144 protein-coding genes and 1 pseudogene are annotated in these 177,576 nt (G+C 46.1%); 108 read left to right on the top strand and 37 right to left on the bottom strand.

The genetic code is table 11. The features are described from left to right. Positions 1 to 364: 364 nt before the first annotated feature. The 3 genes from EKM94_RS03285 to EKM94_RS03295 form a co-directional block, all read right to left on the bottom strand. Positions 365 to 676, bottom strand: coding sequence for a hypothetical protein (locus tag EKM94_RS03285; protein ID WP_125597442.1), 312 nt, complete (start codon positions 674 to 676; stop codon positions 365 to 367). Positions 677 to 1,447: 771 nt separating this feature from the next. After that, on the bottom strand, positions 1,448 to 2,563 hold the full coding sequence (locus tag EKM94_RS03290; protein ID WP_164511084.1) for an ATP-binding cassette domain-containing protein: 1,116 nt from the start codon (positions 2,561 to 2,563) through the stop codon (positions 1,448 to 1,450). 2 nt (positions 2,564 to 2,565) lie between these two features. Next, complete coding sequence (locus tag EKM94_RS03295) at positions 2,566 to 2,811, bottom strand: hypothetical protein (protein WP_125597447.1); 246 nt, start codon at positions 2,809 to 2,811, stop codon at positions 2,566 to 2,568. Positions 2,812 to 2,938: 127 nt separating this feature from the next. Between EKM94_RS03295 and EKM94_RS03300 the strand changes: the two genes are divergently transcribed. Together EKM94_RS03300 and EKM94_RS03305 are read left to right on the top strand one after the other, a co-directional pair. Continuing rightward, positions 2,939 to 3,175 (top strand): hypothetical protein, encoded by a 237-nt coding sequence (locus EKM94_RS03300; RefSeq protein WP_125597450.1) that lies wholly within the window; start codon positions 2,939 to 2,941, stop codon positions 3,173 to 3,175. Positions 3,176 to 3,516: 341 nt separating this feature from the next. Beyond that, positions 3,517 to 4,335 (top strand): Cof-type HAD-IIB family hydrolase, encoded by an 819-nt coding sequence (locus tag EKM94_RS03305; protein WP_164511085.1) that lies wholly within the window; start codon positions 3,517 to 3,519, stop codon positions 4,333 to 4,335. Positions 4,336 to 4,586: 251 nt separating this feature from the next. Here EKM94_RS03305 and EKM94_RS12300 read toward each other — a convergent pair whose 3' ends face one another. The 5 genes from EKM94_RS12300 to EKM94_RS03325 form a co-directional block, all read right to left on the bottom strand. Beyond that, positions 4,587 to 4,730, bottom strand: a complete 144-nt coding sequence (locus tag EKM94_RS12300; protein WP_164511086.1) for a hypothetical protein — start codon at positions 4,728 to 4,730, stop codon at positions 4,587 to 4,589. Positions 4,731 to 4,821: 91 nt separating this feature from the next. After that, on the bottom strand, positions 4,822 to 5,466 hold the full coding sequence (locus EKM94_RS03310; RefSeq protein ID WP_164511087.1) for a TetR/AcrR family transcriptional regulator: 645 nt from the start codon (positions 5,464 to 5,466) through the stop codon (positions 4,822 to 4,824). 17 nt (positions 5,467 to 5,483) lie between these two features. Next, a complete protein-coding gene (locus EKM94_RS03315) occupies positions 5,484 to 7,100 on the bottom strand; it encodes an ABC transporter permease (RefSeq protein WP_125597459.1) in 1,617 nt (538 codons plus the stop codon). Then, positions 7,087 to 8,019 (bottom strand): ABC transporter ATP-binding protein, encoded by a 933-nt coding sequence (locus tag EKM94_RS03320; RefSeq protein WP_125597462.1) that lies wholly within the window; start codon positions 8,017 to 8,019, stop codon positions 7,087 to 7,089. Before EKM94_RS03320 ends, EKM94_RS03315 begins: the two co-directional genes overlap by 14 nt. A 292-nt stretch (positions 8,020 to 8,311) precedes the next feature. Beyond that, positions 8,312 to 8,584 (bottom strand): hypothetical protein, encoded by a 273-nt coding sequence (locus EKM94_RS03325; protein WP_125597465.1) that lies wholly within the window; start codon positions 8,582 to 8,584, stop codon positions 8,312 to 8,314. 558 nt (positions 8,585 to 9,142) lie between these two features. Here EKM94_RS03325 and EKM94_RS03330 point away from each other — a divergent pair. From EKM94_RS03330 to EKM94_RS03350, 5 genes are all read left to right on the top strand, one after another. Then, positions 9,143 to 11,476, top strand: a complete 2,334-nt coding sequence (locus EKM94_RS03330) for an ABC transporter ATP-binding protein/permease (protein WP_125597468.1) — start codon at positions 9,143 to 9,145, stop codon at positions 11,474 to 11,476. Positions 11,477 to 12,055: 579 nt separating this feature from the next. Further along, positions 12,056 to 12,514, top strand: coding sequence for a hypothetical protein (locus tag EKM94_RS03335; RefSeq protein WP_125597470.1), 459 nt, complete (start codon positions 12,056 to 12,058; stop codon positions 12,512 to 12,514). A gap of 137 nt (positions 12,515 to 12,651) precedes the next feature. Further along, the gene (locus tag EKM94_RS03340) at positions 12,652 to 14,010 is read left to right on the top strand and encodes a TPM domain-containing protein (RefSeq protein ID WP_164511088.1); all 1,359 of its coding nucleotides are present in this window, start codon (positions 12,652 to 12,654) and stop codon (positions 14,008 to 14,010) included. Positions 14,011 to 14,063: 53 nt separating this feature from the next. Then, positions 14,064 to 14,750, top strand: a complete 687-nt coding sequence (locus EKM94_RS03345) for a hypothetical protein (RefSeq protein WP_125597476.1) — start codon at positions 14,064 to 14,066, stop codon at positions 14,748 to 14,750. 229 nt (positions 14,751 to 14,979) lie between these two features. Next, positions 14,980 to 15,798 carry a ZIP family metal transporter gene (locus tag EKM94_RS03350; RefSeq protein WP_125597479.1) on the top strand — a complete coding sequence of 273 codons (819 nt, stop codon included), beginning with the start codon at positions 14,980 to 14,982 and terminating at the stop codon, positions 15,796 to 15,798. An 82-nt stretch (positions 15,799 to 15,880) separates the two neighbouring features. Here EKM94_RS03350 and EKM94_RS03355 read toward each other — a convergent pair whose 3' ends face one another. Then, complete coding sequence (locus EKM94_RS03355; protein WP_125597482.1) at positions 15,881 to 16,873, bottom strand: LacI family DNA-binding transcriptional regulator; 993 nt, start codon at positions 16,871 to 16,873, stop codon at positions 15,881 to 15,883. Between the two features lie 170 nt (positions 16,874 to 17,043). On the opposite strand from EKM94_RS03355, the gene EKM94_RS03360 reads away from it, so the two are divergent. The 6 genes from EKM94_RS03360 to EKM94_RS03385 are packed head-to-tail and all read left to right on the top strand — an operon-like array spanning position 17,044 to position 23,800. Further along, positions 17,044 to 18,366 (top strand): ABC transporter substrate-binding protein, encoded by a 1,323-nt coding sequence (locus EKM94_RS03360; RefSeq protein WP_125597484.1) that lies wholly within the window; start codon positions 17,044 to 17,046, stop codon positions 18,364 to 18,366. A gap of 2 nt (positions 18,367 to 18,368) precedes the next feature. Then, entirely contained in the window at positions 18,369 to 19,247 is an 879-nt protein-coding gene (locus EKM94_RS03365) for a carbohydrate ABC transporter permease (RefSeq protein WP_125597487.1), read from the top strand. Continuing rightward, the gene (locus EKM94_RS03370; RefSeq protein ID WP_125597490.1) at positions 19,234 to 20,070 is read left to right on the top strand and encodes a carbohydrate ABC transporter permease; all 837 of its coding nucleotides are present in this window, start codon (positions 19,234 to 19,236) and stop codon (positions 20,068 to 20,070) included. The genes EKM94_RS03365 and EKM94_RS03370 overlap by 14 nt, the downstream gene beginning before the upstream one ends. Positions 20,071 to 20,084: 14 nt before the next feature. Beyond that, positions 20,085 to 20,981: a DUF1861 family protein gene (locus tag EKM94_RS03375; RefSeq protein ID WP_125597493.1), complete on the top strand. Its 897-nt coding sequence runs from the start codon at positions 20,085 to 20,087 to the stop codon at positions 20,979 to 20,981. A 28-nt stretch (positions 20,982 to 21,009) separates the two neighbouring features. Next, positions 21,010 to 22,083, top strand: coding sequence for a glycoside hydrolase family 130 protein (locus EKM94_RS03380; RefSeq protein WP_125597496.1), 1,074 nt, complete (start codon positions 21,010 to 21,012; stop codon positions 22,081 to 22,083). Beyond that, positions 22,076 to 23,800 (top strand): phospho-sugar mutase, encoded by a 1,725-nt coding sequence (locus EKM94_RS03385; RefSeq protein ID WP_164511089.1) that lies wholly within the window; start codon positions 22,076 to 22,078, stop codon positions 23,798 to 23,800. The genes EKM94_RS03380 and EKM94_RS03385 overlap by 8 nt, the downstream gene beginning before the upstream one ends. Positions 23,801 to 23,991: 191 nt before the next feature. Here EKM94_RS03385 and EKM94_RS03390 read toward each other — a convergent pair whose 3' ends face one another. Then, complete coding sequence (locus tag EKM94_RS03390; protein ID WP_125597502.1) at positions 23,992 to 24,693, bottom strand: MgtC/SapB family protein; 702 nt, start codon at positions 24,691 to 24,693, stop codon at positions 23,992 to 23,994. 167 nt (positions 24,694 to 24,860) lie between these two features. Between EKM94_RS03390 and EKM94_RS03395 the strand changes: the two genes are divergently transcribed. The 12 genes from EKM94_RS03395 to EKM94_RS03450 all read left to right on the top strand — a co-directional run bounded on the left by EKM94_RS03395 (position 24,861) and on the right by EKM94_RS03450 (position 36,285). Further along, positions 24,861 to 25,193: a PTS lactose/cellobiose transporter subunit IIA gene (locus EKM94_RS03395; RefSeq protein ID WP_125597505.1), complete on the top strand. Its 333-nt coding sequence runs from the start codon at positions 24,861 to 24,863 to the stop codon at positions 25,191 to 25,193. Beyond that, positions 25,186 to 26,466 (top strand): PTS sugar transporter subunit IIC, encoded by a 1,281-nt coding sequence (locus tag EKM94_RS03400; protein WP_125597507.1) that lies wholly within the window; start codon positions 25,186 to 25,188, stop codon positions 26,464 to 26,466. The genes EKM94_RS03395 and EKM94_RS03400 overlap by 8 nt, the downstream gene beginning before the upstream one ends. Then, complete coding sequence (locus EKM94_RS03405) at positions 26,466 to 26,780, top strand: PTS sugar transporter subunit IIB (protein WP_164511090.1); 315 nt, start codon at positions 26,466 to 26,468, stop codon at positions 26,778 to 26,780. Before EKM94_RS03400 ends, EKM94_RS03405 begins: the two co-directional genes overlap by 1 nt. Positions 26,781 to 26,785: 5 nt before the next feature. Continuing rightward, positions 26,786 to 27,049: an acylphosphatase gene (locus EKM94_RS03410; RefSeq protein ID WP_125597510.1), complete on the top strand. Its 264-nt coding sequence runs from the start codon at positions 26,786 to 26,788 to the stop codon at positions 27,047 to 27,049. Between the two features lie 335 nt (positions 27,050 to 27,384). Further along, a complete protein-coding gene (locus EKM94_RS03415; RefSeq protein WP_125597513.1) occupies positions 27,385 to 28,290 on the top strand; it encodes a MurR/RpiR family transcriptional regulator in 906 nt (301 codons plus the stop codon). Next, positions 28,280 to 29,371: a DUF871 domain-containing protein gene (locus EKM94_RS03420; RefSeq protein ID WP_125597516.1), complete on the top strand. Its 1,092-nt coding sequence runs from the start codon at positions 28,280 to 28,282 to the stop codon at positions 29,369 to 29,371. Before EKM94_RS03415 ends, EKM94_RS03420 begins: the two co-directional genes overlap by 11 nt. A gap of 30 nt (positions 29,372 to 29,401) precedes the next feature. After that, positions 29,402 to 30,289: an N-acetylmuramic acid 6-phosphate etherase gene (murQ, locus tag EKM94_RS03425; RefSeq protein ID WP_125597519.1), complete on the top strand. Its 888-nt coding sequence runs from the start codon at positions 29,402 to 29,404 to the stop codon at positions 30,287 to 30,289. A gap of 205 nt (positions 30,290 to 30,494) precedes the next feature. Then, complete coding sequence (locus EKM94_RS03430) at positions 30,495 to 32,177, top strand: IS1182 family transposase (RefSeq protein WP_225422155.1); 1,683 nt, start codon at positions 30,495 to 30,497, stop codon at positions 32,175 to 32,177. A 34-nt stretch (positions 32,178 to 32,211) separates the two neighbouring features. Beyond that, positions 32,212 to 33,105, top strand: coding sequence for a BadF/BadG/BcrA/BcrD ATPase family protein (locus EKM94_RS03435; RefSeq protein WP_164511091.1), 894 nt, complete (start codon positions 32,212 to 32,214; stop codon positions 33,103 to 33,105). A gap of 265 nt (positions 33,106 to 33,370) precedes the next feature. Next, the gene (locus EKM94_RS03440; RefSeq protein ID WP_125597528.1) at positions 33,371 to 34,459 is read left to right on the top strand and encodes a DUF871 domain-containing protein; all 1,089 of its coding nucleotides are present in this window, start codon (positions 33,371 to 33,373) and stop codon (positions 34,457 to 34,459) included. Between the two features lie 593 nt (positions 34,460 to 35,052). After that, complete coding sequence (locus EKM94_RS03445; RefSeq protein ID WP_125597531.1) at positions 35,053 to 35,532, top strand: hypothetical protein; 480 nt, start codon at positions 35,053 to 35,055, stop codon at positions 35,530 to 35,532. Positions 35,533 to 35,760: 228 nt separating this feature from the next. After that, positions 35,761 to 36,285, top strand: a complete 525-nt coding sequence (locus EKM94_RS03450) for a helix-turn-helix domain-containing protein (RefSeq protein ID WP_125597534.1) — start codon at positions 35,761 to 35,763, stop codon at positions 36,283 to 36,285. A gap of 4 nt (positions 36,286 to 36,289) precedes the next feature. On the opposite strand, the gene EKM94_RS03455 is transcribed toward EKM94_RS03450, so the two are convergent. Beyond that, on the bottom strand, positions 36,290 to 36,556 hold the full coding sequence (locus tag EKM94_RS03455) for a hypothetical protein (protein WP_125597537.1): 267 nt from the start codon (positions 36,554 to 36,556) through the stop codon (positions 36,290 to 36,292). 378 nt (positions 36,557 to 36,934) lie between these two features. Between EKM94_RS03455 and EKM94_RS03460 the strand changes: the two genes are divergently transcribed. The 3 genes from EKM94_RS03460 to EKM94_RS03470 all read left to right on the top strand — a co-directional run bounded on the left by EKM94_RS03460 (position 36,935) and on the right by EKM94_RS03470 (position 41,364). Next, positions 36,935 to 37,414 carry a hypothetical protein gene (locus EKM94_RS03460; RefSeq protein ID WP_125597540.1) on the top strand — a complete coding sequence of 160 codons (480 nt, stop codon included), beginning with the start codon at positions 36,935 to 36,937 and terminating at the stop codon, positions 37,412 to 37,414. A gap of 289 nt (positions 37,415 to 37,703) precedes the next feature. Beyond that, complete coding sequence (locus EKM94_RS03465; RefSeq protein ID WP_125597543.1) at positions 37,704 to 39,698, top strand: MucBP domain-containing protein; 1,995 nt, start codon at positions 37,704 to 37,706, stop codon at positions 39,696 to 39,698. A 208-nt stretch (positions 39,699 to 39,906) separates the two neighbouring features. Next, complete coding sequence (locus EKM94_RS03470; RefSeq protein ID WP_125597546.1) at positions 39,907 to 41,364, top strand: NCS2 family permease; 1,458 nt, start codon at positions 39,907 to 39,909, stop codon at positions 41,362 to 41,364. A 149-nt stretch (positions 41,365 to 41,513) separates the two neighbouring features. On the opposite strand, the gene EKM94_RS03475 is transcribed toward EKM94_RS03470, so the two are convergent. Then, positions 41,514 to 43,142: a DUF4855 domain-containing protein gene (locus EKM94_RS03475; protein ID WP_164511092.1), complete on the bottom strand. Its 1,629-nt coding sequence runs from the start codon at positions 43,140 to 43,142 to the stop codon at positions 41,514 to 41,516. A 351-nt stretch (positions 43,143 to 43,493) separates the two neighbouring features. Between EKM94_RS03475 and EKM94_RS03480 the strand changes: the two genes are divergently transcribed. The 10 genes from EKM94_RS03480 to EKM94_RS03525 all read left to right on the top strand — a co-directional run bounded on the left by EKM94_RS03480 (position 43,494) and on the right by EKM94_RS03525 (position 55,773). Further along, entirely contained in the window at positions 43,494 to 44,183 is a 690-nt protein-coding gene (locus EKM94_RS03480) for an N-acetylmannosamine-6-phosphate 2-epimerase (protein ID WP_225422143.1), read from the top strand. A gap of 250 nt (positions 44,184 to 44,433) precedes the next feature. Then, positions 44,434 to 45,750, top strand: a complete 1,317-nt coding sequence (locus tag EKM94_RS03485; protein WP_125597555.1) for an ABC transporter substrate-binding protein — start codon at positions 44,434 to 44,436, stop codon at positions 45,748 to 45,750. 110 nt (positions 45,751 to 45,860) lie between these two features. After that, positions 45,861 to 46,787 (top strand): carbohydrate ABC transporter permease, encoded by a 927-nt coding sequence (locus EKM94_RS03490; RefSeq protein ID WP_225422144.1) that lies wholly within the window; start codon positions 45,861 to 45,863, stop codon positions 46,785 to 46,787. Between the two features lie 10 nt (positions 46,788 to 46,797). Then, the gene (locus EKM94_RS03495; protein ID WP_125597561.1) at positions 46,798 to 47,652 is read left to right on the top strand and encodes a carbohydrate ABC transporter permease; all 855 of its coding nucleotides are present in this window, start codon (positions 46,798 to 46,800) and stop codon (positions 47,650 to 47,652) included. A 60-nt stretch (positions 47,653 to 47,712) separates the two neighbouring features. Beyond that, complete coding sequence (locus tag EKM94_RS12975) at positions 47,713 to 48,354, top strand: DUF624 domain-containing protein (protein ID WP_125597564.1); 642 nt, start codon at positions 47,713 to 47,715, stop codon at positions 48,352 to 48,354. 60 nt (positions 48,355 to 48,414) lie between these two features. Then, positions 48,415 to 50,016 (top strand): alpha-amylase family protein, encoded by a 1,602-nt coding sequence (locus EKM94_RS03505; protein WP_125597567.1) that lies wholly within the window; start codon positions 48,415 to 48,417, stop codon positions 50,014 to 50,016. Between the two features lie 33 nt (positions 50,017 to 50,049). Continuing rightward, entirely contained in the window at positions 50,050 to 50,931 is an 882-nt protein-coding gene (locus EKM94_RS03510) for an ROK family protein (protein ID WP_125597570.1), read from the top strand. Beyond that, positions 50,928 to 51,743 carry a MurR/RpiR family transcriptional regulator gene (locus tag EKM94_RS03515; protein WP_125597573.1) on the top strand — a complete coding sequence of 272 codons (816 nt, stop codon included), beginning with the start codon at positions 50,928 to 50,930 and terminating at the stop codon, positions 51,741 to 51,743. The genes EKM94_RS03510 and EKM94_RS03515 overlap by 4 nt, the downstream gene beginning before the upstream one ends. Before the next feature lie 12 nt (positions 51,744 to 51,755). Further along, positions 51,756 to 53,498 (top strand): glycoside hydrolase family 2 protein, encoded by a 1,743-nt coding sequence (locus EKM94_RS03520; RefSeq protein WP_225422145.1) that lies wholly within the window; start codon positions 51,756 to 51,758, stop codon positions 53,496 to 53,498. A 7-nt stretch (positions 53,499 to 53,505) separates the two neighbouring features. Beyond that, positions 53,506 to 55,773, top strand: coding sequence for a glycoside hydrolase family 31 protein (locus EKM94_RS03525; protein WP_125597846.1), 2,268 nt, complete (start codon positions 53,506 to 53,508; stop codon positions 55,771 to 55,773). Between the two features lie 99 nt (positions 55,774 to 55,872). On the opposite strand, the gene EKM94_RS03530 is transcribed toward EKM94_RS03525, so the two are convergent. After that, a complete protein-coding gene (locus EKM94_RS03530) occupies positions 55,873 to 56,856 on the bottom strand; it encodes a choloylglycine hydrolase family protein (protein ID WP_125597576.1) in 984 nt (327 codons plus the stop codon). 988 nt (positions 56,857 to 57,844) lie between these two features. Between EKM94_RS03530 and mazE the strand changes: the two genes are divergently transcribed. Both mazE and EKM94_RS03540 read left to right on the top strand, forming a co-directional pair. Then, positions 57,845 to 58,081, top strand: a complete 237-nt coding sequence (gene mazE / locus EKM94_RS03535; protein WP_125597579.1) for a type II toxin-antitoxin system PemI/MazE family antitoxin — start codon at positions 57,845 to 57,847, stop codon at positions 58,079 to 58,081. After that, positions 58,071 to 58,442 carry a type II toxin-antitoxin system PemK/MazF family toxin gene (locus EKM94_RS03540; protein ID WP_125597582.1) on the top strand — a complete coding sequence of 124 codons (372 nt, stop codon included), beginning with the start codon at positions 58,071 to 58,073 and terminating at the stop codon, positions 58,440 to 58,442. Before mazE ends, EKM94_RS03540 begins: the two co-directional genes overlap by 11 nt. A gap of 796 nt (positions 58,443 to 59,238) precedes the next feature. On the opposite strand, the gene EKM94_RS03545 is transcribed toward EKM94_RS03540, so the two are convergent. Both EKM94_RS03545 and EKM94_RS03550 read right to left on the bottom strand, forming a co-directional pair. After that, on the bottom strand, positions 59,239 to 61,035 hold the full coding sequence (locus tag EKM94_RS03545; protein ID WP_225422148.1) for an ABC transporter ATP-binding protein: 1,797 nt from the start codon (positions 61,033 to 61,035) through the stop codon (positions 59,239 to 59,241). Continuing rightward, positions 61,019 to 62,773: an ABC transporter ATP-binding protein gene (locus EKM94_RS03550; RefSeq protein WP_125597586.1), complete on the bottom strand. Its 1,755-nt coding sequence runs from the start codon at positions 62,771 to 62,773 to the stop codon at positions 61,019 to 61,021. The genes EKM94_RS03545 and EKM94_RS03550 overlap by 17 nt, the downstream gene beginning before the upstream one ends. 128 nt (positions 62,774 to 62,901) lie before the next feature. On the opposite strand from EKM94_RS03550, the gene EKM94_RS03555 reads away from it, so the two are divergent. Together EKM94_RS03555 and ald are read left to right on the top strand one after the other, a co-directional pair. Continuing rightward, complete coding sequence (locus tag EKM94_RS03555) at positions 62,902 to 63,732, top strand: helix-turn-helix transcriptional regulator (RefSeq protein WP_125597589.1); 831 nt, start codon at positions 62,902 to 62,904, stop codon at positions 63,730 to 63,732. 467 nt (positions 63,733 to 64,199) lie between these two features. Next, positions 64,200 to 65,309: an alanine dehydrogenase gene (gene ald / locus EKM94_RS03560; protein WP_125597592.1), complete on the top strand. Its 1,110-nt coding sequence runs from the start codon at positions 64,200 to 64,202 to the stop codon at positions 65,307 to 65,309. A gap of 78 nt (positions 65,310 to 65,387) precedes the next feature. Here ald and EKM94_RS03565 read toward each other — a convergent pair whose 3' ends face one another. The 3 genes from EKM94_RS03565 to EKM94_RS03575 are packed head-to-tail and all read right to left on the bottom strand — an operon-like array spanning position 65,388 to position 68,233. Further along, positions 65,388 to 66,014, bottom strand: a complete 627-nt coding sequence (locus EKM94_RS03565; RefSeq protein ID WP_125597595.1) for a GyrI-like domain-containing protein — start codon at positions 66,012 to 66,014, stop codon at positions 65,388 to 65,390. A 22-nt stretch (positions 66,015 to 66,036) separates the two neighbouring features. Then, positions 66,037 to 67,131 (bottom strand): GntR family transcriptional regulator, encoded by a 1,095-nt coding sequence (locus tag EKM94_RS03570; protein ID WP_125597598.1) that lies wholly within the window; start codon positions 67,129 to 67,131, stop codon positions 66,037 to 66,039. 16 nt (positions 67,132 to 67,147) lie between these two features. Next, the gene (locus tag EKM94_RS03575; protein WP_125597601.1) at positions 67,148 to 68,233 is read right to left on the bottom strand and encodes a LacI family DNA-binding transcriptional regulator; all 1,086 of its coding nucleotides are present in this window, start codon (positions 68,231 to 68,233) and stop codon (positions 67,148 to 67,150) included. Positions 68,234 to 68,444: 211 nt separating this feature from the next. Between EKM94_RS03575 and EKM94_RS03580 the strand changes: the two genes are divergently transcribed. From EKM94_RS03580 to EKM94_RS03620, 9 genes and pseudogenes are all read left to right on the top strand, one after another. Further along, positions 68,445 to 70,022 carry an extracellular solute-binding protein gene (locus tag EKM94_RS03580; RefSeq protein WP_125597604.1) on the top strand — a complete coding sequence of 526 codons (1,578 nt, stop codon included), beginning with the start codon at positions 68,445 to 68,447 and terminating at the stop codon, positions 70,020 to 70,022. Between the two features lie 89 nt (positions 70,023 to 70,111). Further along, positions 70,112 to 71,020 carry an ABC transporter permease gene (locus tag EKM94_RS03585; RefSeq protein ID WP_125597606.1) on the top strand — a complete coding sequence of 303 codons (909 nt, stop codon included), beginning with the start codon at positions 70,112 to 70,114 and terminating at the stop codon, positions 71,018 to 71,020. 16 nt (positions 71,021 to 71,036) lie between these two features. Next, complete coding sequence (locus tag EKM94_RS03590) at positions 71,037 to 71,948, top strand: carbohydrate ABC transporter permease (RefSeq protein ID WP_225422149.1); 912 nt, start codon at positions 71,037 to 71,039, stop codon at positions 71,946 to 71,948. 4 nt (positions 71,949 to 71,952) lie between these two features. Next, on the top strand, positions 71,953 to 72,573 hold the full coding sequence (locus EKM94_RS03595; RefSeq protein WP_125597609.1) for a YesL family protein: 621 nt from the start codon (positions 71,953 to 71,955) through the stop codon (positions 72,571 to 72,573). Positions 72,574 to 72,635: 62 nt separating this feature from the next. Next, a complete protein-coding gene (locus EKM94_RS03600; RefSeq protein WP_125597611.1) occupies positions 72,636 to 74,777 on the top strand; it encodes a GH92 family glycosyl hydrolase in 2,142 nt (713 codons plus the stop codon). Between the two features lie 71 nt (positions 74,778 to 74,848). Continuing rightward, the gene (locus EKM94_RS03605; RefSeq protein WP_125597614.1) at positions 74,849 to 76,840 is read left to right on the top strand and encodes a glutaminase domain-containing protein; all 1,992 of its coding nucleotides are present in this window, start codon (positions 74,849 to 74,851) and stop codon (positions 76,838 to 76,840) included. Between the two features lie 104 nt (positions 76,841 to 76,944). Continuing rightward, positions 76,945 to 80,100 (top strand): alpha-mannosidase, encoded by a 3,156-nt coding sequence (locus EKM94_RS03610; protein WP_125597617.1) that lies wholly within the window; start codon positions 76,945 to 76,947, stop codon positions 80,098 to 80,100. A gap of 39 nt (positions 80,101 to 80,139) precedes the next feature. Beyond that, on the top strand, positions 80,140 to 80,859 hold the full coding sequence (locus EKM94_RS03615) for a glycerophosphodiester phosphodiesterase (RefSeq protein ID WP_225422150.1): 720 nt from the start codon (positions 80,140 to 80,142) through the stop codon (positions 80,857 to 80,859). Positions 80,860 to 81,322: 463 nt separating this feature from the next. Continuing rightward, positions 81,323 to 82,594 (top strand): annotated as a pseudogene (locus tag EKM94_RS03620) (PTS sugar transporter subunit IIC); the annotation flags it as partial. A 111-nt stretch (positions 82,595 to 82,705) separates the two neighbouring features. On the opposite strand, the gene EKM94_RS03625 reads toward EKM94_RS03620, so the two are convergent. Continuing rightward, positions 82,706 to 83,416 (bottom strand): GntR family transcriptional regulator, encoded by a 711-nt coding sequence (locus EKM94_RS03625; protein WP_125597622.1) that lies wholly within the window; start codon positions 83,414 to 83,416, stop codon positions 82,706 to 82,708. A 239-nt stretch (positions 83,417 to 83,655) separates the two neighbouring features. Here EKM94_RS03625 and EKM94_RS03630 point away from each other — a divergent pair, with 239 nt between their 5' ends. From EKM94_RS03630 to EKM94_RS03650, 5 genes are all read left to right on the top strand, one after another. Beyond that, positions 83,656 to 84,450, top strand: coding sequence for a carbohydrate deacetylase (locus tag EKM94_RS03630; RefSeq protein WP_125597625.1), 795 nt, complete (start codon positions 83,656 to 83,658; stop codon positions 84,448 to 84,450). After that, complete coding sequence (locus EKM94_RS03635; protein WP_125597628.1) at positions 84,443 to 85,771, top strand: family 4 glycosyl hydrolase; 1,329 nt, start codon at positions 84,443 to 84,445, stop codon at positions 85,769 to 85,771. The genes EKM94_RS03630 and EKM94_RS03635 overlap by 8 nt, the downstream gene beginning before the upstream one ends. An 8-nt stretch (positions 85,772 to 85,779) precedes the next feature. Further along, positions 85,780 to 86,643, top strand: coding sequence for an ROK family protein (locus tag EKM94_RS03640; RefSeq protein WP_125597631.1), 864 nt, complete (start codon positions 85,780 to 85,782; stop codon positions 86,641 to 86,643). A gap of 73 nt (positions 86,644 to 86,716) precedes the next feature. Further along, positions 86,717 to 87,409, top strand: a complete 693-nt coding sequence (locus EKM94_RS03645; protein WP_125597634.1) for an N-acetylmannosamine-6-phosphate 2-epimerase — start codon at positions 86,717 to 86,719, stop codon at positions 87,407 to 87,409. Between the two features lie 2 nt (positions 87,410 to 87,411). After that, positions 87,412 to 88,932 carry a DUF4127 family protein gene (locus EKM94_RS03650; protein WP_125597637.1) on the top strand — a complete coding sequence of 507 codons (1,521 nt, stop codon included), beginning with the start codon at positions 87,412 to 87,414 and terminating at the stop codon, positions 88,930 to 88,932. Between the two features lie 170 nt (positions 88,933 to 89,102). Here the strand turns inward: EKM94_RS03650 and EKM94_RS03655 are convergent, their stop codons facing one another. Then, positions 89,103 to 89,876, bottom strand: a complete 774-nt coding sequence (locus EKM94_RS03655; protein ID WP_125597640.1) for a helix-turn-helix transcriptional regulator — start codon at positions 89,874 to 89,876, stop codon at positions 89,103 to 89,105. 112 nt (positions 89,877 to 89,988) lie between these two features. On the opposite strand from EKM94_RS03655, the gene EKM94_RS03660 reads away from it, so the two are divergent. The 16 genes from EKM94_RS03660 to EKM94_RS03735 all read left to right on the top strand — a co-directional run bounded on the left by EKM94_RS03660 (position 89,989) and on the right by EKM94_RS03735 (position 114,800). After that, positions 89,989 to 92,250, top strand: coding sequence for an FAD-dependent oxidoreductase (locus EKM94_RS03660; protein WP_318531096.1), 2,262 nt, complete (start codon positions 89,989 to 89,991; stop codon positions 92,248 to 92,250). Then, complete coding sequence (locus tag EKM94_RS03665; RefSeq protein WP_225422151.1) at positions 92,247 to 93,113, top strand: carbohydrate ABC transporter permease; 867 nt, start codon at positions 92,247 to 92,249, stop codon at positions 93,111 to 93,113. Before EKM94_RS03660 ends, EKM94_RS03665 begins: the two co-directional genes overlap by 4 nt. Positions 93,114 to 93,140: 27 nt before the next feature. Beyond that, positions 93,141 to 93,971, top strand: a complete 831-nt coding sequence (locus EKM94_RS03670; RefSeq protein WP_125597646.1) for a carbohydrate ABC transporter permease — start codon at positions 93,141 to 93,143, stop codon at positions 93,969 to 93,971. Between the two features lie 14 nt (positions 93,972 to 93,985). Beyond that, positions 93,986 to 95,263, top strand: coding sequence for an ABC transporter substrate-binding protein (locus EKM94_RS03675; protein WP_125597650.1), 1,278 nt, complete (start codon positions 93,986 to 93,988; stop codon positions 95,261 to 95,263). A gap of 307 nt (positions 95,264 to 95,570) precedes the next feature. Beyond that, complete coding sequence (locus EKM94_RS03680; protein ID WP_125597653.1) at positions 95,571 to 98,588, top strand: glycoside hydrolase family 2 TIM barrel-domain containing protein; 3,018 nt, start codon at positions 95,571 to 95,573, stop codon at positions 98,586 to 98,588. Between the two features lie 445 nt (positions 98,589 to 99,033). Then, positions 99,034 to 99,900, top strand: coding sequence for a MurR/RpiR family transcriptional regulator (locus tag EKM94_RS03685; protein ID WP_125597657.1), 867 nt, complete (start codon positions 99,034 to 99,036; stop codon positions 99,898 to 99,900). A gap of 223 nt (positions 99,901 to 100,123) precedes the next feature. Continuing rightward, positions 100,124 to 101,044 carry an ROK family protein gene (locus tag EKM94_RS03690; RefSeq protein WP_125597660.1) on the top strand — a complete coding sequence of 307 codons (921 nt, stop codon included), beginning with the start codon at positions 100,124 to 100,126 and terminating at the stop codon, positions 101,042 to 101,044. Between the two features lie 125 nt (positions 101,045 to 101,169). Next, positions 101,170 to 102,960 carry a glycoside hydrolase family 35 protein gene (locus tag EKM94_RS03695; RefSeq protein ID WP_125597663.1) on the top strand — a complete coding sequence of 597 codons (1,791 nt, stop codon included), beginning with the start codon at positions 101,170 to 101,172 and terminating at the stop codon, positions 102,958 to 102,960. Positions 102,961 to 103,376: 416 nt separating this feature from the next. Further along, positions 103,377 to 104,288 (top strand): ABC transporter permease, encoded by a 912-nt coding sequence (locus EKM94_RS03700; RefSeq protein WP_125597861.1) that lies wholly within the window; start codon positions 103,377 to 103,379, stop codon positions 104,286 to 104,288. An 18-nt stretch (positions 104,289 to 104,306) separates the two neighbouring features. Next, on the top strand, positions 104,307 to 105,251 hold the full coding sequence (locus EKM94_RS03705) for a carbohydrate ABC transporter permease (RefSeq protein WP_125597666.1): 945 nt from the start codon (positions 104,307 to 104,309) through the stop codon (positions 105,249 to 105,251). 46 nt (positions 105,252 to 105,297) lie between these two features. After that, complete coding sequence (locus tag EKM94_RS03710) at positions 105,298 to 106,752, top strand: ABC transporter substrate-binding protein (RefSeq protein WP_125597669.1); 1,455 nt, start codon at positions 105,298 to 105,300, stop codon at positions 106,750 to 106,752. Positions 106,753 to 106,882: 130 nt separating this feature from the next. After that, positions 106,883 to 108,787: a beta-N-acetylhexosaminidase gene (locus tag EKM94_RS03715; protein ID WP_125597672.1), complete on the top strand. Its 1,905-nt coding sequence runs from the start codon at positions 106,883 to 106,885 to the stop codon at positions 108,785 to 108,787. Between the two features lie 267 nt (positions 108,788 to 109,054). Continuing rightward, on the top strand, positions 109,055 to 110,740 hold the full coding sequence (locus EKM94_RS03720) for a protein O-GlcNAcase (protein ID WP_125597676.1): 1,686 nt from the start codon (positions 109,055 to 109,057) through the stop codon (positions 110,738 to 110,740). 78 nt (positions 110,741 to 110,818) lie between these two features. After that, the gene (locus EKM94_RS03725; protein WP_125597679.1) at positions 110,819 to 111,520 is read left to right on the top strand and encodes a YesL family protein; all 702 of its coding nucleotides are present in this window, start codon (positions 110,819 to 110,821) and stop codon (positions 111,518 to 111,520) included. Positions 111,521 to 111,531: 11 nt separating this feature from the next. After that, positions 111,532 to 113,304, top strand: coding sequence for a sensor histidine kinase (locus EKM94_RS03730; protein ID WP_125597684.1), 1,773 nt, complete (start codon positions 111,532 to 111,534; stop codon positions 113,302 to 113,304). Positions 113,305 to 113,360: 56 nt separating this feature from the next. Continuing rightward, positions 113,361 to 114,800, top strand: coding sequence for a response regulator (locus EKM94_RS03735; RefSeq protein ID WP_125597687.1), 1,440 nt, complete (start codon positions 113,361 to 113,363; stop codon positions 114,798 to 114,800). 352 nt (positions 114,801 to 115,152) lie between these two features. On the opposite strand, the gene EKM94_RS03740 is transcribed toward EKM94_RS03735, so the two are convergent. Then, a complete protein-coding gene (locus EKM94_RS03740) occupies positions 115,153 to 115,338 on the bottom strand; it encodes a hypothetical protein (RefSeq protein WP_125597689.1) in 186 nt (61 codons plus the stop codon). Between the two features lie 165 nt (positions 115,339 to 115,503). Between EKM94_RS03740 and EKM94_RS03745 the strand changes: the two genes are divergently transcribed. Continuing rightward, positions 115,504 to 115,908, top strand: a complete 405-nt coding sequence (locus tag EKM94_RS03745; protein WP_125597692.1) for a hypothetical protein — start codon at positions 115,504 to 115,506, stop codon at positions 115,906 to 115,908. An 84-nt stretch (positions 115,909 to 115,992) separates the two neighbouring features. On the opposite strand, the gene EKM94_RS03750 is transcribed toward EKM94_RS03745, so the two are convergent. Then, positions 115,993 to 118,209, bottom strand: a complete 2,217-nt coding sequence (locus tag EKM94_RS03750; RefSeq protein ID WP_125597695.1) for a GH92 family glycosyl hydrolase — start codon at positions 118,207 to 118,209, stop codon at positions 115,993 to 115,995. Positions 118,210 to 118,263: 54 nt separating this feature from the next. Then, entirely contained in the window at positions 118,264 to 119,331 is a 1,068-nt protein-coding gene (locus EKM94_RS03755; protein ID WP_125597698.1) for a GntR family transcriptional regulator, read from the bottom strand. Between the two features lie 149 nt (positions 119,332 to 119,480). On the opposite strand from EKM94_RS03755, the gene EKM94_RS03760 reads away from it, so the two are divergent. Next, the gene (locus EKM94_RS03760) at positions 119,481 to 120,773 is read left to right on the top strand and encodes a glycoside hydrolase family 125 protein (protein WP_125597701.1); all 1,293 of its coding nucleotides are present in this window, start codon (positions 119,481 to 119,483) and stop codon (positions 120,771 to 120,773) included. On the opposite strand, the gene EKM94_RS03765 is transcribed toward EKM94_RS03760, so the two are convergent. Continuing rightward, positions 120,746 to 120,961 (bottom strand): hypothetical protein, encoded by a 216-nt coding sequence (locus tag EKM94_RS03765; protein WP_125597704.1) that lies wholly within the window; start codon positions 120,959 to 120,961, stop codon positions 120,746 to 120,748. The two genes, EKM94_RS03760 and EKM94_RS03765, sit on opposite strands and share 28 nt — an antisense overlap. Before the next feature lie 68 nt (positions 120,962 to 121,029). On the opposite strand from EKM94_RS03765, the gene EKM94_RS03770 reads away from it, so the two are divergent. The 7 genes from EKM94_RS03770 to EKM94_RS03800 all read left to right on the top strand — a co-directional run bounded on the left by EKM94_RS03770 (position 121,030) and on the right by EKM94_RS03800 (position 130,819). Then, positions 121,030 to 121,311 (top strand): hypothetical protein, encoded by a 282-nt coding sequence (locus EKM94_RS03770; protein WP_125597707.1) that lies wholly within the window; start codon positions 121,030 to 121,032, stop codon positions 121,309 to 121,311. A gap of 253 nt (positions 121,312 to 121,564) precedes the next feature. Beyond that, on the top strand, positions 121,565 to 121,846 hold the full coding sequence (locus EKM94_RS03775) for a hypothetical protein (RefSeq protein WP_125597710.1): 282 nt from the start codon (positions 121,565 to 121,567) through the stop codon (positions 121,844 to 121,846). A gap of 110 nt (positions 121,847 to 121,956) precedes the next feature. Then, a complete protein-coding gene (locus EKM94_RS03780; protein ID WP_125597713.1) occupies positions 121,957 to 124,662 on the top strand; it encodes an alpha-mannosidase in 2,706 nt (901 codons plus the stop codon). Positions 124,663 to 125,095: 433 nt separating this feature from the next. Further along, complete coding sequence (locus EKM94_RS03785) at positions 125,096 to 125,965, top strand: ROK family protein (RefSeq protein WP_125597716.1); 870 nt, start codon at positions 125,096 to 125,098, stop codon at positions 125,963 to 125,965. Positions 125,966 to 126,496: 531 nt separating this feature from the next. Then, the gene (locus EKM94_RS03790) at positions 126,497 to 129,028 is read left to right on the top strand and encodes a hypothetical protein (protein WP_125597719.1); all 2,532 of its coding nucleotides are present in this window, start codon (positions 126,497 to 126,499) and stop codon (positions 129,026 to 129,028) included. Between the two features lie 62 nt (positions 129,029 to 129,090). Beyond that, positions 129,091 to 129,723: a WxL domain-containing protein gene (locus EKM94_RS03795; RefSeq protein WP_125597722.1), complete on the top strand. Its 633-nt coding sequence runs from the start codon at positions 129,091 to 129,093 to the stop codon at positions 129,721 to 129,723. Positions 129,724 to 129,763: 40 nt separating this feature from the next. Next, positions 129,764 to 130,819, top strand: coding sequence for a DUF916 and DUF3324 domain-containing protein (locus tag EKM94_RS03800; RefSeq protein ID WP_125597725.1), 1,056 nt, complete (start codon positions 129,764 to 129,766; stop codon positions 130,817 to 130,819). Positions 130,820 to 131,067: 248 nt separating this feature from the next. On the opposite strand, the gene glpK is transcribed toward EKM94_RS03800, so the two are convergent. Continuing rightward, a complete protein-coding gene (gene glpK / locus EKM94_RS03805) occupies positions 131,068 to 132,558 on the bottom strand; it encodes a glycerol kinase GlpK (protein WP_125597728.1) in 1,491 nt (496 codons plus the stop codon). Between the two features lie 173 nt (positions 132,559 to 132,731). Between glpK and EKM94_RS03810 the strand changes: the two genes are divergently transcribed. From EKM94_RS03810 to EKM94_RS03870, 13 genes are all read left to right on the top strand, one after another. After that, entirely contained in the window at positions 132,732 to 133,367 is a 636-nt protein-coding gene (locus tag EKM94_RS03810) for a histidine phosphatase family protein (RefSeq protein WP_125597731.1), read from the top strand. 91 nt (positions 133,368 to 133,458) lie between these two features. Next, complete coding sequence (locus EKM94_RS03815; protein ID WP_125597734.1) at positions 133,459 to 133,686, top strand: hypothetical protein; 228 nt, start codon at positions 133,459 to 133,461, stop codon at positions 133,684 to 133,686. 12 nt (positions 133,687 to 133,698) lie between these two features. Beyond that, positions 133,699 to 133,974, top strand: a complete 276-nt coding sequence (locus EKM94_RS03820) for a hypothetical protein (protein ID WP_125597737.1) — start codon at positions 133,699 to 133,701, stop codon at positions 133,972 to 133,974. A gap of 59 nt (positions 133,975 to 134,033) precedes the next feature. Next, a complete protein-coding gene (locus EKM94_RS03825) occupies positions 134,034 to 134,462 on the top strand; it encodes a hypothetical protein (RefSeq protein WP_125597740.1) in 429 nt (142 codons plus the stop codon). Between the two features lie 73 nt (positions 134,463 to 134,535). Further along, positions 134,536 to 135,264 (top strand): GntR family transcriptional regulator, encoded by a 729-nt coding sequence (locus EKM94_RS03830; protein ID WP_125597743.1) that lies wholly within the window; start codon positions 134,536 to 134,538, stop codon positions 135,262 to 135,264. Between the two features lie 224 nt (positions 135,265 to 135,488). Continuing rightward, positions 135,489 to 137,864 (top strand): phosphoketolase family protein, encoded by a 2,376-nt coding sequence (locus EKM94_RS03835; protein WP_125597746.1) that lies wholly within the window; start codon positions 135,489 to 135,491, stop codon positions 137,862 to 137,864. Between the two features lie 295 nt (positions 137,865 to 138,159). Next, the gene (locus EKM94_RS03840; RefSeq protein WP_225422152.1) at positions 138,160 to 140,136 is read left to right on the top strand and encodes a glycosyltransferase family 2 protein; all 1,977 of its coding nucleotides are present in this window, start codon (positions 138,160 to 138,162) and stop codon (positions 140,134 to 140,136) included. A 119-nt stretch (positions 140,137 to 140,255) separates the two neighbouring features. Further along, complete coding sequence (locus EKM94_RS03845; RefSeq protein ID WP_125597748.1) at positions 140,256 to 142,115, top strand: ABC transporter permease; 1,860 nt, start codon at positions 140,256 to 140,258, stop codon at positions 142,113 to 142,115. A 216-nt stretch (positions 142,116 to 142,331) separates the two neighbouring features. Further along, positions 142,332 to 143,438: an ImmA/IrrE family metallo-endopeptidase gene (locus EKM94_RS03850; protein WP_225422153.1), complete on the top strand. Its 1,107-nt coding sequence runs from the start codon at positions 142,332 to 142,334 to the stop codon at positions 143,436 to 143,438. Further along, a complete protein-coding gene (locus tag EKM94_RS03855; RefSeq protein WP_125597754.1) occupies positions 143,439 to 143,945 on the top strand; it encodes a DUF4411 family protein in 507 nt (168 codons plus the stop codon). Between the two features lie 282 nt (positions 143,946 to 144,227). Then, a complete protein-coding gene (locus EKM94_RS03860) occupies positions 144,228 to 145,352 on the top strand; it encodes an acyl-CoA dehydrogenase family protein (protein WP_125597757.1) in 1,125 nt (374 codons plus the stop codon). Between the two features lie 192 nt (positions 145,353 to 145,544). After that, on the top strand, positions 145,545 to 146,330 hold the full coding sequence (locus tag EKM94_RS03865) for an electron transfer flavoprotein subunit beta/FixA family protein (RefSeq protein ID WP_125597760.1): 786 nt from the start codon (positions 145,545 to 145,547) through the stop codon (positions 146,328 to 146,330). A 14-nt stretch (positions 146,331 to 146,344) separates the two neighbouring features. Continuing rightward, positions 146,345 to 147,334 (top strand): electron transfer flavoprotein subunit alpha/FixB family protein, encoded by a 990-nt coding sequence (locus EKM94_RS03870; RefSeq protein WP_125597763.1) that lies wholly within the window; start codon positions 146,345 to 146,347, stop codon positions 147,332 to 147,334. A gap of 393 nt (positions 147,335 to 147,727) precedes the next feature. Here the strand turns inward: EKM94_RS03870 and EKM94_RS03875 are convergent, their stop codons facing one another. After that, a complete protein-coding gene (locus EKM94_RS03875; RefSeq protein ID WP_125597766.1) occupies positions 147,728 to 148,603 on the bottom strand; it encodes a LysR family transcriptional regulator in 876 nt (291 codons plus the stop codon). A gap of 104 nt (positions 148,604 to 148,707) precedes the next feature. Between EKM94_RS03875 and EKM94_RS03880 the strand changes: the two genes are divergently transcribed. The 10 genes from EKM94_RS03880 (at position 148,708) to rbsK (ending at position 160,559) form a co-directional block, all read left to right on the top strand. Beyond that, a complete protein-coding gene (locus EKM94_RS03880) occupies positions 148,708 to 149,730 on the top strand; it encodes a YeiH family protein (RefSeq protein WP_125597769.1) in 1,023 nt (340 codons plus the stop codon). A 104-nt stretch (positions 149,731 to 149,834) separates the two neighbouring features. Beyond that, positions 149,835 to 150,479: a ribulose-phosphate 3-epimerase gene (rpe, locus tag EKM94_RS03885; RefSeq protein ID WP_125597772.1), complete on the top strand. Its 645-nt coding sequence runs from the start codon at positions 149,835 to 149,837 to the stop codon at positions 150,477 to 150,479. Between the two features lie 232 nt (positions 150,480 to 150,711). After that, positions 150,712 to 151,980: a 2-hydroxycarboxylate transporter family protein gene (locus EKM94_RS03890; RefSeq protein WP_164511093.1), complete on the top strand. Its 1,269-nt coding sequence runs from the start codon at positions 150,712 to 150,714 to the stop codon at positions 151,978 to 151,980. A gap of 64 nt (positions 151,981 to 152,044) precedes the next feature. After that, a complete protein-coding gene (locus EKM94_RS03895; RefSeq protein WP_125597778.1) occupies positions 152,045 to 152,947 on the top strand; it encodes an ABC transporter permease in 903 nt (300 codons plus the stop codon). Continuing rightward, positions 152,947 to 153,834: a carbohydrate ABC transporter permease gene (locus EKM94_RS03900; RefSeq protein ID WP_125597781.1), complete on the top strand. Its 888-nt coding sequence runs from the start codon at positions 152,947 to 152,949 to the stop codon at positions 153,832 to 153,834. Before EKM94_RS03895 ends, EKM94_RS03900 begins: the two co-directional genes overlap by 1 nt. Positions 153,835 to 153,873: 39 nt before the next feature. Next, positions 153,874 to 155,328: an extracellular solute-binding protein gene (locus tag EKM94_RS03905; RefSeq protein WP_125597784.1), complete on the top strand. Its 1,455-nt coding sequence runs from the start codon at positions 153,874 to 153,876 to the stop codon at positions 155,326 to 155,328. A 5-nt stretch (positions 155,329 to 155,333) separates the two neighbouring features. Continuing rightward, positions 155,334 to 156,503 carry an ADP-ribosylglycohydrolase family protein gene (locus EKM94_RS03910; RefSeq protein ID WP_225422154.1) on the top strand — a complete coding sequence of 390 codons (1,170 nt, stop codon included), beginning with the start codon at positions 155,334 to 155,336 and terminating at the stop codon, positions 156,501 to 156,503. After that, positions 156,503 to 158,593, top strand: coding sequence for an ADP-ribosylglycohydrolase family protein (locus EKM94_RS03915; RefSeq protein ID WP_125597787.1), 2,091 nt, complete (start codon positions 156,503 to 156,505; stop codon positions 158,591 to 158,593). Before EKM94_RS03910 ends, EKM94_RS03915 begins: the two co-directional genes overlap by 1 nt. A 14-nt stretch (positions 158,594 to 158,607) precedes the next feature. Then, positions 158,608 to 159,600 carry a LacI family DNA-binding transcriptional regulator gene (locus tag EKM94_RS03920; RefSeq protein WP_125597790.1) on the top strand — a complete coding sequence of 331 codons (993 nt, stop codon included), beginning with the start codon at positions 158,608 to 158,610 and terminating at the stop codon, positions 159,598 to 159,600. Positions 159,601 to 159,623: 23 nt separating this feature from the next. Further along, on the top strand, positions 159,624 to 160,559 hold the full coding sequence (gene rbsK / locus EKM94_RS03925; protein ID WP_125597793.1) for a ribokinase: 936 nt from the start codon (positions 159,624 to 159,626) through the stop codon (positions 160,557 to 160,559). Positions 160,560 to 160,851: 292 nt separating this feature from the next. Here the strand turns inward: rbsK and EKM94_RS03930 are convergent, their stop codons facing one another. Beyond that, entirely contained in the window at positions 160,852 to 161,454 is a 603-nt protein-coding gene (locus tag EKM94_RS03930) for a WxL domain-containing protein (protein ID WP_125597796.1), read from the bottom strand. A 32-nt stretch (positions 161,455 to 161,486) separates the two neighbouring features. On the opposite strand from EKM94_RS03930, the gene EKM94_RS03935 reads away from it, so the two are divergent. After that, entirely contained in the window at positions 161,487 to 161,714 is a 228-nt protein-coding gene (locus EKM94_RS03935) for a hypothetical protein (RefSeq protein WP_125597799.1), read from the top strand. A 37-nt stretch (positions 161,715 to 161,751) separates the two neighbouring features. On the opposite strand, the gene EKM94_RS03940 is transcribed toward EKM94_RS03935, so the two are convergent. From EKM94_RS03940 to EKM94_RS03985, 10 genes are all read right to left on the bottom strand, one after another. Next, entirely contained in the window at positions 161,752 to 163,986 is a 2,235-nt protein-coding gene (locus EKM94_RS03940) for an L-type lectin family protein (protein WP_125597802.1), read from the bottom strand. Between the two features lie 509 nt (positions 163,987 to 164,495). Beyond that, positions 164,496 to 165,173, bottom strand: a complete 678-nt coding sequence (locus EKM94_RS03945) for a WxL domain-containing protein (protein ID WP_125597805.1) — start codon at positions 165,171 to 165,173, stop codon at positions 164,496 to 164,498. A 736-nt stretch (positions 165,174 to 165,909) separates the two neighbouring features. Next, positions 165,910 to 168,192: a WxL domain-containing protein gene (locus EKM94_RS03950; RefSeq protein WP_125597808.1), complete on the bottom strand. Its 2,283-nt coding sequence runs from the start codon at positions 168,190 to 168,192 to the stop codon at positions 165,910 to 165,912. 19 nt (positions 168,193 to 168,211) lie between these two features. Beyond that, the gene (locus EKM94_RS03955) at positions 168,212 to 168,778 is read right to left on the bottom strand and encodes a DUF3324 domain-containing protein (protein WP_125597811.1); all 567 of its coding nucleotides are present in this window, start codon (positions 168,776 to 168,778) and stop codon (positions 168,212 to 168,214) included. Then, positions 168,775 to 169,278, bottom strand: coding sequence for a DUF916 domain-containing protein (locus EKM94_RS03960; RefSeq protein ID WP_125597814.1), 504 nt, complete (start codon positions 169,276 to 169,278; stop codon positions 168,775 to 168,777). Before EKM94_RS03960 ends, EKM94_RS03955 begins: the two co-directional genes overlap by 4 nt. Before the next feature lie 95 nt (positions 169,279 to 169,373). Further along, positions 169,374 to 170,057, bottom strand: a complete 684-nt coding sequence (locus EKM94_RS03965; RefSeq protein ID WP_125597817.1) for a WxL domain-containing protein — start codon at positions 170,055 to 170,057, stop codon at positions 169,374 to 169,376. A gap of 48 nt (positions 170,058 to 170,105) precedes the next feature. After that, entirely contained in the window at positions 170,106 to 170,705 is a 600-nt protein-coding gene (locus tag EKM94_RS03970; RefSeq protein ID WP_164511094.1) for a WxL domain-containing protein, read from the bottom strand. 101 nt (positions 170,706 to 170,806) lie between these two features. Beyond that, positions 170,807 to 171,397: a WxL domain-containing protein gene (locus EKM94_RS03975; protein ID WP_125597823.1), complete on the bottom strand. Its 591-nt coding sequence runs from the start codon at positions 171,395 to 171,397 to the stop codon at positions 170,807 to 170,809. A 15-nt stretch (positions 171,398 to 171,412) separates the two neighbouring features. Next, a complete protein-coding gene (locus EKM94_RS12610; RefSeq protein WP_125597826.1) occupies positions 171,413 to 171,859 on the bottom strand; it encodes a hypothetical protein in 447 nt (148 codons plus the stop codon). 343 nt (positions 171,860 to 172,202) lie between these two features. Beyond that, a complete protein-coding gene (locus EKM94_RS03985; RefSeq protein ID WP_125597829.1) occupies positions 172,203 to 173,195 on the bottom strand; it encodes a LacI family DNA-binding transcriptional regulator in 993 nt (330 codons plus the stop codon). 386 nt (positions 173,196 to 173,581) lie between these two features. Between EKM94_RS03985 and galE the strand changes: the two genes are divergently transcribed. The 3 genes from galE to galT all read left to right on the top strand — a co-directional run bounded on the left by galE (position 173,582) and on the right by galT (position 177,368). Further along, positions 173,582 to 174,574 carry a UDP-glucose 4-epimerase GalE gene (gene galE / locus EKM94_RS03990; RefSeq protein ID WP_125597832.1) on the top strand — a complete coding sequence of 331 codons (993 nt, stop codon included), beginning with the start codon at positions 173,582 to 173,584 and terminating at the stop codon, positions 174,572 to 174,574. Positions 174,575 to 174,604: 30 nt separating this feature from the next. Beyond that, entirely contained in the window at positions 174,605 to 175,792 is a 1,188-nt protein-coding gene (locus EKM94_RS03995) for a galactokinase (protein ID WP_125597835.1), read from the top strand. 73 nt (positions 175,793 to 175,865) lie between these two features. After that, positions 175,866 to 177,368 carry a UDP-glucose--hexose-1-phosphate uridylyltransferase gene (gene galT / locus EKM94_RS04000; protein WP_125597838.1) on the top strand — a complete coding sequence of 501 codons (1,503 nt, stop codon included), beginning with the start codon at positions 175,866 to 175,868 and terminating at the stop codon, positions 177,366 to 177,368. The last annotated feature ends 208 nt before the right edge of the window (positions 177,369 to 177,576 follow it).

The raw sequence follows: 177,576 nt of genomic DNA on the forward strand, positions 1-177,576 counted from the left end.
ACTGTGGCACGTACCACATCCGTGATCACAACGCTGCTAAAAATATCTTGGCTAAAGGCTTAGCCCTTAACTAAGAATCACAGTCCGTCTGGCAACCTGCGGACTCTAAAGGCTTTGGTAATTAGCACGTAAGACCTGCTTGCAGGCGACGGCTGTATCTAAGCAAATTGTGGTCGTGTCGCCGTTAGGCGATGCTCTCACAAGCCTGTGACTTTAGTCACGGGTGGTTGACGGATGCCCTGTCATTCTAAAAATAGAGTTCGAATCGACACGAAAGGGAAAGTTGCTATCCTCAACTTTCCCTTTTTTGTGTTCTGTTACGATTAATGGTGTGCGACTAATGTGCCGAAATCTGATTGCCCCGCTACTTTAACCAAGCTGGCGTTTGCAATTCTCTCAGTTCGTAGTAGTTAGGTTTGCTGGTCCGATTGAAAACAACCACGCATAATTTTTGGCTCGGATTCGGAAATTCATGGACTTCACCTTTGACCTTGGTATACCTGATGACCGTATCTCGGGTTGGACCCATCACGATTTCATAAGTCGGTTTATTCTGCTTGGCAATTTGTGCCCGAACAAAGCGATCACCCCTGACACCGAGGAAGATACCGAAAAGTAAAACCAAAACAATCAGAAGAATTAGATCCCCTTTATCCATGTTTCTCTTTTTTCCCATTTCTCCAACGCCCCTTCTGTGATTGACCATGGTGTGAATGAGCGCACCTCGATGCTGCCCATTGTTTCATTGCCCTAGTTCAGGTGGTCAACGATACTGAATTCGAATCCATTATATCACAAAAACAGCTGATAAAAGCTAAATATCATCTTTTTGGCGCAATCGATTTATTTTTATCATATAGAAGAAGGCGGCGGTGAGTTATGGGCAAAGGCTTCATTACAATTGCTCCTGAATTCTGGCGCCGTTACCGGGAAACGCGTGCTGAGTTCTAGCGCTATCTCTTGATCCGAACTCAGGGGCCAGACTTTTCAAACCCGTGGGTAGGTGGTTCCTAGCCGAGCATTGATCCGCGAGTTGATTACGACTGCTTTTCCGAAGCTGGTTATGATCAGCAATTTCTGGACTTCTGATTATCAGAAGTCCGCTACTATCAAGGCTTTCAGCGGGCAAAGCACTGATCGATCGACCAGTGAAGGTTAGTGCCAACCTTGGCCTTCTGCCACGTCGGCTTGATTTCGCTGAGTTTACGAAGTATCTCTGTAAAAAAAACGAACTCAGAAGATGAGTTCGTTTGTTGGCACCGTTATTCAAGCCGTTGGAACAGGAAGATGATTGCATTTAGCGGGCTCTGGCCTCTAATAAGCTGACCCTTCCAGAAGCCGAAGTTAACATTTCGTGATGCTTAACTGGTAGCTTGAACCAAAGCTTCTTAATTCAAGCTCAAGAGAACTGGGATCGGGACGGTAAGCATTTCTTGGAAATCACAACCTAGTCAGCTATCCCTAATTTGGTCAAATCGACAATTTCATCAAACAGTGGCCGGGTATCAGCGCGCAGATTATGGGTGACCATCACCACGGTTTTATCAGGTTGTTGCAAAATGTTCTGCTCGATCCGCAAGGCGGTGTCCGCGTCCAAGGCGGAGGTGATCTCATCAAGCAATAGGATCGGTCGGTCGCTCAACAACATCCGGGCCAGCGCGATCCGCTGCATCTGCCCACCAGATAAATTAGACCCACTGTGGCGCAAGTTGGTTTCCAAACCAGCGCTGAGATCGCCTAAGAATTGATCGATTCCACAAATCTCGCAAACAGCGGTTAATTTCTCCGGCGTCACTGTCCGCCCCATGACAATGTTGTCCCGTAAACTAGCCGCGAAAATATAGGGATGTTGATCAACGTAAAGCATCTGACTTTGGATCGCGTCTTCGCTGAGCTGGCGATAATCAACGCCATCAATACTCAGCTTGCCTTGGTATTCCTCATACATGGCGAACAACAAATTCAGGATCGTCGATTTCCCATAACCGGAGGGGGCGATCAAGGCGTACTTCCGCGCCTTGTCGATCTGCAAACTGAAGTCACGCAAAGTTGGCGCCGCTTGACCAGGATATTGGTAAGTCACCCGATCCATTTTGAGTTGCTCGTGAAAATCAGGTAAGGTCACCTGCTGCGGGGTAGTGACCTCATCTGTTGAGATCTGGAATTTCTCCAAGATCGGTTTGGTCGAACGCACGCCGACGATCGAGAAACTGAAGGCCGTCAAATTACCGAAAATCACGCCGCCTAAGGACGAGCAAGTAATGATACTACCGACCTTCATCAAGCCATTATTCTCACCGCAGATCGTCATCAACCCAATTTTACTTTTGGCGAAGAAGTGGGAAGACTGCGCTACTTGGCGCTTGATGGTCTGCTTTTGTCCTAGAATATAAAGGGCATTATAACCGTCAAAAACATCGGTCACTTCTTCAGTCAACTTCTCGTTGGCCTGACTGAATGCCCGGGAATGCTTCTCCAACGGCTTTTGTAGAATCTTAGGTCCTAGGATCATCAGCACAGACAGCGCCATGACTAGGAGCAGCAGACTGTAATGGTATTTCACGATCATGTCGCGTTTACGAGGACCGCAGTCAGTGTCTGCAAGGAATCGAAGATGTTCTCAAAGCCCTGGGCATCCACGATACTAACGTCGTTGGTCATCCAAGAAACGTATTTCGCGGTGTCGTTTTCCTTGACCTGAGCGTATTTCAAGCGGTTGATCCTTTCCATGGTGCTGTTGGAATACGTCAGCTTGGCGTCAGGGAAAATAAGCCTCAAAGCGCCTGAGTATGTTCCAAATTTAAAAAACATTAGGTACCATTATCTTCGCAGTAATACCATTTAGGATCAAATGAGCACCAATGGCGATTTTTGACTTGTTTTCAGTCCGGCATCTCCTATAATTATGTTAGTTGCTAAACAAGGGAGGGGATTAATCATGAGTACTGAAGGTATCATTGCCCTGGTAATCATTGGACTTATTTTAACAGCAGTTGGGATTTGGGAATTAGTGATTTCGATCAAGTATTTTCGAAATATCAAATCCGGCGCGGTCAAATCCAAAAGTGGTTTTTTAGGGTTCTCGATTTGGTTTAGTCTAGTTTTTGGTGTACTCTTTTCTGGAGCTGGCCTAGGAACCCTGATTACTGCAATCATTAATGTCACAAAATTATAGTCAAGGAAATAATAAATTGTGAACAAAAATTTGCTGAATTAAGCCAAGAGCGTTCCTGATTGGCTGAACCACCGGCGTACAGTTGGTAATGCCCTTGGTGATTTTATTGAGCGGCAATGGACATCACCAATAAATTAAGACGATAGGTTTTCGAATTTGTTACAGAAGAAGACTAAGACACAAGTTTAGTTTCAAAAATAAAAGCCTCAAAATTCCGAACTCTTCAGAATTTAGGGGCTTTTTATGTACCAAAAAAATCTGTCCAAGATACTAAGGGCAAACGCAACTTTCCCCATCTGGTGATTTCACGTATAATGAATAAGCTAAGGAAAGGTGATTCTATGTATAAAATGATTGTCAGCGATTTGGACGAGTCTTTGTTGAATGACGCCGGCCAGGTTTCGGAGCGGGATCGAGCGACGATTTTACGCTTGCAGGCGCAACAAGTTAAATTCGTTCCCAACACTGGCCGCGGGTTCGCGTCAGTGCAGGCCTTATTGAAAACGATCGGGACTTATCAACAACCAGATCAGTATGTGATTTCTTATAATGGCGGGGTGGTGGTGGCCAACCAGGCTAATCAAATTTTGCGCCATCATTATTTGCCTTTTGCTGTGGCCGATCAACTTTATCGCATGGCTTTGGCTGAGCCTGATTTGGGGATCCATTTGTACACGGTCCACCATGTCTACGTGCGCAATTTAGACGCTAATGAAGTGAGTTATATCAAATCTCGGGGTGTGGACGTTTTGCCCCTGACTGGCGCGGACCTGAGCGCCTTTGCAAAACGCCCGATCGTCAAGATCATTATGAAGAATCTAGATCCAGAGAAATTGGCTGCTTTTCGCGCCCGGGCGGAGCGCCAAGTCGCGGAACCCTTGACGGTGACTTATTCGTCGAATCGTTATGTCGAGTTCAATCCGGCCAACGTTAATAAGGGCAGCGCCACCTTGGAGCTGGGGCAAGCGCTGGGAATCAAGCCTGAAGAGATCATTGCTTTAGGCGATAATGACAACGACTTCAGTATGATCCAAGCGGCCGGCTGTGGTGTCGCCGTGCAAAACGCCGTGCCCCACATCAAAGAAGCCGCCAATTTGATTTTGACCGCCAACAATAACCAAGATCCCATCACGGAAATCTATCAACGCCTATTTCAATAAAGAGATTGAAAATAACGCAGGTATGGGGTCAAGATGAGTTCGTGGAGCTCAGGAAACGATTTGCAGAATCAAAGTGTCACAATTTCTTCAAATTTTATTCCCGCAAGAACCATAATTTGAACAAGAGCTTTTCAAACTTTCAGGTTATAGTTATTAACATAGAAAGCAAAGGAAATGCAAGAGCACTTGCCCGGTGCGCTGCAAGACCTTGTGATCTATAAACTCCAAACAAAACCCTAAACCTAAATAAGTCAGAATTGATTGCCCGTCAATGCTGACAACGTGCTCAGTGGTTGCCCGCCACGAAGCACATATTCGTCACAATTGCCCGTTGTGATGAAACAACCAATTAGTCGCACTTGCCCGGTGTGGCTAACAACCAAATTTTTCTTCATTTTTACTCCTCCCCTTAAAGAAAAGACGACCAACATCTTGCCCGGATGTTGGTCGTCTTTTCTGTTTTAACATGTTCGCTTCAGGAAAAAGTCAAGCTGGGGCGACAAAACCATATTCGACGATCCGCAAATAACGGGTCAGATCGGCCAACAGTGGTTCCATTTCCGCCACCGTGGTCACTTCTGGGTGGCTCAACAAATACTGTTGGAATTTCTGCAGATAACCGCTGGTGACATAATTCAAAACGGTTAAGGCATCGGTAGCTGTGATGCCTGGTTTAAAGGTCATTTTCGCAAAGACAGGTAGGACGAGCCGTTGGGTCAGATCCTGGTTCGCGACCATCATCTGCTCAACATACTGGCGACCACTGGCGGGTAATTGCTTGAGATGAATGAACCCATTCAATAATAATTGGAATTCCTGCGGGTATTGTAATTGCAGGCTGATTTTGTAGCGGGTGGCATTGGTGACCATTGCGACTAAATCGCCGGATTCCTGCCAAACTGCCTCGTCCATGATTGCCATCAGTCGGTCGTAAGCTTGTCGTAGCGTGGCCAAATAGAGTTGCTCTTTATTACCGAAGTATTTGAAGATCAGGCCCTTGGAGACCTGGGCTTTGGCGGCAATCGCGTCGACTTTGGTGGCTTGGTAGCCCCCACTGGCAAACAACGCTAACGCGGCCGCTTGCATGCGGGCTTTTTTGACCGGATCTTCTGGTAATCTTGTTCGTTTCATCATGTCTGCACTCATTTCTAATTGAAAATTTGATCGCGGCGATGATAGCCCCAACCGGCTATGATCAAGAGGACCACACTGAGGCCGATCATCACGCCTAAAACTGACCAATCTAAAGACTGTTGGGGAATGTTTTTGAACCAACCATAGGGTACAATCTTGACGACTTGGTCAGATAGTTGGAAGATATTTCGGAAGTACATCAGGACGAAACCAATGCCAGCGTAAGCCAACAAAAGGTGTCGCCACTTCGGCGCGAAAGCCAGCAAGACAGCGGCCACGGCGACGAACGCTAAAACCGCGACGCTGTTGGCAATGAACATTCGCCAGAAATACTTCGCCGCCACTGGCTGGGGCAAAACCGCCACATTTCCTAAGTATAACCCGAAAACACCTGCACCTAACGTTAGCCAACCGTTGATCAAGGCATAACCTACATAAGTGGCGCCTAGCCGGATGCGCCCGATTGGCTTTGCGGCGAACAATTCAATGTAACCCAATTGGCCGTCGCCGTAAAGACGATTGGCGAGAAAAAGCGCACGGATCACCGCGATTGTGACTAAAACGATACTCAAGGTGGCCATGAAGGTGATCACCACTTGATTGCCCGCTTGTTGACGGGTTTGGCTGCCGAGAATTTGCTTGATCATCGGATTGCTGTCGATCATGTCGGCTAATGTGTTGAAAATCGAACCGTACATCAGGCCAATGATCAGCGCGCCAATCAGCCAACTCCAGAAGCTGCGGGTGTCTGTTTTGATCAAGGCAGTCAACGGTCCGCGTAAGAGCCGACTTTTGACCCGACCATTGCGCACGGCGACCAAGCCGGCGCCGAGATCACGGGCATCACTGGCCCAAAAAGCCCCAGCGAAAAGAACGACGCTACTAAGCACCAATAAGCCCAAGGGCCACCAGTTATTCTGATAATAAGCGCCGGCCCGCTCCAGCCAGCCAAACGGCGACCACCAGTTGGCGCTGGGCTGGCTGACATCGATCGACATCCGGACCAAGTAGGCCAAGCCCAGTAACGCTAGCGAGCCAGCCATTGCCGAACGTGTTTCCGCCACGACTTGGGCCAGCAACAACCCAACCACGCCGAATAATAAACCGAAGGCGGCCGGTAATGTGGCCGTCAGCCAATCACCGCTCAAGTTGGCGCCGGTCATGTGGATCACCGACAGGCCGCCACCGACGAGCAATAAGGTTGCCAAATTGAATAGCAAAACTTCCCAAAATCCGGCTAGCAAGAAAGCGTGCCGGCCAACGTTTTTGGCTTGGAGCAGTTCAACTAAGCCCGCTTCCTCTTCACCGCGAGTGGCGCTGATGGCAATCAAGAGGCTGGCCAAGCCGTACATCAAGCTCATGAACACCAGCATTTCGCCGCTGAACATCACCGCGTCTGTCATCGCCACGTGCTCGGGAAAGTAGCCCAGAAAGGCGACCATCGCTGGTGTTTTCAAAGTGGCAATCAGCGATTCCCGCGCCGCTTCGTCTGGGAAAATCGTCCCGATCGCCGCCGCATAACCAACCATCAAGCCTACTAGACCCAGCAGCCAAAGGGTCAGTTTCAACCAGTCACGGCGCAAGTTGAGCCCCAACAAGCGCCCCGTTTGCGCAAAGTTATTTTTGAACATCACCGGTCACCTCTGGATCCGCTGCTTGATCGTAGTAGCGCATAAATAAGTCTTCTAAAGCGGGTGGGGCGATTTGCAAGTTCGTCACTGTCAAGGCGGCCACCGCTTGAAGCACCAGTGACAACGCCTCTGAATCCACCGCGAAAGTTGCCCGGGTCGTTTGGTGATCGATCAAGTGGAAATTGTGCACGCCGGTCAACTTAGCTAAGCTAGCGAGGTCACCCTGAGTGGTCACCGTCACGTTGGTCCGCGTCAAGTGCCGCATTTGCGTCAAGGAACCAGCCTCGATGATTTTACCTTGACGAATGATGGCGATGGTATCGCCCATTTTCTCGACTTCGGAAAGAATGTGACTGGAGAGTAAGATTGCCTTACCAGCCGCTTTCAAGCGTGCCACCTCTTGCTGGAAGATGTTCTCATTCAAAGGATCCAGACCGGAAGTCGGCTCGTCGAAAATATAAAAGTCCACATCACTGGATAAGGACGCGATCAACGCCACCTTTTGACGATTGCCCTTGGAATAAGTGCTGTTCTTCTTCGCCGGATCCAGATCGAAGGCTTGGATCAAAGCATCGGTCCGCGGCGTGTGCTGCTGACCACTCATCTTCAATAATAGGTCAATGGTTTGTCCGCCAGTGAAATTCGGCCACAAATAAACATCCCCCGGTACGTAGGCCAAGCGTTCATGAATATTGACGGCGTCTTGCCAAGCATCTTGGCCGAAAACAGTCACGGAGCCACCATCCGCCTTGAGCATACCTAAGATTGTTCGAATCGTGGTCGATTTGCCGGCGCCATTGGGACCGATGAAGCCCACGACTTCACCAGGGTTTACCTGTAAACTAACGTCACTAAGCGCGGTGAACTTGCCAAAGTTCTTGCGCAAGTGCGTGACTTGCAAAATCGGTTGAGCTGTCATGTTGTATCCTCCCCCAATCAGGTGGTTCTGGCCGCCTGATTTTCTAAAAACAGGATGATTATAATTCTTGATGACTGGTAAGTCAATGACTTTGCAGTCAATTTGATTTGGTGGGGATTCTGACTGTTCATACCAAGGTGGGCAAGTTAGTAGATGGGCCGCAGCTTGCGCTGCGCGTGGCATTGGTGGTGGATAGGTGTGGTGGGGCTCCAGGTCGGGCTGGGGGTGGTGGAACGCGGCGGGCACGACTTGAAGCTTTTCGGAAGTGCACCGAAAATCTTCAAGCTCGGCCTTATTGTAGGCGATAAATCGCCAACAATAATATCGCGGCTGACTCACCCCCAGCCCGACCTTCCGCCGGCAAACGAACGAACCACCAACGCCACGCTCCGCTCCAGCCGCTCAACGTTATAACAGCCGTTTGAGCGCTCACGCCAATTGGTAAGCCATCGCTAACTGATAAGGATCCACGCCATTGACGGCCATGGTTAGTGGTCACCAGCTTTAAATTGACGACACCAGTATAGTCGGTCTGATGAACCAAGGCAGGTTCTTGATGAATCATCTGAATCGGTCGGCTTCCAAACCAATGATTGTTAAGGAAACAAGCAGAGAGTGTTCAGCCTACGCAAAATATCCCGGTCTTCTAATCTAAATCAGTTGGCATTGTCGTACCACCCCAAAAGTGGGCGATCGTTTGACCGCTAGCTCGCAAAAGCACTTCGTCAGATATCCAACTTTGATTGCAGATAAGCTCGATTCTGCCTAGCAACCGCCTCAGGACGTGTGGCTCAGCGGTGAGATTATTCTTAGCGATTTATCGCTTAGAATAAGGCCTGATTTTGAGACAAGCCGCTGGGCTTGCGGATTGGCTCAAAACAGTGCCCACCGCGTTCCAGCCACGACAAACGTCCTGAGGCGGTTGCGTCACCACCAAACCCCACCACAACTGCAATCAAGCGAGTAATCAAGAATAGCAGCTATATTTTTCAAATCAGTTCAACCAATAAAGAATCGGTTTTTTTCAAGAAAAGTCAGACCTGCGCCCGCTTTGTTACGGCGGTTGTTATGCTATAATCAAATAAACACTTTGTCACTTGTGGAAGGATTTGGGAGGGTTATTGTGCTCGAATTAAAAGATATTAAAAAGTACTACCGCGTTGGCGAGACCGTTACAAAAGCGCTGGATGGCGTTTCGGTTGCTTTTCGTAAGCAAGAATTCGTCGCGATCTTAGGGCCCAGTGGTTCTGGGAAAACGACGCTGTTGAATATGATCGGCGGCTTGGATCAGTATGACTCTGGCGATATGGTCATCAACGGGAAATCGACTAAGAGCTTTAAACCGACGGATTGGGATGCTTACCGCAATAACTCGATTGGATTTGTGTTCCAAAGCTACAATTTGATTGGTCATTTAGGCATTCTGGAGAACGTTGAATTAGGTATGACCTTAAGTGGGGTCAGCGGCGCGGAGAAGCGGCATCGCGCTGAGGACGCGTTGATTCGGGTCGGTCTGAAAGATCATTTGCATAAGAAGCCGAACCAACTTTCTGGTGGGCAGATGCAGCGGGTCGCAATCGCCCGAGCGTTGGCCAATGATCCGGATATTTTATTGTGCGACGAGCCGACGGGGGCTTTGGATACCGAAACTAGCGTGCAGATCATGGAATTGATTCGCGAGCTTTCCGGCGAGAAATTAGTGATCATGGTCACCCATAATCCGGAATTGGCGAAGCAATACGCGGATCGGATCATTGAGTTCTCTGATGGGAAGATTCGGCATGACTCCAACCCTCACCAGGAACGGCCGAAGCCAGATCAGTTCCAATTGAAGCGGACGAAAATGAGTTTCTGGACGGCGCTTAATTTGTCGTTCAATAATATCCGGACGAAAAAAGGGCGGACGTTTTTGACGGCCTTTGCTTCTAGTATCGGGATCATTAGTATTGGCGTTGTGCTGGCGTTATCCGGTGGTTTCCAGAAACAGATCGATCAGACCCAGACGAAAACGTTGGCGAAATATCCGATCACGATCTCGCAGCAGGCGACCGACTTGCAGGCGGCTTCGGCGGAGCAGCAGAAGGAAACCAAGCAGCTCAGTGGCAAGGGCACCGCGGTCACCGCTAAGATCAGCATGCAGCAAAAGGCGATGAAGACCAACAAGATCACCACGAAATACCTGAACTATGTCAAAGATATCGATCCGGCTTTGAGCAACAACATTGGCTATACCCGCTTGGTGGGCATGAACCTGTTGCGCAAAGTCGATGGCAAGGTTGAAACGGTGACTTTTTCCAGCGCTAGTAGCAGTAACTCTGGCGCCGCGGCGATGTCGGCCTCAACTGGTTTAGGCAGCTCCTCGTTCCCAGAGCAACTGGATCAAACTAAGGAGAATTTCCTGAAGAAGAATTATCGGTTGTTGTCAGGGAGCTATCCTACCGCCGCCACTGACCTGGTGCTGGTGGTCAATTCGGATAACACAATCAATATCAACGCCTTGAAGAATCTCGGTTTTGACATCAATGATGGTGAGAAAATCGATTTCGATCAGCTGGTGGGCACCGAGATTCAGTTGGTCGGCAATGATGACTATTACACGGCGCTGCCAACGGGGAACTATATTCCCAATACAGACGTCAGCTCCTTGTATGACAAGAGTGGCAACCTCAAGCTCAAGATCGCCGGCGTGATTCGCGCGCGCAGCAATTCCAACATGGATCTGTTATCCACTGGCGTTGCTTACAGCGATAAATTGGCGCGGCAGATCATTGATTTGAACCAAGATTCCGCGATCGTCAAGGCGCAAAAAGCGACCGACGTCAATGTGATGACCAACCAGAAGATGGACGCCACCACGAAGCAGACTTTTTTGGCTACGTTAGGCGGCAGCAGTATGCCTTATAGCCTCATGATCTATCCGAATAATTTCAAAGATAAAGATGCTGTTTTGAAGTATTTGGATAAATGGAACAAGGGCAAGAGCAAGACCAATAAAATCACCTACCTGGATCTCGCCGGTACCGTGACCAATTTAACCGGTGGTTTGATGGACGCGATCACCTATGTGCTGGTCGCTTTCGCCGCGATCTCGCTGATCACCAGCATGATCATGATCGGGATCCTGACCTATACGTCAGTGCTGGAGCGGACCAAGGAGATCGGGGTGCTGCGCGCGTTAGGGGCCCGGAGCAAAGACGTGACCCGAGTATTCGACGCCGAAACCTTTATTTTAGGCGTTTCTTCCGGATTATTAGGGATCCTGATCGCCGAATTGTTGACCTTCCCGATCAATTCCCTGTTGTATAATCTGACCGATTTGAAAAATGTCGCGATCCTCGATCCTGTCCAAGCGTTGATCCTAGTTGTGGTCAGCACCATCTTGACCATGTTAGGCGGGCACATTCCAGCTAGAATGGCCGCCAAGAAAGACGCCGCGATCGCGTTGCGCGCGGAATAGTTGGTGGATTTCAATCGACTCAGAATAGTTTTCAGCTTTTAATGAAAATAGACGCTTGCCTTCGCCGGCAATTTTCGGCGCTAGTGGGAGTCTATTTTTGATTGGTTGTCGAAAGATAAAGCCCAGCTGTTTCCCCAAAAAAAGTGACACTGAATTCGGGCGGCCGTCAATTTTCAATTGAAAATGGTTTCATTTTGGACGGACTGCGGTATGATAGAAGGGAAAGAACAATGGCTCCGGGAGCGAGGTGCGGCTTCCAAAATTCTGGCTGGGCTAATGCTCAGGAGCACTACCCGGGGTGGCTCGCACTCTATCAAAACGTGCTCCGCGCAACTGACTTCTGTGCTTAGCTACGCTCTTGTTCCGGAAGCAAAGGACGCTTCCAAAACAAGAGCTAGGCTAATGCTCGAAGTCAACCCGTTGCTCTCCGCACTCTATCAAAATGTGCTGCGAGGTGCAGACCGCTGCGCCTTAAAGTATCAGATTGCCCAATCTGCTGCGCAGCTTAGTCAATCTGATAAATTAATGCTCACGGTCTAACCGCACCTCTCCGCACTCTATCTAATGGGGGTAATAAATATGTTTGAATCTGATGCTAAATTGATTGTGACTGGTTGGTTGGTGCAGGAGGATGTTGATTTTTTGGCTGAGACTGATCGGTTGTCGTTTTTCCTGTATCTTTATGAGTTGTTGGCGAAGAATGATGGGTTGCCCAGTGATTTCAGTGGGTTTACTTTAGAGCCGCTCTTAAACCAACCGCAATTGTTGAAGTATCGCGATGCTTATCGGGCTGATCCGGCGGCGTTCACTAAGGCGGCGGTGGCCGCGTATCAGCGGCAACCGCAACGGGTCAATGAGAGTTTAGCGACAATGGCTTATGTGCTGGTCAAGAATAATTCGTTGGAATTCTTGCAGGATTTCGTTCATGGGTTTGATTTTTGGCGGGGCTGGCAACGGAATCATCAACCGAGTCAGACTTGGGCGTTGACGCAACACGACCAAGAACGGATCGCTGAATATTTCGATCGGCAGGCTTAGTTTTTGTGTTTCAGAAGTGTCGTTGGTGTAGTCGGGCAAGTTAACAAGTTGGACAATTGGATCAGTCTGGAGAGGCCGGTCCTTTTTTCGTCAGGGCGATTCTGGCAGGTCAAGAATAAGGGTAGGGGGTAATGATTATGAAGAAGAAATGGATTGTGGCGTTGGGTTGGTTAATGGGCTTGGTGCTCTTAGGTGTGGGCAGTGGTGCGGCGCAACCGGTGGCGGCGACGAATTCCGCTTGGGTCGCCGATCACGCCGAAGTGCTGTCCCACAAGACGGTCACTCAGATCGATCGGCTCAACGATCAGACATTCAAGCAGCTCACAGGGCAGCCGCAATTAGCGGTGGTGACGCTTCAGCGATTGCCGAAAGATGAAGATGACATCCATGATTACGCCGTTGATTTGTTCACGAAAATGGGTGTCGGACATCAAGGCTGGGATAATGGGTTGTTACTCACGGTGGCGGTCAAGGATCGCAAGTATGATTTGACCGTGGGGTATGGCTTGGAGAATGTGATTCCTGATGGCGCGAAGAAGAAAGTGGTGACGAAGGCGGTCACGAAGCAGTTGAAGGCGGGTCAGTATGATTTGGCGATCAGACAGATGACCGCGAATCTGGGTACTTATTTGGTGCAGCGAAAAGGCAATATTTTAACGCCAACGCAAATGGCCGCCAAGCAGGCTGCCAGTAAGCGGCGCAAACAAATTATTTGGACGATCGTCTTGATCGTGCTGGGCCTCTTGGCATGCTTGGGAATCTATGCTTGGGTCCAATACGCGCGCAAGCAACGGGTTTGGCGGCAATTTGCCCGTGACCGCGTGGCGGCGGCTGATTTCGTACAGGCATATCCTTTGGCGACGGCGGTTTCCACTGCGGGTATTCAGAAAGAATTGGAGCTCCTGGATCACCTCAATTCGGCGCCGAAGCAGAACACAGATTACCAGGTGATGCTACAAGTGGTCTATCCAGTGTTAACCAAGGAACTTACCACGATTTTACAAACCAATTCGGTGTCTTTGACCAATCCAATCAGCGACTACACCTTGGTGTTGACGCAACCCGCCAAAGCCACGTTATTTGCGGTGCGGACCTTGGATGATTTATTAGATTTATTGACGCCGTTTGCCCAGGCTTACGCGGCGACAGAAACGCTCTATCAGGAAATTTGGCAACAATATTGCCAAGAGAACGGGGTGAACGCGGATCGGCAAGAGCACCTCTGGCGATTTATTCAGGGCCACGCCAATTATAATGAAGCCGTGACCGCGGCACAGGTCAAAAGAATGATCCGTCAGGTCGATAAAGTGATGGACGACCATGGGAAAGTCACAATCACCGAAGGCAGCAAAGGCAGTGACTGGCCGACTTGGTGGGTCGTTTACAGCGTTGCCAGTAGTCAAAGCAATAGTAGTTCTTCCGGTTCTAACGACAGTTTCGGCGGCGGCTTTGGCGGTGGCAGTACCGGTGGCGGCGGCTTCTCCGGCGGCTGGTAGTGCAAAATTGACGGTGATTTGGGGTCAACCATGTTAGAAGATGAAAGTAAGGAATGACGACAAACTTTAAACTAGGGCTATTTCTATTAGGCGGCGGGCTATTACTGTTGGCGTTATTGATTGTGGGCCTACTTTTATATCATCACCGCCAACGGGTTTGGCAACGATTTGGGCACCAGCGGCTAGTGGCAACTGATTTTCGCCAACAGTATCCTTTGGTCCGCTTTCTCGATCAGGGGGAGTGGCAGCCATTTTTGCAGGGAGCTAACGCGCCGAGTAGCCTAAAGGATCGTCAACTTTTACGGTTGGTTTGCTATCCGGCGCTTTGCTTAAAAATCAGTTGGCTCCTTGAACATAATCCAGTCGCCCACGCCTATCCCAGCGCCGATTATCGCCTGGTGATCACGCAAGTTCCGCCGCAACAAATTTTTGCGGCGCTAACGTTGTCCCAGCTGGTGCGCCAACTGGATCCGTTGATCGTTCTGATCAAGCCAACGATGATTCGTTATCAGGACGCGCTTTGGCGGTATCGCCAGGATCAAAATCTGTCGGATCGGCGGCTACGTCAATTGACCCGTTATGTTTGGCAACGGGTGGATTTCCACCAGGAACCAACCGTTGCCCAGACGCGGTTACTGATCGTGGCGCTGGCTCAACAGCTGGATCAGGAAGGGCTTGAACGGCCGGTGGAGCAATCGGGTAATGCTTTGTTTGAAGATCAAGCTCGCTTTCTCAGGTGAACCCGCGAGCAAAAGCCAATTTATCAATTCAAATGTCAAATGGTCAGACCATGCTTTGCCAGCGGCGGTTGCGATTGGCAAAAAGTAACGATCACGTTGAAAAAGCGTGATCGTTTTTTACTGGACGGCAGTTATGTTAGCGTGGCCTAATAGAAACCTTTATAAATGCTAAATATTTGTTTAACTTTTCCTTTAAACATGGTAAAGTAGGTGTGAAGGAGTGAATTTGATGATCGAGTTTTTTATAGGGCTGCAACCGTGGCAGCAGGCTCTATTGGGGACCCTCTTTACCTATTTCATGACCGCTTTGGGCGCGGCCTTGGTTTTCTTCTTTAAGGAAATCAAGAAAGAAGTACTTAATTACATGCTGGGCTTCGCGTCTGGGGTGATGATCGCGGCCAGCTTCTGGTCGTTACTTGACCCCGCCATCGCCCGAGCAGAGGAGAACGGCGATATCGCCTGGCTGGCCGTCGCGATTGGTTTCGCGTTTGGCGGCTTGTTTCTGTACGGCGCCGATCGGCTACTGCCTCATATTGATGGTGCTCGCAAAAGCACAAAAAAAGGTTTCCCTGATTACCTCAAGAAAACCTTCTTGCTTGTTTTTTCGATCACGCTTCATAATATTCCAGAAGGGCTGGCTGTCGGGGTGGCGTTTGGGGCGGTCAATCAGGCTGCCGACCCCCGCCTCGCTGTGTTAGCCGCGATCTCAGTGACGCTTGGCATCGGGATTCAAAACTTCCCCGAAGGCGCTGCTGTTTCGATTCCCATGCGCCAAGCGGGGACCAGTCGAACCAAAGCCTTTTTCTACGGGCAAGCTTCCGGCTTCGTTGAACCGATCGCCGGGGTGCTAGGGGCGCTACTCGTTAGCGCCATGACCCAGATTCTGCCCTATGCCTTGGCCTTTGCCGCCGGCGCGATGATCTATGTCGTGGTGGAAGAATTGATTCCCGAAGCGCAACAATCCCACAAAGAACACAGTCATATGGCCGTTTTCGGTGTCATGACCGGCTTTGTGATCATGATGATCCTGGATGTGGCGCTGGGGTAACCGTTTATATATATTTTGGATAATTAGATGCATAACAAAAATGGTCAGGGCTAGAAATGCCTTGGCCATTTTTGTTATGTTTTTAAACGGTACCACGTTTTATCAGTTTTGGTTTCAAGCAAATTTGCTTGATTGGTGCTTCTGGAGAAGTGATTCGTTCTTGGAGCAACGCGTATGCGGTATCACCCATTTCTAGGAGATTTGTTGCCATTACTGTCATCCGTGGATGGGTCATTCTTGATAAGTCAGTATCATCGAATGACAAAATTTTGACGTCGTGTGGGATCGAAAGTTTGTGACTTTGGAAATAATTTATTAGTGAATAGGCATAGCCATTATTCACGCAAAACCAAGCGTCGGGGAGGTCATCAAGCTGACGAATTGCATCAAAAAGAAAGCCCTGATTTTCTTTGAGATGGCAGATCGTCCACTCGGGTTTGGATTGAAAGTTGAGCTGCTTTTGTGCCAACTCGAAGCCAATGAAACGCTCCTGATAACTCGGAGAACGATCAATGTCACCGATGAAGCCGATTGTCTGTACTGAATTGGCTGCCAGAAATGCCAATGCCTCAATGCTGCCATCAATGTTAGCAGTTAAGACACTGTCAATATCTAAATTTGGCTGGTGATGATCAATTAGGACTTTCGGTGTCTTGATTGCTTCCAGTTTTCTTAAATATTCCGTTGAAAAGTAAGAAAGAATGAAAATGCCATCGTAGTTTCCCTGTTCAATTTGTGGTGGTAGTTGCAATTCTTGCTCCTGTTCACTTGAAATAGCGTAAATGTCGATTTGTTGATTGTTTTTGAGAATCTTTTCCTTAATCTCACTAAGGATAACTCCAAAAAAACTGTTAAGAGTCAAAGTCAAATCTGTTGTGATCAAGGCGAAAAGAGAACCGTTGTTTGTCACCGCATCGTTTGCTCGCTCGGAATAGTTATAGCCAACCTTTTGGGCAGTCTCGTGAACCAGCTCGCGAGTACGGACGCTAACTGTATCCTTGTTACGTAGTGCTTGCGAAACCGTATTTTTTGAAATTCCTAAACGATCCGCAATAGTTTGCATTGTCACTTTCATGAATTATAGCTCCAGTCATATTACTAACATTACCGTAATTATAATTTATCTTGACTTGGCAATCAAGTGTGCCGTTAAAAAAATATTAAAAACATTACTTGACACAATTACGATAATGTTATTATAATGTACTTGTAATTAATAGCGCTTACACTTTAGGAGGAGTTAAAATGAAATTCAAACGTCTCGCTTTATTGGCAGCGGTTTGTGCCACTACACTATTTGGATTAGCCGCTTGTGGTAGTAAAAGTTCGGAGCAATCGGGTGATAAAACAACCATTACTTTTTGGGCAGCACCAAATCCACCTCAAGTAAAATACTGGAAGAAGATGGCAACGGAGTTTGAGAAAAAGAATCCTAAGATCACTGTTAAAGTTTCGCAAATGAAAGAAAGCCCAACTTCTGAAGCAACAATTCAATCTGCCATTGCATCTGGTACTGCTCCAACAATGTCAGAAAACATTACTCGTAGTTTTGCTGCACAACTCGCAAAAAGCAAAGCAATCGTACCTTTGAACAATGATGAGAGCACTAAGAACTTAATGAATGACGTAGTTAGCGGTCGTAATATGACGAAAACTATTAAGAGTTGGAAATTCTCTGATGGAAATCAGTTCGTTGTGCCACTATATTCAAATCCAATGCTAGTTGGCTGGCGCTTAGATACACTTAAGAAAATTGGAATTGATTCAGTTCCTAAAACGTATAGTGATGTGCAGAAGGTTGCGGATGCTTTGAAGGCGAAGGATCCTAGCAAAGTTGTATATGCGAATCCGACAGTGGTGGACCCTACTGCATATCAACGCTGGTTTGACTTTTTCCCATTTTATGACGCTGCTAGCAATGGTGCTAGCTTTATTAATGGCACGAAATTTGTTGGGGATAAAGATGCTGGTGTAACTGTCTTTAAGTTTATGCAGGATCTGTATCAGGATAAAGAATTAATTACGAAGAAAACAACGGATCCGTTTGAATCAGGACTTTCAGTTATGAATATCATTGGACCATGGACATTCCCAAATTGGGCCGAAAAGTATCCGAACTTGAAGTTTGACGATACTTATACGATTACTAGTGTTCCGGTTCCAGACGAAATGGCTGATGCTGATAACGTTAAGACCTATGCGGATGCCAAGGGTGTTGTATTGTATGCAAAAGCAACAAATGCACAGAAGAAAGCCGCAATGAAATTCTTGAAATTTGTCATGAGCGACGTGAACAATGATGTATCATTACTTAAATTAACTTCATTGTTACCTGCACGTGATGATGCTTCCACCAATAGCGCTTTTAAGAATTACTTTGAGAGTAACCCAGAGATGAAGGTTTACGCTGCTAATGTACCGAATGCAATTCCAGCAATGGATAATGCAGATTACAATACACTACAAGAGAAGCTTGGCAACGATGGCTGGATTCCTGCAGTTACTGGCAAGAAAACACCTGAGAAGGCTTGGGCAGATATGGTAAAGGCAATTAAAGGAGCGCTGTAATCATGAAGCGTAGAAACAACAAGTTGGGCTGGCTGTTTACCAGCCCTTATCTTATTTTTACAACTATATTTTTCTTACTTCCGCTGTTCTGGTCTTTCTGGCTAGCGTTGACGAATTGGAATTTGATTTCACCAGAGATCAAGTTTGTTGGACTGGAAAACTTTATTGTTTCATTTAAGAATGCAAAGATCCATCAGGCCTTTTTCGTGACCTATAAGTTCTTAATTGTTTTTGTCCCGTTGGCTTTAATTTTATCTATGTTGGTAGCGGTGTTGGTCAATCGCTTACCGAAATTTAAAGGCGTTTTCTTGGTGGCCTTCTTTCTTCCATATCTTTCAAGTGGAGTTGTGACCTCTCTGATTGTTAAGGGAATTCTGTCCTATAACGGGCCAATCAGCACTTGGTTGCGAAATTCGTTTGGATGGGATGTCGACTGGCTTGGATCACCAACAGCCGCATTAATTGTTGTTTCTGTAATGATTGCATGGAAAATGTCCGGATATTATGGCTTGATTCTGGTTTCGGGATTGAACAGTATCAATACAGAAATTTATGAAGCAGCTGCACTGGACGGAGTAAATGGTTGGCAACGATTTTGGAAAATTACTGTTCCAATGCTATATCCCTCTCTCTATACAGTGCTGATTTTAGCGATTGGCGTCAGTTTCGGGATCTTTACGGAAGTTTATCAGTTAACTGGTGGGGGACCAAATGGTGCGACAAACACTTGGCAAATGGAGATTTATAATCAGGCGTTTGTTAACTTGAAGTCTGGATATGCGTCGGCCATTGCACTGATTGCAGCCGTTGTGACCTTCCTCTCCATTGGTGTTTTGCGCAATTTGATTGAAAAGTGGGGTAAACATTATGGTTGGAACTAAGAACAAAACGCTGAAAGTTACCCTAAATTATATTTTCACCATTGTGTTTTTATTGATTATGATTTTTCCGTTTATTTACTTGGTTCTAAATTCGTTTGCAAGTTGGGATCAGGTGGATAAGCATTTAATCCCAACAAGTTATTCCTTGCGGTCTTGGCAGTGGCTATTCAGCAATAGCGTAACTGTGGCGCCTGCACCATGGGTTCAGGCGTTTCTACACACGTTCATTGTTAGTACAATTACGGTGTTCTTGATGATGTTGTTTGCTGTTATGGTTGCTTATGCTTTGGCAAAAATCGAATTTCGCGGGAAGAAGTTGGTGGATAACTTCATTCTTTTCCAAATGTTCTTTCCAGGAATAATCCTTTTGATTCCACAATTCTTGTTGATTACAAAAGTGGGATGGATCGATACCTTTCAAGGGATGATCTTACCAACCGCGGTGAGCCTTTGGGCAATCTTTATGTACACCAACTTTTTCAAAGCAATTCCGGACACATTAATTGAATCAGCGAAGCTAGATGGTGCAACTGATATGCAAATTCTATTCAAGATTGTTGTACCAATGTCAAAATCGATTACAACAGTTATTTTCCTATTCCTTTACACAGAGAGATGGACAACATTGCTTTGGGATATGATTGTTTCGAAAAGCGATAGTACTGTGACCTTAAATGTACTGATTTCACAAATGTTTGGACCATACGGAACTTATCCTGGACCCATGTATGCAGCATCAGTGCTACTAACTTTACCGTTGATATTACTGTTCTTGCTGTTCTCAAAGAATTTCCAGGAGGGTATGCAATATACCTTGAAATAGGAGGTCAAAGCGAAATGAAGACGATTGATACTTTGTTGGAGAGCTACCGACGGCAGAGAAAGACATGTCAAATTGAAAAAATGGTGTTCACAGGCGTTGGAGATAGGGACGTCTATAATACGTCCACGCCATTTGAATTGAATCATCAGATTTTGATTGCCGGCCGTGTTGAGCCGCGCGACAGCGAACAATCACAAACAGTATTGTTCAGGCAGGTTTCCCAAAATAGATTTGCGAAGATCCCAGATTTTTCTTTAGCACTGCAGGATCCATTTATTACACAGATAGATGGTGAAATATTACTCGGTGGTGTTCAAGTAGATTGGTCACATGATTCTGGTCCAGTTTGGCGAACTGAATTTTATCGACTGAATTCGGATTTATCAACAGATTTCCTATTCGCCGGTCCTAGCAAGATGAAGGATATCCGTTTATGTCAGTTGCGCAGTGGTCAAATCTTAGTACTTACTAGACCGCAAGGCGGACAGGCTGGTGCGGGTAAGATTGGATTAGTGATTGCCCAAGGCATGGAGGAACTGTGTACGCTTGATTTGAATACAGCACCCTTACTTGAAAATAATTTTTCTGAGGGAACTTGGGGTGGTGCAAATCAAATTGAACAGATTTCTAAGAATGTTGTTTATGTCTTAGGTCATATAGCTCGAATGGTTGGCGATAGCAATCGTAACTACTATGCATTGTCGTTTTATATTGATCTCGAAGCTAACACTATCTTTGGTGAACGTATCATCGCTGAACGGAAAGATTATTTGGCTGGACCGTGCAAACGCGATGATTTGGCCGATGTCGTCTTTACATCTGGACAAATTGTTGAGAGGGATTCCGGGAAGCGCTGGCTGATGTGCGGAACAAGCGACTGTGAAGAACAAATTATAGAGTTTTATAATTAATTAAAGATTAATAGGAGTAGGTTTTATTATGGTCAAAATAGAAAGATTTACGGCTAATCCAATTATTTCACCTGAAGATGTCAAACCAATCAATGATGGTTTCGAGGTTATTGGAGCTTTTAATGCGGCAGTGGCGCAATATAACGACGAAACAATCTTAGTTTTGAGAGTGGCTGAGCGTCCTGTGAATAAGGATGAAAATAAAATCTTGATTCCTGTTTATAATTGCCAGACGAAAACAACCCAGGTTATTACAGAATCAAATCGTGATGGTCGTTTCGACACGAGTGATAGTCGTGTAGTCAAAGAAGCTAATGTGAACCATGATTTTAAATATCTGACATCGTTATCATATTTGCGGTTGGCTAGAAGTACAGATGGCGTTAATTTTTCCATTGAAGATCATGCCTTTGTATATCCACACAATGAGTATGAAACATATGGGATTGAAGATGCACGGTGTACAAAAATCGGAGACAAGTACTATTTGAATTTCAGTTCTGTTTCTCCGCGTGGAATCTGTGTTGAATTGATTTCCACTAGTAATTTTGAATCATATCAGCATGAAGCCATTATCTTCAATCCTGATAACAAAGATGTTGTGCTTTTTCCTGAGAAAATCAAACAACGCTATTATGCATTGAATCGCCCCACTGTTAAGTCGACGGGTCACAATGATGTTTGGATCAGCTCATCACCGGAACTGCATTCATTTGGAGATCATCACTGGCTATTTGCCGGTTCTGAAAAAGGTTGGGATAATGGCCGCGTGGGTGCTGGCCTGCCTCCAATCAAGACTAAGTATGGCTGGCTTGAAATCTATCATGCCGCGGATAAATCATCTAGATATTGTATGGGGGCGATGCTACTGGATTTAGACGACCCAACGAAAATCATTGCTCGTTTACAGAATCCAATTCTAGAGCCTGAAGCAATCTATGAAAAGGAAGGCTTCTTCGGAGAAGTCGTCTTTGGTTGTGGCTACGTTCAGCGTGGTGATGAAATAACCATGTATTACGGTGTTGCCGACACTTCGGTTGCAGGTTGTCGATTCTCGTTGAAAGAGGTTTTGAAAGAATTGCTAGGTGATCAAATTGGCTGATTGGCAAGAAGAAGTTGAGAAATGGCGCAGCTTTGAAGCACTAAATCCCGAGTTGAAGCGCGATTTGGCAGAGCTTAAGAATGAAGCAGATTTAAAAACTAGTTTTGCAGATTATGCGAGCTTTGGGACTGGTGGCATTCGTGCAAAGCTGGGTGTAGGTACGGCAAAATTGAATCTATATACGATTGCAAGAGCAACCAGTGGATTAGCTGATTATATTAATGAAGTTAGTACACGATCGAATAAAAGTGTTGTGATCGGGTATGACACCCGTCATCATTCACGTGATTTTGCAAATGTTGCAGCAAATATCTTAATTCGACAGGGAATCACGGTTTATTTAGCCGATCATATTATGCCCACGCCTGAGCTGTCATTCTTGGTTCGTCACTTCTCGGCTAATAATGGTATTATGATTACGGCCAGTCACAACCCGGCAATCTACAATGGTTATAAGGTCTATGATGCTGATGGTGGACAAATCACCTTAGAAGCGGCCACACAGATTGTCCAACGTATTCAGAAATACCAAGATCCTTTACACCTCCCTGTTGAAACAGCCCTTACAGCAAATAAACGATTAAAAATTCTTGACGGCGAGATCGAAGCAGAGTACTTAAAAAAACTAAAAACAGTCACGCGTAATTCGGAACTGACACATAAATTTGGAGATCAATTAAAAATCGTTTACACGCCATTACATGGTACTGGCGGTAAACTCGTGACTACCGGATTAGCAATGGCCGGTTTTACTCAGGTGATGCCAGTTGAGAAGCAAATGCTCGCCGATCCTAATTTTTCAACGGTTGAATATCCTAATCCGGAATTTCCAAGCGCATTTGAGCTCGCAATTGAAATGGGAAAGAAGGAAAAGGCCGATATATTGATAGCGACTGATCCTGACGCTGATCGAATGGGTGTTGCCGTGAGACAGACCACAGGCGAGTATCGATTGTTGACGGGTAATCAAGTTGGCGCTTTGATGATTGATTATTTAACTCGAAATTTATCTGACAAGCAAAAGGAGACACATCAATACCAAGTTGTTAAGACGGTTGTCACCTCTGATTTAGGCGCCGACATTGCTCGGAGCAATGGCTGCAATGTCAGAGAGACCTTGACGGGCTTTAAGTTTATAGGTGAACAGATTGAAGAAATCGAACAAGAACACAGCCGTGACCAATATTTGTTTGGCTATGAAGAAAGCTATGGGTATCTGATCGAGCCTTATGTTCGTGATAAGGATTCAATACAGGCTGCTTTACTGATATCCGAAATTTCTTTAGAATTGAAGCGACATGGGAAAACACTGGTTGATCGGTTAGAAGACCTCTATCTAGAGTATGGTTACTATCAAGAAAAGTTGATCACTAAAACATTTGTGACCGAGCACGATAAACAAAAATTCATCAAAAAATTAGATCAGTTACGAGTTGAAGTTCCTGAAAAAATTGCTGATTTAAGTGTGGAGAAGATAGAGGATTTTGAGACGTCGCACTGTTTGGACATCGTAAATAATCGGACAGTGATGATCGATCTACCCAAATCGGATGTTATTAAGCTAGTGGTTGAGAATAATTCGTGGATTGCAATTCGTCCATCAGGGACCGAGCCCAAGATAAAAATTTATTTATCCGCGCATGGGCAAAGCAGAAAGTCGGCTCAAAAGATCCTGAGTAGTTTTGAACGATTTGCGGACGATTTTCTTGTAAAGTAAAGAAGTTATAAATTTTTGAAAAAGGAACACAGTGAAAAGGGACAAGGAATGAGCGTTGATTCCTTGTCCCCCTTTTTTTGTTTCTGGGAATTCTCTATTGATTTAGCTGTGGAGGATCATCCTCGTCCATTTGGTCGTAGATGGTCGTTTTTTGTTTTTTGCGAAAAGTGCATAGGGGTGTTACTGGGACTTTAGATATTGATGAACCGAACCTGTAAGATATCCATATTCATGGAAAGATCAGAGACTATATCAGAAAAAGCGACTCCTTTAGGTAAATCTAGGAAATAAATACTTGTACAAATATTTGATGATGGCGATGAGTCGGCACGAAAGCTGGAATTATCGATGAGAATTTTCTTATCCTTAAAGTACTGATTCAAAAAGAAGATGGTTTCTTTTCTATTTACATATTTTAATTCCATTTTCTTGAATGTCCTAATTCTTATTACCTTTTTTAAAATTACAAGTACCAGTAAAACAATTGAAGTGCCAACTAGTGCAATATCATAAAACCCCATTCCAGTTGCTAGGCCTAAACCCATCGTTGCCCAAAGTGATGCAGCAGTTGTGAGACCCATAATAGAGTGACGAGTAACGACAATTGTTCCCGCGCCCAAAAAACCTATCCCGCTTACTGCCTGGGCGATCAATCTTGCTGGGTCGGATCGAATGATTCCCGAAAATGCAGGAAGGTCTTTAGAAATTGATAACGTTTCGGTGACAATTCCTTGTTGTATTAAGGCAAGCAGACACGCCCCCACACAAACTAAAATATGCGTCCTAATTCCAGCAGGATGATTTTTTTGTTCTCGATCATAGCCAATCAATCCGGCTAGAAAAGTAGCAATAATTAAGCGTATAGCAATTTCTGGCAATGTTAATTTAAGCATATAACCTCTCCTTGTAAGCTTATCATTATTCTTATTCTACCTATGATGGCGAGTAAATCAATCTGTTTTGTACTTTTTTTTTATTTTATCAAAATCATATTGTATTTTTCCTACAAAGTGCTAAACTGACTATTGAAGGCGCTTTACTAAGGCTTAGGAGGCTGTTCATGAAAGAAGAAGATTTGGTTAAGCAATTCAACTTGATATCACTTGCGGGGTCGGCAAAATCATCCGCGTATGAGGCAATTGAGGTGGCACAAAAGGGGGATTATCAGCGGGCAAAAGAACTGCTTAAAGATGCTGATGATATTTTAGGAAAGACTCACGATATTCAAGTTGAAGATATTCAGAACTTAGTCGATGGGAAAGAGGTTGATCCAGTTAACCTAATCGATGTTCACGCACAGGATCATGTGATGTCAGCAATTGAGGTACGTAATCTAGCCGAAATTATTATAAATATGTATCAGGGCCTAAGGAGTGAATTTAAGAATGAGTAATTTTTTAAAATGGGTTGAAGATAAATTAATGCCACCGATGGCAAAATTATCTGAAGTTCGATATTTGCGTGCTATTCGTGATGGTATTGTTTCTACGATGCCACTCATAATGCTTGGTAGCTTGTTTTGCCTGATTGCACAGTTTCCAATTGCAGCATGGACAAAGTTTATCGCGCCATATGTCCAAATGGTAATGCTCCCATATCGGATTAGCGTCGGACTAATGGCGGTTTATGTAGCCTATGGTGTTGGCTACTATTTAGCAGAATCGTATGAACTAGACTCACTTTCAGGTGGTATCTTGTCAATGGGGACTTTCTTAATGTCAAACCTCCCTGTTATGGCATCACTTACAGAAAAGCCGAAGACTGCGTTAGGCTTTGTACTGCCAATGACGTATACTGGTGGCTCTGGTATGTTTATTGCTATCCTGTCAGCCATCATGGCCGTTGAAATCATGCGTTTTTGCAAAAATAAAAACATTACAATCAAGATGCCCGAACAGGTTCCGGAATCTGTTTCTCGTTCGTTTGCAGCAATTATTCCTGGTGGTGTTTCCATAACGATCATGTGGCTAATAACGGCCGTTGGAAATATTAACCTAAATAAGATAATTATGGATGCCTTTAAGCCAATTATGGATCTTGGAATGAACTCGTACCTTGGTGTTGTTATTCCAACTCTATTAATTGCATTACTCTGGTCGGCAGGTGTTCACGGCGTTTCAGTTATTGGTTCGATTTTACGCCCATTCTGGCTTGTATTGCTTCAAGAGAATATGGATGCAGTGGCCGCAGGTAAAGTGGCACCCAATATTGGCGTTGAAGGTTTCTACTCGTTTGTTTGGGTTGGTGGTGCCGGTGGTACATTAGCACTTTGTCTCTTGTTTATGTTTACGTGCAAATCTTCGTATTTAAAACAAATTGGTAGATTATCTTTTGTTCCCGGTTTGTTTAATATAAATGAGCCTATTATGTTTGGTGCACCAACAGTATTGAATCCGATTTTGGCGATTCCATTTATTGTAGGACCGTTTATTACTTCAAGCTTGGCTTGGTTTGCGTTACACTTTAAGTTAGTCAATAATGCATCGGTTATTGTTCCGTTTACAATACCTTCACCTTTAAAAACATATTTTATGACGAACGGTGATTGGCGAGCCATTGTTCTAGTTACAATTAACTTCTTTATCTATTTGGCGTTATATTATCCATTTGTTAAGGTTTATGATCGTGAAATGCTGAAAAAAGAAAGTGGAGAGGTAGAGGCATAATGATTCAAGTATTATTTGTTTGTTCGCAGGGTATGTCAAGTGCCATCGCAGAGAAGGCGCTTCTTGAGGAAGCTAAGAAACAAAATGTAGATCTTGACGCACAGGCAGTGAGTACTCAACTTGTGGAGAAGGCACTGAATAAGACAAAGTTTGATGTGCTTTTGGTTGCACCACAAATTAAGCATCGGTATTCCATTATGAAAGAGTATGCAGATGCTCATAATATTCCGGCAGTTCAAATTGAGCCAATGGCATATTCACCACTAGGCGGGAAGAAATTGTTGAAAGAAGTTCAGGACGCATTGGGAAGGTAGCTACAATGAGAAAACGAATTCTGTTATATGGTGATACATCCTTTGGTGGGGCCAAATATTTTGCTCAGCAGATTGCTACACTGAACGGTGTGCGTGGGTTTGCAAAAAAGGACTCACAAAAAATCACTGTTGAAGCACAAGCAAATCAAGACAAGCTATTAAAGTTCGTTGAGCAAGTTTCTAAGGGCAACCAATTTTTTAAAGTGACCAAAGTGGAAGTAGCAGATATCGAAGACGTTGATGGCGAAAAGACGTTCTCCATTAAATGATTGGAGACAATTTTATGAATTTTTTTGGAATGTTGCTCTTCTTTTTAATGGTATTGGTCGTTGGGTCGCTATTATATAAATCAAAGTTTTTGATGAAGACTCCGATCACGTTTTATGTCACGTATTCATTATTATTTGTTCTTTCTGGAATTGGAATCATCGTTTCATCGAAAGAAACATTACGGCTTATTTCAGTTTTTATACTTGCGCTGTCGTTATTCGTACTTTATTTGAAACTGAATTCCGTTTTTAGAAAACGGCTTACGTTGATGGAGGCGGGTAATAAGAACAATATCAAAATCCAAAAAAAGTAATTTATCGAAGGGTGACTGATTATGGATGTCCTAAAAATGATTGCTCAATCAGATAAATTGATGTCGGCTTCAGAACGAAAGGTCGCGGATTTCATTCTACACAACCCTCAACAAGCGGTTACAATGACAATTGATCAAATTGCTTCAGAGGTGAGAGTTAGCACAACGACAGTCAACCGATTCTATAAAGTGCTTAATGTTAAGAGCTTTTCAGAGTTCAAGATAATGCTGTCATCAGCGGTTGCTTCATCGGCCTTGAAGGGAAAAAACACCAGCGAGATTGATGATATATTCTATAAGGATTTGGAGAAATCCGACAGTATTGATGGGATTGCTGATAAATTAATGAATAACACATTAAAGGCTTATCAGGGCACAATTGCTAGACTTGAGAGTAGTGTGGCCGAAAATGTTTGTAAGACGATGTTTGAAGCAAACGAAGTATTCATTTTTGGTGTTGGGGCATCAGCATTATCTGCGGAGAATATGGTTCAAAAGTGGAACAGAATCGGGAAAAGATTACAGTATTCACCTGACTTAAATATGTTGTTAACACAAATGGTTACAGCAAAAAAGCCGGCTTTGCTATTTCTGATTTCTGACTCGGGAGAATCGCCGGATTTAATATACGCTGCAAAATATGCGAAATCACACGGAATACAGATTGCCACGTTAACGGGACCCTCAAATAACTCATTGTCAAAAATTGGTGACTACCAACTTCAAACCGCATTGACGTTTGAGGGCGAGTACCGAATTGCAGCGACAATATCACTTTCGGCCCAATTCTTTTTGATAAATATTATTTTTTACAGATACGTAAATCTTTTCGAATATGATTCGGTCCAGATGTTGGAACAGACACATGACTCTCTGAGTAAATTTAAGAAAAGTATTCGGATTATAGAGGACAAAAATGGTAAATAAAATAGGGATTTCAATATATCCCAATAGAGCAAGTTTTGAGGAAAATAAACAGTATCTGGAAGTTGCGAGAAAATTAGGATTCAAAAGAGTCTTTACCTCCCTGCTAGAACTCAATGACAATCAAACTTTAAATGAATTTAAAGAGATAAACTTGTTTGCAAAGAAGTTAGGGCTAGAAGTTGAAATAGATATTAACCCTAGGCTGTTTAAGAAACTTGACATTTCTTATAATGATCTCTCTTTTTTTAAGGATATGGGTGCATGGGGAATAAGGTTAGACCAAGGCTTTACCGGTAAGGAAGAAGCTCAAATGACATACAATCCGTATGATTTGAAGATTGAGATTGGTATGAGCTCAACACCGGAACGAATTCGGCAAATACTGCAATATAATCCAAAAATTGAGAATTTGATGGGATCACATAACTTTTATCCGCATAGATATACCGGATTAAGCAAGGAACACTTTGATTATTGTAATGATGTTTACCATCAATGCAGTGTTAATTCGGCGGCGTTTATTACTTCCCAAGTTGGAAAGCAAGGTGCCGCAATTATGAATGAAGGGCTATGTACACTTGAGTTGCATCGAGATTTATCAATTGATTCCCAATTTAAATTTTATCAATTAACAAATTCAGTAAATGATGTACTGATAGGCAATGCGTTTGCAAGTCAGATAGAACTAAAAAAAATATCGGATTGCATGAGTGCGCCTTATCCTTCGCTTAAGGTCAATATTGAAAAGGGAATAACTTCGTTAGAGCAAGAGGTTTTAACCGAGAATTTACATTATTATCGGGGAGACGTATCAGATTATCTGATTCGATCAACTCTGACTAGGGTGAAGTACAGAGATAGAGATTTTCCTGCTCACAACTGTAATGCTACAATTCAAAAAGGCGATGTATTGATTGATAATAACGGATACGGTCAATATAAAGGAGAAACACAAATTGCTTTAAGGAGTTTCCCTAATAATGGCAGAATCAATGTGGTTGGTCGAATTGATTCGGATGACGTTTATTTGTTGGATTATCTAAAACCCTGGTCGCATTTTAATTTTGAAGTGGTTGACTAGTTGTGAGTTGGATTTAAGGAGATATAAAGTGTGTTAGAAGACTTGTCAACAGAAAAATCAAATCCTAAAACAATGTCGCTAGATGAAATGTCGACTTCAGAAATCCTTTCAGAAATGAATACCGAAGATGCTTTAATTAGTCGAGTTGTTGGGTCACAACTAAGAACCATTAAGAAAGTTGTTGACGATATTGTTTATTCACTAAATAATTCTGGTCGCTTAGTTTATATCGGTGCTGGAACAAGTGGACGATTAGGTGTCCTAGATGCGGTTGAATGTGAACCAACCTTCGGAGCAGGCGAGTCTGAGATAATTGCTTTGATTGCCGGTGGCCCTCAGGCGATGTTTCATGCGCAGGAAGGAGCAGAAGACTCCGAAGCGTTGGGACGTGAGGATTTAAAAAAGATTAATCTAACTGAAATGGATACGGTTGTTGGCATTACAGCCAGTGGTAGGACGCCGTATGTTATTGGTGCGATTAATTATGCAAAAGAGATTAACGCAAGTCTTGCTGGTATTACATGTAATAGAAATACCGAGATAGCTAAGATTACTCAGAATTGTGTTGAATTAAATGTAGGGCCAGAAATCCTAACAGGATCGACAAGATTGAAGGCTGGATCTGCTCAGAAAATGGTTCTGAACATGTTATCAACGGTAAGCATGATAAAAGTAGGTAAAGTTTACGGTAATTTGATGGTTGATTTGCATGCGACTAATGAAAAACTAATAGACAGGGCGATTAGAATTATTAAGGATACGACTGGTGTTAGTAGTTCGGTAGCTTTAAGTGAATTGAAGAAAGCTAATGGTAGTACAAAGGTTGCCATCGTTGCCTTGTTGCGGGATATCAGTCCAACGCGTGCCCGCGAGCTGATTGAAAAAAATGGTGGTTTTATTCGAGGTATTGTTAGATAGAAGAAGAGGCTAGGACACAATTCTAGTTTCAAAAATAAAAGCCCCAAAATTCCGAACTTTTTCGGAATTTTGGGGCTTTTTATGTAGGCATAGAAACCATCTTCTGGTAACCTTAAATTCGACGAAAAAAATAAGTGTCAGGAGTTGGTCTCTATGTTTAAACAGTATAACAATAATCAAACCACTTTATCAATCCCCCCTTGAAATTAAAGTCAACGATCAACACGTTGTTCGCATTATTAGCTTGTTTGTGGACTCTATTCCGGATGATCTTATCCCACAAAGGGTAAACGCTCAACGCGGCCAGCGGCCGTATGATCCTCGCTTATTACTTAAAATGTTACTATTTGGCTATTTGCGTAATGTTACTTCCGCGTCAAAGCTAAGGGAAATGGCGGAAGAAAATATTCCGATGAAATGGCTCATTGGTGATCCCGATGTCACTCCCAGTGCCCGAACGATCAATCGTTTTAGGTCATCCAATACCGCGGCGACATTAATTAAGCAAATGTTTCTGCACTTTCGCTTCATGCTCCAGCAACTTAACTTGATTACAGATGAGGCGCTTTTTATTGATGGTACAAAGATCCTGGCCGATGCGAATAAGTATAGCTTCGTTTGGCGTGCCTCTGTGGAACGCTATGAACCCATCCTCGATCAGAAAGCCAATGAATTATTTGATGAACTCATTCAAAATAATATCAATCTCAATGTTGACGCTGATGACCCTGATATTCTCAATAAGATGAAAAGCGCCGCATCTCAATTGGAACAGAAGGTCGCAGAGCTGACAACGGCCATCGATTCCGAGGCGGTCAAGCCTGGCGGCTCACCAAATAAGCGGCTTAGACGAAAGTACAAGCACTACCTTCATACACTGAAAAAAGACCTCATTCCGCGTAAAACTAAGTATGTTGAGGCTCGTCACCTTTTCGGTGATCGAAATAGCTTCTCAAAAACTGACCATGATGCCACTTTTATGCGCATGAAAGAAGATCCGATGATGAATGGTCAGCTCAAGCCAGGATACAATGTCCAAATCGGCACGCAGTGCCAGTATGTACTCTACTATTACGTCTGCCAACGGCCCACAGACCAGCGAACGCTTGTACCTTTCCTTGAACAGGTCGATCACCACTTTAACTATATCGTTGCTGATGCAGGATATGGTAGTGAATCTAACTATGATTACGTCATTGATGAGTACGGAGGTATTCCACTCATTCCGTACACAATGTACTTAAAAGAGCTCTCACGTAAATATCGGAAGGATATGTCGAAGCGTCAAAACTGGTTATATGAAAAGACTTTAGACCGTTATACCGATGATCACGGCGTCCAATTTGAAAAACATCGGGACTACTATCGAACAGATAAATACGGGACAACGAGGCACTTCGTAGAATATACAGCAGTTAATGCAGATACACCTGAGCTCTATTACTACGCGAATACAGATGGTGGTAACCTCCGTCGTATCAGCGTTAACCCACACTGGGAGGATCTGAAGAATTCCGTCAAATCTAACCTCAGTGCAGACAAGACTGCTTCGATCTTCGCCAAACGGAAGTTTGAAGTTGAACCAGTTTTTGGGAATATTAAAACGAACATGAATTTTATGCGCTTCTCAGTACGTGGAAAACGGGCAACCAATAACGAAATGGGATTGGTGTTTATGGCCGCTAACCTAAAAAAACTGACGAAGTCATTATTAAGCAATGACAACCTATTGGCAAAATTTGAGCGTTTTATGGCGCTCTATTTGTGTACCCCAAAAATAGATCTGGCCGAAAAAAAGAAAAAAGATCGAACATTCCCAAGGAAAACAGAATGTTCGATCGTCTTTATTTTTAGATTGGCAATTATGGCCGAGCCTCTTTTCGCATAATTAATTTCAATATTTTCATATGGAGATGGTAACCATGTCATTTATTATTGGCATCGACAGTGGGGGGACTCATATTGTCGGTCAGGCTTTTGATAAGCAAGGTGAGGTTGCGGCAGAAGCGTATGGCGGCGTTGGTAATATTTTGCTTAATCCGCAAGAAACAATTGCCGATTTGAGAGATGTATTGAATCAGCTATTCCATAAATTGTTACCCGACAATTGTGATTATATTTTGATCGGAATTGCGGGTGTTGAAACAACGGGAAATTCTGAGAATATAGCACAAGAAATAGGCGCCGAGTTTGGTACTAAAACATATGTAATCAGCGATGCCCAGTTAGCATTGCTGAATGGTCTTAAAGGGCATGATGGCACATTGATCATTGCTGGAACGGGATCAGTTATCTATGGTCGTCAGCAGCGCCAGTTGATTCGCTGTGGTGGCTGGGGTAATCTTCTCGGCGATACTGGGAGCGCCTATAAGATTACGGAACAAGCAATGAGAATTATCCTGCAACATCACGACTTGGGGAAAGAGAGTAACTTGTTACCAACGATACTGATTTCGTTGAATGCTGCTGATGTCAAGCAGGCTGTTAGAAATTATTATTCGACCTCTAGAAAAGATATCGCGGCAATCGCAGAGGAGATTGCCGCCGCCTCTGAGCACGGGATACAAGATGCTACTGACGCGCTATCCCTTCAAGCAGAGGCGTTGGCGACCGAAGCCTTGGGTCTTTTTGATCGCTATGAACAGCCAATTCCGAAGAAGATTGCTCTTTCCGGTTCTGTTTTAGTTCACAATGCATTTTATCGACAAACGCTCGTAAATCGACTGCGTCAAGTTTATCCTGATATTTCTGCATTTGTTGTTCAGACTAACAATGCACGCGGGGCTATTTTCTGGTCACGGTGGCAAACGAAATAAAAAAATTTTTCACGCCCGAAATCGGTATATACCAATATCATTTTTCCCGACATCTTATAGCAACTAGCTTGTCTTCGTTTGGAATCAAGCGACCTAAACCAGTTATCGTTTTCCGGGTCAAATGGGCGTTTGAACGCCTTTATTTCAAGTATTACAGCGGTTTCTCAATTGATTCTGGTGTATAATGTTTTTTGTAAATAAGCTGTCTCTGCGGTCGGATCAAATGACTACCGCTGGCAAAAATCAACGAAGGAGATTATTGATTATGACAATGCGACAATTAGGCTTATCGATTTATCCTGATCACAGTACTTTTGAGGCGGACAAAGCCTATCTAGAACTGGGCCACAAATATGGTTTCAGCCGGATCTTCATGAGTATGTTGGAGATCAAGGGTTCTGTTGAAGAAACTAAAAATAAATTTCAAAAAATCATTGATGTTGGCAATGAGTTGGGCTATGCGACGGTTCTCGATGTGGCGCCGCGGATTTTCGAACAACTGGGGATCAGCTATGACGATTTGAAATTCTTTAGCGACTTACACGTGGCTGGGATCCGTCTTGATGAAGGGTTCAACGGCGCGACTGAAGCGATGCTGTCTTATAATCCTTATGGCTTGATCGTTGAATTGAATATGAGTAATAATGTTGATTACCTTAACAACATTATTAGCTACCAAGCCAACACCCCATTCCTTTATGGTTGCCATAATTTCTATCCTCAGGTTGGGACTGGGTTACCTTACGATTTCTTCATGGAATGTACCGAACGCTTCCGCAAATTTGGCATCCATACTGCCGCTTTCGTTGCTAGCCAAGTTGGCGATCAAGGTCCATGGAATGTTAATGACGGTTTGCCTACCTTGGAAATGGATCGCCGTTTACCAATCGAAGTGCAAGCGAAACATTTATTCGCCAGTGGTGGCATTGACGATGTGATCATTGGTAATGCTTACGCTTCTGAGGCCGAATTAGCGGCCTTGGCGCGGATCGATCGCTATCAAGTTCAATTCCACATTGATTTCGTGGATGCGGTCAATGACATTGAAAAAACCGTGGCGCTGAAGCCACAACATTTCCGTCGTGGCGATATGAACAGCTTGGTGATCCGTTCGACGATGCCGCGGGTTACTTACAAAGACGTTCCTAACGCGCCGCATGATAACACCGAAGAATTTCAACGCGGTGATATTCTCGTCGGTAATGATGACTTTGGGATTTACAAGAATGAACTCCAAATCGTGCTCGAACCGCACAAAGAACCCCGCAAGAACAAGATCGGCAGTATCTCACCTGAAGAATTGATCCTGCTGGACTTCATTAAACCTTGGAGCAAATTCCGCTTCATCGACTAATTGATCATAGTTTTCAACACCAAGAATTCTAGACCCTAATTTCTAGAAAAAGCTGACCATCGTTGATTTATTTGACGGTGGTCAGCTTTTTTTGGACTTTCGTTGGCGATTGATTTGAGTTGGCGTTCAACAACATCATTTAGACGCAGATTAAGGCGATGAGCGGGGGCAAGCAGACGCAAGGATTGCTTTCGCAAGCACACGTTGCTATTCAGTAACAGCATTTTCTTATAACATGATCTTATCGGATTAAGAAAGTGAGGTGGGTCATGTTATTTGGGCAGGTTGTTAACAATGTAACACAGTGCTTTGCTATTGACGCTTCGAGCAAAGTGGGTTCTCGCCGCAAAAGCATGTATAACAATTTTGGTGAAAACAAAGTAGATAGACATACTTGAATAATTTTCAAAGGAACCGTGCTCGAAATGCTGACTTTTTCCGTTAAGCATTATAATGGGGCTTTCTTTTACCAAAACACACAGACGGTCAAGAATGTAAGCACCACTAATCAGAAAATCCAGGTAGTATATGAGTAATAGCTATCGGATTATCTTCATAGGTGTAAATCAAAAAAGATTGAGGTGGTCTCAATAATGAAAAAGAAGACAAAATGGATTCTTCTATCGGTCGGGTTGCTTCTTCTAATCGGAGTTCTCGTCGTTCCCGCGTTAACTCGAAAGCCGCAGACCGAGGCCGTTTACCTTCGGGACTTAACATTCAGCCGTTCAGAGCAAGCTGAAACAATTGATGAGGCATTCATTCATCAAAAGATTGGCGTCGTCACCGAGAAAGTTCCTCGTTCCCAAAAGCTCAAAACAAATGGCACATCAAATTTTATTTCCCAAGGAACAAAGATTTATCTATATGCTCCAAAAGAGGCAACCGATCAAAACTCCAGTTTTTATGGTGCAGTCTATAAAGACAAAAACGAAAAGTATCAATTACTTATCTGTCAAAGTACGGAAGAAAACGCACGTAGATTCTTTTCTCTCTACCAAGATTATTTGACGGTATCTTATCATGATTTTCTTGCTAGTTTAAAAAAAGGCAACGGTATCATCGAAAAACAATAGTTTCTGATTGTCAATCCTCACTAAGGTGGTCAACTGAATGTGGTGCGCATCACCTATCAACGCTTGACCACGTGAAAAAAATTAAAGGAGTCATCCGCACTTGCCGGGTGGCTCCTTTGTTTACCCTTTCAACCTTGGAAAGCGACGGCTACAAAAGCGCTTTATTTACAATACTTGGTTTGCTACAATTGAAATATATCAATTTCTAGAATTGGGAGAAAATAATAAATGAAATTAGGGGAACGGTTACGATTCTATCGCAAAAGGGCAGCACTATCACAAGATGAAGTCGCCCAACAATTAGGTATTTCCCGCCAGGCTATCTCGCAATGGGAAACAGGAAAGAGTTATCCCGATTTAGACAACTTAATCTTATTAGAGAAACTATATGGATTTAATCTTAACGAGTTAATAAATGAAACGGAGAAACCGACAACAGTACCGCCAGTTAATGTCAGCGATCTTTCTAATGATTCCAATTCAGCGCAGTCCATTGTGAAAGAACCTGTCATCATCACTGAACAGTCCAAGGATTCCCGGAGTATTCTGCTCTTAATTCTTTCTTGCGTTCTCTTTCTGATTGCGCCGTTTGGACTGGTCGTTGGCCCATTTGCTTTCTGGTACACCAAGAAAGTAACTCATTATCGGAAAATCATCTACATTGTGCTAGTGTGTGCGATGTTATTCAATATTTATGTTATCTTCAGCTTTATTTTTGATTCGGTTGGCTGGGGTATCACTAGCTATCAATAGCCTGCTACACTACATGCAGACTCTGATTAGGAATAGTAGCGGTGCAAGAAACATCATAAGCTATTAGTGCCAGATGATAAACCCCTGTCCATTGCGCTTTTGTAGAGCTTATTATTCCTAGCTCAGATGATTTAAAGCTACCGCTTGACGTTTTTTTAAGAAATTTGTTGAAACGGACTATTTTGTCATTACTAACCCTAATTTCAACACTCAATTCAAACAAATTACCAAATTGATCAATTACTTCCGCTGGATGTTTCGCTTGAACCAATTGCGTCAGTCACAGGTGAATCCTGCGAAAGTGCGGCTCCAATATTTCGTTCAACCGAAGCATCTACTTTGTCTGTGCCAATAACAAGTAATAAGCGCCCAGAGTGATAAATTGCTTCATAAATTGTTCTTTCAAAATGGCGCTAACGCAATATCACAATATTCGCATTACCTCAAGCTAAAACGCAATCAATCTCCCAGCTTTGCCATCATTGACAAAAAGTAACATTGCACTATGATGAACTATATCAAGGCGTTTATTTTGCACTGCCGAACCGGAAACCTAAATCGGAAAATCTCAACACGGGCGCGTTGATCTAGCCTTGTTATCGTTCAGGTGGGCGGGCGTCAGCCTGAAAAAGTGGGAGGAATGAGCCAAATGAAACGAAAGACAAAACTTGGGTTACTTGGGTTCATGTTAGAAGTATTGCTCAGTCTCTTGATTGGTCCGAATCTGATTCATGGCGAGGAAGATCAGGCTGTTTATTTGAAGGATCTAACCTTCTTAAAGGCGGCAGACGATGAAATGGCGAATGAACAGTTCGTTCGCCAGGAGATCGGCGAGGTCAATTCACAGGCCAATCGCAGTCACCCTTTGAACAATAATGGCGAGAGTAATTTCCTGAAGCCTGGCACGAAGCTGTATTTGTATGCGCCGGACAACATCAGTGCTGAAGGGGCGGGATTCTACGGCGCTGTTTATCGTGATCGCCAAGGTCTGCATCTGCTAAGCTGCATCTCGTCGAAGGAAAACACACGGCAGTTCTATCATCTTTACGGCAAGTATTTGCACGTTTCCTATCAAGACTTCGTTGTTACCAGCCTGCAAGAAGGACAAGGGCGCATTCGCCAACATTAACAACACAAACAACCAACTATTTGAATATCACTCGACAGTCTGTCATCGCGAGATGGCAGACTGTTTTTTGTTTGTCCGCCAGCTTGTCTAGACCGTCAAAGTCGATTCTTGTCTGCTTTTTGGCGGACAGGCCAAGACTATCAATTGCTTCCCATCAAGAACGATTCTAAGATGACACTGTCTAAAGGTTGGCGCCCGCTAACCTTGACCAATCCATGGATTGTATCGGTGAGACGCCTGCCTTCGGGGGGAGTCAGACGTCTTTTCTCTGTTAAGGGGGAGTTTTACCATGAAAAAAAGAACATGCAACTATCGGCAATGTTTGGCCCTGTTGGCCGGCGCCTTGCTCGCCACAGGCAGTTGTCTTCAGGCGCCAGGGCTGCTCGTTCGCGCGGCGAATACACCAGAAACGGCCACGGTTGTCCAGCCGACGACCACAGATCCAGCCACAGCAACAGGTTTAAGTGTGACCAGCTCGTCAGCGGCGCCAAATTTGCCAACGACGCCAGCAACGTCGACCGCGTCAGCAACATCAACCACACCGACCGTCACAACGACGCCCACTACGCCAGCTCCTTCGTCCGCAACACCGACAGCGCCTAGTTCACCGACAACAACTGCGCCTACTTCAAAGCCAGCGGCAGCAACGACCACGACCACTTCAGCTACGTCAACCACCACGCCCTCATCAACGACGCCTAGTTCTCCTGCCGCCGACACGATCGAGCAGCCAGTTCAATTCACAGATGCCAATTTAGCGGCGGCCATGGCGACAGCTTTTGGGGTCAAACCAAACCAGCTCACTCCAGCTGTCGTGGCTGCGCGTACTGGCTCGGTCACCATTACCTCAACCATCCCGCTCACTTCTTTAAGTGGCTTAGAGGTGCTCCAGAAATTGCCGGCAGCCACGAACTTGTCGTTTACCGCGCAAATCGCGATTCCCGCACAACGAAATGCCAGTTATGATTTTAGCCCCTTAGCCAAAATCAGCTTCAACATGTTGTCCTTACGCAGTCAATACTGGGGGCTACTCAACGATCAATCGACGTTAAGCCTGACGCAGGGCGCCGCGAATTTGATCTCCTATATCGAGTTAACTGGCAATATCGCCGCAGCGGGCCAGCCGGAAACCATGTATCAGGCCAATCCTAACGGACTCAATAATCATCAACTGACACTGTTGGGTCCTTGGCTGACCACGATCGCGAACAACGGCCACGCTGATCCGTCCAATGAAATCAGTCTTTCTGACAACTCATTGACCGATTTCAGTCCGCTAAAAGGCATTACCGCCAGTGACGCTTATGTTTTCGCGGTTGGTCAGGGCTATCTCAACCCCACACCACTGAATGGCGTCGTCGGTCAACCTTTGACGTTCACCGCCAACGAGGTGGTCGGGATCGATGGTCAGGTAATCAATCACACCCCTTACTATTCGTTCAACGCTAGCGCCGATCACTCCTTGGCTGCCATCAATTACCTTGGTAACGGCCAATATCAAATCACTGATCCCGTGCCTTTAACCGACAATCAGGTCCACGAATTCACCTACGGCTACCTCGGCTACCTCCGCGATCCCAATGCGGTCAATAGTGCTTATATCAATCTGACATACCCCAACGAAGTTCGGCTGAGTTATGATGGCATGATCTACCGGAAAATCAACTGGCAAGCCAATCCGACGGTGACCATTAATTATCTGGATGAAACTGGTCAACCCATTCAACCCGCGCAAACCCTGGGCCAAGGCCAGAAAATTGGCGCCGCCTTCGATCTACGTTCCAACACCCAAGTTGCCGGCTATCAATTCGATACTATTAAAAGTGGCGCCTTGACTGGCACCTACAGTCAAGACCCGCAAACAGTTGATCTTTATTTCCAGAAGACGCATGCGCCGATCAAGCAACCCGCCAGCATCAAACCTCAGGCACCGACGCCAGCCAAAAAACCGACCAACATCAAGCCACAAACACCTGTGCCCGCCAAGCAACCCGGCAAGGTTGTTCAGACTAAGAAACACGGCGTCAAGAAAGGTCCGCTAACCGTCACCAAGAAAATCAGTCGTCCGGTCACGCCGATCGTGGGTCAGCGCAGTAACGTAACTTCAACGAAACCTGTTGCCCAGACCGCCGTCACGCCAAGCGTCACCAAGAGCGCGAACCTACCGCAGGCCAATGATGCGGTCAATCAATGGACCCAACTGTTATTGGTTGCTTTAGGCAGCGTCGGCCTACTGGGGGCCTTGCTACTGCTGCGGCGACTAAAGCAATCAGCGCGCCATTAACTTATCAACATTGAAAGAAAGCACTAACGGCCAGCCGTTAGTGCTTTCTTTCGGTAAAGTAGCCACACGTTGCCCGTGATTTTGTGTTATCCGAAGCAAAACACGAACTATAATTTTATTAATTATTAAATAGTTTGGTTTTTACGTTGATTTCTCGACTGTTTTCCGCTATTATAAAATCATCACATTGAAAAGGGGAACAATATTCATGGAGAACTTCTTTAAACTTCGGGAAAACCATACCAAGGTCAGTACCGAAGTGATGGCAGGGGTCACCACCTTCTTCGCCATGTCCTACATTCTTTTCGTCAATCCGGCTATTTTATCGTTAACAGGAATGCCGAGTCAGGCGGTCTTCCTCGCGACGATCATCGCCAGCGCGGTCGGAACTTTGATCATGGGTCTGTTCGCCAACGTGCCTTACGCACTGGCACCGGGTATGGGATTAAATGCGTTCTTCACCTACACAGTTTGCTTCGCGCTTGGGTTCACGTGGCAAGAAGCATTGGGGTTGGTTTTCATCTGTGGACTGATCAATATTTTGATCACGGTCACCAAGATTCGGAAAATGATCATCAAGGCAATCCCCGAATCTTTGCAACATGCCATGGGCGGCGGGATCGGCGTCTTCATCGCTTATATTGGAATCAAGAACGCGGGCTTCCTGCAATTCACTTCTGATTCTGGCAACATTCTCAGTATCAATAATCAAGCTTACAACGCCACACAATCCGCCTACAAAGGCGGCGTAACCAACGTGGTGACCGGCGGCGGCATCGTCCCGGCCTTGGTCAACTTCACCCAGTCCGGCGCGTTGCTGGCTTTGGTCGGCTTGGCAGTGATCATCGTGCTCCTCGTCAAAAAAGTTCCCGGCGCTGTGCTGATCAGTATTTTGATCGCGACGATCATTGGAATTCCCATGGGCGTAACCAATGTGCATGTTGACGCGATGAATTCCTTGGGCAATTCGATCCATGAATTAGGCACCACTTTTGGCGCCGCGTTAGGTGCGAAAGGGCTGGGCTCCCTCTTCGCCAGCGCGGACCGCTTACCATTGGTGATCATGACGATCATCGCGTTCAGTTTCTCCGATACTTTCGATACGTTGGGCACCTTTATTGGAACTGGTCGCCGCACCGGCATCTTCTCCGCCGAAGATGAGAAAGCCATGGAAAACGGTTCTGGTTTCTCTTCTAAAATGGACAAGGCACTCTTCGCCGATTCGATTGCCACTTCGATCGGGGCCATCTGCGGGACCAGTAACACCACCACTTACGTCGAATCCGCGGCCGGAATTGGCGCTGGTGGTCGGACCGGGTTGACCAGTGTGGTCACCGCCATCTTGTTCTTACTCAGTAGTCTGTTCGCCCCTTTCATCGCCATCGTTCCCACGGAAGCCATTGCACCAGCATTGATCGCCGTTGGGGTCATGATGATGGGCGCCTTCAAGAACATCGATTGGGATGATCTGACCGAAGCGATTCCCGCATTCATGGCCTCAATCTTCATGGGACTCGTCTACAACATCTCCTACGGGATCGCCGCCGGCTTCATCACCTACTGCTTGATCAAGGCCGTTACCGGCAAGGCCAAAGAAATCCATCCGATTCTCTGGATCTGTTCGGGATTATTCATCCTCAACTTTGTCATGATGGCGCTGATTTAAACGGTGCAAATAATTACTCCTTAGGTTTCCGCATTAACATTTATTGTTGTGAACGTTACATTTGAATTGAGAAAACCGCAAATGACCAAACTGTTAAGGACTTGACGACCTTAGCCAGATGTTGGTTACTTGCGGTTTTTTGTTCAGTCTTAGAATGATTCTCGATGGATAAATAAATTGATATTTTCATAAAGTAAATGTAGCTCAGGGTTGTTTGATAAATAGCTATTTAGGACAGCACTTTCGTCAATTCCTTGGTAGTACATATGTGTAACAGATGAATTGTTCTCGACAGACATTGCTGTTTGCAGGTAGTCCTGGAACCTGGTGACAGAAGCGCGATTTAGTTTCTCAATTTCCATTTCAACGCCCATGTGTAGTTGCTTTGCTTTTTTTGAAGTTTCGAGGAGCTGTTTTATGGGTAATGTGTTGTCGAAGGCATAGCCAGATTGATAGATGGCCAAGTCAAAACCTATTTTCTGCCATCGTTCGTAACCTGCAGCCTGATAATAGGGAATCCAGATGGTTATGAGACCTTTATTGCGAATGTAATTCGTGACTTGTTTTAGAATTCGTTCCATTTCAGGATCGTTATTATCCATTTCTTCTGTAAACCAGTAAAATCCGCGTAGCTTCAAATTATGAAAATCACTATCGTGGAATCTGCGCATTTGTTCATCGATCATCCATTGGATTGCTACGAAGCGATCCTCAGATTTGGTGAAATCTCTTGTCTTTCCTACGAGCTTGCCGAAATCGACCACTGAACTTTCAGGGTAGAATAGCGGAAGAAACAAGGATACTTGATAATTTTCAAGAAATAAGGCCTGCTTGGCAATGGCCACAGCGGTGTTCAATGCGCTGATATTAAGATTAGGTGTAAATTCATTTTTGATAAAGCCGAGCCAATCTTTCTTCGTCAGGTGGCGTTTACTTTCACCTTTGTATAAGAAATCAACGTAAGGCAACATGATAAATGAGTCAAACAACGTGTTCATAACTTTTCCGTTCTTGAGATAAGCAACATGAGGTAAATACCAATCGCAAGTTCTTCTTTCCGTAACTTTGTTCGCTGTTTGACTCGGCAAATAGGATAGAAAAGTGTCTTTGAAGCCAAATGTCTTATATGTGGCATAGGCGTTTGGTCGCATGGGTGTCGTGTCAGGACTTATTTTTTTGGTTGATCGGGTGGCGATTTCACCCAAAATTTCGATTTCATCGATAAAAACGTGTGGAGCAACATCAAAAGCAATTCTTACATAGCGGGCCGTGAACGTATCAGAAAAAAGATCCATCCGACGAACAATATCATTTCTTAGTAGACTGATGTAATCTGTGCCCCGAAAAACTGACATCCATTCCTGGCCATTTAGAGATAACGATACGGTTACAGTATGAGGCGGTAAAATTCCTTTAGAGATTTCCTTAAGAAAGCCAATGCGTACCGCTGAAACTCCGATATCGCTGCCGAAATCAAAAATCATTTCGCGGCCTTCGCCACGCGTGAATCGAAACCAAGGCCGTTGGCTATCGTTGCCCATTGAAGCTGATTTTGCCCAAACGCCATCTGTCAAACTACCGTTATTGGTAGTCGAGGGACAATTATCTGAATGAATTAGTGAATTAAACATCGGGCTGACATCTGGGGTTAGGAGTGGTGCCAGTTCTCTTATCGTGCAGTCCAAGCCATAGTTTAGATTATTATAACGGCGGCCGTTCGCGTCGACTTGAAGTAATTCCTTCTTCATTATTGAAAATGAGGCTGGATAATCCGTCATGCCCATCACATTCCTTAAGAAAACAATAGGGGGAACGATACTTGAATAGTTGTTCTGGTTGTTCGGTTGTCACACAAATCATAACAAAAATCGGGAGTAAAGCAACACTAATGAGTTAGGATTGGTGGCCCAATATGGGGGAAATGCCATTATGATTGTAAAACGGCAGAGGCAGAATAGAAATAAAAGTTTTCGCATTAAAAATATTGCAAAAATTCTTTTTGTATGATATCATTTTCACTGTTGAACGATATTTCTTTAAATTATTGATGTGCTGAGGTAAAGTAACCACTCTCATGTTACGAAATAACTTTGTTAGCAACAATAATAACGGGAAAGAGGTTGATGGTGATGGATCTGGAGATTCTCAGAGATAAGCTGATTGTATCTTGCCAAGCATTGCCCGACGAGCCCCTTCATAGTAGCTTTATAATGTCAAGAATGGCACGTGCAGTAGCTGCCGCAGGAGCGACGGCTATTCGCGCAAATTCAATGATTGATATCTTGGCAATCAAAGAAGAGATATCCTTGCCAATCATTGGCATTATCAAACGGGAATATGAAGGATCGGATGTTTACATCACTCCAACAGTTCGAGAAATTGATCAATTAGCAATATGTAATGTGGAAATCATTGCGATGGATGCAACTACAAGAAAACGGCCGAAACAATCGCTATCCGAAATCGTTAGGTATACCCGAATGAGGTATCCCGATGTTTTGCTCATGGCGGATACTTCCACTGTGGAAGAAGCACAAAATGCCGAAAAATTAGGCTTTGACCTAATTGGGACGACAATGCATGGGTATACGGACTATACACGAGGGCTAAATATTGCAGATAATAATTTTTCATACCTACACGAGATCGTTCATGCTGTGCATACGCCGGTAGTTGCTGAAGGTAAATTAAGTACACCCGAAATGGCCAAGCACGCTTTAGATGTTGGCGCGTATACTGTCGTTGTTGGTTCTGCGATAACGAGACCACAACTTATTACTGCTCATTTTGTTGATAAAATCAATAATATAACAAAATAATTTTTTTGCCGTTAAGCGAAAATAAAAATTGCATAAAAATAGTTGCAAAAAAAGTTATTGTGTGCTATTTTATTTAATGAGAGCGGTTACAACAAGCGGCGAAATAATTTTTTGAGATATTATGGCGACAAGAATATTGGAGCAATTGATTTGTTGTGGGTATGGTTTGGTTACAAAACGGGAATTAACTGGCTATGAGTGTTTAAAAGACCAAATAATATGAAATGAACCTGAAGGGAAGGCAATTATCATGAAGAAAAAGTTAGTTCTAGCTTTAGCGACATTAACGGCGGCTTTTCTACTTACTTCTTGTGCGAAGGGGACCGGGAATGCCACTAAATCGAGCAAGACAACGGGCGAAAAAACAATCACATTTCAAGTATATGGCAAAGAAGATACAGAGCCGACATCGGTCTTTATGAGATCGAAGAAGTGGGCAAATGATTTCAATAAACGATATAAAGGGAAAATTAAAGTGAAAGTGACTGGACAACGTGAACCGCAGGATACCTTAACTGCAATATCAGCCAGTTCAACACCGGATATTTTCAATAATTTTTGGAATAACACGCCACAGTGGGCATCCTCACATGCGATTTTGGATTTAACGGACTATATCAAGAAGTCAAAGATCTTTAATAAGTCCGATTATCTACCATATTCACTAAAAATGTGTTCAACTCCTGAAGGTGTTCAGTACGCTGTTCCGACCTACACAGAATCCTCGGTATTAATCTATAACGAGGATGTGCTTAAGGATGCCGGATACAATGAACCACCTAAGACACTGGATGAGTTAGTTGAGATGAATAAAAAAATTTCCATTATTAAGAACGGTAAGATCGAGCGTGCCGGATTCATTCCGAATCAGCCTTGGCTAGATAATGTTGCTTGGCCAGTTGCTACGGGCGCGGAGTGGGTTGATGGCAAGGGTAATGTAACGTTTAACACAGATAAAATGAAGAAGGCCTATTCCGTTCAAGTTGATTTGCTAAATGATTTGGGTGGCTATAAAAATGTTGAGACGTTTGTTTCTTCGATTGGCAAGATTCAGGAAGCCTCAGATCCAGTTTTAAATGGGAAAATTGGCATGATGTTGGTTCCGGATGGATGGCTAGCCTCTTACAATAAGTATGGGAAGAACGTTAATTGGAAGGTTGCACCGTTTCCAAGTGATACAGGCGAGAATATGATTACGATTGGAACGTATTGTATTAATGCTAAGACTAAGAATCCAGATGAGGCTTGGACGGCGTTAGAAGATTATTCCAGCGAAAAATCAATTAAAAAGTTCTTCTTGGGTGGAGATTTTAATAATGGCGCCATCTTTGCTCGCAAGAGTGCAATCAATGCGTTAGCTAACGATGAGCAGTATCCAGAACAAATTAGAACAGTAGCAAAGGATCTTGAAACAGAGAAACTAAGAGGATTTGCAATTACTTCATATACGAACGAGTATCTGGACGAGATTACTAAGCAGATGTCGGATGCTCTTGCAGGGAGGCAAACAGTCGATCAGGCTGCGGAGAAAATCCAAAAAAATATTGAAAAGGTCGCAAAGAAATAATTTAGATATTAGATGCAAATCAAGTTGTAGCCAGTTGGCTGCAACTTGATTTATAAATAGATCTCTGTATTATTTCCGAAGTATTAGTTTACAACCGTGAGGTGAGTGCTGTGAAAAATAACTGGCTAAAAAAGGCGAAGGAAAGCGAGGGCTGGATTGGCTTCTTGTTTTCAACGCCATGGATTATTGGCTTTTTGGCCTTCCAACTGTATCCGATTTGCCAAGCAATTTATTTGAGCTTTACCGAATACAATTTGTTTGATGATGCGAAATGGGTTGGCCTTCAAAATTATGTAGATATTATCTCGGATGAGAATGTCCTTCTCGCATTGAAAAACACGATTTATATGGCCGTGATTGGTCTTCCGATTACGATTGTTGTTTCGATTGGGGTCGCAGTGTTACTCAATTTGGGTATCAAAGGGCTCTCTTTCTTTAGAACAATATACTATTTGCCGTCAATTGTACCGCTTGTCGCAGCGGCTTCAGTTTTTATCTGGGTATTGAATCCCGAATTCGGATTTCTTGCTAAGGCATTTGCGCCGTTCGGAGTGCGGGTACCGTCCTTTATTACAGATCCCAATTTTACTAAACCAGGGCTCATAATTATGGATAGTTGGCGTTGCGGACAAACAGCGATTATTATTCTGGCCGCGTTACAAGCTATTCCGAAGTCTCACTATGAAGCAGCAGAGCTGGATGGTGCCAGTCCATGGGCGCGATTCATGCATATTACTCTGCCGGGTATTTCACCTACATTATTGTTTGTTTTCATTACTGGTTTAATTGGTAGCCTGCAGTATTTCACGCAAGGGTTCGTATTCTCATCAGTTTCAAATAGTGGTTCAACCTTAGCGGGGTATGGTCCTGCTGGATCTTTGCTTTTTTACGCGACGTACCTGTATAACTCTGCTTTCAAGTATATGAAGTTCGGCTATGCCAGTGCATTAGCGATGGTTCTCCTAGTTCTCATTATTATCCTAACATTAATTACTTTTGCTATCAGTCGTAAGACGGTTAGCTATGCAACGGAATGAGGTGAGTAAGATGCAAGATACTGCGGTTTTGAAGTCACTTAAGAGAAGAAAAGCAGTCAAAAGAATTATTCCCTACATTATCATCTCGCTGATTGCTGTTATTTTCGTTATGCCGTTACTGTGGATGGTTAATACCTCGCTGAAAAGTTCAACGGAGGTGTTCTCAACTACTTCTGGGTTCTTTCCCAAGGTACCTCAATGGAGTAATTATGTTAAAATCTTTCAACGAATGAAGATAGCTCTTTATTTGAAAAACACTTTGATTACTTCGGTATTACCAACACTTGGCCAACTACTGGCTGCACCGATGACGGCCTATGCTATCTCCTTGGTTAATTGGCGAGGAAAGAAAATTCTCTTTCCATTGATTCTCTTGACAATGATGATTCCTGGGCAAGTTACACAAATTCCACTTTTCGGAATCTGGTCACACCTAAATATGATCAACACCTTTGTCCCCTTAGTGTTACCAGCATTCTTTGGTAGTGCCTACAACATCTTCCTATTACGTCAATTTATGATGGGCTTACCTAAGAGTTTGATTGAGGCAGCGAAGATTGATGGCGCTGGCCAACTTCGCATCCTTTATCAGATTATTTATCCCTTGTGTAAACCGGTATTGATTACAATCGGGTTAATGACGTTCATGGGGTGCTGGAATGATTTGATGACTCCATTGATATATTTGTTTGATAGTGACAAGTTAACATTGGCGGTAGCTCTACAGCGGTTCTTGAGTGATGCCAACAAAGAGTGGGAGCTCTTAATGGCTGCATCGACAGTCTTTACGGTACCTGTAATCGTTATGTTCTTCTTTGGCCAGAAATACTTTATTGATGGGATTGTGACATCAGGACTCAAGTAGTTGTTAGGACTCTTTAGAATGTAACTAGTAATACGCCGTGATGGAAAGAGAGGGCACAATATGTTTGATTACGATAACAAACTAACGAGAATATTCTCAGCAATTTCAAATTTGATCGTCTTAAATTTCTTGTTCGTGGTGACCTCACTACCGGTGATTACGATAGGAGCTAGTTTGACATCGGTATATGCGGGGGCTTTGAGTATTATTCATGGTGATGGCGGTTCAATTAGCCGAATTTATTTTCGATCTTGGCGAAGAAATTTTGGTAGAAGCACGTTGTTATGGTTAGTTAGTGTGCTTGTTGTAGGTGTTTTGATTATGGATATGTTTTTCTTCAAAACATCGCCGCTGTTTACTACCAAGCTTTTCTATTACTTTACAATACTATGTTTAGTTAGCGTAATTACAATCGTCATATACCTTTTTCCAATACAAAGTAGGTTCTATACGACCTTCGCAAATTCGTTTAAGAACGCGGTACTCTTTATTCTCGGATATCCAATTGACGCATTGATTATCATTCTATTAACATTTGGACCAGTTCTAGTTCTGGCGTTTAACTTTGAGAAGATGTTTTTGGGGTTCCTGTCATATTTTGTACTTATTGGATGTTCATTGAATGCGTATATTGCCTCGTTTGTCTTCAATAAAATTTTTCGAAGCTATGAAAGCTTGATGCCAACAAATACAAATGACTAGGCAACAAACTCCCCCTCTATCATGGGGGATTTGTTTATTAATCAGAAGAGGGTGAGGTCAATGAAGGAAAGCATCAAGATTTGCGTACAGCTCGCGAATAATCGGTTCATTCCTTTGGATAGAGAAGATGATCATTGGAGTAATGGATCTGGCTCAATAATTGTTTCGCTTGGAGAAAAAAAGAATGTCAGCAGCCTGTCTATTAGCGCATCTATTCCTATAAAACGAATCCAACTTGTCCTAGAATCTAACATTCCTGAATATGCACTTTATTTTGGCGATGACTTTGAGCGCTCCTATGGAACGTTGCACTGTGAACCGATGGACGAGGAACGTATTATGCACTGGTATTTCGTGGCAAAAGCGGAGAACCGGTATTCATGTTGGGGAGTCCGAACAACCGCAAATGCGCTTTGTGCTTGGCAGGTAACAACAAACCAAATCATCCTCTGGGCCGATATACGAAACGGCATTGACGGCATTGATTTACAGGGAAGAGAATTGCATTGTTGTGATATTGTAACGAGTCAGATTGTTTCTTCAGATGAATTCTCGGAAGTTCTCAAACGTTTTTGTCAGCAATTATGTGATGCGCCTTTCTCGCCTTATCAACCCTTTATTGGAATGAATGATTGGTACTATGCCTATGGCGACAATAACCGTGAGCTGATCATAAATAATGCTAAGTATGTTCGGAAACTCTGTGGGAGCCACGCCTATCAACCTTGGGTCGTAATCGATGACGGGTGGGAGAGCGAGTATGATCAAACACTAGGCTATAATGGTGGACCCTGGCAAAAAGGAAATCAGAAATTTGGAGATATGGCAGAGGTAGCTAGAGAGATAAAAGAAATAGGAGTGCGACCTGGAATTTGGTTTAGACCATTATTATCTAAGCAGATAGACCGTGAAGCTTTTCTACGCTCGGAAGGGGAATACCAAATACTGGACCCTAGCCATCCGAAGGTTTTACAAATGATTGCAGCAGATATAACTCGCTTCACTTCGTGGGGATATGAGCTGATCAAGCATGATTTTACAACATATGACATTTTTGGTGTTCAGGGGCAGCGAATGACTCTTAATTATTTTAACTATCCAGTTTCATTCTATGATAAGTCAAGAACAACTGCAGAAATAATAAAGCAATTGTATCAGACGATTCGTACCGCTGCTGGCCGTTCGGTTTTAATAGGGTGCAATTCGATTTCACATTTTTCTGCTGGGGTTTTCGACATTATGCGGGTAGGTGATGATACGAGTGGTCGTTACTTTCAGCGGACTCGGTCTCGTGGCGTCAACTCATTAGCTTTTCGATTACACCAGAATAATGTTTTTTATCAATGTGATGGTGATTGTGTTGGCATAACAGCGCGGTTACCATGGTCAAGGAATCGAAAGTGGTTTGAATTATTAGTTGCAACCAAAACGCCGTTATTTATCTCGTGTAACCCCAAAGATATATCGCAAGATACTGAAAACGACATGATTGCTGGAATCGATAAGTATTTAAGCGAACCGAATTCTGGTCATGTCATTCCAATCAATCTTGGGAATTCACGCTATCCATCGGTTTGGCGAAATGCCACTGCTGGTGAAATAAAGAAGTTTTCATGGTTCCAAAATCCTCGAGAATTTTATGACTCGTTTCCATATGATTGAGAATTGATAAAATGTATATCGAGGAGGTAAACAATGGCCTACTTATGTTTTGATATTGGTGGTACAGCAATAAAATATCGAATCTTATTGGAAGATGGCAACCCAGTCACTTCATTGCTAGAAACGCCAACTGAAGTCACTAAAACAGATAATAATATTGTATGGCAGATTGTGGACATCGCTAAAAGAATTGTGCAAACAAGCGGAGTTGTCATTAATGGTATCTGTATTGCGACCGCTGGGGTTGTTGATCCTCGCAAAGGCGAAATAATTTCAGCGGGATATACGATCCCGAATTATACAGGGGCAAAAATACGAAGCACCATAGAACGCGAAATGAAGTTGCCGTGTTCAGTTGAAAATGATGTAAATTGTACGTTACTGGGTGAGCGTTGGAAAAATCGCTATCAGTACAAAAATATTTTTTGCATGACGATTGGAACCGGAGTTGGTGGGGCTTTATATCTTGATAATCGACTTTATCGGGGAACCCAATTCAATGCCGGCGAAATTGGTTATATTCCTTGGAAAGATAAGAAAGATTTTCAACAAGTTTGTAGTACCCAATCCCTTGTTGATTTGGTTAATTTAAGAACAAAACAAGACTTTAAGAATGGCCGTGAAATAATGGCCGTGCTCAGGGCGGGCAGCAGTCACTTTGTTTTCTCTGCATTCGAGGAATGGTTTGCAGAAATTATGAACATGTTGAGTATTATTGAGTGTATCATTAATCCTGAGGTCTTTATTATTGGTGGCGGAGTATTTGCACCTTTTCCGGGCTTCCAAGACCGGTTAAACACATTGATTCAAACAAAAACGCGGGTTACAACGCCTGTTTTATTAGCTAATCAAGGGAATAGTGCTGGCCTTTATGGAGCACTATATCATTTTCAACACGGAGGCTCCTCAAGATGACCATCATTCGAACAATCGAACAGAACTTTAACACATTGGCCGAAAAAGAACGGCAAGTTGCGCTTTTTGTAATGAACAATGCTTATAACGTTAGAAATATGAGCATCAAAGAATTAGCCGACAAAACCGATACCTCTATTGCGACTGTGACGCGTTTCTGTCACAAGGTCAATTGCACGAGTTATGCAGACTTAAAGATGAAGTTGACGATTGCGACGACGGCTAACGAACCCGCTAAACCGGCAATGCCTGATGACAACACTTTAGATGCAATTAATAATTTTTATGAACAGGTCATTATTAGCAGCATTCAGATTTTTGATGAAACAATAATCCAAGAAGTTATTCGTAAAATTAAAACGGCACATCGAATCTTTATTATGGGAATAGGAAGTTCAGGGTTAACAGCACGAGAATTGGAGTTTAGACTAGGCAGAATGGGACTGACCGCATTTGCTTGTACGGATTCTCATACTATGAAGATCTATTCTTCCCTGGTGACTGCTAAGGATGTCGTTATCTCGATCTCAATTTCAGGCAATACAACTGAGGTTGTGGAGGCGACAAAGTTGGCAAAAAAGCAGCAAGCAAAGATTATTGCCTTTACAAGCTTTGAATCCAGCGAACTAACAAAAACAAGTGATGTCACAGTACTTGTATATAATGCGTTGTTCCTAAATCATGAGTCTTTTATCAATTCACAATTTTCATTGATGTATTTGATTGATGTTCTTTCGACGTACCTGTTGCGAGATAAACGATATGCTAAAAATCTTGAACGGACAGTGGGGGTTGTTCATCCCAATAAATGATGGAGTGAATAAATGGTGGCAAACAATTTGATGATGCGCCAAGAGTTTCCTGATCCGCAATTTGAACGTAAGAATTGGATGAATTTAAATGGATCATGGGATTTTTCTTTCGATTTTGGGAAGAGTGGAGAAACAAGGCGCTTTTTTGAACGAAAGAGTTGGAAACAAAAGATAAACGTACCATTTTGTCCAGAGAGTGAACTTAGTGGGGTTCATTATCTTGATTTTATGTCTTCGGTTTGGTATCACCGCTGTTTTTCGATTAATGCGGATCAATTGAAAGAGAAGGTGTTTATTCATTTTGGCGCAATCAATTATCGTGCGCAAATTTGGGTCAATGGTGAAAAATGTGGTGATCATCTTGGCGGATATTCATCGTTCTCTTTAGATATTACAACCTTTGTTAAGGCAGGAGAAAATGATATTCATATTTGGGCGATAAATGAACCTCGTAGTGGTCGTCAGCCCTGTGGTAAGCAAAGCAGAACATATGCTTCGGAGGGCACCGCATACTCTCGCGTGACCGGAATTTGGCAGACGGTGTGGATTGAGTTTGTTCCAGAAGATTATGTCAAATCAGTTAAATTCACACCAAATATTAGCGCACAGAGCGTCGGCATTGAAGTCGCAACTGTTGGGACTTGTAGCCACCTTGACTGTGAAATCTTTTATCAGGGTCGGCTATGTGGAGAACGTGTTATAGATATCAGTGGAACAACTGCTGTCTTTGAAGTTTCACTTGATGAATTACATCTTTGGGAAGTTGGCCACGGTCGGCTATACGACGTCCACCTTAAACTTGGTCAAGATGAAATTTATAGTTATTTCGGGATGCGGGAAGTCAGTCTTTCGGGAGAACGGTTTTTGATGAATGGCCGGCCAATTTTTCAACGATTGGTATTGGACCAGGGATATTATCCTGAAGGGCTTTATACGGCAGCGACTGAGCAAGAATTAAGTAGAGACATTGAATTAAGCTTGGCTTGTGGCTTTAACGGTGCACGTTTGCACCAAAAGGCATTTGAACCCCGTTTTCTATACCATTGTGATCGTCTGGGATATATAGTTTGGGCAGAGCAGGCATCGTGGGGGCTAGATTATAGTAGTCCTGCAGCCTTAGAGCATTTCTTGCCAGAATGGTTAGAAATCATGAATCGTGATATCAATCATCCGGCAATTATTGGGTGGTGTCCGCTGAATGAAACATCTCCATATCGCGGTCGGAGCCCACGCCCGGAGCTTACACGATTTGTTTATCAAATTACTAAACAGTTTGATGTCACGCGGCCATGCATTGATGTGAGCGGATTTGTTCATACTGAGAGGACAGATGTTTATGATACACATGATTATGCAGCAGATCCGCAAACATTTGCTAAACACTATCAAAAATTAGATCAGAGAGTCTTATATGATCCGCAAATAGCGCGAGAAATCAACGTGTGCGACCTACCGGTATTTGTCAGTGAATATGGCGGTATCCCTTGGAATGTGGGAAGTCAAGGGTGGGGTTATGGTAATCAACCTGAAAGTAAAGAATTGTTCATCAAGCTGTTTCGAGATTTGATGGTGCCGCTTCTTAATAATCCGGGAATTATTGGTTTTTGTTACACGCAGCTCTATGACATTGAGCAGGAGAAGAACGGACTCTTTACCTTCTCGCGTCAGCCTAAGTTTGATTTACAACTAATTCGTCAGGTCTGCAATCAACACGCCGCATATGAAGAAAGCCTAGAGGCAAACAAGGATGAGTGATCAAGACATGCAGATTAAGGGAAAACACTATCGTTTCACAGTACTCACATCGTCGTTGATTAGAATGGAGTATTCGCCTTCAGGTCGATTTACTGACGCTGCCACGCAAGTTGTCACTAATCGGAATTTTCCAAAGCTAAATTATCGCTGGATCGATCGACCCGATCTGCTAGAAATCATAACGGATAAGGTCCACTTGTATTATGATAAGAGGCCTTTTTCAGCTCAAGGGCTATCCGTTGAACTGAATAAAGAGTTTTCCTATTTTGATCGAGTCTGGCATTTTGGTGATCGTGATTTGGACACGTTGAAAGGAACAGCACGAACCCTAGATGGTGCAGATGGTGCGGTTACTTTGGACGAGGGAATTGTTTCTAGGCATGGGTATAGCATTCTGGATGATTCCACGTCATTTGAAGTTTCGACGGTGGATATGGATGATCAACAGATCAGGCTAACGCCGCGTGAACGAGGAGCAATTGATCTATACTACTTCGGCTATCAGGATGATTACTGCCATGCAATTGTTGATTTTTATCACCTCACGGGGAATCCGCCGTTGATTCCGCGGTATGCTCTAGGAAACTGGTGGAGTAGATTTTGGCCATACACTTCGGATAGTTATCTTGAGCTGATGGAGAAATTTCGTAAAGAAAAAATCCCGCTTTCAGTAGCCGTGCTGGATATGGATTGGCACTTGGTAGATATTCCTAAGAAGTATGGAAATGGTTGGACGGGGTATACTTGGAATCGCAAACTCTTTGCTGATCCGCCAAGATTTCTTAGTCAGTTACATCAACTACGGCTCAAGACAGCCTTAAATGTTCATCCGGCCTCGGGAATAAGGGGCTTCGAGGAAGCATATCATCAAGTCGCACGGAAACTTGGTTTGGACGAGGGCGCTGAAGAAACAGCAAAATTTGATTTAACGAATGATAAATTCGTTAAAACATATTTTGATGATGTGCATCACCCATTGGAGGACCAGGGCGTTGATCTTTGGTGGATCGACTGGCAGCAAGGTGGGCTCTCTCGAATTGAAGGACTAGATCCGCTTTGGTTGTTGAACTACTATCATTATCGAGACAGCCAGAGAAAAGGACTGGGTCTGATTCTTTCGCGCTATGCTGGACCTGGGAGCCATCGTTATCCATTGGGGTTCTCTGGGGATACAGTAATTAGTTGGAAATCGCTAAACTTCCAACCATATTTTACGGCAACAGCTTCCAATATCGGATACAATTGGTGGAGTCATGATATTGGTGGTCATATGGGAGGGATTCATGACGAAGAATTATTGATTCGCTGGCTACAATTTGGTGTTTTCAGCCCAATTAATCGGTTACATGGAACATCCAGTGATTTTGTCAATAAAGAACCTTGGAACATGGAAGCGCCATATCGTCAGTACGCCATAAGAATTCTTCAGGAGCGACATCGCTGGGTGCCTTATCTGTATACAATGGATGTTCGCAGTCATGAAAAGGGAATCCCGTTAGTATTGCCGTTGTACTATCTAAACCCAGATAAAGAGGAAGCCTATCATAGTCCCAATGAATACTTATTTGGAAATCAGGTAATGGTCGCGCCGACGACATCGGCAATTGATCGGTCTTATCGTTATGCAAAGACGAGTGTTTGGTTGCCTGAGGGTACTTGGTTTGACTTTTATAAAGATTGGAAGTATTCAGGCAATACAAGAGTGGAGATGTACCGAAGAATTGATGAGACACTCGTTTTCGCAAAGGCGGGAGCAATCATTCCACTGGCCGCGCATCCAGACAATGAATTTGGCGTGGAATTGCCTGAAACTGTGGAATGGCATATCTTTCCCGGAAAGAATAACATTTTTACATTGATCGAGGATCAAAAAGATCAACGAAGTAGATCAACTCTAACCGTGAACTGGGCAGAGGGGAAAGTGGAGTTGGCTGTAGCTACTGACTCCTCGACTTTTGCTAAGGAGCGGAGTCATATTCTTTGTTTTCATGCTGTGAAGGCTGATTCGGGATTGAACTACAAGCTTAAGATTATTCCGGGTGAGACACTAGACATTTCCGGCTTTAGTATGGCAAAGAACGCTGATATGTTACCTGAAATAAAGAAAAGAATGAAGAATTCGTGGACTGGGACGACGCAAAAAGAACAGTTGTGGGCATTGCTGAACCAAGAGCAATCACTTTTCGATCAGATTAACATTCTCCGAAATCATTGTGATGACTTTCTTTTCGGGATGCTGTACGAACCACTATTTATTGCACAAAGTTCCAAATGAAATAAAAAAACTCGATTCACACCTGTATTGTGGTCTCTGGAAATTACTGAGTGGAACTAATTCCAGAAAATCATGACATGTGTTGAATCGAGTTTTTTATCAATTCAATTCCGTGGCGCCTAGTCCATCACCCACAGGCAATTCAGTAACTTCGGACTTGTTCAACAGATCCTCGGTCAAGTGCGCCTCATAGAGTTGTAGGGAGTCGTAAGGCTGGAAGTAGAGCGTTTGGGTGGTCAGGTCAACGAGGGAACGATATTGCGTGTAATCGACGCTGCCGTCATCTTTGATTTTCACGCCGCGAGGAATCGTGACATTGTCTAGAATCCGGAAGAGGTTGACCACATTCTTCTCGGTAGTGTCGGCGGCTTCGATGTTGCTGAGCAGATAGCTGGCGCGAACGAAGCGCTCAGGCGAGGTGTAACCGCCAGGTAGCCCGAACGTGCCAGAGCCAGGGCCGAAAGCGTTTAGCTTGTAACCGTTGATCTCACGATTAGGAGCGCTATGGGGATTCAGCGGTAAGTAATTGCGGAGGTTCGTCAGGTGCCAATTGAAATCAGGACTGTTGGCCATGACTTTAATAGGATCATCAATGATCTGCAAGCTTTGGTCCTTGGTTTCGATCACCACGGTGGCGCCGCTCAAGTCACTGAGAATAAAGTGCAGTGGCGAGGTCACTTTCAAAAGTGCGCTGGGCGCGTCCACCAAGCTGATTTGATCGATCGATGCGCGAACATCGGCGATGCTCGCCATTTTACCTAAAACCCACATGATGAATTCATGCGGCGCCAATTGGCCGGCTTTTCCGGACATAGGCTGGGCGTATTCAGCTTCACCGGCGAAGTAAAGTTCGGCCATTGCCAGACCCTTCTCATTGACGCCGTCAGCGACTAGATAATCGCCAAGTTTACGTCCGATACCAATAAAACCATAATCGAAATGAAAATGTTCGCCTAATTGGGAAGTCCATTCATAATTCCGTGGGGTGACCACTGGCCGACCTTTCAATTCGGGGCCGAAATCCATGGTCCGACCCAAGAAAATATGTTGATTCTCTGCGATATAACTAATACTTGTACACATGCCAATTCCTCCTCGATCAACACGTCTGACCGTGACACTTTGTCATTATTGATCTTGCTTTTATTCTAGCACGATTTGATCTGAGCGACTATTGATTACAATTAGGATAAGTGTTTTATTTTGATTGGGCGGCAGGGGCGCTGTTGAAACGGCTTCCCGCTGAGGGGGCACAGCATATTCCTTTTGGGGATGAGATGGCAATGTCAAGCAAAAAAGTTGATACAGTAAGAACCCAATTTAGCAGCTCGGCTAAGCCTTCCCGGGGTCACCAATATCGAGTTGCGGACCACTAACCACAGCCGTCAATAACGTGGCGTCGAATCAATTGGACACAGCTTGCTAGTCGGCGTGAGAGCTTCAATGAATAAGATACCATGAGCGGCTGGAGCGGAGAGAATCGGGGTGAGATCGCCGTGAAATTAAATGATAGCGTGGAACACAACGGATTGCTTTTGAGCACGACTAGCGATTTCACTGGATTGATGCAATCAATCCAGTGAAATTGCGTATCGGCGCAGAAAGCAGTTGTGAGGAACGCGTTTTTGGCGGCTCCGCCACTTAGGACAATGCTCCGCTTTGAGATTCGCGTGGGCTTTGCGAAGCTCAAAGTGACGCCCACAGCGAGCTCACCCCGATTCTCGCAGCGCAAGCCGCGGACAAGATAGAGACGTGCTGCGAGGTGCAGACCGCTGCGCCTTAAAGTATCTACTTGCCCAATCTGCTGCGCAACTTAGTCAAGTAGATAAATTAATGATCACGGTCTAACCGCACCTCTCCGCACTCTGGATTTGAAACGTGCTCACCGACCTAGCTCCTTCCGCTTAGCAACGCAACTATTCTGGAGGCAAAGACCAGCCTCCAAAATCCTGGCTAGGTTAATGCTCGAAGTCGACCCGGTGCGCTGCGCACGTTTGCCAGTCTTTCCATAAATGTATTTGTTGTCGATAGAGGTAATTACTGATATAATTACATCGAAGAGGTGATAAGGATGACTGTCAAAGCGCGTATTCAGGGGAACTCCATGATGATTACGATACCGGCCAGTTTTAAGGTCTCCGAGAATACTGAGTATGAAGCTGTGCTGGACGAGAACGGGATTATTTCGTTTGTTCCAGCACACAAGAATATCTATCAGGACCACCCTGATTATGATTTTAGGAAAGCAATTTCAGAGCTTGATCTTGGTGATAATGCTGGATTAGTGGGTAAAGAGAATGTCTGGTGAATTGATTTTTCCGAAGCAGGGTGATTTGATTTGGATTGATGCCGAGCCGCATGCTGGGCATGAATATGGTGGTCATCATCCCCAAAATAATAACATTCGTCGACCGATGCTAGTCGTTAGTTCAACCGTTTATAATGAACGCACAGGAATGGTGGTTGGCTTTCCGATAACCTCTAAGATTCCTAAAGGGTTCCCAGCTGCGTTGAGTGTCAAAGGTGTTAAAATCAATGGTTTTGCGATTACCAGCAATATGTTGGGGTATGATTATGCTGCTCGTAATGGTGAGGTTGTCGATCACGTTAGCAAAGTGTTACGTCTCAAAGCTTTGGCAGCGGTTAAGGATATTTTCGATTTTTACTGAGGATTATGACGGATTAACTATCTGATTAATAGCGCAAAAAAGCTGAAAGTGGCGTTGGCCGCTTTCAGCTTTTTTGAAACGTGTTCGCCACCCCCAGCTTGTGCCACTTAACTACGCTAGGCAGCTGTCAAACAATGATCCACTCGGGGATGATACAGCAATGTCAAGTAATAAAGTTGATGCAGCAAGAACCAAATTTAGTAGCTCAGCTCGGCTAAGCTTTCCCGGGGGCACCAATATCGAGTTGCGGATCACTAACCACGGCCGTCAATAACGTGGCGTCGAATCAATTGGACACAGCTTGCTAGTCAGCGTGAGAGCTTCAATGAATAAGATACCATGAGCGGCTGGAGCGGAGAGAATCGGGGTGAGATCGCCGTGAAATTAAATGATAGCGTGGAACACAACGGGTTGCTTTTGAGCACGACTAGCGATTTCACTGGATTGATGCAATCAATCCAGTGAAATTGCGTATCGGCGCAGAAAGCAGTTGTGTGGAACGCGTTTTTGGCGGCTCCGCCACTTAGGACAAGGCTCAGCTTTGAGATTCGCGTGGGTTTTGCGAAGCTCAAAGTGACGCCCACAGCGAGCTCATCCCGATTCTCGCAGCGCAAGCCGCGGGCAAGATAGAGACGTGCTGCGAGGTGCAGACCGCTGCGCCTTAAAGCATCTACTTGCCCAATCTGCTGCGCAGCCTAGTCAAGTAGATAAATTAATGCTCACAGCCACCCATCCTCGCGGAGCACTCTGGCAAAAAAGCCCCTGCCCAAAAAATTCAGGCAGGGGCGATGGAACTTTAGGCCTCTAAGGGCTCCAGTTTCAGCATTTCGTATTGTGATTGGTAAAGTTGGTAATAAAGTCCGTGTTGGTGCATCAGTTCATCGTGCGTGCCGTGTTCCATGATCTGGCCACCATCAATGTAGAAAATCTGGTCGCAGTTTTTGATCGTGGATAAGCGGTGGGCGATGATGAAGGAAGTGCGACCTTTCAGTAGGGCCAGCAAGCCAGATTGTAATAATTCTTCTGTCTTGGTGTCAATGCTTGAAGTGGCTTCATCCAGGATCAGGATCCGCGGATCAGCCAGTAAGACGCGGGCGAAGGCGACCAGTTGTCGTTGACCGGCAGAAAGGGTGCTCCCGCGTTCTTCGACTTTAGTTTGGTAGCCGTCTTTCAATTCGCTGATGAAATCGTCAGCGCGGACGATTTTGGCGGCGGCGACGACTTCTTCGTCGGTAGCGTCCAGCTTGCCGTAACGGATGTTATCCATGATCGTGCCGGAGAAAATAAAAGTGTCTTGCAACATGACGCCCATTTGTTTCCGGAGCGAGGACAGGGTGACATCGCGCACGTCATGATCATCGATCTTAACATCGCCCTCGTTGACATCGTAGAAGCGACTCAACAGGTTGATGATCGTGGTTTTACCAGCGCCGGTCGGACCGACTAAGGCGACGGATTGACCTTGGTCCACGTGGAAATTCACGTCGGTCAGGATATTCTTCCCAGGTTCATAGCGGAAGTAAACATGATCGAAAGTGACATGACCTTGGATCTGAGGCAGGTTCTTCGCTTGAGATTGGTCTTCGATCTCTGGCTTTTCATCTAGGGTTTCGAAGATCCGTTCCAAGTAGGCGGTGGCGGTGATCAGCGAGTTATAGAAGTTCCCAATATTGATGACGGGGTTCCAGAAGTTGTTGATATAACCGATGAAGGCGATCAGCGTCCCGGTACTAACGTCAACGCCGATATTGCGGATCCCGACGAAGTAGATCAGGCTCATGGTCAAAACGGCGATATTTTGCACGCCGGGCCAGAGCAGGAACTGGATCTTGACCGCGTGCATCCAAGAGGTCCGGTAGGCTTCGTTATCCTCGTTGAAGATGCGGAAGTTTTCCTTCTCCCGAGCGAAAGATTGGGTCACTTTGATCCCGGAAATACTTTCGTGGATATATGCGTTCAAGTTGGACTGCTTGTTACTGAGGATCTGGTAGGCTTTCCGTTGCCGATCTTGGATAAACCAGACCATGATCACCAAAACCGGGATCAAGATCAAGCTGTACCAAGTCAGACGCGCGTTGATGGCGAACATGAAGATCAAGGTGATGATCACGTTGAAAACATCGGAAATCAAGTTGACCAAACCGTTCGACAGCAGATCACTCAAGGTGTTGATGTAATTGACCACCCGAATCAAGATTTTGCCGTGGGGCCGATTATCGAAGTAGGAGAAGGACAGGCGTTGTAAATGCTGGAAAATATCCAAACGCATATCTTTCAAGACATCTTGGCCTAATTCGGTGATGTGGTAGATCCGGTAGCGCAGACACCAGCCAATGAAGAACAGTGAGGCGGTAAAGAGGCCGCCGATCAGCCATAATTGGCGATAATCCTTATTGGGGATGATCGTATCAATGGTGATTTTAGTGAAATATGGTCCTAACATCCCGGCGACATTGGCGAGAATGATCACGATCAAAATCAGGTAGATCTTGGTCATATAAGGTTTTAAATAGTGAGCTAGTCTTTTGTAATCATGCCAATTGAACTGTTTCGTCAGTTCTTCATCGACGTTTGATTTATTTCGTGTTGCCAACTTGCTCCCCCTTTTCTAAGCCCAGTTGTTTCTGGAAAACTTCATAGTATTTGCCGTGTAGCGCCATCAGTTCATCATGGGTGCCGTGTTCAACCACACGGCCTTTCTCCATTAAGAGAATCTGATCGGCGTCGCGGACAGATGAGATCCGGTTGGCGATGATGAAGGTGGTCTTCTTGGTGGTCATCTTACCTAATTCCTGTTGGATCTTGGTTTCGGTCTCCATATCAACGGCCGAAGTCGTATCGTCCAGGATCAGGATCGACGGGTCCTTGGCCAAGGCACGAGCCAGGGAGATCCGCTGTTTCTGACCGCCAGATAAACCGACGCCCCGCTCGCCAACGACGGTTTCATAACCTTCAGGCATCTTCGCGATAAAATTATCAGCGTCCGCGATCCGCGCCACTGACTGCACGTACTGTTCGTCTAAGTGCGGCCGACCGAAGGAAATATTGTCCGCGATCGTGTTTGAGAAGAGGAACACATCCTGCATGACCATAGAAATATTGTCCCGCAATTCGCGGATCGGATAATCCTTGGCGTTGCGATCATCAATCGCTACTGTGCCGCTCGTCGGATCGTAGAAACGCCCGATCAAGTTGACTAGCGTGGTTTTGCCAGAGCCGGTCTCACCAATGATGCCGACTGTTTCACCTGGTTGCGCGGTGAAATTGATGTCGGTCAAAACATGGTGTTCTGGGTCGTCAGCGAAATGGAAGCTGACGTGGTCAAATTCAACCTTGCCTTGGACCCGGACTTGGTTCTTGGCATTGCGAACTTCAATCTTGGGTTTGGCCGCCAGCATTTGCCGAATCTTGACGCAAGAAGCCAAGAAGCGCTCCACATCGTTGATCAGCCAGCCACTCATCCGCATGGGCTGATTGAGCATCCATAAGTAGCCGTTGAAGACGACCAGGTCACCCAGCGTCATTTCACCCTTGATCACCAAATAACCGCCGAAAACCAGCGCGATGACGCTTAAACTGTTGGCCACTCCATCTTGCCAAGGCAAGAAACGTTTGGAAACGTTAGCGGCGTCCATGTTGCGTTTCTTGTAATCTTCGTTATGCTCGTTGAATTTCTCGATTTCGAAATCCTCACGCACAAAAGCCTTAACGACACGATTACCACTGATGTTCTCTTCCACCATGGAATTTAGCCGCGAGAAACTCTGCCGGATTTGGAAGAAGACCGGATGTTGCGCCCGCGCCATGGCCTGAGTCAGAAAATAGATCACTGGGGTGACCGCCACTAAAGCCAGGGTCAGTTTCCAGTTGATCGTGCCCATAATAACGATCGAAACCACAAAGTAGAAGATGCATTCCAAAACTTGGTAGCTGACCCAAGAAACGAAATGGCGAATCGCGTCGGTATCCCCAGTCATACGGGTCATAATGTCACCAACACGAGTGTGATTAAAGAAGTCGAAATCCAACTCCTGCAACTTTTTGTACATATCTTGACGCAAATCGAATAGGGTGTTCTGGCCGGTTTGTTCGAATAAGATTTGATAAAGATAGCGGGTGATCGTCCGCACCAGCGTCGCTCCAATCATGACCAGCAAGAACGGCACGAGTAAACTATCCTTATTGCCGTCAATGACCTGATCGACGATTTGCCCCATAATATATGGATTGACTAAAATCAAAGCCGTACTGATCAAGAACAAGAATGTTGCGATGATCAGCTTGCGTCGGTTAACTTTGACATACTGCCAGATCCATTGAAAATTATTCATAGATTTGAATCCTCCAATCTTCAAGAGTCTATTATCAACGTTTTTTTTGAGATTGGAATGGTCAATGCTCGTCAAATTAATGTACAATGTTATACGTACACCTATATCAACTGAAAGGGGTCAATCAGATGAGTTATGCCGACGCCAAAACGTTCAATCCTGAGATTCTTTACGCCTATGATCCCTGGAATAAGGTCGCGGGTGGTTACAATTTACACAGTCACGATTTCCTGGAGATCAGCATCATGCTGGAAGGCCAAGCCCACTATTTCATCGATGAACACTGGGTCGATGTCCAAGCTGGTCAAATCATGCTGTTCAACCCGGGCGTGCAACATGCCGAACAACAACGGCCAGACACGTATTCCCACCAACTTCATTTGGGCATCAAGAACATTTCCCTCCATGGCCTCCCCCGTAATTTCCTCCCCACGAAGAAATCGCAACTAGAAATCGGTGAGTATCAATATAAGATCATTGACAAAGCTTGGCAATTGGTCGGCGAAATCGACCAACAAGACGCGGATTACCAATTGATCAGCAAGGGGATCATCATCGAGATCCTAGTTTATATCCTGCGGGGCTTAACGATCCGCGAGGAGAATTACATCAAGCCTTTCTTATCCAAGACCGAAAAAAAGCAGAATCACCTGGTGGACAGCGTGATCTACTTTTTGGAGAACCATTATACGGAAGATATTACCTTGGAGCAGCTGGCGCGGGACAATTATGTCAGCCCCGCCTACTTATCGCGGATTTTCAAAGAGGCCACGGATATGAGCCCAATCAACTACTTGATCCAGATCCGCTTAAAGAACGCCCATGCGCTGTTGAAAAATGAAACCGATACCACCGTCAAAGAAATCGCTTCGGCGGTGGGCTACGAGGATGCCTATCATTTCAGCAAGCTCTTCAAGAAATATTACGGCGTCTCACCGTCGCAGGTGGAAGATAAATAGGAACGCGCTTGAGCTGTTTGTCAAAAAAGTTTGCTACCCACGCTGGGAGGCAAACTTTTTTTGCCACAAGTTGGGCCCAGACAAGCGTGCTTGGTCGCGTGGTCTGAGACTGCCCACAGCATCGGGTTTAGCAATCGGGATACTTCGAGTCGCACGAACGCGAAAAAGCAAAGGGGGCAACTGGCTTATTAACAGTTTTTATTTTTTGTTATGGTCGCTTCTAGGATGGAATTAAAATATTTTTTTATCTGAATAATTTTTTTGAAAATATTAAAAAAATAAACAGATCTACATTTATGGAAGCGAAACCAATCGCCTGGCAGTGCCGACTTTTGTCGTGTTTGGAGCATGGGTGTTTAATCGCTGGGAAAATGATGATTAAAGCCATAATTTCATCTATCTCCAACCAAGGTCCAATTCACAGATGGGATATTTTGTGCTATTGTGGACAACAAGGAGTGATTCATATGAGAATTGGAATTCCCAAAGAAATCAAGAATAACGAAAACCGAGTTGGCATTACTCCTGCTGGCGTGCAAAATCTCGTGCAGGCCGGCCAAGAAGTCGTAGTGGAAACCAATGCGGGACACAACGCTGGTTATACCAACGCTGACTATCAAGCCGCTGGCGCGACTGTAGCAACTGCTACAGAAGCGTGGGCTGGCGATATGGTGATCAAGGTCAAGGAACCATTACCTGAGGAATATCATTTCTTCAGACCTGGCCTGATTCTTTATACTTACTTACATCTGGCGCCAAATCCTAAACTGACCGCAGCGCTATTGGAAAATGAAGTTACCGCAGTTGGGTACGAAACCATGCGAGGCAAGGATGGCGGTTTGCCAGCTTTGAATCCTATGAGCGAAGTTGCCGGACGCATGGCCGTTTTGATCGGCGCTCAATTTTTGCAAGAACAGTATGGTGGTAAAGGTGTGTTACTGAGCGGCGTTCCTGGCGTGCGCAAGAGTCACGTGACCGTGATCGGCGGCGGCACTGTCGGTCTGAACGCGGCCAAAACCGCCATGGGTCTGGGGGCTCAAGTGACGATCCTCGATATCAATCCGGCTACCTTAGCGCGGATCGACAATTTGTTCGATGGTCATATTCAGACGCTCTTCTCGAACCCCGCCAATATCGCCCATTCAGTCAAACACGCGGACGTGGTAATTGGCGCGGTCTTGATTCCAGGCGCTAAGGCACCGAAATTAGTGACCGATGAGATGGTGGCAGCGATGGAACCTGGCTCAGTCATGGTCGATATTCCAATCGATCAAGGCGGCATTTTCGAAACCAGTGACCATGCCAGCACCTTCGACGACCCAATCTACTTGAAACATGACGTGATCCAATACGCGGTCGCCAACATTCCTGGCGCCGTGCCGAAGACCGCCACTGATGCGCTGACCAGCGTCACGATTCCATACGCGCAACTGATTGCCCAACAAGGCATCTCTGAAGCTGTCAAAACTAACCCGACGATCGCTTCTGGACTCAACACCTATCGCGGCCACATTACCGCTGCCGCCGTAGCTAGTAGCCTAGAACAAGCTTATGTCGATCCCCTGACTTTGGTCTAAAACCCGATCATAAAAAATAACAAATCGACCCCGAACTTCACTTTTATCAGTGAAGTTCGGGGTCGATTTTTGCTTATTTTAAAGTGGTGCTAGGCTTACGCGCAGAATGGTCTTTCGCTTCTCCGGCGCAACTCGGCGAAAGTCAGACAAATAAATCTCTTTGTGCGCCTTACTGGTGCGCTGATAACCCGCCTGCTCAACAAATGCGCCCAAGCGCGCGAAACTAGCTGGCTCATCATCAAACGCGCCCTGGTGCAAAATCATCCCCACCAAGCCTTCATCGCGCTCAATCAAAGCCACCTGAGCCAATTCAGCTGGTGTCAACTTCTTGGCTGCCAGCGCCTGCGCCTCGGCAAAGACAGCGGCGGTTACAAAATCTGGCTGCTTGATCATGATCGTGTACAACAACTGACTTTTGTCCAACCCGACAGCCTGATAATCCGCCGGTAACGTCCAGAAACCCTCCAGTGGATAAACCCCATAATCAAACGCTCCCGGGAAATCGATCCCTTTTCGCGGCGCCATTTTGATCGTGTAACTCAACGTATACAGCGTCTGAATCGCCGCGCTGAACGCCGCATTATCGTTCGGGTCACCTTGCCCCTTGATCGCCAAGAAACGCTGCCGCGGCAACGTCACAATACTAGGCGCCTTCTTAGTTGGATAGATTTCTTTCTCGCTGGTTCGCCATGAATAGGTTGACATGGTGGATTACCTCCCTGGGGAATTAAATATGCTTGGGAAAAGACTTGCCCACGATCAATTTTGTTGGAATTGTAATTGTTGGATTTACTATTTGTTCATGATTAATTAGCTTGGTGAGTAAGCTTAGAGCTTTCTTTCCCATTTCCGTTTCATCCTGCTGGATATGTGTGAAAAATGGTATTCCGTATAGTGTCTTTGGCGCGTCAAAACAAATGATTTTTAAGTCTTCGGGAATTCGTAGATTGATTTTTTCGGCCGCGTATTTGATAGTTTCAGCCACTTCGTAATTGAGCGCGAATATTGTGTGTATGTTAGGTCGTGCCTGCAAAACGTGGACCATATTACTTACATCATTATCAGAAAAAGAATGTGGTGAGGAGTAAATATTGGAAATCCAGTTCTCTTTTGGGATTCGCAAGGATTGATCCGTGCAAAAATCTTTTATTTCCTGAATTCGTTCATGTTGAACGATATCGTCTGAGGAACCGTACATTATTGAAATGTTTTGGGGGCCATTATTCTCGAGAATATACCTCATTACAGCCTTAACAGCGCCACGATTATCAGTTTTTATTGAAAACTGTTTATCTAGATGGATGCTTAAATCAATGAAGACCAAAGGAAACTGGTCGATGACCAGTTGAACGAGTTCACTGTTTAGATACTTTGACCGAGCAGGTAACACGATTATGCCATCAACATTTTCTTTTTCGAACTTTTTTATCGTGGCCTTCTCATTTTCAACTTGGTCATGGGTAAGCGCGAATAACACTTCGTATTGATCGGAGCTGGAGTCGAGAATGGACTTGATTAGGTCGATGCCATAGTGTGGATAAAAGTCGGTAAAAATAAAACCGATTTTCTGTGGCTTAGTTTGATTCTCCTGGTTGATTAGGGCTACTTCGTCAGAATTAACGAAGCTTCCCCGGCCTTTTTGACGTGTAATAAGTCGATCATCAACTAATAATTTCATAGATTTCTCAACGGTAATCTTACTGACGGAGAACTCTTCGGTTAGTGTTGCAATGTTTGGGAGCTTGCTACCTGCTGGATAATTGCCATTTAATATCTTACTCTTCAGGGATTTGTATATTTCTAAATATAGCGGCTTACTCATTGCTAGACCTCTTTCATTATTTTATTTTTCGTACACTGCCTGAATCAACAATTTCCGTTTCGATCAATCTTTTTCGTAGCTTTGGCTCGTGGCGGTTGAGTATTTCGTTCAGTAATTCAACGCTTTCTGTAGCGATTCTTGGCTCGTTTTGTGCAAGATGGCTCGCATTTGTACTGATAAAAGATGATTCACTTGAATCAAAGGCAAACAAGGAAATGTTTTCAGGAATTAGCAGGCACAATTGTTTGATTGCTTCTTGCGCAATCCCAGCAATATGGGCGTCAAGCGCTATGACGCAAGTGGGTCTATTCGTGGTGATAGCGCGCTTCACTCGATCGACATCAATTGCTATCCGGGTAAAATCATCTTTGTAGGTACTTCGAACTATTCTGCTGATATTGTCTGATGAAATTGGTGAGTTGGTCCGCCAATATGCTTCACTGAAAGCCTCTATTCGTGTTTCGAGTGTCGTATTTTTTAAGTGCTCATATCCAAGGATTAACACATTAAAATGACCGTGATCAATTAGGAAATCGGCGCTCTTCATTGCCCCAGTATAGTGATTGGAGCCAACAAAATAAGAATCGAATCCTTTAAGCTCCCGGTCTAGAACAATGATGGGAAACTTGTTATAAATTTTTTCAATTAGAGTGGCGCTGTAGAAAGGCTGTTGTACTGGCTCGATTAATAGACCGGAACAACCAATCATTGATAGTTCGTTTATCAAATGTGTTTCCTTGCTTTGACTTTCGCCGGAGAATCGGACGATTAATTGGTACTCTAAGTGTTCGCACTCGTGAACAAGTGACTCTAATAGAATAGTACCATAACTATCAGTTATTCCTGATAAGATTAGACCAATTATTTTTGGTGATTCTTGGGCTAACACTGCTTTTTTAACAACACTTCCTATTCCTGGGGTGCGTTCAATGATTCCGTCATCTGATAGTAATCTCATTGCCTTTTGAGAAGTTATACGACTGACGCCGTATGTATCTGATATTTCCTTTTCGGTAGGCAAGAAATCCCCTATTTTGTAAGTCTGATTATTTATCTGCTTTTTTAAATCATTATATATATTAATGTACATGGGAAGCTGCATCAAAAGATCTCCTCAATAAATGATATGTAATACATGTCATTTAATTATTTAAAAAAATATCACTGAAAGCGTTGACAAAAGCTGACTATTCTATATAATCAATATTGTAAGCGATGAGGTATTGAAATAAAACCACGCAATACCATATTGCATATATATTATAATACATTATCGGCCGATTGTGTAATTTTTTAGAGGAGAAGGGCAAGAAATGAAGAAATTGTGGAAATCATTAGCTTTAGCAACTTCAGCATCTGCACTATTATTTTCTCTGTCAGCATGTGGTTCAAACGGGAATAAATCATCCGGGGATGAGAAAGACGGCAAGTCAGTTACTATTTTGACCGAAGATCATAGTGATGTTCGTCCGAAGAGTAAGGATTTATGGATGTGGAAAGAATATGAAAAAATGTCCGGCGTCAAAGTCGACTGGACTGAAGTAAAGGACTTCGGCGAAAAGAAGAATCTACTTCTTTCTAAAAAAGAACTACCAGATGCCTTTTATCAAACAATTTGGACAAACGATGAGGTTGTAAAATATGGTACTCAAGGAATCTTCCAGCCGTTGGAAAAATTAATTCCTAAGTATGCGCCAAATCTCAATAAGATTATGAAGAAGTATCCGGATGTAAAGAAAGCGATGACAACACCGGATGGTCATATCTACTCTCTACCATATCTTTCGATGGATCCGATGAGTGGTGGTCGAACATTCAGATTATACATTAACCAAAAATGGCTGGATAAGTTAGGCCTGGAAGTGCCAAAGACAACCGAGGAACTTAAGGAGGTCTTGACACAGTTCGTTACGAAAGATCCAAACGGTAATGGCAAAGCAGATGAACAGGGTTGGTATATGAACTCTGGTGAGCTGCCTAACAGCTTTGAAAAGATTATCGATGCGGCATATGGGTTAGACACCGCTGGACGTACTGCCATTGATAATATGATTTACCTTGACAATGACAAGCTACAATTAACCGTTAATTCAGATAAGATGAAAGATGTTTGGAAATACGAGAATGATTTATATAGTAATAAACTTATTTTCAAGCAAGCTTTTGCGGGCGTTGACTCAGATAAATGGGTAGCGGATGCTTCCAAGGATGTTGTTGGACTTTGGTCATGGGTTAGCCCTGAAATGATTGGTGAAGCCGTTCGTGACAATTACACGCCAATCAATATTATTGAGGGACCGAACGGTGACAAAGGACTGGTTTCTCAACCACCAATTATGGGCACATCGGCATTCATGATTACCAAAGATGCAAAGGATCCTAAGGAATTGCTGAAATGGGTCGACTACTTCTACAGTGAAGAAGGATCTGAGTTTGGATTCTTGGGTAAAGAAGGCGTGACCTATCATGTTGTCGATGGGAAAAAGGTTTATGTTGATAAAATTCTCAATTACGATAAAGGCGCGCAACTGGGTTCTTATCAATATATGAATAACGTTTATGCTGGTTTCTTCCCATATCTTGAATTACCTCAAAAGACAAAAGAAGAAGCTTGGGGTGAAAAACCAATTGAATATACGGATTTCACTGATGCGGATGTGCCAAAACAGTTGTTACCAGATTTCATGTCTACACCTGAGGAATCAAGTGAAATTTCAACTATTATGACTGATATGAGAAATTACGTTGAACAGGCACGGGTTAAATTTGTTACTGGTAAATGGAATTTTACAACAGACTGGGATAATTATGTAACGCAGTTGAATAAGATTGGTGCCGATAGACTACTAAAAATTCGTCGTACACAATATGCTCGATATCAAAAGAATTAACCACGATTAACTATTAGACGAAGCCTGAGGTGGAACAGTACCTCGGGCTTTAGTTTTCTGTAGGATGTCTAAATACGGGAGATTTTGAGATGACTAAATCAAGATGGAAATATTTCAAGCAACATAAGTGGCTTTACCTCATGCTTGCGGTGCCGATTATCTTTGTACTGATTTGGAATTATTGGCCAATGTATGGGGTCGTTATTGCATTCAAAGACTATTCACCAGCTTTTGGTATTCTTGGTAGTCCCTGGGTTGGATTAAAGCATTTTAAGAGATTTTTCCACTCATATTTCTTTGGAAATGTCATGATAAATACATTACGGGTCAGCATTTACAGCTTGCTTGTTTCAATCCCATTACCAATTATCTTGGCGCTAATGTTCAATGAGATTCGGATAAAATGGTTCAAATCTACGGCGCAGACAATTTCATATATTCCAAACTTTATTTCTGTTGTTGTCATCGTGGGAATGATTAATTTCTTCTTTGGAACACAAAATGGGGCAATTAATACGTTACTAAGTGCGGTAGGCCTAAAACAGATTGATTTCTTAGGATCACCTGCTTGGTTTCCGCATCTGTATGTTTGGTCAGGTATATGGCAGGGTGTTGGTTGGGGAACATTAATTTATACTGCGGCGATGTCGGGAATACCGCAGGACCAGTATGAGGCAGCATATCTTGAAGGTGCGACTAGACTGCAATGCATTAAGAATATTACCATTCCAGCCATAATGCCAACAATTGTGATCTCAGCAATCCTTGCAACGGGTGGGATTATGGCAGTGGGATTTGACAAAACCTATCTTCTTCAAAACGCATCGAACTTATCGACTTCTGAAGTTTTATCAACATACACATACAAAGTTGGTATTATCAATGGCGAGTATAGCTTTTCTGCGGCCGTTGGTCTTTTCAACAATATTATTAACTTTATTATGCTATTCGTTGTAAACAAGTTTGCACAGAAAGTCGGAGAAACAAGTTTGTGGTAAAGGATGGTATTGATAAATGGCCAAACAATCAGCTATGCGCTATACGAGAACGAAAGGTGATAAAGTATTTGATGTTGTAAATGGTGTCCTAATAACCATATTTACACTGATTGTTCTTTACCCACTCATTTTCGTTATTAACGCGTCGTTCAGTGACCCTACGAGAATTTATGAAGTGCCATTACTACTCTGGCCAAGGGGCTTTAACTGGCGTGGTTATACTGAAATATTAAAAGATAAGGATATATTGATCGGTTTTAAAAATGCCGTCGTGTACACGGCATTGGGGACGGTTATCAATTTAGTTGTCACAACGCTTGGCGCGTACCCCCTATCTAGAAAAGAACTAAAAGGTAAAGGGTTCTTCACACTATTTTTTACGGTTACTATGTTCTTTAGTGGTGGATTGATTCCAACTTATTTAGTCAATCAGCAATTAGGAATCATCAACACAATTTGGGTTATGATTCTTCCTGGAGCGCTTGGTGTCTACAATATGATTTTAATGCGCACTTATTTTCAACAGAACATACCTAATGAACTGGTTGAGAGTGCGTATATTGATGGTGCGAACGATATGCAACTTCTGTGGAAAGTGGTTCTACCATTATCCACACCAATTATTGCTGTTATGGCGATGTTTTATGGGGTTGGGCGCTGGAATGACTACTTCAATGCCATGATTTATTTACAGGATCGATCCAAGTTCCCACTCCAGCTGATTTTACGAGAGATTTTGATTCAGGGGAAATTTGGTGATTCGGCAAATCAGACGTTACAAGGTAGTGCTCAAGCCGAATTGATGATGATTAAGCTAACGCTGAAATATAGTGTTGTTATTATTTCAAGTTTACCAGTTTTACTATTTTATCCAGTAGTAGCAAAGTATTTTGAAAAAGGGATTCTAGTTGGAGCTATTAAGGGGTAATAACATGAATGTCAATAAGATGTACCAAATTATCGAAAGCATTTATTACATGATGAAGCTCAATGTTTTGTGGATAATCTACGTTTTAAGAGGTGGCGTTATCTTTGGCGTAATCCCTTCAACACTTGCTCTATGTTCCTGCCTAAGAAATGAGATTCGCCACAACAATTCGGACAAACTTTCGGTTGAGTATAAAATCGAGTACAACAAGGTGTTTAAGGAAAGCCTATCTTTGCTTGTCCCGTTCGCTGGAATAGTATTGTTGCTCTTATTCGAGGAGGCGTTGTTGAACGGGATTGGCACAACTAGTCTTGTCTTGGAAATCCTAATTAAGGTGTTTAGAGCTATCATCGTGATGACAGTCGTTTTCTTCTTTCCGACATATGTTCATTTCGAGCTACACGGCATTAAGATTTTTCTACAGCCGTTTCTTTTGCTATTTATTTGTCCGGTTCAAGTGCTTTTATGCATTGTTGTGATTGCAATTGCGGCCACGTTATACTTCATTAACCCATTACTTGTTATCTTTTTAGGTGTAGGATTTCCGATGTACGCAATCATGCATATGATGATAAAGAAATTCGATAAGATGCAAGCTAATATTCCATACATGAAAGAGGTATAGAGTCCTGTAGCCGCTTTGATGCTTATATAAAGGCCTTTTTAAAAGAAGAAGGGGAAGACAGAATGGATATTAAAAAGATTGATACTCGTCATGCGACACAAAATAGATTTGAGCTTTCACGAGGAAATAGTTTTCCGTTTACCGGATATCCTTTTGCGATGAACTATTTTTCTCTTGAAACAGATGCTGGAAACTGGTGGTTTGATCCGCAAAGCCAACACTTTCGTGGAATTAGACTGACGCATCAGCCTACTATGTGGGCGGGTACAAAAGGGGATTTTTGTTCATTAAGAATCCTGCCGGTAACTCAGGAAACGCAGGGGTTAATGGATGTCGCGTACAATTCTCGTAAATCAGAGTTTCACCCTAATGTGTTATCAATTTATCAAGATGTTAACGAATTAACTACAAAAGTAATACCATCTGAATTTGGCGGAACGATGCTCCTGAAAGGGGCCAGCCGTGGTAAAGGAATAATCTTGAGTTTTCCAGCGGCGGGTAAATTAGATATGAGTGATGAGTGTGTGATACGGGGACGAGCGCAACAAAGCAGCGTACGAAGTGAGGCGCCGCTCGAGCTATTCTTTGAGATCTCGGTCAGCACGAAAATTAGTACCCGCCAAGATATTGATGAAGAACACACTCAATTCGTTTTTGAGGGGGATGAGATTGAACTACGGATAGGGACCTCATATATTAGCTATGAATATGCCCATAACAATATCCCTAAGAAGTCGGAGGAAGAACTTTATCAGGATATTACCGATTGTTGGAATCAAAAATTAAATAAAGTTCTTGTGAACGACTCTTGCGAGGAGCGAGTCAGCACATTTTATCACAGCCTTTATCGAGCGTTTCTGTATCCGCAAAGGATGTTTGAATTTGATAAAGATCATAGACCGGTTCATTTTGACATGCATTCCGGACAAACTAGACCGGGATATCTATATACAAATAACGGGTTGTGGGATACAGCACGCACGGTTTATCCACTCTTCTCACTAATTGAGAAAGATGAATTTGAAAAGATACTTGAAGGATTTCTAAATGTGTATCGCGAAGGCGGATATTTACCAAAATGGTTAGCTCCAGATGATGGGGGTGGCATGCCGGGTAATTTAATTGATACTGTTATCGCAGATGCCGCACAGAAAAATATCCGATTGGATCTTATGCCAGAGTTTCTGGAAGCGATGATTCATTCTGCTGAAGATGTTAGTCAGGGTTTACCTTTAGGACGAATATTCTGCAACGAATATAATCGGTATGGATATGTACCCTCTGATATGAATGAGTCGGTGAATAATTCTCTTGATTATAGTTATAGTGATTATTGTATTTACGTCGTCGCAAAAAAGTTGGATCAAGAAGCGGTTGCTCAAAAATATTGTCAACGAGCAATGAACTACAGAAACTTATTCTCACCCGAAGATGGGTTTATGGTAGCGCGTGACCGAAATGGTAAGTTCCGGAGCCGGTTTGATCCGTATTCATGGGGAGGTGACTACACGGAAGGCTCTGCCTGGCAATCAACTTTTGCAGTTCCCCAGGATATTCGTGGATTGATTAATTTGTATGGGGGAAAGGATGAGTTTGAGAAGGTCGTCGTGAAGTTAGCTAATAGTGATCCTAAGTATCATGTTGGGGGATATGGTCACGTGATACATGAAATGGCAGAGATGGAAATTAATAAATTTGGCCAAATAAATATTGGTAATCAACCGAGCTTCCATTTACCATACCTGTATTCCTTTATTGGAAAGTCATTCTACATGCAACCTCTTCTTAAACAAATCATGACTAAACTATTCAATAGTGGCTGGGAGGCATACCCTGGGGATGAAGATAATGGCAGCATGGCATCGTGGTTTATCTTTAGTTCACTTGGATTTTACCCATTTACTGCTGGAAGCAATCAATATGTTATTGGCATGCCACTATTCGATAGGGTAATCATCACTCTTTCATCCGGCAAAAAGTTAACAATTTTAACTGAAAGAAACAATGATCAGGCACAATTTATCGATTCTATTCTGATAGATAATAAGCCGTATGTTGAATCATACCTGAATCAGGCGCTGTTTGAGAAAGACACTGAGATCAAATATACGCTAGGAATTGTTCCCAACCCAAGATGCATTTCCAGTGCGTCAATCCCATATAGCTTAAGCGATGCTGAGAAAGACACTTCGATTCTGGTCTGATTTGCTTGACTTAATCATTTATTTACCGTATTAAAATTATCTGGTTTTTCCAGCAATAAAGGAGTGTTACCATGTATTCACGTATTCCATCCTATCCATTGATCACGCATGATCCATATTTTTCAATTTGGTCGCCGAGTGATCACCTTAATGACGCTCAAACAGTGAGCTGGACGGGTAAGGCGATGCCGCTCAATGGCACGATTTCGGTTGATGGCACGGTATTTCGTTTTCTTGGCGATCGCCAGTCGTTGCCGGTAATCGAACAAGTTTCCGCCGAAATCACAGCTACTCAAACGCGGTACACCTTCAGCAATAGTCAGATTGAACTTGGGGTTTCTTTTGCCCAGCACTTTGATCTGAAAGATCTACAAAGTATTTCTGAACCCATCACTTATCTTTCATTCGTGGTACGTTCACGAGATCATCAAGCACATGATGTTCATCTTGAGCTTGACTTTGATGGCGCTATCACCTATGAAAGCTTGACGGATAATCGTTTGATTACGCGCCAGTTTGAGATTGGTCAGACGCAAGAAGTTTTCTTAGGGAAAGCGCGCCAAACGCCGCTAAATTCGTCGGGCGACCTCATCAATATTGATTGGGGGTATCTCTACCTAGCAACGACTTTAAGCGCGGATAGTCAGGTGAGTGCTTATCAGAAGTGGAATCAACAAGGCTTGCGCGCGCAATTTGATTTGTCAACGGCGAGCGAGAAGAAGGCACAATTGCTGGTTGCCTATGATGATCTGCATGCGATCAATTACTTCGGTCAGGCCACCAATGCTTATTGGAAACAAGCGGAGCCTTCAATGCCAGCCTTGTTGGATAAACGTTTACAATCGTTTGATGCAATCGTTAATGATTGCTATCGAATTGATCAACAGATCGGTCAACTGGCAGCGACAGTGGGCGCGGACAATTATGAGTTGATTTGCGCAACGGCTTATCGTCAGGCGATTGCCGCACACAAGCTGATTCGCGATGAGAATGGTGAAATTGTTTTCTTATCGAAGGAATGCAATTCGAATGGCTGTATTGGCACTGTCGATGTGAGCTATCCATCTATCCCCTTGTTCCTAGCGTTTAATCCAGAGTTAGTGGCGGGTATGATGCGACCTATTTTTCGTTTCGCAAAATTGCCGGCTTGGCCGTTTGACTTCGCGCCCCATGACGTTGGCCGCTACCCAGATGCCACCGGTCAAGTTTATGGCATGAATCGGCCAGATGATGTTGATGATGGAACGATGCTCCGCGAGTATGATACGGTGGGTGAGTATTACCAATATCCAGCCAATGCCGATCTTTATAATTTCGATTATCAAATGCCTATTGAGGAAAGCGGCGATATGATCATCATGGCTAGCGCGGTTGAGTTGCTTCAAGCTGGTGACTTTCTCGAGCAACATTTTGACCAATTGTGGCAGTGGTCGAAGTTCCTAGTAGCTCACGGTCAGGATCCAGAAAATCAACTATGTACGGATGATTTCGCTGGGCATTTAGCACATAATGTCAATTTGTCATTAAAGGCAATCGTTGCGTTAGCCATGTTTGGTAAAGCATTATTAACGGCGGGAATCCATCAGGACGAGGCCAATGAGCTGATTACGCAAGCACGGAAGATGGCGGCAATCTGGACCGAAACCGCTCAGTCCCAATCTGATACTCGGCTGGCGTTTGATCAGCCTGACTCGTGGGCACTGAAGTATAACCTGATTTGGGATAAGCTGTTCGGCTTAGGGCTGTTTGACGCTCAAATCAGCCAAAAAGAAATTCAACGCTATTTGCAACAATTGAATGATTACGGCACACCTTTGGATAAGCGCGCTACTTACACCAAGGTTGATTGGCTAATGTGGGTTGCTTCACTGACAACAGAGCGGCATGATTTCGATCAATTTACTCAGTCAGTGGTTCGCTTCCTAAACGAAACGCCAGATCGTCAGCCGTTCTCAGATTGGTATGATACGAAATCCGCTAAGATGGTTGCCTTTAAGAATCGGTCGGTGATTGGTGGCGTCTTTATGCCAATGTTGGCTAAGATTTTGCAATCACAAGCATAAACGTCGAAAAAAAGCACCTGTTGGTGCTTTTTTGCTGGTTAGTCTACCGGAGTTGGCTTATAGTTACTCTGTGAGAACGGATTCAGAATTTAAGGAGGTCGAGTATGTACTCAGAAAAGAAGATCAAGCAACAGCTGGGGTATTTGCAGGCGCAGGTCTATGGCAACTTTGCAACGGTGAGTGACTTGCAACTGTGGCAGGATCAACGTGAAGATCATCGGCAAGTGCCAGTGGACGCGGCTTGGCAGGCGGTGACTTTGGGGTCTGAATGGTCTGGACGGGACACCTATTATTGGCTCCGTTTCCAGGTGGTCGTACCTGAATTAGCTGAGCGACAAAAATATGTTATTCATTTGGATTTGGGTCGGACTGGTGGTGGCGGCAATTCCGGATTTGAAGGACTGGTCTTCATTGGTGGGCAACCGCGGCAGGCCGTTGACTCAAATCATCGCGATATCTATTTAGACGCGCAATTCGCTAAGCAAGATTTGGTTTTCAGTGTTCTGATGTGGACAGGCTTGGAGGGTGGCGGGCCGCAACAGATCCAGCATTATCGGCTACAGCAGGTTGCGGCCGGTGTGCTGGATGAGCGGATTCGTGATTGTTATCGTTATTTGAAACTGATCAATGAAACGATTTTGGAATTGTCTGATGATGAGCCGTTGAAGTATGACTATCAACGTTTGTTAGATGGCGCGTTACGGCAGTTCGATTGGGGCGGGATGACCACAGCTGAATTAAGTGTCACGGCTGGTCAGGTCTTAGCGCAGATCGCGGCCTTTATCGATCAACATCAAGGTCAGAAGAAAGCATACTCGATCGCGGCGATTGGGCACACTCACATTGATGTGGCGTGGTTATGGCGCTTGAAACACACGCGGGAGAAGACCGCTCGTTCCTTTTCAACGGTTCTGGCTTTGATGAAGGAGTATCCGGATTACAAATTCTTCCACAGCACGCCACAGGTTTATGATTTTATCAAACACGACTATCCGGAACTATATACTCAAATCAAGCAGCGAGTTGCTGAAGGTCGGTGGGAGCCTGATGGGGGCACCTGGCTGGAACCGGATGCCAACATTCCGTCGGGTGAGGCGTTGACGCGTCAATTCCTGTATGGCTCGCAGTTCTTTAAGCAGGAGTTCGGCGTTAAACAAACGGTGTTGTGGTTGCCAGATGTTTTCGGCTATTCATGGGCTTTGCCACAAATCATGTTAGGTTTTGGCATCGATAATTTCATGACGACGAAAATCAGCTGGAATGATACCAACCGAATGCCGCATGATACCTTCGTTTGGGAGGGATTGGATGGGAGCCGGGTCTTGACCCATTTCATTACGACCACGGACGACAATGCAGATTTTCGCGACAGTTCCAACTGGATGTACACCTACAACGGCGAAATCACACCGCACACGGTTCTAGGCACCTATCACGTCTACGCTGATAAGCTTGTCAACAATGACCTACTGTTGGCTTATGGCTACGGCGATGGTGGTGGCGGACCAACACGGGAAATGATTGAAAACATTGAGATGATCAATCAATTGCCAGGGCTCCCTTCCATCAAAAACACCCGGGTCGACGATTACTTTAAACAGTTGCGGGCCAATATCAAGGCCAGTGGGCAGTCATTGGCGACCTGGAATGGCGAACTTTATCTGGAATATCACCGGGGAACTTACACGTCACAGGCTCGAGTCAAACGTGAGAATCGGCAGCTGGAGTTTGCGTTGCGGAATTTGGAAATCGCGGCTGCGACGGCGTTGTTGCGCCAACAGGTGGCCTATCCTGAGGCCGAAATTCGAGAGTTGTGGCAGATGGTTCTGCGGAATCAATTCCATGATATTTTGCCGGGTTCGTCGATCCACGAAGTTTACCAAGATAATAAGTTGGAGTATCAACAAGGATTTGCGTCGATCGCGCGCTTACAGCAGCAATTAGTCGCTGCTCAACTAGAGCCGCACGCTGATTATTACCACGCCAGCAACGTGAATGCTTGGCCAATCACCACAACAATCCAGGTGGCGGAGCAACGTGACGGGGTCTTCGAAACGACCGATCGCGTTAAACTCTCTAGTCAAAAAGTAACGATGGGCTATGTTGTGCAGGTCACTGTTCCGGCGTTTGCGACGACTAACTTCAAATTTGTCGCGGCTAAGGGCGAATCGGGCGTAGCGCGGTCGGCGGCTTCAGTCCAAACAGCGACGGTGATTGCGATTAGCGCTGCCCGCCAAGTTGAGAACGATTATTATCGGATCACTTGGAACGAGGCGGGTCAACTCATTGGCCTTTGGGACAAAAAAGCGCGCCGTGAGGTCATTACCACGGCAGGTGTTGGGAATCGGCTGACGGTCTATGAGGATCGCCCTACGGAATATGATAACTGGAACATTGATGCCGACTATCCGGAAAAGGCTTGGACATTAGCGGCGGATCAGATCGAAGTCTCCGAAGTGGGACCGCTATTACAGTCGGTGATGTTCACTTACCATTTCCACCATTCGACGATCAAGCAACAAATGATTTTGCACGCGGATAGTCCGCGGATCGATTTCGAAAACGAAATCGACTGGCACGATCACAATTATTTGTTACGGACTGATTTTACCGTGGCCGTTCGCGCGAACGAAGCGACCTACGATATCCAGTATGGTAACGCCAAGCGACCAACCACGGCCAATACTTCTTGGGAAGCCGCTAAGTTTGAAACAGTGGGGCATAAATGGGCCGACTTGTCCCAGCGTGACTATGGGGTCGCGCTTTTGAATGATGGCAAATATGGCTACCATATCACGGAGAACAACTTATCCCTGTCCTTATTGAAGTCCGGTGTTTCACCAGACACAGAGGCGGATCAGGGTCAGCATCACTTCACTTACAGTCTATTACCACACGAAGGCGATTTTGTGAGTGGGCAGGTTGAACCAACGGCGATGGTGCTCAATAATGGTCTGAAAGTCAACCGGGGCGAGATCCAAACGCAACAAGCGCTATTTGCCTTTAGCGGATCTGAAGCCGTCGAAGTTGATGCGATCAAATTAAGCGAAGACGGACACGCTCTGATTTTGCGGCTCCATGAATATACCGGCCAGAACACAACGATCCAAGTGTTGCCGCAGTTTGCCCACGGCGCGGTCCAAGCAACACGCTTGGACGAAACGCCAGAAGCGACACTTTCACCCGACGCTGATGAACGTTATCGTTTGGAATTAACGCCTTATCAGATCAAGACGGTTAGGTGGGAGATTGAGAAGTAAAGATTTGCCCAAGTCTGCATTATTTCTGTAGTATGATTCATGAAAGAGGTAATGAATTTGACGTTCAAAATTTTTGGTCATCGAGGATATCCAGTACGGTTTCCTGAAAATAGCCTGGAAGGATTTCGATACGTTGCGACACATGGAATATACGGAGCAGAAACGGATGTGCAGCGAACTAAGGATGAACAGTTAGTTATAATGCACGATGAATGGATTGACCGTACAACGAACGGACGTGGAATGATTAAAGACTATACGCTAGAAGAATTGCGTGAATTTCGGCTAGCAAATGGTGAACCGATTCCAACGTTAGCAGAATTTTTAGCTGTTTTTGTTGATACAGATATTCAGATTGATATCGAGTTTAAGACTAGTTTTAATCGCTATCTGGGAATTGAGGCTCAAACACAGCGGATGGTTGAGCGGGCCGGGCTTGCGCAACAGACTTTGTATTGTTCATTCAATCCAGACAGCTTATTGGAAATCCATAATATTGCACCACAAATGGAGCGCGCATTGTTGGTTGAATTACCTGAGTTGCCGGATTGGGGTCGTATCCATGGTATTGTTGATTCGTTGCACACACACCAATATTTGCCGGATATTCAGATTCCACAACGCATTTGGTCAGTCGACGACCCGAAGCAGATGCGAGCACAGTTACATTTGCCCTATGTGGATGGACTCATTACGAATCGCTTCGAACTAGCAAAAGACATGGTGGAACGTGAAGAACGATTGATGCGTGATGTGTAGGTAAACTTACGGAGTAATAGAACAATCATCTGAATTGCGTGGCGGAGACGAGTTGGTTAAGCACAATGGATATGCTTAACCAACTCGTTCTTTTTTGTCGCCAAATTTTTGACTGGGGTGCGATTCTTTCTTATACAGGACATTACCAACAAATGCTATCCTTTTTGACTAATTTTAAACCATATCAGATTTCGGCAACAATGCCTCCATTGTTTGCTTGTCATTAATAAAGGACCTCTAATTCAACAGTTCTTTGGAGGTAATGAAATATTGTCAAAAATCGTTGTGTTCATATGGATCCTGCCGTCTGAATTGCCAGGGCTGACACGAAAATAGATTATTCGTAAAAGCGCTTGCATATGTATATAACATGTTATATGATCATTATGAACTGAACAAAGGAAGAAGGGTAACAATGGATAAAATGACGTCTATTCTCGAAGATTAGTTTGTACCGGTTGCGGTTAAATTCGGGAATAATCGCTATGTGAAGGCCATTAGTAATGGCTTAATCATGACTATTCCACTGACAATTGTTGGTGGGATTAGCTTAGTTTTAGCCTCTCCACCGTATGATCCGAAGTTGATGCATGCGACCAACTTCTTTATGAAATTTATGGATGGCTGGTACAACTGGGCGGTAAGGAACAATTCTCAAATTATGGTCCCGTACAATATGACTATGGGCATCATGGCTGTATTTGTTGCGTTCTCGATTGCATTCTTCATGGCTAAAGAGTATCAAAGCAAATATCCGGATCTCGATCCATTATCTAGTGCTATTATTTCCACAGTTGCATTCTTTACGATTGCAGGAGTTCTTGATAAATCAGGTGGGATAGATATGACCTATCTTGGGGTAAAGGGGTTCTTCACGGCCATGTTGGTGGGGATTGCATCTGTGGAGATCAACCGTGTTCTTCTCAAACATAATATCCGAATCGTGATGCCCGATGGGGTGCCACCCGCGGTTAGTGCTACTTTTAGCGCGTTGATTCCAATGATTGTCAACGTTTTCTTATTTCATCTAATTAACATGGGAGTTGTATCTGCCTTTGGAAGTACGTTGCCACAGGCCATTATGAACGGATTAACCCCAGTGTTGAAAGGAACAGATAGCATTTGGTTTGTCATCCCAGTCATGTTGGTATGTCACCTTTGCTGGTTGGTGGGAATTCATGGCGGTTCAATTACTGGTAGCCTAACTACGCTGGTCTACACATCAAACTTAGTGGCCAATGCTAACGCACATGCTGCAGGGAAACCACTGCCTTACGTTATGACCGGACCGCTTTCTGTCTATATTGTTGTGATGGGTGGTGCGGGAGCCACGTTAGGGCTTGCGCTTATGATGCTATTTAGCAAAGCAAAACAGCTTAAAACAATTGGGAGAATCGGAATATTGCCTTGTTTATTTGGAATTAACGAGCCTATTATTTTCGGAACACCGTTAATCTTGAACCCGTTGTTAGCTATTCCGTTTGTTATTACACCTATTGTCAATACACTGCTAGGGTTCTATGCTACTGCCTTTGGGTTAGTAGACCGAGCTTTTATTAATGTACCTTGGACATGTCCGCCATTCATTGGGTTGCCGCTTGCCACGATGGATATGCGTGCCATCATCCTAGTCTTTGTCGTCTTGGCGGTTGATATAGTTATCTATTATCCGTTCTTTAAGGCCTATGAAAAACAACTTCTTCTTGAAGAGGAGGATAACATTGAAGTTGCATGATCTAGTTTCCGATTGACATCAGGTTGCATCAGGGCAACCAAAAAGCTCCTCGAGAAATTTCTCGAGGGGCTTTCGTTGGCTGTAACGAACCTATCAGGACTTGGTTTTGGATTAGCGGGATTGGTCTATATGAATTTTGAGTCGGTAGTTATCACTTCGGTGGTAAGCGATGGAATACTGAAAGGGCCGTCCGTCACTTAAGTAGTTTGTAGATTCAATTTTGAGGACGGCTGTTCCAGCGGGAACTTCGAGTAAAGCCGCAAGCTCATCATGAACAATATCTGGGAGAATTTCGTCATCGCTATCTGCAATGCGGTAGTGATCAACAGATTCAACATAACCAAAGATAGAATCTTCTAGAGCCTGATAAGATAAGTTAGGGAAGAGCTTAACTGGTAAATAACAGATTTCAACAATAATCAGTCGCTCCTCAAAAAAACGTTGCCGAGTTACGTAGTATACCTGGTCATCGTTAGAGAGTGCAAGTTTCTTTCGGGCAATATCATTTGGTCTTTCGACGCGAAAAGCGATGACCTTGTTCACGATGCCTTCGGGAACAAAGCTTGCGTGCAAGTCCTTGACCTCACTAAGTTCGTGTTCATAGCGTCGTTTGACAATATTGCCAAGTCCTTGGGCACTGACTACTAAGTGTTTTTCTTTCAAAATTTCGATTGCCTTGCGAACCGTGATTCGTGACACACTAAACTGAGTCATTAATTGAGATTCTGACGGCAGTAGTTCCCCGTCCTGATAGACATCCTTTAGTATCTGCTTTTCAAGCGTCTGTGCAATTGAGCGGTATTTTGGAACGCGTGGATTCATCTGCGAGCCTCCAATGGTTGTTAACTTATACTTGAATTGTACAAGACATTTATAAGATAGGCTAGTTATTTTTTAAAAAGAGCTTGCGCCCGATAGATACATGTTATATACTTGTTATGAAATTTAAGGAATTTCTTTGTATCAAGAATGAGGATATAAGTTTGGTCCATGGTTTAATGTCTTGATAACCGTGGACAAAAGAGAAATGATACTTAAAATGATTAGGTATTGGATGAAAGGTGACAGATTTGACGACAAAAATAATTTTTAACGCAGATGATTTTGGTTATTGTAACTCTGTTAACTATGCTATCTTGGATTGTTTCAAGGCAGGATTATTGAAGTCAACGACGTTAATGGCTAACATGCCAGGCTTTAATCAGGCCGTTCAGATAGCCAAGGCGAATCCAGCACTGGGGGTAGGAGTACACCTTACTCTAACCTGTGGTACACCGCTGACTGATGTTCCAACTTTGATTGTGCCAGAAACAGGTAAGTTTAAGCGTATCTCGTTTTACAATCATGGCGACTTTACGGTGAGTGAGGATGAGATCTATCAGGAGTTGAAAGGCCAGATCGAAAAGGTTATCGCAACGGGTATTTACCCAACTCATTTCGATTCTCACCAGCATATTCATACAATGGGAAGTGTTGTACCAATTGTGGAAGAGTTAGCGAGTGAGTATAGGGTACCAATTCGTAATCATGATTCGGTGCGTGGAACACATTTTGTGACCAGTGGATTCACGATGGTTATGGATGATTACTCGATGAGGATTACGCCAGATAGTTATGAATCATTACGTGATCAGTTTGTACACGACCTTGTGGAGGAAGCTACACAATATAATACTTTTGAAGTGATGACGCATCCTGGCTATTTGGAATATTTTGTTTTTCAGAATTCGTCCTTCACGACACCTCGGGCAATTGACGCAGCGTTCTTACAAGATCCTATTGTGATTAACGCGATTAAAAATAGCGACTTTGAAATTACCGATTTTAAAAACATTGGAGGGTCACATCATGAGTAAAGAAGCAGTGATTGTCGCAATTGCAGGTGGGGGGAGTACGTTTACTCCGGGAATTGTTAACGCGTTGCTAAGTGGGTTGGACCGCTTTCCAGTAGTAGAGATTCGTCTCTACGATATTGATGGGTCACGGGTCGAGTTAATGGGTGGCCTAATCAAACGGATCATTGAAATAAGTAAAGCTTTGATCAAAGTGATGGTTACCACTGATGGAAAAGAAGCTTTCACTGGTGTTGACTTTGTATTTTCCCAGATTCGTGCAGGCGGGTTGAAGATGCGGGAAGTAGATGAAAAAATTCCACTGAAGTATGGTGCGATAGGTCAAGAAACGTGTGGTGCTGGTGGCTTCTCATATGGATTTCGAACAATGAAAGCTTTTATTCCACTGGTTAAGATGATTTATTCTTATGCTCCGGATGCTTGGATTTTGAACTATACCAACCCTGAGTCGATTGTGGCGGAAATTATCCGCCGCACTTTTCCGAAGGCGAAGATCATCAACGCTTGTGATATGACAATTTCACTGGAAGAAACAATGGCTGAAAATCTGGGCTATAATCGTGACGATTTTGTCCCTGAGTATTATGGGCTGAATCATTTTGGTTGGTATCGCAAGATTTATGACAAGTCCTTACAACGCGATATATTGCCCGAAATCCTTGAGAAAATCTCTGGTAAGGGGCTGGAGCTCCATGAGTTTCAAGCTGATGATGAATCTTGGCAAGCTACCTACAAAATGTTGGGCCGTATGATTGCCGATTTTCCGGGATATTTTCCGAACAGCTACTTTGAATACTATCTATATTCGGATCAGGTATTGGCTAAGTCGGACAAGAACTATACACGAGCAAATGAAGTAATGGATTCTCGAGAGAGAGATGTTTACTCGCTGGCTCGGGAAATTCAAGAGAATCCCATGACGCCAATACCTAAAGCCGAGAAGAGCAAGCACGGACAGTACATTGTGGATATGGCCGTTTCTATATTGAATGACTCACATGACCGCTTTCTACTAATTGTACCAAATGAAGGTTCTATCGAGAATGTTCGCTCGGATGCTGTAGTTGAAGTTCCTGCATATGTTGGTGCTACAGGTGTAGAATCTATCACTATGGGGAAAATCCCAGACTTTCATAAGGGATTAATTGAGGCACAGTGCGCAGCGGAGAAACTGCTAGTTGATGCTTTTGTTGAGCAGGATTACTATAAGGCCTTGCAAGCCTTTACTTTGAATCAAGCAGTTCCATCAGCAACTGTGGCCAAGAAGTGTTTGGATGAATTCATTATAGCCAATGGAGACTACTGGCCGGAGCTTCATAAGTAGGTGGCCGTATGAAACTATATTTGGCCATTGACATCGGTGGTACGGCTATCAAATATGGCCTTATTAGTGCGCAGGGCGTCTTAGTAGACCGGCGGATAACTCCCAGTCTTGCGAGCAAAGGGGGACCAGCGTTACTTGAACAGGTGAGTTCGTTGATTAGGCAGTCGCGGGAGACAGCCGATGTGACCGGAATTGCGCTCTGTTCGGCAGGGCAGATTGATTCGGCCACTGGGATAGTTCGCTATGCAGGCCCAACGATTCCTCGTTATACAGGCATGAACTTGTTTGAATCGTTACGGCCGGTTGCAGCTGGGGTGCCAATTTCGGTTGAGAACGATGTAAACTGCGCACTGATGGCCGAACTTGATCAAAGACCGGGAGCGGTTATTATGGCTACCATTGGGACAGGCATAGGCGGTGCGATGGCATTAGATGGGCGGCTGATTCGTAGTCGCAATTGTGCGATGGGTGAGATTGGTTACCTTAACTTGCCAACAGGGAAATTTCAAGATTTAGCTTCGATGACGGCGCTGGTACATCAAGTTCAAATTGCATTGCCAAGTATACAATGGAATGGGCAGTTGGTATTTGAACATGCGACTGAACCGGTTATCCACAATATTCTGACTACTTACTTTGCAACCTTGGCCCAAGGTTTTAGACAGATACTTAGCATTTTTGCGGCGGATCAGTTGATTATTGGTGGTGGTGTAGCAGAGAATCCTCTGTTTGTTTCACGACTCAAGCATGAACTGAAAAAGCAGTTGCCAGAATATTTACGTGATACGCTCACACTTATGCCAGCAAAACATGGTAATGATGCGGGGGTGATTGGGGCGCTGTGCTGGCACTTGGATTCAACTGGTAAATGAATAATGGACTGGTGGGGGCATGAAGTGGCCTACGTGAATCTTTGCCCTTCATAATCGTATAAAGGAGCATAGCATGAAAAAAGTAGATTTTTTGACGCAAGTTCGAGGGAAATTGATTGTCTCCTGCCAAGCATTATCTGGTGAACCCATGTATGCCGAGCGTGGTGGGGTGATGCCGCTATTTGCTAAAGCTGCATTCCGAGCAGGTGCAGCGGCCATTCGGGCCAATTCTGTTCGTGATATATTAGAAATTAAAGCGGCAGTGGCTCTTCCTGTGATTGGCATTATAAAACGGGATTATCCTCCCGAAGCGCAATATATTACGCCAACAATGCGAGAGGTGGACGAACTCGTCGCGACCCAGGTCGAAGTCATCGCGCTTGACTGCACTCTAAGTAAGCGACACGACGGGCAGTCCATTAAAACGTTCATTGCAGCCATTAAAAAGAAATATCCAAGTCAGCTTTTGATGGCGGATATTTCAACTCTTGAGGAGGGTATACAGGCGTGGGAAGCTGGGGTTGATTTCGTCAGTACAACAATGAGTGGGTATACAGCAGAAAGTGTGGCACATGATGGACCGGATTTTCAGCTTATCCAAGACTTGGTCAATGCTGGAATCGACGTAATTGCAGAAGGCAAGATTCATACTCCTATGCAGGCCAAACGAGTGCAAGCACTGGGACCTGTGGCAATGGTGGTAGGTAGTGCGATTACACGCCCACTTGAAATTGCTACGCGCTTTGTTCAAGCGATTGAGGAGTAGCCGTGAAGAAAATTATCTATGTGCCGCTTGATGAGCGTCCGTGTAATTTGGAATATGTTCGGCGCCGGACTATGTCATTAGAACAAATTGAAGTGACTGTATTGCCAAGAGAGTTCTTGGGAAATAAAAAAATCGCCGGAGATGTGGTTGCTATTCGCCACTGGTTGCAAGAGATGATTCAAACAGCCGACTACCTTTTACTCAGTGCTGAAACGTTAATATATGGCGGTTTGCTACCGTCTCGGATTCACCATTTAGACCAGGCAGAAATTAAGCACTATCAGGATTTTTTGATTGCAATCAAACAGGCACGCCCGGAACTTAAGATTTACGTTGAGAATCTGATAATGCGTGCGCCACGATACAATAGCTCGGAGGAAGAACCCGAGTACTATCAAACATATGGTCAGCAGATTTTTGAATTTGGTTGGCTAAAAGACAAAGCCAACCAAGAAACGCTATCGATTGAGGAAACCGACACGCTCCTGCGACTTCGAGAAGTATTGCCAAAACAAGTAGTGAGTGACTATGAAACACGCCGTGCATTTAACGTACGAGTTAATTTTGCCAATCTTAAACTTGTGGAGTCTCACGTTATTGACCTGCTGATGATTCCACAGGATGACTCGGCCTTATACGGGTATACGGCCGTTGACCAACACGAAGTTTACGGCGAAATACGCCAACGGCGGTTGCAACAACGGGTATTGGTACATCCAGGCGCCGATGAAGCTGGGTATACTTTGCTAGCTCGGGCGATTCAGGATATTCAGCGGCGACCAGATAAAGTATATGTACTCTATGCCAGCCCCTTTGGCGCACAGATTGTGCCATTATATGAAGATCGGCCTCTATCAATCAGTGTTGAGGCGCACCTTTTAGCGGCAGGCTGTGAGATTGTGACTACTTCTACTGATGCTGATTGGGTTCTTGCTGTTAATACGCCAGGGGCAACCATGCAGGAAGCTAGCGCTCAAATCATTCATCGTGATCACACGTATGATACTTATCGAAATAGTCGTGCATTTGTGGCTGATATTACTAAACTACTTCGAGTAGGCAAGCCTGTTGCACTTGCGGATAGTGCGTATGCAAATGGTGGGGATTTAGAGCTTCTCGAAATGTTAGATCAAACCGACGCATTAGTATCATTAAAGGCATATCGTGGATGGAATACTAATTGTAATTCTGTGGGTAGCACAATTGGAGAGGCAGTGCTTGACCGCCACTGTACACAAACATCGTCGCTGTTATGGTCGGTACTTGATGATGGGCTATATCAGGCACTGGTTCGACAGGAAATTGTTCGAAAAGTATTACCTAACTTTGGCGGGGATGCCGCTCACCTTGTTGGACAAGAGGAGTTCATTGCCCAAAAAACGGTGGAATTTCTTAAGGATGAGGCGATTAAACGAATTCCGAATTTATACCATGGACAAGATTTTATAGTATCATTTCCATGGCATCGAGTATTTGAAATTGAGATAACCCAGTTATCCTACGGGCTGGAATATTCTGACTGAAATTGATTGGTTAAGTGCGCCGCGCGACAAACAAGGTATTATCCGTATCAACGGGTGATATCTGTTTTCGCACTTCAACCTTTTGTTTAAATTAAAAGAGAGTATCAATACCAGCGGATGGGTATTGGTACTCTCTTTTGTTGAATCATTAATTAGGTGCCAGTCTCGCCTTAAATTTGATGTAAGATGCGGTATTTCTGTGGGCACACACCAATATACTTTGAAAATAGTCGAGATAAATAGAAACCATTCGAAAGACCACATTTCTCTGCTATATCGTCTAATGTCCAATTTGTTTCGAGAAGTAACTTTTGGGCATGGCGGACTCTGACCATATTTCGGTATTCGATTGGAGTGTATCCAGTGGTACTTTTGAATTTTCTGGAAAAATAGCTGGGTGTGATACAAAGGCGGGCAGCAATTTCACTAATTGAGATCGCATCATCATTTGATATCTTACCAAGGAAGTTGATTGCATCACGAATCAAAGGGTCTTTGTATGGGATATTGAATTGATTGATGGCAGGATTACAGTTGGTTATTATTGCTAGCATTATTAAGTCTTGAAGAACGGTTTTCCTGTATTCTTTTGAAAAGCTAGATGTATCATATGGAAATTTACATAGAATTGCCGCAGTTGACAGGATGCGTTGCTTATCGATTAAGGTGACAGGGAGTGAATTGATGTAGGGGCTGTCACCGTGAAAAGAAAATCTGAAGAAATGGAAGGTAAGTTTTTCTTTGATACAGCGCTCAAATTCTACATAAGGTGGGCAAATAATAATACTCCCTCGACTTGCCGTCCCGGATTGACCTTGAATTTTATAATTACAACTGCCGTACTCAATCAAATAAATGATCCATTGTGGGTCGGTGTCTTTTTCGAGTAGAAAGCGTTGTTTCCCTTCCCAATATACGTATTGGTTAATCTCTGGATCGAACAATATTTTTCCTCCTAGGACAAAAAAGTATATATATTAACAAATACAGTCCATATGAAAGCGCAAACAATGTTGATAGAATTAGTATAACATAGCACATAAGGAGTGTGGGCAGTTGCTAACGTTTATTAAAAAAAAGGACATGGTTGTTATCGGAGGTGGGCTCGCCGGGATTTGCGCGGCAATTAGTGCAGCGCGACAAGGAAGGAGTGTTGCGCTAGTCCATAACCGATCGATGTTAGGCGGGAATTCCAGTAGTGAAATCAGAGTATGGGTCTCAAGTGCGACAAAGCATGGTGTGAATCGCTACGCGCGCGAGACTGGGATTATGGGGGAACTATTTGTTGAAAATCAGTATAGGAATATTGATGGGAACCCGTATATCTGGGATGCTCTACTTTTGGAGAAAGTCATTTCCGAAAAAAATATTGAGTTATTTTTGAATACTGAGATAACAAAAGTATTCATGGAGGGCGAATCCATTAAGAAGGTTTCAGGGAATACTTTAGGTTCAGAGCAAAGTATTGATTTTGAAGCACCGTTCTTTATCGATTGTACAGGTGACGGGGTAATTGGCTATCTTGCGGGCGCGGATTTTCGAATAGGACGGGAGGGAAAAGAGGAATTTAATGAATCATTAGCACCTAATAAGCCAGATAGTAAGTTGATGGGAAGTTCGCTGCTGTTTTACTCAAAAGAAGAGAATCATAAAGTGGAATTTATTCCACCATCTTTCGCTAAGAATATTGCGCAAACAGAGATTGCCAAAAACCGAATCATTCATGAAAAGGATAGTGGAGCAAAATACTGGTGGATCGAATTTGGTGGAGAGCTTGATGTTGTTCACGACAACGAGGCAATAAAGGGAGAACTGCTCTCACTGATATATGGTCTTTGGGATTATATAAAGAACTCTGGTAAATATAATGCTGACAACATGACCTTAGAATGGGTGGGAACGGTTCCTGGGAAACGTGAATATCGACGGCTTCTTGGAGACTATGTGCTAAAGCAAAGCGATATTGAAGAGCAGACTCTCTTTCCAGACACGATTGGTTTCGGTGGATGGTCCATCGACCTTCACCCTTCTCGAGGAATTTATAACGAGTCAGGTGGGGCATATCACTCAGTTGCAGATGGAATCTATCCCATTCCTTATCGAATGCTTTACTCGAGAAATATAGTTAATCTGTTTATGGCCGGAAGAGATGTTAGTGCGAGCCATGTTGCCCTGGGCGGAGTTCGAATAATGGGGACGTGCGCATTAATGGGCGAAGCAGTCGGCACAGCTTGTAGTTTGGCAGTTGAAAAAGAATGTTCACCGAGAGAAATTTATCAGCGCTACTTACCACAGTATTTGCAACTGCTTTTACGCAATGATGCATCGGTTATTGGCTATCGTAACCTCGATGCTGATGATTTGGCTAGAACAGCAGAAGTATCATCATCGGGGCATCTAAGGGAAATCAACACATACGTCAGTAATTATCGGAAATATAAGCTTAATCAAAGTGTTGCGGTAAGCTTCCCGGTAAACCCGAAACTGAGTGCTATTAATGTGCCGATTTCAGCTCGAACAAATACGACTTTGAAAGTTGAGCTATGGCAAACAGGAAAGCCACAGAATTATATTCCTCAAGAGCTGATTGATGAGCAGGAGGTTAAGGTTTCTAAAGGTGAGTTAAATTGGATTAGAATCCCATTTAATTGGAGTCCTGAACATGAAAAAAATGCCTTTGTTATTTTTAGATCCAATTCAGATCTAGAACTTCTTCTTGGTTGTGGAAAGTATCCAGGTGTATTGAGCTATGTAAACATTGCGATTGAAGAAATGAATCATCCTGACTTGCATAAATTCACTCGCGAATCACCGGTTCTGCATTGGACAACGCAACTTATTCATAATCAGAATTTTATATTTAATGTTGAAGATGAAACCGAGGCCTTTGTACCACAAAATATCATTAACGGATATGTCCGACCATATAGTGGACCTAATATGTGGACTATGCGATTTGGGAATAGAAGTGAGTGGGTACAACTCAAGCTAAACGGATTAGTGACGATATCAGAGATTAGACTCACCTTTGATGATGATGTGAACGAGGATTTAATTAATTTACACCATCATTATACCGAACACCCAGCAATGCCGGAGATAGTCAAAGATTTTCGAATTTTGTACAACCAGAACGGGTCTTGGCAAGAGTTATTAAACGTAACTGGGAATCATGTTCGCCATCGTGTTTTTAAGCTTGAAAACAGAGTTGTGACTGATAATATTCGGCTTGAAATCATGAACACTAACGGAAGTGAATTTATGTCGATATATGAAATAAGACTCTATGGAAGGGTGAAGAAATGCGACGAGGAATGAAATTAACAGATAAGTATGTGGGATATATATTGGTGTTGCCGGCGATTGCGATATTCTGTGCGATAATTTTGTATCCGTTTATCAATTCGATTTTTCTGAGCTTCACGAATAAGTCATTCGTCTCAAACGAATTTTCGTTCGTGGGTCTGCAAAACTACAAGAAGATATTTCTGTCACCAACCTTCTTACAAGCCTTAAAGAACACATTGATTTTCGTTTTCTTTGCAACAGCACTTCCGTTTGTTGGCGGACTTATTTGGGCAATTTTCTTGGACTTAAAGTTCAGAGGAGCAGGATTTTTACGTGGAGCAACGCTAGTCAATTGGATTATCCCAGGTGCTTCGATCAGTTTTCTGTGGGCCTTTATTTTTGATACAAATCGGGGGATAGTTAATGAATTCTTGAAAAACATTGGCATTGGTAGTGGCACATACAACTGGCTCGGATCTGCAGAGACAGCAATGATTGTCGTTATTTTGGCTCGCACTTGGCAAATGCTGCCCTGGTATATGGCATTCTTGACGGGTGGCTTACAATCGATTTCCTTTGATCAGATTGAGGCTGCGAGGATGGATGGAGCGAGCAACTGGACAGTATTGCGAAAAATTGTTATTCCCGGCATGAAACCGATAATGGTTATTACACTTGTTTTAGGTATTATTGGAAATCTGCAGCATTTCGATATACCGCAGGTACTAACAGCAGGCGGGCCTGCAGGGGCAACAACAATGCTTTCCACTTTAGTGTATCGTGAGGCTTTTAGTAGTTATCGAATGGGATCTGCAGCAACTATAGGTACAATTTGGGCGATACTGTTGGGCATATTCAGCTTTCTATACTCTAAGAAAGTGGCAAGAGATTAATCAATACGAATACGAGGAGGTGTGCCTTTGTTTGAGAAGAGTAGGGGATTTAAAGTCTTTATAACCATTTTTGCTATAGTGATTGGAATATTCATTTTTTTCCCACTATTTTGGATGATCAATACAGCTTTAAAGAGTCCAAGCAAGACATATACTGTTGATTTATTCTTTAGTAGCTTTACAATCGATAATTTTAAGAACGTCCTGTTTGATCGTCAGATTTTGACTTACTTGAGAAATAGTTTGTTTGTTTCGTTTACAAGTTCCTTTTTATCGACAATTGTGTCAATGTTTGCGGGCTTCAGCTTTTCAAAATTCAGATATCGTGGTAGGGCGTCACTTATGTCACTAATAATGATGGCTCAGGCATTTCCGCAAGCAATTCTGCTGTTGACATTATATACGATGATGCAAAAGCTAAGGCTTGATGGCAGTTATATTTCGCTAATGCTTTCGTATATAGCTTTCGTACTTCCGGTCGGGACGTGGACTCTAAAAGCTTACTTTGATCAATTGCCAGATTCACTAATTGAGTCGGCTAAAGTTGATGGGGCCGGTTGGTTTAGGATAATCTTCCAAATTATGTTCCCATTGGCAGTTCCGGGAGTGATCTCAACAGCGATATATTCATTTGTTTGGAGTTGGAATGATTTACTGTACTCGTTGACCTTGATTACCGAGGATGCTAAGAGAACGCTGGCACCAGGATTGGTCATGAAGTATATGGGCGAATTTAATAACAATTGGGCTGAGATGATGGCTGCTTCAATTGTTGTTTCAATACCGGTAACGATAATCTTTATTCTATTGCAGAAGTACTTCATCTCTGGGTTAACGGCAGGCGCAGTGAAAGAATAGGAGAGAATTGAGTCATGAAGAAAAGATTACTTGGCACGATGATATTAGTTGTTTCTACCATGCTTTTTGGGTGTAGCTCAAAATCAGGAAGCGAGGCTGGGACTTCAAAAGAGAGTTCGAAGATTGTTTGGGCAGGTTGGTCTGGCGAAGAGGAAAGCACAAAGCCATTTATTAATGATTTGATCCATAGCTATAATAGTGAAGCCAAAGATAAGGTTAAATGGGTTGGTTGGCCATGGAAGGATACCCAGCAGCAACTAATCATTAGAAACCAAGGATCGGAACAGCTAGATGTTGCACAAGTTGACATTAATATGTTTGGTGCATTAGCCAAGATGGGGCTGCTCGAAGATATTAATACGTTATTAGGAAAGAAAGAATTATCAAAAACATATGAAGGGTCTGCTTTAAAAGTTGGTCAAGTAGATGGGAAGCAATTGGGAGTTCCTTGGTCCGTTGCGTCTATCGGCATGGTGTATAATCCGACAATTTTAAAGAAAGCAGGCTATGATAATCCTCCCAAGACAATTGCAGAATTTGAAGACTGTATGGCAAAGATCAAAGCGGTAGATCCCGATATAATTCCATATGGTGTTGCGACAAAAGAAGAAACGATGGCGACAGACTTTCAGCCGTGGCTTTGGACTTTCGGCGGAAAGATTTTAAAGAACGGCAAGGTAACACTTGATAGCAGTAAAACAAAAGATGCAATGAATTGGTATAAAGAGTTACTAAAAAACAATTTTATTCAAATGAACATGACACGATTTGATGCACGACAATTATTTGCCGAGGGGAAACTGGCATTCTACGATGATGCAATATCTGCTAAGGGTGTTGCGATGCAGAATGGAATCTCTGAAGACAAGTTAGCAGAATCGATCCAGCCGATGGAACGTCCGGTTCTAAATTCAGGGGATGATCCTCAAGCGGCGATGTGGGGGCACTTGTTAGTAGTTTTCAAGAAATCTAAGAACAAAGAAGAAGCGCTCTCGTTTATTAAATTCGTAACGAGTGAAAAACAGGCACTAAAATATTTGAACAGTAATGGTATGCCTCCGGTAGTTAAATCGGCCTTATCAAGTGATGAAGTAAAGGCTGACACGTGGACCAAGTCATGGCTGGATTATTCAAAGACAGGGCAAAGATTAGAATTCACTGTTGAGCAAAATGGTTCAGAGCTCAATAATATTTTAGTTGAAGAACTTCAGGGTATTCTTCTAAACAAAAAATCTGTCGATGAGGGTGTCACTAGTGCCTCGAAGAGAATTGATGAAGCAATCAACCAGTAATAAATTGATAATGGGTGTTGCTATCGATGACAATCAGTTAGTGCTAATTATGGGCAAAGAACACACGATTTCTTCGGAAATCGTGTGTTTTCATATTCTCAACGCCTCATTTTCAATCTTTGCCTATACCGTAAATCATGATCGGCGTGATGACAAGCTTTTTTGTTGAGAATAATCATTGGCGTGTAATTCGTCCGCTTTTCAATAAGATAGTCCATTGTTGTGCGGAAGAAAGCATGGTACGCTGTCAAATAATCAAGTGAAAGCGCTCTAGGCGGTTCACTAACATGAAGAAGAAAGTAGATGAATGAAGTTGCGTGCTGATAAAAAATGGTTAGCGGATCCTGATTGTGTTGGTGTTAACACGGTGCCGGCTCGAGCTTACTATATTCCTTATAATGATGCGCAAGAGGCGTTAACGGCAGGTGATCGGCGGGATTCAAGTCGGTTCACTAGTTTGAATGGGACTTGGGATTTTGCGTATTTGCCGTCGATCAATGATTTGCCTCGTTCATTTTGGACGGCGGGGCAGTATGATTTCAAGACGCAGATCCCCGTGCCTTCCTGTTGGCAAAATCAAGGCTATGACCACCACCAGTATACTAACGTTGAATATCCCATCCCCTATGATCCGCCATTTGTGCCTGATGAGAATCCGGTGGGGCTGTACCACCGGCAGTTTACGATCGCGCCGGTGACATTTTCCGGCGGAACGCGGTATTATCTGAATTTTGAAGGGGTGGATACCTGTTTCTACCTGTGGATTAATGACCAGTTCGTTGGCTTTGATCAGGTTAGTCATGCGAATTCGGAATTTGACCTAACCGACTTTGTCCACGAAGGGGTCAATGAACTGACCGTTTTGGTAGTGAAGTGGTCGGTGGGGACTTACTTTGAGGATCAGGACAAATTCCGTTTAAGCGGCATTTTCCGGGATGTTTATTTATTGACGCGGCCGCAAGATCATTTGGCGGATGTGGCCTTTACCGCGGAACCGGATCCGGAAACGATCGCCGGCACAACGGCGACGGGGCAGTTGACTTTGCGATCTTGGTCGGGAAATTCGGTGGGCGCGGCGGTGACCTATCAGTTATACGATCATGACCAAACGTTGTTGCGGGAAGGGGTCTGGCAACAGCAGAATCTGGTGGTGCCGGTGCCGGACAGTCATTTGTGGACCGCCGAAACGCCGGTTCTGTATACTTTATTGCTCCAGACGGCCGCGGAGACGTTGAAATTCTCGGTTGGTTTTCGTCAATGGGCCTTAGATGACCAAGGCCGATTCTTGGTCAATGGACAGCCGGTCAAGCTGTATGGTACCAATCATCATGATAGCCATCCGGTTCGCGGCGCGGCGGTGACTTTGGCTGATCAACGGCGCGATCTGCAACTAATGAAGCAACACCATTTCAATGCGATTCGCACTTCCCACTATCCTAAATCGCCTGAATTTTATGAGTTGTGCGATCAGTTGGGCTTCTATGTGCTTTCGGAAGCGGATGTGGAATGTCATGGTGTTGGCGAGTTGTATGGCACCGCCGCCAATGGCGATTTGTTGGCCGCTGATCCAGCCTATCAGAGAATCATTGTCGATCGGGTCGAGCGCATGGTCGCGGCCGATCGCAACTTTGCTTGTATCTTTGGCTGGTCAATGGGGAATGAATCTGGCTACGGGGTGAACTTCGCGGCGGCTTTGGCGCGAACGAAGGTTTTAGATCCGACCCGGTTACGCCATTATGAAGGACTTTGCCACGCGCCTGAAGCTTATGCCAGCGTTAGTGATGTTTTCAGTGTGATGTATTGGTCGCAAGTCCAGATCGAGGCGTTTATGGCAGAGCACGCGACGATGCCGTTTATGTTGTGCGAATATGCCCACGCCATGGGGAACGGCCCAGGCGACTTGAAGATGTACGATGACCTGATGCAAAAATATCCCAATTTTATTGGTGCCTTTGTTTGGGAATGGTGTGATCACGCCATGTTGCTGCCTGGGAGTACACCGGTCACGCCGCATTATGGTTATGGCGGTGATTTCGGTGACGAACCTAACTTTGGTAATTTCTGTATGGATGGCTTGGTTTATCCGGATCGCCGGCCACACACTGGCTTGAAAGAATATCAGGCAATCCATTTGCCGATCCAATTGGTCAAGGTTGCTGGCCATCAATTGACGCTTCATAACCGTTTGGACTTTCTAACTGCCGGCGCGCGCTATCGGGGCTATTATCGTTACAGCGAAGCGGGACAGCCGGGTCCATGGCAATCACTTGATCTCAGCGATTTGACTGCGGGAACAACGCGGACGTATTCGATCCAGTCCCAGCCAGAGACAGCGGCCTTGGTGACGTTGGAGTGGACGCTAGGTTGTCAACGGGGCGCGCATCCTTGTCGCCAGGAAGCCCTGCAACAAGCGCTCTTAAATCCAGGGTCGCCCGCATCATCGCCGCGGGTCGTGGCGGAGCTTGCTGTCAATGATCCGATCCAAGTGACCACAGCGGGGCGGACGCTCACTTTTAGTGGTACTGATTTTACTTATGTTTTCGATTTGCGGCAGTTGAGCTGGCAACAGTTGATCAACCATAATCAGAATTGGCTTGCGGCCGCGAGTTCTTGGCAAATTTGGCGGGCGCCGATCGATAACGACCGTCACATCAAGCACGAATGGCAACAGGCTGGTTATGATCGCGTCCTGTTAAAATTGGATGATTACCAAGTCACGGAAACAGCGACGGCGATCACGCTGGCGGTCAACTTTGGTCTGACCGCGACGGCACGGCAACGGATTTTGAGTGCTCAAACGCTGTGGCAATTGGACTTAGCCGGCAACTTGAGCGCACAAGTCAAGGTGAAACGAGATCCAACCACACCAGTCTTGCCGCGCTTCGGCTTGACGTTCCCTTTGGTTGCCGCGGCCCAGGAGGCGACTTATTTGGGTTATGGCCCGCATGAAAGTTATCCTGATAAACACTGGAGCAGCCATTTGGGGCAGTTCACAACAACAGCCTTGACGAACTACGAACCCTACCAACGTCCGCAGGAGAATGGCAGTCATTTGGGCACGCGCTGGGTCCAACTTCAGCAAGCTGAGCGGACGTTAACGCTGCGCAGTCAGCAGCCTAATTCCTTTAGCCTGTTACCATATCGAACGGAAACACTGACCCAGACAGCCCATCTTTTTGAACTACCCCAGCCAAGTGAGAATATTCTAAGTTGGGACTTTAAGCAGGCCGGCGTGGGCTCCAACAGTTGTGGCCCAGAACTAGCGGAGAAATATCGTTTCGCCGAGACCGAATTTGAATGGGAGTTTAGTTTGGCCTTCGAATAGGTATATACTAAACGAGAGTGCGAACCGACCCGGGTAGATCCTGAGCATTAGCCTAGCAATTGTTCTGGAAGCCGCACCTTGCTTCCAGAACAATTGCGTAGCTAAGCGCATGGAGCTGGGTCGGTGAGCACGTTTCAAAACAAGAGTGTGAGCGGACCTGGTCAGCTTCCGAGCATTAGCCTAGCCAGGATTTTGGAAGCGGGCTTCGCTTCAGGAAGCCTGGCGTAGCTAAGCGGAAGAAGCTAGGTCAGCGAACACGTTTCAAAACAAGAGTGTGAGCGGACCTGGTCAGCTTCCGAGCATTAGCCTAGCCAGGATTTTGGAAGCGGGCTTCGCTTCAGGAAGCCTGGCGTAGCTAAGCGGAAGAAGCTAGGTCAGCGAACACGTTTCCAAACAGAGTGTGGCGCACGTTTAAAAAACGAACTAGAGATAAGTAGGATGAATCATGTTCAATGTCAATATCAAAGAGAATATCCAAGCAAGATACGCGACGTTTTCTGATCAGGAGAAGCGGATCGCGACATTTTTGCTAATGAAAGAAAGTCAGCGAATCGCTAATATTAGTGTGGCTCAGTTGTCCAAAGCGACGAACACCACGCCAGCGGTTGTGATTCGGTTTGTCAGTAAATTGGGGCTGAGTAGTTTCACCGAGTTGAAATTGAAAGTCAGCTCGCAAACGGAAGCAAGCACGGATCCAGTCCTACAGAAAGCCGTCCAGAAGAACAGCATCCAAGGTGAGGTGGAGGATTACTACGCCAGCTTGGTCAAAAGTACCGAAAGAATGACCGCGGATGCGGATTTGAAGCGGGCGCTGAAGCTGATTCTCAAGACGCCACGGATCTATCTTTATGGCGTGGGCAGCTCCGGCTTGACCGCCGCTGAATTTGGCCAACGCTTGCTGCAAATGGGATTAAGCGCAAGTGTTATTTCTGATACGCATATGATGCTGGCCAATAGTCTGGTTTTGCGGAAAACCGATTTGGTGATCGGGATCTCGGTTTCTGGGGAGACCCAAGAAGTTTGGAATGCTTTACAGATCGCCAAGAAGAATCAGGCGAAAATCATTGTTTTCACTGGATCGTCAAACAGCGGGATCGCCCAGTTGGCAGACGCGCGCATCGATGGGTATAACTCGCGCTTTGTCGGCGACGCGCGTTTTGTCAACTCGCAACTCGCTATTTTGTATCAAATCGATGTGCTTTCGGCGATGTTGCTGGAAGATGCCGAACTGCGTAAAAAAATGAGCCGGGCCAACGCCGTGATCGCCAAGAGTTTAGCGCAACCAGCCCCTGCTGATGAGCCGGACGTGTAGCCAACGTTTTTTGACTTTCAGAGGGATCTTTGTCAAGATAATGCTAAATGACTAGGCGGCTACTTGAGCGCCAAATATAACGGCCGCCAATGATTTAGTGAACATGGTGGCTGGGGAAAGAAGGAAGAGTGCGTGAGAAACAGGATAAGACAACGCACGCAGGCTGTGACGCTTGCCGGGAGCGCCGCTAGTTCGGCCGCTTTGAGTAAGTGCGGGAGGCGCCATGAATAATGATGAAAAAGCGATGCGCTTCCTTCTGCTTGATATTGGTGGCGCGACGATCAAGTGGGGCGTTGTTAATTTAGATGGGACTTTCTTGGCGCGCCAAGAAATCAAAACAGAAGCCGCTTTAGGCGGTCAACAGATTCTAACAAAGGTGAAACAAATCATTACGCAAGAGCGGCAAAACGGCGGCCTGTCCGGAATCGCCATCGCGACGGCGGGTATTATTGATCATGAATCCGGTGAAATCGTTTTCGCCGGCCCCTTGTTGCCGCAATATTCAGGAATCAACTTCAAGCGCTTGTTAGAGCGTCAATTTGCCGTGCCCGTGGAAGTGGAAAATGACGTCAACTGTATGGGCCTGGCCGAATCGATCAGCGGGGCTGGCGAGGCGGGCAACCCCAATCTGTGTTTATCCGTAGGCACAGGTATTGGTGGCTGCCTAGTGGTTGACCAACAGATCTATCGCGGCTTCAGCAACAGTTCTTGCGAAATCGGCTACATGAATCTTCCTGGTGGCGAATTCCAAGATATGGGCGCGACCAATGTGCTGAGCCGCCGCGTGGCCAAACAAATGGGGGAATCAATCGAGCGCTGGACCAGTCAGCGGGTGATTGACGCTGCCGCGAACGGCAATGAAATCTGTCGCGAAGCTGTGGTTGAAATGACAGGTGTTCTCGGTCAAGGCATCGCTAACCTTTGTTATGTGCTCAATCCCCAGCTGGTTATTATTGGCGGGGAGATCGCGGGCCATGCCAAGTATCTGAAACCTTTGATTGATCGCGCTTTGGGGCGGTATCTCCTGCCAATCGTTCGCCAGAATACAACCCTGACCTTTGCCCATTATCAAGACGACGCTGGGTTGATTGGCGCGTTTTATCATTTCATTATGAAACATCCCTATTTGGATAAGAGCGTGTAGTATTGGTGGTTAACCAGGGACGGGCGGAGCATGCTTAAAGAAGTAGCCCGCCCGTTACTTTTGCCCCGGGTTGTGTTTGTTACGCTAGATTAAAAAAATCGATTTTCTCTGGAGGAGATTTTTTAATGGCAAGTTTCCAAATCAAAGAGCAATTCTATTTAGATGACCAGCCACTGCGTTTGCGGTCTGGTGCGCTTCACTATTTTCGGATCCACCCTAGCCAGTGGTCGCAAGATCTTTTCAATTTGCGGGCCTTGGGGTGTAACACTGTAGAAACCTATGTGCCCTGGAACCTTCATGAGCCGCAAGAAGGTAGATTTGACTTCGCGGGGATCAAGGATTTGTTTCGCTTCCTTGATTTAGCTCAGGAACAAGGACTTTATGTGATTTTGCGTCCCAGCCCTTATATTTGCGCAGAGTGGGATTTTGGCGGTCTGCCGGCGTGGCTCTTGGCAAAGCCTAAGTTGCGTGTCCGGTCGACCGATCAGCAATATTTAATGGCGGTCCAACGCTATTACCACGAATTACTGCCGCGGTTGCAGCCATATCAAATTGATCAAGGTGGGCCAATCTTGATGATGCAAGTGGAGAACGAATATGGCTCTTACGCCAATGAGCATGCTTACTTGCGGCAATTATTACAGCTGATGCGACACGAAGGAATCACTGTACCGTTGTTTACCGCGGATGGCGCCTGGGATCAGGCTTTAGATTCGGGCTCGTTGATTGGTGATGATGTATTTGTCACTGGCAATTTTGGCGCAGATGTCACTAATAATTTTGACAATTTGGCGCAGTATTTCGCCCGTAATCAACGCAAGTGGCCGTTGATGTGTATGGAATATTGGGATGGCTGGTTCGATCAATGGGGTCAGTCCATCAGTAAGCGGCCACCACAAGAAGTTGCCGCTGATGTGGCAACGTTAGCCAAACGGGGCAGCTTCAATTTGTATATGTTTCGTGGCGGCACTAATTTCGGCTTTATGAATGGTTGCCTACAGGAGCAAGGGCAGCTGCGACCGCAAACAACCTCTTACGATTATGACGCTTTATTGGATGAGGCCGGCAATCCGACGGCCAAATATTTTGCGGTGCAAGAAGCATTGGCACAAACGATCCCAGGAATCGAACAGGAGCAGCCGCGATTGCGGGCGGCGCGGGCTTATGGTGAGTTCGCCCCAGATGGCGCACTCGATCTTGATCAGGCCACGCAACAACTGGCTCAAATTTCCAGTCAGTATCCTTTGACGATGGCCGAGATCGGTAGTGGTTATGGCTACTTATATTACCAAACCGAACTGATTAATTATCATCACCCGGATGAACTGACATTAGTGGGCTTGGCTGATCGCGCTCAAGTGCTGATCAACGGTGAAACCGTCGCCGTTCAAACGGAAAACGATCCACAAAAGTCGATCACGTATTCCGCCGCAACTGGCGCCCAGATTCGGCTAGGGATTTTGGTGGAAAATTTGGGCCGAATCAACTATGGTCCGGCCTTAAGCGCCCCATCTCAGGTGAAAGGGTTAGTTGGTGGGGTTCAAATCAATAATCATTATCAAAGTGGTTGGACCCAGACTGCCTTTGATTTCACCCCGGAAATGCTGGCTAGGTTGGTCTTTGCTAAGCCGACGGTCGGATCAAAGTTGGCCCAACCACAATTGACGCACTTCACCGTAGCTTTGGCGGAGATCGATGGGGATACTTACCTAGATTGCTCTGCTTGGGGCAAAGGTTGCGTGAGTTTGAATGGCTTCAATTTGGGCCGGTATTGGCACCAGGGACCATATCAGACGCTTTATATTCCTGCTGGTTTGTTGAAGCAACAGAACGAGTTTGTTGTTTTCGAAACGGAGGGCCGAGCTGTGACCCAACTGATTCTGGTGGAGCATCCAAAGACGAGCACGAACCATTAAAAAACGCCAATTATTCAAATGCGTGCATAAAATCGGTAAAATAATTAGCCCCGTCTAGGCAATCTGACTAAGATCAATGCCCGCGCTAAGGCAGGTTGCCGAAAAAATCAAGTCAAAATCAAATCGTCTAGACCATTTATTCAGGTAAATGGTCTTTTTTGATATATAAAACGATATACCAACTCATTGGTTAGGATAGTTGGCATACACAAAAAACGGTCAACCTATAATTTGTATACAAACAACCATGGTTTATGACTAAAGAATAAAATCTGTAAGCGCTATACTAGGTTTGCAATTAGTTGAAAGGGGGTTGAATGATGTCAGTCAATCAAGGAGCAGCAACGGGCGAGAGTCGAGAAACTCAACAACTTGAGAAGTTAGCGCAACAAAAGCGGCCAAACAAGTTTGTTAAAATGCTGCGCAACAACGGCACATTCATTTTATTCTGTTTACCTGGGGCGCTGTGGATGATCTTCTTCTTCTACATTCCCGTTTTCGCGAACGTGGTCGCCTTCAAGGAATTTCACTTCTCACCAAATGGGTTTATTGATAGCTTAATTACCAGCCCTTGGGTTGGTTGGAAAAACTTCGAGTTCCTTTTCAAATCAAATGACGCTTGGTTGATTACGCGGAATACCGTGCTTTACAATGTTGGGTTCATTACTTTGAACTTGATCATTTCCGTATTCTTCGCGATCGTGATGAGTATGTTACGAAATGGACGCTTAACTAAACTCTACCAAACTTGGATGCTGTTACCTTATTTCTTATCATGGGTTATCATTAGTTACTTCGTTTACGCGTTCTTGAGCCCTGACAAAGGGTTGATCAACTCGATGATCGTCGCCACGGGCGGTAAACGAATAAACTGGTACATTGAGCCGATGTATTGGCCATATATCTTGCTGTTTATCGGGACGTGGAAAGGGATCGGGTACAACAGTATCCTCTACTTCGCCACAGTCATGGGCATTGATCCAACCTACTTCGAGGCGGCTGAAGTCGATGGCGCTAACAAGTGGCAACAAATCAAGCATATTACTTTGCCGTCATTGATACCGTTGATGACCTTAATGACGATCCTTGCGGTTGGTCGGATCTTCTCCGCCGACTTCGGGTTGTTCTACAATGTGCCGATGCAATCGGGCTCGCTTTATAATGTGACGCAGGTCTTTGACACGTATGTCTTCAAAGGGTTGAAAGCGACCGGTGACTTAGGGATGTCCAGCGCGGCCAGTTTGTTCCAGTCAACGGTTGGGTTCGTCGTACTGATGGTCTCCAACGCGGTGGTTCGGCATATTGATCCAGAATCAGCACTATTTTAAAAGGAGGACTGACTAACAATGGAAGCGACACCACAAGAACCAAAAAAGAAAAAGAGCAGAATTAGCGCCGTTGATGTCCGGTCCTTCGGTAAAGGGTCAAATATTGTCTTCAATATCATCGTTTTCCTGTTCGCGTTATCATGCTTACTGCCATTCTTCTTCGTTGTCATCATCTCATTGACTTCTGAGAATGCTTTGACGGTCAATGGCTATCAATTATGGCCGAAGGAATGGAGCATTTCGGCCTACACATTCTTAGCGCAAAATGGCGCGCAATTACTTCGTTCCCTTGGTGTAACTGTGTTCATCACCGTGTTTGGGACGATTATCAACACAACAATCACCTCAACTTACGCTTATTCAATTTCACGGAGTAATTTCAAATTCAAACGCTTTTTCACGATTTTCTGCTTGATCACGATGTTGTTCGCGCCAGGGATGGTTGCTAACTATATCGTTGTGACGAACTTACTGCACTTGAACGATACGATTTGGGCCTTGATTTTACCAATGGCCATGAGTCCTTTCAACGCGATCGTCATGCGGACCTTCTTCAAGCGCCAAGTCTCAGATTCAATTATTGAAGCGGCGCGGATCGATGGCGCTAGTGAGACTCGGATCTTACTCCAGATTGTTTTACCATTAGCGGTTCCTGGGATCGCGACAATCAGTTTATTCGCGGCGTTAGGTTTCTGGAATGACTGGTTCAACGCTTTACTGTATATCCAAAATGATAACTTAGTACCATTACAGTATTACTTGATGCGGATCCAGTCCAACATTGAAATGTTGACCAAAAATCTTGGCGCGGGTTCACAGTACGCAAGCTCATTAGCAGCTGTACCAAAGGAAGCGACACGGATGGCCATGGTCGTGATCTCAACTGTTCCGATCGTCATTACGTATCCATTCTTCCAGAAGTACTTCGTTAAGGGCTTAACGATCGGCGGCGTTAAAGAATAGGTAACACGTTTTTTTAAAAAATCATTTCTACTCGGGAGGTAGCGAAATGAAAAAATGGCAAAAGGCGATGCTCGGTGTAGCATCAGTAGCAAGTCTGGCATTATTGATGGCTGGGTGTGGCAACAAGAAGAGCTCAACCGGTGATACGAAGGACGGCGTCACAACTTTGACGGTGTATCAAGTTGGTGACAAGCCGAAGAACTACGATCAATTGATGGCGAAGGCAAACAAGGTTTTTGAAAAGGAAATCAACGCTAAGCTGAAATTCAACTACATTGGCTGGGGCGATTTCAGTCAAAAAATGACCGTTATGGTGTCTTCAGGCGATGACTATGATATCGCGCGGGCAGACAACTATGCGATCAACGCACAAAAGGGTGCTTACACAGACTTGACTAAATTACTGCCGAAGTACGCGAGCAAGGCTTATAAAGATCTCGATGACGCTTATATCAAGGGCAATACGATCGACGGTAAATTATACGCGATGCCAGTTCAAGGTAACGTTTACGCGAACGCGAACATTGCCTTCAACAAACATTTCTTAGAGAAATACAATCTCGATATCAAAGACGTTAAGACTTATCAAGACTTGGAACCACTCTTGAAAGCCGTTCATGCTGGCGAGAAGTCAACCGTTGCTTTGGCAATGGGTAAAGGCTTCCACGTTGAATCAAACTTTGACTATGTTTCTGGTAATGGCTTGCCATTCGCAGTTGACTTGGAAGGCGACGGCACGAAGATCGTCAACCAATATGACTCACCACGGATGTTGAAGAACTTGAATACGATCCATGACTATTACCAAAAGGGTTATATCGCGCAAGACGCAGCTTCTGCTAGCCGTGACTACCCAATGGAAGGTAACACTTGGTTCGCTCGTCAAGAAACAGTTGGACCTTACGATTATGGCAACCAAGCCTTAAATAATTCAGCTGGTGGCGACAAAATCGAAGTTGCAGCGATCACTGATGACTTCAAGACAACTTCTCAAGCCCAAATGTCTAACTGGGTTGTTGGTAACAACTCTAAGCACAAGGAATTAGCTGTTAAGGCATTAGGCTTATTGAACAGCAATCCTGAAATCCTGAACGGCTTAGTTTGGGGGATCAAGGGCGAGAACTGGACTAAGACTGGCGATACAACCATCAAATTGACCAAGAACTTCGATAACAGCAAACGGATGCCTGCTTGGAACTTGGGTAACAACAAGATTCTTTACACAACTTCCGATACAACCGAAGAGATGATCAAGGATCGTGACGAATCGATCGCTAACGCGAAACAATCACCAATCCTAGGCTTTAACTTTGATTCTTCATCTGTTAAGACTGAATTGAGTAATATCCAGAACGTGATGGACAAGTACTCAGACAGTTTGAACACTGGTACTGTTGATCCTGCGTCAACCATCAAGAAGATGGACGCAGAATTGAAGACTGCCGGCTACGATAAAGTTCAAAAAGAAATGCAAAAACAATTTGACGCTTGGCGTAAATAAAACCATGCAATGATTTGGTGAAATAGGAGATTCCCAAGGCTGAGAAAGTCTTGGGAATTTTTTTAAAGGGTGGGGTGTTGATCCAGTCGCCCAGCAGTTGTCAGATCAAGTAGTGAGGAGCAGAAGTTACATGGAACTTTTAAATCAAGAACCGCAGTTGCGGCAGGTGTTTACAGAACTAACTGATCATTTAGCGACCTTACAGGCCATTCCTGCGGGGCAAATGATCGTCGACTTTAAACCGGATCAACGTGAGCTGGTATTACAGTGGGATGCGCAGCGGCAACTTGCGCGAATCAGTCTTCCTAAGTTGGTTTATTTTGGGCGGTTATACAGCCAACTGGTGGCGTTGGATCTGACGCGCGATCAGGCGCTGCGGGAACCGGTTCTTTTCCCCGAGGTGGCGTTTTCTCTGGATTTGTCTCGAAATGGTGTGATGCGATTAGAGACGGTGCGGCAATTTGTTCGCTATTTAGCGGTCATGGGGTATACGCATTTATATCTGTATATGGAGGATACTTATCAGGTCGCGACCCAGCCGTATCAAGGGTATCTGCGCGGGGCTTATTCGCAGGCGGAACTCCAGGCGATCGATGATGATGCGGCGCAATTTGGCATTGAAGTGGTGCCGTGTATCCAAACCTTGGCCCATTTGGATCAGTTGTTGAAATGGCCAGCCTATGATCAGGTTCGAGAGGATCAATCAACGTTGCTGGTGGACCAACCGGAAACCTATCAACTGATCAGCCAATGGTTGCGGCAATTGCGCGCGACGTTCCGTAGTCGGCGGGTCCACTTGGGTTTGGACGAGGCGAACGGCGTGGGGCGGGGGCAATATTTGCAGCACCATCCCTACCAGTCACAGCAGAAATTGATCAGTCAACACATTGCCAAAGTGGTAGACCTGTGTGAGCAAGCCGGATTGGCGCCGGAAATTTGGAGTGACTTTCTTTATCGCGCGCTGGATCGCCGGCAGGCACCGGGCTATTACGCGCTTGACGCGGATCTGGATGAGCAGGCAGCGGCCCAATTGCCCAAGGAAGTCGCCTATTGTTATTGGGATTATGGCGAGGCCAAGGAAGAAAATTATCGGATCCGGCTGCAACGTCATCGCCTGTTCGGGCCCAAGGTGCATTTCGCTGGCGGGGTTCATATTTTCGGTAATTTAGTGCCCAACTATGGCAAGTCTTGGCAGACATTAGCGCCAGCGCTGGCGGCTTGTCAGCAAGAACAAGTGACGCAGGTGATGCTGACGACTTGGGGCGATGATGGTCAGGAAACTTCGCATTGGTTGGCTTTACCGATCATGCAATTGTTTGCGGAACGCTGCTACCACGAAAAAATCGACTTTGCCCTGGGCGCTGAACGCTTCAGCCATTGTGTGCAGCCACAACTGTTTACCTCTTTTTTGCAGTTGGATCAGCTGAATGAAGTTCCTGGTGTGTTACCAGAGAATTATTGGATGGCCAATCCTAGCAAGTATTTATTGTGGCAAGACCCGCAAGTTGGCTTGTTCGATGAAGACCTGCGGCGCTATCAAGCGGCGACCGGGGTTGATCTGGCGGCGTATTACCAACAACAGGCGGCTCAATTACAACAATGGCCGGAAGCCCAAGGGGTTTGGACGCAAATCACCGCCTATTACCAGCGGTTGGCCCAAGTCTTAGCGCAGAAAAGTACACTGGGTCTGCGCTTGCGCCAAGCCTATCTTGCTGATGACCGGACTGCATTAGTCGATTTGGCGACGCAAGTGCTGTCACCGTTGCGGTCGCAGGTGGAAAAGTTGCAAGCACTCCATTACCAGATCTGGCAGGCGACCTATCGTCCCTTTGGTTGGGAAGTCTTGGAGGCGCGCTATGCCACCTTGGCGAGTCGGCTGGGGACGACTGCGCGGGCGATCTATGACTATTTAGCCGGCGATACCCAGGCGCTAGCGGCATTAGCGGCGCCGCGATTGCCTTATGGTGGCGCCACCCCCTTGACAGAACTAAGTGCGCCGATTTATCGTAAAATTGCGTTTACAGGATATAATTAAGAGAGTGCGGAGCGCAACGGGTTGACTTCGAGTATTAGCCTAGCAAGGATTTTGGAAGCGGTATTCGCTTCCGGAAGCCTTGCGTAGCTAAGCGCAGAAGTCAGTTGCGCGCAGCACGTTTCGGTAGAGAGTGCGGAGCGAGCCGGGTTGCTTTTGAGCATTAGCCTAGCACTTGTTTTGGAAGCAGCCCTTGCTTCCAGAACAAATGCGTAGCTAAGCGCAGAAAGCAGGCTTGCGCAGCACGTTTCAAAAAAGGAGTTTGAGAGAATGGTGGCTTTAACAGAAATATTGGCCAATTACACAGAGGCTTATGATCACAACGAGGCGTTGGTTTTTGACCAACCGGTCGTCAAAGCGAAATTCTATGGTCAATTCTATCGCTTTGAGAACTTTCAGGACACATTGGGTCGCTTCCAGACCGTGACCGCGTTACGCTGGTTGCCCAGTGATACCACGGAAACCACGCAATTGGCGTTTTATCATCATGATGATCCTCAAGTGGCGCCAGATGGGTTCCGGTTCCAAGTGACCGCGGCGCGAGAAGTTCACGTGAGCACCAGTAACCTGCGTGGGTTACGCTACGCCTTCGAATTGTTGGAAAAGTTGGTCAACGTTACGGCCGAGCAGGTGGTTCTACCACTGGTGACCGTCAACAATGAGCGTCCGTTATTGATTCGGGGCGTGATCGAAGGCTTTTATGGGAATCCGTGGCAGCAACAGGATCGGTTGGATGTGATTCGCTATCTAGGCGCCCATCAGCTCAATACTTATATGTACGCGCCGAAAGATGATGTTTATCAGCGGAAAGATTGGCGTCGGTTGTATCCGCAGGTGAAGTTAAGTGATTTCCAAGCTTTGTTGGCAACGGCGCACGCAGAAATGGTCGATCTTTATTATATGATCAGTCCTGGAAATGATATTGATTTGGCCAGTCAAGCCGATTTGGATGTGCTCTGCGAGAAGTTGGCGCAGATGATTGCCGTTGGGTTCAATCATTTCGGGTTGCTCTTCGATGATATTGATTATCATTTGAAGGGGCACGCGGCGGTGAAATTCGGAACTGCCGCCCAAGCGCACGCGTACTTGGCCAATTATGTCGATCACTTTCTTCAGTCACGGTTGGCGTCTTACCAATTGATCGTTTGCCCAACTGAATATGACAATGCCTTTGGTTCCAGTTATTTGAGAACGCTGACCCAGTTGCTAGACCCAACGATCGCGATGTTTTGGACGGGGCCGTCGACGCTGGCGGCGCAGATTTCCACGGCGGAGTTAGCGGGCATGGCCGCGGTTTACCAACGACCAATGGTGATTTGGGACAATGTGCCAGTCAATGACTATCAGAAGGATCCCGAGCTGTTATTCTTGTCCGCTTACGAGAACCGGACGGCCGCGTTAGGCGAGCCTCAATATCAGGTCCAAGGCGTGGTGGCCAATCCCATGTCAGAGTGGGAACCATCGAAACTGACGGTGGGGACGATGAGTCAATTCCTTTGGGCGCCAGGTCATTATCGGCCCGCCGCGGCTTGGGCATCGATCAGCGCCGAGCTTGTGCCGGCGGAATATCGGGCGGCCTTAGCGACTTATCAACGATTCAATCGTAACCACTTTACGCAAGCACCCCTGGATCACCGCCAAAAGCAAGCGATCGCCACAGATGATCAAGGGTCGATCACGGCGCAACTACAAGAATTAGCGGTAGCGGCGGCGACTTTGACACAAGGCAGCGCCCAGGTGCCCTTACTACGTGAAATGGCGCCTTGGTTGGCTCGCCCAGCCAAGGATCTGGCGTTGTGGCAACAACTTTGCGCGCATGACTGGGTGGCGGCGGCGCGAAGTCAGCGGGAGTTAGCGGCCTATCCATACCGGATGGTCACTGATCTGGTGGCGGCCTACTTACAACGGTGGCCATTACCACTGACCGATGATCAGCAACAAGTCACTCAGGGTTAACGGAATCTATGTTAAAATTACTTTAGAACTAGTTGCGCCAACATCGCCAGAAATTGCGTGTTGGGCGGCGACTGACAATTGGTAACTTCGGGCAAATATGATGGGAATGGTGTCAAAATGATCGCGACGACTTTGCAGCGTTTTTTTAACGGTGTGTATACGGTATTGAAATTAAGCCTGTTTTTCTGGGTGTTGACCCTCGCTGGTGGGGTGGTTTTAGGTTTGGGACCGGCGCTGCAAACAGTCAGTGATCTGTACGTGGCGCACCACTTTGAATATCAATTGATTACGTTCGCCGAGGCTTGGCGTGGCTTTAAACAGAATTTCAAGCTAAGCAACGCTTGGTTTTGGGTCGTGGCCTTGATTGCCGGCGCACTGGGCTACAATCTTTATTTGGGTGTCCAGATCAAGGGCTGGTTCTGGTTGTTCATTGATTTCATTATTATTTTCGTCTTACTCTTTGATTTGAGCGTCGGCCTCAGCGCCATGACCCTGCAGAGTCACTACGAGATTCAGTGGCGCAATTTGCTTAAATTGGCGCTGCTGCAATTCTTCCATAAATTCGCCCAGGATCTGCTATTGGTGGCTGGTTTGGCAGGGTTGCTTTTCCTCACGTGGAAATTCAAGGCGATGATTCTGTTCTTCACCGTGCCGTTGATTGTTTTGTGGTCAGACCTAGTCAATCAACCGTGGATCAAAACGATCGAGGCAACCATGGCGGATAACTCAGCTGGTAGCGATCACGCCGATTTGGGCAAACGCGCCGACCAGGATAAATAGGAGCGTCAACGATGTTCGAGAAATTGCGAGCGCAGCGGCGGACCAATAATTTAGCGCGGTTGGTGCGTCTGTATGCGGTGATTTTGATCATTGCCTTGACCATCGCCGCTAGTATTCTGGTGTTGATCCAAATGCGCAATTATAACAGCGATGTGAGCCAGGCCCGGGAGGCTAGTATCAATCGGGCCAGTGATATTTTGTATACCCGGCAACATGACACGGACACCAGCGCGGCCCGGTTGTCGGACTCCGCGGAGAAGTTGCGCAACTTGAATCACTTCTTCAGCGATTCGCCTAGCGCTTATTTGGAATACACCTTTGATCATGACATCAATGGCAGTTTCTATTATCTTCCCAATCAGTTGGGGTCGATTTTGCGCAACAATGATGATATCAAAGAAATCATTATCAATCCTGCCGGTGATAATCGATATTATGTGTTCAATTCGGCGGGCGGGCACGTGATCACATCCAAAAAAGCGCCAGATGTCCAAGGCGCTTTTACGGTCACTTCCAACCTGATCGATCCGACGAATCTGCGGACAGTGGCGACCTATTATCAAATTTACGATAATACCACTTTAAATGATCGGTTGGCGCAACTGACCGGGAAATATCAGGAGCAGCTTTTCGTGACCAGCTATAATGGTCAACAACTGTACCATTATGCTAGTGCGGGGGTGACCGCCGCAGAACAGCGCCGGGCGCGCCGGCGCTTGGCTCGCATCTTGAAGGGGAGTTCCTTTGACGCCCTGGAGCAGCTAAATGATCAGTTCGCCTTTCACTACGACTTGTTATCCGTCAACGGAGGCAACGCGGATTTCGTGATCATCGCGTTGAATAATCGCCGCAAACAGTTAGAAAATAATCTGCGGCGTGTTTCTTGGATCATTTTGGGCTGGGCGCTAATCACCACACTGTTGTTCATTATGTTGCGGCTGACCTTTAGTCGGTATCAGGAACAGTTGGGGCGGATCATGAAGGCGATGCGAGCGATCGGGAATGAGGAGCTGGCCTCGCGGGTGCCCGTACCGAAAAACGATGGCGAATTGCGGACCTTGGCCGATGGGATCAATGGGATGCTGGATCAGATCCAGCAGTACGTTCAGGAGATCTATCAGGTTCAAATTGACCAACAAGAGGCGAATATGCGGGCGCTACAGGCTCAAATCAATCCGCATTTTCTGTATAACACCTTGGAATATATTCGGATGAGTGCCTTAAGCGCCGGTGAGATCGAACTGGCGGATGTGATTTATAATTTCGCGACGTTGATGCGCCACAGTATTTCCACGGGCACAACCAACGCGACTCTAGCGGAAGAAACCCAATTCGTTGAGAAATACATCTATCTTTACCAGCTGCGTTTTCCGAAGCAATTGGCCTATCAGATCAGGCTGGATGAGGATATTTTACCAATGCGGGTGCCGAAGTTTACGTTACAGCCGTTGGTGGAAAACTATTTCGTCCACGGGGTTGATTTCAGTCGCGATGATAACGCGATCCGCTTACAGGGACACCGCCAAGATGAGGAAACGGTGATCATTGAGATCATCAATAATGGCGATCCGATCCCACCGGCGCGATTGGCGGAATTACAAACTTGGTTAGCGGCGACCGACCCGACGGATCCCACCGTTCTGACCCAAGAACCGGTCAAGTCGATTGGTCTGCGGAATGTGGCCGATCGGATCAAGAATTTCTATGGCACGAAATCACATTTGGAAATCAATAATAATGAGTATGGCGGCGTAACGATCCGGCTGATCTTGATCACGGGCTAAGCGTGTTCAAGTAAGCAGCGGCGAGCGCCACCAGCAAGAAAGCGAGGGGGAGTTCGATGTATCGGGTCATGTTAGTGGATGATGAAGTAATGATATTAAAAGGGTTACGGCGAATCATCGACTGGAGCGCGGCCGGCTTTGAAATTGTCAAAGTGGCCAGTTCTGGACAAGAAGCCTTGGATTTCTTGGCGCAACAAGCGGTCGATCTGGTGATCACCGATGTGACGATGCCGAAAATGAACGGGTTGACTTTGGTCAGTCAGGCCTTCGCGCAAGGTCATCATTTCTTGTTCGTGATCCTATCTGGCTATGATGAGTTTGACTATGCGCGAAAGAGTCTCCAACTAGGGGCGCTCAACTATTTGATGAAACCAATCGACACGCAAGAGCTGTCAAACACCTTGCTCGAGGCCAAAGAACGCTTGGACGCGTCACAAAAGCCGCAATATCCACAACAGCGGCTGCTAGATCACGCCATTCATGGTCAAGCAACAGACGCTGAACTGGTTCAATTAGGCCAAGAATCAGGGTTCGCCGATGTCGATCCCAATTCTTTCTATTTATTAGCATTCGTGGGTCTGGGCGGTGCGCAGGAGTTCATCAATTACCTGTTAAAAGTCAATCGGGAATGGTTTATGAACGCGGATGGCGCCCTCTATTTGTTGTTTGTCGGGTCCCGCTGGCAAGTTGATCAATTCCTGTTGAGCTTGCCGCGCGAATATGGCGCGCAAACGCAATTGATCGTGATGTCCGCCAGCTCAAGCGATTTTTCGGCGTTGGTGCCACGGTTTAACAGTGTCCAGCGCCGCATCAGTACCGCCAAGTTCTATGATCAGCGGCGCGGCTTGTTGCGCATCGATGAGCTGAATCGTGATCAGGAACAACATTTTCCCGAGTTGGATATCGCGCGCATTGACCAGCTGATCAACGCAGGCAATCGCGAAGAGTTGCAGGACTTGATCCAAGTGACCTTCATGGCGATGAGCCAAGCGCAGGCCGATGCTGATTATGTGCGCCAGGTCTCCTTCTGGTTCCTAGCGACACTAAATCGACGGCTACATTTCAATGAAACCTTCTACAATAACCAATTGGAATTGATCAACCAGCTCCATGATTTCAAAAAGATCCTTGACCTGAACCTCAGCTGGGTCGCCCAGTTAGAAAATTCAGCGATCCAAGATTATTCACCCAATGTCGCGGCGGCGATCCAGTATATTTACCTGAACTACCACCAGGATATCAATCTAGGACTGGCCGCGGATCAACTCCATTTGAGCAGTATGTACCTGGGCCAGTTATTCAAACAAGAAACAGGACAAACGTTTAGCCGGTTCTTGAACCACTATCGGATCGAGCAGAGCAAGTATTTATTGCGCAACACCAGTGAATCCGTCAGCGAAATCGGAATGGCCGTGGGATATAGCACGCCAAATTACTTCTTCCGCATGTTCAAGCAGGAGACCGATCAGTCGCCGAAAGAATACCGTCATGGCTAAAAAAAACGCTCCCGATTTCCAACCCCACGTCGGCTGGGAACAGTGCGGTACTGATCACGACGAAATTCATATAAAATTCACACTATGTTCCATATTAATTCATATTACCGTCTCCATTCGTTCGCAAAATTAGGTTATCATTATTAACATAGAAAGTAATAACACAACGTGAATAATCTATGAAGTTTCTCCAGCTTGATAGAGTTGTGTCAACGGCTTTCTACCAACCCAAACCTATATAATAATTGCTAGTTTTCTTCATTACTCCTTCCTCTATACTTAAAAATAGAGCCGAAACCTCACTTCCTGCCCAGAAGTGAGGTTTTTTGGTGTCTTCAGGCAAGTGCCGCTGCTATTTGAACCGACCTTGCGCTTGATTGCAGGTTTTTGGTGGGTGTTGCGCGTGAGCGCAACCGGGTCGGGCCATTTGTGCGGCTGGAACGCAGTGGGCGTCGTTTTGAGCCAATCCGCAAAGTGCGCGGCTTGTCTCAAAATCGAGCCTTATTCTAAGCGGCAAAGCCGCAAAGAATAATTTCACTGCTGAGCCGCATGGCCCGACCCGGTTGCTGAACAGAATTGAGCCTATCTGCAATCGAAGTTGAGTAGCTGACGAAGTGCTTTTGCAAGCTAGCGGTCAAAACCCATCACACTTTTTTTGTAGTACGGCAATGCCAACGGATTTTGATCAGGAGGTCGGGATATTTTGTGTAGGATGACCATCTCTACTCGTTTCCGTAACCAAACCTTGTGTGGAAGCCGACCGATTCAGTTAATTCACCAAAATTCTGCCCGAGTTCATCAGACAGACTGCACTGGTGTCACCAATTCAAAGCTGGTGACCACTAACCGCGGTCGTCAATTGCGTGGCTCCTCATCAATTGGCCATAGCTTGCCAGTCGGTGTGAGTGCTCAAACGACTGTTAAAACGTTGAGCGGCTGGAGCGGAGAAATTCGGGGTGAGATCGCCGTGAAATTGGCCTTAGCGGCTCTGCCGCTTAGGCCAAGGCTCAGCTTTGAGATTCGCGCGGGTTTCGCGAAGCTCAAAGTGATGCCCACAGCGAGCTCACCCCGAATTTCGCAGCGCAAGTTGCGGCCAACCTACTTTTAACCAGCAATTCAGCAACCCCAACCAAAAAACAGCCCCCGCTTCTCCATCAAGAAGAAACGTGGGCTGTTTGACGCGCAGGCAGGTCTAGTCGTCGTATTCTGAAATCGAGTAGGGCAGTTCAGCATCGGTCAGTTGATGCAAGCTTGGCGCTAAACCTAAGGTGGTGGTCAGCTCCCCGCCAGCCATCAGTTGCTCATAATCAAGATAAGTGGCAGTCACCGCTTGACCATTCAGACTTCGAGCTTGGACGAATTGATTTTGCGCTTCGTTGTTCAATGTGCGCAGGACCAAAGTTTTGTCAGCTGGCAAGTGCAGAGTAACTTGGTCGAACAGCGGGATCCCGAAAACAAATTGAGTTGAGCCCGGGGTGACCGGATAAATACCTAGCGCTGAAAGGACGAACCAGCCGGCCATTGAACCGTTATCCTCATCGCCAGGGAAACCTTGATAGCCGCTGTTGAAGGCTTGGGTCAGTAATTGTTTGACCAGCAATTGGGTCATCTCAGGGTGATCAACATAGGTGAACAAATAAGGAATGTGGAAACTTGGTTGGTTTGATAAGGCCAACTGTCCGAATTTCAGCGCGGCTAATTCGGTCATTTCATGGATCTCAAAACCATAGCCGCCAGTTTCGAAGGTGGCTGGCGTATTGACCAGCTCAACTAGTTTCTCGTAAAAGGCTTGTTTGCCACCATATTCGTTGACTAAACCTGCGATGTCTTGGTAAACCGCAAAACCGTTTTGCCAAACACTACCTTCGGTGAAACCGTGGCCCCATTGTAACGGGCGAAAATCAGGCGTGAAATTGCCTTGGTCGTCTTTAGGTCGGAGGAAGCCAGTGGCGGGATCGAACAGATGGCGATAGTTGCGGGCGCGCTCCCGATATTGTTTCGCCAGCAATAAATGACCGGCTTTTTCGGCGACGACGGCAATGCAATAATCGCTATAAGCATAGTCCAACGTGTGGTTGACGCTTTCGCCGTGGGTGCTAGGGACATAGCCGTACTTCAAGTAGTCGAGCGTGCCGCGGCGTCCGTACTTGTCGTCAGCGCTTTGGACGGTGGCGGCGTGGACCATGGCGTTCAAGAAGTCTTCCAATTGGTCGGGATTAAGCAGGTCTTTGCTGGCCGCGTCGGCAATCACGGCGTCGATCAGGGTACCTGGCATCATCCCGCGCTCGTCAGGGGACAACCATTTTGGCAAAAAGCCAGTTTCGTGATAACTGGTCAAGAAACCAGCCAACATGTCAGCCAGAATTTCGGGCGCGATCAGGCTGTAGAAAGGATAAACCGTTTTGTAAGTATCCCAAAAACCGTTATTTGTGTACAGAATTCCCGGTTTGACGGCGCGCGCCAAGGTGTCGTAATGATAGGGCTGTTCTTGCGCGTCAAGCTCGTAGAACTTCTGAGGGAAAAGGAACAGCCGATAGAGGGTGGTGTAAAAGGTTTTAACTTGGGCCGGATGGCGGTGGTCCTCAACGACGATCCGATCGAAGTAATCTTGCCAAGCCGCGGCTGCGCTGGCAGCTTGTTCGGCGAAAGTTGCGCTTTGTTGCCGGCGCAGATTAAGCTGTGCTTGGGCCAAGGACAAGAATGAGGTGGCTAAGGCCAACTCGTTGTCGGTTTCATTCAAATAAAAAACGAGTTGCAGGTCCGTTCCCGCAAATTCGGTTTGCGCTGCGGTGGCAATCTGTTCTGCTTGGTCGGTGGCGGTGCGGTAGCGCAACGGTTCTGCCGCGAACGAACCACTAAGCTGGATACTGAAATACATCGTGAAGTCGGGATCTTCACAGTCAGAGAAATTGATCAGCTGCCCTTGAAGCTGGCCCTGGTTACGATCGATCCGCACTTGGGCCCGTCCAGGCAGGGTCAGTTGATAACCCGCCTGGCGATTTTTCGGAAAACGGCTTTTGATCGTGGCGCCGTATGTGTTGGGCACCAAGGTCGAGTCGATGCTGTAATGTAAGTCATGCAGCTGCAATTTGGCGGGCGAGAAGAGGGCGTCTTGAGGTTCGAAGGAGCCAGCGTAGTCGTCGATGTGATCCGGGCCAACAGACTTAGTCACTGGCAGTAACAGCAAGTGGGAGAAGTCACTGACCCAAGGACTAGGTTGGTGGGTCAAGCGAAAGCCTTCGAAGCGGTGATCGTTGGGATTGAAGAACCAACTGCCGCGACTTTGGTCATTTTGAACGGTGTAATAATTCATGGCAAAAGGGACTCCGGTCAAAGGCAGGGTATTGCCATGGGAGAAGCGGTAGGTGTTATCGGTGCCTTGGCGAGTGTCGATCGATGAAATCTGCATAATATACTCCTTTTTTGTTGGTTATTCTTAGTTGTTGGGGTTGTTTGGCTGCGTTCAGCTACGTTTCTTAATGCTTTGCCGGGCGATCAGGTTAACGGGAACCGTGACTTGCTTGATCTCCGGATCGAAGGGATTGGCGATGCGTTGTTGTAATAGCGTCGCGGCTTGGCGACCGATCGTTTGGAAATCTTGGCGGATCGTGCTCAATTGCGGCCGACTGGTGGCAGTGCGGGTAATATTGTCAAATCCGATCAAGGAAAGGTCATCAGGAACTTTTAGGCCTTGTGCTTGGATGAAATCTAACACGTCCAAGGCCAGTAGATCGTGTTCGGTGACGATCCCCGTAATTTGATTCGCCGCGATGAAGGCGGGTAAAGCGGCGAAATCGTTCTCGGTCAGGTGTGTCGCTTCTTGCGGCGTGATCGCAAAGGTCAGATCCTGCTCCATGAGCGCCTGCAAGTACCCGAAGTACCGTTGCGCCACCGATGAATTCAGCGAATGGGCAAAGTGCGCCGTCGCTAGGAAAATAATGCGTTCGTGACCATTTTCGATCAGGGTTTGGGTGGCCAGATAACCGCCTTGGGTATTGTCGGCCACCACGGAAGGAATCGGCAGTCCCGCCGCGGTTTGATCGATCAAGACTAGTGGGATGTGGGCCAATGCGAATTTCTGCAATTGGACCAACTCGGCGGCCAAATCTTGCGGATAGTAAATGATGCCATCATATTTATCCGCGAAAGCCTGCGGATGATCGAAATCGAAGCTTTGATTTTCGATCACCGTCAATTCTTCCTGGTTGGGCGTTAAAACTTCCTTGATCCCGGTAATATAGTCACCTAAGCCAGATTCTGGCGCGAAGGGAATCACCAGCAAGATCTGGCCGGTTTTTGCCCGTAAACGCAAACCGCGGCGGACGAACGTACCACTGCCTTGGCGCCGTTGCACCAGACCAATGTCGGCCAACTCCTGGAGTGCCCGCTTCGATGTGATCCGGCTGACTTGGTATTGCTGGGCCAGTTCGTTTTCCGAGGGCAGTTGTTGGTTGGCCGGATAGTATCCTGACCAAATCTTAGCGCGTAAGTCCGCGAAAATCGTCTGATATTTATTCTGATTAGTGGCCATAGATCTTCACCTCGACTATTTGTAGTTGTTATGAACAATCATATATCATTTCTCCGTAAAAATAAATCTTTTTTTCGGAATTTTTACTGTTTTTCAGGTCTATTCATGATATACTTGGCTTGCAAAATAATATATCAAGTGGTGATAAAATGACAAAATCTTATGTAACGCCAGCCGTTCGCGATTTCGTGGCACATGTCAATGAACTTTGCGGACCGAAACTTCAGAATCTAGCGCAGATTTTTGATATTACCTTTACGAATACCTTAGAAACGACTCTTGAAGCCGACGAACACGACAATGTTTTCGTGTTGACTGGGGATATTCCCGCCATGTGGCAACGAGATTCCACCGCACAGTTGCGGCCCTATCTGATCATGGCGCAAACGGATCCGGCTGTGGCCGCTGTTATTTTGAAGGTGGTCAAGCGTCAATTCTTCAATATGGATCTGGATCCTTACGCTAACGCCTTCAACTTGACGGGCAATGGTCATGGTCATCAAAGCGACGCCACTGAAATGGGTCCATGGATCTGGGAACGCAAATACGAACTGGACTCCCTGTGCTACCCAGTGCAGTTGGCATACCTCCTTTATAAGAATACCGGTTTGACCGATCAATTTGACAACACCTTCGTTTCCGCTGTTAAAAAGCTACTTCACGTGATCGAAGTGGAACAACATCATGAAGAGGCCTCTACTTATCGCTTTGAACGGACCGAAGATCGTCCCGAAGACACCCTGACTCGTGATGGCTTGGGCGCGCCGGTTGGTTACACCGGCATGAGCTGGTCCGGGTTCCGACCAAGCGATGACGCTTGCGTCTATGGCTATTTAGTCCCAGCCAATATGTTCGCCGTCGTTATTCTGAACTACTTGAAGGAAATCTTCACCGAGATCGTGATCGATCCTGAAATTGCCAGCCAAGCCAACCAGTTAGCCACGGAAATCCAAGCCGGTATTGAGCGTTATGGCACGACCACCAACGCCGCCGGTGAAACCGTCTACGCATATGAAGTCGATGGTTTGGGCAACGCGGTGATTATGGATGACGGCAATATTCCTAACTTGATGAGCGCGCCTTACTTGGGATACTTGGCCGATGATGACCCAACTTACTTGGCCACCCGTAAAACGCTGCTGAGCCCGGAGAATCCTTATTATTACGCTGGTAAATTTGGCGCTGGGTTGGGCAGTCCCCATACGCCACCGCATTATATTTGGCCGATCGCCTTGTCGATCCAAGGATTGACGCAATCAGATCACGCCGAGAAGTTGCGCTTATTGCAGTTGTTGGCGCATACCACCGCCGGAACCAACATGATGCACGAAGGCTTTGATGTGGAAGATCCTCACAATTTCACCCGGGAGTGGTTCTCGTGGGCGAACATGATGTTCTGTGAATTATTACTGGATTACCTAGGCCTGTCCGTGAAAAAATAACCAGGTCTGTCCTTGAAGTTGCGCTTGATGGCAGAAGTGGTGGGTGTTGCGCGTGAGCGCAACCGGCTGGGACTGCTGTTGCGGACTGGAACGTGGTGGGCGCTGTTTTGAGCCAATCCGCAAAGATCGCGGCTTGTCTCAAAATCAGGCCTTGTCCTAAGCGGCAAAGCCGCCAAGGACAATTTCACCACTGAGCCGCGCAGTCCCAGCCGGTTGCTAGGCAGAATTGAGCCTATCTGCAATCGAAGCGAAGGATTTGACGAAGTGGTTTCGCAAGCTAGAGGTTAAACGATTTCCCGCTTTTGAGGTGGTACGGCAATGCCAACTGATTCTAGAGGCATGGACGCTATTCTTGAATCTGTTCTTGATGGCAGAAGTGGTGGTTGTTGCGCGTGAGCGCAACCGGCTGGGACTGCTGATGCGGACTGGAACGTGGTGGGCATCGTTTGAAGCCAATCCGCAAAGTGCGCGGCTTGTCTTCAAATCGAGCCTTGTCCTAAGCGGCAAAGCCGCCAAGGACAATTTCACCACTGATTGAGCTTATCTGCAATCGAAGCGAAGGATTTGACGAAGTGGTTTCGCAAGCTAGAGGTCAAAACAATCGCCCACTTTTTAGGTGGGACATCAAGGCCAACGGATTTCGGAAGTCTGGGCTTAGTTCTTAAATCTTCGTTTGATTTTAGGTGTGCTGGGGTTTGGATGTGAGCGCAACCGCCTCAGGACGTTTGTCGTAGGCTGAACATCGCTATTCGTTTCCGTAACAAACCGTGTGTGGGAACAGACCGATTCAGTTGATTCGTCAAGATTATGCCCAAGTTCATCAGGCAGTTTGCACTGGTGTCACCAATTTAAAGCTTGTAACCACTAGCCATGGCCGTCAATTGCGTGGATCCTCATCAATTGGCCATAGCCTGCCAATTGGCGTGAGTGCTCAAGCGACTGTTAAAACGTTGAGCGGCTGGAGCGGAGAAATTCGGGGTGAGATCGCCGTGAAATTGTCCTTGGCGGCTCTGCCGCTTAGGACAAGGCTCAGCTTTGAGATTTTCGGCGCCCTTCCGAAAAGCTCAAAGTGACGCCCACAGCGAGCTCACCCCGCCAGAACAAGCAATCCCAACCAAAGCTGCCGCGCCGCAGCGTTGCTGCGGATAATTTCAACATAAAGAATAATTGAGGAGAGATATTCATGACCAAGAAGAAAGTTTTCGTAATTTCGCATAGTCATTGGGACCGCGAATGGTACATGCCGTTTGAGAAACACCATTTACGTTTGGTGAAATTGCTTGATGAAGTCCTTGACTTGATCGACCACGATCCTAAATTCAATAGTTTCCAACTAGATGGTCAAGCCATTATTATTGATGACTATTTAGCGGTCCGCCCGGAAAACGAAGGCCGGATCCGCCAAGCTATCGCCGCGGGCAAATTGCGCGTTGGGCCCTTCTATGTCCTCCAAGATGATTTCTTGATCAGCCCTGAGGCCCACGTTAAGGACTTCCAAATCGGTCGCGCCACTGCGGAGAAATATGGCCCAATGATGGGCATCGGTTACTTCCCTGATACTTTTGGCAATATGGGTCAGACCCCGCAGATGTTGCGGTTGGCCGGGCTCGACGCGGTTGCCTTCGGTCGGGGTGTTAAGCCAACGGGGTTGAATAATCAGGTTTCAGAGGCGGCGTTTGAGTCGTCATTCTCAGAGATGAAATGGTCGGGACCAGACCAAAGTGAGGTCTTAGGGATCTTGTTTGCCAACTGGTATAGTAACGGCAATGAAATTCCTACCGATCCCGCGGCCGCGAAGATTTATTGGACGCAAAAATTGGCTGATGTGGAGAAATATGCGTCCACCGATAATCTGTTGATGATGAATGGGGTCGACCATCAGCCTGTTCAAAAAGATGTCACCAAGGCTTTGGCGGTGGCGCAAGAGTTGTTCCCAGATTACGAATTCATTCATTCTAACTTTGATGATTATCTGGCGGCGGTCAAGGCCGATTTGCCGGAGAACCTCAGTGAGGTCAAAGGCGAGTTGACGTCGCAAGAGACTGATGGCTGGTACACGTTGACCAATACGGCGTCGTCGCGAATCTATTTGAAGCAGAAGAACACGGAAGTTCAACATGAATTGATTACCGAAGCGACCCAGTTGGCGGCAGCCTTTTTGCCAGCGGCGCAATATCCTAAAGATCAATTGACCTATGCTTGGAAGTTACTATTACAAAATGATATTCACGATAGCATCACTGGCTGCTCGGTGGATGAGGTCCATCGCGAAATGATGACCCGCTTCGAGAAGGTTGAGGCAATCGCCCAATCGATTCGTGATGAGGCGCAAGCGGCGTTGACTGGACAAATTGACACCAGCGTTTTCCCAGAAGGGACCCGCCCATTCGTGCTGATCAATCCTAGCGATATGCCGAAGACCGGCACGGTCAAAGTGGAAGTCGAGTTGGATCGGGCGCTCTTTGCGGATGGGAGTCCAGACGCACAATTTGCGAAAATGCAGCTGATCGAGCAACGGAAGCGGCATTATCAAATCATTGACGCGAATGGTCAACCACAAAGCGGGCGCATCACCGACTTCACCACGCGTTTTGGCGCTGACTTACCGGAAGATCGTTTCCGCGTGCCGTACATGGCGGTTTATGCGGAAGTTGAGGTTCATGTGGATGAACTGCCTGCTTTCTCCTGGCAAACTTTAGCGCTCCAAGAAGTGAAAACGCCACGGTATTACGCGGATCGTGATCAGGGACGCATCATCACGAACGGTCATATTTTGGAAAACAAGTGGATAAAAGCAGAGGTCTCACCAGTTGATGGCAGTTTGATCATTGTGGATAAGCCCAATCAACGGACCTATACTCGCCAGGCGATTTTCGAGGATGTGGGCGATATGGGGAACGAATATATCTTCAAAGAAACCGCGGATCAACGACGGATCTACTCGACAGATCAAGCACCAGTCCTCCACGTTTTGGAAAACAACAGTCAACGGGGTGTGCTCGAATTGACCGCCACGCTGGAGATCCCAGTCGGAGCCGATGCCCAGTTAGATTACGAACAGCGCGCGGTCATTGACATTACCCACCGGCAGGCGCGGCGCAGTCAAGAAACCTTGAAGCTAGTGTTGCGGACCGAAATCACTTTGGATCGCGATTCCCGTCAACTCAGTTTCAAGGTCAGCTACAATAATCAGGCGAAAAATCACCGGCTACGTGTTTTGTTCCCGACTCAGATCAACAGTGGCGAAAATGAGGCTGAATCGATTTTCGAAGTGGTCAAACGACCAAATGTACCAAGTCGCGAGTGGGAGAACGAGACCAACCCGCAACGGCAACAAGCCTTCGTTAATGTCCATGACAGTTCGACCGGCGTGACCGTGGCCAATTATGGGTTGAACGAGTATGAAGTGCTGCCCGAAGATGGCACGATTGCCTTGACTTTGCTGCGTTGCACCGGTGAATTGGGCGATTGGGGCTACTTCCTGACTCCCGAGGCCCAGTGCTTAGGCGCCCAAACCGCCGAGTTCGCCTTGCTTTTCCATGGCGAGACAGAAGCAGATCGCATGACCACTTACCGCTTGGCCCGGGCCAGTCAGATCCCAGTCTTGAGCCAATGGCTGGAACGTCATCCAGGCGACCGAGGCACTACTGGCCAATGGATGAGCCTTCAAGCAGAGGATCACGCGTTTGCCGTTACCGGAATTGAACAAGATGCCCATGGAAAAATAATCGCACGCGGGTATAATATGAGTCAGACCGACAAAAAGGTGACGCTCAAACATGGCGCCGACACCGGTGAAGTGGTGGACTTCCTAGACCGACCAATGCCACTAGCCGCAGACACCAAACTACGCGGCGCCGAAATCCGCAGCTACCGATTTAATAAGTAGAGAGTGCGAGCCGACCTGGGCAGCTTCTGAGCATTAGCCTAGCAAGGATTTTGGAAGCCGCACTTGGCTTCCGGAATCCTAGCGTAGCTAAGCGGAAGAAGCTGGGTCGGTGAGCACGTTTCAAAACAGAGTGCGGAGCGCAACGGGTTGACTTCGAGCATTAGCCTAGCTCTTGTTTTGGAAGCCGCACTTAGCTTCCGGAACAAGAGCGTAGCTAAGCACAGAAGTCAGTTGCGCGCAGCACGTTTCAAAACAGAGTGCGGAGCGACCCGGTTAGCTTCTGAGCATTAGCCTAGCAAGGATTTTGGAAGCCGCACTTGGCTTCCGGAATCCTAGCGTAGCTAAGCGGAAGAAGCTGGGTCGCGCAGCACGTTTCGATAGCGCACGAACCACCTAGTTCCACAAGTATGTTTAGAGTGAAAGAAGGATTACCATGACACAATTATTAGGCGGCATCGAGGCTGGCGGGACGAAGTTTGTTTGCGCGGTCGGCGATGAAACCGGCGCGGTTATCGCCCGGGATAAGTTTCCTACTACCACACCTGAGGAAACACTCCAACAAGTTTATCGATTTTTTGATCAGTATGACGTAGCCGCGATCGGCGTAGGTTCGTTTGGTCCGATCGACATTGATCCCCAATCAGCGACGTACGGTCACATTACCGATACACCGAAATTAGCGTGGAAAAACTATGATTTCTTAGGCGCGTTGCAACAGCATTATCCTCAGGTAAAATTCGTTTGGACAACTGATGTGAACGTGGCGGCCTATGGCGAATATCTGAAGGGTGCTGGCGTCGGCAAACAAAACATTTGCTACATCACTGTCGGCACCGGCATTGGCGTGGGCTACATTTCTCACGGTCAGCTCTACGGTGGCCGCAGCCATCCCGAAGGCGGCCACATCATGATGCACCGCGCGGCTGGCGACGATTTCGCTGGCGTCTGTCCTTATCATGGTGACTGTTTAGAGGGGATCGCCGCCGGGCCGGCGATCGAACAGCGCAATGGCAAAAAAGGCCATGAAATCGCGCCAGACGATCCTTTCTGGCAAATCGAGGCCTATTACCTGGCGCAAGCCTGCATGACCTACACCTTGACCTTCTCGCCGGACATTATCGTCTTCGGCGGCGGCGTCAGCAAACAAGCCCAGCTCTTCCCGATGATCCGCGCGGAATTTGCTAAGCTGATGAACAATTATGTGCGCGTTCCTGACTTAGACCAGTATATCCAGCACGTGAAACTCGGCGATGACGCCGGGATCGTGGGCAGTTTGTTGGTCGCAGAAGACGCGATGAAGTAAATTGAATTTGAAAGTTGACGAGTAGATCACTTCGTTGGAGAAGATATCCCAAAGCGGATATCTTCTTTTTTCGGCTCTTCAGCAAATGGTGTTGGAAAAATGCCCCTAAGAAAGTTAAACGTGTCTAAATTGCATAAAACAAATAGGATCGTTCAATCGATTTCGGCGGCTTGTTAATATAAAAGCTGTATTATTCTAATTGGACATTATATTATCACTAGCAATTGTTCAATGATGATTCATTGAAATTCGGCCGGAAATCTATTGGGGAATCTGGTCAAGATCATGAGAGAGCGGATGCCTGCTTGATGACGATCAGCCAAGCGAGAGGAGGATGATGCGACGGGGTTGTTAAATGTGCATAAAACAACTTGACATTTTTGTAACCACCCAATAGAATTGTGGTTAATGACTGATTCCTGAATTTATATTTATAGTATAAATAAAGTGTCCAGACGTTCTTACTTATTGGGTGGGATCTGCTAGTCTAAACATATGGAAACAAGCTACGTTACGAAGTGGGGGAGCACAATGTGGCGGCGTTTTGTACATTATTTCAAAATAAAAACCGCTGACGATGCTAAAAATCGGCTTAATAGTCAGTCTGTTTCGCCACGGTTATCGGTTAAACGACAATGGGTTCTTTTTGCGTGCCCAATTATTTTCGCCGCTTTTTTTGGCGGCCAAACGAATACCCAAGTGACCGCGGTACCTTTTCCCACGGATACGACCAATAATTATCTGCTCGGTGTTGGCTCATACTTCAGCGCGTTTGCCGCAGATGATTTGGTCATCAATCCTAGTTCGATCACTCAATTTGAAGGCCGCTATGCCGGCAAGAATATTTCTGTGAGTACTGATATTTATAATTGGGGTGATACGTATCATTGGTTTGATCTTAAACGTTTCGCACCAGCCTTGGTGACCAACAGGGTGAACGATAATTTGTTTCATTTATTAAACACTGAAGCTATCATTAGACCAGGTTCTGATCCACAGGCGCCAACATATATCCAAGCGGTGATCAATAATTTAACGATCCCAACTGATCAATCGGTTGATAACGATTCGTTGATTTGGAAGCGCCTGATCGAAGTGCCAACCAATCAGGAATCAACGGACATGAAAGATCGGACCTATCAAAAAGTTGGTCAGGTTGATTATTTTAAGGATAATGCTAATTCAATGGCGACGGCATATCAACAGCAGACGGGGGAAACCATTTCCTTGGATCCGACGGATGACGACGCTAGTAATTACTTCACCGCGGCGGCTTCACAAATCAATGAGATTTCCAAGTATTATCAATCGTTTACTGCAAACCAAGAAGTTGTCGCGAATTTCACGCCTGCTAAAGCGGAGCCAGAAGTCACGGACGCGACTACCCCAGAAATTGGGGCAACCTTAAGTGGTGGTGATACCGCCGACCCGATCTTAACCATTAATTTGCCGGCCGACTATCAAACTTCCTATTCCAAAAAACCGCCGTTGATCTTTGCTAACCTTTCTGGCAAACCCCAAAATATAACAATCAATATTAATGGCTTGGCAACGGAGATGAATCTGAATGCCGAAGAAGAAGGACAGGGACACGAGATTTATCCCGCTTTCAAATATGCGCCCTATATTATCTTTAACTGGAATGGGATAACGGATACGATGTCATTTGGTTGGGGTGGTAAGTTTACCTTTAACGTCACTGATCAGAATGGCAGCGAGGTCAAGGCTGATGAAGCTACCAAGGCAGCCTTGAGCGAGGCAGGTCTTTCGGAAAACTTGGCGACTGGTGTGACGAATAATCAGGTACTGTCTAGTCGGATTCTTCATAATTTCCCTACGGCTACTACCAGCGACGGTAACTTTTTGTTGATTCAGAACAGCGATGCTGACGGTAACTTCTCCGGTAGCGTTTTGGCACCTAATGCCAGTTTCAAAATCGGTAATGCGCAAACCTATTTCTTTGGCAACGTCATTTCGGGTAAGAATGTGACGATTGAAAACAATATGAAACCAGTTCGTGTGATTTCGGGGAATTTCAACGTCAGTGAGCTACCCACGGACACTGTGGAAGAGATCGATCCGAACTTGCGCTTGACCAAGGTCACGGTATCACAGGGTGAGAAGAATACCTCGTCGGTTAGTTTCGATGGTAAAAAGGCTGGCGCCGAATATAACGCAGACTACTTGACCGGCCCCTTGAACTTGAGCCTATCTTTGCACCCCAATCAGATCGATTATCAAATTTTTTATCGGTTTCTGGCGGGGGCAACGCCAGGATGGCATCAGCTGGAATTGCCGAAGCACGATTATCAAGAAGAAACAAACGAGCTGACCGACTTCAAAGTGGCTGACTTAGCTGGTTATCAAGCAGGAATCCAGCCAACGACAACGACCAATGGTTTGTCAGCAAGGGAAGCGGCCTCCTTTGACCCGCTAACGTTGAAAGATGGGAACGGTCAGGTTCTGGAAGCCAAAACACTGGGTGTGCAATTGGCTAGGAACAATCAGCTAGAACTCGTCGTCGTACCCAAGCATGAGCTAAACGGGTCTAACGCAGTGATTACGGCGACCAACTTAGATGATTTCTTGCAGCGGACCGGTGAGAAGTATCCACCATTTCTTTTGACATTAAGTGAAGCGGGAAATTTGCAGGTGACCTTACCTAACTATTTCCCTTGGGTTCAAGAGACGACAGGCTCCTTCAGTGCACAATTACCAGTCACGATTCGCAATGATTGGAATTTACCCGTGACCCTTGATTTGGAACGTAATGAGGACGAAACATTACTCAATGCGCTCAAGTCAGATGAGTCAGGCACCTATTCGATTTTTGATCAGGACATCCAGGTACAGTTGGGGTCTGATTCAAATTCGTTAACCAAAACCAATCAAGTCTTCCCGGTCTTACCCACGGCCCCACCACAACCCTTCTCAGGGAACGTTTCGGTCAACTTAACGATTCCGGCAACGATTGCGCAGAAGTTGATGCGGCAAAAATACCGGGTGCCACTGCGTTGGACATTGTCTTACGAAACACAGCAGAAAACAGCAGACTCTTCGTAATTTAATATTATTTTGGAACAAATCAAGTCATCAAATCAATCACTATTATTGGAGGAATTATCATGAAAAAAATGAATCAGACAAAATTGGTAGCACTAGCATTAGCCGTCTTATTGACTGGAAGCGGGATCGCAATTGGTACAACAAGAGCGGCAGATGAAGATGCCGCGAATGAAAGTACACTAACCGGCAATTCTGTCGGCGAATTTGAGGTTACTGGTGGCGCGCTGAACTTGGTCAGTGTCCCTGATATGCGCTTCGCCTCGGTCACAGTCAGTGACTTACTCACTAAGGAAACAACCACAGCAGCTTATCAAGATGCGGAAGTTACTAAGGCTGATGCTAAGAAATCGAATGCGCTAACAGTTGAAGACTATCGAGGTACAGGAGATTCAAGTTGGAAAGTTACCGCACAATTAGGAGCCTTCACTAACGCGGATGCGGAGCCGATTGTGGGTAGCATTAACTATAAAGGTGATAATAAGGCATCAGGTAGCATTATCAGTGATAAAGCGACCGATGTTTGGTCAGGGGCGGTCGCTGCCACCAACGGGAGCGGTCAAGTGACGGCTACCACCGCAGCTGATGGGACTTCGTTAACGCTAGAAAAACCAGTAGGCAAGGTTCTGACCGGAAGTTATGATGCTGATATTACATGGACACTTAGTAATACGGCGAGCACCCCAACTGAGTAATCAGGTTGTTTAGCTTAACTTGAGAGAGAATAGGAATTTTATGGGGAAACTAAGGAAATATTTATTCGTCTGTTTAGCCATCTTAGCAATGTTGTTGATGCATCCTGGTCGACCAGTGCTGGCGGCTGATGGTGCAGGTTTTACGATGCAGGTTGTTGACCATCCCAAGCAGTATCGCCCAGATGTGACTTATTTTGACTTGTTGGTCAAGCCTAGCGAACAGGGACAGCTCTCTGTTCGTCTGCGGAACCAAACGGCAAAGCAGATCAAGGTAGAACTGGCTGTTCACAGTGGTTACACCAATGAAGCTGGTTATGAGATGTATGATCTGGCAAAGCTAGGAAAGCGTAGTACGGCTCCGTTCCAACTGAGTCAAATTTTCGGCGGGTCGCAAGTGGTTGAACTTGCTGGCAATGCTGATAAGGTAGTTTCTTTCGCCTATCAGATGCCAGACCAAGCCTTTACTGGGATTCTTGAGGGTGCGGTTTACGCCAAGAGCTTGGCTAAATCAGAGCGGCAAGAAACTAATCAGCGCGGTTTCTATCTCCATCAGAAATATGCTTTGGCATTGGGACTGGTGTTGCGCGAAGACGTTAAGACGAAAGTACGCCCAGAGCTGAAAATGGGTAAAATTAGCACCGCGGTTGACAGCACGGCTAGTTTTAGCCCGGCGGTGACTGCTAATTTAGCCAATGTGCAGCCACAAATCTTGACGGCGCTGACAATCAAGGGGCAAGTGCTTGATCAACAAGGTCAGAAACTTTATCAAACGAAGAAGACTGGTCTGGGCATGGCACCCTCGTCGAATTTCAACTTTCATATCGCCACCGACAATCAACGTTTGCAAGCAGGGAAATATCGACTGCGAATCGTGGCGACCAGTCATGATCAGAAGTGGACCTTCGAGCAGCCGTTTACGATTACGCGAGCACAAGCGGCGAAGGGCAATGAGTCCTTAGATGCGAATAAAAGGAATAAATGGGGTCTGCGAATTGGGCTGAGCTTGCTGGTGCTACTCATCCTTTATTTGATTTACCGATGGGGTAGAAGACAAGGCAGAAAGCAGCAACAACCGGTCTCTAAGGATCAGTCCTGAACCACGATTGAGCGAGTTCGGTCGGGCCTCGATCCAGTTCGATCAGTGCCCTGACCAATTTAATGACAACAATCAAATAACGCCGTACCCCATCCTAGTTCAGCTAGTTGGGTACGGCGTTATTTGGCTTTGTAAATATTATTATGAAAATATCTTAACCCGCAATTATTGAAAAACGGTTCTGACATTTTTGATTCCTTAATGGCATGACCCACAGCAACTTTCAAATGTTGCGTAACTAGTCAGCTTTAAAACATTCGCGTCGCTTTGACCGCGCGCTGCCAGCCGGCGTAAAGGCGTTGCCGATCCTGCGCTTTCATGACTGGTTCGAAGGTTTGACCAATTTGGAAGATCTGTTGTAATTCGTCGGTGTCCCGCCAGAAACCGACAGCCAGTCCCGCGAGAAAAGCGGCGCCCATCGCGGTTGTTTCTAGGTTCTTAGCTCGTTCGATCGGGATGTTCAACAAATCCGCTTGGAATTGCATCAGATAGTTGTTGTTGGCAGCGCCGCCATCAACGCGCAGGGCGGGGATCGGCAGACCGGTATCGGCGTTCATGGTGTCGACCACATCGCGGGTTTGGTAGGCCAAGGATTGCAAAGTTGCCTTAATGAAATCGTTCCGGGTGGTGCCGCGGGTTAGTCCGAAGACGGCGCCGCGTGCGTCGCTGTCCCAATAAGGGGCGCCTAAACCGGTAAAGGCGGGGACCACATAGACCTCATTTTGACTTTTCGAAGCGAAGGCGGCGGCTTCTGAGGCGGGGGCGGAGTCCAACAGCTGCATACTGTCGCGCAACCACTGCAAGGCCGATCCGGCTACGAAAACCGAGCCCTCCAAAGCATAATGAACTTGACCATTGATCGCGTAACCAATCGTGGTCAATAAATTGTTTTGCGAAATGGTCGCTTGCGTGCCGGTATTCATAACAATGAAAGAGCCGGTGCCATAGGTGTTTTTGACCATGCCTTTTTCCAAGGCTAGTTGGCCAAAGAGAGCGGCTTGCTGATCGCCTGCGAGACCGGCGATCGGCACAGAACTGCCGTAGAAATGGCGCGCCAGTGTTTGTCCGTAGATCTGCGAATTAGGGACGACTTCCGGCAACATTTCTCGAGGAATTCGCAATAAATCTAGGATTTCCTGGTCCCAGTCTAAGGTGTGAATGTTGAAAAGCATGGTCCGACTGGCGTTGGTATAGTCGGTGACGTGAACTTTGCCGCCGGTCAACTTCCAAACGAGCCACGAATCGATCGTCCCAAATAGCAATTCACCGCGCTCCGCTTTCTCTTGGGCGCCGGGAATCCGATCCAGTAGCCACCGGATCTTGGTTGCTGAGAAGTAAGCATCGATGATCAAGCCAGTACGCTGATGGATGAAGTCGTCCAAACCTTGCTGCTTCATTGCAGCGGCTAATTCGCTGGTTTGTCGCGATTGCCAAACAACCGCGTGATAAATGGGTTTACCTGTATTTTTGTCCCAGATCACCGTGGTTTCCCGTTGGTTGGTGATCCCAATGCCCTTGATTTGTTGCGATTGGATCCCAGATTCGATAAAGGCCGTGGCAATCGTTGATAAGACTGCGTTCCAGATTTCATTAGCGTCGTGTTCGACCCAGCCAGGTTGGGGGAAGAATTGGGTGAATTCTTTCTGAGCGTCGGCGACTTTATTGCCCGCGTGGTCGAAGATGATCGCCCGGGTGCTGGTCGTTCCCTCATCAATGGCCATGATATATGATTGACTCATGATTGTTATTCTCCTAGGTTAAGCGCCGCGCAGGGTCACTTATGGATTTATTCCGAGGCGACGATGTAATCGTTTGCACCGCCCCGCTTTCTATTCTACCTTATTTTACCTGATTCAAACACCAACGTTAAAAAATGTTATGCTAAAGCTAGTAAGTTGTAAGGAGAATAAAAATGACTGAGTTATATTTTGTCCGCCATGGGCAAACCGAAAACAATTTGAATAATCTCATGAACGGCGGCAGTGTTGACAGCCCTTTGACCGACAAAGGAATTCGCGGCGCTCAGGCTGTTGGCGCCTTTCTGGAAGCGACGACGTTTGACCACGTCTTTGTTTCCCCACAACGCCGGGCGCAAACCACGGCCAAATTGATCATGCGTGGCAATGATCATCCCGATGTGCCCACCACGATCCTCGAAGGGTTGCGCGAGTTTGACATGGGCGCTTGGGATGGACTCCCATTTACCGAACTCCCGCAAAATCAATTGTTTGATGATTACATGAACCATCCAGAACGCTATGATGCCAGTCAAACCGGTGGTGAAAGTTATCCGCAACTGATAATGCGCGGGCAACAAGCAATCAAGCAAGTCGTGAGCAGTGTTCCCCTGGGAAAAGTGCTGGTGGTCAGCCATGGCGTATTATTGCGCACAACCTTGAACACGCTTCGGGGCTATCCATTGGCGCAGGTCCGCACAGGGGAACCACTGGTGAATTGTAGTGTGACCAGGTTCTCGGCGCAACTTGATCAGCAGGGTGAACCTGTTTATCAGTGTTTGAGTTGGAATCAGCATGATTTTCTGGACTGATTGGGGCTGGGGGGATTTCTGTTCTTGAACCTGTGCTTGATTGCAGGTATGGTAGGGTGTTGCGCGTGAGCGCAACCGGCTGGGACTGCTGTTGCGGACTGGAACGTGGTGGGCATCGTTTGAAGCCAATCCGCAAAGTGCGCGGCTTGTCTTCAAATCGAGCCTTGTCCTAAGCGGCAAAGCCGCCAAGGACAATTTCACCACTGAGCCGCGCAGTCCCAGCCGGTTGCTGAACAGAATTGAGCCTATCTGCAATCGAGGCGAAGGATTTGACGAAGTGCTTTTGCAAGGTAGAGGTCAAATAATCGCCCATTTTTGAGGTGGTACGGCAATGCCAACAGATTCCAGAGGAATGGGCGCTATTCTTGAACCTGCGCTTGACTGTAAGTCTGGCGGGTTTGGTGGTGACGCAACCGCCTCAGGACGTTTGTTGTGGCTGGAACGCGGTGGGCACTGTTTTGAGCCACACGTCCTGCGGCGGTTGCTAGGCAGAATTGTACCTATCTGCAATATGGGCGAAGAATTTGACGAAGCGATTTGGCAAGATAGAAATCCAACAATTGCCCACTCTTTAGGTGGTACGGCAATGCCAACGGATTTGGATTAGTAGGTTGGTTCGATTTGCGTTGGTCGAACATCTTTAACTAATCCCCGAATAATCTTTGGGTGAAACCGACTGATTCAATTGATTCACTGAGAATCAGACCTGTTCATCAGGCAGACTTCACTGGTGTCACCAATTTAAAGATCATAACCACTAACCACGGCCGTCAATTGCGTGGTTCCCCATCAATTGACCATAGCTTGCCAGTCGGCGTGAGTGCTCAAGCGGCTGTTAAAACGTTGAGCGGCTGGAGCGGAGAAATTCGGGGTGAGATCGCCGTGAAATTGTCCTTGGCGGCTCTGCCGCTTAGGACAAGGCCTGATTTTGAGACAAGCCGCGTACTTTGCGGATTGGCTCAAAACAGCGCCCACAGCGAGCTCACCCCGAATTTCGCAGCGCAAGCCGCGGACAAACTACTTTCACTCCGCAAAAAAGGAGCAATCCCACTCAAACCCGCGAGATCGTCCATTCTGCTCTTGCAATTATGTTAAAGTTCTGTCATATTTAAGCTTAGTAGGTCTATCTTAACTCATTCGACAAATAACGATGGATAGGACGTAAGCAATGGCTGATTTAGTTTATCGCCAGCTTTTGGGCAGTCTTAAAGATAAGATTCTGGCTGGTGAATTTCCCAATATGAAGTTACCTGATGAGCGTTCGCTGAGTGAACAGTATGAGGTGAGTCGCAGTACGGTCAAGCGGGCGTTAAGCATTTTGGCCGATCAGGGCGTGGTTTTTAAGAAACGTGGTTCGGGTACGTTTATCAATCCGCTGTATTTGAAGAATGATTCGGTCTTCCATTACAATAATGGCTCTAACTTAGGAATTACCGACAGTTTCCAGATGAACGGGCGTAAACCTGGAATCAAGTTATTGAAATTCGAAGTGGTTCGACCAGATCCGGAATTGAAGCGGGATCTGTTCCTGAAGAATGATGACTTCGTTTATGAGATCAAGCGGTTGCGGCTGTTTGATGATGAGCCGTTCATGATCGAAACGGGCTATATTCCCATCAAGATCGTGCCGGAACTTTCGGAAAAGATCGTCTCCAGTTCGATTTTCAATTATTTGCAACGGGAACGCAATCAAGCGGTCACTAAGTCTTACTTAACGATCTCGGCGGAGCCTTCAACGGATGAGGATCAAGCGCAATTAGGCTTGACCCCAACAGAACCAGTGGGAATCATGGCGGGGGTGTTCTTCCTCGATGATGGGACCCCGTTTGAGTATTCGCGGATGCGACTGCATTATCGCTATATGAAATACAATACTTTTGTCACGTTAGATGATTGATCATGAGGCAAGAAATTCGGTTTTTATTGACGAATTTCTTGTTTTTTTTGTGACTTTTCGCAAAGATGACAGTTTTTGGACGCGATAAATGCTAAGCTAAGGGCAAAGAAACCGTTTCCTCGAATTGGAACGTATCAATTTTCAAAATGGTTGACTTTTTGACCAGATTTGTTATGATAGTGATGTTGAATGATGTTAAGTAAATTGTCATTAGGAGGCAAATTATGGATTCAGTTAAAAACAACGTTGATTATTCTTCAGCTGAATATCTCAATAAAGTTGATGAATTTTGGCGGGCGGCTAACTATATCTCAGTTGGTCAATTGTACTTGAAAGACAATCCGTTATTGAAGCGGCCGATCGTCGCTTCTGACGTTAAGGTTCACCCAATTGGTCACTGGGGCACGATTGCCGGCCAGAACTTTATCTATGCCCATTTGAACCGGGCAATCAATAAGTATGGCTTGAACATGTTCTACATCGAAGGCCCAGGTCATGGTGGCCAGGTCATGGTTTCTAACTCTTATCTTGATGGTTCTTATTCTGAGATCTATCCAGAAATCAGCGAAGACGAACAAGGGATGGCGAAACTATTCAAGCAGTTCTCCTTCCCAGGTGGGGTGGCCTCTCATGCTGCTCCTGAAACACCAGGCTCGATCCATGAAGGTGGCGAGTTAGGTTACTCACTTTCCCACGGTGTTGGCGCGATTTTTGACAACCCTGAAGTGATCGCGGCGGTTGTTGTTGGTGATGGCGAGGCTGAAACTGGCCCATTAGCGACTTCATGGCAATCAACCAGCTTTATCAACCCAATCACCGATGGCGCGGTTCTGCCAATCTTAAACTTGAACGGGTTCAAGATTTCTAACCCAACGATCTTGGCACGTAAAACTGACGAAGAACTGACCAAGTACTTCGAAGGGATGGGCTGGGAACCAATCTTTGTTGAAGGTGACGATCCTAAGAAGATGCACCCAGCAATGGCGCAGGCTGTTGACGCGGCTGTTGAGAAGATCGAAGCAATCCAACAACATGCACGGGAAAACAACGACGCAACACGTCCAGTTTGGCCAATGATTGTTTTGCGGGCACCTAAAGGCTGGACTGGTCCCAAAGAATGGGATGGTAAGCCAATCGAAAACTCCTTCCGGGCTCACCAAATTCCAATTCCTGTTGACCAATTAGATATGGAACATATTGATCATTTGGTTGCTTGGCTGAAGTCATACAAGCCAGAGGAACTCTTTGACGACAATGGTGTTTTGAAACCTGAAATCAAGGCGATGGCACCTAAGGGGATTCGCCGGATGGCTGCTAACCCAATCACCAATGGTGGTTTAGCGCCACGGCCAATGAAATTGCCTAACTGGCGGGATTATGTTTTAGATAACTCCGAACGTGGCAAAACGATCGCTCAAGATATGACGGTCTTTGGCAAATGGGCCCGGGATGCGATCAAGTTGAACCCAGATAACTTCCGGATCTTTGGCCCTGATGAAACCATGTCCAACCGTTTGGCACCGATTTTTGAAGCTAGCAGTCGTCAATGGGAAGAAAGCATCAAGGAACCTAATGATGAATTCTTAGCGCCAGCAGGTCGGATCATTGATTCTCAATTATCAGAACACCAAGCTGAAGGCTGGCTGGAAGGCTATGTCTTAACTGGTCGTCACGGTTTCTTCTCAAGTTACGAGGCTTTCTTGCGGGTCGTTGATTCGATGTTGACGCAACATTTCAAGTGGTTACGTAAAGCTGACGAACAAGCTTGGCGCAAGAAGTACCCATCATTGAATATCGTTGATACTTCAACTTCTTTCCAACAAGATCACAACGGCTACACGCACCAAGATCCAGGTATCTTAGGCCATTTGGCGGACAAGAAGCCGAAATTCATTCGCGAATATCTGCCAGCTGACGCTAACTCCTTATTAGCGGTGGCCAACAAGGCTTTTGCGAGCGAAGAGAAGATCAACGTGATCGTTGCTTCGAAGCACCCACGGCCACAATGGTATTCAGCTGATGAAGCCCAAGTTCTCGTTGAGAAAGGCTTGAAGATCATCGACTGGGCCAGCACTGACCATGACAGCGAACCAGATATTGTCTTCGCTGCCGCTGGGACGGAACCAAACTGGGAAAGCTTGGCTGCGATCTCGATCTTGCACAAGCAATATCCTGAGATGAAGATTCGCTTCATCAACGTGGTCGACTTATTGAAGTTACAATCACCTAAGATCAACCCACGTGGTTTGACTGATGAAGAATTCGACACTTACTTCACGACCGATAAGCCAGTTATTTTCGCTTTCCACGGCTTTGAAGGCTTGATCCGTGACATCTTCTTCGATCGTCACAACCGTAATATCAACATCCATGGCTACCGGGAAAATGGCGATATCACCACACCATTTGACATGCGGGTCTTGAACGAATTGGATCGTTACCACCTTTCTAAGGATGCGGCGCTGGCTGTTTACGGCACTGCAGCGGCCCAATTCGCGCAAAAGATGGATGACAAAGTTTCTTACCACAACAGCTATATCCGCGAACATGGGACTGATATTCCTGAAGTCGAGGAATGGCAATGGGAACCACTGGACTAAAAGACCGGGTTTTAGTTTAAGGGTGACCACCAAAATAGTTTGATCGTTTTAAACCAACTAGATTCACTCACTGTTTTTGTTACTCCTAATGTGTAAATAGCAAAGACGTCGCTTTCAGCCCACCACTGAAAACGACGTCTTTTTTTTGGCACTTGGGGCGATGAGCAGGGCTACTTTGTGAGTTCGCCTTTATCTCAAGGGTCATTAGTAATATAATTGACCAATGTGAACCTCTGATTAAACTAGGTCTAGAAACGGTCCATTGATTGAGAATCCGATTAGAAGGAGTGTCGAAATGGTAGAAATGAGTAAAAAACGGAAAGTAGCCTATTTTCTAGCGATTTTACTGTCGATTCTTTATCTCCTTTGGCGGGTCTGCTTCACGATTCCGTGGCACGCCAAGCCTGCGGTGTTGATCTTCGCCTTGTTATTGGTGATTTGCGAGATCATTTCAAATTCGACGGCCTATATTTTGATATACTTTCGGTTGACGGAAAAGAAGTTGCCCCCGGCGCCAGTGTCTTACTTACCTGCGGCGACTTTACCGGCGGTGGATCTGTTGATCGTGACTCATAACGAGGAGCCGGAACTCTTACGCAAAACAATCAATGCGGCGACGTTTATTGAATATCCAGGGCAACTGAATATTTTCGTGGCTGATGATGGTGATCGCCCAGCAGTAGCCGAATTGGCCGCGGCCTATCAGGTGGGTTACATTGGCATGCAGGACAATCACCAGGCCAAGTCAGGCAACATCAATCATGCCTTGTTGCAGCTCCACGCGCCGCTCTTTGCGATCTTCGATGCGGATATGATTCCCTATTCGACATTTCTGCAGGCGACCGTGCCGCTTTTTCAACAGAACTTCCAAGATTTGGCCGCTGATCCTGATCAGACGCTTCCGTTGGGTTTCGTCCAGACGGCGCAAAGTTTCTACAATGCGGACATTTTCCAATTCAACCTGTTCTCTGAGAAAATCGTGCCCAATGAGCAAGATTTCTTCTCGCGAGATGTCAACGTGCTGAATGGCTCGAATAATCATGCGCTCTTTACCGGGTCGAACACGGTTTTCCTGCGGCAGGCGATCGATGATGCTGGCGGGTTTCCCACGGATACGTTGACGGAGGACTTTGAACTCGGCGCGAAAATCAATATTGCCGGTTATAGTAGTCGGTCAACGGATAAACCGCAGGCCAGTGGGACCACGCCAATCAATTTACGTGGGGTCATGAAGCAACGGACGCGCTGGGCTCGTGGGGTAGTGCATAGCTGCCGTAATCTGCATATTTTTCTTAATCCGAAGATTGGTTTCGAAATGCGGTTGATTCTGATGAACTGTTATTTCTATTGGTGGTCGTTCTTTCGCCGGATGGTCTACTTGTTTGCGCCGTTGCTCTTCTCCTTATTTGGGATCATGGTGGTCAAAGCGAATTTCTGGACCCTGATGTTGACGTGGATGCCTGGTTATTTCTTGTTGCATTACGTGCTCAGCGATACCTCGGATAAGATTCGCGATGAACGCTGGGGTGAGATTCAAGAAACGTTTTTTGCGCCCTATTTATTTCTTCCGGTCATACTGGAATCGCTGGGTTTTCATGAGCGCAAGTTCAAGGTCACGAAGAAGACCAGCCGAACCTCACTGCGAGATTATCTGTTTAGTTGGCCTTACTATTTGTTGTGGCTGGTCCACCTTTTCGCTATTATCAAGTTCAACTACGGCAAGTATGGCTCGGAAATCCTGGTCGGTAGTGTGATCACTTTCTGGTTGATCTCGAATTTCATCAATCTGAGCTTCTGCTTATTTATCTCGATGGGGCGGCAAGTCTATCGGAAAAGTGAACGCTTTAAGCGGCGGGCCTCGGGGCAGTTACATCTAGGCCCGGCGTTGAAAGTGATCTTGACCCACGATATTTCTGAAGGCGGGCTGTCTTTTGCGGCGGTCAGCGACGCGGATGAACCGCACTTGCACGCTGGCGATGCGGTGCGCTTGACCTTGTATCATGGTCGGACGCCGTTAGACCTGCGGGGAACGGTGACGCGGGTGCAACCAACCGATCAAGCACCGATCTATAGTATCAAAACAGCGAAAATGGATCGAACGACCGAGAATCATTATTTACAGCTGGTCTATGATGGTGAGAATGAATTGCTGCCAGCTGAGCAGGACACCTGGATCACGGTTTTCGATGAACTTTATTTGAACGTGGTCATGCGGGGGCGTAAATTGCAACAACGCTTGCGGCGCCGGCCAAGTTCTAAACGGTCGCATTAGTGCACTGGCACGCTGGTCACTGGGCCAACTGGAACCGACGTGGTGCCTGTGCTCGTCTCAGGCTGATCGCCGATGACGAAGGGCAGCAATCACGGTTAAAAAAGGAAGGGGTGAGCGTTTTGCATTGGTTGGGACTAGTGGCGATCCTGTTGGCTTGGATCGGTTACCAATGGTTGTTACGGCTGGCAGGGGTGGATTTCTATGCGTCTTGGATCGTCGCGTTATTGGCCCAGATCATGGTCTTTTATGTCTTCGCGATGATTGGGCAACTGCGGCTAGGGATTTACCTAGTTGTCGGGTTAGGTGTTTTGATTTCGTTGGTTTTGTTTCCACTGGCACTATTTCGCAAAATCGACCTACTTTCAGAGGATATTCATCTGTTTGATCTCTGGATGGTGGCTTTCGGCATTGCGCTTGCCGGGGCCTTATTCTTGAGTCCCTTGATTCATTATGATAATTTCTCCCATTGGGCACTGATTGTCAAATTCATGACTTACACGGGGCATCTGCCGGGAGCTGCCGATCAAATCATCAGCTTCACTTCCTACCCGCCGGCAACAGCACTATGGTTAACCGAATGGACAACGCTAGTCGGTTACCACGATGGCGTCCTACTGGTGGCCCAATTTGGTTTGATTTGGAGCGCGACTTACGCGCTTTTCGCAGTTTTGCGTGATCGAACGCGGGCGTTGACAGCCATGGTGCTCTGCTTTGCGATTTCAATCGCTAACGTGTTCAATATTGCGATCCGGTTCAACAACTTGTTGGTCGATTATGTTTTGCCGATCGTTACCGCGGCGGGGATCGCCGTTTTATATGCTCATCGCGACCAGCCCCGCTACCAATGGCCCTTATTGGCGCTGTTTAGTGCGAGCTTGCTCTTGACCAAGAATTCTGGCACGTTCTTCGTTGTGGTCTTGGTCGGGTATGGCCTCTATCTCAACCTCAAGCGCCTACGCCATCAGGGCTTTGGCCGTCATTTGCGTGGGCTATTGGGCTATCTCGTGACGGTAGTTCTCGGTGTGCTGCCGTTCCTGTGGTGGCAACAGCACGTGAAAACAACTTTCCCCAGTTCGTCTAAGCACCAAATTGACTTTCAAGCTTATTTACGTCAGCTCAAGGGTGAAAGTGACGGCACCATGATGAAGATCACGACGAAATTTTTCCGCGCGCTTTTCGATCCGAGTACCTTGGCGCTTCAGGGCATGCTGTTAATCAGCGCTGCCTTATTAGTCGCGTGGATCGTGATCCGATGGGTCATCAAGCGTCGTAACCCGTTACTCAAACTGTTGATCGTGGTTGACTTAGGCTACTTGCTGTACGCCGTGAGTGTGCTGGCCATGTATCTTGTCTCCATGCCCCACGCTGAAGCCATCAAGCTCGATGGCCTGGAGCGCTATCTTGCCAGTACGGTGATTCTCAGCTTGTTTGTGGCGGCGCTGGCCTTGGCGGTGGAATTCGATTACGCCTTGTATGAACAGAATTTCGCCAAACGCGGGCTCCGTTCCTTCCGCTCGGTCAGCACCAAAACGATTTATCAAACGGTTAGCTTCGGCTTGCTGACGTTCTCAGTGATCATGATGGTTTCCGAGATCAATGGGATCGATCACATCAATGCCGTCAATCAGCGAACGCTGCCGGTCCAGCTAACGAAAATCTCGCAACCCCGCACCAAAGTCACCGATCAGAAGTTCCTGTTGGTTTATCCAGAGCCGGAAGACGTTGACAATTATTACGCGGGTCAAGTCGGCAGGTATTATTATTTCACGGATAAATTGGTCGGCCAAGAAGCGTTTCAGATGACGCCGGCCGCCTTCAAAACCATGATCCAACAGTATGATTACGTCGCCATCCCGGAACATCATTTGACCTTCAGCAAACTACTACGCAAGACATATGGCCAAACCGTGCGCACCGGCTTGTTTCGGGTAACGCCAACGGGTCTTCAGCGGATCGATCCGCAGGCCCGGCACTATTGAGGCCAACTGGCTAAAAAAACGCTAATGATGATCAGCCACGATTGCTTGATGTGCTGGGGTCGTTAGCGATTTTTTGGCGTGAAAAGAATTCTGTTGCGGGAATACCAGCGGATTTTGCGTATTTTAGATTAAGGACGATTTGAAGCTGTTTGGGGAGTAAGCGTTCTATGCTATACTTAACGTGGTATCAAGCTGTCCGGAAAGGTGGCAACGAAGATGAATGCAGCAACACTGAAGGCCTATTTTGAAGAATCTGGTCTGACCGTCGCGTTTATGCAGGAAAAAACGCATCAGAATTTTCCTGATTTTTTGTCTGGCGCAAAAACGCCAACCTTTAACCAGCTGATTAAAATTGCGCAGGTGCTGAAAATCCCAGTGGGATTATTGCTCCTAAATCAACCGCTTGAATCAAGGACGGAGCAAATCAATTTTCGTACGGTCAACTCGGAACATGTGGACCAACCTAGTAAAGAATTGTTGGATACAATTGCTGAGATGCGCACGAAACAAGACTTCCTACGAGGGGAGATCGACACCGAATTACCTTATATTGGACGGTTTACAAGCCACGATAACGAATTAGAAGTGGCTCGTTTCATTCGTCAGACTTTGATGATCAGTCAAGATTACTATCGGTATACAGATAAGACACATATTATTCAATACTTACGTGAGCGAATCAATCGGAGTGGTGTCTTCGTTTTCTTTAATGGCAAATATAAGGACAACACTCATCGCGTTTTAGATCCACATGAGTTTCGCGGATTCGTCTTGGTTGACACGAAAGCGCCGCTGATTTTCATTAATCAAAAGGATAGTAGCAATGGCCAATTATTCACGCTTGTTCACGAATTGGTTCATCTCTTTATTGCCGACGAGGAGATTCTTGGGCATCAAAGCCTGAAGCATGATTTTGATCCGACAGAGGTATTTGTCAATAAAGTGACGGCAGAGATATTGGTTCCCCAAGCAAGTTTCCTGAAGCAGTATCGTCAAACGCCGGAAATGGCCGCATTAGCGTCTTATTTTAAGGTCAGTGAATTTGTGATCGCCCGGCGCTTGTTGGATAATCGTCAAATCAAACAGGCCGACTACGATCAACTGATCGATGAATTAACTAACCATTACGAAGCTTTTCAGCTGACGCGAACGACCGAAAAAACCGGTGGTAATTTCAAAAATAATATTCGTTTTAGAATCGATCGCCAATTCTTTAACTATGTTCAAAATGCCATCAACAACCAACAACTATCATACACAGAGGCTTTCAATATTATTGGCGTCGGCTACAAGGGTTATCATATCTTGAAGGAGCGTAGATAGATGACGTATTTATTGGACACAAATATTTATATCTCTTTCTATGATCGCTATTATCCTAAAGAGAATTTCCCTTCTTTCTGGCGCGAATTTACAACTATTCTTAATGCGGATATCGTTATCCCCAAGGTGGTCGCCAACGAAAATATTCAAAGTGAATGGTTTGTCAACGAGTATTTGAAGAACCATTACCAACATAAATTGCTTGATCAACGGCTGTATGTTACCGAGTGGCAGCAGGTGCTGGAACATATTCAAGCCAGCGCTAATTATCACGATGAGGCTTTGAACAGTGATCGTGGTTGGGCGAATTTAAAGATTGCTGATGGCTGGTTGATTGCGATCGCTAAAAAGACCGGCTATACGATCGTGACGGATGAAGTCAAGAATATCAATCTCAACCAACAACATCCGGCCAAAAATTGTAAGATTCCTGATATTGCTCAGGATTTAAACGTTCCCTGTATCTCGATGCTTGAGTTTTTTAAAGAAATCGACCTGCGGGTTTAGCGAGGAATTTCTGTTTCGCCAGGCTTTTTTGCTTTTAAGCACGCTTCAGATCAGTACCGTAAAGGATTGAAAGAGAGTTACCTTTCAATCCTTTTTTATATATAAAAAATGTATCTTGTTTTTAGCGCAATGATAAATATATTTGAGAAACATTGCTGTAATAGCATATTGAGAAGATATTCCAAAATATATATATAAAAATAGTATAATTTACTTGCCTCGATAAGTGAAAGGGGTTACAATAATAAGCGTGATTGTGAAGTAGTATACGGAGGGAAAGCAATGGTTGAATTAACAGCGGCGCAATTGATGCTACATCAAATGGTTCAGGAGTTTAGTGCCAATGAGGTGCGGCCCCATGACATGGCGATTGATCGGGAACGGTCGTTTGGTTCTGATCTTTATCGGAAGCTGGTCGATACAGGCTTTCTGGGTCTAATGTTGCCGGAACAATATGGCGGTGCCGGGTTTGACGCGGTGGCGACGGCGCAGACGATTTATGATTTGGCCGTGGGCAACGCCAGTGTAGCGGTCACCCTGGAAGGTCACTACAAAACGTTGGATCAGCTGTTGAAATACGGACAACCATCCTTGCTGGATCGCTATTTGCCCAGCGCGACCCAGCGGATTTTCGCTTTCTCGATGACCGAACCCAGTGGCGGCTCGGATCATAGCACCTTAGGCTCGACGGCGGTCCGCCAGGGGGATCATTGGGTGCTCAACGGCAACAAAATCATGATCACCAATGGCGGACTGGCCGAAGTCTACTGTGTGCTGGTCAAAACCGCGCCGACTGAATTCTCGGTTTTCCTCGTTGATCAAGACATGCCCGGTTTTAAATTCGGTAAGCAAGAGAACTTCCTCGGGCTGACGGGGACGCCGATCGGTGAAATTTTCATGGAAAATGTTGTGGTGCCAGCCGACCATTTGTTGGGCAAGGTGGGTCAAGGCCATGAGATCGGCGACAATGCTCATGCGGATGCCCGCGTCTTAATGGGCGCGGTGGCGGCAGGAATCATTGAACATGAGCTGGAATTGGCGGTGGACTACGCGCATCAGCGGAAATCCGGCGGTCAACGCTTAACCGACTTACAGGCGATCCAACGTAAAATCGCGGACATCGCCTTAGCCAAAGAAACCACTGCTTTGTTGTATGAAGAAGCGGCGCGTCACAAAGCCAAAGGGCAACCCTATGCCGAAATCGCGGCGATGGCTAAGACCCACGGCAGTCGGCAAGCGGTTCGCGCCGGTGATGATACCCTCCAAATTTACGCAGGTTATGGCTACAGTTTGGATTATCCCATTGAACACTTGATTCGTGATGCGCGAGCGCTGGAAATCGCGGAAGGAACCGTGGAGAAAATGCGCGCCGAAATCACCCAACTTGAAGTGGCGCAGCGCATCTAAGTACTGGTTGCCTTTTGACACTGGACAACAGCGCTTGGCCAGTGGGAGCCGCGAAAAAAGTGTGAGCCGGCCGGATTGCTGCGCAACGTTAAGCTCATCACCGTCTGGGGAGTCGCTTTTAGCTCCTGGACCTGTGAAGTAGTAAAGTGGCAAAAGCAAGACCGACGCACACCATTCCAAAGGAGTATGCTTATGAAAATCGTTGTTTGTTTGAAACAGGTGCCGGAAACCAATCAGGTCAAGCTCGATCCGGTGACCCATAATTTGATTCGTCAAGGCTTGGCCGGCAGAATCAATCCCTTTGATCGCCATGCGGTGCAGGCGGCGTTGGATCTTAAGGCTCAGGTTGGCGGCGAGGTGATCGTGCTGTCGATGGGCCCCAATGATAACGAATATTGTTTGCGCGAAGGCTTGGCGATGGGCGCCGATCGTGCGATTCTATTGAGCGCGCGGGCTTTCGCAGGCTCGGATACGTTGGCCACAGGCTACACGTTAAGTCAGGCGATTCGCAAAATCGGCGCCGTTGATCTGGCTTTCTTCGGGCGCCAAGCGGTGGATGCCGACACTGGGCAAGTGGGACCGATCGTCGCGGAATTTCTCGGCTGGCCACAATTAACGTTGGCTAGTCAGCTGACTTGGACTGATCAAGGACTCCAAGGCGTGCGGCGTTTAGGAGCGTTGGCGCAAACCTTGGCTGTTCCTTTGCCGGCGGTTGTCACCGCCACGCGGGAGCTGAACGATCCTGGTTATCTGCAACCGCGACAAATCAAGGCGGGTTTCCAGCAACCGATCCTAACTTGGAACGAGGTTGATCTGGAAGCGGACCCAGCGCGTTTAGGTGTCGCGGGTTCGCCAACGGTCGTGCGCAAAATTCTCGCGCCCCAAACCAAGACGGTCCCAACCCAATATTTGAATCCGGATCCACAAGCGGCCGTCGCGGAACTGTTGACCGCCCTGCAAGCCAAGAATCTGCTTTAAGGAGGCGCACCACAATGACAAAAATTCCTGAGGTTTGGATTTTCGCTGAGCATCAGCAAAATCAAATCGAACCAACTGTGCTGCAATTGATTAGTAAGGCACAGGCAATCGCGCCGACTTTCAAAGTGGTCGCCGTTTTATTAGAAGCGCCTGACCAGCAACTTGAGCAAACTTTGGCCGCATACGGCCCCGACCAAATTTTGGCGGTGAAACAGTCCCAACTGGAACAGGTCGCGGATGTGGAGCAAGCCATGATTCTCCAGCAATTGGTGCAAGCCCGTCAACCCAATAGTTTCCTGTTTGGGGCCACGGCATTAGGTCGTTCCCTCGCGCCGCGACTCCAAGCCAAATTGCAAACGGGGCTGACCGCTGATTGCCTCGACTTGTATTTTGAAGACGAGCTACTGGTTCAAGTGAAGCCTTCATATGGGGACAACATCATGTGTGAAATCACTTGTCCGGAGCGTCGACCACAAATGGCGACAGTCCGGCCCAACACCTTTGCGGCGGTTCCCGTCGAAGCTGACCAAGTTTGTCAGGAGATTGAGGTGTTGACTGACCTAACTTGGCCAAAAGTGGCTCATTTCGACATTCTTAATGAACAAGTAATACCTACACCACCAGCGAGCTTGGCCCAGGCCGACCGGATCGTTGCGTTGGGTCGCGGCGCGGCGGATCCAGCCAGCGTGGCCACGGCGCGGCAGTTGACAGCGGCTCTCAACGCCCAACTGGGAGTGACCCGGCCGCTGACTGATGATCCCCAATTTGCCGTTAGCAATCAAATCGGCCAAAGCGGGCAAACAGTTGCTCCTGAGCTACTCTTTTGTTGCGGGATTTCTGGCGCGGTGCAATTTCTCACAGGAATCACCCAGGCGCAAACCGTCGTTGCCATCAATTCCGATGCGCAAGCGGCCATCTTCGGCGTCGCTGATTACGGCTTCGTCGGCGATGCCAAAGCCTTCATGACCGCCTTAAATCATGCGCTGCTCGCCAAGAACGCTTGATTCCAACTAGAATGGCCTAGATACATCTGAAAGCACTTGGAAATAATAAAAAGACAACAAATGAAGCACCAATAGAAAACCATCGCTGTCACAAAAACGACCTGATTCCGTTAACCATCTTGGAATTGGGTCGTTTTTTGTCCCGCGATTTTGAAACGTGTTCGCCAGCCCCAGCGCTTTCCGCTTAGCTACGCGATTGTTCCGGAAGCAAGGTGCGGCTTCCAAAACAATCGCTAGGCTAATGCTCAAGCGCTACCCGGGTTGGCTCACACTCTGTTATGAAACGTGTTCGCCCGCCCAGCTTCTTGTGCTTAACTACGTCAGGCTTCCGGAGGCGAGGCCCAGCCTCCAAAATCCTGACTAGGTTAATGCTCAGAAGCAATTCGGGCTGGCTCACACTCTTTTTTGTAGTAAGTTGGCGTATTCTCGATATTCCGCCTTGAAAAAGCTGTTCTTGGGAAAGACCAAATTGAGCGGATGACTGATGTGAAAGCCCGGAAATGTCAGGGGCCATAAGCGCTGCTGATCCAGTTCAGTGGCGACTAAATCGCGATAAAGGAAACTGAAGCCCACCCCGCTGCGTAAAACCTGGATGATCGTCTCCGGATCAGGCAGTTCGATTTGCTTCGGAAATTGATTCAAATGTTGATTTTGCGTAGCCAGAAAGCTGGTCAGAATTTCGCGACTGCCAGAGCCAGCTTCGCGAACCAACAAGGTTTCCTGGTGTAACTGGTCCCAATCAAATTGGGGCGCTTGGCTGAGTCGGCGCTGACCTGTAACGGCGATAAAGGGACTATTCCGCAGGAAAAAGGCGTCAAATTCGGTGGTGTCGAAATTACCTTCGATCAAACTCAAATCAATTGTGCCGGCGCGCAACCCGGCCAAATTCTCTTCGGTGTTGGTCAGCTTGACCGTGAGCTGGTCGTACTGCTGGCTAAGAACTTTTAACAATGGTGGTAAAAGGGTGTGACTGAGGGAACGCGTGCAACCCAAAGTCAGCTTGGTTGGCCGACCAGATTGCTGTAAGGCCGCTAGAAAATGCTGATTCTCCGTCATGATCAGGCGCACATAACGTTGCAAAGATTGGCCGGCGTCGGTTAGTTGGATGCGACCATGCTGGCGCGTGACTAATTGCAACTTCAACTCGGCCTCCAACGATTTGATCTGCTGCGACACCGCAGGCTGGGTGATGAATAACTCCGCCGCCGTTGCGGTAAAGGAGAGATTACGACTCAGATGATAAAAGGTCAAGTAGCGTTTATCGAGCATTAGAACCTCCGAGATTAGTTTATCTTATACCAACCTAACAAATACTAATTTTTACCTATTCAGTGCCTATGATACCATGAAAACAAAAATCAAAGGAGAATTCGATGAGTTTTAAAACATTACGGACGAAAAGCTTTGGCTATGCTTTTCTGATTACATTAAGTTGTTCCTTGTTAGGTAGTTTCCTGGGCAGTTTACCTTATTTATCAGTGATCGGCGCCTTGGTGCTGGCCCTGATTTTGGGGATGGTTTTTCAAGTATGGCCAGCCGCGGTTCAGGCCAGTAAGGCGGGCAATGGGTTGATCGCCAATAAATTTCTGCGTCTGGGGATCATTTTGCTAGGGTTCAAATTGAACCTGATCGAACTGGCCCAAGCCGGAGTCAAAACCATTGTTGTGGCGCTGATCATTGTCACGGGAACAATCAGTTTGACCTATTGGCTGGCGCGCAAATTTGGCGTTTCCCGGCAATTAGCGATCCTCGCGGCCTCGGGCACAGGTATTTGCGGCGCCGCGGCGGTGATGGGCATTTCACCGCAGATTCCTGCCGCTGACGGCGATGAAGCGCAAAAACATGATGACGAAGTGTTGGCGGTCGCAATCGTGGCGATTCTGGGCACGGTCTTCACCTTGATTGAGTTAGGATTACGCCCCTTGTTACAGATGACACCTACCCAATTTGGCGTCATGGCCGGCGGGTCGCTTCATGAAATCGCCCATGCCGTCGCCACTGGGGGCGCTAATGGCCCGGTTTCGTTGAACACCGCGATTATCATGAAATTGTCGCGGGTCTTGTTACTGGCGCCGGCGGCCTTGATCATCGGCATCTGGTATCAACGCCAAAGTAGCAGGACGAATGCCTCTTCTCGGAAATTGCCGATTCCTTGGTTCATGCTGGGCTTTATTCTGGCTTCAGTTGCCGGGACATTTTTGCCGCTATCCAGCGCGGTTTTGGCCGGTTTAGTCAAGTTGGCCTATCTGGTGCTGGGCATGGCCATGGCCGCCTTGGGCATTAGCGTGAATTTCAAGGTCTTCTGGCGCAGCGGGCGCAAAGCCGTATTGGCCTGCCTCACCGGGTCCGTCTGCTTGTTGGCTTTCACGATCCTCGTCAGCAAACTCTTCTTCTAGCCAGGTCAGCCCGGTTTCTTTTTTCAAAAAGCGCTTGCAATTAGTCGGTACCTTGGCATAAGCTGGTGATAGTGCGCAACTATCTTTATTTGGGAGGAATCATTATGCCGATTGTTTCACCTTCATTATTGGCCGCTGACTTATTCAAGCTGGGCGACCAGATCAAGCTCATCGAACAGACCGACGCCAGTTACTTACACGTGGACATTATGGATGGCCATTACGTCCCGAATATCAATTTCGGCGATAAAATCGTTGGCGAATTGAAGCAACACACCGCGCTGACTTTGGATTGCCATATCATGGTCAACCAGCCCGAACAAGTGATCATGGACGTGGCGGCGGCCGGCGGAGATATTCTCACGTTTCATCCAGAAACGTCCGCCCATCCTTACCGCCTGATCCAAGAAATCCAGCGCCTAGGCAAAAAAGCCGGGATCGCCTTTGACCCCGGGATCGCCCTGAGCACCTATGCCGACTTGTTGCCATTGGTCGACCAAGTATTGGTCATGACCGTCAGCCCTGGCTTTGGCGGCCAGAGCTTCCTGCCAGCGATGGTGGAAAAAGTCGCCGCCGCGAAACAGCTCCGCGAGGACAACGACTACCATTACGACATCGAAGTTGACGGCGGCGTCAACGCCGACACCGGTCAACAATGTGTCACGGCCGGCGCTAATGTCTTGGTCGCGGGCTCCTACGTGTTTAAAGGCGAGATTGCTGAACGGATTGAATCGTTGACGCGTTTGTAAATTGGAAAAAAGTATGGTCAAGAGATCATACTTTTTTATTTTGAGCCGCGTTTTGAAAACGCTTTAAAAGTTTATGCTAAAAAAGGCGAAATGTTATTGACCAAACATTCAAATTATGCAATAATGCATATGTAACCGGTTACTTGGTCCAAGTGGTATTCATAATTCGAAAACACAAATTTTTTTAGTAAAATGTGTAATCGGTTCCACATTTCGAAAGGAGCCTAATATATTGAAAAAAATAAAAATCGGTTTCTTGCCTTACCAACTATATTTGATTCTCTTGGCGTCTTATATATTTCTTTCGCTTAATCACATGATTCCAAATGATTTAATGGGAGCCATTGGCGTATTAATGGTCTTTTCATTAATCTTAGAGGAAATTGGAAGACATATCCCTCTTGTTAGGACGCTTGGAGGCAAGGTATTAGTTGTCACGTTTCTACCATCGTTTCTAGTTTATAAGAAATGGCTTCCAAACGATTCAGTTCAAATAATTAACGAATTCATGGATAATACAAACTTTTTGATGCTGTTCATTGTCTTTATCGTTGTTGGAAGCATGATTAGTATGAGTCGTGAGGTATTGATTAAATCTGCTTCAAAGATAATCGTTGCCCTGCTGACCTCTCAAATAATGGGTATCATTGTTGGCTGCGTTGTTGCCGTATTATTAGGTTTTGATCTGAAACATGCTTTTTTCTTTATTGTCGTGCCAGTTATGGCCGGAGGTGTTGGTGAAGGCGCACTGCCATTGTCCATAGGGTATTCAGCAGCCTTCGGATTATCGCAAGGTGATGTGTTTGCACAACTACTACCATGTGTCTTTATGGGTGGCTTGATTGGCGTAGTTTATGCGGGGTTACTTAATCAATTAGGATTGAGACGAAATGATTTGACAGGGTTCGGTGTGCTCGTAAGGGATACCACTTCAAATTCGCTCTCTGGAGAGAGCAAGAATGAAATGCCACATAAACTTGAGTATACACTTAGCGCGGCAACACTTGCGATTAGCATCTACTTCCTCTCAATTCTCTTGAAAAAATTTATTGGCTTACCTGTTCCAATTGTCGTTCTATTACTCGTGATTGCCATCAAGATACTGAATTTAGTTCCGAAAGAGATTGAGGTGGGAAGTGTTGATTTATATAGATTCACGGTGACTGCGATTTCGCCATTATTACTATTTGGCGTTGGGGTATCAATGACCCCGTGGGAAGATCTGATTAAGGTGTTTTCGGATTTTCGAATTGTTATTGTCTTATTCACAGTTGTTACTACGATCGTCATTGTTGGCTTCTTTATGGGGAGGCTGACTGGGTTAAATGAGATTGATTCAGCAATAGTTATGTCATGTTGTAGCGGACAAGGAGGAACAGGAGCACTAGCAATCCTAGCGGCTGGAGAGCGTATGCAGCTGATGCCATTTGCACAGGTGTCTGTTCGAATTGGAGGTGCCCTGGTAGTAATGCTAGCACTTAGCCTTGCGCGACTATTCTAGGATTAAGTTATTCTGGAACGATATGTAATCGGTTAAAAAGGCTATATGATGAGGAGAGTTGAGTATGGGTATTAGGGGAAAGATGAAGTTCATCAAGAGTAATTGGTTGTTATATGTGTTTTTGATTCCAGGGCTGGTTTATTTTGCGTTTTTTAGAGTTTGGCCGTTGATTGGAATGAAGCTTGCTTTTGAGGATTATAGGATTATCGGCGAGAATACTTTCGCAGGCTTGAAGTATTTTCGAATGCTTTTCAGCTCACCGACGTTCTTGTCTGTCTTAAAGAATACGGTTATTATCAGCTCCATGAAAATTATTTTTGTTTTTCCAATTCCAATAATCCTGGCTTTTATGTTGAACAGCAATCCATTTCGTGGATTGCGCAAAGGCGTTCAATCAATGATATATCTTCCCCATTTTCTTTCCTGGGTGGTTATTGCAGGCATTTGGATTAGTCTCCTGAATCCATCATCTGGTGGGTTTAACAATCTGCTAAACATTTTCCATCTTCCGTCAATGGATTTTATGACGCAAAAAGGTTCTATTAGGTGGGTACTTGTCTTTTCCGAAATGTGGCGAAGTGCTGGGTGGGATTCAATCATCTATCTTGCTGCAATAATGAAAATTAGTCCGTCATTGTATGAAGCGGCTTACATGGATGGGGCAAATTCTTTGCAACAAACTATCCATATAACATTGCCAGAATTAAGAAATACAATTATCACTGTCTTTATTTTGAATTTAGGGTTCTTTATGAATGCGGGCTTTGATCAGGTATTCAACTTCATGAACAATTCAGTAATCAGTGTTGTTGATATCTTGGACACATATGTTTATCGAATTGGGCTTCAAAACGGCCAATATTCGATTGCGACGGCAGCAAGCCTCTTTAAAGGGTTGATCGGTATGGTCCTTATCCTAGGAACACACTTCACATCTAAAAAAATTACTGGAAAGGGTGTCTGGTAATGGTAAGAAGAAATAGAAAATCTCTTGGCGTAATTATTAACTCAATCATTCTATTACTGATCGCAGCGTGTATGGTTATTCCAATCTTGAATATCCTTGCCCAATCATTGACGAGTCCTGACAGAATGCAAGATTTATCGGGTTTGAGTATCATCCCTAAAGGGTTCACGTTCCAAAACTATCAAATATTATTTTCAAATCCTCAAGTGACGAGAAGTATATTTATTTCAATATTTTTGACTGTTTGTGGTACTGCCTTAAGTCTGTTCTTAACTGCAATTACGGCTTATGTTTTAACCAGACCGTCCTTTGTTGGAAAGAACTTCTTCATGATAATGCTAATTATCTTTATGGTTTTCGAACCTGGGTTAGTACAGGAATATTTCGTTGTTAAGGACCTTGGCTTGATAAATTCGTTATGGTCAATTATCTTGTATCGCACAATTGACGTGTATTACCTAATTATTCTCATGCGTTTCTTTGAAGAAATTCCTGAGTCCATCATGGAATCGGCGGATATTGACGGTGCAGGACATTTTACTAAATTTACAAAAATTGTGCTTCCACTTTCGAAAACGGCGATGGCGACGATGGGACTCTTCTATGGTGTATTTCGGTGGAATGAATACTTTAGAGCTTCTATTTACATCAACGACCCAAGCAAGTGGCCACTTCAAGTGTTGATGCGTCAATTTGTTGTTTTAAACGATAACTCATCGATGATGAACTCGTCCGGAGCACTCTCAGCCGAGGTGCTAAAGAGCATTGATTTCAATTCATTAAAGGCTGGCACTATTATTGTTTCAATTATTCCATTGATTCTGCTTTATCCGTTTGTTCTGAAATTCTTTACTGAAGGGACGATGGATGGAGGCGTGAAAGAGTAAGTTGTTTAATACTGGGCTAATAAAAAAGGAGAAATAAAAATGAAAAAAACACTTGTTACTCTATTTGCTCTGGGTAGTCTCTTCTTTGCCGGAGGTTGTTCTAAAAAGGCTGCAACAGATGATACGAGTTCTAAAAATGGAACGGTTGAGTTAAAAATTGCGTATAAAGACGACAATGCAAGTAATAAGAACGCCACCAAGTATTATAAAAAATTAAGTCAAATATTGAAGAAACAAGGTGTTAATGTTTCGTTTAAAGTTGTCGATTTACCAAGCGAAGGGTACGCCGATAAACTGAATTTACAGATTTCAGGTGGGGATATTCCAGATTTGATTTATTTTCAAGGTGGAGATTCTGCATTTGCTGAACAAGGAATCTTGGAAGATTTGAGACCGTATATTAAGAAGTCCAAATATGTCAAGAATATTATGACCGATATTAATAAGGCTAGAATTGAGAACTATCCATACCTACTTTGGATCAAGCCTGCTACCGCATCTGTCCCAGTGGTTAAAGAAAGTGAATTAACTCAGGTTGATGGGTATGAAGACTTGGTCAAATCTCCAACAGTTGAAAACTATCAGAAACTATTAACTCAACTTATCGGGAAAAAGGATGGCAAAGGAAATCAAGTTAAGTTTGGTATTACGACTTCAGGAACCACACAAGAATTAGATAGCATCTTTGACATGGCGTTTGGTAATAATAAGACTTGGATCAAAAATAACGGGAAATATATGTACAAACGAGTTTCCAAAAATGAGAAGAATAAGCTAAGCTTCTACAAGCAACTATTTGATGATGGAATTCTAGATAATGAGTTCCTCACTAAGAAGTGGGATACCAAAGAACAAGCTTTCTACGATGGTGCGTCTGGTTCGATTTTGGGAACGTCAGGAAAAGTTATTGATTTATACGAAAATAAAGTAAATCAGTTGTCAAATGATAAACTAGTAGTTCTTCCGGCGGCAAGCGGTGATTACCAAGGTTTTGGTGCTACAGATCTTTCCAAAGAAACCAGAGGGATGGCAATTTCTAGTCAGTCAAAACACAAAGATTTGGCGTTTAAGGTTTTGGACTATCTTGGAAGTCCAGAAGGGCAATTACTTGATCGATTTGGTTTTGAGGGTGAACAGTATACAATCAGCGGTGATGAGCTCACATTGACTGATAAGGCAGCCGATTGGTATGCACGGTTCTGGGAACCAAGGAAGATCGATATTCCATACGAACTCAAGAAACCAGTATTAAGCAAGGTTGCTGAAAGCTCGTATGATGAAGTGGAAGAATATTATACACCGGATAATGCTTTTATCATGCCTGATGAATTGATTACTAAATGGGACGCGACTGAAAATCTTTACCTTGAATTTGCGGCTGATGTAATAACGGGCAAGAAGAGTATTGATAAGTTTGATGATTTTGTTAAGGATTGGAATAGTGCAGGTGGTAAGGAAGTAACAGCATACGCAAATAAGACAATTAAGGAATGAGCATAATGGAATTCAAGAAGAAGGTATTAGGTGTTCTATTCGGGACCGCATATGGTGATGCTCTTGGCGCAGTGGTAGAGAAACTATCAGCTGAAGAAATTCGAGAACAGTATGGAAAGGTTACCGATCTGCGAACCAAATGGTACAAATCCGATTATTCTCCTGAAGCCAGACTAAATCGAATGCGTGGATATGGTGTCATTACTGATGACACATTGATGACAATGGCCTTGGCTGAGACTTATCTTGTTAAACAGCGACATATTGATTGCTGGGATATGCGAGATGAGTTTGTCAGGCAGATTGTTTATACAAAACGCTATATTCCTGAATTCAAGAGGCAGGCCTATATTCAGGATAGACTATTCTACCCAGAGAAATATATTTTCCAACGCCATATTCTAGCAAACTGTGAACCTAGAGAGGGCGGAATAGGGAACATGGTTAACTGCGGCGCAGCGATGTATATCGCTCCAATCGGCATTGTTAACGCGGGAAATCCCCAAAATGCATATAATGAAGCGATTCTGTTTGCTTGTGGACATCAAGTTAGTTATGGACTTGAGGCGGCGGGGGTGCTCGCGGCTTGTGTTGCAGAGGCAATGCTGGATGACGCCACCATTGATTCAGTGATTCAAACAGCACTTCGCTTTGCTAAAGATGGCACCAAGGCGGCCATTTCTGCAGTGATTGAAACAGTTAAATCGCTGGAGCAGGATCAGATTCCCGTAACCGATGAATTGGCCGTTGTGAAATTACATGAAGCGTTGAAGTTATTCTCGCCAATGGGTGATGATGTGGCTAATCGTGAGGATAAACTAAATAAAGTAACAACCTATTATTCGCCTTCTAGAGTTTATAGTATTGAAGAACTCCCGATTGCGCTTGGCTTTCTGAAGTTGGGGAAGGGCGACTTTAATAAGAGCATTATTGCAGGAATTAACTCTGGGCGTGATACCGATTCAATTGGTGTGATGATTGCAGTGATTTGCGGTGCTCTATATGGTGATAGCATTATTTCTAATCAAGATAAATTACTTCTCGAAGAAGTTAACAAACAAAACTTTGAAGATGTGGCTGAGTCATTCTCTGAAGTTGCAAGTAAAATTATTTCAGATGATGTCAAAACCGCATTGCAGCAACAACAATTATTAGGATTGGAGATTGGCAGATAATGGATAATAGTACTGTTGAGAAGATTTACGCAGGATTTCTTGGGAAGTGTTTTGGGGTTCGACTAGGAGCACCTGTCGAGCCACAAATATGGACATATAAGAAAATCCGTGAAATTTATGGCAACATGGACCATTATACAAAATATTATAAAACCTTTGCTGCCGATGATGATACGAATGGTCCGGTCTTCTTCCACAGAATGTTATTAGAGAAGAGTAACCCGAAAGACTTCAGAGCTGATGATGTTGCGAAAGCATGGCTGAATTTTGGTCGTGAGAATATCGGGATGTTCTGGTGGGGTGGTAATGGGGTCAGTACCGAGCATACCGCATATTTGAATTTGCTAAAAGGCATTATCCCACCTGAATCCGGTTCAATTGCACAAAATGGTAAAGTTCTGGCAGAACAAATTGGTGGACAAATCTTTATCGATACCTGGGGATTGCTATTCCCAAACAATCCTGTGAAGGCTGCAGAGTTTGCGCTGAAAGCAGCGAGCGTTTCGCATGATGGCGATGCACTTGAAGGAGCCAAATTTATTGCCGCATGTATTGCAATTGCATTTTCAACAGATAGTATCACTGATGTTGTAGCACAGGCGATGACCTTCGTTGATCCTGACTCCACTTACTATAAGGTTATCTCTGCTGTATTAGAATTTCACGCAGAGAACCCTGATGACTGGTTTGAGTGTCGAGAATATTTGGAACAAGAATGGGGTTATGATAAATATGGTGGTGTTGTCCATGTAATTCCTAATGCAGGAGTTTGCATGATGGCATTACTTTATGGAGATGGAGACTTTGCACGCACAATTGAGATTGCCTCAATGAGTGGTTGGGACACGGATTGTAATGCAGGAAACTGCGGTACAATCTTGGGTGTACTAAATGGTGTTTCGGGATTGCCGGCTAAGTATAGGACACCAACAAATGATCGAATTATTACTTCGAGCGTAATTGGGGAATTAAATATTGTTGACATTCCAACCTTTGCTCGTGAGACTGCAATATTATCTTGTCAGCTCAACGATGAACCTCGCCCAGATTTGCTGGATCACGACTTTGAACTGGGCAAGATTGATTATGATTTCTCATTACCTGGATCGACTCATGGTTTTATGTCGGACAATTACTTTAAGACTGAGCTCCGCCACGTTGAGAACAAGGTAGGACATAATGCGCTGGGGATTCTTATTGATAGAATGGTTGAGGGCGATCAAAGCCATATCTTCACGAAAACATACTATCGGCGCAGAGATTTCAGTGACGAACGGTATAAGCCATGTTTTGCACCGCAAGTGTATCCGGGCCAAACAGCGTCATTCCAGATTCTTTTGGAAAAGTGGCAAGGTGGAAATCTGGTTGTTCGTCCATATGTTAAAGATACCTTCTCGGAAAGCTATTTGTACTTAAGCCCACAAGTAGTTGAGCCTGATCAACTGAAAGAGTTAACTTTTGAAATTCCGGATATGGCAGGCAGTTTCCCTGAAGAAGTCGGATTATTGGTGGAAACGGATTCTGAATTATCCAATCGTTTCTTTGGCCAATTAAATATTTGTTCGTTCAAAGTATCAGGGAAACCAAAATATTCAATCGATTTTTCAAAACAAAGCTATGAGTTTCTTAACGTTACTCCATTCGCATTCAATAACGGTCAACGGACCATTGAAGAAAATAAAATGGTTTTGGAATGTGATAAGGGGATGAGTTGCTTTACCGGCGATTACTATACTAAGGATATCGATGCTGAATTCATCTATCAGGCCGAATACGGGATGGAACATCAGTTCATTTTTAAGGCTCGTGGGATTCGACAATATTATGCGATTGGATTTGATGGCTACAATAGCATTAGTCTCATTCGGAACGATTTCGGTAGCAAAGAGTGCCAGCGTGTTGAATTTGCGTGGAAGTCGGGTGAAGAGTATCGAATGAGAGTTAATTCTCAAGGAAATGAATGTAAACTATTTATTAATGGTCAAGAAGTATTGTGCTATGATAAGATTGATGGGTTCCAGTCGGGAATGTTTGGCTATCGCATTGGAAAGGAAGGAAAAGCAAGAATTAGTGAAATCCATGTTCAGTAAATCTTGATAAACACATGGCAACAATTAGAGATGTTTCAAAATTAGCAGGAGTTTCTACAACTACAGTATCAAGATATTTAAATCAAAACTCATATGTCGGGAAAAAAACCTCTGAGAAAATTCAAAATGCAATTGACGAATTAAATTATTCTCCCAGCGCGGTTGCAAGATCACTCTCGACGAGTTCCTCAAATTTGATTGGGTTATTGTTCCCTAATCTGAGTAACCCATACTTCCCTCAACTTATTGACGGAATTGAAGGAGAGCTGAAGCGACGAGGCTATACAGTTCTTTTGGGTAGGTTAGATAATAAGGATGAATTTCCAAGTTATTTACGAACCTTTGAAAATAACAATATCGCTGGGATAATTTCGTCTGCTGGCATAATTCCGGCGCAAAAAGTAAGTGTACCGATTGTAGAAGTTGACCGAATTTCCCAAAATAGTAAATATTTTGTTACGACAAATGACTTTCTAGGCGGCTCCCTTATTGGGGATAATGTAGCTAGAACCGTTGGGACTACAAATATTGCAATCATCAAAGGGCCAAATACCAGCCGAAAGTCGATTGATCGGTTCGAGGGGCTTTGCTCTGTTTTACTGAAATATCCGGCTTTGAAAATTACTGAAATTGCATCGAATACTTTTGATATTAAGTTGGTTGACTCTGTTATTAAGCAAATATTTGATTTGGACCCTTTTCCAGACACAATCATTGCTCAAAATGACTTATACGCAATCGTAATTCTTCAAGAATTATTAAAACGTGGAATTAAGGTTCCCGAACAGACTCAAGTTATTGGATATGATGGGATCAACTTTCTTGACTTGATCTATCCAAGAATTGCGACAGTGGAGCAGCCTATTTACGAATTAGGAAGTGAAACGGCAAATTTAATGGTTCAAATTATCGAGAATTCAAATTTGAAAGAAACACAAATCCAATTGGATGTTAAGTTTTCCGCTGGTGCAACACTTCGTCCGACGAGAAAAGAGATATATCATTGAGCCAAGAATGGCGGGAATATTATATGACAAACAATATCGTAATTTTAGGCAGTATCAACGTTGATCGGATCCTGCACATTGCCCAATTGCCGCAGCCAGGGGAAACGATCAAGATGACCCAGCTGGACTTGGCCGCTGGTGGTAAAGGCGCCAATCAGGCGGTGGCGGCGGCGCGGTCGGGCGCGGCGACGACCTTTATTGGCGCGGTCGGGACTGACGCTGAGGGGCGGATGATGCATGAGCAGCTGGTGGCCAATGGAATCAATGTTGATCACGTGGCCCAAGTGGCGGATATGGTGACCGGGCAGGCTTATATTTTGTTGCAGGCTGGTGGTCAGAATTCGATCATTATCAACGCCGGGGCCAATGCGCTGGTTTCACCAGCGTTGGTGGCGCAAAGCGAGGCGGTTTTTGAACAGGCGGATTTCGTGATCACGCAGTTCGAAACGCCAGTAGCGGCGGCGCTGGCGGCGTTTGACAGCGCTCGCGATCATGGGGTGACCACGATCTTGAACCCGGCGCCCGCCAGCGACCAGCCACAAGATGACTTGTTGCGCTTGACCGATGTGATTGCGCCCAATGAAACGGAAAGCGCCCGCTTGACCGGCATCAAAATCACCGATGCCGCGTCGTTGACGGCCAGCGCGGCTTATTTCCATCAGCGCGGCGTCAAAGCGGTGATCATTACGCTAGGCGAGCAAGGTTCCTTCCTATCTTATGCTGGTCAAGAGCAGCGGGTGCCGGCATTTAGAGTCGACGCTGTGGATACGACGGCAGCTGGGGATACGTTTATTGGCGCGATGGTCTCGCAACTGCGGCCAGATCTAAGCAATTTGGTGGCGGCGATGACTTATGCCAGCAAGGCGTCCGCGCTGACCGTGCAGAAGCTGGGCGCGTTTCCATCGATCCCCACCGAAAAAGCAATCCAGTCGTTTGGTCAATCGGCTCAACAGCGCTAGTCGTGCCAATTAGTGCCAATTAAAGAGTCGCATACTTGGCACGCGATAAAAGTTGAATCTAATCACACTGATTCAAGCACATCAAAAAAATCTTCCGTCCAGCTCAGCGTGTTGCTATTGACGCTTGAGATTGAGGACAGAAGATTTTTTGTTCTTGGTCAACTGGTGTTGAAAGATAGTTCTTATCTTCGAAGATTTCTCAGTAATGGGGAATCCTTTTTATTCGGTAATTGAAGCCGTTAAACTATTTGAAGTGTTTAAAACGTTCGAGCAGCTGCTTGGCGGCTAGAATTTACTTGCCGTTGGGCGCTGCGGCCAAGGTCCAGGTGATGGCTGCGGCGTATGCGCCGGCGGTGGCGTTGGCTGGCAATTCCAGCGTGGCGCCGTCGCCAGCATAGTTGGCGTTGAAGGTCCCGATTGCCTTGTCGTCAGTCGCGTAGAAAATATTCGCGGCGGAATCGTTCAGTTCAAAGCTCGCAGGTGCGCTGACGGTGCTGTTGGCCGCCAAGGCGTCTTCGCTACTTTCGCCGTGCAATTTCGGGGTGCCCAAGCCCAGTTGCGCGCCGACCAAAACTTTCTCGCCGTCCTTGAATTCGCTTCGCGCGGCTGAAACAGACCAGCCTTCTGGCAGGACGACCCCAGCGTTGACCACTTGCAGTGTGGGCGTAACTTTAGTTGAGTTGACGGTTTGTTTCTTGCCAGTGATTTCGGTCTCATCGAAGAAAATATCTGGCGCTTGCGTTAATTGCAGTCCAACGGCGTTTTCCTTCAAGTTGATGCTGGCAGTGGTTTCAGACTTTTGCGGCTCAACTTCAGCGCGGGCCGTCGTCACACTGGTTGTGAAAATACCTAAAGTTAATGCGGCTAATAAGGTGATCGTTTTCGTAGCTTTCATGTTTTCCTCCTCAGGAATCTTAAAGAAATGTGTTGTTTGGTCGCAATCGACGCCGCAAAATCGGCAAACGCTACTGGTTACACGCCAGCGTGGTCAGCAAAGATCTTGACGCCGCGCCGATCAGCGATAATAAGATATTATGGGTGTTCGCGGCTGGCTACAAGAACTTGTATCTGGGAAAGCTGATTGCCAGTTCTTGCCTAGTGGGAAAGCTGATTGCCAGTTCTTATTTAGTGGGAATTACGCCGGGCCGCGACTAGTGGAAATTTACAGTCGAAATTTCGGCAGACGATCAGTTTAGGAATCCTGACTCGGATCATCTTGTAAGGTCCAAATGATCTGACCAGAATAGTTGCCCGCAACTGCATTGGCACGTAATTTCAGCAGAATGCCTTCATCATTCTGCCAACGGTCGGTGGCAATACTGGTGCTGTCGCGCAGATCAGTGATGTTCTTTTCGGCAACGATCAGCGGGGCGGTCAAGCTTTGTTGGTCTGAGCCTTCCACATAGACCATTTCCCCGGCCAAAATCCGGCCATCTGCCTGTTTCAAAGGTGTCGCTTGCGCCAGTAGCTGCCACCCGGTCGGCCGGTCCCCATGTTGGCGATCATCGAAAACTTCGATTTCCCAAGCCGACCGCCGAGAGATCAATTGTTTGTTTCCAGTGACTTGGGCGTCCGCGAAGGCGACATTTTCCGCGATCGTCCCGAACCGCAATTGCCCGGACATCAGAATGATCTTGATTGTTTTAACATTGCTGTGATTGGCGTATTTGTCCACCAAACAATAAGTGAACTCATTGACTCCTGGGCGCAACTGACTGGTGTTCAGCGCTTCATTGGCTAACTGGAAGCGGCCGTTTTGTTGGGACATGGCGCTGACCGGCTCGTAGGAAAGAAGTTGGCCATTCAAGGTGCGCTTGATCGCGAAATCGCTGTTTTCGATGGCAAGCGGTTCCTTGGGCGCGGTGGCCGTCGTATAACTGAACTCACCGTGAATCTTCGGCAGGGGGTCATTCTGAGAAACGTAGTACTCGAGGGCGGCATCATCGGTGGTTGTGATCAAACGTTTGGGATTCAGATCATAACGTGGCGTGGCGGTGTTCAACCGCAAGTGAGGCGTGTTGAACGCTGCTAACGCCGGTGCGACCGAGAAACCACTGTTGTGCAGATCGGCTTGGAGTTTGACCTTGATCGCCACTTGGTAATTATCTGGCGTCAAGGGTTCAACCAAGTGAAAAGCTAACCATTGCTCGCCAGTTTTCGGCTCTTTGTGCAGCCATTGGGCGTTAAGCGGGCGGGTTTTACCATTGGCGTGCCTGATCTCGCCTCCGGAAAGAAAATGTGTCTGTTTGGGCAGATCGATGTTGATGTCGATCTGTTCCCAAGGCAACAAACTGGGTAGGTAATCCAGACGATAGGTCGCCGTCAACAAATCACCAGTGTGCACAGATGTGTTGTTGCGAACTTGTTCCTGACGTGTCTCGTTGAACAACTCATTACGGACGAACCCGCGGACGCCGCCAGGTACACGATCAAGAATCAATTCGGTCCGCTCGTAATTATTGGACGAGGTGGTCGCGGTGAAGCCCCAACGCACGCGGCCATTGCCACTGGCGAACACTGACTGATCTAGGGGCACGGCCTGACTTTTGAACGAGGGTTTTAGCGCCCCGGTTTGCGGATCGCGGTCATCCCAGGAAAAGGTCATCATCTGCGTTTCTGGATCCCAGATCAGACTGACATGTTGCCAATCGGGACTGGTCAGATTCGGCTTCTCTACCAAGAGATTGCCATGGTTCATCGTGTAATAATACTGATTGGCTGAAAACCAGGGCCGATAGATCCGTTGTAGATAAGTCTCCTGACGACTGGGATAATTGGCGGCAATATGGTGCGAGCGACTACTTCCCGCAGTTCCCAAGTCAAAAGAATTACCCTTGCCCGGCGCGCCCGACCCGTTGGCTAGATTACCATGACTATCAAACTCTAAGGCCCAACTCCGCTGGATCGCCGATAAGGCCAACAACTGCGGATCCGTCTGGTTACTCGCCAGATCGGCGGCCCACACGCCCAAACTCTCACCACCAAGGACCGGCTTATTCATGAAGCTGGTGATCGCCCGACTGCCGCGCGTATCGTTCTGAAGCACAAAGGCGAAACCTTCGCCGGGATAATTGGAGTAGTTCGTGTTCCGCATCCAAAAGCCTAAATGCGTTTCCCGGTTAAGATCGAAGTAGGCGCCATCAGCAGCCCAGACCGCCCCGGTTTGTTGCGTGCCACTGGTCAAGGTGATCAGGCTCGTATTATCCGGCCGCGCCGTGACCCGGGCACTGTTGCTGCTGAAAGTTCGCGCGCTACCACTGATCAAGATTCGACTGAGATCGGTCCCGACTGGCATTGTTGGCGCAAACGCTCTTTCAGCGCCGAGCACCACGCGCTCCGGCAGCGATCGTAAGAGCAAGAGTCCCCAAAGCACCAGGATCAAGATGAAGCCCAGCAGCCAAGAGCGCCGTTGATTTTTTTTGAACATGACCGACATCTCCTTTCAATCTTTCATCGTCATCAGCACGGCTACTATTTCAGCAGCAATTGAAATTATACATAATCGGACTAGACCTGTAAATAATTTTGCAGTAAATATTTTTTCTGCTTGATGAGTTATAGTTATCTAAAAAGCGTCTATATCAAGCTATTCGGGCGGACACCATTAGCAATCAGCTTAGAGAACGGCAATTTGCTAATGAGAAATTAAGCTAATAATTATCCAAATAATATGCAAATACTGAGACTGGTTTGTCCCGCAGATCAGCCAAAAGGGAAGATGACTTTGTGTGATTGTGTTAGGCGGCGATTGCGCGCCGAATTTAGAAACCGGCAGGCTGGAAAACCGGACACCAAAAAAGCAGCGCTCATCCGAACGCTGCTTTAATATGGGTTATGCTATTTTAATGACGATTCGTGCTTGTCTAAGTTATGGGAGTAACAAAACGCAGCCGAGAACCGCCAGTTAAAAACAAATTAGGTTGCTTATGCGCCGGGTTATTCAACGAGTGTTTGAGTCGGGTTGGACTCTTCTTCGACGCCATTCTCATCGCCAGCAGGTGCTGTCTCTGGCTCTGATCCATCAGGAGCGTTACTCAAGCTCCAGTTCATCGTCGCACTGTAATTGCCAGGTGTTGCGGTTGAAGGAATGGCCAGCGTAATCACTTTTTCGTTGTTGTAGGTCGCCGTATAGGTTCCGATACCTGATCCAGCGATAGCTGTGAAAATTGGTGCCAGATCGCCGGTGAAGGTAAATGAATCTGGTGCGGTGACGCCAGCGTTGGCGTCTGCCGATTCCTCAGCGTTGGCGATGGCTGGCTTCCCAAATGTAAGCAGCGCGCCCTTCAATTCCTTGGCTGTTTCGCCCTCCGCTGGAGTGGTCGTAAATGGTGTGATTGAAGTGAAAACCGTCCAACCATCAGCTAAACCCGGGTTTACCACAGTGATTGGATCCGCTGTGTTTGCTGGAAGGTCCAGCGCCTTACCAGTCAGAGGCCATGTACCGAAATCCAAACTTGGCGCTGTTGTTAACTGAACGCCACCACCAACTATGAGTTCAACTCCCGCTGTAGTCGTGTTTTTCTCATCAGTAAGATCGTCTGCTTTGACGACACCAACGGAAACAGTACCTAATGCTAATACGGTTAAAAGAGCTATTGCTTTATTGAATTTCATTTTTGAATCCCCCTATTTTCTTGTCCTATACCTTACGAATAAAAAAATTTAGTTGTCGGTCCGAACGCTCACGATTTGATTTCCCCGATGATCTCATGGTGTGAAAATGATCGAAACCAACTAACTTTCCAAAAACGATGATTGCTGTTTCTTAACTATCTATACCATATCATATAACTTTAGAAAATGCACGTAAAAAAGTCATAATTAGTTCACTTTTTGCAAAAAATTTTTATTCAAAACTGATGCCCGGGTAATTGTGTCCTAAATACGAATTAAGTGTGAACTATATATGATTAGTGCTGATACTATGGTCAATGAATCGATTTCTTCGTAACAAAATCGTATACATAAATTAAGACATTTACGTATATTTTTTTATCTCAGTATTCATTGATCGATTTCGACTTCGACAAGGGGCTATTTCGTGAACGGACACTCAGACTGCCAACCAATTTCACAGATGATCAGTTGCGCGCTCACGGTAAGCCGACCCATTTGGACGCAGAGTAGGAGCCACTCACTTTTTCAAATTTAAAAAACCAGCACAGAGGATGGCTTCTCTGTGCTGGTACGAAGTGCTGTGAGTCAGACTCAGAATGGGTCTGGCAATAGGTTGTGATTGCATTGCGAGATCGTACGTTGTGGTTGCAAGTTGTCATCGAAGTTGGACTTGAAAGCCATGGTTGAGGTCCGTGCGCACAAGTTCTGCTAGCAACCTCAACTTCGGTAGCAATTAACTCGGCCCATCTGTAAGCGTCCAAGTGATCACACTCTGATAGCTGCCACCGACAGCGCTGGAGCTGATTCGTGCTTTGATCCCAGTGGCTTCAGTCCAAGCATCGGTAATGTTGGTCGTTTCTTCTTTGACCAAATTGGTCGATGCTTTTTTCGCGGCGATCGGCATGGGCTGATTGGGATCAGTTGGTAATAGTTCCTCGGAGGTGCCATCACGGCTGAAAACCAAACTGCCAGCAGTCGTATTCACTGTTTTACTGACTGGGGTGAGCGGTGACGCGGCGGCGCTTAGTTGCCAGCCGGAGCCTGTGCCACGGGTGTCGTGAACTGTGACGCCCCAATCGTCATTCCGACCGATCAGCATGGTCGCTCCGGTCAACTGCGATTGGGTAAAGGAACTGTTCTTCTCGACGAGCAGCTCGAGGATGCCAGTAACTTGCACCAGGATATCTTCGGACATGGCGGTATGACCAGTTTTATCGGTGACTTTGACCTTCAGGGTATAATTCCCCGTATTATCAGAGAATTTGTCTGGGAAGGCTAGGGTGAATAGCCCATCCTGAGCGGCGCTTCCATTGGTCCAAGTCGACGTTAGTTGCTGCGTGTCACTGGCGTTATTGTTATTGGTCAAGGTTGCGGTCACGGTGAAGTTACTATTGGTAGCCACCATCGGTTTACCGGCAGCGTCATTGTAGTGGGTCACAAACTTCGGGACCGGGGTTGCAGCGCCTTGCTTGATCGCAATCGGGTCATTCTGATTTGTGACTTCTTGACGAGTGACCACCAAAGGCTTGTTGTCCAAAATCGTGAATTGCGGCGAAGTGGCATTGGTCACCAAGTAGGAACCGGCAAATTGGCTTGTTTGGCTAGCGACCGTGATTGCTTTGGTGGTCGCGTTGATCGCCGGACCGGCCAAAACGATCTTAGCCCAAGGATTGTCAGCGGTCAGTGGGTGATCCAGCTCAATTTTGTAAAGATCATCGACGGTCTCAACCTCCTTGAGCACTTGATCGGGAAGATTGGGATCCGCGTAAACAATTTTACCAGCGTCAGCAATCAGATCAACGATTTCGTCATCAGGTAATTTCAGCGAGCCAATAATATCTGCCCAATCCTGGTTGCCGCCGGTGCGATTTAGGGTAAACGTATATTCCAACCGGTCGCCAGGCGTGACTCTGGAGCCAGTAATTACCGCGCTTTGTTGCGTTAGGTTTCTGATGGTCACGGCAGCATTACCTTCGACCAAGTTTGGAATTGATTCGAAGATCACCATGCTGTTTTGAAAGTTATTGGGACCCGTGGAGCCGGTGAAACCCCAAGTGACTGCCCTAATGTCCTTGCCGAACACTTCATCGAGTGGAAATTCAGTAGTCGTAGCCTTTTCACCTGTTCTAGGGCTTCCGTCGGTGGGGTTTTTATCATTGAAAGTATATGTCATCTTCTTTGTACCGGCATTCCAATCCAAGGTGAGATGATACCAGTTTCCGGATGAGAACATAGTAGAGGTGATGTTATTAAGAACACTAAAATGAGTCTGGGTCATGATGTCAATGGAACTCGACCCTGGCCAGATCGTCGTGTAAGTGAGGGTCTCAGGAGTATGGGACGAAGGTCCTTGCGCTGGCCAGTTATAGGCAATATGAGGAGTCTTTATATTTGGTTTACTGATTCTGTCCTTGTAGTAATCAAAGGATGAACCTTTATCAAATTTGAGGCCAACAAGTGAGTAAACTGGATTATTCGCATTATTCACATAACTATCAAATTCCAAAGCCCAACTATGCTGAATGGCGGAATCTTTCGTAGTTTTTTGACTGCCATCATTCTTATCTTCACCATAGACACCAAGCGATTGTCCCTGATTACTACTGCTGATGGCGCCAGTACCCCTGGCATCGTTTTGGAGTACCAAGGCCATTCCGTCTGCCGGGGCTGCTTGCGTGCCGAAGTTTAACCACATGGTGGCGGTTTGATCTTTGGTGAGGTCAAACTTATTTATTGCGGTTGACCAGACCGCACCTTTTTGTTTTTTGGCATCTGTGATTTGAACCACGTCGGTGTTGGGTACGGTGGTTTTGCCACTTAATATTTTGGCACTGTTTTCGGAGAAGGTTCCGGGAACAAATAAGTTATCGAGTTTGATGCCTTGTGGTGCCGTAGTAAATGCGTCCGCCTGCACGATCCGCCCGGTTGCCCCCCATGGCAAGGCGCCAGCGAGGAGCGCGGCGCTGGTGATCAGTGTGAGTAGGCGGTGGGTTAGTTTGTTGTGAAGTCGTTTCAAGCTGATCCCCCCTCATCGGCTATTTCGGCTCTGTCTTGTTTGTTGGTTCTTCGTCGTCTTTCTTCTTGCGCCGGAGCAGCAGGATGATCAAGAAGACGAGCAGTAGGATAATGACCACGCCGATCAGGATCAGCCAGATGGTGTAATTTGGCTTGGCTGGTTCATCGACGGATTCCTTGTTGAGTTTATTCGCTTCGCTATCAGTGACCACGAAGTCTTTCTTGAAGTTCCATTTGTACTTCTTGTTGTCGGCGGTTGCCTTCAAATATAAGGTGTATTTGCCAGGTTCTAGGCGGTAGCTTTCGTTGCCGATCGGTAAGGTGAAGTTACTGTTAGGTGCCATCGCCATGCCGTCTTTCTTCATGGTGACGTATTTCTTCTTTTGACCGCGCTTGGTGATGTAGGTGTCGACCGCGAAATCCCTCATGATCGTGGCGCGGTTATTTTGCAAGGTGGCGGTGATGTAATTGCGATAGTTGAATTGTTTCGGACTGACTTTCAATAGGTGTAGATCTGGTTTGACTGCCGTTTGGTCGCTATGCAATTGCAGACCGATCACGTAAGCGAATTGGTTGGTAATGGTCACGCCTTTCTGCTTTCGCTTTGTTCAGCGGTTTTCTGGGCGATGCGGATGCCACCAAGGATCACGCCGGAGAAAGTTTCCGCCGGGCTTTTCAACTTGATTGCAACGGTGGCCGAAGATTTGGCCGGGACCGTGACATTTTGCTTCGCCGAGACCAGATCCTCAATATTGTGTTTCAAGGATTTATCCGGCTTGGCGCCGTGGTTGCTATAGTCGATCACGCCATTGCGGTTGGTGCCGGCGCGGTTGGTTTCCACGGTGTAGTCGTGGGCCTGGCTATCCTGATTGTTGATCCGCACTTGCAACGTTTGCTCCGTGTCTGGCTTGACCAGCAAATCGAAATAAGTGACCTTGCTGTTGGGCATTTGGTTGTTCGGCAAGATCGCGCCCACGTTGTACTTCAAGCTCTCCGCCCGCGCCGTTGATGGGTGCTGCCCCGCGATTCCCATCATTGCTGCCAAGGCCAGCCCTAGGCCGAGCCAAAATTTGTTCAACTTCTTCATTGCAATTCCTCACATTCCCCGAGTGATTGATGTTCAACCTTTAATTTACCATAAAAAACGCAAAGTACCAGTGACGGCCACTTTGCGCTAGCAGATCAATTTGGCGCGTCTAATAACGACCAGTTCAAAGTGCCCACGTAATGATCGCTGGCGACTTTTGCTGGTAGCGCCAAGGTTAATTTCGCCGGTGTCGTGGCGTCATTCCCTAAGCCTAGAACCCAAATACCTCGTCCCTGTTGCGAGCTGGCTCGCACTAAGTTGACATAGTCACCAAGATAGATCTGGTCCGTGACTAACTGAGGCGCCGGACTAACATTATCGCTGGTGGTTTTCAACGTCGTTAGACCTTTGAAGTCCAATAATCCACTTTGCAAGATTGCGCCGGTTTGTTGACCGACGAGAAATTCTGGCTTCAGTTGCAGCACCCAGCCAGTTCCGCTGCCGCGTTGATCGGTGACCTGCACCATGGCCTTGGCATTCAAGAGCTGAGCGCTGACCTTGTTCGCGGCGGTTTGTTTGGCGAAATGTAAATTACTGGCATAATCCAGCGACAAAACTTCCGTGGAACCCGTGCCCTGATTAGCGGGATCTAGCTCATCGCCAGGGTAGGGCAGATCAGGATCTTGCGGATCGCGGGGCGCGACCGGATCGGTCGTGGCCTCGCTGATCAACGGAATCTTGGCCTCGCCGGTCAAGGTATCACCTTGGACCGAACGGCCATTAACCAGGAGAGCTGCCAACAAACCCAGTAAGATCAAGTCGTTCCAACGTTTGCGCATCGGCCACGCCCCCTTTCAAGCTTGCTTGGAACACTAGCGATGGGTTGATTATGGTTGTGGTAGCGGATTTGGAACATCGGTCAAGGTCCAAGTTAGCTCTGCTTTATACTCACCTGCGACGTTGTTCGCGGGAATCTCTAATTTAGCGGTGATTTCATCCGTATTGATCCCGATTCCGGCACCAGCTGGCGCGTAGAAAACAGATTTTGCGGCATCGTTGATCACGCCAGTTGCGGCTACCGCAGTATTCGCGCCGCCGCCACTATTATCAGCTGGTGTAGCCGCGGTAAAGGTTAGCACAGGACCGACTAATTTAGTCGTCGGTGTCGTCACGTCAGCGAATTCGCTGATCGCGACGGTGACCCCCCAACCAGCGGCGCCGCCACGGTTGGTGACTTGTAATAATGGGTCGCCAACAATATCAGCGACAGTGATTGGTTTACCGGTGATCATTTGTGTCCCAAAATCGAAATATGGGACCGTGTCCAGCGTGATCTGGCTATCGCCTCCAGTATCATCGAACGTCAATGTAGTATTCGCCGTTGATGTTTTTGGCGATGTGTCTTCAGCGCTTACCAATGTGCTGGCACTAAACGACAAAGCAAGCATAAGCGTGCTGAGTGTCGTCAATGTTTTATTAAATTTCATGATGCTTCCCTCCATAATTCGTGCGTCCAGTCGTCATCAGCCGCGACACTCCCCTAAGCGTCGTGACCGGCTGAATCATAAAAAAATGGTCTGATGTTGCCTTAATTCGGTGAACTTTCTAAAGTCCACGTGAGTTCCGCGGTATAATCACCTGCTAGATTTCCTGGTGGAATGGTCAGTTGCACCTGTTCCAGTGGATGATCCAATTGGAAAACGCCAATACCAGAATTGACCTCCGCGCTCAAAATCACGGAATCCGCCTGATTAACGGTGACCGCTTGACTAGTTGGATTGCGAGTAATGTCGTTGTTTGGTGTGACCGTACCCGCGCCTAAAGCTAATGACGCGCCTTTCAAAGTTTGCGGCGTTGGCGCCGCTGTTTGGAAATCACTGGCGCGGACTTTTACTTGCCAGCCCACTGGAACCCCTGGGTTTTCCACGATCAAGGCACCCTTGACCTCGTGGGCTTGGTAGGTGGCGCCCAGGGAGCTGAGTTTCTGTGCTTCGAAATCATAATCGGGCACTTGGCGCAAAATAATTGTGGCATTGGGATCCAAGTAGAGACCGATCGTCGCCGTTGAGATACCCGATTGGCCGTCCGGAGCCACTTCTGCTAGAACACTGGCGCTGCTTTGGAGACCGAGCCCTAACAAGAGCGCGCCAGTCCAAACAATTAGTTTATTTGCATGCATGTCGATCCCCCCTGTTCATCGTTCGGGGTGGCGACGTTGACGAAGTTCGCGGTCAATGATAATCAGCAACAAAACAATCAAAATCATTCCCCAAAACAAAACTGCTCGTTGGCGTTGCTCACTGGTCTGCGGCAAAATAATGTCGATCCAATCATTCTGACCACTGGTATCGTCCTGATCGTTGGCGCCAGGCTGACTAGGGTCGGCTGGGTCGCTGGGATCAGACGGATCAGATGGGTCGGCTGGATCAGACGGGTCAGATGGATCGGATGGATCACCGGGATCGGACGGATCTGTTGGATCAGTCGGATCAGTCGGGCCCCCGCCACCTAGATCATCCTTCGCCGTGATTGAAATATCATATTGACTGCTGGTCACGTCAGCTTGGCTAACCTGTCCAGCGCTCGTGAAAATCCCCCAACAAAGAAACAAAAATAAAAGCACAAAATTTCTTTTTCGCACACGACCCCCTCCTACAATGTGCTGAATCCTATTCTATAAATTTACCATATCATAAATTCTCAAAAAATACACGTAAAATTCACTTTTAGTGACTATTCGTAAATTGATTTCGAAAATCGAATTCATGCGGTCATTCCTTGTCCAGTGGTGAATTATTTGTGATGAAAAAGCGCTTTATTGTTTTGCTGAAAGATATTGGTCTGCTTTAATCGATTTTATGCAGTTACCTCGTTGACACCTAATGGATCATAGTAATCGCCCAAACAAAAAACCGGCCACTCCGTGATTCGGAGTGGCCGGTTGCTTGAGTGGACTTTATGCGTGAGTTTTCGTGATCGTTTGTTCAGCGTGAACTAGCGCGCAAGATCAGTTTGGTGCCCACGTTCAAATTGATCGGGGTTTCGCGGTCGGTTTCCAGACGGTCCAGTAACAGTTCGACACTTTTTTGGCCCATTAGTTTCGTGTCAACTTGGACGGAACTGACTTGGGGACTGAAATAGCGGGCGATGGTGGTGTCGTTGAAACCGATGATGCTCACGCGTTCAGGCACGCTGATCTGGGCTTCTTGGAGCGCATGAAGGGCGCCGATCGCCAGGGCGTCATTGGCCGCGAAGAAGGCGTGGGGGAGTTGCGGCCCCAGTTCGGTGATCGCCTTTTGCATCAACTTGTGTCCAGATTCAACGCTAAAAGGCCCCGTCAACACGAAATCGGGGCGCAGTAGCTTGTGGTCGCGCATGATATTGCGGAAAGTGTTCAAGCGTTGATCGGTCAGCTTCAATTGATGATCACTGGTCAATTCTTCACCGGCGATCATCCCAATATCCTTAATGTCCAGCGCCAGAAAATGTTCGATGATTTTCTTGACGGGGTAATGGAGGTTGGGGGTGACGCTGTCGAAACCGAAATTCAAGGTGTTGAAGTCCACGAAGATCGTGGTGAGACCAGTCGCTTGAATCGCCGTGATCTGTTTGGGGCTGAACTTCCCGATGGCGATCATGCCAGCGAAATCTTTGGCATTGGGCAAACTCTGCTCCCGGGTGAATTGTTGCACCGCATAGCCAGCCGCCTGGATCTTCTCCTCGGCGCCCAAGCGGATCGACAAATAATAGATATCATTCAGTTCCTCTTGCTCGTTGTACCAGGTCAACAAAGCGATTTTAGGTGGTGCTTTCTCGACGCGCCGTTTCTTCTTGGCATAGTTGAGTGCCTCAGCCGCGGCGAAAACCCGCTTCTTCGTTTCGTCAGTAACGGCCAGATCTTGGTCATAATTCAAGACCCGCGAAACGGTGGCTGGGGAAACATGTGCCCGAACGGCAATATCTTTGATCGTTGCCATATTGTTACCTCTTCAAACTAAATATTCAACTTAATTATATGATTATTTACTAAATTTTTCAAATACTACTTACACCAGGCGGTTGCCAACCCGCCTTTTATTTACTAAATCTTGCGTTGGCGCGGCTCGATGACTGGCCATGTCTCCCGCAAAAAAATTCCGGATCGCTTACTGAGAAAGCTTGCGCAGAATTGTGGCGAACCAGCACGACGATCACTGGCGCGAAGTCAACGGGTGGTTGCGTTGGGACTTGCTTGGCTGTCAGGCGAAGGACCTGGTGAAAAGGCGGGATTTTGATTGACAGCGAAGGGTGAGAATGGTATAACAAGAGTAAGGATATTTACTAAAAGTATTTTGTTTTACTAAAAAACATGAGGTGATTGATAATGGCAATTATGGTAACTGGTGGAGCTGGCTATATCGGTTCACACACAACGGATCGCTTGATCGAACAGGGACAAGATGTGGTAGTGGTTGACAACCTATTGACCGGACATCGGGCCGCGGTCAATGCGAAGTCTCGCTTCTATGAAGGTGATTTGCGTGATCGGGCTTTCTTGAACCGGGTCTTTGACCAAGAAGAAATCACTGGCGTGGTCCATTTCGCCGCCAATTCATTAGTCGCCGAATCAATGGCACAACCATTGAAATATTTCGACAACAATGATTACGGCTTTATTGTTTTATTGGAAACGATGATCGCTCATGATGTGAAACAACTGGTCTTCTCGTCGACCGCTGCAACGTTCGGTGAAGCGAAGGAAATGCCGATCACCGAAGAAACACCTCAGATCCCCACGAATCCATACGGTGAAAGTAAGCTGGTCATGGAGAAATTCGCCCACTGGGCAGATGTGGCCAACGGGTTGCGCTGGGTGGCCTTGCGCTACTTTAATGTGGCTGGGGCCAAAGCAGATGGCTCGATCGGTGAAGATCACCATCCGGAAACGCACTTGATCCCCATTGTGTTGCAAGTGGCCAGTGGCAAACGGGCTAAGTTACAAATCTTCGGCGGCGACTATCCCACACCAGATGGCACCAACGTTCGTGACTATGTTCATGTCATGGATTTGGCGGACGCTCATATTTTGGCTCTGGATTATTTGCAGGCAGGGCATGAATCCAATGCCTTCAACTTAGGCTCGGCGACCGGGTTCTCCAACTTGGAGATCGTGAAGGCGGCGCGGGCTGTAACCGGCGCACCCATTCCTTACGAAATCGCGGCGCGTCGTCCTGGGGACCCAAGCACCTTGATCGCATCATCAGAGAAAGCGCGGAAAGTGTTGCACTGGGCGCCGAAATACGATGACATTGAGAAAATCATTGCGACGGCCTGGACTTGGACGCAAAGTCATCCAGAAGGCTACGCCGATAAATAGTGGGGTTCTATCCACTCGAGGAGAATAAGAATGAAATTATCAGAGATCAATCAAGATTTTACCCGTGTTTTCAGCACGGAGGCTGCGGCCAATTACTTCGCGCCCGGCCGCATCAATTTGATCGGCGAGCATACTGACTATAATGGCGGTCATGTATTCCCGGCGGCGATCAGCTTAGGCACCTACGCGGCAGTGGCACCCCGGACTGATCGGACCTTGCACCTTTACTCCGCGAATTTCAAACAAGAGGCCGTTCGGGTCATTGATTTGGGCAACTTGGCTTTTGCGAAGGCTGATGGTTGGACCAACTTTGTTAAAGGTGAATTTGCCCTGTTAACACAGGCAGGACACACGTTTGCGCATGGCTTGGATATTTACTTCTATGGTAATTTGCCCGCGGCTTCTGGTTTGTCATCTTCCAGCTCGATCGAGTTATTGACCGGCGCGATCATTAATGATGTTTATCAATTGGGTATTTCCCAACTGGATCTGATCAAGTTAGGTCAACAAGTTGAAAATCAATATATCGGGGTCAATTCCGGCATTATGGATCAATTTGCCATTGGCATGGGCCGGAAAGATCAGGCGATTTTCCTGGACACCAACAGTTTGGCGTACGACTATTACCCCCTGGACTTGCCAGAACAGCGGATCGTCATTATGAATACCAACAAGCCGCGGACGTTGAGCGATAGTAAATACAACCAGCGGCGGGCAGAATGTGAAGCGGCCTTGGCGCAACTGCAACAGGTGGTGGCGATCGACTCGTTAGGCGATTTGGATACGGCCAAGTTCGATGAATATTGTTACGCAATCGACGACGAAGTGCTGTTGAAGCGGGCGCGCCACGCCGTTTGGGAAAACCAGCGGACAGTTCGCGCGGCGCAAGCCTTGAGTCATCATGATTTAGCGGAATTTGGTCGGTTATTGAACGCGTCCCACGTTTCACTGGAATATGATTATGAAGTGACGGGCACTGAATTGGATACTTTGGTCCACACTGCTTGGCAACAACCAGGTGTTTTGGGCGCACGGATGACCGGCGCGGGCTTTGGCGGCTGCGCGATCGCGTTGGTTCAACGTGATCAAATCCCAGCGTTCATTGAGAAGGTCGGGGCCGTTTACGCCGAAACGATCGGTTATGCTGCTAGTTTCTACGTTGCCCAGATCGCCGATGGTCCGCACAAAATCGCACAGGCTGAATTAGTGATCGAATAAAGTGGCCCAGGGTCGGGGGCGAACCCCGATCAGTGTTGAGAATGACTTTGATGGAATGGGAGTTTTGACAGTTATGGCAGAAACAAATTTGATCCCCGCTTTTCTAAACTGGGTCCTCAAATATAATTCACAGTACCAAGACCTAGATCGGGTTTATTTGCAGAACCATATTTTGACCTTGGTTGGTGGCACTGATCCGCAACAGGTCGTGGGCGACGCGGCCGATGAACCGATTGCGTTGGCCAACGGTTTGGTTGATTTCGCGATCAAACGCGGCGCGATCGGGACGACTTTGCCCGAACGGGATATTCTGGTCGCGCAACTGATGGATTTCCTGACGCCACTGCCTAGCGCGGTCAATCAGCGCTTCTGGCAGCTGCACGAACAACAGTCAGCGACGGCGGCGACGCAGTATTTCTATCAACTGTCGACCATCAACGACTATGTCAAAACCGCGCAGATCGCTAAGAACATCAAGTATACCGTCGCGACCGAGTATGGCGATCTGGAGATCACGATCAACTTGTCGAAGCCGGAGAAAGATCCCAAGGCCATCGCCGCCGCTGCCAAAATGGCGCCGGCAACCTATCCCGCCTGTCAATTATGTTTGGAAAACGAGGGTTATCTGGGGCGGTTAGATTACCCAGCGCGCAGCAATCATCGGGTCATTCGCTTCGATATGGCGGGCAAAACCTGGGGCTTCCAGTATTCGCCTTACGCCTATTTCAATGAACATTGCATTTTCTTGGATGGGAAACACGAGCCGATGCATATTTCTCGGCAAACCTTCGCTAACTTGTTCTCGATCATTTCGTTATTCCCCCATTATTTCGCAGGGAGTAATGCGGATCTACCGATCGTCGGTGGGTCGATGTTGAGCCACGAACATTATCAAGGCGGGCGCCACAGTTTCGCCATGGCGCAGGCGCCGGTGGAGCGCTCATTTATTTGGCCGGAGTTTCCCGATGTTGATTTCGGTGTGGTCAAGTGGCCGATGTCGGTCTTGCGTCTTTCAGGAAAGAATCAGGCCAGTCTGATCAACGCTGCCAGCGCGATTTTGGCGGCTTGGCGGCAGTATTCTGATCCGAGCCAGGAAATCAAGGCGCATGACGCGGATGGCACGCAGCACCACACCATCACCCCAATCGCCCGGCAAACCAAGGATGGCGCTTACCAACTGGATCTGGTGTTGCGGGACAATCAAACTTCCGCGCAATATCCCGATGGTATTTTCCATCCCCATCAAGATGTGCAACACATCAAACGGGAAAATATCGGCTTGATCGAAGTGATGGGACTGGCAATCCTGCCGGCGCGCTTATTAACAGAATTGCAAGAAGTGCAGCGTTATCTGCTGGGACAGACCAACGAAATCGCCGCTTACCACCAGGCTTGGGCGGATGAGCTCCAAGCCAAATATGGTGATGATCTGACTGCCGACAACGTGGAACAAATCGTGCGCACAGAAGTTGGCCGCGTGTTCGCGCGCGTGCTGGCCGATGCCGGGGTCTTCAAGCGCACCACCAGTGGCCAAGCCGCTTTCGACCAGTTTATCCAGAGCGTGATCAGTCAATAGATTAGAGAAAATGCAAGAACTCAATAAGTGTACACAAAAACCCACAACGCGTGGAAATCTGGCTCTTTGTCAACTGGTGTTGAAAGATAGTTTTTATTCTTCGAGGATTTCTCAGTAATGAGGAATCTTTTTGTTGTTGTATCGATTAGTTGAATGTGATCAGTGCGAGCATCACTTTATTTGAATTGAGTGTAACCTAAATAAACAT

The sequence above is a fragment of the Lapidilactobacillus achengensis genome, assembly GCF_003946655.1.
GTDB lineage: Bacteria > Bacillota > Bacilli > Lactobacillales > Lactobacillaceae > Lapidilactobacillus > Lapidilactobacillus achengensis.

Excerpts from the sequence above, each read along its gene's own strand:
- EKM94_RS03715 (WP_125597672.1), top strand. The coding sequence starts at position 106,883 with ATGGAACTTTTAAATCAAGAACCGCAGTTGCGGCAGGTGTTTACAGAA.
- mazE (WP_125597579.1), top strand. The coding sequence starts at position 57,845 with ATGACTGTCAAAGCGCGTATTCAGGGGAACTCCATGATGATTACGATA.
- EKM94_RS03760 (WP_125597701.1), top strand. The coding sequence starts at position 119,481 with ATGACAAAATCTTATGTAACGCCAGCCGTTCGCGATTTCGTGGCACAT.
- EKM94_RS03315 (WP_125597459.1), bottom strand. The coding sequence starts at position 7,100 with ATGTTCAAAAATAACTTTGCGCAAACGGGGCGCTTGTTGGGGCTCAAC.
- EKM94_RS03440 (WP_125597528.1), top strand. The coding sequence starts at position 33,371 with ATGACAATGCGACAATTAGGCTTATCGATTTATCCTGATCACAGTACT.
- EKM94_RS03405 (WP_164511090.1), top strand. The coding sequence starts at position 26,466 with ATGATTCAAGTATTATTTGTTTGTTCGCAGGGTATGTCAAGTGCCATC.
- EKM94_RS03780 (WP_125597713.1), top strand. The coding sequence starts at position 121,957 with ATGACCAAGAAGAAAGTTTTCGTAATTTCGCATAGTCATTGGGACCGC.
- EKM94_RS03475 (WP_164511092.1), bottom strand. The coding sequence starts at position 43,142 with ATGACGGATTATCCAGCCTCATTTTCAATAATGAAGAAGGAATTACTT.
- EKM94_RS03790 (WP_125597719.1), top strand. The coding sequence starts at position 126,497 with ATGTGGCGGCGTTTTGTACATTATTTCAAAATAAAAACCGCTGACGAT.
- EKM94_RS03570 (WP_125597598.1), bottom strand. The coding sequence starts at position 67,131 with ATGAGTAAGCCGCTATATTTAGAAATATACAAATCCCTGAAGAGTAAG.
- EKM94_RS03965 (WP_125597817.1), bottom strand. The coding sequence starts at position 170,057 with ATGCGCAAACGTTGGAACGACTTGATCTTACTGGGTTTGTTGGCAGCT.
- EKM94_RS03910 (WP_225422154.1), top strand. The coding sequence starts at position 155,334 with ATGGAATTCAAGAAGAAGGTATTAGGTGTTCTATTCGGGACCGCATAT.
- EKM94_RS03830 (WP_125597743.1), top strand. The coding sequence starts at position 134,536 with ATGGCTGATTTAGTTTATCGCCAGCTTTTGGGCAGTCTTAAAGATAAG.
- EKM94_RS03590 (WP_225422149.1), top strand. The coding sequence starts at position 71,037 with ATGGCCAAACAATCAGCTATGCGCTATACGAGAACGAAAGGTGATAAA.
- EKM94_RS03945 (WP_125597805.1), bottom strand. The coding sequence starts at position 165,173 with ATGAAATTCAATAAAGCAATAGCTCTTTTAACCGTATTAGCATTAGGT.
- EKM94_RS03355 (WP_125597482.1), bottom strand. The coding sequence starts at position 16,873 with ATGAAAGTGACAATGCAAACTATTGCGGATCGTTTAGGAATTTCAAAA.
- EKM94_RS03495 (WP_125597561.1), top strand. The coding sequence starts at position 46,798 with ATGCAAGATACTGCGGTTTTGAAGTCACTTAAGAGAAGAAAAGCAGTC.
- EKM94_RS03565 (WP_125597595.1), bottom strand. The coding sequence starts at position 66,014 with ATGTCAACCTATTCATGGCGAACCAGCGAGAAAGAAATCTATCCAACT.
- EKM94_RS03465 (WP_125597543.1), top strand. The coding sequence starts at position 37,704 with ATGAAAAAAAGAACATGCAACTATCGGCAATGTTTGGCCCTGTTGGCC.
- EKM94_RS03690 (WP_125597660.1), top strand. The coding sequence starts at position 100,124 with ATGAATAATGATGAAAAAGCGATGCGCTTCCTTCTGCTTGATATTGGT.
- EKM94_RS03300 (WP_125597450.1), top strand. The coding sequence starts at position 2,939 with ATGAGTACTGAAGGTATCATTGCCCTGGTAATCATTGGACTTATTTTA.
- rbsK (WP_125597793.1), top strand. The coding sequence starts at position 159,624 with ATGACAAACAATATCGTAATTTTAGGCAGTATCAACGTTGATCGGATC.
- EKM94_RS03310 (WP_164511087.1), bottom strand. The coding sequence starts at position 5,466 with ATGAAACGAACAAGATTACCAGAAGATCCGGTCAAAAAAGCCCGCATG.
- ald (WP_125597592.1), top strand. The coding sequence starts at position 64,200 with ATGAGAATTGGAATTCCCAAAGAAATCAAGAATAACGAAAACCGAGTT.
- EKM94_RS03420 (WP_125597516.1), top strand. The coding sequence starts at position 28,280 with ATGGTAAATAAAATAGGGATTTCAATATATCCCAATAGAGCAAGTTTT.
- EKM94_RS03505 (WP_125597567.1), top strand. The coding sequence starts at position 48,415 with ATGAAGGAAAGCATCAAGATTTGCGTACAGCTCGCGAATAATCGGTTC.
- EKM94_RS03675 (WP_125597650.1), top strand. The coding sequence starts at position 93,986 with ATGAAGAAAAGATTACTTGGCACGATGATATTAGTTGTTTCTACCATG.
- EKM94_RS03470 (WP_125597546.1), top strand. The coding sequence starts at position 39,907 with ATGGAGAACTTCTTTAAACTTCGGGAAAACCATACCAAGGTCAGTACC.
- EKM94_RS03995 (WP_125597835.1), top strand. The coding sequence starts at position 174,605 with ATGAAATTATCAGAGATCAATCAAGATTTTACCCGTGTTTTCAGCACG.
- EKM94_RS03720 (WP_125597676.1), top strand. The coding sequence starts at position 109,055 with ATGGTGGCTTTAACAGAAATATTGGCCAATTACACAGAGGCTTATGAT.
- EKM94_RS03840 (WP_225422152.1), top strand. The coding sequence starts at position 138,160 with ATGGTAGAAATGAGTAAAAAACGGAAAGTAGCCTATTTTCTAGCGATT.
- EKM94_RS03340 (WP_164511088.1), top strand. The coding sequence starts at position 12,652 with ATGAAGAAGAAATGGATTGTGGCGTTGGGTTGGTTAATGGGCTTGGTG.
- EKM94_RS03855 (WP_125597754.1), top strand. The coding sequence starts at position 143,439 with ATGACGTATTTATTGGACACAAATATTTATATCTCTTTCTATGATCGC.
- EKM94_RS03350 (WP_125597479.1), top strand. The coding sequence starts at position 14,980 with ATGATCGAGTTTTTTATAGGGCTGCAACCGTGGCAGCAGGCTCTATTG.
- EKM94_RS03710 (WP_125597669.1), top strand. The coding sequence starts at position 105,298 with ATGAAAAAATGGCAAAAGGCGATGCTCGGTGTAGCATCAGTAGCAAGT.
- EKM94_RS03555 (WP_125597589.1), top strand. The coding sequence starts at position 62,902 with ATGAGTTATGCCGACGCCAAAACGTTCAATCCTGAGATTCTTTACGCC.
- galT (WP_125597838.1), top strand. The coding sequence starts at position 175,866 with ATGGCAGAAACAAATTTGATCCCCGCTTTTCTAAACTGGGTCCTCAAA.
- EKM94_RS03750 (WP_125597695.1), bottom strand. The coding sequence starts at position 118,209 with ATGCAGATTTCATCGATCGACACTCGCCAAGGCACCGATAACACCTAC.
- EKM94_RS03735 (WP_125597687.1), top strand. The coding sequence starts at position 113,361 with ATGTATCGGGTCATGTTAGTGGATGATGAAGTAATGATATTAAAAGGG.
- EKM94_RS03895 (WP_125597778.1), top strand. The coding sequence starts at position 152,045 with ATGGGTATTAGGGGAAAGATGAAGTTCATCAAGAGTAATTGGTTGTTA.
- EKM94_RS03970 (WP_164511094.1), bottom strand. The coding sequence starts at position 170,705 with ATGAAATTTAATAAAACATTGACGACACTCAGCACGCTTATGCTTGCT.
- EKM94_RS03865 (WP_125597760.1), top strand. The coding sequence starts at position 145,545 with ATGAAAATCGTTGTTTGTTTGAAACAGGTGCCGGAAACCAATCAGGTC.
- EKM94_RS12975 (WP_125597564.1), top strand. The coding sequence starts at position 47,713 with ATGTTTGATTACGATAACAAACTAACGAGAATATTCTCAGCAATTTCA.
- EKM94_RS03635 (WP_125597628.1), top strand. The coding sequence starts at position 84,443 with ATGAGTAAAGAAGCAGTGATTGTCGCAATTGCAGGTGGGGGGAGTACG.
- EKM94_RS03705 (WP_125597666.1), top strand. The coding sequence starts at position 104,307 with ATGGAAGCGACACCACAAGAACCAAAAAAGAAAAAGAGCAGAATTAGC.
- EKM94_RS03905 (WP_125597784.1), top strand. The coding sequence starts at position 153,874 with ATGAAAAAAACACTTGTTACTCTATTTGCTCTGGGTAGTCTCTTCTTT.
- EKM94_RS03360 (WP_125597484.1), top strand. The coding sequence starts at position 17,044 with ATGAAATTCAAACGTCTCGCTTTATTGGCAGCGGTTTGTGCCACTACA.
- EKM94_RS03395 (WP_125597505.1), top strand. The coding sequence starts at position 24,861 with ATGAAAGAAGAAGATTTGGTTAAGCAATTCAACTTGATATCACTTGCG.
- EKM94_RS03915 (WP_125597787.1), top strand. The coding sequence starts at position 156,503 with ATGGATAATAGTACTGTTGAGAAGATTTACGCAGGATTTCTTGGGAAG.
- EKM94_RS03605 (WP_125597614.1), top strand. The coding sequence starts at position 74,849 with ATGTATTCACGTATTCCATCCTATCCATTGATCACGCATGATCCATAT.
- EKM94_RS03900 (WP_125597781.1), top strand. The coding sequence starts at position 152,947 with ATGGTAAGAAGAAATAGAAAATCTCTTGGCGTAATTATTAACTCAATC.
- EKM94_RS03665 (WP_225422151.1), top strand. The coding sequence starts at position 92,247 with ATGAAATTAACAGATAAGTATGTGGGATATATATTGGTGTTGCCGGCG.
- EKM94_RS03295 (WP_125597447.1), bottom strand. The coding sequence starts at position 2,811 with ATGTTTTTTAAATTTGGAACATACTCAGGCGCTTTGAGGCTTATTTTC.
- EKM94_RS03415 (WP_125597513.1), top strand. The coding sequence starts at position 27,385 with ATGGATGTCCTAAAAATGATTGCTCAATCAGATAAATTGATGTCGGCT.
- EKM94_RS03795 (WP_125597722.1), top strand. The coding sequence starts at position 129,091 with ATGAAAAAAATGAATCAGACAAAATTGGTAGCACTAGCATTAGCCGTC.
- EKM94_RS03450 (WP_125597534.1), top strand. The coding sequence starts at position 35,761 with ATGAAATTAGGGGAACGGTTACGATTCTATCGCAAAAGGGCAGCACTA.
- EKM94_RS03975 (WP_125597823.1), bottom strand. The coding sequence starts at position 171,397 with ATGCATGCAAATAAACTAATTGTTTGGACTGGCGCGCTCTTGTTAGGG.
- EKM94_RS03390 (WP_125597502.1), bottom strand. The coding sequence starts at position 24,693 with ATGCTTAAATTAACATTGCCAGAAATTGCTATACGCTTAATTATTGCT.
- EKM94_RS03285 (WP_125597442.1), bottom strand. The coding sequence starts at position 676 with ATGGGAAAAAAGAGAAACATGGATAAAGGGGATCTAATTCTTCTGATT.
- EKM94_RS03985 (WP_125597829.1), bottom strand. The coding sequence starts at position 173,195 with ATGGCAACGATCAAAGATATTGCCGTTCGGGCACATGTTTCCCCAGCC.
- EKM94_RS12300 (WP_164511086.1), bottom strand. The coding sequence starts at position 4,730 with ATGAAGAAAAATTTGGTTGTTAGCCACACCGGGCAAGTGCGACTAATT.
- EKM94_RS03445 (WP_125597531.1), top strand. The coding sequence starts at position 35,053 with ATGAAAAAGAAGACAAAATGGATTCTTCTATCGGTCGGGTTGCTTCTT.
- EKM94_RS03880 (WP_125597769.1), top strand. The coding sequence starts at position 148,708 with ATGAGTTTTAAAACATTACGGACGAAAAGCTTTGGCTATGCTTTTCTG.
- EKM94_RS03755 (WP_125597698.1), bottom strand. The coding sequence starts at position 119,331 with ATGGCCACTAATCAGAATAAATATCAGACGATTTTCGCGGACTTACGC.
- EKM94_RS03860 (WP_125597757.1), top strand. The coding sequence starts at position 144,228 with ATGGTTGAATTAACAGCGGCGCAATTGATGCTACATCAAATGGTTCAG.
- EKM94_RS03875 (WP_125597766.1), bottom strand. The coding sequence starts at position 148,603 with ATGCTCGATAAACGCTACTTGACCTTTTATCATCTGAGTCGTAATCTC.
- EKM94_RS03365 (WP_125597487.1), top strand. The coding sequence starts at position 18,369 with ATGAAGCGTAGAAACAACAAGTTGGGCTGGCTGTTTACCAGCCCTTAT.
- EKM94_RS03485 (WP_125597555.1), top strand. The coding sequence starts at position 44,434 with ATGAAGAAAAAGTTAGTTCTAGCTTTAGCGACATTAACGGCGGCTTTT.
- EKM94_RS03810 (WP_125597731.1), top strand. The coding sequence starts at position 132,732 with ATGACTGAGTTATATTTTGTCCGCCATGGGCAAACCGAAAACAATTTG.
- EKM94_RS03820 (WP_125597737.1), top strand. The coding sequence starts at position 133,699 with ATGCCAACAGATTCCAGAGGAATGGGCGCTATTCTTGAACCTGCGCTT.
- EKM94_RS03930 (WP_125597796.1), bottom strand. The coding sequence starts at position 161,454 with ATGAAAGCTACGAAAACGATCACCTTATTAGCCGCATTAACTTTAGGT.
- glpK (WP_125597728.1), bottom strand. The coding sequence starts at position 132,558 with ATGAGTCAATCATATATCATGGCCATTGATGAGGGAACGACCAGCACC.
- EKM94_RS03510 (WP_125597570.1), top strand. The coding sequence starts at position 50,050 with ATGGCCTACTTATGTTTTGATATTGGTGGTACAGCAATAAAATATCGA.
- EKM94_RS03370 (WP_125597490.1), top strand. The coding sequence starts at position 19,234 with ATGGTTGGAACTAAGAACAAAACGCTGAAAGTTACCCTAAATTATATT.
- EKM94_RS03550 (WP_125597586.1), bottom strand. The coding sequence starts at position 62,773 with ATGAATAATTTTCAATGGATCTGGCAGTATGTCAAAGTTAACCGACGC.
- EKM94_RS03585 (WP_125597606.1), top strand. The coding sequence starts at position 70,112 with ATGACTAAATCAAGATGGAAATATTTCAAGCAACATAAGTGGCTTTAC.
- EKM94_RS03610 (WP_125597617.1), top strand. The coding sequence starts at position 76,945 with ATGTACTCAGAAAAGAAGATCAAGCAACAGCTGGGGTATTTGCAGGCG.
- EKM94_RS03645 (WP_125597634.1), top strand. The coding sequence starts at position 86,717 with ATGAAAAAAGTAGATTTTTTGACGCAAGTTCGAGGGAAATTGATTGTC.
- EKM94_RS03595 (WP_125597609.1), top strand. The coding sequence starts at position 71,953 with ATGAATGTCAATAAGATGTACCAAATTATCGAAAGCATTTATTACATG.
- EKM94_RS03800 (WP_125597725.1), top strand. The coding sequence starts at position 129,764 with ATGGGGAAACTAAGGAAATATTTATTCGTCTGTTTAGCCATCTTAGCA.
- EKM94_RS03345 (WP_125597476.1), top strand. The coding sequence starts at position 14,064 with ATGACGACAAACTTTAAACTAGGGCTATTTCTATTAGGCGGCGGGCTA.
- EKM94_RS03940 (WP_125597802.1), bottom strand. The coding sequence starts at position 163,986 with ATGTTCAAAAAAAATCAACGGCGCTCTTGGCTGCTGGGCTTCATCTTG.
- EKM94_RS03640 (WP_125597631.1), top strand. The coding sequence starts at position 85,780 with ATGAAACTATATTTGGCCATTGACATCGGTGGTACGGCTATCAAATAT.
- EKM94_RS03870 (WP_125597763.1), top strand. The coding sequence starts at position 146,345 with ATGACAAAAATTCCTGAGGTTTGGATTTTCGCTGAGCATCAGCAAAAT.
- EKM94_RS03625 (WP_125597622.1), bottom strand. The coding sequence starts at position 83,416 with ATGAATCCACGCGTTCCAAAATACCGCTCAATTGCACAGACGCTTGAA.
- EKM94_RS03305 (WP_164511085.1), top strand. The coding sequence starts at position 3,517 with ATGTATAAAATGATTGTCAGCGATTTGGACGAGTCTTTGTTGAATGAC.
- EKM94_RS03400 (WP_125597507.1), top strand. The coding sequence starts at position 25,186 with ATGAGTAATTTTTTAAAATGGGTTGAAGATAAATTAATGCCACCGATG.
- EKM94_RS03835 (WP_125597746.1), top strand. The coding sequence starts at position 135,489 with ATGGATTCAGTTAAAAACAACGTTGATTATTCTTCAGCTGAATATCTC.
- EKM94_RS03480 (WP_225422143.1), top strand. The coding sequence starts at position 43,494 with ATGGATCTGGAGATTCTCAGAGATAAGCTGATTGTATCTTGCCAAGCA.
- EKM94_RS03600 (WP_125597611.1), top strand. The coding sequence starts at position 72,636 with ATGGATATTAAAAAGATTGATACTCGTCATGCGACACAAAATAGATTT.
- EKM94_RS03460 (WP_125597540.1), top strand. The coding sequence starts at position 36,935 with ATGAAACGAAAGACAAAACTTGGGTTACTTGGGTTCATGTTAGAAGTA.
- EKM94_RS03575 (WP_125597601.1), bottom strand. The coding sequence starts at position 68,233 with ATGCAGCTTCCCATGTACATTAATATATATAATGATTTAAAAAAGCAG.
- EKM94_RS03615 (WP_225422150.1), top strand. The coding sequence starts at position 80,140 with ATGAAAGAGGTAATGAATTTGACGTTCAAAATTTTTGGTCATCGAGGA.
- rpe (WP_125597772.1), top strand. The coding sequence starts at position 149,835 with ATGCCGATTGTTTCACCTTCATTATTGGCCGCTGACTTATTCAAGCTG.
- EKM94_RS03785 (WP_125597716.1), top strand. The coding sequence starts at position 125,096 with ATGACACAATTATTAGGCGGCATCGAGGCTGGCGGGACGAAGTTTGTT.
- EKM94_RS03525 (WP_125597846.1), top strand. The coding sequence starts at position 53,506 with ATGCAGATTAAGGGAAAACACTATCGTTTCACAGTACTCACATCGTCG.
- EKM94_RS03530 (WP_125597576.1), bottom strand. The coding sequence starts at position 56,856 with ATGTGTACAAGTATTAGTTATATCGCAGAGAATCAACATATTTTCTTG.
- EKM94_RS03685 (WP_125597657.1), top strand. The coding sequence starts at position 99,034 with ATGTTCAATGTCAATATCAAAGAGAATATCCAAGCAAGATACGCGACG.
- EKM94_RS03335 (WP_125597470.1), top strand. The coding sequence starts at position 12,056 with ATGTTTGAATCTGATGCTAAATTGATTGTGACTGGTTGGTTGGTGCAG.
- EKM94_RS03580 (WP_125597604.1), top strand. The coding sequence starts at position 68,445 with ATGAAGAAATTGTGGAAATCATTAGCTTTAGCAACTTCAGCATCTGCA.
- EKM94_RS03380 (WP_125597496.1), top strand. The coding sequence starts at position 21,010 with ATGGTCAAAATAGAAAGATTTACGGCTAATCCAATTATTTCACCTGAA.
- EKM94_RS03680 (WP_125597653.1), top strand. The coding sequence starts at position 95,571 with ATGAAGTTGCGTGCTGATAAAAAATGGTTAGCGGATCCTGATTGTGTT.
- EKM94_RS03435 (WP_164511091.1), top strand. The coding sequence starts at position 32,212 with ATGTCATTTATTATTGGCATCGACAGTGGGGGGACTCATATTGTCGGT.
- EKM94_RS03540 (WP_125597582.1), top strand. The coding sequence starts at position 58,071 with ATGTCTGGTGAATTGATTTTTCCGAAGCAGGGTGATTTGATTTGGATT.
- EKM94_RS03695 (WP_125597663.1), top strand. The coding sequence starts at position 101,170 with ATGGCAAGTTTCCAAATCAAAGAGCAATTCTATTTAGATGACCAGCCA.
- EKM94_RS03960 (WP_125597814.1), bottom strand. The coding sequence starts at position 169,278 with ATGAAGAAGTTGAACAAATTTTGGCTCGGCCTAGGGCTGGCCTTGGCA.
- EKM94_RS03320 (WP_125597462.1), bottom strand. The coding sequence starts at position 8,019 with ATGACAGCTCAACCGATTTTGCAAGTCACGCACTTGCGCAAGAACTTT.
- EKM94_RS03375 (WP_125597493.1), top strand. The coding sequence starts at position 20,085 with ATGAAGACGATTGATACTTTGTTGGAGAGCTACCGACGGCAGAGAAAG.
- EKM94_RS03520 (WP_225422145.1), top strand. The coding sequence starts at position 51,756 with ATGGTGGCAAACAATTTGATGATGCGCCAAGAGTTTCCTGATCCGCAA.
- EKM94_RS03700 (WP_125597861.1), top strand. The coding sequence starts at position 103,377 with ATGCTGCGCAACAACGGCACATTCATTTTATTCTGTTTACCTGGGGCG.
- EKM94_RS03515 (WP_125597573.1), top strand. The coding sequence starts at position 50,928 with ATGACCATCATTCGAACAATCGAACAGAACTTTAACACATTGGCCGAA.
- EKM94_RS03325 (WP_125597465.1), bottom strand. The coding sequence starts at position 8,584 with ATGATTCATCAAGAACCTGCCTTGGTTCATCAGACCGACTATACTGGT.
- EKM94_RS03920 (WP_125597790.1), top strand. The coding sequence starts at position 158,608 with ATGGCAACAATTAGAGATGTTTCAAAATTAGCAGGAGTTTCTACAACT.
- EKM94_RS03730 (WP_125597684.1), top strand. The coding sequence starts at position 111,532 with ATGTTCGAGAAATTGCGAGCGCAGCGGCGGACCAATAATTTAGCGCGG.
- EKM94_RS03410 (WP_125597510.1), top strand. The coding sequence starts at position 26,786 with ATGAGAAAACGAATTCTGTTATATGGTGATACATCCTTTGGTGGGGCC.
- EKM94_RS03850 (WP_225422153.1), top strand. The coding sequence starts at position 142,332 with ATGAATGCAGCAACACTGAAGGCCTATTTTGAAGAATCTGGTCTGACC.
- galE (WP_125597832.1), top strand. The coding sequence starts at position 173,582 with ATGGCAATTATGGTAACTGGTGGAGCTGGCTATATCGGTTCACACACA.